This window comes from Pseudomonas sp. H3_E07 (assembly GCF_054668895.1).
This window is the reverse complement of the sequence record NZ_CP162795.1, coordinates 1,855,640-2,081,396: the sequence shown is the minus strand read 5'-3', so window position 1 is coordinate 2,081,396 and position 225,757 is coordinate 1,855,640. Positions and strand designations below refer to the sequence as shown.

206 protein-coding genes, 9 tRNA genes, 3 rRNA genes and 1 pseudogene (2 of these 219 cut by a window edge) are annotated in these 225,757 nt (G+C 59.9%); 110 read left to right on the top strand and 109 right to left on the bottom strand.

What is annotated here, in order from left to right; genetic code table 11:
* Positions 1 to 1,219, bottom strand: the 5' portion of a protein-coding gene (locus AB4O08_RS09550; RefSeq protein ID WP_010213479.1) for an MATE family efflux transporter. The gene continues 125 nt to the left of window position 1, outside the view; the window shows 1,219 of its 1,344 coding nt (coding positions 1-1,219); its start codon is at positions 1,217 to 1,219; its stop codon lies off the left edge, out of view.
* Positions 1,220 to 1,397: 178 nt separating this feature from the next.
* On the opposite strand from AB4O08_RS09550, the gene AB4O08_RS09545 reads away from it, so the two are divergent.
* On the top strand, positions 1,398 to 6,296 hold the full coding sequence (locus AB4O08_RS09545; protein WP_460114831.1) for an alpha-2-macroglobulin family protein: 4,899 nt from the start codon (positions 1,398 to 1,400) through the stop codon (positions 6,294 to 6,296).
* A 99-nt stretch (positions 6,297 to 6,395) separates the two neighbouring features.
* On the opposite strand, the gene AB4O08_RS09540 is transcribed toward AB4O08_RS09545, so the two are convergent.
* Positions 6,396 to 6,689 carry a hypothetical protein gene (locus tag AB4O08_RS09540; RefSeq protein ID WP_010213476.1) on the bottom strand — a complete coding sequence of 98 codons (294 nt, stop codon included), beginning with the start codon at positions 6,687 to 6,689 and terminating at the stop codon, positions 6,396 to 6,398.
* A 251-nt stretch (positions 6,690 to 6,940) separates the two neighbouring features.
* Between AB4O08_RS09540 and pbpC the strand changes: the two genes are divergently transcribed.
* The 6 genes from pbpC (at position 6,941) to AB4O08_RS09510 (ending at position 13,766) form a co-directional block, all read left to right on the top strand.
* Entirely contained in the window at positions 6,941 to 9,232 is a 2,292-nt protein-coding gene (gene pbpC / locus AB4O08_RS09535) for a peptidoglycan glycosyltransferase PbpC (protein WP_042570910.1), read from the top strand.
* A 151-nt stretch (positions 9,233 to 9,383) separates the two neighbouring features.
* Positions 9,384 to 9,692 (top strand): MazG-like family protein, encoded by a 309-nt coding sequence (locus tag AB4O08_RS09530; RefSeq protein WP_010213473.1) that lies wholly within the window; start codon positions 9,384 to 9,386, stop codon positions 9,690 to 9,692.
* Positions 9,685 to 10,434, top strand: coding sequence for a methyltransferase (locus AB4O08_RS09525; RefSeq protein WP_010213471.1), 750 nt, complete (start codon positions 9,685 to 9,687; stop codon positions 10,432 to 10,434). The genes AB4O08_RS09530 and AB4O08_RS09525 overlap by 8 nt, the downstream gene beginning before the upstream one ends.
* A gap of 24 nt (positions 10,435 to 10,458) precedes the next feature.
* The gene (locus AB4O08_RS09520; protein ID WP_010213468.1) at positions 10,459 to 11,061 is read left to right on the top strand and encodes a DUF4136 domain-containing protein; all 603 of its coding nucleotides are present in this window, start codon (positions 10,459 to 10,461) and stop codon (positions 11,059 to 11,061) included.
* Between the two features lie 45 nt (positions 11,062 to 11,106).
* Positions 11,107 to 11,664, top strand: coding sequence for a DUF4136 domain-containing protein (locus AB4O08_RS09515; RefSeq protein WP_010213466.1), 558 nt, complete (start codon positions 11,107 to 11,109; stop codon positions 11,662 to 11,664).
* Positions 11,665 to 11,819: 155 nt separating this feature from the next.
* Positions 11,820 to 13,766 carry a pilus assembly protein TadG-related protein gene (locus AB4O08_RS09510; RefSeq protein ID WP_045791339.1) on the top strand — a complete coding sequence of 649 codons (1,947 nt, stop codon included), beginning with the start codon at positions 11,820 to 11,822 and terminating at the stop codon, positions 13,764 to 13,766.
* Here AB4O08_RS09510 and AB4O08_RS09505 read toward each other — a convergent pair.
* Positions 13,763 to 16,489 carry a PAS domain-containing sensor histidine kinase gene (locus AB4O08_RS09505; protein ID WP_021493206.1) on the bottom strand — a complete coding sequence of 909 codons (2,727 nt, stop codon included), beginning with the start codon at positions 16,487 to 16,489 and terminating at the stop codon, positions 13,763 to 13,765. The two genes, AB4O08_RS09510 and AB4O08_RS09505, sit on opposite strands and share 4 nt — an antisense overlap.
* Positions 16,486 to 16,929, bottom strand: a complete 444-nt coding sequence (locus AB4O08_RS09500; protein ID WP_042570895.1) for a TadE/TadG family type IV pilus assembly protein — start codon at positions 16,927 to 16,929, stop codon at positions 16,486 to 16,488. The genes AB4O08_RS09505 and AB4O08_RS09500 overlap by 4 nt, the downstream gene beginning before the upstream one ends.
* Positions 16,930 to 17,001: 72 nt before the next feature.
* Between AB4O08_RS09500 and AB4O08_RS09495 the strand changes: the two genes are divergently transcribed.
* Positions 17,002 to 17,451, top strand: coding sequence for a prepilin peptidase (locus tag AB4O08_RS09495; RefSeq protein ID WP_460114830.1), 450 nt, complete (start codon positions 17,002 to 17,004; stop codon positions 17,449 to 17,451).
* Positions 17,452 to 17,576: 125 nt separating this feature from the next.
* Positions 17,577 to 18,365 (top strand): response regulator transcription factor, encoded by a 789-nt coding sequence (locus AB4O08_RS09490; protein WP_460114829.1) that lies wholly within the window; start codon positions 17,577 to 17,579, stop codon positions 18,363 to 18,365.
* Here the strand turns inward: AB4O08_RS09490 and AB4O08_RS09485 are convergent.
* The 8 genes from AB4O08_RS09485 to cpaB are packed head-to-tail and all read right to left on the bottom strand — an operon-like array spanning position 18,362 to position 25,783.
* Positions 18,362 to 18,634 (bottom strand): DUF3613 domain-containing protein, encoded by a 273-nt coding sequence (locus tag AB4O08_RS09485; RefSeq protein ID WP_010213452.1) that lies wholly within the window; start codon positions 18,632 to 18,634, stop codon positions 18,362 to 18,364. The genes AB4O08_RS09490 and AB4O08_RS09485 overlap by 4 nt on opposite strands.
* A 10-nt stretch (positions 18,635 to 18,644) precedes the next feature.
* On the bottom strand, positions 18,645 to 19,355 hold the full coding sequence (locus tag AB4O08_RS09480) for a tetratricopeptide repeat protein (RefSeq protein WP_183702807.1): 711 nt from the start codon (positions 19,353 to 19,355) through the stop codon (positions 18,645 to 18,647).
* 10 nt (positions 19,356 to 19,365) lie between these two features.
* Positions 19,366 to 20,253, bottom strand: coding sequence for a type II secretion system F family protein (locus AB4O08_RS09475; protein WP_010213450.1), 888 nt, complete (start codon positions 20,251 to 20,253; stop codon positions 19,366 to 19,368).
* A gap of 1 nt (position 20,254) precedes the next feature.
* Entirely contained in the window at positions 20,255 to 21,136 is an 882-nt protein-coding gene (locus tag AB4O08_RS09470; RefSeq protein WP_010213449.1) for a type II secretion system F family protein, read from the bottom strand.
* Between the two features lie 10 nt (positions 21,137 to 21,146).
* Complete coding sequence (locus AB4O08_RS09465; RefSeq protein ID WP_010213448.1) at positions 21,147 to 22,418, bottom strand: CpaF family protein; 1,272 nt, start codon at positions 22,416 to 22,418, stop codon at positions 21,147 to 21,149.
* Entirely contained in the window at positions 22,415 to 23,608 is a 1,194-nt protein-coding gene (locus AB4O08_RS09460; protein WP_010213447.1) for a hypothetical protein, read from the bottom strand. The genes AB4O08_RS09465 and AB4O08_RS09460 overlap by 4 nt, the downstream gene beginning before the upstream one ends.
* Positions 23,605 to 24,822, bottom strand: a complete 1,218-nt coding sequence (locus tag AB4O08_RS09455; protein ID WP_460114828.1) for a type II and III secretion system protein family protein — start codon at positions 24,820 to 24,822, stop codon at positions 23,605 to 23,607. Before AB4O08_RS09455 ends, AB4O08_RS09460 begins: the two co-directional genes overlap by 4 nt.
* Before the next feature lie 19 nt (positions 24,823 to 24,841).
* Positions 24,842 to 25,783: a Flp pilus assembly protein CpaB gene (gene cpaB / locus AB4O08_RS09450; protein ID WP_021493202.1), complete on the bottom strand. Its 942-nt coding sequence runs from the start codon at positions 25,781 to 25,783 to the stop codon at positions 24,842 to 24,844.
* 332 nt (positions 25,784 to 26,115) lie between these two features.
* On the opposite strand from cpaB, the gene AB4O08_RS09445 reads away from it, so the two are divergent.
* Positions 26,116 to 26,307: a Flp family type IVb pilin gene (locus AB4O08_RS09445; RefSeq protein WP_021493201.1), complete on the top strand. Its 192-nt coding sequence runs from the start codon at positions 26,116 to 26,118 to the stop codon at positions 26,305 to 26,307.
* 58 nt (positions 26,308 to 26,365) lie between these two features.
* Complete coding sequence (locus tag AB4O08_RS09440; protein WP_010213443.1) at positions 26,366 to 26,770, top strand: response regulator; 405 nt, start codon at positions 26,366 to 26,368, stop codon at positions 26,768 to 26,770.
* A gap of 28 nt (positions 26,771 to 26,798) precedes the next feature.
* On the opposite strand, the gene AB4O08_RS09435 is transcribed toward AB4O08_RS09440, so the two are convergent.
* From AB4O08_RS09435 to AB4O08_RS09420, 4 genes are all read right to left on the bottom strand, one after another.
* Entirely contained in the window at positions 26,799 to 28,481 is a 1,683-nt protein-coding gene (locus AB4O08_RS09435; protein WP_010213441.1) for a ShlB/FhaC/HecB family hemolysin secretion/activation protein, read from the bottom strand.
* 172 nt (positions 28,482 to 28,653) lie between these two features.
* Positions 28,654 to 30,297 (bottom strand): collagen-like triple helix repeat-containing protein, encoded by a 1,644-nt coding sequence (locus tag AB4O08_RS09430; protein ID WP_029529253.1) that lies wholly within the window; start codon positions 30,295 to 30,297, stop codon positions 28,654 to 28,656.
* A gap of 301 nt (positions 30,298 to 30,598) precedes the next feature.
* Entirely contained in the window at positions 30,599 to 31,447 is an 849-nt protein-coding gene (locus tag AB4O08_RS09425; protein ID WP_176332244.1) for a MaoC family dehydratase, read from the bottom strand.
* Between the two features lie 2 nt (positions 31,448 to 31,449).
* On the bottom strand, positions 31,450 to 32,793 hold the full coding sequence (locus AB4O08_RS09420) for a 3-oxoacyl-ACP reductase (protein ID WP_460114827.1): 1,344 nt from the start codon (positions 32,791 to 32,793) through the stop codon (positions 31,450 to 31,452).
* Between the two features lie 114 nt (positions 32,794 to 32,907).
* Here AB4O08_RS09420 and AB4O08_RS09415 point away from each other — a divergent pair, with 114 nt between their 5' ends.
* Together AB4O08_RS09415 and AB4O08_RS09410 are read left to right on the top strand one after the other, a co-directional pair.
* Positions 32,908 to 34,185: an acetyl-CoA C-acetyltransferase gene (locus AB4O08_RS09415; protein ID WP_460114826.1), complete on the top strand. Its 1,278-nt coding sequence runs from the start codon at positions 32,908 to 32,910 to the stop codon at positions 34,183 to 34,185.
* Between the two features lie 124 nt (positions 34,186 to 34,309).
* Positions 34,310 to 35,206: a PA4780 family RIO1-like protein kinase gene (locus tag AB4O08_RS09410; RefSeq protein ID WP_010213433.1), complete on the top strand. Its 897-nt coding sequence runs from the start codon at positions 34,310 to 34,312 to the stop codon at positions 35,204 to 35,206.
* A 145-nt stretch (positions 35,207 to 35,351) separates the two neighbouring features.
* Here the strand turns inward: AB4O08_RS09410 and cueR are convergent, their stop codons facing one another.
* The 3 genes from cueR to AB4O08_RS09395 form a co-directional block, all read right to left on the bottom strand.
* On the bottom strand, positions 35,352 to 35,753 hold the full coding sequence (cueR, locus tag AB4O08_RS09405) for a Cu(I)-responsive transcriptional regulator (protein WP_010213432.1): 402 nt from the start codon (positions 35,751 to 35,753) through the stop codon (positions 35,352 to 35,354).
* On the bottom strand, positions 35,750 to 37,951 hold the full coding sequence (locus AB4O08_RS09400; protein ID WP_069672784.1) for a heavy metal translocating P-type ATPase: 2,202 nt from the start codon (positions 37,949 to 37,951) through the stop codon (positions 35,750 to 35,752). The genes cueR and AB4O08_RS09400 overlap by 4 nt, the downstream gene beginning before the upstream one ends.
* 66 nt (positions 37,952 to 38,017) lie before the next feature.
* Positions 38,018 to 38,398: a hypothetical protein gene (locus AB4O08_RS09395; RefSeq protein WP_010213428.1), complete on the bottom strand. Its 381-nt coding sequence runs from the start codon at positions 38,396 to 38,398 to the stop codon at positions 38,018 to 38,020.
* Between the two features lie 147 nt (positions 38,399 to 38,545).
* Between AB4O08_RS09395 and AB4O08_RS09390 the strand changes: the two genes are divergently transcribed.
* Positions 38,546 to 38,743 carry a heavy-metal-associated domain-containing protein gene (locus tag AB4O08_RS09390; RefSeq protein WP_010213427.1) on the top strand — a complete coding sequence of 66 codons (198 nt, stop codon included), beginning with the start codon at positions 38,546 to 38,548 and terminating at the stop codon, positions 38,741 to 38,743.
* An 85-nt stretch (positions 38,744 to 38,828) separates the two neighbouring features.
* The gene (locus AB4O08_RS09385) at positions 38,829 to 40,022 is read left to right on the top strand and encodes a multidrug effflux MFS transporter (protein WP_010213426.1); all 1,194 of its coding nucleotides are present in this window, start codon (positions 38,829 to 38,831) and stop codon (positions 40,020 to 40,022) included.
* Positions 40,023 to 40,030: 8 nt separating this feature from the next.
* Here AB4O08_RS09385 and AB4O08_RS09380 read toward each other — a convergent pair whose 3' ends face one another.
* The 3 genes from AB4O08_RS09380 to AB4O08_RS09370 form a co-directional block, all read right to left on the bottom strand.
* Entirely contained in the window at positions 40,031 to 40,213 is a 183-nt protein-coding gene (locus AB4O08_RS09380) for a hypothetical protein (RefSeq protein WP_010213424.1), read from the bottom strand.
* Between the two features lie 146 nt (positions 40,214 to 40,359).
* On the bottom strand, positions 40,360 to 41,373 hold the full coding sequence (locus AB4O08_RS09375) for a zinc-binding alcohol dehydrogenase family protein (protein WP_044286585.1): 1,014 nt from the start codon (positions 41,371 to 41,373) through the stop codon (positions 40,360 to 40,362).
* A 144-nt stretch (positions 41,374 to 41,517) separates the two neighbouring features.
* Positions 41,518 to 41,811 carry a putative quinol monooxygenase gene (locus AB4O08_RS09370; protein WP_010213420.1) on the bottom strand — a complete coding sequence of 98 codons (294 nt, stop codon included), beginning with the start codon at positions 41,809 to 41,811 and terminating at the stop codon, positions 41,518 to 41,520.
* A 118-nt stretch (positions 41,812 to 41,929) separates the two neighbouring features.
* Between AB4O08_RS09370 and AB4O08_RS09365 the strand changes: the two genes are divergently transcribed.
* Complete coding sequence (locus AB4O08_RS09365; protein WP_106119104.1) at positions 41,930 to 42,856, top strand: LysR family transcriptional regulator; 927 nt, start codon at positions 41,930 to 41,932, stop codon at positions 42,854 to 42,856.
* 137 nt (positions 42,857 to 42,993) lie between these two features.
* Positions 42,994 to 43,683 (top strand): ArsR/SmtB family transcription factor, encoded by a 690-nt coding sequence (locus AB4O08_RS09360; RefSeq protein ID WP_044286588.1) that lies wholly within the window; start codon positions 42,994 to 42,996, stop codon positions 43,681 to 43,683.
* Positions 43,684 to 43,707: 24 nt separating this feature from the next.
* On the opposite strand, the gene AB4O08_RS09355 is transcribed toward AB4O08_RS09360, so the two are convergent.
* Positions 43,708 to 44,661: an adenosine deaminase gene (locus AB4O08_RS09355; RefSeq protein WP_021493192.1), complete on the bottom strand. Its 954-nt coding sequence runs from the start codon at positions 44,659 to 44,661 to the stop codon at positions 43,708 to 43,710.
* Positions 44,662 to 44,855: 194 nt separating this feature from the next.
* Here AB4O08_RS09355 and AB4O08_RS09350 point away from each other — a divergent pair, with 194 nt between their 5' ends.
* Complete coding sequence (locus tag AB4O08_RS09350; protein ID WP_010213414.1) at positions 44,856 to 45,947, top strand: calcium:cation antiporter; 1,092 nt, start codon at positions 44,856 to 44,858, stop codon at positions 45,945 to 45,947.
* Here AB4O08_RS09350 and AB4O08_RS09345 read toward each other — a convergent pair whose 3' ends face one another.
* The 6 genes from AB4O08_RS09345 to AB4O08_RS09320 all read right to left on the bottom strand — a co-directional run bounded on the left by AB4O08_RS09345 (position 45,948) and on the right by AB4O08_RS09320 (position 51,954).
* A complete protein-coding gene (locus AB4O08_RS09345) occupies positions 45,948 to 47,303 on the bottom strand; it encodes an 8-oxoguanine deaminase (RefSeq protein WP_042570906.1) in 1,356 nt (451 codons plus the stop codon).
* 184 nt (positions 47,304 to 47,487) lie between these two features.
* A complete protein-coding gene (locus AB4O08_RS09340; protein WP_010213411.1) occupies positions 47,488 to 48,174 on the bottom strand; it encodes an SDR family oxidoreductase in 687 nt (228 codons plus the stop codon).
* Positions 48,175 to 48,209: 35 nt separating this feature from the next.
* Positions 48,210 to 48,791, bottom strand: a complete 582-nt coding sequence (locus tag AB4O08_RS09335) for an IMPACT family protein (RefSeq protein WP_010213410.1) — start codon at positions 48,789 to 48,791, stop codon at positions 48,210 to 48,212.
* A gap of 12 nt (positions 48,792 to 48,803) precedes the next feature.
* Positions 48,804 to 49,463, bottom strand: coding sequence for a TetR/AcrR family transcriptional regulator (locus AB4O08_RS09330; RefSeq protein ID WP_010213409.1), 660 nt, complete (start codon positions 49,461 to 49,463; stop codon positions 48,804 to 48,806).
* Between the two features lie 87 nt (positions 49,464 to 49,550).
* A complete protein-coding gene (locus tag AB4O08_RS09325; RefSeq protein WP_010213408.1) occupies positions 49,551 to 50,945 on the bottom strand; it encodes a uracil-xanthine permease family protein in 1,395 nt (464 codons plus the stop codon).
* An 88-nt stretch (positions 50,946 to 51,033) separates the two neighbouring features.
* Positions 51,034 to 51,954 carry a LysR family transcriptional regulator gene (locus AB4O08_RS09320; protein WP_010213407.1) on the bottom strand — a complete coding sequence of 307 codons (921 nt, stop codon included), beginning with the start codon at positions 51,952 to 51,954 and terminating at the stop codon, positions 51,034 to 51,036.
* Between the two features lie 125 nt (positions 51,955 to 52,079).
* Here AB4O08_RS09320 and aptA point away from each other — a divergent pair, with 125 nt between their 5' ends.
* The 10 genes from aptA to AB4O08_RS09270 all read left to right on the top strand — a co-directional run bounded on the left by aptA (position 52,080) and on the right by AB4O08_RS09270 (position 64,468).
* Positions 52,080 to 53,429 carry an omega-aminotransferase AptA gene (gene aptA / locus AB4O08_RS09315; protein ID WP_010213406.1) on the top strand — a complete coding sequence of 450 codons (1,350 nt, stop codon included), beginning with the start codon at positions 52,080 to 52,082 and terminating at the stop codon, positions 53,427 to 53,429.
* A gap of 39 nt (positions 53,430 to 53,468) precedes the next feature.
* Positions 53,469 to 54,965 carry a CoA-acylating methylmalonate-semialdehyde dehydrogenase gene (locus AB4O08_RS09310; RefSeq protein WP_010213404.1) on the top strand — a complete coding sequence of 499 codons (1,497 nt, stop codon included), beginning with the start codon at positions 53,469 to 53,471 and terminating at the stop codon, positions 54,963 to 54,965.
* Positions 54,966 to 55,530: 565 nt separating this feature from the next.
* A 16S ribosomal RNA gene (locus AB4O08_RS09305) occupies positions 55,531 to 57,067 on the top strand.
* Positions 57,068 to 57,149: 82 nt separating this feature from the next.
* Positions 57,150 to 57,226: transfer RNA gene (locus AB4O08_RS09300), tRNA-Ile, on the top strand.
* Positions 57,227 to 57,256: 30 nt separating this feature from the next.
* Positions 57,257 to 57,332, top strand: a tRNA-Ala gene (locus AB4O08_RS09295).
* 249 nt (positions 57,333 to 57,581) lie between these two features.
* Positions 57,582 to 60,472: ribosomal RNA gene (locus AB4O08_RS09290) — 23S ribosomal RNA — on the top strand.
* A gap of 156 nt (positions 60,473 to 60,628) precedes the next feature.
* Positions 60,629 to 60,744: ribosomal RNA gene (gene rrf, locus AB4O08_RS09285) — 5S ribosomal RNA — on the top strand.
* Together the 16S, 23S and 5S rRNA genes with 2 tRNA genes alongside form the textbook arrangement of a ribosomal RNA operon.
* 158 nt (positions 60,745 to 60,902) lie before the next feature.
* Positions 60,903 to 61,562, top strand: a complete 660-nt coding sequence (locus AB4O08_RS09280) for a paraquat-inducible protein A (protein ID WP_010213403.1) — start codon at positions 60,903 to 60,905, stop codon at positions 61,560 to 61,562.
* Entirely contained in the window at positions 61,549 to 62,172 is a 624-nt protein-coding gene (locus tag AB4O08_RS09275) for a paraquat-inducible protein A (protein ID WP_010213402.1), read from the top strand. Before AB4O08_RS09280 ends, AB4O08_RS09275 begins: the two co-directional genes overlap by 14 nt.
* On the top strand, positions 62,165 to 64,468 hold the full coding sequence (locus AB4O08_RS09270) for a PqiB family protein (protein ID WP_010213401.1): 2,304 nt from the start codon (positions 62,165 to 62,167) through the stop codon (positions 64,466 to 64,468). Before AB4O08_RS09275 ends, AB4O08_RS09270 begins: the two co-directional genes overlap by 8 nt.
* Positions 64,469 to 64,529: 61 nt before the next feature.
* On the opposite strand, the gene mksF is transcribed toward AB4O08_RS09270, so the two are convergent.
* Genes mksF through mksB form a run of 3 tightly spaced genes read right to left on the bottom strand, consistent with a single transcriptional unit; the run spans position 64,530 to position 69,341 of the window.
* Positions 64,530 to 67,370, bottom strand: coding sequence for an Mks condensin complex protein MksF (gene mksF / locus AB4O08_RS09265; protein ID WP_010213400.1), 2,841 nt, complete (start codon positions 67,368 to 67,370; stop codon positions 64,530 to 64,532).
* On the bottom strand, positions 67,367 to 68,074 hold the full coding sequence (gene mksE, locus AB4O08_RS09260; protein WP_010213399.1) for an Mks condensin complex protein MksE: 708 nt from the start codon (positions 68,072 to 68,074) through the stop codon (positions 67,367 to 67,369). The genes mksF and mksE overlap by 4 nt, the downstream gene beginning before the upstream one ends.
* Positions 68,064 to 69,341 carry an Mks condensin complex protein MksB gene (mksB, locus tag AB4O08_RS09255; RefSeq protein ID WP_010213398.1) on the bottom strand — a complete coding sequence of 426 codons (1,278 nt, stop codon included), beginning with the start codon at positions 69,339 to 69,341 and terminating at the stop codon, positions 68,064 to 68,066. Before mksB ends, mksE begins: the two co-directional genes overlap by 11 nt.
* Positions 69,342 to 69,528: 187 nt before the next feature.
* On the opposite strand from mksB, the gene AB4O08_RS09250 reads away from it, so the two are divergent.
* Both AB4O08_RS09250 and rimI read left to right on the top strand, forming a co-directional pair.
* Positions 69,529 to 70,275, top strand: coding sequence for a hypothetical protein (locus tag AB4O08_RS09250; RefSeq protein WP_031291041.1), 747 nt, complete (start codon positions 69,529 to 69,531; stop codon positions 70,273 to 70,275).
* Complete coding sequence (rimI, locus tag AB4O08_RS09245; RefSeq protein WP_047543682.1) at positions 70,268 to 70,720, top strand: ribosomal protein S18-alanine N-acetyltransferase; 453 nt, start codon at positions 70,268 to 70,270, stop codon at positions 70,718 to 70,720. The genes AB4O08_RS09250 and rimI overlap by 8 nt, the downstream gene beginning before the upstream one ends.
* A gap of 120 nt (positions 70,721 to 70,840) precedes the next feature.
* Here rimI and AB4O08_RS09240 read toward each other — a convergent pair whose 3' ends face one another.
* Positions 70,841 to 71,245: a hypothetical protein gene (locus AB4O08_RS09240; RefSeq protein ID WP_010213395.1), complete on the bottom strand. Its 405-nt coding sequence runs from the start codon at positions 71,243 to 71,245 to the stop codon at positions 70,841 to 70,843.
* A gap of 139 nt (positions 71,246 to 71,384) precedes the next feature.
* Here AB4O08_RS09240 and can point away from each other — a divergent pair, with 139 nt between their 5' ends.
* Positions 71,385 to 72,029 (top strand): carbonate dehydratase, encoded by a 645-nt coding sequence (can, locus tag AB4O08_RS09235; RefSeq protein ID WP_010213394.1) that lies wholly within the window; start codon positions 71,385 to 71,387, stop codon positions 72,027 to 72,029.
* On the opposite strand, the gene AB4O08_RS09230 is transcribed toward can, so the two are convergent.
* The 4 genes from AB4O08_RS09230 to AB4O08_RS09215 all read right to left on the bottom strand — a co-directional run bounded on the left by AB4O08_RS09230 (position 72,026) and on the right by AB4O08_RS09215 (position 77,369).
* Entirely contained in the window at positions 72,026 to 72,553 is a 528-nt protein-coding gene (locus AB4O08_RS09230) for an SET domain-containing protein (protein WP_044286593.1), read from the bottom strand. The two genes, can and AB4O08_RS09230, sit on opposite strands and share 4 nt — an antisense overlap.
* A gap of 143 nt (positions 72,554 to 72,696) precedes the next feature.
* Entirely contained in the window at positions 72,697 to 73,866 is a 1,170-nt protein-coding gene (locus tag AB4O08_RS09225) for a hypothetical protein (protein ID WP_460114825.1), read from the bottom strand.
* A gap of 122 nt (positions 73,867 to 73,988) precedes the next feature.
* A complete protein-coding gene (gene acpA, locus AB4O08_RS09220; protein WP_460114824.1) occupies positions 73,989 to 75,689 on the bottom strand; it encodes an acid phosphatase in 1,701 nt (566 codons plus the stop codon).
* Between the two features lie 261 nt (positions 75,690 to 75,950).
* Complete coding sequence (locus AB4O08_RS09215; protein WP_010213387.1) at positions 75,951 to 77,369, bottom strand: short-chain fatty acid transporter; 1,419 nt, start codon at positions 77,367 to 77,369, stop codon at positions 75,951 to 75,953.
* A gap of 185 nt (positions 77,370 to 77,554) precedes the next feature.
* On the opposite strand from AB4O08_RS09215, the gene AB4O08_RS09210 reads away from it, so the two are divergent.
* Complete coding sequence (locus tag AB4O08_RS09210; protein WP_010213385.1) at positions 77,555 to 78,844, top strand: MFS transporter; 1,290 nt, start codon at positions 77,555 to 77,557, stop codon at positions 78,842 to 78,844.
* Between the two features lie 3 nt (positions 78,845 to 78,847).
* Here the strand turns inward: AB4O08_RS09210 and AB4O08_RS09205 are convergent, their stop codons facing one another.
* Complete coding sequence (locus tag AB4O08_RS09205) at positions 78,848 to 80,218, bottom strand: GntT/GntP/DsdX family permease (RefSeq protein ID WP_460114823.1); 1,371 nt, start codon at positions 80,216 to 80,218, stop codon at positions 78,848 to 78,850.
* Between the two features lie 242 nt (positions 80,219 to 80,460).
* Between AB4O08_RS09205 and AB4O08_RS09200 the strand changes: the two genes are divergently transcribed.
* Genes AB4O08_RS09200 through AB4O08_RS09190 form a run of 3 tightly spaced genes read left to right on the top strand, consistent with a single transcriptional unit; the run spans position 80,461 to position 85,962 of the window.
* On the top strand, positions 80,461 to 81,681 hold the full coding sequence (locus AB4O08_RS09200) for a TolC family protein (RefSeq protein WP_031290791.1): 1,221 nt from the start codon (positions 80,461 to 80,463) through the stop codon (positions 81,679 to 81,681).
* A gap of 18 nt (positions 81,682 to 81,699) precedes the next feature.
* Complete coding sequence (locus AB4O08_RS09195) at positions 81,700 to 82,806, top strand: efflux RND transporter periplasmic adaptor subunit (protein WP_010213379.1); 1,107 nt, start codon at positions 81,700 to 81,702, stop codon at positions 82,804 to 82,806.
* Positions 82,807 to 82,824: 18 nt separating this feature from the next.
* Positions 82,825 to 85,962: a CusA/CzcA family heavy metal efflux RND transporter gene (locus AB4O08_RS09190; RefSeq protein WP_460114822.1), complete on the top strand. Its 3,138-nt coding sequence runs from the start codon at positions 82,825 to 82,827 to the stop codon at positions 85,960 to 85,962.
* Here AB4O08_RS09190 and AB4O08_RS09185 read toward each other — a convergent pair.
* From AB4O08_RS09185 to AB4O08_RS09175, 3 genes are all read right to left on the bottom strand, one after another.
* A complete protein-coding gene (locus AB4O08_RS09185; protein WP_431480188.1) occupies positions 85,886 to 87,322 on the bottom strand; it encodes a heavy metal sensor histidine kinase in 1,437 nt (478 codons plus the stop codon). The genes AB4O08_RS09190 and AB4O08_RS09185 overlap by 77 nt on opposite strands.
* Complete coding sequence (locus AB4O08_RS09180) at positions 87,319 to 87,993, bottom strand: heavy metal response regulator transcription factor (protein ID WP_010213373.1); 675 nt, start codon at positions 87,991 to 87,993, stop codon at positions 87,319 to 87,321. Before AB4O08_RS09180 ends, AB4O08_RS09185 begins: the two co-directional genes overlap by 4 nt.
* 345 nt (positions 87,994 to 88,338) lie before the next feature.
* Positions 88,339 to 89,658, bottom strand: a complete 1,320-nt coding sequence (locus tag AB4O08_RS09175; protein WP_042571028.1) for an OprD family porin — start codon at positions 89,656 to 89,658, stop codon at positions 88,339 to 88,341.
* A gap of 225 nt (positions 89,659 to 89,883) precedes the next feature.
* On the opposite strand from AB4O08_RS09175, the gene AB4O08_RS09170 reads away from it, so the two are divergent.
* From AB4O08_RS09170 to AB4O08_RS09160, 3 genes are all read left to right on the top strand, one after another.
* A complete protein-coding gene (locus tag AB4O08_RS09170; RefSeq protein ID WP_042571029.1) occupies positions 89,884 to 90,216 on the top strand; it encodes a DUF2790 domain-containing protein in 333 nt (110 codons plus the stop codon).
* Between the two features lie 106 nt (positions 90,217 to 90,322).
* The gene (locus AB4O08_RS09165) at positions 90,323 to 91,639 is read left to right on the top strand and encodes a methyl-accepting chemotaxis protein (protein ID WP_042571030.1); all 1,317 of its coding nucleotides are present in this window, start codon (positions 90,323 to 90,325) and stop codon (positions 91,637 to 91,639) included.
* A 54-nt stretch (positions 91,640 to 91,693) separates the two neighbouring features.
* Positions 91,694 to 92,281 (top strand): flavin reductase family protein, encoded by a 588-nt coding sequence (locus AB4O08_RS09160; RefSeq protein ID WP_021491955.1) that lies wholly within the window; start codon positions 91,694 to 91,696, stop codon positions 92,279 to 92,281.
* Positions 92,282 to 92,455: 174 nt separating this feature from the next.
* Here AB4O08_RS09160 and AB4O08_RS09155 read toward each other — a convergent pair whose 3' ends face one another.
* Positions 92,456 to 93,277 carry an AraC family transcriptional regulator gene (locus AB4O08_RS09155; RefSeq protein WP_010213364.1) on the bottom strand — a complete coding sequence of 274 codons (822 nt, stop codon included), beginning with the start codon at positions 93,275 to 93,277 and terminating at the stop codon, positions 92,456 to 92,458.
* A 141-nt stretch (positions 93,278 to 93,418) separates the two neighbouring features.
* Here AB4O08_RS09155 and AB4O08_RS09150 point away from each other — a divergent pair, with 141 nt between their 5' ends.
* A complete protein-coding gene (locus AB4O08_RS09150; RefSeq protein ID WP_460114821.1) occupies positions 93,419 to 94,057 on the top strand; it encodes a LysE family transporter in 639 nt (212 codons plus the stop codon).
* A gap of 44 nt (positions 94,058 to 94,101) precedes the next feature.
* Complete coding sequence (gene ddlA, locus AB4O08_RS09145; protein ID WP_042571032.1) at positions 94,102 to 95,196, top strand: D-alanine--D-alanine ligase; 1,095 nt, start codon at positions 94,102 to 94,104, stop codon at positions 95,194 to 95,196.
* Here the strand turns inward: ddlA and pgeF (AB4O08_RS09140) are convergent.
* The 3 genes from pgeF (AB4O08_RS09140) to AB4O08_RS09130 are packed head-to-tail and all read right to left on the bottom strand — an operon-like array spanning position 95,186 to position 98,582.
* Complete coding sequence (gene pgeF / locus AB4O08_RS09140; RefSeq protein ID WP_042571033.1) at positions 95,186 to 95,911, bottom strand: peptidoglycan editing factor PgeF; 726 nt, start codon at positions 95,909 to 95,911, stop codon at positions 95,186 to 95,188. The two genes, ddlA and pgeF (AB4O08_RS09140), sit on opposite strands and share 11 nt — an antisense overlap.
* 25 nt (positions 95,912 to 95,936) lie before the next feature.
* The gene (ggt, locus tag AB4O08_RS09135) at positions 95,937 to 97,766 is read right to left on the bottom strand and encodes a gamma-glutamyltransferase (protein WP_021491950.1); all 1,830 of its coding nucleotides are present in this window, start codon (positions 97,764 to 97,766) and stop codon (positions 95,937 to 95,939) included.
* 36 nt (positions 97,767 to 97,802) lie between these two features.
* Complete coding sequence (locus AB4O08_RS09130) at positions 97,803 to 98,582, bottom strand: PhzF family phenazine biosynthesis protein (RefSeq protein WP_010213357.1); 780 nt, start codon at positions 98,580 to 98,582, stop codon at positions 97,803 to 97,805.
* 180 nt (positions 98,583 to 98,762) lie between these two features.
* Here AB4O08_RS09130 and AB4O08_RS09125 point away from each other — a divergent pair, with 180 nt between their 5' ends.
* Complete coding sequence (locus AB4O08_RS09125; protein WP_460114820.1) at positions 98,763 to 103,061, top strand: AvrE-family type 3 secretion system effector; 4,299 nt, start codon at positions 98,763 to 98,765, stop codon at positions 103,059 to 103,061.
* Between the two features lie 2 nt (positions 103,062 to 103,063).
* Here AB4O08_RS09125 and idi read toward each other — a convergent pair whose 3' ends face one another.
* Genes idi through AB4O08_RS09110 form a run of 3 tightly spaced genes read right to left on the bottom strand, consistent with a single transcriptional unit; the run spans position 103,064 to position 106,660 of the window.
* A complete protein-coding gene (idi, locus tag AB4O08_RS09120; RefSeq protein WP_021491948.1) occupies positions 103,064 to 103,606 on the bottom strand; it encodes an isopentenyl-diphosphate Delta-isomerase in 543 nt (180 codons plus the stop codon).
* Between the two features lie 31 nt (positions 103,607 to 103,637).
* Complete coding sequence (locus AB4O08_RS09115; protein WP_010213353.1) at positions 103,638 to 104,444, bottom strand: class I SAM-dependent methyltransferase; 807 nt, start codon at positions 104,442 to 104,444, stop codon at positions 103,638 to 103,640.
* Positions 104,441 to 106,660 (bottom strand): cytochrome P450, encoded by a 2,220-nt coding sequence (locus tag AB4O08_RS09110; protein WP_460114862.1) that lies wholly within the window; start codon positions 106,658 to 106,660, stop codon positions 104,441 to 104,443. The genes AB4O08_RS09115 and AB4O08_RS09110 overlap by 4 nt, the downstream gene beginning before the upstream one ends.
* Positions 106,661 to 107,231: 571 nt before the next feature.
* Between AB4O08_RS09110 and AB4O08_RS09105 the strand changes: the two genes are divergently transcribed.
* The 3 genes from AB4O08_RS09105 to AB4O08_RS09095 all read left to right on the top strand — a co-directional run bounded on the left by AB4O08_RS09105 (position 107,232) and on the right by AB4O08_RS09095 (position 109,027).
* On the top strand, positions 107,232 to 107,501 hold the full coding sequence (locus tag AB4O08_RS09105; RefSeq protein WP_460114819.1) for a helix-turn-helix transcriptional regulator: 270 nt from the start codon (positions 107,232 to 107,234) through the stop codon (positions 107,499 to 107,501).
* On the top strand, positions 107,502 to 107,804 hold the full coding sequence (locus AB4O08_RS09100) for a helix-turn-helix domain-containing protein (RefSeq protein WP_460114818.1): 303 nt from the start codon (positions 107,502 to 107,504) through the stop codon (positions 107,802 to 107,804).
* 242 nt (positions 107,805 to 108,046) lie between these two features.
* Complete coding sequence (locus AB4O08_RS09095) at positions 108,047 to 109,027, top strand: hypothetical protein (RefSeq protein ID WP_460114817.1); 981 nt, start codon at positions 108,047 to 108,049, stop codon at positions 109,025 to 109,027.
* 419 nt (positions 109,028 to 109,446) lie between these two features.
* Here the strand turns inward: AB4O08_RS09095 and AB4O08_RS09090 are convergent, their stop codons facing one another.
* From AB4O08_RS09090 to AB4O08_RS09080, 3 genes are all read right to left on the bottom strand, one after another.
* Positions 109,447 to 109,812 carry a hypothetical protein gene (locus AB4O08_RS09090; RefSeq protein ID WP_460114816.1) on the bottom strand — a complete coding sequence of 122 codons (366 nt, stop codon included), beginning with the start codon at positions 109,810 to 109,812 and terminating at the stop codon, positions 109,447 to 109,449.
* 78 nt (positions 109,813 to 109,890) lie between these two features.
* Entirely contained in the window at positions 109,891 to 110,061 is a 171-nt protein-coding gene (locus AB4O08_RS09085; RefSeq protein WP_187432803.1) for a hypothetical protein, read from the bottom strand.
* Positions 110,062 to 110,226: 165 nt separating this feature from the next.
* A complete protein-coding gene (locus AB4O08_RS09080; RefSeq protein ID WP_460114815.1) occupies positions 110,227 to 111,930 on the bottom strand; it encodes an ATP-dependent nuclease in 1,704 nt (567 codons plus the stop codon).
* Positions 111,931 to 112,585: 655 nt separating this feature from the next.
* Here AB4O08_RS09080 and AB4O08_RS09075 point away from each other — a divergent pair.
* The 7 genes from AB4O08_RS09075 (at position 112,586) to AB4O08_RS09045 (ending at position 117,120) form a co-directional block, all read left to right on the top strand.
* On the top strand, positions 112,586 to 113,506 hold the full coding sequence (locus tag AB4O08_RS09075; RefSeq protein ID WP_187602418.1) for a hypothetical protein: 921 nt from the start codon (positions 112,586 to 112,588) through the stop codon (positions 113,504 to 113,506).
* 716 nt (positions 113,507 to 114,222) lie between these two features.
* On the top strand, positions 114,223 to 114,639 hold the full coding sequence (locus AB4O08_RS09070) for a DUF5681 domain-containing protein (protein WP_017138405.1): 417 nt from the start codon (positions 114,223 to 114,225) through the stop codon (positions 114,637 to 114,639).
* Positions 114,636 to 115,067 carry a hypothetical protein gene (locus AB4O08_RS09065; RefSeq protein WP_460114814.1) on the top strand — a complete coding sequence of 144 codons (432 nt, stop codon included), beginning with the start codon at positions 114,636 to 114,638 and terminating at the stop codon, positions 115,065 to 115,067. Before AB4O08_RS09070 ends, AB4O08_RS09065 begins: the two co-directional genes overlap by 4 nt.
* Positions 115,054 to 115,263 carry a hypothetical protein gene (locus tag AB4O08_RS09060; protein ID WP_460114813.1) on the top strand — a complete coding sequence of 70 codons (210 nt, stop codon included), beginning with the start codon at positions 115,054 to 115,056 and terminating at the stop codon, positions 115,261 to 115,263. The genes AB4O08_RS09065 and AB4O08_RS09060 overlap by 14 nt, the downstream gene beginning before the upstream one ends.
* Positions 115,264 to 115,267: 4 nt before the next feature.
* Entirely contained in the window at positions 115,268 to 116,101 is an 834-nt protein-coding gene (locus tag AB4O08_RS09055; RefSeq protein ID WP_460114812.1) for a hypothetical protein, read from the top strand.
* 69 nt (positions 116,102 to 116,170) lie between these two features.
* Positions 116,171 to 116,515, top strand: a complete 345-nt coding sequence (locus AB4O08_RS09050; protein WP_460114811.1) for a hypothetical protein — start codon at positions 116,171 to 116,173, stop codon at positions 116,513 to 116,515.
* Positions 116,516 to 116,523: 8 nt separating this feature from the next.
* Entirely contained in the window at positions 116,524 to 117,120 is a 597-nt protein-coding gene (locus AB4O08_RS09045; RefSeq protein WP_169390465.1) for a tail assembly protein, read from the top strand.
* A gap of 13 nt (positions 117,121 to 117,133) precedes the next feature.
* Here AB4O08_RS09045 and AB4O08_RS09040 read toward each other — a convergent pair whose 3' ends face one another.
* Positions 117,134 to 118,039: a DUF4435 domain-containing protein gene (locus AB4O08_RS09040; RefSeq protein ID WP_169390464.1), complete on the bottom strand. Its 906-nt coding sequence runs from the start codon at positions 118,037 to 118,039 to the stop codon at positions 117,134 to 117,136.
* A gap of 8 nt (positions 118,040 to 118,047) precedes the next feature.
* Complete coding sequence (locus tag AB4O08_RS09035; protein ID WP_460114810.1) at positions 118,048 to 119,370, bottom strand: AAA family ATPase; 1,323 nt, start codon at positions 119,368 to 119,370, stop codon at positions 118,048 to 118,050.
* A gap of 219 nt (positions 119,371 to 119,589) precedes the next feature.
* On the opposite strand from AB4O08_RS09035, the gene AB4O08_RS09030 reads away from it, so the two are divergent.
* Positions 119,590 to 120,207: a recombinase family protein gene (locus AB4O08_RS09030; protein WP_460114809.1), complete on the top strand. Its 618-nt coding sequence runs from the start codon at positions 119,590 to 119,592 to the stop codon at positions 120,205 to 120,207.
* Here AB4O08_RS09030 and AB4O08_RS09025 read toward each other — a convergent pair.
* From AB4O08_RS09025 to AB4O08_RS09010, 4 genes are all read right to left on the bottom strand, one after another.
* Positions 120,193 to 121,104: a hypothetical protein gene (locus AB4O08_RS09025; protein WP_460114808.1), complete on the bottom strand. Its 912-nt coding sequence runs from the start codon at positions 121,102 to 121,104 to the stop codon at positions 120,193 to 120,195. The two genes, AB4O08_RS09030 and AB4O08_RS09025, sit on opposite strands and share 15 nt — an antisense overlap.
* Positions 121,101 to 122,333 (bottom strand): tyrosine-type recombinase/integrase, encoded by a 1,233-nt coding sequence (locus AB4O08_RS09020; protein WP_130138567.1) that lies wholly within the window; start codon positions 122,331 to 122,333, stop codon positions 121,101 to 121,103. The genes AB4O08_RS09025 and AB4O08_RS09020 overlap by 4 nt, the downstream gene beginning before the upstream one ends.
* A 167-nt stretch (positions 122,334 to 122,500) precedes the next feature.
* Positions 122,501 to 122,577: transfer RNA gene (locus tag AB4O08_RS09015), tRNA-Met, on the bottom strand.
* 191 nt (positions 122,578 to 122,768) lie between these two features.
* Positions 122,769 to 123,320: an RNA polymerase sigma factor gene (locus AB4O08_RS09010; RefSeq protein ID WP_010213349.1), complete on the bottom strand. Its 552-nt coding sequence runs from the start codon at positions 123,318 to 123,320 to the stop codon at positions 122,769 to 122,771.
* A 263-nt stretch (positions 123,321 to 123,583) separates the two neighbouring features.
* Between AB4O08_RS09010 and sctW the strand changes: the two genes are divergently transcribed.
* The 11 genes from sctW (at position 123,584) to sctU (ending at position 133,721) form a co-directional block, all read left to right on the top strand.
* The gene (sctW, locus tag AB4O08_RS09005; RefSeq protein WP_044286607.1) at positions 123,584 to 124,648 is read left to right on the top strand and encodes a type III secretion system gatekeeper subunit SctW; all 1,065 of its coding nucleotides are present in this window, start codon (positions 123,584 to 123,586) and stop codon (positions 124,646 to 124,648) included.
* Complete coding sequence (gene sctV / locus AB4O08_RS09000) at positions 124,645 to 126,738, top strand: type III secretion system export apparatus subunit SctV (protein ID WP_021491945.1); 2,094 nt, start codon at positions 124,645 to 124,647, stop codon at positions 126,736 to 126,738. Before sctW ends, sctV begins: the two co-directional genes overlap by 4 nt.
* 34 nt (positions 126,739 to 126,772) lie before the next feature.
* Positions 126,773 to 127,672 carry an FHA domain-containing protein gene (locus AB4O08_RS08995; RefSeq protein ID WP_236267230.1) on the top strand — a complete coding sequence of 300 codons (900 nt, stop codon included), beginning with the start codon at positions 126,773 to 126,775 and terminating at the stop codon, positions 127,670 to 127,672.
* 8 nt (positions 127,673 to 127,680) lie between these two features.
* Entirely contained in the window at positions 127,681 to 129,027 is a 1,347-nt protein-coding gene (locus tag AB4O08_RS08990) for a FliI/YscN family ATPase (protein WP_460114807.1), read from the top strand.
* On the top strand, positions 129,014 to 129,442 hold the full coding sequence (sctO, locus tag AB4O08_RS08985) for a type III secretion system stalk subunit SctO (RefSeq protein ID WP_010213344.1): 429 nt from the start codon (positions 129,014 to 129,016) through the stop codon (positions 129,440 to 129,442). Before AB4O08_RS08990 ends, sctO begins: the two co-directional genes overlap by 14 nt.
* Positions 129,443 to 129,630: 188 nt before the next feature.
* Positions 129,631 to 129,897, top strand: a complete 267-nt coding sequence (locus tag AB4O08_RS08980; protein WP_042571038.1) for a type III secretion system HrpP C-terminal domain-containing protein — start codon at positions 129,631 to 129,633, stop codon at positions 129,895 to 129,897.
* Positions 129,894 to 130,907 (top strand): FliM/FliN family flagellar motor switch protein, encoded by a 1,014-nt coding sequence (locus tag AB4O08_RS08975; protein WP_010213342.1) that lies wholly within the window; start codon positions 129,894 to 129,896, stop codon positions 130,905 to 130,907. Before AB4O08_RS08980 ends, AB4O08_RS08975 begins: the two co-directional genes overlap by 4 nt.
* Positions 130,904 to 131,557 (top strand): type III secretion system export apparatus subunit SctR, encoded by a 654-nt coding sequence (sctR, locus tag AB4O08_RS08970; RefSeq protein WP_010213341.1) that lies wholly within the window; start codon positions 130,904 to 130,906, stop codon positions 131,555 to 131,557. Before AB4O08_RS08975 ends, sctR begins: the two co-directional genes overlap by 4 nt.
* A gap of 7 nt (positions 131,558 to 131,564) precedes the next feature.
* Positions 131,565 to 131,828, top strand: coding sequence for a type III secretion system export apparatus subunit SctS (sctS, locus tag AB4O08_RS08965; protein WP_010213339.1), 264 nt, complete (start codon positions 131,565 to 131,567; stop codon positions 131,826 to 131,828).
* Positions 131,829 to 131,838: 10 nt separating this feature from the next.
* The gene (gene sctT, locus AB4O08_RS08960; protein WP_010213336.1) at positions 131,839 to 132,627 is read left to right on the top strand and encodes a type III secretion system export apparatus subunit SctT; all 789 of its coding nucleotides are present in this window, start codon (positions 131,839 to 131,841) and stop codon (positions 132,625 to 132,627) included.
* Positions 132,624 to 133,721 carry a type III secretion system export apparatus subunit SctU gene (sctU, locus tag AB4O08_RS08955; protein ID WP_042571039.1) on the top strand — a complete coding sequence of 366 codons (1,098 nt, stop codon included), beginning with the start codon at positions 132,624 to 132,626 and terminating at the stop codon, positions 133,719 to 133,721. Before sctT ends, sctU begins: the two co-directional genes overlap by 4 nt.
* Here sctU and AB4O08_RS08950 read toward each other — a convergent pair whose 3' ends face one another.
* The 19 genes from AB4O08_RS08950 to AB4O08_RS08860 form a co-directional block, all read right to left on the bottom strand.
* A complete protein-coding gene (locus tag AB4O08_RS08950; protein WP_413469068.1) occupies positions 133,722 to 134,060 on the bottom strand; it encodes a transcriptional regulator in 339 nt (112 codons plus the stop codon). It abuts the gene before it with no gap.
* An 11-nt stretch (positions 134,061 to 134,071) separates the two neighbouring features.
* Positions 134,072 to 134,275, bottom strand: coding sequence for an HrpT family type III secretion system protein (gene hrpT / locus AB4O08_RS08945; protein ID WP_010213331.1), 204 nt, complete (start codon positions 134,273 to 134,275; stop codon positions 134,072 to 134,074).
* A complete protein-coding gene (gene sctC / locus AB4O08_RS08940; protein WP_460114806.1) occupies positions 134,272 to 136,413 on the bottom strand; it encodes a type III secretion system outer membrane ring subunit SctC in 2,142 nt (713 codons plus the stop codon). The genes hrpT and sctC overlap by 4 nt, the downstream gene beginning before the upstream one ends.
* Positions 136,414 to 136,427: 14 nt before the next feature.
* Positions 136,428 to 136,820: a type III secretion system chaperone family protein gene (locus tag AB4O08_RS08935; protein WP_031290788.1), complete on the bottom strand. Its 393-nt coding sequence runs from the start codon at positions 136,818 to 136,820 to the stop codon at positions 136,428 to 136,430.
* Position 136,821: 1 nt separating this feature from the next.
* Complete coding sequence (locus AB4O08_RS08930) at positions 136,822 to 137,040, bottom strand: hypothetical protein (RefSeq protein WP_010213328.1); 219 nt, start codon at positions 137,038 to 137,040, stop codon at positions 136,822 to 136,824.
* Between the two features lie 74 nt (positions 137,041 to 137,114).
* A complete protein-coding gene (sctL, locus tag AB4O08_RS08925; protein WP_460114805.1) occupies positions 137,115 to 137,726 on the bottom strand; it encodes a type III secretion system stator protein SctL in 612 nt (203 codons plus the stop codon).
* A gap of 2 nt (positions 137,727 to 137,728) precedes the next feature.
* A complete protein-coding gene (locus AB4O08_RS08920; RefSeq protein ID WP_460114804.1) occupies positions 137,729 to 138,286 on the bottom strand; it encodes a type III secretion protein in 558 nt (185 codons plus the stop codon).
* Positions 138,279 to 139,100, bottom strand: a complete 822-nt coding sequence (gene sctJ, locus AB4O08_RS08915) for a type III secretion system inner membrane ring lipoprotein SctJ (protein WP_137205937.1) — start codon at positions 139,098 to 139,100, stop codon at positions 138,279 to 138,281. Before sctJ ends, AB4O08_RS08920 begins: the two co-directional genes overlap by 8 nt.
* 6 nt (positions 139,101 to 139,106) lie before the next feature.
* Positions 139,107 to 139,469 (bottom strand): hypothetical protein, encoded by a 363-nt coding sequence (locus AB4O08_RS08910; protein ID WP_021491935.1) that lies wholly within the window; start codon positions 139,467 to 139,469, stop codon positions 139,107 to 139,109.
* A 108-nt stretch (positions 139,470 to 139,577) separates the two neighbouring features.
* Positions 139,578 to 139,778 carry a hypothetical protein gene (locus AB4O08_RS08905; protein WP_137205936.1) on the bottom strand — a complete coding sequence of 67 codons (201 nt, stop codon included), beginning with the start codon at positions 139,776 to 139,778 and terminating at the stop codon, positions 139,578 to 139,580.
* 164 nt (positions 139,779 to 139,942) lie between these two features.
* Positions 139,943 to 140,869 carry a sigma 54-interacting transcriptional regulator gene (locus AB4O08_RS08900; protein WP_047543656.1) on the bottom strand — a complete coding sequence of 309 codons (927 nt, stop codon included), beginning with the start codon at positions 140,867 to 140,869 and terminating at the stop codon, positions 139,943 to 139,945.
* Positions 140,870 to 141,262: 393 nt separating this feature from the next.
* Positions 141,263 to 142,363 (bottom strand): redox-regulated ATPase YchF, encoded by a 1,101-nt coding sequence (gene ychF / locus AB4O08_RS08895; protein WP_010213320.1) that lies wholly within the window; start codon positions 142,361 to 142,363, stop codon positions 141,263 to 141,265.
* Between the two features lie 21 nt (positions 142,364 to 142,384).
* Positions 142,385 to 142,969, bottom strand: a complete 585-nt coding sequence (gene pth / locus AB4O08_RS08890) for an aminoacyl-tRNA hydrolase (protein ID WP_010213318.1) — start codon at positions 142,967 to 142,969, stop codon at positions 142,385 to 142,387.
* Between the two features lie 167 nt (positions 142,970 to 143,136).
* Positions 143,137 to 143,733, bottom strand: a complete 597-nt coding sequence (locus tag AB4O08_RS08885; protein ID WP_010213317.1) for a 50S ribosomal protein L25/general stress protein Ctc — start codon at positions 143,731 to 143,733, stop codon at positions 143,137 to 143,139.
* A 137-nt stretch (positions 143,734 to 143,870) separates the two neighbouring features.
* Positions 143,871 to 144,812: a ribose-phosphate pyrophosphokinase gene (locus AB4O08_RS08880; RefSeq protein ID WP_003171603.1), complete on the bottom strand. Its 942-nt coding sequence runs from the start codon at positions 144,810 to 144,812 to the stop codon at positions 143,871 to 143,873.
* Between the two features lie 44 nt (positions 144,813 to 144,856).
* Positions 144,857 to 144,931 (bottom strand) — tRNA-Gln (locus tag AB4O08_RS08875).
* A gap of 36 nt (positions 144,932 to 144,967) precedes the next feature.
* The gene (gene ispE / locus AB4O08_RS08870) at positions 144,968 to 145,771 is read right to left on the bottom strand and encodes a 4-(cytidine 5'-diphospho)-2-C-methyl-D-erythritol kinase (RefSeq protein WP_254668498.1); all 804 of its coding nucleotides are present in this window, start codon (positions 145,769 to 145,771) and stop codon (positions 144,968 to 144,970) included.
* A gap of 49 nt (positions 145,772 to 145,820) precedes the next feature.
* A complete protein-coding gene (gene lolB, locus AB4O08_RS08865) occupies positions 145,821 to 146,438 on the bottom strand; it encodes a lipoprotein insertase outer membrane protein LolB (protein ID WP_460114803.1) in 618 nt (205 codons plus the stop codon).
* A 4-nt stretch (positions 146,439 to 146,442) separates the two neighbouring features.
* Positions 146,443 to 148,167: a tetratricopeptide repeat protein gene (locus AB4O08_RS08860; protein ID WP_460114802.1), complete on the bottom strand. Its 1,725-nt coding sequence runs from the start codon at positions 148,165 to 148,167 to the stop codon at positions 146,443 to 146,445.
* Positions 148,168 to 148,350: 183 nt separating this feature from the next.
* On the opposite strand from AB4O08_RS08860, the gene hemA reads away from it, so the two are divergent.
* The 6 genes from hemA (at position 148,351) to AB4O08_RS08830 (ending at position 153,717) form a co-directional block, all read left to right on the top strand.
* Positions 148,351 to 149,640 (top strand): glutamyl-tRNA reductase, encoded by a 1,290-nt coding sequence (hemA, locus tag AB4O08_RS08855; RefSeq protein WP_010213311.1) that lies wholly within the window; start codon positions 148,351 to 148,353, stop codon positions 149,638 to 149,640.
* Positions 149,637 to 150,719 (top strand): peptide chain release factor 1, encoded by a 1,083-nt coding sequence (gene prfA, locus AB4O08_RS08850; protein WP_010213310.1) that lies wholly within the window; start codon positions 149,637 to 149,639, stop codon positions 150,717 to 150,719. Before hemA ends, prfA begins: the two co-directional genes overlap by 4 nt.
* Complete coding sequence (prmC, locus tag AB4O08_RS08845; protein WP_010213309.1) at positions 150,720 to 151,550, top strand: peptide chain release factor N(5)-glutamine methyltransferase; 831 nt, start codon at positions 150,720 to 150,722, stop codon at positions 151,548 to 151,550.
* Positions 151,544 to 152,299, top strand: a complete 756-nt coding sequence (locus AB4O08_RS08840; RefSeq protein ID WP_010213308.1) for a molybdopterin-synthase adenylyltransferase MoeB — start codon at positions 151,544 to 151,546, stop codon at positions 152,297 to 152,299. The genes prmC and AB4O08_RS08840 overlap by 7 nt, the downstream gene beginning before the upstream one ends.
* Positions 152,292 to 153,086 (top strand): glutamate racemase, encoded by a 795-nt coding sequence (gene murI / locus AB4O08_RS08835; RefSeq protein ID WP_010213307.1) that lies wholly within the window; start codon positions 152,292 to 152,294, stop codon positions 153,084 to 153,086. Before AB4O08_RS08840 ends, murI begins: the two co-directional genes overlap by 8 nt.
* Before the next feature lie 112 nt (positions 153,087 to 153,198).
* Positions 153,199 to 153,717 (top strand): acyloxyacyl hydrolase, encoded by a 519-nt coding sequence (locus AB4O08_RS08830; protein ID WP_010213306.1) that lies wholly within the window; start codon positions 153,199 to 153,201, stop codon positions 153,715 to 153,717.
* A gap of 136 nt (positions 153,718 to 153,853) precedes the next feature.
* On the opposite strand, the gene AB4O08_RS08825 is transcribed toward AB4O08_RS08830, so the two are convergent.
* The 12 genes from AB4O08_RS08825 to AB4O08_RS08770 form a co-directional block, all read right to left on the bottom strand.
* Entirely contained in the window at positions 153,854 to 154,159 is a 306-nt protein-coding gene (locus AB4O08_RS08825; RefSeq protein WP_016977069.1) for a YkgJ family cysteine cluster protein, read from the bottom strand.
* Between the two features lie 53 nt (positions 154,160 to 154,212).
* Positions 154,213 to 154,692: a DUF2878 domain-containing protein gene (locus tag AB4O08_RS08820; RefSeq protein WP_021491932.1), complete on the bottom strand. Its 480-nt coding sequence runs from the start codon at positions 154,690 to 154,692 to the stop codon at positions 154,213 to 154,215.
* Positions 154,685 to 155,956: an SAM-dependent methyltransferase gene (locus AB4O08_RS08815; protein WP_010213303.1), complete on the bottom strand. Its 1,272-nt coding sequence runs from the start codon at positions 155,954 to 155,956 to the stop codon at positions 154,685 to 154,687. The genes AB4O08_RS08820 and AB4O08_RS08815 overlap by 8 nt, the downstream gene beginning before the upstream one ends.
* Positions 155,943 to 156,752 carry a DUF1365 domain-containing protein gene (locus AB4O08_RS08810; RefSeq protein WP_010213302.1) on the bottom strand — a complete coding sequence of 270 codons (810 nt, stop codon included), beginning with the start codon at positions 156,750 to 156,752 and terminating at the stop codon, positions 155,943 to 155,945. Before AB4O08_RS08810 ends, AB4O08_RS08815 begins: the two co-directional genes overlap by 14 nt.
* On the bottom strand, positions 156,749 to 157,996 hold the full coding sequence (locus AB4O08_RS08805) for an NAD(P)/FAD-dependent oxidoreductase (RefSeq protein ID WP_021491931.1): 1,248 nt from the start codon (positions 157,994 to 157,996) through the stop codon (positions 156,749 to 156,751). Before AB4O08_RS08805 ends, AB4O08_RS08810 begins: the two co-directional genes overlap by 4 nt.
* Positions 157,993 to 158,775: an SDR family NAD(P)-dependent oxidoreductase gene (locus tag AB4O08_RS08800; protein WP_010213299.1), complete on the bottom strand. Its 783-nt coding sequence runs from the start codon at positions 158,773 to 158,775 to the stop codon at positions 157,993 to 157,995. Before AB4O08_RS08800 ends, AB4O08_RS08805 begins: the two co-directional genes overlap by 4 nt.
* Positions 158,772 to 159,194 (bottom strand): nuclear transport factor 2 family protein, encoded by a 423-nt coding sequence (locus tag AB4O08_RS08795; RefSeq protein ID WP_010213297.1) that lies wholly within the window; start codon positions 159,192 to 159,194, stop codon positions 158,772 to 158,774. Before AB4O08_RS08795 ends, AB4O08_RS08800 begins: the two co-directional genes overlap by 4 nt.
* A complete protein-coding gene (phrB, locus tag AB4O08_RS08790) occupies positions 159,187 to 160,632 on the bottom strand; it encodes a deoxyribodipyrimidine photo-lyase (protein ID WP_021491930.1) in 1,446 nt (481 codons plus the stop codon). Before phrB ends, AB4O08_RS08795 begins: the two co-directional genes overlap by 8 nt.
* Positions 160,633 to 161,562, bottom strand: a complete 930-nt coding sequence (locus tag AB4O08_RS08785) for a MerR family transcriptional regulator (protein WP_044286616.1) — start codon at positions 161,560 to 161,562, stop codon at positions 160,633 to 160,635.
* Between the two features lie 3 nt (positions 161,563 to 161,565).
* On the bottom strand, positions 161,566 to 162,525 hold the full coding sequence (locus tag AB4O08_RS08780; RefSeq protein ID WP_010213292.1) for a YbgA family protein: 960 nt from the start codon (positions 162,523 to 162,525) through the stop codon (positions 161,566 to 161,568).
* A 111-nt stretch (positions 162,526 to 162,636) separates the two neighbouring features.
* Complete coding sequence (locus tag AB4O08_RS08775) at positions 162,637 to 162,852, bottom strand: TIGR02450 family Trp-rich protein (protein ID WP_010213290.1); 216 nt, start codon at positions 162,850 to 162,852, stop codon at positions 162,637 to 162,639.
* Positions 162,849 to 163,835, bottom strand: coding sequence for an NAD(P)/FAD-dependent oxidoreductase (locus AB4O08_RS08770; RefSeq protein ID WP_010213289.1), 987 nt, complete (start codon positions 163,833 to 163,835; stop codon positions 162,849 to 162,851). The genes AB4O08_RS08775 and AB4O08_RS08770 overlap by 4 nt, the downstream gene beginning before the upstream one ends.
* 209 nt (positions 163,836 to 164,044) lie before the next feature.
* Between AB4O08_RS08770 and AB4O08_RS08765 the strand changes: the two genes are divergently transcribed.
* Positions 164,045 to 164,944, top strand: a complete 900-nt coding sequence (locus AB4O08_RS08765; protein WP_010213288.1) for a TIGR01777 family oxidoreductase — start codon at positions 164,045 to 164,047, stop codon at positions 164,942 to 164,944.
* A 14-nt stretch (positions 164,945 to 164,958) separates the two neighbouring features.
* Positions 164,959 to 165,984 (top strand): ferrochelatase, encoded by a 1,026-nt coding sequence (gene hemH / locus AB4O08_RS08760; protein ID WP_021491928.1) that lies wholly within the window; start codon positions 164,959 to 164,961, stop codon positions 165,982 to 165,984.
* Positions 165,985 to 166,109: 125 nt separating this feature from the next.
* Here the strand turns inward: hemH and AB4O08_RS08755 are convergent, their stop codons facing one another.
* Positions 166,110 to 168,206: a TonB-dependent siderophore receptor gene (locus tag AB4O08_RS08755; protein WP_042571050.1), complete on the bottom strand. Its 2,097-nt coding sequence runs from the start codon at positions 168,204 to 168,206 to the stop codon at positions 166,110 to 166,112.
* Positions 168,207 to 168,316: 110 nt separating this feature from the next.
* A complete protein-coding gene (gene algW / locus AB4O08_RS08750; RefSeq protein WP_010213284.1) occupies positions 168,317 to 169,471 on the bottom strand; it encodes a Do family serine endopeptidase AlgW in 1,155 nt (384 codons plus the stop codon).
* Positions 169,472 to 169,572: 101 nt separating this feature from the next.
* Here algW and AB4O08_RS08745 point away from each other — a divergent pair, with 101 nt between their 5' ends.
* The 3 genes from AB4O08_RS08745 to cysN all read left to right on the top strand — a co-directional run bounded on the left by AB4O08_RS08745 (position 169,573) and on the right by cysN (position 173,307).
* A complete protein-coding gene (locus AB4O08_RS08745; protein ID WP_042571051.1) occupies positions 169,573 to 170,331 on the top strand; it encodes a Nif3-like dinuclear metal center hexameric protein in 759 nt (252 codons plus the stop codon).
* A gap of 150 nt (positions 170,332 to 170,481) precedes the next feature.
* Positions 170,482 to 171,399, top strand: coding sequence for a sulfate adenylyltransferase subunit CysD (gene cysD / locus AB4O08_RS08740; protein ID WP_010213282.1), 918 nt, complete (start codon positions 170,482 to 170,484; stop codon positions 171,397 to 171,399).
* Positions 171,400 to 171,408: 9 nt separating this feature from the next.
* Entirely contained in the window at positions 171,409 to 173,307 is a 1,899-nt protein-coding gene (cysN, locus tag AB4O08_RS08735; RefSeq protein ID WP_010213281.1) for a sulfate adenylyltransferase subunit CysN, read from the top strand.
* A 177-nt stretch (positions 173,308 to 173,484) separates the two neighbouring features.
* Here the strand turns inward: cysN and AB4O08_RS08730 are convergent, their stop codons facing one another.
* From AB4O08_RS08730 to AB4O08_RS08720, 3 genes are all read right to left on the bottom strand, one after another.
* A complete protein-coding gene (locus AB4O08_RS08730; RefSeq protein ID WP_021491926.1) occupies positions 173,485 to 174,384 on the bottom strand; it encodes an acyltransferase in 900 nt (299 codons plus the stop codon).
* Positions 174,385 to 176,484, bottom strand: coding sequence for a phosphate acetyltransferase (pta, locus tag AB4O08_RS08725; RefSeq protein WP_025856577.1), 2,100 nt, complete (start codon positions 176,482 to 176,484; stop codon positions 174,385 to 174,387).
* Between the two features lie 79 nt (positions 176,485 to 176,563).
* Positions 176,564 to 176,854, bottom strand: coding sequence for a DUF3565 domain-containing protein (locus AB4O08_RS08720; protein ID WP_038452681.1), 291 nt, complete (start codon positions 176,852 to 176,854; stop codon positions 176,564 to 176,566).
* Here AB4O08_RS08720 and AB4O08_RS08715 point away from each other — a divergent pair.
* Complete coding sequence (locus AB4O08_RS08715; protein WP_010213275.1) at positions 176,853 to 177,338, top strand: FKBP-type peptidyl-prolyl cis-trans isomerase; 486 nt, start codon at positions 176,853 to 176,855, stop codon at positions 177,336 to 177,338. The genes AB4O08_RS08720 and AB4O08_RS08715 overlap by 2 nt on opposite strands.
* Positions 177,339 to 177,593: 255 nt before the next feature.
* Here the strand turns inward: AB4O08_RS08715 and rpsT are convergent, their stop codons facing one another.
* On the bottom strand, positions 177,594 to 177,872 hold the full coding sequence (gene rpsT / locus AB4O08_RS08710; RefSeq protein WP_003188401.1) for a 30S ribosomal protein S20: 279 nt from the start codon (positions 177,870 to 177,872) through the stop codon (positions 177,594 to 177,596).
* 253 nt (positions 177,873 to 178,125) lie between these two features.
* Between rpsT and murJ the strand changes: the two genes are divergently transcribed.
* The 6 genes from murJ (at position 178,126) to ispH (ending at position 185,634) form a co-directional block, all read left to right on the top strand.
* The gene (gene murJ, locus AB4O08_RS08705; RefSeq protein WP_010213271.1) at positions 178,126 to 179,664 is read left to right on the top strand and encodes a murein biosynthesis integral membrane protein MurJ; all 1,539 of its coding nucleotides are present in this window, start codon (positions 178,126 to 178,128) and stop codon (positions 179,662 to 179,664) included.
* Between the two features lie 119 nt (positions 179,665 to 179,783).
* On the top strand, positions 179,784 to 180,722 hold the full coding sequence (gene ribF / locus AB4O08_RS08700; protein ID WP_010213269.1) for a bifunctional riboflavin kinase/FAD synthetase: 939 nt from the start codon (positions 179,784 to 179,786) through the stop codon (positions 180,720 to 180,722).
* 14 nt (positions 180,723 to 180,736) lie between these two features.
* Entirely contained in the window at positions 180,737 to 183,568 is a 2,832-nt protein-coding gene (gene ileS / locus AB4O08_RS08695; RefSeq protein WP_010213267.1) for an isoleucine--tRNA ligase, read from the top strand.
* A complete protein-coding gene (gene lspA, locus AB4O08_RS08690; RefSeq protein ID WP_010213265.1) occupies positions 183,561 to 184,073 on the top strand; it encodes a signal peptidase II in 513 nt (170 codons plus the stop codon). Before ileS ends, lspA begins: the two co-directional genes overlap by 8 nt.
* A gap of 7 nt (positions 184,074 to 184,080) precedes the next feature.
* On the top strand, positions 184,081 to 184,518 hold the full coding sequence (fkpB, locus tag AB4O08_RS08685; RefSeq protein ID WP_010213263.1) for an FKBP-type peptidyl-prolyl cis-trans isomerase: 438 nt from the start codon (positions 184,081 to 184,083) through the stop codon (positions 184,516 to 184,518).
* Positions 184,519 to 184,686: 168 nt separating this feature from the next.
* Positions 184,687 to 185,634, top strand: a complete 948-nt coding sequence (gene ispH, locus AB4O08_RS08680; protein WP_010213261.1) for a 4-hydroxy-3-methylbut-2-enyl diphosphate reductase — start codon at positions 184,687 to 184,689, stop codon at positions 185,632 to 185,634.
* On the opposite strand, the gene AB4O08_RS08675 is transcribed toward ispH, so the two are convergent.
* A complete protein-coding gene (locus tag AB4O08_RS08675) occupies positions 185,588 to 186,169 on the bottom strand; it encodes a GspH/FimT family pseudopilin (RefSeq protein ID WP_021491923.1) in 582 nt (193 codons plus the stop codon). The genes ispH and AB4O08_RS08675 overlap by 47 nt on opposite strands.
* Positions 186,170 to 186,361: 192 nt before the next feature.
* Between AB4O08_RS08675 and pilV the strand changes: the two genes are divergently transcribed.
* From pilV to thiO, 5 genes are all read left to right on the top strand, one after another.
* Entirely contained in the window at positions 186,362 to 186,847 is a 486-nt protein-coding gene (gene pilV, locus AB4O08_RS08670; RefSeq protein ID WP_010213257.1) for a type IV pilus modification protein PilV, read from the top strand.
* A complete protein-coding gene (locus AB4O08_RS08665) occupies positions 186,844 to 187,551 on the top strand; it encodes a PilW family protein (RefSeq protein ID WP_460114801.1) in 708 nt (235 codons plus the stop codon). The genes pilV and AB4O08_RS08665 overlap by 4 nt, the downstream gene beginning before the upstream one ends.
* Positions 187,552 to 187,558: 7 nt before the next feature.
* Positions 187,559 to 188,089, top strand: coding sequence for a pilus assembly PilX family protein (locus AB4O08_RS08660; RefSeq protein ID WP_010213254.1), 531 nt, complete (start codon positions 187,559 to 187,561; stop codon positions 188,087 to 188,089).
* Positions 188,090 to 188,100: 11 nt separating this feature from the next.
* The gene (locus tag AB4O08_RS08655) at positions 188,101 to 188,502 is read left to right on the top strand and encodes a type IV pilin protein (protein ID WP_010213253.1); all 402 of its coding nucleotides are present in this window, start codon (positions 188,101 to 188,103) and stop codon (positions 188,500 to 188,502) included.
* A 62-nt stretch (positions 188,503 to 188,564) separates the two neighbouring features.
* Positions 188,565 to 189,674, top strand: a complete 1,110-nt coding sequence (gene thiO, locus AB4O08_RS08650) for a glycine oxidase ThiO (protein ID WP_010213251.1) — start codon at positions 188,565 to 188,567, stop codon at positions 189,672 to 189,674.
* On the opposite strand, the gene AB4O08_RS08645 is transcribed toward thiO, so the two are convergent.
* Together AB4O08_RS08645 and AB4O08_RS08640 are read right to left on the bottom strand one after the other, a co-directional pair.
* Positions 189,661 to 189,894, bottom strand: coding sequence for a PP0621 family protein (locus AB4O08_RS08645; RefSeq protein WP_010213250.1), 234 nt, complete (start codon positions 189,892 to 189,894; stop codon positions 189,661 to 189,663). The genes thiO and AB4O08_RS08645 overlap by 14 nt on opposite strands.
* A 124-nt stretch (positions 189,895 to 190,018) precedes the next feature.
* Positions 190,019 to 191,044 carry an outer membrane protein assembly factor BamD gene (locus AB4O08_RS08640; RefSeq protein WP_010213249.1) on the bottom strand — a complete coding sequence of 342 codons (1,026 nt, stop codon included), beginning with the start codon at positions 191,042 to 191,044 and terminating at the stop codon, positions 190,019 to 190,021.
* Between the two features lie 149 nt (positions 191,045 to 191,193).
* On the opposite strand from AB4O08_RS08640, the gene rluD reads away from it, so the two are divergent.
* The 7 genes from rluD to AB4O08_RS08605 all read left to right on the top strand — a co-directional run bounded on the left by rluD (position 191,194) and on the right by AB4O08_RS08605 (position 196,288).
* Positions 191,194 to 192,156 (top strand): 23S rRNA pseudouridine(1911/1915/1917) synthase RluD, encoded by a 963-nt coding sequence (gene rluD, locus AB4O08_RS08635; RefSeq protein WP_010213248.1) that lies wholly within the window; start codon positions 191,194 to 191,196, stop codon positions 192,154 to 192,156.
* Positions 192,153 to 192,878 carry a peptidoglycan editing factor PgeF gene (gene pgeF / locus AB4O08_RS08630; RefSeq protein ID WP_021491919.1) on the top strand — a complete coding sequence of 242 codons (726 nt, stop codon included), beginning with the start codon at positions 192,153 to 192,155 and terminating at the stop codon, positions 192,876 to 192,878. The genes rluD and pgeF (AB4O08_RS08630) overlap by 4 nt, the downstream gene beginning before the upstream one ends.
* Positions 192,879 to 193,008: 130 nt before the next feature.
* The gene (gene clpB, locus AB4O08_RS08625; RefSeq protein ID WP_010213245.1) at positions 193,009 to 195,573 is read left to right on the top strand and encodes an ATP-dependent chaperone ClpB; all 2,565 of its coding nucleotides are present in this window, start codon (positions 193,009 to 193,011) and stop codon (positions 195,571 to 195,573) included.
* A gap of 300 nt (positions 195,574 to 195,873) precedes the next feature.
* Positions 195,874 to 195,949 (top strand) — tRNA-Asn (locus AB4O08_RS08620).
* 10 nt (positions 195,950 to 195,959) lie between these two features.
* Positions 195,960 to 196,036: transfer RNA gene (locus AB4O08_RS08615), tRNA-Pro, on the top strand.
* Between the two features lie 5 nt (positions 196,037 to 196,041).
* A tRNA-Lys gene (locus tag AB4O08_RS08610) sits at positions 196,042 to 196,117 on the top strand.
* Between the two features lie 94 nt (positions 196,118 to 196,211).
* Positions 196,212 to 196,288 (top strand) — tRNA-Pro (locus tag AB4O08_RS08605).
* A 192-nt stretch (positions 196,289 to 196,480) separates the two neighbouring features.
* Here the strand turns inward: AB4O08_RS08605 and AB4O08_RS08600 are convergent.
* From AB4O08_RS08600 to AB4O08_RS08590, 3 genes are read right to left on the bottom strand one after another with little or no spacing between them, the layout of a single operon-like run.
* Positions 196,481 to 197,779, bottom strand: coding sequence for an NAD(P)/FAD-dependent oxidoreductase (locus AB4O08_RS08600; protein WP_042571057.1), 1,299 nt, complete (start codon positions 197,777 to 197,779; stop codon positions 196,481 to 196,483).
* A 60-nt stretch (positions 197,780 to 197,839) separates the two neighbouring features.
* Positions 197,840 to 198,013, bottom strand: coding sequence for a DUF3094 family protein (locus AB4O08_RS08595; protein WP_044286631.1), 174 nt, complete (start codon positions 198,011 to 198,013; stop codon positions 197,840 to 197,842).
* Positions 198,014 to 198,067: 54 nt separating this feature from the next.
* Positions 198,068 to 198,697 (bottom strand): DUF1780 domain-containing protein, encoded by a 630-nt coding sequence (locus tag AB4O08_RS08590; RefSeq protein ID WP_010213242.1) that lies wholly within the window; start codon positions 198,695 to 198,697, stop codon positions 198,068 to 198,070.
* Between the two features lie 103 nt (positions 198,698 to 198,800).
* Here AB4O08_RS08590 and AB4O08_RS08585 point away from each other — a divergent pair, with 103 nt between their 5' ends.
* The 3 genes from AB4O08_RS08585 (at position 198,801) to AB4O08_RS08575 (ending at position 200,245) form a co-directional block, all read left to right on the top strand.
* Positions 198,801 to 199,268 (top strand): hypothetical protein, encoded by a 468-nt coding sequence (locus tag AB4O08_RS08585; protein ID WP_010213240.1) that lies wholly within the window; start codon positions 198,801 to 198,803, stop codon positions 199,266 to 199,268.
* On the top strand, positions 199,265 to 199,954 hold the full coding sequence (locus tag AB4O08_RS08580) for an energy-coupling factor ABC transporter permease (RefSeq protein WP_042571059.1): 690 nt from the start codon (positions 199,265 to 199,267) through the stop codon (positions 199,952 to 199,954). Before AB4O08_RS08585 ends, AB4O08_RS08580 begins: the two co-directional genes overlap by 4 nt.
* Positions 199,955 to 200,029: 75 nt before the next feature.
* Complete coding sequence (locus AB4O08_RS08575; RefSeq protein WP_003171680.1) at positions 200,030 to 200,245, top strand: hypothetical protein; 216 nt, start codon at positions 200,030 to 200,032, stop codon at positions 200,243 to 200,245.
* Here the strand turns inward: AB4O08_RS08575 and yacG are convergent.
* From yacG to AB4O08_RS08555, 4 genes are read right to left on the bottom strand one after another with little or no spacing between them, the layout of a single operon-like run.
* A complete protein-coding gene (gene yacG / locus AB4O08_RS08570) occupies positions 200,242 to 200,442 on the bottom strand; it encodes a DNA gyrase inhibitor YacG (RefSeq protein ID WP_003188437.1) in 201 nt (66 codons plus the stop codon). The genes AB4O08_RS08575 and yacG overlap by 4 nt on opposite strands.
* On the bottom strand, positions 200,439 to 201,062 hold the full coding sequence (gene coaE / locus AB4O08_RS08565; protein ID WP_021491917.1) for a dephospho-CoA kinase: 624 nt from the start codon (positions 201,060 to 201,062) through the stop codon (positions 200,439 to 200,441). Before coaE ends, yacG begins: the two co-directional genes overlap by 4 nt.
* Entirely contained in the window at positions 201,059 to 201,925 is an 867-nt protein-coding gene (locus tag AB4O08_RS08560; protein ID WP_460114800.1) for a prepilin peptidase, read from the bottom strand. Before AB4O08_RS08560 ends, coaE begins: the two co-directional genes overlap by 4 nt.
* The gene (locus AB4O08_RS08555) at positions 201,922 to 203,130 is read right to left on the bottom strand and encodes a type II secretion system F family protein (protein WP_460114799.1); all 1,209 of its coding nucleotides are present in this window, start codon (positions 203,128 to 203,130) and stop codon (positions 201,922 to 201,924) included. The genes AB4O08_RS08560 and AB4O08_RS08555 overlap by 4 nt, the downstream gene beginning before the upstream one ends.
* A 193-nt stretch (positions 203,131 to 203,323) precedes the next feature.
* On the opposite strand from AB4O08_RS08555, the gene AB4O08_RS08550 reads away from it, so the two are divergent.
* The 4 genes from AB4O08_RS08550 to AB4O08_RS08535 all read left to right on the top strand — a co-directional run bounded on the left by AB4O08_RS08550 (position 203,324) and on the right by AB4O08_RS08535 (position 205,754).
* On the top strand, positions 203,324 to 203,746 hold the full coding sequence (locus AB4O08_RS08550) for a pilin (RefSeq protein ID WP_021491914.1): 423 nt from the start codon (positions 203,324 to 203,326) through the stop codon (positions 203,744 to 203,746).
* Positions 203,747 to 203,781: 35 nt separating this feature from the next.
* Positions 203,782 to 205,182 (top strand): O-antigen ligase family protein, encoded by a 1,401-nt coding sequence (locus AB4O08_RS08545; RefSeq protein WP_042571063.1) that lies wholly within the window; start codon positions 203,782 to 203,784, stop codon positions 205,180 to 205,182.
* Between the two features lie 48 nt (positions 205,183 to 205,230).
* Positions 205,231 to 205,303 (top strand) — tRNA-Thr (locus AB4O08_RS08540).
* Between the two features lie 145 nt (positions 205,304 to 205,448).
* Positions 205,449 to 205,754, top strand: coding sequence for a DUF6388 family protein (locus AB4O08_RS08535; protein WP_010213230.1), 306 nt, complete (start codon positions 205,449 to 205,451; stop codon positions 205,752 to 205,754).
* Positions 205,755 to 205,801: 47 nt separating this feature from the next.
* Here AB4O08_RS08535 and nadC read toward each other — a convergent pair whose 3' ends face one another.
* Entirely contained in the window at positions 205,802 to 206,650 is an 849-nt protein-coding gene (nadC, locus tag AB4O08_RS08530) for a carboxylating nicotinate-nucleotide diphosphorylase (RefSeq protein WP_010213228.1), read from the bottom strand.
* 191 nt (positions 206,651 to 206,841) lie between these two features.
* Here nadC and AB4O08_RS08525 point away from each other — a divergent pair, with 191 nt between their 5' ends.
* The 6 genes and pseudogenes from AB4O08_RS08525 (at position 206,842) to AB4O08_RS08500 (ending at position 213,125) form a co-directional block, all read left to right on the top strand.
* Entirely contained in the window at positions 206,842 to 208,965 is a 2,124-nt protein-coding gene (locus AB4O08_RS08525; RefSeq protein ID WP_010213227.1) for a DUF1631 domain-containing protein, read from the top strand.
* A gap of 61 nt (positions 208,966 to 209,026) precedes the next feature.
* The gene (gene ampD, locus AB4O08_RS08520) at positions 209,027 to 209,590 is read left to right on the top strand and encodes a 1,6-anhydro-N-acetylmuramyl-L-alanine amidase AmpD (protein ID WP_021491911.1); all 564 of its coding nucleotides are present in this window, start codon (positions 209,027 to 209,029) and stop codon (positions 209,588 to 209,590) included.
* Positions 209,587 to 210,423 carry a regulatory signaling modulator protein AmpE gene (gene ampE, locus AB4O08_RS08515; RefSeq protein WP_044286637.1) on the top strand — a complete coding sequence of 279 codons (837 nt, stop codon included), beginning with the start codon at positions 209,587 to 209,589 and terminating at the stop codon, positions 210,421 to 210,423. The genes ampD and ampE overlap by 4 nt, the downstream gene beginning before the upstream one ends.
* Positions 210,424 to 210,569: 146 nt before the next feature.
* Positions 210,570 to 211,661, top strand: a pseudogene (locus AB4O08_RS08510) (methyl-accepting chemotaxis protein); the annotation flags it as partial.
* Positions 211,638 to 212,567 carry a methyl-accepting chemotaxis protein gene (locus AB4O08_RS08505; protein WP_370737438.1) on the top strand — a complete coding sequence of 310 codons (930 nt, stop codon included), beginning with the start codon at positions 211,638 to 211,640 and terminating at the stop codon, positions 212,565 to 212,567. The pseudogene AB4O08_RS08510 and the gene AB4O08_RS08505, both read left to right, overlap by 24 nt.
* 126 nt (positions 212,568 to 212,693) lie before the next feature.
* Positions 212,694 to 213,125 carry a hypothetical protein gene (locus AB4O08_RS08500; protein WP_021491908.1) on the top strand — a complete coding sequence of 144 codons (432 nt, stop codon included), beginning with the start codon at positions 212,694 to 212,696 and terminating at the stop codon, positions 213,123 to 213,125.
* On the opposite strand, the gene AB4O08_RS08495 is transcribed toward AB4O08_RS08500, so the two are convergent.
* Together AB4O08_RS08495 and cra are read right to left on the bottom strand one after the other, a co-directional pair.
* Complete coding sequence (locus tag AB4O08_RS08495) at positions 213,072 to 213,848, bottom strand: TatD family hydrolase (RefSeq protein ID WP_021491907.1); 777 nt, start codon at positions 213,846 to 213,848, stop codon at positions 213,072 to 213,074. The genes AB4O08_RS08500 and AB4O08_RS08495 overlap by 54 nt on opposite strands.
* Before the next feature lie 2 nt (positions 213,849 to 213,850).
* Entirely contained in the window at positions 213,851 to 214,846 is a 996-nt protein-coding gene (cra, locus tag AB4O08_RS08490) for a catabolite repressor/activator (RefSeq protein ID WP_021491906.1), read from the bottom strand.
* Between the two features lie 293 nt (positions 214,847 to 215,139).
* On the opposite strand from cra, the gene ptsP reads away from it, so the two are divergent.
* The 4 genes from ptsP to AB4O08_RS08470 are packed head-to-tail and all read left to right on the top strand — an operon-like array spanning position 215,140 to position 222,226.
* The gene (gene ptsP, locus AB4O08_RS08485; protein WP_021491905.1) at positions 215,140 to 217,998 is read left to right on the top strand and encodes a phosphoenolpyruvate--protein phosphotransferase; all 2,859 of its coding nucleotides are present in this window, start codon (positions 215,140 to 215,142) and stop codon (positions 217,996 to 217,998) included.
* Positions 217,999 to 218,919, top strand: coding sequence for a 1-phosphofructokinase (gene pfkB, locus AB4O08_RS08480; RefSeq protein WP_047541177.1), 921 nt, complete (start codon positions 217,999 to 218,001; stop codon positions 218,917 to 218,919).
* Between the two features lie 11 nt (positions 218,920 to 218,930).
* A complete protein-coding gene (locus AB4O08_RS08475; RefSeq protein WP_010213212.1) occupies positions 218,931 to 220,640 on the top strand; it encodes a PTS fructose-like transporter subunit IIB in 1,710 nt (569 codons plus the stop codon).
* 44 nt (positions 220,641 to 220,684) lie between these two features.
* On the top strand, positions 220,685 to 222,226 hold the full coding sequence (locus AB4O08_RS08470; RefSeq protein WP_042571067.1) for an alkaline phosphatase D family protein: 1,542 nt from the start codon (positions 220,685 to 220,687) through the stop codon (positions 222,224 to 222,226).
* A 99-nt stretch (positions 222,227 to 222,325) separates the two neighbouring features.
* Here the strand turns inward: AB4O08_RS08470 and AB4O08_RS08465 are convergent, their stop codons facing one another.
* Both AB4O08_RS08465 and AB4O08_RS08460 read right to left on the bottom strand, forming a co-directional pair.
* On the bottom strand, positions 222,326 to 224,851 hold the full coding sequence (locus tag AB4O08_RS08465) for a sulfite reductase flavoprotein subunit alpha (RefSeq protein WP_305375500.1): 2,526 nt from the start codon (positions 224,849 to 224,851) through the stop codon (positions 222,326 to 222,328).
* 136 nt (positions 224,852 to 224,987) lie between these two features.
* Positions 224,988 to 225,757 carry the 3' portion of a TonB-dependent receptor gene (locus AB4O08_RS08460; protein ID WP_038452691.1) on the bottom strand. 1,516 nt of this gene lie beyond the right edge of the window, so the window shows 770 of its 2,286 coding nt (coding positions 1,517-2,286); its start codon lies off the right edge, out of view; its stop codon occupies positions 224,988 to 224,990.

The window sequence follows — 225,757 nt, the reverse complement described above, 5'->3', positions numbered from 1 at the left end:
ACGCCCAGGCAATGGGCAGCACCAAAACCACCGTCAACAGCATGCCATTGCGCATTTCCCGCGCGCGCGTCGCGCCGATAAACAAACCATCCAGCAAGTAACTCCACACCGCAATCAACGGCAATACCGCGAGGTAAGGCAGGTAGATATCGGCGGTTTCTCGCACGCTGGGAATGTCGGTCTGCATGGCAATAAACAGGTGGCCGGCGACGGTAAACAGCAGGGCAAAGCCGACGCTGGCGATCAGCGACCAACCGCCGGCCACCACCAGCGAGCGGCGCAGTGCTTGGCGGTCATGGGCGCCGATGGCGTGGCCGCACAGGGCTTCGACCGCGTGGGCCAGTCCATCCAGGGCATGGGCAGTCAGCAATAGGCCGTTGAGCAGTAGCGCGTTGGCGGCCACGGTGGCGTCGCCCAGGCGGGCGCCTTGCACCGTGATCATGAAAAACACCGATTGCAGTGCAAGGCTGCGGATGAAGATATCGCGGTTGACCGCCAGCAGTGGCCGCCAGCTTGCCCACCATTTCAGCGCAGCCCAGGCGATATGGCCGGGGTAGGCGCGCAGGGCTTTTTGCGTCATCGCCAGGCCGAGCAAAGCGCCGGTCCATTCCGCCACGACGGACGCACGCGCCGAACCGACCACCCCCCAATCCAGCCCGAGTACGAACCACAGGTTCAGGGCGATGTTGACCAGGTTGGTGGTGAGCAGGATCGCCAAAGGCGCGCGGGCGTTTTGCGTACCAAGGAACCAGCCGACCAGCGCATAGCTGGCCAGCGCGGCGGGCAGGCCGAACAGGCGGGTGTGGAAAAAATCTTGGGTCAGTTGATTGAGTTCGGGAGAGGGCTGCATCCATTCCAGGGCCAGATGGCTCAGCGGAATGCCGACAGTGCCCAATAGCATTGCCAGGCCCAGTGCGAGCAGCAGGCCTTGCAGCAGGATCTGCCGCAGCGCCGCCCCATCATTGCGTCCGGCAGCCTGGGCGGCGAAGCCGGTGGAGCCCATGCGCAGGAAACCCATGGCCCAGGCGAGAAAGGTATACAGGCTGGCGCCGACCGCGACGGCGCCCAACTGGTGCGCGTGGGGCAGATGGCCGATCACCATGCTGTCGACCAGGGCCACCAGCGGCACCGAGATGTTCGACAGGATCATCGGCGCGGCCAGGGCCCAGACGCGTCGGTGGGTGGGGCGGTGGCGCCAGTCGGTGAGTAGGGTGGGCATGCAGGCTCCTTGGGGGAGCGGCATTGTAACTGGCTGCCCTTGGCTGTGGGATTTGGCTTGATCCAGGATGACATCAGAACCAAACCACCCTCCGTCGGTCAATGTGACCAGCACCACATCGACCCCCCGCGGGCTGATATATAGTTCACCTCTCGGACCCCCTCACAACGAGTGCCCCATGCTTAACAAAGGACTGTTCCTTGCTTGCGCGCTGGCCCTGCTGAGCGCCTGCGATTCCTCCGATAAACCGGCGGCCCCGACCGCTCCCGCAGCGGCGACAGTGGCGCCCAAACCGGCCAAGGCCGCGGTGGATGTGGCGGCGCTGAAGCAACGTTACGCCGGACGTGAGTTGAGTGTGGTGGACGTGTCCGAAGTACAACTCGACGGTGCCAGCACGCTTTCCGTGAGTTTTTCCATTCCGTTGGACCCCGATCAGAAATTTGCTGACAAGCTTCACCTGGTGGACAGCAAGTCCGGCAAGGTCGATGGTGCCTGGGAGATCTCCGACAACCTGATGGAGTTGCGCCTGCGCCACCTCGAACCGCAGCGCAAACTGGTGCTGACCGTCGACGCTGGTGTGAAGGCCGTCAACGACAACAAGCTTGCCGCCGAGTACACCGCCCGCCTGGAAACCCGCGACCTGCAAGCCACTGTCGGCTTCGCCAGCCGTGGCACCTTGCTGCCAACCCGCCTGGCTGAAGGGCTGCCGGTGATCGCGCTGAACGTCGACAAGATCGACGTCGAATTCTTCCGCATCAAACCCGAATCCCTGCCCACATTTCTCGCACAGTGGGGCCGCAACACCAGCCTGCAAAGTTATGAATCCCGCGAACTGCTGCCCCTGGCCGACCTGGTCTACGGCGGACGTTTCGACTTGAACCCGGCGCGCAACACCCGCGAGACCCTGCTGCTGCCGATCGCCGGCCTCAAGCCATTGCAGCAACCGGGCGTTTACCTCGCGGTGATGCGTGCCTCGGGCACTTACAACTATTCGCAGCCGGCCACGCTGTTTACCCTGAGTGATATCGGCCTGTCGGTGCACCGCTACGCCAACCGCCTGGATGTGTTTACCCAGGCGCTGGAAGGTGGCAAGGCGCTGGATGGCGTCGACCTTGAAGTGCTCGACGCCGAAGGTCGCGTGCTGGGCCAGGGCAAGACCGAGAAGGGCGGCCACGCCGAATTGCCATTGCCGAAAAAGGCCCAGGTGCTGCTGGCCAAGCAGGGGGAACAGACCAGTATGTTGCGCCTCGACAGCGCGGCACTGGACTTGGCCGAGTTCGACATTGGCGGCCAACCCTCCCACCCTTTGCAATTCTTTGTGTTCGGTCCGCGTGACCTGTATCGCCCTGGCGAAACCGTGCTGCTCAACGCCTTGCTGCGCGACAAGGACGGCAACGCGGTCAAACCGCAGCCGGTGAGCGTCGAAGTGCGTCGCCCGGATGAGCAGGTCAGCCGTAAATTCGTCTGGGACGCCGACCCCTCCGGCCTCTATCAATATCAACTGCAACTGGCCGGCGAAGCGCCGACCGGGCGTTGGCAGTTGGTGTTCGACCTGGGCGATGGCAAGCCACAGCTCTATGAGTTCCTCGTCGAAGACTTCCTGCCCGAGCGCCTGGCGCTGGAACTCAAGGGTAGCGACACCGCGTTGAGCCCGGCGGATGACGCGGTGATCCAGGTCAACGGGCGTTACCTGTATGGCGCGCCCGCCTCGGGCAATCGCGTCAGCGGCCAAGTCTATGTGCGACCGTTGCGCGAAGCGGTCAAGTCGCTGCCGGGCTATCAGTTCGGCTCCGTGACCGAAGAAGAGCTGAGCCAGGATTTCGAACTGGAAGAAAGCGTGCTCGACGCGAAGGGCCAGGAAACGCTGACCCTGGAAAGCAAGTGGGCCGAGGCCAAGTCGCCGTTGCAACTGATCGTGCAAGCCAGTCTGCAGGAGTCCGGCGGGCGACCGATCACGCGGCGTCTGGTGCAGCCGATCTGGCCCGCCGAGCAGCTTCCGGGCCTGCGCGGGTTGTTTGACGGCCAGGAAACCAATGGCGATGGCCCGGCGGAATTCGAAGTACTGCTGGCCAACCAGGACGGGCAGAAACTCGCCGCGCAAAACCTCAAGGTGCGCCTGGTGCGCGAGCGCCGTGACTACTACTGGAACTACTCCGAGAACGATGGCTGGAGCTATCACTTCAACGAGAAATTCCTCAACCTCGACGAACAGACCCTGAACATCAAGGCCGGCGACACCGCCAAGGTCAGTTTCCAGGTGGAGTGGGGCCCGTACCGCGTCGAAGTGGAAGATCCGCAGACCGGGCTGGTCAGCAGCCTGCGCTTCTGGGCGGGTTACCAGGCTCAGGACAACACCGAAGGCGGCGCCGTGCGCCCTGATCAGGTCAAGCTCGCTCTGGAAAAACCAGCCTACGGCGATGGCGATACGGCCAACGTGACCGTCACACCGCCGGCGGCCGGTAAGGGCTACCTGCTGGTGGAGTCTGCGGAAGGCCCGCTGTGGTGGCAGGAAATCGATGTGCCGGCCGAGGGCAAGAGCTTCGCTGTGAAACTCGATCCGAAATGGTCGCGGCATGATTTGTATGTCAGCGCCCTGGTGATTCGTCCAGGCGAGCGCAAGGCCAACATCACCCCCAAACGCGCCGTGGGCCTGCTGCACCTGCCGCTGGATCGCACCCAGCGCAAACTGGGCGTGACCCTCACTGCGCCGGAAAAAATGCGCCCCAAACAACCGCTGACGGTGAAGATCGCGGCTAAAAATGCCGACGGCAGCGTGCCGAAACAGGTGCACGTGCTGGTGGCGGCAGTGGACGTGGGCATCCTCAACATTACCGAATACCCGACGCCGGATCCGTATTCCAGCCTGTTCGGCCGCAAGGCCTACGGCGTGGACCAGTTCGACATCTACGGCCAGTTGATCGAAGTTGGCCAGGGCCGTCTGGCCAGCCTGGCATTTGGTGGTGACGCGGCGCTGGCCAAGGGCGGCAAGCGCCCGGACACCAGTGTGACCATCGTCGCCCTGCAAAGCGCCCCGGTAACCTTGAATGAGCAAGGCGAGGGTGAAGTCAGCGTCAACATCCCCGACTTCAACGGCGAACTGCGCCTGATGGCCCAGGCCTGGAGCGACGATCGCTACGGCATGGCCGAAGCCAAGACGGTGATTGCCGCACCGCTGATTGCCGAGCTGTCGGCGCCGCGCTTCATGGCGGGGGGCGACCAGACCACGTTGGCATTGGACCTGTCCAACCTGTCAGGCAAACCGCAGAAACTCGATGTACAGCTGAGCGCCGATGGGCAGTTGGAGTTGGTCAACAGCGGCGTGCAAAGCGTCGAGCTCAAACAAGGCCAGCGCACCACCCTGCGGATCCCGGTGAAAGCCTGGGGCGGGTTGGGGCAGGGCAAGGTCAAGGTGACAGTGAATGGCCTGGATCTGCCGGGAGAGAACCTGCCGCCGTTCACGCGCGAATGGACCCTGGGTGTGCGTCCGGCCTATCCGGCGCTGCTCAAGCACTATCGTGCGGTGCTGAAGGATCAACCGTGGAGCTTGCCGGCGGGGACGCTGGATCAGTTCGACGCCTCGGGGCGACAGGCGCTGCTGAGCCTGTCGAGCCGGCCGCCGCTGAACCTCGGTGCGCAAATCAGTGCACTCAAGGCCTACCCTTACGGTTGCCTGGAGCAGACTGCCAGCGGTCTATATCCGTCGCTGTATGCCGACGATGCGTTGCTCAAGCGCCTGTCGATCAAGGGCGAGTCGGACAGTGAACGTAAACGCAAGATCGAGCTGGGTATCGAGCGCCTGCTGGGCATGCAGCGCTACAACGGCAGCTTCGGGTTGTGGGGCGCGGACGGTGAAGAAGAATACTGGCTGACGGCTTACGTCACCGACTTCCTGCTGCGCGCTCGCGACCAGGGTTTTGCGGTGCCGCCTGAAGCCTTGAAAAAGGCCAGTGAGCGCCTGCTGCGCTACGTACAGGAACGTAACCTGATTGACGTCGACTACAGCGACAACGCCGACCACACCCGCTTTGCCGTGCAGGCCTACGCCGGTATGGTCTTGGCGCGTAGTCAGCAGGCGCCGTTGGGCGCATTGCGCAGCATTTTCGAACGTCGCAGCGATGCGCGCTCTGGTCTGCCGCTGGTGCAGTTGGCCATCGCGTTGCAGAAGATGGGCGACCAGCCGCGTGCGGACCAAGCCTTGCTCGCCGGCCTGGCGGCACAGCGCAATGCCAATGAATGGCTGGCCGATTACGGTAGCCCGTTGCGCGACCAGGCGATGATCCTGGCGTTGCTGGAAGAGAACGACTTGGCCAAGGGCAAGCGTGAGGAGCGTTTGTTTACGCTGTCGGATCAATTGGCGGCCAGCCCGTACCTGTCGACCCAGGAGCGCAATTCGCTGTTCCTGGCCGGGCGTCTCGGGTTTGCCAAGCCGGACTCGAACTGGCAGGTGTCATTGACGGGCAGTGGTGGTGTGCAGGAACTGAACAATCAACAGTCGACGCTGGAGTTGGAAGGCAAGCTGCTGTCCAGTGATTTGACCTTGAGCAATCAGGGCGAGACGCCGGTGTATCAGCAACTGACCATTTCGGGTTACCCACAAGTACCGCCTGCACCGGGCGGCGACAACCTGAGCATTCGCCGCGAATACCTGGGCATGAACGGCCAGCCGTTGAACCTGCGCAGCCTCAACAGCGGCGATCTGGTGTTGGTGCATTTGGCGGTCAGTGCCAAGCAGCGGGTGCCGGACGCGTTGGTGGTGGACCTGTTGCCGGCCGGCCTGGAGCTGGAGAACCAGAACCTGGCCCAAAGCGCCGCCAGCCTGGAAAACGCCAGCAGTCAGGTGAAGGAGTGGCGTGAGTCGATGCAGAACGCATCGCTCAAGCATCAAGAGTTCCGCGATGACCGCTACGTAGCGGCGATCAACCTGGAAGGCTCCGGCACGACGCACTTGCTGTACCTGGCGCGTGCCGTGACGCCGGGCACCTACCGCGTGCCACCGCCGCAAGTGGAGTCGATGTACCGGCCGAACTGGCAGGCGGTGGGTGAGACGCCGGCGGACCTGGTGATCAAGGGGCGCTGATATTTCAATGTGAGATGGAGTCTAAATGTGGGAGCGGCGGTGCGACGATTCGACTTGCTCGCACCGCCGCTCCCACAGTAGTTTGGGGATACTCTGGGGTTAGTGGACGACCCAGCTCAGGAGCCACAGGCCGAGCAGTAGCCAGATGATGCCCATGATGATCGACGCCCGCATGAAGGCGCGCACTGCCGAGTACAGCAGCATCAGGCCGATGATCAGGGTGATGATGCTGATGATCGAGGTGTCCATGCCCAACGTGCGAGACAGGCCATCGATGAAGTTGCCACCCGCATTGGTCAGCGCACCGAACAGGCCGCTGAGCCCGTCGACAATAAAACGGATGATGGAACCGAGCGCCTGGCCCAACCATTCGAAAAAGCTTTCTACCTGCATATGTGTGTCCTGATGAGAAGGTGGGCGTGTCTGTGCCTTTGGTTGTTATTGCAACAGGCTAGTTCCCTATCAGCATAGAGGTTTGCCCGTTTGAGTTTGCGATTAAGTTGTGTCATTTGCGGGTGTACGCGTACCAATGTGGGAGCGGGCTTGCTCGCGAATGCGGTGTATCAGTGACGAATGCTCTCACTGACCCACCGCATTCGCGAGCAAGCCCGCTCCCACATTTACTGCGCTGGGCTTTGGGGGCAGTGGTGTTGGTGGTGGTGGTGTTGTGGGGGGCGGATCGGGTTTGGCCGTTGCCGTTGCCTCAGGATGACCTGGCGCGAGTGGTGCTGGCCGAGGATGGCACGCCGTTATGGCGTTTTGCCGATGCCAATGGCGTGTGGCGCTACCCGGTACAGACCCACGAAGTGTCACCGTATTACCTGGACGCATTGCTCACCTATGAAGACCGTTGGTTCTACCAGCACCCTGGCGTGAACCCGCTGGCGCTGGCGCGGGCGACCTGGCAGAACCTCACCGGCGCGCGCGTGGTGTCGGGGGGCAGCACCTTGTCGATGCAGGTGGCGCGGTTACTGGATCCGCATTCGCGCACCTTCCATGGCAAGTTGCGTCAGCTGTGGCGTACGGCGCAGTTGGAATGGCACCTGTCCAAGGCAGAAATCCTTAACCTCTACCTGAACCGCGCGCCGTTTGGCGGCACGTTGCAGGGCGTGGCGGCGGCCAGTTGGGCATACCTGGGCAAATCCCCTTCGCAACTGACTCACGCCGAAGCGGCCTTGCTGGCCGTACTGCCCCAGGCGCCCAGTCGCTTACGCCCGGATCGCCATCCCCAGCGCGCCCAGGAAGCCCGCGACAAGGTGCTGCGGCGCCTCGCGGAGTTTCAGGTGTGGCCACAATCGGCCGTCGATGAAGCCCTGGAAGAACCGTTGCTGCTCGCCCCGCGCCTGGAACCGAGCCTGGCGCCCTTGCTCGCGCGCCGCCTGAATCGCCCCGACAGCCCGCCGCTGATCCGCACCACCCTGGATGCCACGTTGCAACGCCGTCTTGAAGACTTGCTGCTGGGTTGGCGCGCGCGTCTGCCGGAACATACTTCCGCCGCCATCCTGGTGGTGGAAGAGGAAAGCATGGCCGTGCGCGCCTACCTGGGGTCGGTGGACATCAACGATGCCAAGCGCTTCGGCCATGTAGACATGATCAGCGCCTTGCGTTCGCCGGGATCCACCCTGAAGCCGTTCCTCTACGGCATGGCCCTGGATGATGGGTTGATCCACTCCGAATCCTTGTTGCAGGACGTGCCCCGGCGTTATGGCGATTACCGGCCGGGCAACTTCTCCATGGGCTTTACCGGCGCGGTACCGGCGAGTACGGCGCTGTCCAGTTCGCTCAACCTGCCGGCGGTGCAGTTGCTGGAAGCCTATGGGCCCAAGCGCTTTGCCGCCGAAATGCGCATCGGCGGCGTGCCTCTGGCGCTGCCGGCGTTGGCCGAACCGAACCTGGCGCTGATTCTGGGCGGTGCAGGCAGTCGTCTCGAAGACCTGGTGAGTGGCTACAGCGCCTTCGCCCGGGACGGCAAGAGCGCGACCCTCCGATTACAGCCGGACGATACGCTGAGGGAACGGCCCTTACTGTCGCCAGGGTCCGCCTGGATCGTGCGGCGCATCCTCAGCGGCCAGGCGCGGCCCGACCGCGACCCGCGTGCCGAGCTGGTGCAGCGCCCTGTACTGGCCTGGAAAACCGGCACCAGCTACGGTTTTCGCGATGCCTGGGCAATCGGCGTGGGCCCGCGCTATTTGATCGGTGTGTGGATCGGCCGCCCTGACGGCACGCCAGTGCCGGGCCAGTTCGGCCTGGCCTCGGCAGCGCCGTTGATGTTGCAAGTGCACGATGTGCTGACCAACCGCGACAGTCAGCGCGGCATCAGCGCCCCCGTCAAGCCGGTGCCGGCCAATGTCGGCGTGGCGGCGATCTGTTGGCCGCTGGGCCAGCCCATGAGCCGCAGCGATCCCAATTGCCGCCGCCAGCGTTTTGCCTGGACCCTGGATAACACCACGCCGCCGACGTTGCAGGCACTGGACCAGCCGTTGAGCGTGGGGTTGATGGAAAGCGTTTGGGTCAATGCCAAGGGCTTGCGGGTCGACGCCCAGTGCCCTGGCGCCGAGCTGAAAAACATCGCCCTGTGGCCCGCGCCCCTGGAACCCTGGCTGCCACGGGTCGAGCGCCGCGAAGCACGCATCCCGGCCGCCGACCCCGATTGCCCGCCACCGGCGTTGGCCGCGTCGTCACCGCTGTCGATTGTCGGCGTGCGCGAAGGCGACCAACTGCGCCTGCCCGCCGCCAGCCAACAGGCCCTGCGCCTGAAAATCTCCGCCTTGGGAGGGAGCGGGCGGCGCTGGTGGTTCCTCAACGGCGCGCCACTGGGCGACAGCGCCAACCAGGACTTTATCAACGCCAGCTTCGAACACCTGGGCCGCTACCAACTCAGCGTCCTCGACGAAGCCGGCCAGACCGCCCGCCTGGAATTCAGCGTCATCGACTAGAGCCTTAGCGCAGGCAAGCCTACCTTTTGATTTGCAAACCCATTCCAATGTGGGAGCGGGCTTGCCTGCGAAGGCGTCCTCAAGCACACCAGAGATTCACTTGCCTTAACCGCCAATCCCCCCGAAGCTACCCACCTTCAGGAGCCCCCGCATGAACCTCGAACACCTCACCGAACGCCTGCACCGCATTCGCGATACAAATAATTGGAAACAATTCCACAGCCCGAAAAACCTGGCCATGGCCGCCAGCGTGGAAATGGCCGAACTGGTGGAAATCTTCCAATGGCTGACCGAAGACCAGTCGCGTCAATTGCCGGCCGACAAACTCGCCCATGCCGGGCAGGAAGTCGGCGATATCGTGCTGTACCTGCTGTTGCTGTGCAGCGAGCTGGGCCTGGACATGAACGAAGTGGTGCGCGCCAAGTTGGCCGACAGCGAACGGCGGTTTGCCCATGAGTGATCGTCATTTCGACCAACTCGCCACGCGTTTCGCCGAGAAAATCTACGGCGGTGCCAAAGGCGCGATTCGCCTCGCGGTGCTCCAGGCCGACCTGACCGAAGCGCTGCCCAAACGCCCCTTGCGCGTGCTGGATATCGGCGCAGGCCTGGGCCATATGTCGTTGTGGCTAGCCGAACAAGGCCATGAGGTCACGCTGGCCGAGCCTGCCGAGCCGATGCTCGAAGGCGCCCGCCAACGCTTCGCCGACGCAGGGCAGACCGCCACCTTTATTCATGCGCCCTGGCAAGACCTGCTTGGCCAACTCACCGAACCCTATGACTTGGTGCTGTGCCACGCGGTGCTGGAATGGCTGGCCGAACCCCATGCGATCCTGCCGGTGCTGCACCAGCTCACGGTGCCGGGCGGCTGGCTGTCGCTGGCGTTCTACAACCGCGATGCGCTGATTTACCGCAACCTGCTCAAAGGCCATTTCCGCAAAATGCGTAAGAACGACATGGCCGGCGAAAAACAGAGCCTTACGCCGCAACAACCTCTCGATCCACGTGAGCTGGCGGCGCAACTCGAAGGCCTTTGGCAGGTCGAAAGCCAAAGTGGCGTGCGGGTGTTCCACGACTATATGCCAGTGGAGTTCCAGGCCCGCGCCGATTTGCAGGACCTTTTGGAGATGGAACTCGCTCACCGTCGTCACCCAAGCTTTGCCGGACTTGGGCGTTATTTACACTGGATCTGCCGTCCGGTTTAAGCGGCCCAGTCTGCGGAGGTCGAAATGCGTCGTCTCTGTTTGATCCTGTTGTGTCTTGGTCTGGGCGCGTGTTCCAGCCCAAACCCCTACGTTGCCGCTTCGGCGCCGATTCCTCCGGCGCCGCCCCAGGCTGCCACCACCTTTGATGCCAGCGCCTACCCGGCGCCCGTGCGCGACTATGGCGCCTACCGTAATTGGGCCTGGCGCAACGGCCAGCTGCCGGCGGGCACGGCCTGGGCCGACTCGGCGCAGATTGCCGAAGCGGTCAGCGGTGCCCTTGACCAACGGGGGCTGCGCCCGTTGCACGATAATCGTCCGGCAGACCTCTTTGTCAGTGCCGATGTGCGCCTGGAGAAGCGCCTCAAGCAGGTCCAGGATGACTACGGCTACGGTTACGGCGGCTACAACCGCTATGGAAATGGTTACGGCATGTACAACTCGGTGCCGATCGTGCGCACCTATGAAGTGCAGGTCGTGGTGGTTCGCGTCAATCTGTTCGATGCCCGCACCGGCCAGCCGGTGTGGAGTGCCAGCGCGGAAACCGGCAGCCAGGGAAGTCTCAGTGAGCGGGGAGATGCTTTGCGCCAGGCGGTGCAAAAGGCAATGACAGCGTATCCTCCCAGTTAACGGCTACTCCCATCTTCAGTGCGGCTCGCTCTTTGGAGAACAATCATGTTTCGTCGTATCGCTACGCTTGCAGTTGCAGTGCTGCTGGGCGGTTGCCAGACCAGCCAGGTCAACCACGATTTTGACCCCAGCCGGGATTTCGGCGCCTACCGCAGCTGGGCCTGGAAAGACCCGGCCCTGCAATACCGCCCGGATGACCCACGCATCAAGAGCGACCTCACCGAACAGCGCATCCGCCAGGCGGTGGGCGAACAACTCGACCAGCGCGGCCTGCGCCCAGCGGCGCCGGGTAGCAAGGCTGACGTGAACGTGCAGGCCTACCTGATCGTCGAAGACCGCCAGCAACAAGTCACCACCAATTACGGCGGCGCCTGGGGCGGCCCATGGAATGGCTATTGGGGCGCGCCGATGTACAACGAAACGCGCAACATCAGCTACAAAGTCGCCACCCTCCAGATCGACCTGCTCGACGGCAAGGATGGCAAGTTGGTGTGGCGCGGCAGCGACGAACAGATAATGGCCGCCTCGCCCAATCCCCAGGATCGTGACAAGGCCATTCGCAGCACCGTCACTCGCGTCCTCTCCAGCTACCCACCCCGCTAAAACCCGGCACAGATTCAATGTGGGAGCGAGCAAGCCCGCTCCCACATTGGAACGAGGTCAGCCAATAAATCTCTGTCAGTCATTCATCTGGCGACTGGCCAGCCCTTGTCTACACTCAACACCAACTAAGGAGAGTAAGCGCTAAGGAGTGCCTGATGTCTCCCCGACTTGGTTCCAGTCAGCGTGGTGCGATTGGCCTGATGGCAGCGGGCACCCTGGCGGTGGCCTTGGTGTTTATGTTGCTGGCGGTGGACAGCGGTCGCCTCTACCTGGAAAAGCGCAAGTTGCAATCTATCGCCGACACCTCGGCCCTCGAAGCCGCCAGCCGTGGCGGCCTGTGCACGCCCACCACCACCGCGAATGACTATGCCAAGGAAAACGCCGCCCGCAACGGCTTCACCGTGGTCGCCGGCGACAGCAGCCGTGGGCTGGCCGTGACCTGCGGCACATTGGCCAGCAATGCCAGCAATATCCGTGTGTTTACCGCAGACGCCACCAAAAACGACGCCGTGCGCGTGGTCGCGACCCGCACCGTGATGGCGAGTATCGCCAGTGGAATCTGGAGCCTGTTTGGCGGCGCGCCTGTGGCGGCGCAAACCGTCCTGACTGCAACGGCGGTGGCGGCTTCTGCACCGCCTGTGGCGCAGCTGACGATCCGCACCGCTCTGGCATCGGTGAACTCGGGTAACTCTCCACTCTTGAACATGGTCATCGGCAATCTGTTGGGCGGTAGCCTGTCGCTGACGGCCGCGGGCTGGAACGGGCTGTTGACGACGAACGTGAACCTGCTCAGCTATCTGGATCAGTTGGCGATTGAATTGAACGTAAAGGCGGGTGACTACGATGCGCTGCTGAGCACCGCCGTATCCGCCAGCCAGTTGCTCGACGCCGCCGTGAAGGTCCTGCAAAAAAACGGCGCGGTCGCCACGGCGGTCATCAACGATTTGATTACAGTGAAGGCCATCGCGCCGAATACCCAGCTTCTAAAGGTTGGAGACTTGCTGAAAGTCGCTACCGGAACGCCGGCGGCGGCCTTGAACACCAGTGTGCAGTTGTTTCAGTTGCTGGAGACCGTGGCGCAACTCTCCAGTAGCAAAAGTGCGGTCAGTGCCGCAGCCCAGGTGAATATTCCGCTGGTAGGCACCGTCTCGATCCAGACCAAAGTCATCGAGCCACCGCAACTGTCGGCGATTGGCAATCCGGCAAAGGCCAAGGCGGGGCTTTTGAATAATCCGCCGACGGATCAGATTGTTGTGCGAACTGCCCAGGTACGCACGTTGGTCAAGATTGACGCGCCGATCATCAAGGCAGTGTCTGGGGTTACATCGATTCTGACCGGGCTGGCGACGCCGGTATCCAAGGTGGTCGGTGGTTTGTTGAACTTGAATCTTCTCGATGTGGTGGCCGGTGTCGTGTGCTTAGTGGGCTGTAATGTCGCTGACGTGGATATCAACCAGACCTTATCCATCTATATCGAGGCGGCCAGTGCAGAGAGCCACGTGACAGACTTCAATTGCGCCACGCCGGCCACTAAGTCGTTGACGGTGCGAGCCACCACTTCACTCGCCACCTTGGGCGTTGGTTACGTTGAGCCGGTGTCGGCCTTTTCATCGTCTGCGGCGGTCAATGTGCAGCCGGTGCGGCTGATTGATTTTGGCCAGCGCTTTTGCCTGCTGACATTGGTGTGCGGTCCGCGTACTGCCGGCGTCGGCGGCGGCTTGAATCTGAGAGCGTTGTCCACCGTAGGCGCGCAAACCAATACGTTGGTGTTTTCTCCGGTAAATGACATCAACGCGGCAACGATCTACAAAAGCCCACCCGGCACTGCCGATATCCTGTTCAGCCTGGGAAATACCCTGAACGGTCTGCAGGTCACCTACGTACCGCCAAGCGGCAGCACACCCAACCCGGCGAACGGCACCGTTACCAATGCGCTGGCGACCATCATCAGCTCGGTGGTCGGCCTTGTCCAAAACGTCCTGGCGCCGATACTCGACCCCATCGTCAACACACTGCTCTCGGCGTTGGGCATCAGCCTCGGCAACGCCGAAGTCGGCGCCAACCTCAGTTGTCACATGGGCCGCGCCTACCTGGTGATCTAGCTGATCGGCAACTCCACACAAAACCTCGCGCCTTGCTCTGCATTGGCGACGCTCAAGCGTCCGCCCATGTTTTCCACAATCCCGTAGCTCACCGACAACCCCAGCCCCGTGCCCACGCCAATCGGCTTGGTGGTGAAGAACGGTTCGAAAATCCGCTCCAGTAACCGTGGGTCTATGCCGTCACCGTTGTCCTCCACCCAGATCCGCACATGCCGGCTGTCATGCTCGCAGTGCACCGCGATCCAGGGGCGGAACTCAGGGTCTTTTTGCCGCTTGCTCAACAGCGCATCACGGGCATTGACCATCAGGTTGATCAGCACTTGCTCCAACTGGTCGACGTGACCTTTGACCTGCACCGTAAAATCCGCCGGCGTGATGCGCACGTCCACACCTTTGCCGCGCAAGCCGTCACCGAGCAGCGACAGGGTGCCTTCCACCGCCTGCGACGGGTCGAAGGGCTGTTGTTCGATTTCCGAGCGGCGGCCGAACACGCGCATATGGTCGACCACGCGCGCTGCGCGCTGCACCTGGGTGTCGATGCGTTGGAGTTTTTCGGTGAGGTAGTCGATTTGCGCATCGCCGTTGCTCAGGCGTTTGAGCACATTGACGATAGCCATGCGCATCACATTCAAGGGCTGGTTGATCTCATGGGCGAGGCCCGTGGCCATTTCGCCGAGGGTGGCCATCTTGGCGCTTTGGGTCAGTTGCTGTTGGGAGCGGCGCACTTCGGTGTTGTCGCGGCCCACGGCTTGTACTTCCACCAGAGCGCCCTGCTCGTCGAACACGCCCCGGTCCGACCACACCCACCAGGCATGTTCGCGCCCGGGCAGTTCCAGGCTGATTTCGGCGGTGCTGACCGGGAATTCAGGACTCAACTGGCCGATGCGGTGCGCAAAGGCCTGGCGCTGTTCGTCCGACAGCCAATCCCCCAGGTTCAGTCCTGGCAGTTGCTCGGGTGGGCATTCCAGGTAGTTGGCCAGCGGTGTGTTGCCGAACGTCAGGGTCAGGTCCGGGCGGTAGCGGCAGATCATCGCCGGGGAGTCCTCGACCAGGATGCGGTAGCGCTCTTCGCTTTGTTTGATGTGCTCGGCGGCCAAGGTTGCGTCGGTGACATCCAGCCAGAGCCCGACGGCTTCCAGCGGCAGTCCAAGGTCATCACGCAGCAACTTGGCTTCATCCAGCAGCCAGTGGTAATGGCCCTGTTTGTCGCGCAGGCGGTAGCGACTGCGCACGCTACCCTCGCGCAATAGCTGGCGACTGCGCTCGAAGTACAGCTCACGGTCCTGCGGGTGGATCAGCGATGCCAGGCTGTCGTGGTTGCAGTCGGCCAAGGTCCAGCCCAGCAGTGGCAACAGACTGTCGCTGAAAAACGCCGGGTGCAGGGCGCCGCTGACGTAGCGCTGCACATAGATCACCGCGGGGGAACTGGCGATGAGGTTATCGAGGCGCGCATGGGCGGCGGCGGCTTGCAGTTGCTGGTTCTTGATGTCGCTGATGTCGAGCATGAAGCCGATCCAGCGGCGGTTATCACCGACCCCCAGCACTTGGCCTTGCACGCGATACCAGAGGGGCTTTTGTTCGGCGTCGCTGCGTTGCAGGCGTACGCTGGTCAGCAGCGGTTTACCCAGGGCTTGCAGGTCGTGCAGGCGGCTGGTGAGTGCCTGGCGATCGGCGGGGTGGATCAGCGCCAGCCACTGACTCAACGCCTGGCGGGTCGGGCTGTCTTCCAGGCTGAGGCTGTGCAGCAATTGCGGGGCGAGCTGGATCTCCTGAGTGGCTGGCAGCAGTTCCCACCAGCCGGTGCCGAGTAAACCTTGCAGGGCTTCCGTGCGTTCGAGCTGTTGGTGGTAGCGTTGTTCACGCAAGCGGCTCAGCAGTGGGGCGGCGAGGGCGGCCGTGAGGTTCAGCCAGTCCCGCTCGCTGGTGTGTTGTTGGCCACTGTAGAAGCCGCAGAGCAACCAGGCGGCGACACCCTGGCTGTCACGGTAGGGCACCAGGAACCCATCAGAGTTGCCGAAAATGCTGTGCAGTCGCGGGTTGTCGTCGCGCCCTTGGGCCAGGCTCAGTGGCGTGTTGCCGCTGGCACTGTCCAGGCTGGTGCCCAGGTGCTGGCCGGCCTGCCACAGGGCCGGGGCGTCGTGGGCCGCATACTGGTTGTAGACCCGCCAACCCTGGTCATCTGCATCGAGCAACGCCAGGGCCACACAGGGGATTCGCCAGCGCTGGGCGAGGCTGCGCAGGTGCTCGTTGAGCACCTCGGGCAGGCGGGTCAGGCTGCACACCCGCAATTGCTCGCTCATCTGGCAGGCCAGTTGATGGTTCTGCTCGCGGTGCTGGGCCAGTTGCCTGCCGGCCAGCAAGTCGCCAACGTCCTGCAGGCGCAGGTACCAGCCGTCCTCCTCGGGTTCGATCCAGCCACGCGTGTGCAGCACTTGGCCGGTAGCGCCCTGGAAGTCCAGGTCCAGGCTTTGGTGTTGCCAATCAGCCGGGCTGCCTTCAATGCTCAGGGCGCTGCTGGCGCACAGCAGTTCACGCAGCAGCGGGCGCGGGTCGCCCACCCTGTAGGGCGTCAGTTGCGGGCTCAGCGTGCCGCCAACGCTCAACACGTGTCCTTGAGGATCCAGGCGCAAGTGCAGCCCGGGGATGGGCACGCCGGGCGTATCGAGGTGCGGGGCGCTGGTGCGGCCGAGCAGGCGCCCGAAGAGCTTGTCTCCAGAGGTCAAAACTTGAGACTCGAACGGGCGGTCAAGTTGGCCGGCAGATTTGGGACGGGGCCTATGCCCGGTACCACCAGTGCCGGGAATACAGAGTAAAGGTTGGTGGTGGGGTAGGTGATCTCCACGGTCAGCGTGGTGCCGTCGTAGGTGGTGGTAATGAAGCTGGAGGAGAACTGAAAGCTGGACGGGATCCAGTTCAATTGGTTGATCACCGTGGTTTTGGCGCGGTCTTTGACCTGGGTGGAGTAAGCGGTGCCGGCGGCCACCGGGTCCACGGACAAGGCCTGGCGCACTCCCTCCGCCGCAGCCTGGTTGAACGACTGCATCAACAGCAGCGGCAGGCTGTAGCTGATCAACCCATAGAACACCGCAAAAAAGATCCCGAAGACCAGGGCGAACTCAATCGCCGCCGCACCTTTTTGCTTTCTAGGCAGGCCTGTTTTCATGACTGAGTCTACCCTGACGGCTACTACTTGATATCAGCATAGAATCAATCAGCGAAAAGGGATGTTTTTTACGTGATCCATGGCGTGGTGATACTGGTCTGGCTGGGGCTCTGTGCATTGCAGGATATGCGTCAACGGCAAATCGCCAATGGCTTGACCCTGGGGGTGGCGCTGCTGGCGTTGGCTTACTTGGTGTGGAACGGCGCTACCTGGCTGGGAGCGCCCGCCAGTGAGGGGGGCTGGGCCTTTGCCGTGGCGCTGCTGCTGACCTTGCCCGGCTATGCGCTGGGCCGTTTTGGCGCCGGGGACGTGAAGCTGCTGGCCGCCCTGGCCCTGGCCAGTACGTGGGATGCGTTGTTGTGGTCTTTGATCGGTGCTGCGGTGTTCCAAGGTGGCTGGGTGCTTATCCGTCAACGGCTTAGGGCGCGTCCGCACAATGGGTTTACTGCAGCGTCAACCAAGCAGCCTTTTGCCCCCTTTGTACTGACCGGGTTTGCGCTGTATTGGCTTTGGATTCATTAATCGCACAAGGTTTCTATCGCTATGTACATAGTCGGAAAGTAGGTCTACGTTTATTGCATAGATATGTAGGATTCTTCGCCAAAAGGATAGGCCAATCTTTTGGTTTGCCAGGCATGGAGTAGCGCGTGAACAAGCTTACCTCGGCGGTAAAAGTGCTCGTCGTCGACGATCAACCTTTGATTGTGGAAGAGCTCTGTGAATTTCTCGAAAGCAGTGGTTACCGGTGCGTCCCGTGTGGTTCCAGCCGGCAGGCGTTGCAGCGCTTCAGCGAAGACGCCGAAATCGGGCTGGTGTTGTGCGACCTGCATATGCCAGACATGGACGGCATCGAGTTGGTGCAAGCCATGCAAAAAGTGGCCGGTAAGGCTCGGGCGTTTGAGGCGATCATGCTCACCGGACGGGCCGACAAACAGGACGTGATCAAGGCCCTGCGCACGGGGATCTCGGATTACTACCAGAAGCCGATCAACCTCGACGAATTGCTTGAAGGTCTCCAGCGTCAGGAAGCGGCATTGGAAGAGCGGCAGAAAGAGCTGCAACTGGGGCACTTGAACCAGAAGCTGCAATACCTCTCGGAATCCATCAATGACCTGTACCAGGATCTCGACAAGGTGCGCCGCAGCCCTGGTGCGGGGGGGACGGATGATGGTGAGCTGCTCGCCGAAGACGCCGGGTCTGTGGAGATTCCGACTATCTTCAACCAACTCTCACCGCGCCAGTTGGACGTAGCGCGCCTGGTAGGCAAAGGCCAGACCAATTACCAGATCGCTTGCGAACTGGGGATCACCGAAAACACGGTCAAACTATACGTGTCCCAGGTGTTGCGCCTGACCCATATGCATAACCGCACCCAACTGGCGCTGGCCCTTTCACCGAGCAACTCGGCGATGCGTCAGCGGGTGACGGCGCACTAGTTATTACTCCCTCCGCCCGGCGATTTCCCGCCGACATCCTGTTCAAAGAACTCGGGAATCGGGTGCTTGTAACTGTCCAGCCACCGCTGCAAGGACTGCTCCCGTTCCGCGGGTGTGGCCCTTTGCGGCGTCGGCGAAGCCACCGGCCCGTTGATCTGCAGGGCCATCCAGTTTTCCGTTTCCGCCTGCTGCGGGGACGACGGGCCCGGTTCGATGGCCATTGCGGCCAGCGGTAACAGCGCCAGGCCGATCAGGTAATGTGCGTTCATCGATCACTCCTTACTTGAGACTCACAGGCAGGGCATCGCGGACCGCCGCTACTTTGCGCACCGTCGCGCCAGCGCCCTTGAGTTTTTCCGCGCGGGACTGGGCATCGGTGAACTGCTCGCGGCTCAGCCCCAACTGGCTGACGACCTTGGCCGCTTGCCCCCAGTCGTCTTGGTAGATCAACAGCGTTACCAGGTTGACGGCGGCCAACGGGTCGCCCTGCTTGAGTTCGATGGCCGTCATGAATTCAAAGCGCGCGTCTTCCAAGCGCAATTGGTTGAGGTACACCACGCCCAAGTCATTGCGGATCTTTTCGTCAGTGGGCGCCAGCTGCGCCGCCCGTTGCAGGTGGGTCATGGCCAGGGCGTTGTTGCCCTTGGCGGCCGCCAATTGCCCCAGGCCGTGCTCGCCCTCGGCAGTCATGCAGGTGCCGAGCAGGCTGCGGTACAACGGTTCGGCTTCGCTGCGCCCGAGCAGGCGGTAAGTGCGGGCCTTGCGTTGCCGCACCTGGGGCAAGCCGTCGGGCAGGCTTTGCAGGTTGGCCAGGCTGGCGTGCAACTTGCCTTCGTTGGCCAAATCATCGGACAGGTTGAGCGCCAGTTCCTGCTCCGAACTCGGCTTGGCGCAACTGCCCGGTGAGGTCAACGCTGCCCAGGGTGATTGGCCATTGGTGGCGCAGCCGCTGAGCATCAGCAGGGCCAGGCCGGCAATCAGTACTTTCATCAATGTCTCCTCAAAAGTGACTCAACGCGCGGGCGATGCCGATGAAGGCCGGGCCGCCAAGCACAATCAGCAAAGCGGGGAACAGAAACACCATCATCACCACCGACATTTTGGCCGACATCTTCGAGATGTATTCCTGCAGGCGGGTCAGGCGGCGGTCGTCAAGCAACTGCTTGAGGGCCAGCAAGGACTTCATCGCGCCGCCGCCCTGGTGGATCAACTGCTGGAGGATGATGCAGGTGTCGGTGAACTCATCCACTTCCAGCAAACGGGCGGTCTTGCCCAGCTCTTCGCCAAGCTCCAGCCCGGAATCGACCCGTGCCAGGATCAAGCGTAATTCGTGTGTCAGCGCGGGAAGCAGGCGCTGGGCTTCGTTGCTCAGTACGCGCAGCGACTGTTCAACCGCCATGCCGGACTCGAACAGAATGCGCAGCAGTGGAATGAAGGTTGAGACCTCTTTGGCGATGGTCTGCTGGCGATGCTTGGCGGCAGCGGCCAGCACACGTTTTGGCAGCAGGTAGCCAATGCCCAAAGCAAACATCGAGGCAATCCATACCGGGGTTGCGTGGGGGAAGAGCAGTTGCTGGCCGAGGAGGGTCAGGCCCAGTGACACGATAGGCGTACCGATCTGGAAGGCTGCGAACAACGAGCGCTGACTGGCTTTGCGCCAACCGACCCGGTTGAGCAGGGTCTGCGTCTCGTTGTCCAGACTGACCGAGCGCTGTGCCAGGGCGCTGCCGCCCAGCTGGCGCATAAGGCTGCCGAGCCGGTCTTCGCCGGCCATCCGCCCCTGCAAGCGTTCCGCCACTCGCCGTTCGCGCCGGCGGTTCTCGAGCAATTGGCCCCCCACCAATACCGCAGCGGCGAGGAGCAACAAGGCGCAGGCCAGAAGTGCCATCTCAGACACTCCTCAGCATGCGCCACATGACAAAGGTGCCGCCCAGGTCCATGGCCAGCGCGCTGAACAGCATGATGCGCCCCGTGTCGTCGTTCCACATGGTCATCAAGTAGCTGGGGTTGACCATCATGAAGTAACCCACGATCAGCACTGGCAAGCCGCCCAACACATACGCGGTCATGCGCGTTTCGCCAGTCATGGCCTTGAGTTGACGGGCGCCCTGTTCCCGCTCGCGAATCATTTTGATCAGGTTTTCCAGCAACTCGCTGGCGTTACCGCCATAGCGGTGATTGACCTTCAGGCCAAGTGCGAACAGGCGGAATTCGTCCTGTTCGTAGAACTCGGCGAAATCGCTGACTGAATCGGGCAGGCTCACCCCCATGCGCACGTTGCGCTGCACTCGTCCCATGGCGTCCTTGAGGGGCGCTTCGACGCCCTCGATCCCCCCCAGTACGGAGTCGGCCAGGGTTCTGCCGGATTTGAGGCTACGGACGCTGTGGTCCAACAACTGCGGCAATTGCTCGACCATACGCTGCACGCGGCGCTGATAACGCCAACTGATGTACACGCGAAGTAGCAGGGGTGGCCCAACGATCATCGCGATCAGGCCCAGCCCGTCCGCGAGCAGCCAGCCCAGCAGCACGCCGACCACCCAGGCGCTCAGCCACAAGCCCAGGCGGTCCGTGGGTTTGCCCAGCCCGGCGCGCTGGAACATGTGCTCAAGGCCGGTCCAGGTGGTACTCGGTTCCTGGGTCTCGGGCTGGCCGTCGCCGAGCCGTTCCAGCACGCGGTCCGTCCGGGCCTTGCGCAGGCCATGGTGAAACTGCCAGAACGACAGGGCGATCAGCAGCAGGCAGATAAGCAACAACACCGGTCCTGTCATCCAACGCTCCCTATGACTGCAAGGTCGATTCGCGGCGCAGTTTGTCGCCGGCCGGGTTGAGGGCTTCGCGCAGGAAACCGAAGCCGGTGCGCCGGTCGAGGCGGAACAGGGTATTGGTGACATACACGTCATCGCGCACGCCCACGACTTCGACCACCTCGCTCACACAGCGACGGCCATCGGGCATGCGTGTCAGTTGGATGATCACGTCCAGCGCGGCGCAGATCATCTGGCGCAGGGTTTTCTCCGCAATCACCCGGCCAGTCAGCCCCACCAGGGTTTCCAGGCGCAGCAACGCATCCTGGGCATTGTTGGCGTGCACGGTGCTCATGGAACCGTCGTGGCCGGTGTTCATTGCGGTCATTACATCGAGCACCTCCACACCGCGGATCTCGCCCAGGATGATGCGATCGGGGCGCATCCGCAGGGCGTTGCGGATCAGGTCGCTGGAACGTACCTCACCGTGGCCTTCGGCATTCGGCGGGCGGGTCTCCAGGCGAACTACATGGGGATGACCCAACTGCAGTTCGGCCACGTCTTCGATGGTCACCAGGCGTTCGTGGGGGTTGATCAACTGACTGAGAATGTTCAGCAACGTGGTCTTGCCGGTGCCGGTGCCGCCGCTGATCAGGATATTGCAGCGCTTGCCCACGGCCTCCTGGAAGAACTCGAAGATGCTCTGATCGATGGTTTGCATGGCGACCAGGTCGGTGCTTTTGAGCATGTCCTTGCGGAATTTTCGAATCGACAGGCAGGGCCCATCCAGGGCAATCGGCGGGATGATCGCATTGACCCGGCTGCCGTCGGGCAAGCGCGCATCCACCATCGGCGAGGACTCGTCCAGGCGTCGGCCCAGCGGTGCGAGGATGCGCTGCATCACGCGTTCGACGTGATGATCGTCAATGAAACGCAAGTCACTCTGGTGCAGCAGGCCGTCACGTTCGATAAACACCCGGTGTGGGCCGTTGACCAGGATCTCGGTCACCGACGGGTCACGCAGCAACACCTCAAGCGGGCCGAAACCGGTGAGTTCATCGACGATTTCTTCGGCCAGGCGTTCCATCTCATAGCGCGAAATCGCCAGGCGCATGCGTGTGATGTACTCGGAGACCTTGTCGATGACAAATTGCGCCAGGGATTGGCGAGTGCCTTCGAGCAGGTTCTTGCCCGACTCCTCGATGGCGTCAATGATGTAGCGATGCAACACCAGTTTGAGGCCGTCGTTATCGGTGCTGCCGCTTGCGCTGCGGGCGGGGCCGCCAAATAATTTTTCGCCGTTCATTGTCCTGACCCCAGGAGGCGTTCAAACCAACGCATTGACGGTTTTGCAAGCCCCTCGGAACGTTTAGCCAGGAGCTCACCCAACGTGCGCACGGCTTGGGTCAGGGGTTCGCGTGGGGCCAGGGCAAACAGGGGCTGGCCCTGGTTTTTCACATTAAGGCGCAATTCCGCGCTCAGGGGCAGTACGGCGATGCACGCAAGACCGAAGCTTTTTTCCAGGGCTTCGATGTCCGGTGCGCAGGCTTTGATGTAGCGGTCCACCACCAGTTTGGCATGATCAAGCTTCATGCCTTTTTCGCGCCAGCGATTGAGCACTGCGAGGTTGCGCCGGCAGTCCAGGACGCTCTGGTCGGTGCACCACAGCAGTTTGTCGCAGTGGCTGACGAAGGTGCGCAACGCTTCGCTGTCGGGCTGCCCGGTAATGTTCACGACGATGTGCTGGAAATGTTGGCGCAGTGCGCTGAGCAGCATGAACAATTCGGCGGCGCTGGTCAGTTTGAGCGGTTCATCACCGGTGGCGTACGCCAGGATGCGCAAGCCGTCCAGCGCTGTGGTGAAGGCGCTGTTGATCAAGGTGGAATCGAGGCGGCGCAAATGCCTCAGCGCGTCGCCGAAATTGAACGTGCTTTCCAGGCCGAGCAGCGCCAGGCTGTCACTGCGTGGCAGGCCCAGGTCGAGCAGCAACGTTTGCTGCCCGCTTTTCTGCACCACCAAGGCCAGGTGCGTCGCCAGCATCGCTCCGTCGGCATTGCTCTGGGTGCCAAACAGCACGGTCAGGCCGCCCAGTTGCGCGCTGTGGGCGACGGCTGGCAAGCGCTTGCTTAGGCGTCGCACCAGGCCGGCCACTTCGCTTGAACGTGAGCCGTAGGCCACGAAGTCGCGGGCGCCGGCGCGCATGGCGTTCAGGACCAGCTGGTTATCCATGCCATCGCCCAGGGCAACCACGGCGAGCATCGGCTTGGCCTCCAGGGCACCTTCTATCAGTGCGCTCTGGGCCACGAGGTTCTCACGGTCCAGGCCCACGAATACCAGGTTGGCGAAGGTGACGTCGACCAGCGCGAGCAATTCGTCCAGGCTGCCGGTACCGGCGCTCACGACCTGGCCAAGGGGCGCCAGGGCGCCCTGCAGCCACTCCAGGTCAGTGGTGTTGCGGGTGATGGCGAGAAAGGTCTGGCTCAGGCTATCGCTCATTGGGAAAGTCCACTACGGCGGTCGAAATTGCCGTTTTCCAGGAAAAACAACCGGTACCAGTTCGGGTCGTAGCTGCGCAGTTTTTCGCCGGGCAAGGACGGCAGTTGGGCGTTGGCGGCCAATGGCTGTACCAGGTGCGGTGTGACGATCATCAACAGCTCTTTTTCTTCGCGGCTGATATTGGAGTCGCGGAAAAACGCCCCGAGGATCGGGATATCGCCCAGCCCTGGAAACTTGTTGATGGTGGAGCGGTTGTTGCTGCTGATCAGGCCGCTGATCACAAAGCTTTCACCATCGGCCAGGGACACGCTGGTGTCGGTACGGCGCACCGTCAGGGCCGGCACCTGGATGCCTTGGATCTGCACGGCGTTGCTGTAGTCCAGCTCGCTGACTTCGGGTGCGACCTTGAGGGAGATGCGGTTGCGGTCAATCACTGTCGGCGTCAGCGTCAGGCGAATGCCGAACTCCTTGTATTCGATGGAGATCGTGTCGCTGCCCGCGCTGGGCACCGGGATCGGCACCTCGCCGCCAGCCAGGAAGGAAGCACTCTGGCCGCTCATGGCCACCAGGCTGGGACGTGCCAGGGTATAGGCGAAACCACTGCGCTCCAGCGCGTTGATCATGGCTTTGACCCGACCGCCACCGAAACCGACGTTGAAGCCATCAGTGCTTACCGGCAGCTTGAAAACGCCTTCCGAAGGGGACAGCAGGTTGGGGCTGCCGAAGAAAAAGTTTGTGCCTGAGCCCAAAAGTCGGGTGCTGGCTTCCTTGAGCTTGGTACGGCTGACCTCGACAAAGCGAATATCGGTCTGCACCTGGCTGGGCAGCAGAGGGTCTTCCGACGGCGACAGCGACAGGCTGGTCAGCGCCGACGTGGCCTTGCCCTTGACGAACACCATGCTCTGGCGCGGTGAACGGGCGCAGGCGGTCCACACCAACAGGCTGGTGGCGCCGGACGAGACACCGGTCAGCAGGAAATTACGGTCGCCATTCACGCGCACATCGGCGATTTTTGGGTCGCCGATGGCCAGCCGGGTGATGGCCACGGGCGATTGCAGCTCTTGTTGCAGACCTTCTCCTACCTCGACCACGGCAGGCAACTGACCCAGGGCGCTGCAATTGCCTGGCGCCGCCAAGGCCATGCCGAACGGCAGGCTCGACAGCAGGAAGGCCCAGGCCATTTGCGTGAACACGGGTGCGTAGCGCTGGCTCATTCAAGGCATCCTTGTTCGATTACGGGGTGAGGGGAGCCGCCTGGGCACCGCGAATGACTTCAATGCCACGCCGAACGCCAGGCTCACTTGCGGCGGACGTGACTCGCTTGGGCGGCCCGGTCAGGGCCAGTTGCGTGAATTGGTAGAGGTCGCGGTTGGCGCTTTCCAGCCTTTGTGATGCGTCGCTTTCGCCGGCCCAGTAGCGGCTGAGCAGTTGCTCCTCGGCGCTGCGTACGGCCAGGCGCAACGTGCCTGCTTGGGCGGCGAGCATCAGGCGGCTCAATAGCGGCTCCGGCACCGCCAGCACCACGGTGCGCGCGGCGGCCCGACGTTGTGCTGCCTGGGCGCGTTCTTCGACCGTGGCCGGCGGTGGCACCGCGGGGGTGCCATCGTTGGCCAGGCCCAACTGGTCGCCAACGCTGAGCAGGCGCATCGCTGGAAGGACGATCTGGGCTGATTGTTCGGCGTTGCTGGCATCCTGGCGCAGGAACAGCAATACATCCACGTAGTCGCCGGGGGTCAATTGGCCTCCAGCGCCGCTCACCTCATCCACCGCCACGGCCAGGGCCCGCTCGTTCGGGCGAATCATGCGAGCGAGCGGACCGCCGCTGCTGAAGCTTTCTTCGGTGAGCCAAGTGCCCGCCCCCAAGGTGCGAAGGGGGATACGACCGATGGCTTGGTCAAGCTGGGACAGGCTGCCGGCGGGTACGGTACGCAGTTTTTCTATGGCCAGGTCAGCGGCGGTCAGTGGCGTAAAGGCGGACACTTCGTGCACCAGCACCACCACCGGTTGGCGGGTCTGGTCTTCAACGGCAGCGACGGTGTTATCCACGGAAACGACAGGTGCAACGGGGGCGGCGACGGGCTCCGGTGCGCGGCTCAATACAAGCCCCCAGTACCCGGCGATCAATGCCCCAATCAGCAACAAGCCGGCCAGGACCATGCTGATGCGACTGTTCATGACGGCTCTCCCTTTCCCCGTTGCACTGCATGCCCGTTTAATCCAATCGGGTTAATCCGCAACCTGGCTGTAATGAACATCTAACGATTTGGCTATTTGAAGGTAGCTCAGCTAGGACAAAATGCCATTAACCCGGAAAAAAATTATCTGAACTGTAAGCGCAGCCGTTTAAAGGCCGGGGTGATTGCGTCAACTTTGCGACTAATACTTTGTGATTAATCCGTTCTTACAGTTGTGAGCCCGAGGTTTGTTGACAATGCTCTAATGGCACGCCGCGATCATCTGGTAGTAGAGCCGTTCCGGCTTTTAATGGCGTTTTAGGGAGAAGTCTCATGTTCCTTGAGCTGATGTTGAAGATGTATGTCCAGACCCAACTCTTTTTTCAACGTAAAGATGGCGCGTCGGGTATTGAGTACGCGATTATCGTGGCAATGGTTGCACTGGTGATCGTGGGGGCCGGTACAGGGCTTGGAACTAAGATCAAGTCTATCTTCGATAGCGTCGCGACTAAAATGACGACGTGAACGCCCCTTTGTACATGTGGAAACCGCCTATCAAAGTTCTTTCTGTTCAGGTACAGCCATGAGCGCCTCTTCGCCTAACCGCCAACAAATTCTTTTGGTGGACGACGAAGAGGACGCCCTGATCGAACTTGCCGAGTCCCTTGAAAATGAGGGGTTTGTCTGTTTCACCGCCACCTCCGTCACCTTCGCCCTGCAAGAATTGACACTCCACCCCGATATTGCCCTGGTCATCACCGACCTGCGTATGCCCGAAGAAAGCGGCATCTCCTTGATCAAACGCCTGCGTGAGCACACCTCACGTTCTCACCTGCCAGTGATTGTGATGTCCGGTCATGCCGAGATGGATGACGTGAGCGATATGCTGCGCTTGCAGGTGCTGGACTTGTTTCGCAAGCCGATCTACCTGGTGCGGTTGATTGATACGCTGAACAACCTGTTTCCCCTGCCGAAATCCAGGCTGTAGGCGCCAGGCCGGCGCCTACAGAGCGGGATCAGAGCTGATAACTGAAGCTCAACGTGTACCGTGGCCGCCGGTTGAAGCTGTCCAGCGCGATATCCGACATCGGCTTGGCCGCTTCCAGGGCGATGTTGTAGTACTTGTTGTCCCCGAAGCGCAGCCCTACGGCAGCCGATGACATATCGTTGCTCTTGACTGGCAGATCGTTGAACCAGCTCTTGGCGCGGTCGAACACGACATAGGGCTGCAGAATCCTCACCCAGTCGCCGGCGCGGTTGTAGCTGTAGTTGAACTCATAAGCCACCCCCCAACCCTTGTCACCGGAGCCTTGATCGTCAGGGTAGCCACGACCGAAGTTCTGCCCGCCGAACGTGGCGCGTTCGCTGTCGGGCAGGGTGTCATTGCTCCAGTAAAACGCGCCCGACAGTACGCCTTGCCAGTTATCGAAGAACTTGTCGCTTTGTACGCCGGACAGGCGCAGGCGGAAAAAGTCCAGGTCGGGCTTGAGCCCTTCAAAATCACTGTGGGTCCTGGCGCCCAGGCCATTTATTCCCTGATACAGGCCGGCGCTGAGGATACGCAGTTGGCGAGTGTCGGATTTGCGCCAGTCACCTTCGAACGCCAGGGCACGCAGGTTGGTTTCGATGTCGAAACGTTGGGGGTAACCCACGAGTTTGTAGCGTGTGGTCTGGTCCACTGCGTAGAGCCGCGTACCGAGGGTCAGCGACTCAGTCGGTGAGGCTACCAGCGGGTGGCTGAGGCCGATGGAGTAGCGATCGATGGACTGGTGCGGCTTGAGCTCGAAGCCGCCGTCCAGTTGCAGGTTGGCGTTGGGGTCGGCGCGGTAGCGTTCGGCGGCGAGCGCCAACTGGGTGCCTTCGGCATTGATGAACTGGCTGTAGCCCACGCGGTAGTAGTGCTCTTTATCTTCGCCAGGTGGGAACAGCCCGCTGATATTGAGCTGCTCGCCCATTGAGGTTTGGGAGTTGCTTGTGCCAGTGAGCAAGGCCTGCAGGCCACCGCGGTTGTCATCGGTCATGCTCATGCTGCTGGTGAAGGGCTTGCGGCTGGCGGTGATCTGCATGCGTGTGCCACCGTCGGTAGTGCCTGGCGGCGGTACTTGCGCTTGCAGGGTGACACCGGGGATACGGCCCATGAGCGTGGTGTAGCGCTCGAAGGTTTTGCGAGTCAGTGGGCGTTCGGCCAGGAGTTTATTGGCCAGTTTGTCGACGTAAGCCGAGACCGAGCCGATATCGCCACTTTGCTGGTAGTCCTTGATATAGCCTTCCACCAGCACCACGCGCACCAGGCCATTTTCGAAGTCTTGCTGGGGCAGGAATGCGTAGGACAACAGATAACCGTCTTGCTGGTAACGACGTGTAATGCCACGGGTGGCTTCGATCAGTTGCGCCAGGTTGGTCTCATGGCCAATCAACGGTTCGTAGGCCTTGGCGGTCTCGGCGAGCGGGTAGACGGTGCCACCCTCGATCTGCAGCTTGCGAATCGTGACCTTGGTGTCCATCAACAGCGGCTGGCCCTGAGTGGGCGGAGCTTCGGGCACCTGGGTTTGCGGCGTGACCGGTCGATAGGCGTCGGCGGGAAGGTTGGGCACTGGCAAGTTGCGAATGGTGTCGTTGCTGTTGAGGAAGTTGGGAAGGGTCTCGGCCTGTGCGTAGGCACTGAGGGTAAGCACTAACATCGGCGTCAACACGCGCATAGGACACTCCATGGTCAACTGCAGCAGCGTTTCGGGCCCGCCGGGTTCTGGGACTCGGTTCGGGAGGGCATGATTCCAGCCCCATAAAAAAGACGAGAGACTTATTGGGGTCTCTCGTCTCAACCAAGCGTAGGCGCTGTAGGGGAGGCCGTCTAATCGGCCAGGTGCAATTCTATTTTTTGCCGGTCAGGCCGTTCAGTAAGCCGCCCAGCCCACTGCCGGTGTTGGTGTTTGCACTGCCACCCGCCGAGGCGTTGGCGCCTACGTTCAGGCCGCCAAGCAGGCCTCCACTGGTGCCGGTGCCGCCTGTGACCAACCCACCGACCGAGCCTACGGTGCTGCCCACCGCACTGACGGTGCCTCCGAGGGCATTGGTGATCGGGTTGGCGTTGGCGGCTGTCAGGTTGGCACCGATACCGCTGACGGCGCCGCCCACTTGTGTCACCAGACCGTTGACCGGCGCGCCGATGCCCGTGGTGGTTCCGATATTTTGCGTCAGGCTGGCGACGCCGGAGGTCACTGGGTTGAGGGCCGCACCGACCTGAGTGGCCAAGCCGGCAACGGGCGATGTGGCTGCCGTGTTGCTGATGCCATTGCCACCGATGACCGTGCCCAGGGAGGCAACAGTGCCGCCGAGGGCGCCACCGGTTACACCGGCGGCACTGACAGTGCCATTAGTGTTGCCGACATTCAGACCGTTACCGACGTTGGCGATCAGGCCGCCCACCAACTCGGGCAGGCCGGATTTCGCGCCGCCGCCCGCTGGGGCAACATAGCCGCCGGATTTGTCGAGCACGCCACCGACGCCGGTCAATGCGCCACCTACGATGTTGGTAACCGGATTGCCGGTGCCGCCCGCGCTGGCGACCTGGCCACCCAGGCCGGTCACCGTCGAGCCGACCTTATCCAGCAGGCCATTGACCGGGTTGCCAAGGCCGGTGGCCTTGCCGAGGTTGCCGGTGGTGTTTTCCACCAGCGAGACCACGGGCACCAACACTTTGCCGCCGACCGTGTTAGTGAGAGAACCCAGCGGTCCGGTGGTGCTGGCGGTGCTCAATGTATCGCCCAGCATGGTGACGGTCTGACCTACCTTGTCGACCAGGCCGCCGGCAGCACCGCCGACACCGCCGGTCAAGCCGCCCACCACTGGAATACCGCCCAGTGTGGTCGACAGGGATTTGCCGGTGGTCGAAAGGCCGTCACCCAGGTCGGCAACGCCGTTACCGACGCCCGCCACGGTGATGCCGAGGGAGTTGCTGTTGGTGCCCAGGGAGCCCAGGCCGGCAGTCACGCCGGTACCAATGCTGGTGACGGCGTCGCCGGTAGCGGTGACGAGACCGCCAGCGGTGGTGCCGACGATGGGAACGTTGTTCAAGGTGTCGCCAAGGTCGCCAACCGCAGCACCCACATTACCGACAGTACCGCCCAGAGTGCCGACAATCTGGCCAGTCACCAGGGGAGTGGTTGTCGAGCCTGTGCCACCGCCTGTGCCGCCACCGGTGCCACCGCCTGTGCCGCCACCAGTACCTCCGCCAGTACCGCCACCGGTGCCGCCACCAGTGCCACCGCCGGTACCGCCACCAGTGCCTCCGCCAGTACCACCATCTGTGCCACCGCCAGTACCGCCACCAGTGCCACCACCGGTTCCACCATCACCGCCACCGGTGCCACCACCCGTTCCCGCACCCGCATCCGGTGAGGACGATGCCACGCTGGATTTATGCCCACCACCACCGCTGCTGCAGCCGCCGAGTGCCAGTGCTACTGCCAGGGCCAGCGCGGTACTTGCTTTCCAAAACACTACTTGAGTTTTCATGATTGAGTTCCTTGCACCTGTACAACCTTGGTTGTCTTCAAACACTCACTGCTTCTCGAGGTCGTGATGTGTTTGTCCGTGTGGCTATAACAGCCCCGGCGGTGCCTTCTCTCAATGCTCTACTTGGTATTAACGATTTATATACCGCAGCAGTGTATCGGCTAAGCGACTAATACCAAGGGCGTAAGGGGAGGATGTATCAAGATGTTTATTTATTAAAAAACAATAAGTTAAATAAAAAAGCGGACTTAAAAAAGTCCGCTAGTACTTAGGGTGTATATATACAATTAATCAGTTTATTTCAGGCGATCGGTTGCCAGTTGCCAACCATATGTTCAATACCGCCCGCGCCTTTTAACCACAACTCGCCGCTGGACCCGGCGGCGCTGGCCAATAACGTTACTTCTCCGGGCAGGCGCACGGGTTTTTTGAACTCAACGCTGATCTCGATATTGGCGGCGGGCAAGTGTTCGCCAAGGGCGGCGAGGGTGTGCGCCTTGTTCCACAGCCCGTGGGCGATGGCTTGGGGAAAACCGAACAGCTTGGCGGTCAAGGCGCTGAGGTGGATGGGGTTGTAGTCGCCGGAGACCCGGGCATAACGGCGGCCAATATCGGCGGGGGCCTTCCAGCGGGTCAGTTCGCTGACCTGAGTGGGGGCGGGCTGGGCGTCATCCTCGGGTTCACCTTGCAGTTTTACGCCTCGGCACAACATGCGGCTTTCGGCTTCCCATAGCAGGCCGAGTGAGTCCTCGACGGTGGTGATCAGATCAAAGGTCGCGCCCTTGGGGTGGGGCTTGAGGTTCTGCGTGTGGACACCGACGGACAATTCGCTCACCCCACCCAGCGGGCGATGAATGCGGATGCGGTTACTCAGGTGAATCAACCCCAGCAGTGGGAACGGAAAGTCTTTGTCCGTCAGCAACTGCATCTGCAATCCGAACGCCATGATATGGGGATACGTCGCCGGCAAGACCGGGCTGTCGGAAAAACCGCAGACCTTGCGATACACCGCCACGTGCTTGGGATTCATGCTCACCCGACAGCGCAATCCCTGTTCGGGCAACGTGCTGCCGGTGATCTTGCGTTTGAGCGCCGCGCGCCAATACAGCGGCGGCAGAAAGGGAGTAGTGCCTAGCGTCTTCCATTGCATGCTTATGCTCCAAAGAGGCTTTGCCCACACACCCGCAACGCTTGCCCGCTGACCGCTCCGGAACCTGGTTGGCCCAGCCAGGCCACGGCCTCTGCGACGTCTTGCGGCAGGCCGCCCTGGCCCAACGAACTCATGCGCCGCCCGGCCTCACGCAACGCGAAGGGGATATGCGCGGTCATCTGGGTTTCGATAAAACCGGGGGCCACGGCGTTGATACTGATACCGCGTTCCTTGAGCAACGGTGCCCACGCTTGTGCGAGGCCGATCAACCCGGCCTTGCTCGCGGCGTAATTGGTCTGCCCACGGTTGCCGGCGATGCCGCTGATCGACGCCAGCAACACCACGCGGGCGTTGTCATGCAGGGTGCCGCTGTCGAGCAGCGCCTTGGTCAGCACCTGTGGCGCATTGAGGTTGACCGCCAGCACCGCGTCCCAGTATTCCGGCGTCATGTTGGCCAAGGTTTTGTCACGGGTGATCCCGGCGTTGTGCACCAGAATGTCGAGGCCATCGGGCAACTGTTCGATCAATTGGCTGGGGGCGTCTTCAGCACAGATATCCAGCGCGACGGTGCGTGCACCCAGGCGCGCGGCCAGGGCTTCGAGGTCGGCCTTGGCCTGGGGCACGTCGAGCAGGATCACTTCGGCACCGTCGCGGGCCAGCGTTTCAGCGATGGACGCGCCAATGCCTCGGGCGGCGCCGGTGACCAGTGCCTTGCGCCCGGCCAGTGGCCGCGTCCAATCCTCAACCGGAGTGGCGCACGCTTGCAGGCGAATCACTTGGCCGGAGATATACGCACTTTTCGGCGAGAGAAAAAAGCGCAGCGCGCCTTCCAGTTGGTCTTCGGCACCGTCGCCGACGTAGAGCAATTGCAACACGCCGCCATTGCGCAGTTCCTTGGCCAGCGAGCGGCTGAAACCTTCAAGAGCGCGCTGGGCGCTAGCGGCAAACGGGTCGCTGAGGGTTTCCGGCGCGCGACCGAGGATCACCAGATGGGCGCTGTTATCGAGATTTTTCAGCAGCGGCTGGAAGAACTCGCGCAGTTGTTTAAGTTGGTCTGTGTGTTGCAAATGGCTGGCGTCGAACACCACGGCTTTCAGCTTGGGGCCGTGGCCGGGAATCCACGTCGACGTCTCGCTGCCGTACGTGTAAATGGCGTCGGTGAGTCTGTTGGCAAATGCCTGCACATTGCTCACCAGCGCACCGCCGCCCAGTAGCAGCGCTCCTTCCACCGGACGCAGGCGCCCGGCTTGCCAGCGTTCCAGGCGTACCGGTGACGGCAGGCCAATGGCGGCGACCAGGCGATGGCCGAGGCTTGAGTTGGCGAAGTCGATATAACGGTCAGACATGGAACGCTCTCCGAAGGCTGGGGTTCAAAGGGTTGACCACCCCAGGGTGGCAGTCGTTCGATTGAGCCTAGGCTAGGCTTGGTGATTCCACCCACAACCATCAGGGAGCTTTCCATGACTCAATTGCGCCGTGTAGCGATCATTGGCGGTAATCGCATTCCTTTCGCCCGCTCCAACGGCCCCTATGCCACGGCGAGCAACCAGGCGATGCTGACAGCTGCCCTGGAAGGCCTGATCGAACGCTACAACCTGCACGGCCTGCGCATGGGCGAGGTGGCTGCCGGCGCGGTGCTCAAGCATTCCCGTGACTTCAACCTGACCCGCGAATGCGTGCTCGGCTCGCGCCTGTCGCCGCAGACCCCGGCCTACGACATTCAACAGGCGTGTGGCACGGGGCTGGAAGCGGCGTTGCTGGTGGCCAATAAAATCGCCCTGGGCCAGATCGAGTGCGGGATTGCGGGTGGAGTGGACACCACCTCCGACGCACCCATCGGTGTGAATGAAGGCCTGCGCAAGATCCTGCTGCAAGCCAACCGCAGCAAATCCATGGCAGCCAAATTAAAAGTCCTGTTACAACTTCGTCCCCAGCATCTGAAGCCGGAGCTGCCGCGCAACGGCGAACCCCGCACCGGCTTGTCCATGGGCCAGCACTGTGAATTGATGGCACAGACCTGGCAGATTCCCCGTGCCGAGCAGGACCAACTGGCGCTGGAAAGCCACCAGAAAATGGCCGCCGCCTACGCCGAAGGCTGGCACAACGATTTGCTCACCCCGTTTCTGGGCCTGACCCGCGACAACAACCTGCGGCCCGACCTGACCCTGGAAAAACTCGCCGCCCTCAAGCCTGCCTTCGAACGCAGCGACAAGGGCACGCTCACTGCCGGCAACTCCACGCCGCTCACCGATGGCGCCTCGCTGGTACTGCTGGGCAGTGAGGCCTGGGCCCAGGAGCGTGGTTTGCCGATCCTGGCGTATCTGCGCGATGGCGAAGCGGCGGCAGTCGACTTCGTCAACGGCGCCGAAGGCTTGCTGATGGCGCCGGTGTACGCGGTACCGCGCTTACTGGCGAGGAATGGTCTGACGCTGCAGGACTTCGATTACTACGAAATCCACGAAGCGTTCGCTGCCCAAGTGTTGTGCACGCTCAAGGCCTGGGAAGATGCGGACTATTGCAAGACGCGTCTGGGACTTGACGCGCCCCTGGGCGCCATCGACCGTAGTCGACTCAATGTGAAAGGCAGCTCCCTGGCCGCCGGGCACCCATTTGCCGCCACAGGTGGACGTATCGTCGCCAATCTGGCCAAGTTGCTCGACGCGGCAGGCAAGGGCCGAGGGCTGATTTCCATCTGTGCAGCGGGCGGGCAAGGGGTGACGGCGATCATTGAGCGCTGAAACTGGCATATTGGATGCATTCTTAAGTGATCAACGGTCGGTAGCCCCTCCCACCGGCGAGCTGATTGCCGTATAACGAGTGCCATACGCGTATTTGGTAATAAAGGACCCACAATAAAAGCTGATGAAGACTCCTAAACGCATTGAACCCCTGATCGAAGACGGTCTGGTCGACGAAGTGCTGCGCCCACTCATGAGTGGTAAAGAAGCAGCTGTTTATGTGGTGCGCTGCGGCAACGAATTGCGTTGCGCCAAGGTTTACAAGGAGGCGAACAAACGAAGTTTTCGTCAAGCGTCCGAATACCAGGAGGGCCGTAAGGTCCGTAACAGCCGGCAGGCCCGGGCCATGGCCAAGGGGTCCAAGTTCGGCAAGAAAGAAACCGAAGATGCCTGGCAGAACGCCGAAGTCGCGGCGTTGTTCCGCCTGGCCGGTGCGGGCGTTCGCGTGCCCCAGCCGTTCGACTTCCTCGAAGGCGTATTGCTGATGGAATTGGTGGCCGACGAGTACGGCGATGCGGCACCGCGTCTGAACGACGTGGTACTGGAGCCGGACCAGGCGCGCGAATACCACGCCTTCCTGATTTCCCAGATCGTGCTGATGCTGTGTACCGGTCTGGTGCACGGTGACCTGTCCGAGTTCAACGTGCTGCTCACGCCAACCGGTCCGGTGATTATCGACCTGCCCCAGGCGGTAGATGCTGCGGGTAATAACCACGCTTTCAGCATGCTGGAACGGGATGTGGGCAACATGGCTTCCTACTTCGGGCGCTTTGCTCCGGAGTTGAAGAAGACCAAGTACGCCAAGGAAATGTGGGCGCTGTACGAAGCCGGGACCCTGCACCCGGCCAGTGTATTGACCGGCGAGTTCGATGAGCCTGAAGAGCTGGCGGATGTCGGCGGTGTGATTCGTGAAATCGAAGCGGCGCGGCTGGATGAAGAGCGTCGCCAGGCGATTCGGGCGGAGGATGATGCGCCGCAGAGCAAGAAGGCGGAAGAACCGCCACCGCCTTGGATGCAATGATCTTTGGGTAGTTGAAGCGCAAAAATGCGGGAGCGGGCGTGCTCGCGAAAGCGGAGTGTCAGTCGATACGTGTGCTGACTGATCCACCGCTTTCGCGAGCACGCCCGCTCCCACATTGGGTTCGCCGGTATTCAGATAGATTCCATCAGGCGCAGCAGCTACCGGACGCCAACTCCTTGAGAATCGGACAATCCGGCCGATGATCGCCCTGGCAGTGCTCCACCAGGTCCTGCAAAGTGTCGCGCAGTTGCCCCAGTTCCAGAATCTTCTGGTTCAGCTCCTCGATATGCTGGCGTGCCAAGGCCTTCACATCGGCGCTGGCCCGTTGCCGGTCCTGCCACAGGGTCAGCAGCTTGCCCACCTCTTCCAATGAAAACCCCAGATCCCGCGAGCGCTTGATAAACGCCAGGGTGTGCAAGTCATCCTGGCCGTACACGCGGTAGCCACTGTCGGTGCGATGGGCGGCTTTGAGCAGGCCGATGGATTCGTAGTAACGAATCATCTTGGCACTCAACCCACTCTGGCGTGCGGCTTGGCCGATGTTCATGGGCGTTGATCCTCCAGGTGCTCCGGTTTCCAAGTCTTCAACAGTAACGCATTGCTCACCACGCTGACGCTGGACAAGGCCATCGCCGCGCCGGCCAGCACCGGGTTGAGCAGGCCGAACGCCGCCAGGGGGATGCCGATCAGGTTATACACAAAGGCCCAGAACAGGTTTTGGCGGATCTTTGCGTAGGTCTTGCGGCTGATCTCCAGCGCGGCCGGCACCAGGCGCGGATCGCCGCGCATCAGGGTGATACCGGCGGCGTGCATGGCCACGTCGGTGCCGCCGCCCATGGCGATGCCGATGTCGGCAGCGGCCAGGGCCGGGGCATCGTTGATGCCGTCACCGACCATGGCCACCACGCCGGTCTTTTTCAGCTCCGTGACAGTGGCGGCTTTGTCGGCGGGCAATACTTCGGCGTGCACGTCTTCGATACCCAACGCCTCGCCCACCACGCGGGCACTGCCGCGATTGTCACCGGTAAGCAGGTGGCTGCTGATGCGCTGGGCCTTGAGTTGCTGCACCGCTTCCAGCGCACCGGGTTTGAGGGTATCGCCAAACGCGAACAGCCCAAGCACTCGGGGTTGTGCGCCTTGCTCGATCAGCCAGGACAAGGTGCGGCCTTCTGCCTCCCAAGCCTTGGCGGAGTCGGCCAGATTGCCTGCGCTCAAGCCGCTTTCTTCCAGCAGGCGACGATTGCCCAAGGCCAATTGCCGGCCATCCAGCGTGCCGGCAATGCCGCGCCCGGTCAGGGATTGGCTGGCCGTCACGTCGGCCACTGCCAGACCTTGTTCGTTGCAGGCATCCAACACGGCCTTTGCCAACGGGTGTTCGCTGCCGCGTTGCAACGCCCCGGCCTGTTGCAGCAACAAGGCCTCGTTGCCATCCACTGCCGTCAGGTGGGCGATCTTCGGCGCGCCGGAGGTGAGGGTGCCGGTCTTGTCGAAGACCACGGCGCTCACTTCATGGGCGCGTTCCAGGGCTTCGGCGTCTTTGATCAGGATGCCGTGGCGCGCGGCAACGCCTGTACCGGCCATGATCGCGGTGGGTGTAGCAAGGCCCAGGGCGCAAGGGCAGGCGATCACCAGCACGGCGACGGCATTGATGATCGCGGTCTCGAGGGGCGCGCCATACAGCCACCAGCCCGCCAATGTCACCAATGCCAGCACCAACACGGCTGGGACGAACACCTGGCTGACTTTATCCACCAGTTTCTGGATCGGGGCCTTGGCGGCCTGGGCGTCTTCAACCAGGCGGATGATCCGCGCCAACACGCTCTCAGCGCCGAGGGCCAGGGTGCGTACCAGCAGGCGGCCTTCGCCATTGATGGCGCCGCCGGTGACGTTATCGCCGGGTTGTTTGGGGACGGGCAGGCTTTCGCCGCTGATCAAGGCTTCGTCCGCATGGCTTTGTCCTTCGACCACTTCACCGTCTACCGGGAAGCGTTCGCCGGGCTTTACCAGCACGAGATCATTGAGTTTCAGGGCATTGATGGCGACATCTTCTTCACGGCCTTCAATCACCCGAACCGCCCGCTCCGGACGCAGGGCTTCCAGGGCGCGGATAGCGCTGGCGGTCTGGCGCTTGGCGCGGCTCTCCAGGTATTTACCCAGCAGCACCAGGGCGATCACGACCGCGGAGGCTTCGAAGTACAGGTGCGGTGCCATGCCGGGGTGCGCGGTGAGCCATTCATAAATACTCAGGCCGTAACCGGCACTGGTGCCGATGGCCACCAGCAGGTCCATGTTGCCGGCACCGGCACGCACGGCTTTCCAGGCGGCAATATAGAAGCGTGCGCCGAAGATGAATTGCACGGGGGTTGCCAGGGCAAACTGTGCCCAGGCGGGCAGCATCCAGTGCAGGCCGAACGGCTCCACCAGCATCGGCAGCACCAGCGGCAATGCCAGCAGGATCGCCAGCAGCAGCGACCAACGCTCGCGTTGCAGGCGCTGGGCTTGATTCGCGTCGGTGGCCTTTTCGCTCTGGGGGAGGGTGGCGGTGTAGCCGGCTTTGTCGACGGCGGCGATCAGCACGCCCGGGTCCATCTGGCCGAGCACTTCAACGTGGGCGCGTTCGTTGGCCAGGTTGACGCTGACGCTTTGCACCCCCGGCACCTTGCCCAGTGCACGCTCGACCCGGCCGGCACAGCTGGCGCAGGTCATGCCGCTGATGGGCAGGTCAAAGGTGGTGGATCCATTCATGGGGCAGTCCTCCAAGAGAAGTTGCCCCTAGGATCAACCTTGACCTGTGGGGAAGGTCAAGCGCCTTTAATATTCCAATGCGGCGGGCTTGAGATACATGCCATCCGAGCCTTGGGCAATACGCAGTTTGCGTACATCCCCGGCCTTGAGCGTAATGTTCTGCGCCGGCGGCGCCAGCATCCCCGGCAGGCAGCCAGGGGATTGGCCCGGCAGCAGCTTCAGGCGCAAGGACAGGTTTCCCGCCGGCAGGTTGAACGAAGTGGCCTGTTCCTGGAACAGCCGGCCTGCCAGCTGGTCATTCAGGTACAGGCCGATTTCGCAGTTGGTCGGCACTTCCAGGCGTTCCCTGGAAATGATCAGCACCGCATAGTCTTCTGCGGCGAGGGCTTGGGGCGCAGCGGCCGACAAGCTCATCAGGCCAGCAAGGGCAAAAAACGACCAGCGCATGGCGAATGCTCCGTGGTGTGAATCAAAGATGGGTGAAGCTTGGCCTTTGAAGCGGCCAAATACCAGCCCGGCAGATGTTTTCAGAACTTGACCTTGCCATCGTGACAAGGTCGAGACTGGGTCCAACCTCATCAAAGGAGTCATGTCATGCAAGTATTCAGCGTTGAAGGAATGACCTGCGGCCATTGCGTTCGAGCGGTGACCCAGGCAGTGCAGAGCCAGGATCCGGCGGCCAGTGTGAAAGTCGACCTGGCGGCAAAGGAAGTGGGCGTCGAAAGCCGTTTGTCTGCCGAACAAGTGATCCAGGCGATCACCGAAGAGGGCTACAGCGTCAAGCTTGCCTGACGCGGATAAATAGTTAGCGAGCTATCGTGTTCAATGCGCCCAAGCGCGGCTAGACTATCGGGCTGCCGTCTCACTTGGGTGCCCGATGAACCTCCGCATAATTCTGATTCTGGGTGCCTTGAGCGCCTTCGCGCCATTGGCGATCGATTTTTACCTGCCCGGCTTTCCAGCCATGGCCAAGGCCTTCGCGACCGATGAAAAACACATCCAGCTGACCCTGGCGGTGTATTTCGGTGGGCTGGCCCTCGGTCAGTTGATCTATGGCCCACTGGCTGACCGCTTTGGCCGCCGCGGCCCGCTGCTCAGTGGTGTCACCCTGTTTACCCTTGCGTCCTTTGCCTGCGCCTTTGCGCCGTCCCTGGAATGGCTGATCGGCGCGCGTTTTGTGCAGGCCCTCGGTGGCTGCGCCGGTATGGTGATTTCCCGCGCGGTGGTCAGTGACAAATGCGATGCGGTTGGCTCGGCCAAAGTGTTTTCCCAGTTGATGCTGGTCACCGGCCTGGCGCCGATCCTCGCACCGCTGGCCGGCGGGCTGATGGTTGGGCTGTGGGGCTGGCAGTCGATTTTCCTGGCGCTGTCGATCTTCAGCGTGATGGCGGCCATCGCCGTGGCGGTCGGGCTGCCGGAAACCTTTCCGGCCCATCAGCCGCGTCAGCCGTTGTCCGGGTCGCTGCGTCGCTATGCGGCGTTGTTGTCGGACCGGGTCTACCTGGGCTATGCCCTCACCGGCGGTATCTCGATTGCCGGGATGTTTGCCTACATCGCCGGTTCACCTTTCGTCTTCATCCAGCTCTACGGCGTGCCGGCTGAGCATTACGGCTGGCTGTTCGGTTCCAATGCCGCAGGCTTTATCCTGGTGGCGCAGGTCAACGCGCGGTTGCTGTCCAAACGCGGCCCGGCGTTCCTGTTGTCGCGCAGTGTGTGGGTCTACCTGTTGGCGGCGTTGAGCTTGCTCGGTATTGCATCGTTGCGCACCGATGCGCTGTGGCCATTGCTGGTACCGCTGTTTATCTGCATTGCCAGCCTGGGCTGCATTTTGCCGAATACCTCGGCCTGTGCCATGAGTGGGCAGGGCGCACGGGCCGGTAGCGCCTCGGCGTTGCTCGGTTGCATTCAGTTTGGCGTCGCGGCGGGGGCGGCGTCGTTGGTTGGGGTTTTGCACGACGGCACGGCGATGCCGATGGCGATGGTCATCAGCTTGTGCGGTGTGTTGGCGGTGACGATTGCGATGTCAACCCAGCGCCTGCAACGTAAACGGGCGTTGCAGGCTCAGGTCTGAACAGCGGGTCAGCCAGCGGCGGAGCGTTGCTGACTGTTCGGAAAACGGTGGGGCGCCTGGATACGGGCTTGCAGGGTGTCGGCAAAGGCACGGGCTTCGGCCTCGGTGCGGAAGGTGAAAGCGTCTTGGTCGAGACGGACCTGCCATTTATTGCCTGCGGATTTTGCTAACGCTTTTATCAGGATTTTCATTGCTGACTTCCTCACGTAAAAGAATCGTGGCAAAGGCGGCCAATATAAACCCGAATACGCTCACAAATATGACAAAGGTCAACTCTCTGACTAGCGGTGTCGTCCATTACTCACATGAATAATGGACGACCCTGACAGCTAGTTGTTCAGAAGCCTTCCAGCACGATCTTGCCCTTGGCTTTGCCGCTTTCCAGCAGCGCATGGGCACGCCGCAGGTTTGCGGCATTGATCACACCGAAGTGCTCACCCACCGTGGTTTTCAGGGTGCCGGCGTCGATCAGTTCGGCCACTCGGTTGAGCAGGTTGTGCTGTTCGATCATGTCCGGGGTCTCGAACATCGAGCGCGTGTACATGAATTCCCAATGCAGCGACAGGCTCTTGCGCTTGAGCTTGCTGACGTCCAGCGTCTTGGGATCGTCAATCAGCGCCAGCTTGCCCTGGGGCTGCAGGGCTTCGACCAACTGGTCCAGGTGATGATCTGTCTGGGTCAAGCTGGCGACGTGGGTCACCTGCGGATGGCCGGCGGCTTTCAGCGCATCGCTCAGCGGTTGGCTGTGGTCGATCACCAGGTCGGCGCCGAGGGCTTTGGTCCACTCTTGTGTTTCCGGACGCGAAGCGGTGCCGATCACTTTCAACCCGGTGAGTTGGCTGGCCAGTTGAGTCAGGATCGACCCCACGCCACCGGCGGCACCGACGATCAACAGGCTCTGGCCGTTGTCCTGTTGACCTTCCTGCACTTGCAGGCGTTCGAACAGCAATTCCCAGGCGGTGATGGCGGTCAGCGGCAACGCGGCAGCTTCGGCAAAACCCAGGCTTTTCGGCATATGCCCGACGATGCGCTCATCCACGGTATGCAGTTCGCTGTTGCCGCCCGGACGCACCAGGGAACCGGCGTAAAACACGTTGTCACCCGCCTTGAACAGCGTCACGTCGCTGCCGACGGCCTTGACCACACCGGCCACGTCCCAACCCAGTACCTTGGCCGCACCCTTTTCCGGGGCGACGTTCTGGCGAACCTTGGTGTCCACCGGGTTGACCGAGATGGCTTTGACTTCCACCAACAGGTCACGCGGGCCGGCGACAGGCGCTGGCAGTTCGATGTCTTGCAGGGCATTTGGATCGTTGATCGGCAGTGAGGCGTAGTAGGCAATGGCTTTCATGATGTCTCCAGAAAACAAGGTTAACCGACTGTAGGCGCGAGCTTGCTCGCGAAACACTCAAGGGCGCCGCGTTAAACCAGACACGCTGCGTTTTCGTTGACGATTTTCGCGAGCAAGCTCGCGCCTACAGAAAAATGGTGATGATCAGGCGAGAAATTTCAGACGCTTGAGTTCGAAGTGTTCGATCACATCAGCGGCTTTAGCGCGAAAGCTCTGGATATGCGCGCTCTGGTCGTGGTCGGCCAACGCCGCGTCGTCGCTCCAGCGCTCGAGCATGTAGAACGTTTCGGGGTGTTGCAGATCCTGGTGCAGGTCGTACTGCTCGCAACCGGCTTCCAGGCGAGTGGGTTCCAACAGGCCGCGCAGCAAGGTTTCCAGGGTGGCCTGTTGGCCGGGTTTGGCGATCAGCGTGGCGATGACGTTAAAGGCAGTGGGCATATTCAACTCCAGACACGTGATGAACGGGATGCGTAGATGATTGGCTATTTCCCGCGCAGATAAAAGCGGCTAAAACAGCAGTCTGTTTCAACAAAATTTTGATAATGGACAGTAATGCATGCTGCGTTTTGATGATTTGCAGTTGTTTGTACGTGCGGCAGACCTGGGTAGCCTGTCGGCTGCGGCACGGGTGATGGACCTGTCGCCAGCGGTGGCGAGTGCGGCGCTCAAGCGTATCGAACAGCAACTGAATACGCGTTTGCTGGCACGCTCCACTCGCAGCCTGCGCCTGACCGCTGAAGGTGAAGGCTTCCTGGAATATGCCCGTGCTGCCTTGAGCTCGCTGGATGAAGGGCGACGCTTATTGGCCAGCGGGCAGGACCATGTCAGTGGTGTGCTGCAATTGTCGGCCCCGTCGGATTTCGGACGCAATCAGCTGTTGCCCTGGCTGGATGAATTCCAGCGTGACTACCCGCAACTCACGGTACGGCTATTGTTGGGCGATCGGATTGCCGATCTGTTCCGTCAGCCGGTGGATATCGCCCTGCGCTATGGTGAACCTGAAGACTCCAGCCTTATCGCGCTGCCCGTCGCCCCGGACAATGTGCGTGTGTTGTGTGCCTCTCCCGGCTATCTCGCACGTTATGGTGAGCCCCGGCATCTGGGACAACTGGCCCAGCACAATTGCCTGCTGTATATGCTCGGCAGCCGGGTCCACGATCACTGGACCTTTCACGACGGCAAGCGTGAAGTCAGCCTGACGGTTACCGGCGACCGGTTCAGTGACGATGCCGATGTGGTCCGCCGCTGGGCGGTGGCGGGTGTCGGCATTGCCTACAAGTCGTGGCTGGATGTGAGTACCGACGTGTTGGCCGGGCGCTTGCGCCTTATCCTGCCGGAGCTGCGTGGCGAGCGCTCGCCGCTCAATCTGCTGTGTGCCCATCGGGCGCAATTGAGCAAACCCGTTAACTTGTTGCGGGAAATGCTCGTGTCCCGCTGTGCGACATTGACCGCCCAATTGCCAGAGCGATCCGGTGCAACGTAACGGACTCCATCAAAGCAGGAAATTTCACTCAGATCTTGTCCCTCTCTACGCTGTCAGACGTCGTGGAACCGGCGGTTTGCGCCCCTATACTTTGGGGCCTACTTCAGCAGAAAAATAAATCGACAGGGAGTGAAAAGATGGAAGCTGCACTTTGCATCAGTCAGATCGCCAGCTTGCTCGCCGAACCCAAACGTACCGCCATGTTGTGGGCCTTGATGGATGGCTCGGCCAAATCACCCGTCGAGTTGGCGACGCTTGCCGGGTTGTCACCGACATCCGCCAACGCGCATCTGGCGCGACTGACGGCAAGTGGTGTGTTGCGAGTGGAAGCCAGGCGTGGCAAGCGTTTGTTCCGTGTTGCGGCGCCTGATGTCAGCGCCGCTATTGATGCCTTGGCCAGGACCACCGTGGCGTGCGCCGCACGCAGAGCGCCGGAGGCACTACCGCCAGCGCTGGTTGCTCCGGCGTTGTTACGCCATGCGCGGTTGTGCCATGGCCACCTCGGCGGCGAATTGGGCGCGCAGTTGTATCAGCATCTGCTGGAAGAGGGTTGGATAGAACGTCATGAGCAGCGTGCCGATGTCACGGTCAAGGGCGCGCAGCGCCTGGCAAACCTGGGGATTTTTACCCAGGCCCTGGCGTCGCCGCTGGTGTGTAATTGTTTTGACTGGAGCCAGCACCAACCTCATCTGGGCGGCGCGTTGGGCGGGGGGTTGTTGCAACTGTTTCTGCAGTCGAACTGGATCAGTGTGATCAATGAGTCCCAGGCTTTACGGGTCAACGCCGTAGGACACAGGGAAATCACCCGATTGGCCATGTCTGCGTGACATAGCCAATCGTTATTGACTCAGTTAGGGCTTTACAAGCCGCGCATCCAGGCTGTTCTGCGCCAGGCGTTTGGCCTGGTCCTGGGTCATGCCCAACGCGGTGTGCAGCGCATGGAAGTTCTCGGTCACATAACCGCCGAAGTACGCCGGGTCATCGGAGTTCACCGTGACCTTCACGCCACGTTCGAGCATGTCGAGGATGTTGTGCTGGGCCATGTCATCGAACACGCACAGCTTGGTGTTGGACAGCGGGCACACGGTCAGCGGGATCTGCTCGTCGATGATGCGCTGCATCAGGCGTTCGTCTTCGATGGCGCGAACGCCATGGTCGATACGCTGGATTTTCAGCAGGTCGATGGCCTCCCAGATGTACTCGGGCGGGCCTTCTTCGCCGGCGTGGGCCACGGTGAGGAAGCCTTCGTGGCGAGCACGATCGAACACGCGCTGGAACTTGCTCGGCGGGTGACCCATTTCCGAGCTGTCCAGGCCCACGGCCACGAACGCGTCACGGAACGGCAAGGCCTGGTCCAGGGTTTTTTCCGCTTCGGCTTCGCTGAGGTGGCGCAGGAAGCTGAGGATCAAGCCGCTGGTGATACCCAGTTGCTGCTCGCCATCTTTCAGCGCAGCGGCGATGCCGTTGAGCACCACTTCGAACGGAATGCCACGGTCGGTGTGGGTCTGTGGATCGAAGAAGGGTTCGGTGTGGATCACGTTCTGCTCTTTGCAGCGCAGCAGGTAGGCCCAGGTCAGGTCGTAGAAGTCCTGGGAGGTGCGCAGCACATCGGCGCCCTTGTAATACAGGTCGAGAAACTCTTGCAGGTTATTGAAGGCGTACGCCTTGCGCAGGGTTTCGACGTCGTTCCACGGCAGCGCAATCTTGTTGCGCTCGGCCAGGGCGAACAACAGCTCAGGCTCCAGCGAGCCTTCCAGGTGCAGGTGCAGTTCAGCCTTGGGCAGGGCGTTGAGCCAATCGTACATTTTCTAAAATCTCATCAGGTGCAATGGCGGCATTCTACAGCCCATGGCCGAAATAATCGGCAAAACCTGACCAGCAGGATCGTTTTCGTTGCATTCGCGCAAGGGCCACTTGAACTAAGGTGTAACGAAACGTTAGCGGCGTGACGCAGTCTGTACCCCATCAATGACTGATTTGCCGCACTAAAAGGCCCGGAATGCTCACATCCCTCAAGCAAGAAAAATTTATGCTGCTGGCGCTGATTGCTGCCATCGCCGCCTACCCGTTGGAGCACTGGATGCTTCACAGCGGGCAAATCACGGCGTTGCTGGCCGGCGTGGTGTTGATCGGCTTTATCGTGGTGGCGTCGATGCGCGTGGCCCACCATGCCGAGCAACTGGCGGAAAAAGTTGGTGACCCCTACGGCACCATGATCCTCACCCTCGCCGCCGTCCTGGTGGAAGTGGTGATCCTGGCGATCATGATGAGTAACGAGCCGTCGCCCACCCTGGTGCGTGACACCATTTATTCGGCGGTCATGCTCGATATCAACGGCATCCTCGGCCTGGCCGCGTTGATGGGGGGCATCAAACATGGCGAGCAGTCCTACAACGATGATTCGGCACGCACCTACAGTGTGATGATCCTTACCGCCATGGGCGTGTCGATGGTCGTTCCGGAATTCATCCCCGAGGCCGACTGGAAAATTTACTCGGCCTTCACCATTGGCGCGATGGTGGTGTTGTACACCCTGTTTCTGCGGATGCAGGTGGGGCCGCACAGTTATTTCTTCAGCTACAGCTACCCGGAAAAACGCCGCAAGAAACTGCCGGAAGAAGAGCAGGCGCCGCCGGTCAACCTGGCGTTTTCCATTGGCACTCTGGTGTTTGGGGTGATTGTGATCGGCGCACTGGCCGAGGTGATGTCCAAGACGCTGGATCTGGGGTTGGAAGGCACGGGGGCGCCGCCGGTGATTACGGCGATTGTGGTCGCGGCGATTTCAGCGGCGCCGGAGATCCTGACGGCGTTACGTGCCGCGTTGGCTAATCGCATGCAGTCGGTGGTGAATATTGCGTTGGGTGCTTCGCTGTCGACGGTGATCCTGACGGTGCCGGTGATGGAGGCGATGGCGCTCTACACCGGTCAGCCGTTCCAGATGGCAATGACCCCGGTACAGACCGTGATGGTGCTTATCACGTTGATTGTCAGTGCGATCAACCTCAACGATGGCGAAACCAACGCCATCGAAGGGATGACCCATTTTGTGCTGTTTGCGACCTTTATCATGTTGTCGCTGCTGGGGTTGTAATCAGCCGGCGATCAACTGGCGCGCGGCCTGGGTGTGATCGGCGATCAAGCCTTGCAGGTCCAATCCTTCGACCTGACCGTCGATGACGCGCCATTTGCCTGCAATCATCACCCGGTCCGCACGGTCGGCGCCGCACAACAGCAGCGCCGAGATCGGATCGTGGCTGCCGGAGAAGCGCAGCTCATCGAGCTTGAACAGCGCCAGATCGGCCTGTTTTCCGACGGCCAATTCACCGATATCCGTACGGCCCAACAACTGCGCCGACCCTTTGGTTGCCCAGCCCAATACGCCTTCCGGGGTAATCTTTTCCGCGCCGTAGCGCAGGCGCTGGATGTACAAGGCCTGGCGGGCTTCAAGGATCATGTTCGACGCATCGTTGGAGGCTGAACCGTCCACGCCCAAGCCGATAGGCGCGCCCGCAGCGAGCAGATCCAGCGTAGGGCAGATGCCGGACGCCAGACGCATGTTCGAGCTTGGGCAATGGCAGATACCGGTGCCGGCGGCGCCCAGGCGCTCGATTTCATCCGGGTTGAAGTGAATGCCATGGGCCAGCCAGGTGCGCGGGCCGAGCCAGCCGACACTGTCGAGGTAGTCCACGGTGCGCAGGCCGAAGCGCTGCAGGCAGAAGTCTTCTTCGTCGAGGGTTTCCGCCAGGTGGGTGTGCAGGCGCACATCCAGGCGGTTGGCCAGCTCGGCGCTGGCTGCCATGATTTCCGGGGTGACGGAAAAAGGTGAGCAGGGTGCCAGGGCGATCTGGATCTGCGCGCCGTCACCACGCTCATGGTATTCGTGGATCAGGCGCTGGCTGTCTTCAAGGATGACTTGGCCTTGCTGCACGGTCTGTTGCGGTGGCAGGCCACCGTCGGCTTCACCCAAACTCATGGAACCGCGAGTGAGCATGGCGCGCATGCCCAGCTCGCGCACGCTTTCTACCTGTACGTCGATGGCATTTTCCAGGCCGTCGGGGAACAGGTAGTGGTGGTCTGCTGCCGTGGTGCAGCCCGAGAGCAGCAATTCGGCCAACGCAACTTTGCTGGCGAGGCCGAGTTTTTCCGGGGTGAGCCGCGCCCAAACCGGGTACAAGGTTTTCAACCAGGGAAACAATGGCTGATTGACCACCGGCGCCCAAGCGCGAGTCAGGGTTTGATAGAAGTGGTGGTGGGTGTTGATCAGCCCCGGCAGGACCACATGCTCACGCGCATCGAACACTTGGGCGCAGGGCTGTGCGGGCTCTTGGCCTTGGGCCAGCAGTTCGGTGATCACACCGTCTTGCAGCACCAGGCCGCCACGGGCGTCGAGGCCGTTGGCAGTGAAAATCGCGAGGGGGTTTTTTAACCAGATACGGGTCGCAGGCATTGGCCGGCTCCTCTGAATGATGGGTTCAGGTTTGCCAGCTCAGTGTTGCCCTGTCTGCTGATCCAGGGTCGCCGGTGAAGGCGAGGTGCAAAGTTTACTTGTAGTCCATGTTCGGGTCTATCTGTAGGAGCACGATGCCCTTGAGACCATCGCGGGCAAGACCGCTCCTACAGCGTACGGGCATTTACCAGGCGATGGTGTCGCCTTTGTAATCGATGAAGTGATGGCCGCCTTTGCCAGTGTAGGCGTTCACCTGTTCCACCAGGCCGCGTACGCTGGTGTCGACGTCGATGTGCGCGTTTTCGCCGCCCATGTCGGTCTTCACCCAGCCCGGGTGCAATGAGAGCACGGTCAACGTGTGATCGCCCAGTTGGGTGATGAAGCTGTTGGTCATGGAATTGAGTGCCGCTTTGCTGGCTTTGTACAAGGCGAGGTCAGAGCCGTCGGGGATGGTCACACTGCCCAGTACCGAACTCATGAAGGCCAGCACGCCCGTGTCCTTGCGGATTTGCCCGACAAAGCGCTGGGCCAGGTTGATCGGTGCTACGGCGTTGGTGAAGAACAGTTGGCCGACTTCTGCCAACGTGGCGTGGCCCGGCTCCTGATTGGCGGGGCCCTTGACGCCGGCGTTGACGAACAGCAGGTCGAAGGTGCGTTCTTTCAGGCGTTGGCTCAGGGCGATCACGGCTTGTTGATCGTCCATGTCGAGCTTCTCGATCTGTACCGGGCCCACGGCTTTCAGGGCGTCGGCCTTGCTTGGATCACGCACGGTGGCGGTCACGTCCCAGCCTTGCTGGAGCAGTTGCTTGACCAGGCCAAGGCCCAGCCCACGGGAGGCGCCGATGATCAATGCGGTTTTTGGCGTAGACATGAAAAGCTTCCTTTAAGAGTCGCGGTTCAGGGTGTTCAGCGTTGTAGCAGGATACGCCCACGGCTGAGGTCGGCGAGTTGAATCTGCAGAGTGTCAATATGTGCTTCGCCCAAGGCGAGCTGCAACTCGACGCCGTTGGCGGTGAAGGTTTCTTCAACCACCAGTCCACCGAGGTCAGCAACGCGCAGCTTCACCAGGTTCAGCTCGGCGAAACCGCAAGCGCAACTCAAAGGCACGCGGCTTATCAGTTCGATGCGTTCGGCCGTCTGCAGGCATTTATTGGCGCCACCGCCGTAGGCTCGGGCCAGACCGCCGGTGCCCAACTGGATGCCGCCGTACCAGCGAATCACCAGCACCGCGACCTGATCAAAGCCCTGTGCCTCGATGGCTGCCAGTATTGGCCGGCCAGCGGTGCCGCCGGGTTCGCCGTCGTCATGGCTGCGATATTGGTCGGCGAGCTTCCAGGCCCAGCAGTTGTGTGTGGCATTCAAGTCGCTGTGCTGCTCGAAAAACGCCTGTGCGTCCTGCGGGCTGGTGATGGGAGCCGCGAGGGTAATAAAGCGGCTTTTGCGTATTTCTTCGCGAAACTCGCAAAGGCCGGTGAGCGTGAAAGGCATAAGTCGCTTCGTCTACGGGGCCGGCTTGATGCCGCACCCCTTGAGAATGATGTGAATCAGGTTAGTGCCAGCGTCTTCCATATCCTGCTTGGTCAGCTTGGTGCGACCGGTGACGCGGCAGATCTGGGTGGCGAAATCGGCGTAGTGCTGGGTGCTGCCCCACAGCAGGAAGATCAGGTGCACCGGGTCGATCGGGTCCATCTTGCCTGCGTCGATCCAGGCCTGGAACACCGCCGCACGGCCACTGAACCAGGCACGGTAATCCTGGCTGAAATACTCGGTAAGGCATTCGCCACCGCTGATGATCTCCATCGCGAAAATCCGCGAGGCCTGGGGTTGGCGCCGCGAGAACTCCATCTTGGTGCGGATGTAGCGGGTGAGGGCTACGGCAGGGTCATCCTCGGCGGTCAGGGTGTTGAAGGTGCTGTCCCACAGTTCGAGGATGTTACTGAGCACCGCAATATACAGGCCCAGCTTGTTGGTGAAGTAGTAATGCAGGTTAGCCTTGGGCAGCCCGGCGCTGGCAGCAATGGTGTTCATGCTGGTGCCTTTGTAGCCATGGCGCGCGAACTCATCTTCAGCAGCCTGGAGTATCGCTTGTTCGTTCTTTTGCCGAATGCGGCTGGCGGGCTTACCGGCGTGATTGCTGTGGGCAGGAACTTCGAGGCTCATGGAGGTTTCCGTGCTGATCGATAGAGACGACGTGTGCACAGATAACCCACCCTCAAGCCTCAGACAAGTCCTGATGCAATAAAACCGTCAAAGCGGTTCCAGTGTGTCGCTTTCCGGTGTGTGGTTTGCGGCGGTCTCGGTTGTTCCGGCTTCGGGCAATAACAGGCACAACACAATGGCGGTCAGCCCGCCGCTGGTGATGGCGGAGTCGAACAGATTCTGTACCAGCGTCGGCATGAGGTGCAGCAGGTTCGGTTGGGCGGCGATACCCAGGCCAACGCCGAACGAAGTGGCGATGATCAGCATGCTGCGCCGGTCCAGGGGCGCCTGGGCGAGGATGCGCACGCCGGCGGCGGCCACGCTGCCGAACATCACCAGGGTGGCGCCGCCCAATACCGGCTTGGGGATTTGCTGCAGCACCGCGCCAATCATTGGAAACAAGCCGAGGCAAAACAACAGCGCGCCGATATATAAGCCGACGTAACGGCTGGCTACACCGGTCAGTTGGATCACGCCGTTGTTCTGCGCGAAGGTGGTATTGGGGAAGGCGCTGAAGGTGGCGGCGATCATGCAGCTCACGCCATCGCCGAGAACGCCACCTTTAAGCCGGCTTATATAAGAGGGGCCGCTGATGGGCTGGCGGGCGATCATGCAGTTGGCGGTGAGATCGCCGACGGTTTCGATGCTACTGATCAGATAAATCAGCGCAATCGGCAGGAAAGCGCTCCAGTCGAAGTTGAAACCGAAGCGGAATGGGACCGGCAGGCTGATCAGGGGCAGGTCGGGGAGGGCTTGAGGCACGAGCTTGCCGCTGAACCAGGCTGCAAGACTGCCGAGGGCCAAGCCGATGATGATTGCCGAGAGGCGTACCCAAGGTGTGTTGCAGCGGTTGAGCAGAATGATCGTCAGTACGACGAACAGGCCCAACGCCAGATTGGTGGGGGCGCCGAAGTCGGGGGCGTTGAAACCGCCGCCGAGGTCAGTGATACCCACCTTGATCAAGCTGATGCCGATCAGGGTGATGACAATCCCGGTAACCAAAGGCGTGATGACTCGGCGCAGTTGTCCGATAAAGCGGCTCAGCACGATCTGCACCACGGCGCCGAAAAAGCACACGCCGAAGATCATCGCCATGATGTCTTCCGGACTGCCACCGCGTTGCTTCACCAGGAATCCCGCCGACAGTACCGCGCCGAGAAACGCAAAGCTGGTGCCTTGCAAACAGATCATCCCGGCACCGATGCCAAATGGCCTACGCGCCTGGATGAAGGTACCTACACCGGAAACCATCAACGCCATGCTGACCAGATAGGGCAAATGATCGGCCAGGCCCAGGGTGGAACCGATGATCAGCGGCGGGGTGATGATGCCGACAAATGCGGCGAGTACATGTTGCAGTGCGGCGAGAAAGGCAGGGGCGGGTTTCGGGCGATCGTTGAGGCCGTAGATCAGGTCGCTGGGGCTGGTGGATTCTGGTGGCATGGTGGGCAAACTCGCGTCGGACGGTTCAAGGTCCTTGTGCTTCTGCAAAAAACTGTCCAACTGCTCAGCTTTTTGGCTTGGAGCCGAGTTAGCGGGTAGCCGCGAGACTTTCCAGAAAGCTTTCCAGCACCAAATGAGGGCGGCGTCCCTTGCGCGTGACCGATGCGAGGCTTAAATCGTAAAAACGTGTAGCGGGTTTCAGCGCTCGCAGGCGGCCTTGTTGCACCCACAGGCTGGCGTAGTGGTCGGGCAGGTAGCCGATGTAGCGGCCGGTGAGAATCAGGAACGCCATGCCTTCACGGTCGGAAGCGCTGGCGGTGCAGTTGAGCGCCTGGTAGTGGGCCTGGATCTCGGCAGGCAGGCGGAAGGTCGGGGCGATGGCGTCCTGGGCATCAACGCGGGCATCGTCCAGCTGTTTATTGTCGGCATAGAACAGCGGGTGGCCAACGGCGCAGTAGAGCAATGAGCGTTCGCTGTACAGCGGCTGGTATTCCAACCCCGATAGGGCGCTGGCCTGGGGCACGACCCCCACATGTAGGCGTCCATCGAGTACGCCTTGTTCGACTTCGTTGGGGGCGATCATGCGAATTTGGATCTGCACATCCGGGCCGCGCTCCTTCAGCTGCGCAAGTGCGTGGGTGATGCGCATGTGGGGCAGGGTGACGAGGTTGTCGGTGAGGCCGATGATCAACTCGCCGCGCAAATGCTGGTGCAGGCCGTTGACCTCGGTGCGAAAGCTTTCCAGGGCACTCAATAGTTGCAGCGCCGACTGATAGACCTCGCGGCCTTCTTCGGTCAGGGAGAATCCGGCGCGCCCGCGCTGACACAGGCGTAATCCCAGGCGTTGTTCCAGGTCGCTCATCTGCTGGCTGATGGCCGAGCGCCCAATGCCGAGCACAGTCTCCGCCGCCGAGAAGCCTCCGCACTCCACCACACTGCGAAAGATGCGCAGCAGGCGAATATCGAAGTCGCTGACTTGGGCCAGCGGATCGGGTCGACGGATGCTCATAGTTTAGTAGAGGCCTGACTGAAGGTTAGAAAAGTTGGATTTCACCGACTTTATCCCCGTGGCAACTTAGCTGCAAGAACGCTTTTCAATCCCGACGCTGCCTTTTGCCTTGCGAGGTTTTGCTGATGAACATGCCCGAAAACGCCCCTTCGTCCCTGGCCAGCCAATTGAAGCTGGACGCGCACTGGATGCCGTACACCGCCAACCGTAACTTCCAGCGTGACCCGCGCCTGATCGTGGCGGCCGAAGGTAGCTGGTTGACTGATGACAAGGGTCGCAAAGTGTACGACTCGTTGTCGGGCCTGTGGACCTGCGGCGCCGGGCATACCCGCAAGGAAATCCAGGAAGCGGTGGCCAAACAATTGGGCACGCTGGACTACTCGCCGGGCTTTCAATACGGTCATCCATTGTCCTTCCAATTGGCGGAAAAGATCACCGACCTGACCCCTGGCAATCTGAACCATGTGTTCTTCACTGACTCCGGCTCCGAGTGCGCCGATACGGCGGTGAAGATGGTGCGTGCTTACTGGCGTCTAAAAGGTCAGGCCACCAAGACCAAGATGATTGGCCGTGCCCGGGGTTATCACGGAGTGAACATCGCCGGTACCAGCCTGGGCGGCGTCAACGGCAACCGTAAGATGTTTGGTCAGGCGATGATGGATGTTGACCATCTGCCGCATACCTTGTTGGCGAGCAATGCATTCTCCCGTGGCATGCCGGAGCAGGGCGGTATTGCGCTGGCCGATGAACTGCTCAAGTTGATCGAGCTGCATGACGCGTCGAACATCGCCGCCGTGTTTGTTGAGCCGATGGCCGGTTCGGCCGGCGTGTTGGTGCCTCCACAGGGTTACCTCAAGCGTCTGCGTGAGATCTGCGATCAGCACAACATCCTGTTGGTGTTCGACGAAGTGATCACCGGTTTCGGTCGTACTGGCTCGATGTTCGGTGCCGACAGTTTCGGCGTGACCCCGGACCTGATGTGCATCGCCAAGCAAGTCACCAACGGCGCGATCCCGATGGGCGCGGTGATTGCCAGCAGCGAGATCTATCAGACGTTCATGAACCAGCCGACGCCTGAGTACGCGGTGGAATTCCCCCACGGCTACACCTACTCGGCGCATCCGGTCGCTTGCGCGGCCGGGCTGGCGGCATTGGACCTGCTGCAGAAGGAAAACCTGGTGCAGAGCGTAGCCGAAGTCGCACCGCACTTTGAAAATGCGCTGCACGGCCTGAAGGGCAGCAAGAACGTCATTGATATCCGTAACTACGGCCTGGCCGGCGCGATCCAGATTGCTCCGCGTGACGGCGATGCGATCGTGCGTCCATTCGAGGCCGGCATGGCCTTGTGGAAAGCCGGGTTCTACGTGCGTTTTGGTGGCGACACCCTGCAGTTCGGCCCAACCTTCAACAGCAAGCCGCAGGACCTGGATCGCCTGTTCGATGCGGTCGGCGAAGTGCTGAACAAGATCGACTGATTTCTCCTTCTATATAGAACAATTTTTCAGGAGCCCTGCATGAGCCTTATCCAGCATTTGATCAACGGTGAGTTGGTCAACGACAGCGGTCGCAGTGCCGACGTGTACAACCCGTCCACCGGCCAGGTGATCCACCAGGTGCCGTTGGCCAGCCGTGAAACCATCCAGCAGGCAATTGACTCGGCCAAGGCGGCGTTCCCTGCCTGGCGCAACACCCCTGCGGCCAAGCGTGCCCAGGTGATGTTTCGTTTCAAGCAATTGCTGGAGCAGAACGAAGCACGTATCTCGCAATTGATCAGCGAAGAGCATGGCAAGACCTTGGAAGATGCCGCCGGCGAATTGAAGCGCGGCATTGAAAACGTCGAGTACGCGTGCTCGGCGCCGGAGATTCTGAAGGGCGAGTACAGCCGTAACGTAGGACCGAACATCGATGCGTGGTCGGATTTCCAACCACTGGGTGTAGTTGCTGGTATTACGCCGTTCAACTTCCCTGCGATGGTGCCGCTGTGGATGTATCCGTTGGCGATCGTGTGCGGCAACTGTTTCATTCTGAAACCATCGGAACGTGATCCGAGTTCGACGTTGTTGATCGCACAACTGCTGCAGGAAGCCGGTCTGCCTAAAGGCGTATTGAGCGTGGTGCATGGCGACAAGGGCGCTGTGGATGCGCTGATTGAAGCACCGGAAGTGAAAGCGTTGAGTTTCGTGGGTTCGACGCCGATTGCCGAGTACATCTATTCCGAAGCGACCAAGCGCGGCAAACGCGTTCAGGCGCTGGGTGGTGCGAAGAACCATGCGGTGCTGATGCCGGATGCGGACCTGGATAACGCCGTCAGTGCCTTGATGGGGGCAGCATACGGTTCTTGCGGTGAGCGCTGCATGGCGATCTCGGTGGCCGTGTGCGTGGGCGACCAGGTGGCGGATGCGTTGATTGCCAAGCTGGTGCCGCAGGTCAAGGCGCTGAAGATCGGCGCGGGCACGTCCTGCGGCCTGGATATGGGGCCGCTGGTGACGGGGCAAGCACGTGACAAAGTCAGTGGCTATATAGATGACGGTGTGGCGGCGGGTGCTGAGTTGGTGGTTGATGGTCGTGGCTTGAGTGTCGCCGGACATGAGGAGGGTTTCTTCCTCGGCGGCAGCCTGTTTGACCGTGTGACGCCTGAGATGCGCATCTACAAGGAAGAGATCTTTGGCCCGGTGCTGTGCGTGGTCCGGGTGAATAGCCTGGAAGCGGCAATGCAACTGATCAACGATCACGAATATGGCAATGGCACCTGCATCTTTACTCGCGATGGTGAGGCCGCACGTTTGTTCTGTGACGAGATTGAAGTGGGCATGGTGGGCGTGAACGTTCCACTGCCGGTGCCGGTGGCGTATCACAGCTTTGGTGGCTGGAAGCGTTCGTTGTTTGGCGACCTGCATGCCTATGGGCCGGATGGGGTGCGTTTCTATACCCGTCGCAAAGCAATCACCCAGCGTTGGCCGCAACGTGCCAGTCATGAAGCGTCGCAGTTTGCTTTCCCTAGCTTGTCTTAATGCAAGTAGAAAGCCGGCCCCTCGGGGCCGGCTTTCGCATTTTTGGGGTTTTTTGACCGATATGACAGAAATATGAAAAAGGTGTTGACGGCAGATTCCAGACGTCTATAATTCGCCCCACTTCCGGCGCAGTCGAAACGGAAAACTCCTTGGTAAACAATGAGTTATGTAGGTTTCGGCAGCAGGTTGCTTCAGTTCATCGAAGCCAAAAGGGAGTTGAAAAAGAGGTGTTGACAGCAGCGTGTAACGCTGTAGAATTCGCCTCCCGCTAACGAGAGATCGAGGGCGCAAGTGGTTGAAGTTGTTGAAGAATTCTTCGAAAACTTCTGAAAATAATCACTTGACAGCAAATGAGGCTGCTGTAGAATGCGCGCCTCGGTTGAGACGAAAGATCTTGACCAACCGCTCTTTAACAACTGAATCAAGCAATTCGTGTGGGTGCTTGTGGAGTCAGACTGATAGTCAACAAGATTATCAGCATCACAAGTTACTCCGCGAGAAATCAAAGATGTAACCAACGATTGCTGAGCCAAGTTTAGGGTTTCTTAAAAACCCAAAGATGTTTGAACTGAAGAGTTTGATCATGGCTCAGATTGAACGCTGGCGGCAGGCCTAACACATGCAAGTCGAGCGGTAGAGAGAAGCTTGCTTCTCTTGAGAGCGGCGGACGGGTGAGTAATGCCTAGGAATCTGCCTGGTAGTGGGGGATAACGTTCGGAAACGAACGCTAATACCGCATACGTCCTACGGGAGAAAGCAGGGGACCTTCGGGCCTTGCGCTATCAGATGAGCCTAGGTCGGATTAGCTAGTTGGTGAGGTAATGGCTCACCAAGGCGACGATCCGTAACTGGTCTGAGAGGATGATCAGTCACACTGGAACTGAGACACGGTCCAGACTCCTACGGGAGGCAGCAGTGGGGAATATTGGACAATGGGCGAAAGCCTGATCCAGCCATGCCGCGTGTGTGAAGAAGGTCTTCGGATTGTAAAGCACTTTAAGTTGGGAGGAAGGGCAGTTACCTAATACGTGATTGTTTTGACGTTACCGACAGAATAAGCACCGGCTAACTCTGTGCCAGCAGCCGCGGTAATACAGAGGGTGCAAGCGTTAATCGGAATTACTGGGCGTAAAGCGCGCGTAGGTGGTTTGTTAAGTTGGATGTGAAATCCCCGGGCTCAACCTGGGAACTGCATTCAAAACTGACTGACTAGAGTATGGTAGAGGGTGGTGGAATTTCCTGTGTAGCGGTGAAATGCGTAGATATAGGAAGGAACACCAGTGGCGAAGGCGACCACCTGGACTAATACTGACACTGAGGTGCGAAAGCGTGGGGAGCAAACAGGATTAGATACCCTGGTAGTCCACGCCGTAAACGATGTCAACTAGCCGTTGGAAGCCTTGAGCTTTTAGTGGCGCAGCTAACGCATTAAGTTGACCGCCTGGGGAGTACGGCCGCAAGGTTAAAACTCAAATGAATTGACGGGGGCCCGCACAAGCGGTGGAGCATGTGGTTTAATTCGAAGCAACGCGAAGAACCTTACCAGGCCTTGACATCCAATGAACTTTCTAGAGATAGATTGGTGCCTTCGGGAACATTGAGACAGGTGCTGCATGGCTGTCGTCAGCTCGTGTCGTGAGATGTTGGGTTAAGTCCCGTAACGAGCGCAACCCTTGTCCTTAGTTACCAGCACGTAATGGTGGGCACTCTAAGGAGACTGCCGGTGACAAACCGGAGGAAGGTGGGGATGACGTCAAGTCATCATGGCCCTTACGGCCTGGGCTACACACGTGCTACAATGGTCGGTACAGAGGGTTGCCAAGCCGCGAGGTGGAGCTAATCCCATAAAACCGATCGTAGTCCGGATCGCAGTCTGCAACTCGACTGCGTGAAGTCGGAATCGCTAGTAATCGCGAATCAGAATGTCGCGGTGAATACGTTCCCGGGCCTTGTACACACCGCCCGTCACACCATGGGAGTGGGTTGCACCAGAAGTAGCTAGTCTAACCTTCGGGAGGACGGTTACCACGGTGTGATTCATGACTGGGGTGAAGTCGTAACAAGGTAGCCGTAGGGGAACCTGCGGCTGGATCACCTCCTTAATCGACGACATCAGCTGCTCCATAAGTTCCCACACGAATTGCTTGATTCATTGAAGAAGACGATAAGAAGCAGCCCGAAATTGGGTCTGTAGCTCAGTTGGTTAGAGCGCACCCCTGATAAGGGTGAGGTCGGCAGTTCGAATCTGCCCAGACCCACCAATTTTGTGTGGGAAACGCCTGTAGAAATACGGGGCCATAGCTCAGCTGGGAGAGCGCCTGCCTTGCACGCAGGAGGTCAACGGTTCGATCCCGTTTGGCTCCACCACTACTGCTTCTGAAAGTTTTGAAAGCTTAGAAATGAGCATTCCATCGGGTTGATGATGAATGTTGATTTCTAGTCTTTGATTAGATCGTTCTTTAAAAATTTGGGTATGTGATAGAAAGATAGACTGAACGTTACTTTCACTGGTAACGGATCAGGCTAAGGTAAAATTTGTGAGTTCTCTTAATTGAGAAATTCGAATTTTCGGCGAATGTTGTCTTCACAGTATAACCAGATTGCTTGGGGTTATATGGTCAAGTGAAGAAGCGCATACGGTGGATGCCTTGGCAGTCAGAGGCGATGAAAGACGTGGTAGCCTGCGAAAAGCTTCGGGGAGTCGGCAAACAGACTTTGATCCGGAGATGTCTGAATGGGGGAACCCAGCCATCATAAGATGGTTATCTTGTACTGAATACATAGGTGCAAGAGGCGAACCAGGGGAACTGAAACATCTAAGTACCCTGAGGAAAAGAAATCAACCGAGATTCCCTTAGTAGTGGCGAGCGAACGGGGACTAGCCCTTAAGTGGCTTTGAGATTAGCGGAACGCTCTGGAAAGTGCGGCCATAGTGGGTGATAGCCCTGTACGCGAAAATCTCTTAGTCATGAAATCGAGTAGGACGGAGCACGAGAAACTTTGTCTGAATATGGGGGGACCATCCTCCAAGGCTAAATACTACTGACTGACCGATAGTGAACTAGTACCGTGAGGGAAAGGCGAAAAGAACCCCGGAGAGGGGAGTGAAATAGATCCTGAAACCGTATGCGTACAAGCAGTGGGAGCCTACTTGTTAGGTGACTGCGTACCTTTTGTATAATGGGTCAGCGACTTATTTTCAGTGGCGAGCTTAACCGAATAGGGGAGGCGTAGCGAAAGCGAGTCTTAATAGGGCGTCTAGTCGCTGGGAATAGACCCGAAACCGGGCGATCTATCCATGGGCAGGTTGAAGGTTGGGTAACACTAACTGGAGGACCGAACCGACTACCGTTGAAAAGTTAGCGGATGACCTGTGGATCGGAGTGAAAGGCTAATCAAGCTCGGAGATAGCTGGTTCTCCTCGAAAGCTATTTAGGTAGCGCCTCATGTATCACTGTAGGGGGTAGAGCACTGTTTCGGCTAGGGGGTCATCCCGACTTACCAAACCGATGCAAACTCCGAATACCTACAAGTGCCGAGCATGGGAGACACACGGCGGGTGCTAACGTCCGTCGTGAAAAGGGAAACAACCCAGACCGTCAGCTAAGGTCCCAAAGTTATGGTTAAGTGGGAAACGATGTGGGAAGGCTTAGACAGCTAGGAGGTTGGCTTAGAAGCAGCCACCCTTTAAAGAAAGCGTAATAGCTCACTAGTCGAGTCGGCCTGCGCGGAAGATGTAACGGGGCTCAAACCATACACCGAAGCTACGGGTATCACGTAAGTGATGCGGTAGAGGAGCGTTCTGTAAGCCTGTGAAGGTGAGTTGAGAAGCTTGCTGGAGGTATCAGAAGTGCGAATGCTGACATGAGTAACGACAATGGGTGTGAAAAACACCCACGCCGAAAGACCAAGGTTTCCTGCGCAACGTTAATCGACGCAGGGTTAGTCGGTCCCTAAGGCGAGGCTGAAAAGCGTAGTCGATGGAAAACAGGTTAATATTCCTGTACTTCTGGTTATTGCGATGGAGGGACGGAGAAGGCTAGGCCAGCTTGGCGTTGGTTGTCCAAGTTTAAGGTGGTAGGCTGAGATCTTAGGTAAATCCGGGATCTTAAGGCCGAGAGCTGATGACGAGTTAACTTTTAGTTAACGAAGTGGTTGATGCCATGCTTCCAAGAAAAGCTTCTAAGCTTCAGGTAACCAGGAACCGTACCCCAAACCGACACAGGTGGTTGGGTAGAGAATACCAAGGCGCTTGAGAGAACTCGGGTGAAGGAACTAGGCAAAATGGCACCGTAACTTCGGGAGAAGGTGCGCCGGTGAGGGTGAAGGACTTGCTCCGTAAGCTCATGCCGGTCGAAGATACCAGGCCGCTGCGACTGTTTATTAAAAACACAGCACTCTGCAAACACGAAAGTGGACGTATAGGGTGTGACGCCTGCCCGGTGCCGGAAGGTTAATTGATGGGGTTAGCTAACGCGAAGCTCTTGATCGAAGCCCCGGTAAACGGCGGCCGTAACTATAACGGTCCTAAGGTAGCGAAATTCCTTGTCGGGTAAGTTCCGACCTGCACGAATGGCGTAACGATGGCGGCGCTGTCTCCACCCGAGACTCAGTGAAATTGAAATCGCTGTGAAGATGCAGTGTATCCGCGGCTAGACGGAAAGACCCCGTGAACCTTTACTATAGCTTTGCACTGGACTTTGAATTTGCTTGTGTAGGATAGGTGGGAGGCTTTGAAGCGTGGACGCCAGTTCGCGTGGAGCCATCCTTGAAATACCACCCTGGCAACTTTGAGGTTCTAACTCAGGTCCGTTATCCGGATCGAGGACAGTGTATGGTGGGTAGTTTGACTGGGGCGGTCTCCTCCTAAAGAGTAACGGAGGAGTACGAAGGTGCGCTCAGACCGGTCGGAAATCGGTCGTAGAGTATAAAGGCAAAAGCGCGCTTGACTGCGAGACAGACACGTCGAGCAGGTACGAAAGTAGGTCTTAGTGATCCGGTGGTTCTGTATGGAAGGGCCATCGCTCAACGGATAAAAGGTACTCCGGGGATAACAGGCTGATACCGCCCAAGAGTTCATATCGACGGCGGTGTTTGGCACCTCGATGTCGGCTCATCACATCCTGGGGCTGAAGCCGGTCCCAAGGGTATGGCTGTTCGCCATTTAAAGTGGTACGCGAGCTGGGTTTAGAACGTCGTGAGACAGTTCGGTCCCTATCTGCCGTGGACGTTTGAGATTTGAGAGGGGCTGCTCCTAGTACGAGAGGACCGGAGTGGACGAACCTCTGGTGTTCCGGTTGTCACGCCAGTGGCATTGCCGGGTAGCTATGTTCGGAATAGATAACCGCTGAAAGCATCTAAGCGGGAAACTAGCCTCAAGATGAGATCTCACTGGAACCTTGAGTTCCCTGAAGGGCCGTCGAAGACTACGACGTTGATAGGTTGGGTGTGTAAGCGCTGTGAGGCGTTGAGCTAACCAATACTAATTGCCCGTGAGGCTTGACCATATAACACCCAAGCAATTTGATTACTCTAACGAGCATCAGATTGCGGTGTGTGAAGATGATACGAACCGAAAGTTTGATATCTCACAAAACACCGATCTGTCACATACCCAATTTGCTGAAGCGAGGCCACCAGGTCACGACTCAGTACCCGAATTTCTTGACGACCATAGAGCATTGGAACCACCTGATCCCATCCCGAACTCAGCAGTGAAACGATGCATCGCCGATGGTAGTGTGGGGTTTCCCCATGTGAGAGTAGGTCATCGTCAAGATTAAATTCCGAAACCCCATCTGCGAAAGCAGATGGGGTTTTGTTTTGGGCGGTCGAAAACATTAGCGCCTCGAATCCCCCGACAAATTTGCACAGTTATTTCTGAACCAGACCACTAGAATAGGCACCTAACCTTTTTTTAGAGTCCGAGCCCTACTTATGCCCGATCCGGTTGATGCCCTTGAGGTGTCGGATTTACCGCTGGACGACCTGGTGGCATGCCATGAGTGCGACTTGCTGATGCGCAAACCAGTGCTCGCCCTTGGCGAAAAAGCCCAATGCCCGCGTTGCGGTTACGAGCTATACGCTCACCGCCACAACGTCGTTGAGCGAAGCCTCGCCTTGGTGCTGGCGGCGTTGCTGTTGTACATCCCCGCGAACTTTCTGCCGATCATGCAGCTCAATCTACTTGGGCAGTCCTCTGAAGACACGGTATGGAGCGGCGTCGTTGGCTTGTTCGATACCGGCATGCAAGGCGTTGCCGCCGTGGTATTCCTATGCAGCATGGGTATCCCATTGCTCAAGCTGCTTTGCCAGTTGGCAGTGTTGCTCAGCATTCGCTGGAACATCGGCCGCAGTTATGGACTGCTGTTTTACCGCATCTACCATCACATGAAAGACTGGGGGATGTTGGAGGTCTATCTGATGGGCGTACTGGTGGCGATCGTTAAACTCGCCGACATGGCCGCCATCACGGTGGGCCTGGGTCTTGTCTGTTTCGTCAGCTTATTAATGGTTCAGGTGCTGCTTGAGGTGGTGATGTCGCCCCACCAGATCTGGCAAGCGTTGTCAGGAGAGGATGATCATGCGGGCGATTGATGCAGGCATTCTGATTTGTACCGAATGCCATGAGTTGAACAAGCAAGACCCCGATAGCGACGAGCAGCTCTGCACGCGCTGCGGTGCGTTGATCCATGCGCGGCGCCCCAATAGCCTCACTCGCACCTGGGCGTTGCTGATCACTGCGGCAATTTTGTACATCCCCGCCAACCTGCTCCCCATCATGACGATCAATTCCTTGGGGCAGGGGGATCCCAGTACCATCATGGCCGGTGTGATCCAACTCGTTCAGCACGGCATGTTCCCTATCGCCGCCGTGGTGTTTATCGCCAGTATCCTGGTGCCGACATTTAAGCTGGTCGGCATAGGTCTGCTACTGTTCTCGGTGCAGCGTCACCAACCGCTGTCCGCGCAACAACGCATTGTGATGTACCGTTTTATCGAATTCATTGGCCGCTGGTCCATGCTGGATATCTTCGTGATCGCCATCCTGGTGGCGGTTGTAAACTTTGGGCGACTTGCCAGCGTCGAGGCTAATCTCGGCGCGGCAGCGTTCGCCAGTGTGGTGATCTTGACGATGCTTGCCGCAGTAACTTTCGATCCCCGACTGATTTGGGATAACACGGAGTCGGACGACGACCATGAGTGATTTGCCTAAAGCTAAAACCCGCCCAGCTTCCAACTGGTCGGCTATTTGGGTGCTGCCCCTGATTGCCCTGATCATCGGTGGCTGGCTGGGGTGGCGTGCCTATTCCCAACAAGGCATCGATATCCAGGTGCGCTTTGAAAGCGGCGAAGGCATCCAGGTCAACAAGACCGAAGTGGTCTACAAAGGTATGCCGGTGGGCAAGGTCAAGGCTCTGGCCTTGGACGACGAGGGTAACAATCGCGGGGTGATCGCCACCATCGAGATGAACAAGGACGTCGACCAATACCTCAAAACCAATACGCGCTTCTGGCTGGTCAAACCGAGCGTTAGCCTCGCCGGTATCACCGGCCTGGAAACCCTGGTGTCAGGCAACTACATCGCCGCCAGCCCAGGCGACGGTGAACCCACGCGCAAATTCAAGGCGCTCTCCGAAGAGCCGCCGTTGTCCGACGCCAAACCGGGCCTGCACTTGACCGTCAAGGCCGACCGCCTTGGTTCGCTCAACCGTGGCAGTCCGGTGTTCTACAAACAGATCCAGGTCGGTCAGGTCAAAAGCTACTTGCTCTCCGAAGACCAGAGCACGGTCGAGATCAAGGTCTACATCGAGCCAACCTACGCCAGCCTTGTGCGCAAACACACACGGTTCTGGAACGCCAGCGGCATCAGCATCGACGCCAATCTCTCCGGTGTAAAAGTCCGCAGCGAATCCCTTTCCAGCATCGTCGCCGGCGGCATCGCCTTCGCCACGCCGGAAAATCGCAAGGACAGCCCGCCCACCGATCCGAGCCTACCCTTCCGTTTGTACGAGGATTTTGACGCGGCCGCAGCCGGCATCCGGGTCAAGGTCAAGCTCACCGACTTCGAAGGTCTGCAAGCTGGCCGTACGCCAGTGATGTACAAAGGCATCCAGGTCGGTAGCCTGAAAACCCTGAAGGTCGACCCGGACCTGTCCAGCGCCAACGCAGAACTGACCCTCGACCCACTGGCCGAGGATTACCTGGTGCAAGACACCCAGTTCTGGGTGGTCAAACCCTCGATTTCCCTGGCCGGCATCACCGGGCTTGAAGCCTTGGTCAAAGGCAATTACATCGCCATCCGCCCCGGTGACAAAGGCACCGCCCCACAGCGCGAATTCGTTGCCCGCGCCAAGGCTCCACCGTTGGACCTGCGCTCACCAGGCCTGCACATGGTGTTGTTCACCGACAACCTCGGCTCCCTGGATGTCGGCAGTCCGATCCTCTACAAGCAGGTCAAGGTCGGCTCGGTGCAGAGCTACCAGTTCTCGCGCAAGAACAAGCAATTGGTGATCGGCGTCCATATCGAGAAGGAATACGAAAACCTGGTCAACGGCTCGACGCGTTTCTGGAATGCCAGCGGCGTCACCCTGACCGGTGGCCTCACCGGCGGCATCCAGGTCAAGAGTGAATCCCTGGCCAGCCTGATGGCCGGCGGCATCGCCTTCGAAACCCCGGAGCCGAACGTGCCTCTGAAAAAGCGCATCCCGCGTTTCCGCTTGTTTGCCGACCGCGAAGCCGCCAACCAACACGGCACCTTGGTGACCATCAAGGTCGACCGCGCCGATGGCATGCGTCCTGGCACGCCCGTACGTTTCAAAGGTTTGGACGTCGGTAAGATTGAGAGTGTCGACCTGAGTGCCGACATGCAATCGGTGCTGCTCAGCGCCCGTATCACCCAAGTGGCAGACCGCATTGCCCGCGCCGGCAGTCAGTTCTGGGTGGTCAAGCCTGAGCTGGGACTGATGAAAACCTCTAACCTGGAAACCCTGGTCACCGGGCAGTACATTGAAGTGCTGCCAGCGGCGAAAAATGCCGGCCCACAAAAGAGTTTCGTCGCGCTGGATCAACCCCCAGAAGCCGTGCACCAGGAAGCTGGCTTGAGCCTCACCCTCAGCGCCGCACGCCGCGGTTCACTGAAGGAAGGCGTACCGGTCACTTACCGTGAAGTCACCGTGGGCAAAGTGACCGGCTACGAATTGGGCCAGACCGCTGACCGCGTACTGATCCACATCCTGATCGAGCCCAAGTACGCTCCCCTGGTGCGCAGCGGCAGCCGCTTCTGGAACACCAGTGGCTTTGGTCTCGACTTTGGGCTGTTCAAAGGCGCGACGGTACGCACCGAGTCCCTGGAAACCCTGGTCGCCGGCGGTATCGCCTTCGCCACACCAGACGGTGAGCGCATGGGCAACCCCGCGCGCCCACAGCAAACCTTTGCGCTGTTCGACAAGTTCGAAGATGAATGGCTGACCTGGGCGCCTAAAATCCCACTCGGCAAATAAACGCCGACAAAAAAGGCCGCGATCCCGAAGATCGCGGCCTTTTGCATTTCAGCGAAACAAATCAGACTTCATCCAACTCCGGCTCATCCGCCTGCACATTCATCGTCGCCTTCACCACATCGTGGCGACGGATGTACTTCCAGTCCGCCTCGTCGATATAGATCCCGTTCGGCCCACTGCCGCCTTCCAGGTCGATCGCCACCTGGGCGGATACTTGTGGCTTCACGCTGGCCAGAATCGGCACGAAGCCCAGCTGCAAGCTGGTTTCCAGCAACGCCGCCTGGTTCTTCTCGTCGATGTCCGCCGCCTCGTCAAGGTAGTACGGCAAGCGCACGCGCCCAGCCTGGTCGCGGTCCATCAAGTGCAGCAACAGATACATGTTGGTCAGCGCCTTGATGGTCATGGTGGTGCCGTTGGACGCCGCGCCATCGATGTCGGTGTGAATCACTGGCTGGCCATGCACCTTGGTGATTTCGAACGCCAGCTCGAACAAGTCCTTGAGGCCCAACTGGTTATGGTTGGCCGCCACCAGGCGAGCCAGGTATTCCTTGGCTTCTTCGTTCTTGTTGTCTTGTTCGGCGCTCTGGCTCAGGTCGAACACCGACAGTGTCTCGCCTTCTTCATACTGGCCGGCACTGTGGATGATCTGGTCGATATGCTTTAGGGCTTCCTTGTTCGGCGCGAGCACGATGCGGAAGCTTTGCAGGTTGGAGACCTGGCGTTTGTTGATCTCACGGTTGAACAGCGCCAATTGGTGCTCAAGGCTGTCGTAGTCGCTGCGAATATTGCGCAGGGTCCGCGCAATGTCGGTGACCGCCGCACGGCGCGCCTTGCCCAACGTCAGGGCTTCATCGGTACGATGTGCATAGGCGTTGATCAGCAACTGCAGGCGACGCTCGACATCGTCCTCGCTGTCGAACTTGGCCACGCCCTTGAGACGTACCTGGGCATACAGTGCTTCGATCTGCCCATCGGCGCGCAGCAGACCTTGCCAGCTGTCCTGATAGTCATTGAGCAGGGGCAGCAGGTTGTCCATGGAATCGTCGACCGGGTCCATGAACGGCGTACCGAACGGCAAGTCCGCCGGCAGCAGTTGACGACGGCGCAATGCGTCATCCAGCGTGCGTTGCTTGGCTTCCATATCGCCGATCTGACGGCCCACCAGTTGCAGCTTGGCCGACAGCTGCTGGACGCGTTCAGTGAAGGCATCACTGGAGCGTTTCAGCTCATCCTGCGCTGCTTCCATCTGCGCCAGGTTTTCCAGCTTCTCGCCTTCCTCCGCGCTCAGGGTTTGTGCACGGCGGAAGTCTTCCAGCGCCTTTTGTGCATCCAGCACCTGTTGGTACAGCGCTTCGGTCTGAGTCTTGCTCGCAGCGCGGTCAGACGCGACGGCCTGCTGGGTTTTCAGTTGCTTGAGTTCTTTTTCCAGGCGCTCTTTCTGGTCGCGCAATGCCGCGCGATCCGCAAGCGCCTGCAACGCCGGCGGTTCGATGTGGGAGATGTCGATGGACAGCCCCGGTACTTCAAAGCGTTCGCCTTTGAAGCCATCGAGGATCTGCTCCAGGGATTTGACCCACTGGCCATCCTCGTCCAGCGTGATGCCATGCTCGCCCAACGGCAGGCTGAACAACGAACTGTTGAACAGACGCATCAGACGCTCGACATCCTGCTGTGAGAATTCTTCCCGCAGCTTGGCGTAGCTGTTGTTGTCCGCATGGTCGAGCTGCTGTTTGACCGACTTCAGGCGCTTTTCCAGGTCGCGCAGACGCTCGTCCAGATCCTCGGCGCTGAACTGCCGCGACTGCGCCAATGCGCCCGCCAGCTCATCGTGAGCATCCTTGGCTGCCAGCAGCTGTTGCTCTAGCACCTTCACGTCATCCACCAGCGCAAAGCGATGTTTGAGCACCGACAGCTCACCCAGCCAACGCTGGATCCCGCTGATCTCACGCTCCAGGCGCATCAATTCCTGGGTGCCGCCGCGCTGGTCATTCTGCAGCGCGTCCTGCTCGTTACGGTAATGCTCGGCCTGGATGGTCAGTTCTTCCTTGCGCGCACTGGCGTAGTCCGACCAGGTGCCCAGCAACGAATCCAGCAAGGGTGACAGGCGATGCAATTTGCCGCGCAGGATGTCGCGTTGTTTCACGCCGTTGGAAAGCGCTTCGACCAATGGACCGGCGGCGACCAAGGAGTTGTAGTCCTGCTCCATGCGCCTTACATCGCGGAAGGCTTCTTCGCACGCAGCGATGTAATCCACGCTGCCGGAACGCAGGCTGTGTTCAAACGCATCGAGGAACAGCTGCTTGAGCTTGGCCGCGGTGATTTCCCGCATGTGCAGCAGGTTGATAAACAGCGCGCGGAAGGTCTTCAGGCTTTGTTCGCTGGTGGAGCGCAGCGGAATCAGGGTCAAGTCCAGCGGGATCGACGTATGGCCGCCCACCAGCAAACGACGTAGCTCATCGGGCTTGAGTTCGTAGGCTTTCAAACCCTCGCGCTCAAGGTTGGTGAACAGCTCCTTCTGGCGCAGGCAGGTGTCGTTCTTCTGGTAGTGGGCCAAGTCCAGCTTGCCGGCATAGGCGAAGAACTGGTGACCGAAACCACCGCCCGGGCCGCGACCGACCACGCCGATCACGTGCGGGCCGTGGGGTAGAGAGACCTCCACCAGGATGTAGCTGGTATCGGTGGCGAAATAGAAACGCCGCGATTGCTCCAGGGTGTACTTGCCGAAACTCATGTCCGACATGCGCGCCAGGATCGGGAACTGCAAGGCGTTGATCGACGCGGATTTACCCAGGTTGTTCGCGCCATACACCGACAGCGGTTCTTCCAGTGGGAACAGGCCCAGGCTGTAACCGGCGGTGTTCAATAGGGCGAAGCGGCGGATGCCGTAGCGTTCCTTACTCATGCGTCGGTCTCCTGTTCTTCGGCAATGGCGCGGGCCAGGGCGTCTTCTTCGCTTTCGTCCGCAAAGTCACTCAAGTCCAGCGGGTCATCGGTTTTCAGCAATTTCTCATCGCTGTCTTCGTCGATGATCACCGGTGCCGGCAGCGGCAACACGCTATGGATGCTGGCCGCAAGATCGCGGTCCTGCTGCACCGACAGGCACACATCGAGGAAACGGTGCATTGGCGGCAGGAAGCGATAGATGCCGTTGTCTTCGCTGGCGAACCCGAGTTGAGTCATGCGGCGCATGATTTTCTCTTCGAGCTCTTCCTGGGTCTGCACTTCGGCCTGGATAAACAGGTCGCGGTACTTCTCCAGCAGCGACGGCAGTTCATCACGGCCCAGGCTGCCACCATCCAGCACGGCAATCGGGTCACGGCCCTGATCGGCCAGGTGCTCGACGATGATGAACGTGAACAACGCCAGGCGCTGGGCGGTCTTGTTAACCTGCGCGGCGGCCACGGCGGTGTCCGGCACGAAGTAGTAGAAGCCGCGGGTATCGCAGACCAGCTCAAAGCCCAAAGCCTTGAACAGCGTGCGGTACTGGTCTTGGAAGTTCGACAGTTGCGCGTACAGCTCCGGGTCGCGGCGGCTGACGTGGTAACCCTTGAACAGCTCGCGAAAGATCGGCGCCAGCTGGGACAGTTCGGATAGATCAAGATGCATGAGGTGTACTCGCAGAGTGCTCGGCGACGTCGGATCCAGCCGGGAGCAGGGCGAATGAGCGCAGGCTGACCTGGTGCTCGTGTGTGTGGTAATCGCGGCGTTCCAGGCGCTCGCGCTTGAAGCGTTTTTCGCGGGACAGGCGCGAGAACCAGTACAGCAATTCGTCGGTGGCGCCGTCCGGTTCCTGTTCCAGCAGCCAGGTCATCAGATCCGGCATCGGCAGTGCGTCTTCGCAGCGCTCGAGCATCTCCTTGACCGTGCGCGGTGCGCGCTGGGCGTCGCCCTTGTGGGACTTGTGCGCCTTGGGGAAACGCGCCGGTTTCGGCTCGAAATTCGCCAGGGCGTACACATAGGCTTCGACCTGGCTGGCACTGCCGAGAAACGTGCTTTGCGGCCGGGTGAACATCGGCATCGCCGCTTGCGGCACCGCGTCCAGGCCTTTGCGGCGAATCGCCGACAGCGCCAGCGCCGCGCCACGGGTCACGGCATTGTGTCGGCGGGCTTCTTCACGCAGTGGCAGCAACAGCTCGCGGGCGTGACGCAAGGTCAGCTGGGCGCTGGTCTGCATTTCGAGGATGCGCGCGTGAGTGCGCAGCAGCATGTCGTCATCCACCAGGTGGCCGAGGCGCTGTTGCTCGGTGAGCATGCGCAGCAGCACATTCTCCACCTTGCGCACGCCTTGCTCGAACGCGCCGTCGGCGTTCACCAATTGGATCATCGGTTCGACGTACTCGTCCCAGGTGGCCAACACCTCCGCGTAACGCTGGCGCAACGGGATCTGCCGGTCGCTGGTCTTGGCGCGGTCGGCCACGGCAGCGAGGGCCTGTTCGTCGTTGGCGAGTTTTTTCAGCACGTCCCGCACGCGCATGTCGAGCAGGCGCAGTTGGCGGGCCAGGTCGTGGCCATCACGGATGTCGAAGGCGTCCTGGATATAACCCGCCAGGCGCTCAAGGTGGCGCAGGTAGGCTTCGATTTCCAGGCACAGGCCAAGCCGGTGCTCCTTGCGAAGATAGGCGAGGAAGTCGTGGATCTGTGCGTTGAGCTCGAAACGGTTCGGGCTCTTGGCGACAGGCACCAGGATATCCAGGCGAATCCACACGTCCAGCAGGCTGGTGATGTCCTGGGGCGTGCTGTCCAGTTGTTGGGCGGCCAATTGTGCGCGCAGTTCACCCAGGCTCAGGGTGCCTTGGTCGAAGTGTTCGCACAGTGGCTCAAGTAAGGCCCAGTGTTCGGCGAGGGCGCGCAGGACGCGCTTGGGTTCGATCATGGGAATGGCCGGCTGGTTGGCGATTAAAAGTCGCGATTGTACTGCATCGGGCGCGGGATTTATCCACAGCCGGTCAGTGCGCAGTGGGCGATTGTTGCCGAACAGCGGTAGAATCCCCGCTCTTTAGTTATCCACAAGTGGCCGAGCTGTGCTTATCGAGTCCCGACGTCGCGCTTACTTGACCGCCATGCAGGTGGTTAACTGGCTGCCCCGCACCGAACTGCCGTTTGCCGCGCCGTCGCGGCCGGAGCTGTTGCAGGCGCTTGAGCCCTTTGAGGCGTTCGAGTCGTCGGGCGAGGAGGCGGCCGCGCCGGTGGCGGTGGTCAAGCCTGCGCCTGAGACGCGCCCGGTCGTCGAACGGGCGAAGGTCGAAGTGCCGCGTCCGTCGCCGGTGACCAAGGCCGCCAAGGTGGTGGAAGAGGCGGCGCCGGTGGTCAAGGCCCCGGTGGTGCCGCCACCGCGTTTTGCCCTGCAATTGCTGCGTGCCGGACGCTGTCTGCTGCTGGTGGAATTGCCCACCGGCGAACGTTTCCAGACCCGCGACCCTGCCTACATGCTGCTCAAGGACATGCTGCGCGCCGCCGGCCTGCCCGACAGCCCGCAGATCGTCGGCGACCCGGTGCGCTGGCCGCTTCTGGTCCGCGGCAACATGGACCAGGGCCCGGAAGCCGCTCGGGATTTTGTGCAAGGTTTTGTGTCGGCACGCCTGGAAGACGAACCCTGTGTGTGCCTGTGGCTGATCGGCCTGCCCGCCGTGCGCTTTGCCGGCGAAGCCAATGCCGAAGCCTGGTATCGCGAACTGCAGGTCGAAGGCCTGGGTTCGGTATGGGCCCTGCCGGGCCTGGAATTATTAATGGAAGAGCCACAGCGTAAGGCTGATGTCTGGCAAGCCATGCGCCGGCTGATGGCGCGCTGGAAAACAACCGATGAGTGAGGCTTTATCCTTCCGCCCGATGACCGAGGCTGACCTCGACGCCGTGCTGAAAATCGAATACGCGGCGTTCAGCCATCCCTGGACCCGTGGCATTTTTCTCGATGGGCTGGGCAAGTACCAGATCTGGTTGATGTTCGAAGGGGAGCAGCAGGTGGGGCATGGCGTGGTGCAGATCATCCTCGACGAAGCGCACCTGTTGAACATCACCGTAAAGCCGGAGAATCAGGGCCGCGGCCTTGGCCTGGCGCTGTTGGAACACTTGATGTCCCGTGCCCACGCCGCCAGTGCACGTGAGTGCTTCCTGGAGGTGCGTGACAGCAATACCGGCGCATTCCGCCTGTATGAGCGCTATGGCTTCAATGAAATTGGCCGGCGTCGAGATTACTACCCTGCCATCGGGGGCCGCGAAGACGCGGTCGTCATGGCCTGCACGTTGGTGGATTAACCACAAATCCAAATGTGGGAGCGGGCTTGCTCGCGAAAGCAGTGTGTCAGTCAAGATATCGGTCGACTGGCACTCCGCATTAGTGAGCAAGCTCGCTCTCACCTGTTGAACCGCGTTTTTTCAGCGGTTGCCGTCAATCGGATCAAGGTCGGCCAGCTCTGCCTCATCCAACCCATTCCCGCCGCCAATTTCATCTTCATCGACGATACTCAAGTCCCAATCCGCCTGCTCGCCTTCACCCGCTTCCTGGGCATCCCGCGCACCGTCTTCATGGATCAGCGTTTCCGGGCTCATGTCATCATCCGTAGACTCATGATCCGCCGTCGAAGCGCCCGTCATCCCGGCCTCACGCACCCGCTCTTCGGGCATCAGATGCTCGCGCTCGCGAGGTGGAATCTCATCGCCAATCTCTGCCGTAGGCGCTTCCTCGTCAAAATCCAGCTCGCGCATCGAGCCCATCCGGTCTTCGTTGTCGTCAATGGGTTCAGGCTGCGTAGCGCCGTAGGGACGTCGTGATTCAGTCATGGCCAATCCTCATACTGTGGGGCTTATAGTGTGTGGACAGGCTGCGCGTCCCAAAGATTCAAGCTAATTTGCGTGCGGCGTGACCTGGACGAAGGGTTGTCAGTCACAAAACTGCGCATCATTCCTGAGGCTTTCCCTGATGAACGAACTACAAGACCTGCTTGATAACAACGAACGCTGGGCGGACGCGATCAAACAGGAAGATCCCGAATTCTTCGCCAAGCTCGCCCGCCAACAAACCCCGGAATACCTGTGGATCGGCTGTTCCGACGCCCGCGTCCCGGCCAACGAAATCGTCGGCATGCTGCCGGGTGATCTGTTCGTGCACCGTAACGTGGCCAACGTGGTGCTGCACACCGACCTCAATTGCCTGTCGGTGATCCAGTACGCGGTGGACGTGCTCAAGGTCAAACACATTCTCGTCACCGGCCACTATGGCTGTGGCGGCGTGCGTGCTTCGATGCAAGACCGGCAGTTCGGCTTGATCGACGGCTGGCTGCGCACCATTCGTGATCTTTATTACGAAAACCGTGACCTGCTGGCCCAGCTGCCGACCGAAGAAGAGCGCGTCGACCGCCTGTGCGAGCTGAATGTGATCCAGCAAGTGGCCAACGTTGGCCATACCAGCATTGTGCAAAACGCCTGGCACCGTGGGCAGAGCCTGTCGATCCATGGCTGCATCTACGGCATCAAGGATGGCCGCTGGAAGAGCTTGAACACCACCATCAGTGGTTTCGAGCAGCTGCCGCCGCAGTATCGCCTGCGTCCGTTGGGTGAAGCCTAAGAGCGTTTGCGCTCGCGCCACCGGGCCATGAACGCCTGCCCCTCGGCGTTCAGCGGCTCGTCACGGCCGGTAATCCAGCCCCGGCAGTTGAGTTCGCCACACTGGCAGGCGAACTGTCGGAACAGCGCGTCTTCGGTCACCGCGTAATCCATGGTCAGCAGGGCGCCGGCAGGGATTTCATGCAGGGCCCAGACCTCCAGGTAGTGCACGTCGAGAAACACGTTCGGTTTGCACGAATGCGACAGCAGCCCACTGAACCAACAGTCGTAGAGGTGGATGCGCGGCGACAGCTGCAAGGTGTGCAGGCGTCGCTCGCTCAAGACGTAGCCGGAGATCCTGGCGATGCATACACGCCCGTCAAAGGCCGCGAGAGTCTTGACCCCGGCAACCCTGCCGCCGGGGGCCTGTATGACCTCGAATTGCGTGCTCGACGGGTAGCCTTGTCCTTTTGCCAGCTCTGATTTGAAAGGGTAAAGGCAGTCACTTACCGCGGTTCTAGCCTTATCCATGGCTTGAGTCTTCATAACTCTCCTGGCTTAGGCTGCATCGACCAGAGGGTGGGGCTGACTACCAGTCTTGCAGCTGTTGGACGCGGCTCAAGACTCGCTGAACAGGTAGCCGATTGCTACTGTCAATGTTGACAGTCAAATCGGCTTTTTTGTGCGAACTACAGCGCCGGCGCCGCAATGGCCGGTGCGGGGGCCGCGTTCTTCAGTTGTTTCAACTGGGTCTTGATGGCCGGCGTGGCGCATTTGGCGTTGGCCTCCTCCGTGGACAGGTTGCGCACCGAGGTATAGAACAACTCGCAGGTTTGCTCCTTGCGTGTGACCTGCCAGGTGTTCATGCACGCCTTGAGCAACACATTCGGATCGCTTGCCGGTTTCTGCCCCATCCCGGCTTGCCAGCAGGCGGCGCTCAGATCCTGGCCCATCACCTTCAACCCGGCCTCGTCGGCTTTCTGCTCGTTGCCATCGTAAGTGTCGGGGCTCGCGGCATACCAAATATAACTCGGGTGGTTGGCGCCCAGCACCGGGACGGTCTTGCCGGCGACCGGGCTGATCTGCGCCAGGCCCAGCACCGCCACGGTCTGCCCGTATTGTTGCTTGATCCAGCTGCGCACCGGTGCTCCGAACGCCACCATCGGCAACGCTCCTTTGGCCGGCAGGCTCAGTTCCTGGACCATGCGCGTCTGGTATTCAGTGAAGTAGCCGTAGACGGTTTCCAGGTCCTTGCCCGCGTTGGACGGCGCGGCGATGGGCGCGATATCAATGATGGTCTGGTAAGCCGGTGTTTCAGTAGCCGGGATGCCGTTTTTCGTGAGCAGGGTGGCCCAACGGTCGGTGGTGGCCGATTCCAGATAGTCCTGGGCCTGGGTCAGCGAGTAATCCGGCGGGAAGTGCAGCAACTCGATGCTTTTGCGGTTCTCCAGGGCCATGCCCAGCGGCAGGAACAGGTACCAGTTATAGGCCCATTTGCCGTCGCTGTTGAGCTTGCTCGCGCCTTGGTAGGCCAGGTCAGCGGTGTTGAGTAGCGTGATCAAGGGCTGGCCGTAGCCGTCCGGCACGCCGGTGAACGTCGCCGACACCTGCCCGTCACGGGTTTTGACGCTGACCTTGGCGCGGTTGTAACCGTCACGCTGCAGGCTCTGGTTCAAATAATGCTCGGCAGTCTGCTCGAGCGTCCACGGCCGGAAGCAGATCACGTTGCAGTTATTGGGGAACGCGAACAACTGGGTCACACGTTGCGTGCTGCCCAGTTGCACCTCGATGTCGGCCTGTACGGCCGCACTGGACAGCAGTGCGGCCAGGGTGAATGACAACCTGTTCGGTTTGAACATACTCGATTCCTTGTCAGCGAAAGCCCGTCTGCGCGGGGTGAAAGCCCACGTGCACACAGTAGCGGTTGACCAGGGAAACCGCGTGCTAAATCACCGTGCATGTCGCTATTGGATAAGAAAACCTACAGGTTGAACTGCAAGGCGTTGCTCAAATCACCCATGGGCTTCTGGCCACGGGCGGTCATCGCGTCGTCGCGCAGCTTGAGGCCGTCCAGTTTCTCCAATTGGAATACCCGGGTGATCAACCGCAGGATCGACGCCGTGTCGTAAACCGTATGGTCCACCGTGCCCTTGCGCGCGAATGGCGAGACCACAATCGCGGGAATCCGTGTGCCAGGGCCCCAACGGTCGCCTTTTGGCGGTGCGACGTGGTCCCACCAGCCGCCGTTTTCATCCACCGTGATAATCACCACCATGTTTTTCCACTGCGGGCTTTCCTGCAGCATTTTCAGGGCGCGGGTGATATGGCGATCGCCCGAAGCCACGTCGGCATAACCGGCGTGCATGTTGAGGTTGCCCTGGGGTTTGTAGAACGTCACCGCCGGCAGTGTTCCGGCCAGGGCATCCGCCATGAAGCGGTTGGTGCTCGGCTCATCGCCCAGGCCGCCATCGCGCAGGCGTTTGTTGCGCTCAGCGCGGTTTTCCGGGCCTTGCTGCTTGAAGTAATTGAACGGCTGGTGGTGGTACTGAAAGCTCGGGATCTTTGGAATGGCCAGCGAATCCTTGTGCTCGTCGATCGTGGCCTGCCAGGCACCGCCGTACCAGGCCCAATCGACGTTCTTCTTCGACAGCTTATCGCCAATGTGTTCGTGGGACTGCGGCACCAGCACGCTGGGCAGATCGGGCTTGGCGTAGTCCGGGCGCTCGGGATCGCGGATCCAGGTCGGCCAGTAGGGAGGTGCCATGGTGTTGACCGCATAGCCGTCCGGCGTCAGTGCGCTGGGGCCGAATTGCGGGGGGCCGGTCATGGCGCTGGCCGGGGATTGGTCCAGCGGCTTGAGGCGCGTGCCGGTCGGGTCGTCGCCCTGCAGCGTGGCGATCTGGGATTTGGCCACGGAATTGGCGGCGTCCGGGTAAAACGGCACCTGAGCGCTGATCAAGTACTGGTGATTGAGGTACGAGCCGCCAAAGGCACCTTGAAAGAAGTTGTCGCAAAGCACGAACTCTTTGGCGACGTCCCACAAGCGCAATGAGTAGCGCGTTTGCGGGTAGTGACCAAACGTCAGCGCACCCGAGTCGGCCCAGGCGACAAAACTGTCGTTCTTGCCACCATTGATCTGCATCTGGTTCTGGTAAAACACGTGCCACAGGTCGCGAGTGACCAGGCTCAATGGCAGGTCTTCGCCGTTCGGACCTTTCAGTGCGTAAGGTGCGTTGGGCAAGTGCTCCTGATATTGGGTGGCGCTGGGGTAAACCACCCCGTCAATCGTCTGTGGCCCAAGCTGAGTCACGCCGCCCCAGACTTGCGGCAGCGTGTCCAGCAGGCTGCCGTCGCGGTCGCGTTGCTGGTAGTCGGCGGGTTTGAGTGCGGACAGCGGGCTTTCCACACCAGGGAAATCGGCAAACAGGTTGTTGAAACTGCGGTTCTCGCCGTAGATCACCACCACATTCTTCACGTTGTCGTGCAGGGCCTTGTCCAGTTCGGCAGGCGTCAGATCACGTTGGGTGACTGGGCCTGGCTGATCTGCCGGGCTGCCGCAGGCGCTCAGGGTCGCCCCGGCGCCAAGCACGGCAACGCCGCCTAAAAAGCGTCGACGGCTGGAGTCGGGGAGGGTGTCGGAGGGCTTTTTTACGGAATTCTGGTCTTCTATTTCGTTGGTCATCCGAGGCTTCTCGCGGCTGTTTTTAGTTTATTTGTTGCTGGATGTTTCGGTGAAGAGGCGGCAAATATGGCAAAACTTGAACGGTTCAGTCTATAAGGCGAGGCCTTAGGGCATAAAAGTTCTGAGGGTGACTCATGGGTTTTGTAGCGTGGCCGCGCTGCACTGCAATCCTGTGCACCTTGATCGGTGGCGTGCCGATCAAGGTGACGGAAGCGTGCCGGGCCTGGGGTGAAGCTTAGGCAGGAGATGTGACAGAAGCGTTTACGGCATCACGGGCGGCAGGTACTTGAGTGTCGTCCCCAGCGCCCACAGCAGGAACAGCACCAACGGCGTGTGCACCAGCAACTGCACAAACGAGAAGCCAATCAAATCCCGCGCCTTCAACCCCAATACGCCCAGTAACGGCAGCATGTAGAACGGGTTGATCAGGTTCGGCAGCGCCTCGGCCGCGTTGTAAATCTGCACCGCCCAGCCCAGGTGATACTGCAGGTCATTGGCCACTTGCATCACGTAAGGCGCTTCGATGATCCACTTGCCTCCGCCCGACGGGATAAAGAAGCCGAGCACCGCCGAGTACACGCCCATCAACAATGCATAGGTGTCGTGGGAGGCGATGGAGGTGAAGAACAGCGAGATATGGTGCGCCAGGGTCTGGCCGTCACCACCCTTGACCACGGTCATCAGCGCGGCAATCGAACCGTAGAGTGGGAACTGGATCAGCACGCCGGTGGTGGTGGGCACCGCACGGGCCACTGCATCGAGGAAGCTGCGCGGGCGCCAGTGCAGCAGGGCGCCAACCATGATGAACAGGAAGTTGTAGGTGTTCAGCCCCGAGATCGCGCTGATCGCGGGCTTGGTTGAAAACTCATGGAACAACCAACCGGCCGCCAGCAATGCCAGCAGGACGGTCAGCAACGGGCTGTGTTCCAGCCATTCGCCGGGGCGGGTCGGCGCCTGCAGCTTGGGCATGTTGAACGCCGGGTCGACGCCGCAGGCTTTGGCATCACGTGCGCTGTTCGGGCCGGGGGCGGTGGCGTAGGCAATGATCAGCGAGACCACGATCAATGCCAGCAACAGCACGCCGGATTGCCATAGGAAAATGGTGTCGTTGAACGGGATCACGCCGGTGATCGACAGGATCGACGGCGGCAGGCTGGCCGGGTTGGCCTGCAACTGCGCGGCGGACGATGACAGCCCCAGCGCCCATACGGCACCAAGCCCCAGGTAAGCGGCTGCACCGGCTGCGCGGTAATCCATGCGCAAATCTGTACGACGTGCCAGCGCCCGCACCAGCAAACCACCGAATACCAGGGACAGGCCCCAGTTCAGCAAGGAGGCGACCATCGAGATCAACGCTACCCAAGCCACGGCCGAGCGACCGTTCTTGGGGATACGCGCCAGACGGTCGATCAGTTTCACCGCTGGCGGAGAACTCGCGACCACATAACCGCCGATCACCACAAAGGCCATCTGCATGGTGAATGGAATCAGGCTCCAGAACCCGTCGCCGAACGCTTTGGCGGCTTCGGTCGGCGCGGCGCCCATGCCCAGTGTCGCCACGGCGACGATGATCACGGCGAGTGCCGCAAACACCCAGGAGTCTGGAAACCAGCGTTCGGCGAAGTTGGAGCAGCGCAGGGCAAATCGGGCATAGCGGCTTTCTTCGATAGCGTCGGCCACGAGTCTTTCCTCTTATAGTTATTAGGGTGAAGGCTATTTCCCGGCATGTTCCGCTACGGCCATTGATATGGGAATGCAGTTATCTTCATCGATCCATGAGGAAAACAAATATATCTGTCGCGATTGCCATCACTGGGTTCAGCTCATAACCTGCACGCCATTTTGTTTGTCTGCCGAGTCTTCACATGACTGCCACCTTTCCTGCACAGGCGCAGCGTTTTTCCCGCTCCGACTACAAAACCCTGGGCCTGGCCGCCCTGGGCGGTGCCCTGGAAATCTACGACTTCATCATCTTCGTTTTTTTCGCGTTGACCTTGAGCCAGCTGTTCTTTCCGCCGGAAATGCCTGAGTGGCTGCGCCTGCTGCAAAGTTTCGGCATTTTCGTCACCGGTTACTTGGCGCGCCCGCTGGGCGGCATCCTGATGGCGCACTTTGCCGATCATCTGGGGCGCAAGCGCGTGTTCAGCCTGAGCATCCTGATGATGGCGCTGCCGTGCCTGCTGATCGGGATCATGCCGACCTACGCGCAAATCGGTTATTTCGCACCGCTGATCCTGCTGGCGTTGCGCGTGCTGCAAGGCGCCGCGGTGGGCGGTGAAGTGCCCAGTGCCTGGACCTTCGTCGCCGAACACGCGCCGACCCACCATCGCGGTTACGCATTGGGTTTTCTGCAAGCCGGCCTGACCTTCGGTTACCTGCTCGGCGCACTGACGGCGACCCTGCTGGCGCAAGTCTTCACCCCGGTCGAAATCCTTGACTACGCCTGGCGCTTTCCCTTCCTGCTCGGCGGCGTGTTCGGTGTGATCGGCGTGTGGCTGCGTCGCTGGCTCAGCGAAACCCCCGTGTTCCTCGAAATGCAGGCCCGCCGCCAGGCCGCCGCCGAACTCCCTCTGCGCACCGTGCTGCGTGACCATCGCGCCGTGTTGCTACCGGCGATGATCCTCACCTGCGTGCTCACCTCTGCCGTTGTGGTGCTGGTGGTCATCACCCCGACCATGATGCAGAAAACGTTCGGCATGAGCCCCAGCCACACATTCGCCTTGAGCGCCCTGGGTATCGTGTTCCTGAATATCGGCTGTGTGCTGGCCGGCTTGCTGGTCGACCGCATCGGCGCCTGGCGCGCGGTGCTCGTCTACAGCCTGTTGCTGCCAGTGGGTATTGCGGTGCTGTACGCCAGCCTGATCAGCGGCGGTATCTGGCTGGGTGCGGCGTACGCCGTAGCGGGCTTGAGTTGCGGAGTAGTAGGCGCGGTGCCATCGGTGATGGTCGGCCTGTTTCCAGCGCAGGTGCGGGTGTCGGGAATTTCCTTTACCTACAACATTGCCTACGCGCTGTGGGCGAGTACCACGCCGTTGTTGCTGATTGCGCTGATGCCGACCAGCCCGTGGATTTGCGTGGGGTACTGCGTGGTGATGGGGGCGGTGGGCGTGGTAAGTGTGGCGCTGTTCGGTAAGCGCCACACCCTGGCTGCCTAAGGCTCAGGTCAGGAAGTGCCAGAGCAGCAGCGTACCGACCAGGCCCACCACGGACACAATAGTCTGCAACACCGACCACACCCAGATCGTCTGCTTCAACTGCAGGCCAAAGTACTCACGCACCATCCAGAACCCGGCGTCGTTGACGTGGCAAAAGAACACTGAGCCGGCGCCAATCGCCAGCGCGACCAACGAACTCTGGGTCGCTGCGAGCTCGGCCATCATCGGCGCGAGGATGCCTGCGGTGGTCGTGGTCGCGACGGTGGCCGAGCCGGTTGCCTGGCGCAACGCCACGGCGATCAACCAGGCCAGCAGCAGGTAAGGCATGTGCGCGCCTTCGGCGACCTTGCTGATGGTCTGGCTCACGCCGGCATCCAGCAGCGTTTGCTTGAGACCACCGCCAGCGCCGATGGTCAGCAGCAATACGGCGATGGGCGCGAGGGCCTTGCGCAGTGTGTTGCCGACTTCCGCGCGTGGCATGCCGGCAGCCCAGCCGAGGCAGATCACGGCGGCGATCACGGCCAGGCCGAGGGCGATCAGCGGTTCGCCGAGGAATTTCAGGGTCAGGCCGATGGCGCTTTCAGCCGGCAGCGCGACTTTGGCCAAGGTGCTGCCCAGCATCAGGATCACCGGCAGCAGAATGATCAGCAATGACACGGTAAAGCTTGGCTGGCGCGGTGCCTTGGGTGGTGCGCTGAACAGCGCGCCGATGTCGGCCGGCTCGTCTACGTGGAGACGTTTGGACAGCCAGTTGCCATAGATCGGGCCAGCCAGGATCACCGCCGGCACTGCCAGGCAGAAGCCCAGCAACATGGTCAACCCCAGGTCGGCATGCAACGCGCTCACTGCGATCAGCGGCCCCGGATGCGGTGGCATCAGGGCATGCAGGGTGGTCATGCCCGCCAGCGCCGGGATCGCGATTTTCAGCAGCGGCTGGTTCGAGCGTTTAGCCATCACCAAGATGATCGGCACCATCATCACCAAGCCCACTTCGAAGAACAGCGGGAGGCCGATCACCATGGCCACCAGCGCCATCACCCAGGGCAATGCCTTGCCCTTGCCCAACCCGAGCAAGGTGGTGGCGATACGGTCGGCAGCACCCGACTCCGCCATCAGTGCGCCGAGCATCGAGCCCAGGGCGATGATGATCCCGGCTTCACCGAGGATCGCCCCGGCGCCTTTGCTGAACGCCTTGGCCACTTCTTCGGGCGGCAGCCCGGCGCCGACCCCGGCGATAAAAGTACCGATCAGGATCGACAGGAACGGCGGCAATTTGGTCGCACTGATCAGCACGATGATGCTGGCGATGGCCAGCAGTACACAGAACATAAGGCGGGTGTCGTGAACCATCCACACGGCAGTCGATAACTCCAAAACAGGGCTCCTCATCGAACAGGTCGGGAAAATTGTTTCTTTTTGTTTCCTGCTCGAAAAGCATACCTGATACGACGTTGGCCAAGTGCTTATGTGCCGTTTTGGTGCGATCAGCGGTAAGAGGCGGTGATGCCCGCCGCAGAGCCATTGCTGTCGGATTTGTAATCTTTGCTCCACCGCCTTGATAAGTCGCGACGGCTACATTGCCCCCGCTTGTACTTCATGGGCGTGGAACTCTTGTTATGGCAATTTCCGTTAAAAAACTTCTCGGAGCGGGTGTGTTGTGGGTGGTTGCCAGCGCCGCCCAGGCACAAACCCTGACCCTCGATTCAGCCCTGCAAACCGCTTTCGCCAACAACCCCGATTTGGCGGCCGCGCAATGGGAAATCGACATCGCCCAGGGCGGGCGTCAGCAGGCCGGTTTGATCCCCAACCCGGTGGCTTCCTGGGATGTGGAAGACACCCGCCGCGACTCCCGCACCACCAGCATCAAGATCAGCCAGGCCCTGGAACTGGGCGGCAAACGGGGGGCGCGTATCGACGTCGCGTCCCGTGTGCAGGACGCCGCCGCATTGACGTTGGAGCAGCGTCGCAACAGCCTGCGCGCCGAAGTCATCGACAACTACTATGGTGCGCTGCGCGCACAGGAGCGCCTCGACCTGGCGCAGCGTTCCATGACGCTGGCCGAACGCGGGCTGGTTGTCGCCAACGGTCGGGTGACAGCAGGCAAAGCCTCGCCGGTGGAGGCCACGCGGGCCCAAGTGCAGTTGTCGGAGATTCGCCTGGAACGTGACCGCGCGCAGATGGGCCTCACTGATGCCTATCGTCGCCTGGCCGCCAGCACTGGCAGCGCGGCGCCGAACTTCCAGGCCGTCGCCACACGAAACCCTTCCACACTGGCCGTGCCGTCAGCCACCCAGTTGCTGGCACGTCTTGAGCAAACCGCCGAGTTGCGCCTGGCCGAACTGAGCATCCTGCAATACGAAGCCAGCATCGGCTTGGAAAAAGCCCAGCGTATTCCCGACCTCGATGTGTCCATCGGCAGCCAATACGATGCCAGCGTGCGTGAACGGGTGAACCTGGTCGGTGTGTCGATGCCGATCCCGTTGTTCAACCGCAACCAGGGCAATGTACTCGCCGCGACGCGTCGCGCCGACCAGGCTCGCGACCTGCGCAACGCCACCGAACTGCGCCTGCGTACCGAAACCCGCCAGGCCGTCGACCTGTGGCAGTCCGCGAATACCGAGGTGCGCGTATTCAATCAGCAGATCCTGCCCGCCGCTCAAAGCGCGGTGGACAGCGCCACCCGTGGTTTCGAAATGGGCAAATTCAGCTTCCTCGACGTGCTGGACGCCCAGCGCACCCTGATCGCGGCGCGCACCCAATACCTCACTGCCACCGCCCAGGCCACCGACGCCTGGGTGCGTATCGAGCGGATTTACGGCGATCTCGCCCGTTTTTGATTCTCTTTGGAGTCCACTATGAACAACCGACACGGCGTCGCACTCGCCGTCGCCCTGGGCCTGATGCTGTCCGGCCTCACCAGGGCCGACGAAGAAGAGGGCGCACTCGAACTCACCGAACAGCAGATCCAGGCGGCCGGCATTCAACTGGCGATGGCTGAACCGCGTTCAATCGGCACGCTGCTGACGTTACCGGGGGAAGTGCGCCTGGATGAAGACCGTACCTCTCACATCGTCCCGCGTGCGGCGGGCGTGGTGGAGTCGGTGAAGGTCAACCTCGGTCAGTCGGTGAAGAAGGGTGAGTTGCTGGCGGTGATCGCCAGCCAGCAGGTGTCCGACCAGCGCAGCGAGTTGGCGGCCAGCGAACGACGCGTCGAACTGGCACGCACCACCTTCCAGCGCGAACGCCAATTGTGGCAAGACAAAATCTCCGCCGAGCAGGATTACCTGTTGGCGCGCCAGACACTGCAAGAAGCCGAAATCGCCCTGAACAATGCCCGCCAGAAGATGACCGCGCTCAGTGGCAGTGCTGGGCTGGTTGGCGGCAATCGTTACGAACTGCGCGCGCCCTTTGCTGGCGTGGTCGTGGAAAAACACCTGGGCGTTGGCGAAGTCGTGGGTGAAACCAGTAACGCCTTCACCCTCTCGGACCTGTCCCACGTGTGGGTCACGTTCGGTGTATTTCCCAAGGACTTGAACAAGGTCCGGGTCGGCAAACCGGTCAACGTCAGCTCTACCGAAATGGGCACCGAAGTGCAGGGCACTGTGGCGTTTGTCGGCAACCTGCTCGGTGAACAAACCCGCACTGCCACCGTGCGCGTCAGTGTCGCCAACCCTGACGATGCGTGGCGCCCGGGCTTGTTCGTCAACGTGCAACTCGTCACAGATTCTTACGAGGCCAAGGTCACCGTCCCACAAACCGCAATCCAGACCGTCGAGGAAAAGCCCTCGGTCTTTGTACGCACGCCCGAGGGTTTCATCACCCGCCACCTGGAACTGGGGACGAGTGAAAACGGCTACGTTGAAGTGCGCCAGGGCCTTGAGGCCGGGGCACAGGTGGCTACTGTCGGCAGCTTCATCCTCAAGTCCGAACTGGGCAAAGGCTCGGCCGAACACGCCCATTGATCCCGCGAGTGATTCCCCATGTTTGAGCGCCTTATCCAATTTGCCATCGAGCAGCGCATCATCGTGCTGCTGGCGGTGCTGTTGATGGCCGGTGTCGGCATCGCCAGCTATCAGAAATTGCCCATCGACGCCGTGCCCGACATCACCAACGTGCAGGTGCAGATCAACTCGGCGGCGGCCGGGTTTTCGCCGCTGGAAACCGAACAGCGCATCACCTTTCCCATCGAAACCGCCATGGCCGGTTTGCCGGGTTTGCAGCAGACCCGTTCGCTGTCACGTTCCGGGTTGTCCCAGGTCACGGTGATCTTCAAGGACGGCACCGACCTGTTCTTCGCTCGCCAGTTGGTCAATGAGCGCTTGCAAGTCGCTCGTGAGCAATTGCCCTTGGGGATCGAAACGGCGATGGGGCCAATTTCCACCGGGCTTGGGGAAATTTTCCTATGGACCGTTGAGGCCAAGGAGGGCGCGCGCAAGGACGACGGCACGCCTTACACGCCGACTGACCTGCGCGTCATCCAGGACTGGATCATCAAGCCGCAACTGCGCAACGTGCCGGGCGTGGCCGAGATCAACACCATTGGCGGCTTCGCCAAGGAGTACCAGATTGCGCCCGACCCCAAGCGTCTGGCCGCCTACAACCTGACCTTGAATGACCTGGTCACCGCGCTGGAGCGCAACAACGCCAACGTCGGCGCCGGGTACATCGAGCGTAGCGGCGAGCAACTGCTGATCCGCGCGCCGGGGCAATTGGCGTCTATCGAGGACATCGCCAATATCGTCATTACCAGTTCGGATGGCACGCCGATTCGCGTGCGCAATGTTGCCCAGGTCGAGATCGGCCGTGAGCTGCGTACCGGTGCCGCCACGGAAAATGGCCGCGAAGTGGTGCTGGGCACCGTGTTCATGTTGATCGGCGAAAACAGCCGCAGTGTGTCCCAGGCCGTGGCGAAAAAGCTTGAAGCGATCAACCGTTCGCTGCCCGAGGGGGTGGTCGCCGTCACCGTCTACGACCGCACCAACCTGGTCGAAAAAGCCATTAGCACCGTGAAGAAAAACCTCTTCGAAGGCGCTCTTTTAGTGGTGGCAGTGTTGTTCCTGTTTTTGGGCAATATCCGCGCCGCGCTGATCACCGCGATGGTGATTCCCCTCGCGATGCTGTTCACCTTTACCGGCATGTTTACCAACAAAGTCAGCGCCAATTTGATGAGCCTTGGCGCGCTGGATTTCGGCATCATCGTCGATGGCGCGGTGGTGATTGTCGAGAACGCCATCCGCCGGCTGGCCCACGCACAGCACCGCCATGGCCGACTGCTGACTCGCAGCGAGCGCCTGCACGAAGTGTTTGCCGCCGCCAAGGAAGCACGACGGGCGCTGATCTTCGGGCAACTGATCATCATGGTGGTCTACCTGCCGATCTTCGCCCTCACCGGGGTGGCCGGGAAGATGTTCCACCCTATGGCGTTTACCGTGGTGATTGCCCTGTTGGGCGCGATGATTCTGTCGGTGACCTTCGTGCCGGCGGCGATTGCGCTGTTCGTCACCGGCAAGGTCAAGGAAGAAGAAAACCTTGTCATGCGCAGCGCGCGTCGGGTCTATGCACCGGTGCTGGACTGGGTGATGGCGCGTCGTCCGTGGGTGTTCGGTTTGGCCGTGTTGACCATCGTCGCCTCGGGCGTTGTAGCCAGCCGCATGGGCAGCGAATTTATCCCCAGCCTCAGCGAAGGCGATTTCGCCCAGCAGGCCTTGCGCGTGCCCGGCACCAGCCTGACGCAATCGGTGCAGATGCAACAGCAGCTGGAAAAAACCTTGATGGCCCAGGTGCCGGAAATCGAGCGGGTATTTGCGCGCACCGGAACTGCGGAAATTGCCTCCGACCCGATGCCACCGAACATTTCCGACAGCTACGTGATGCTCAAGCCCAAGGACCAATGGCCGGACCCGCGAAAGTCCCGCGAAACCCTGATCGCCGACATCCAGCGCGCCAGTGCGATTGTGCCGGGCAGCGCGTACGAGTTATCGCAGCCGATCCAGCTGCGTTTCAACGAGTTGATCTCCGGTGTGCGCAGCGATGTGGCGGTGAAGGTGTTTGGCGATGACATGGACGTGCTGAACAAGACCGCCGGGGAAATTGCCGAGACCCTGCAAAAGCTCGGTGGCGCCTCGGAAGTCAAAGTTGAACAGACCTCCGGCCTGCCGGTGCTGACCATCAATATCGACCGCGACAAAGCCGCGCGTTTTGGCCTGAATGTGGGCGATGTGCAGGACACCCTTGCCGTCGCTGTCGGGGGGCGCCAGGCGGGCACGCTCTACGAAGGTGACCGGCGTTTCGACATGGTCGTGCGCTTGTCTGACGCGCTGCGCACCGATATCGACGGGTTGTCGCGGTTGTTGATTCCGGTACCGGGTAATGCGTCTGGACAGTTGGGTTTCATTGCGTTGTCCCAGGTAGCGAGCCTGGACCTGGTGCTTGGCCCGAACCAGATCAGTCGTGAGAACGGCAAGCGTTTGGTGATCGTCAGTGCCAACGTGCGCGGACGCGATATCGGCTCGTTCGTGGAAGAGGCTGAGGCGGCGATTCTCGCTCAGGTCAAGGTGCCGGCGGGCTACTGGACCACCTGGGGCGGCCAATTCGAACAGTTGAAGGAAGCATCCGAGCGGTTGCGCATCGTGGTGCCGGTGGCGTTGCTGCTGGTGTTTGGTTTGCTGTTCATGATGTTCAACAACCTCAAGGACGGCCTGCTGGTATTCACCGGGATTCCGTTCGCCTTGACCGGTGGGATCATGGCGCTGTGGCTGCGGGATATTCCGCTGTCGATTTCGGCAGGAGTGGGCTTTATTGCCTTGTCCGGCGTGGCGGTGTTGAACGGCCTGGTGATGATTGCGTTCATCCGTAACCTGCGCGAGGAAGGGCGCTCATTGTCGATGGCGATAACCGAAGGCGCGCTGACCCGGTTGCGCCCGGTGTTGATGACGGCATTGGTGGCTTCCCTCGGGTTTATCCCCATGGCGCTGGCCACCGGCACCGGCGCCGAAGTGCAGCGGCCGTTGGCGACGGTGGTGATCGGCGGGATTATTTCTTCTACGTTGCTAACCTTGCTGGTGCTGCCGGCGCTGTATCAGTGGGCGCATCGCAAGGAAGAGGAAACACCAGGCTGAACCGCGTGAAACGGCCCGGCTGGCTGCTGACGTCGGCGTGCCCCTGATGCAGGTGCATGATCGACTGCACAATCGCCAGCCCAAGGCCGGTGCCGCCTTCAGCACGGGCGCGGCTGTTGTCGGCGCGGTAGAAACGCTCGAAAAGATGCGGCAGGTGATGGGCTTCGATGCCGCGCCCCGGGTTGCCCACCGACAGCGACACGCTCTGCTCATAGCTTTCCACCAGCAGCAAGACGCTGGCGTCGCGAGGGGTGTGGCGAATGGCGTTGGACAGCAGATTGGAAATGGCGCGCTGAATCATCAGGCGATCTCCCGTTACCCAGGCGTCGCCGCGCAGGGTCAGGCTGACGTTTTTGTCCTCGGCGCTGAGGGCGAACAACTCCATCACCCGCAGCGCTTCCTGCTCCAGCGACACCGGTGCAAACCCGGCCCGCGCCGCCGGGTGGCTGACCTGGGCCAGGAACAGCATGTCGGACACCATGCGCGACAGGCGTTCCATTTCCTCGGTGCAGGACTCCAGGCTGGCCTTGTATTCGTCCGAGGGCCGCTCGCGGGATAAAGTCACCTGGGCCTTGCCCATCAGGTTGGTCAAGGGAGCGCGCAGTTCATGGGCGAGGTCGTCGGAGAACTGCGTCAGTTGCTGCACCCCGGCGTCCAGGCGGTGCAGCATGAAGTTGATGCCCTGGGCCAGTTCGCCCAGCTCTTTGGGCAGGTTGTCCAGGGACAGCCGGTGGGTCAAGTCCTGGGTGCTGACTTTGGCTGCCACGCGGCTGAACTGCTGCAGCGGTGCAAGCCCGCGTTGCACCAGCCACCAGGCGCCCATGCCGATCAGGATCAGCAGCATCGGCAGGGCGATCACCGTGGAACGCAGGTAGGCACTGAGCAGCGCTTCATCATCAGAGCGGTCCAGGGATAGCAGCACGCGTACGTACTCGCCGCCTTGCAACGGCATCAGGCGCGTCGCACTGAGGATACGATTGCCCTGGCCGTCGACCCAGTTCAAATAAGCCAGGTTTTTACCGGTGGGCACGTCGAGCAACAGCGGTTGCTGGGGCTTGGCGCCGACGCTCAGCAGTACCGGCGCATCGGAGCGTGCGCCGATGATGGTCAGGTAGATATTGTCGTGGCCCATCACCAGGTCCAGCAGTGAGTGCGGGCGGTTAGTGATGCGGTGTTCATCGAGGCCCTGGCCGAGGGTATGGGCCAGTTGCTCCATTTTGTTTTCCAGGCCCTTGCGTGCCAGCTTGTCCAGTTCGTGGGTCAGGGCCAGGTACGCCAGGCTCGCCAGCAGCACAACCAACCCGGCGCCCATCAGGCTGACCGTCAGCCCCAGGCGCATCGACAGGCTACTGGTCTTCATGGGCGCGCCTCCAGCACGTAACCCACGCCGCGAATCGTGTGGATCAGCTTCACCTCACTCTGATCATCGACCTTGGCGCGCAGGCGGCTGATGGAGACTTCCACCACATTGGTGTCGCAGTCGAAGTTCATGTCCCACACCAGCGAGATGATCTGCGTGCGGGTCATCACCTCGCCGGCCTGGCGCATCAGCACGTGCAGCAAGGCAAATTCTTTGGTCGTCAGGTCGATCCGACGGTTGCCGCGATAGGCGCGATGCCGGCGTGGGTCCAGTTCCAGGTCCGAGACGCGCAGCACATCCGGCAGCGGGATGTGCTCGCTGCGTCGCAACAACGTGCGCACACGGGCCAGCAGCTCGGGGAACTCGAAGGGCTTGACCAGATAATCATCGGCGCCCATGTCCAGGCCCTTGATCTTGTCGGCCAGCCGCCCACGCGCGGTGAGCATCATCACGCGCTGGTTACCGTCGCGGCGCAGTTGCTCCAGCACTTCCCAGCCGTCGGTGTTAGGCAAGTTGACATCCAGGATCACCAATTCGTAGCTGTGTTGCCTGGCAAGGTGCAGGCCATCAATGCCGCTGGCGGCGCAATCGACGACATAACCGCTTTCGGTCAGGCCTTGCTGCAGGTAGTCGGCGGTTTTCTGTTCGTCCTCAACCACAAGGATACGCATGGGGAATTACCTTCAAAGAAAACGACAGGGGCATGGCCCCATAGCGAGGCTGAATTGAGCGTAGGAAAATTCTGAACCGTGAAGTAGCTTTAGGGTCAAGCCGCCTCAGGCAAGTGCGACGATTCGTCACTCAAGTCTGCACTCAAAAAAAAACGCCCCAACCGGGGCGTAAAAGTTCATCTCTGTTCCAAAGGAGCTACACAAAAGCCGCAGAGATGAGGTGTGTTCGATGTGCAGTGTAAAAAGTGCAACTTAACGAGAAGGTGAGGCCGATATTACAGTTCTGTCAGATTTCAACTTGTGAACAGATGTAGCGCATTAGAAAGTGAATGTAATTGGCCTGCCTCACAGCACCGCAATTGGATATTCGACAATCACCCGAACTTCTTCCAAGTCCGACTCAAATGCACTTGAGCGCACCGTCGCCTGGCGCAGTCGCAACGACAAATCTTTCAAACGGCCCGCCTGCACCACATAGCGGGCTTCGATATCCCGTTCCCAGCGGCGCTGATCGGTAAGCGGATTGCCGGCCCCATCACGGCGCATGTACACCGCGTTGGCGTTGCTGTAGTCAGCGCCGGAGCCTCTGCCGTAGCGGGTCATGAATGACAGGCCGGGAATGCCGAAGGCCTGCATGTCGAGGTCGTAGCGCACCATCCATGAGCGCTCCTTGGGCGAGTTGAAGTCGCTGTACTGGATCGAGTTGTTGAGGAAGATCGAGTCCGACTGGCGCAGGTAATCGAAGTCGTCATCGCCGTTGTTGCGCTGGTGCGAGACAGCCAGACTGTGGGCGCCGACTTTCACGCCGAGCCTGGCGCTCCAGATGTTGTTGTCGAATGCCCCCAGCCGCTTCTTACCTTCATCCACCGCCTTGTAGTAGTTGAAGTCGCCGAACAGCGAGACCTCGTCATTGAGTGGATAACGGGCGGCGCTGCCGAAATAGTACTGGTCCCAGGCGTCTTTCAAGCGACTGCTGTAGAGGCTGAAGCTAAGGTTTTTGTTGACGGTGTAGTCACCGCCGAAATAGCCGATCCAGGGCGAGTCGACCGGGCCTGCGTAGAAGGTGGCAAACCCCTTGTCCATGCCGCTTTGCGCAGGCTGGCTCATGCCGGTCAAGCGTCCGCCCTGCAAGCTCAGGCCTTCCAGGCTGGTGTTTTGCGCGGTGACGCCACGAAAGCTTTCGGGCAAGACGCGCGAATCGCCGTAGGCCACGACCGGGGTCAGCGGGAATACATCGCCGGCTTTGATCACGGTGTCCAGCACACGCAATTTCGCGGCACCCCCGACTTTGCTGTAGTTGTCTTCCGGGTGGTTGCTGCTGTCCACCGGCAACACGCCGAACGAACCTTTGCCACCGCTGCGACCGGTGCCCGAGTCGAGTTTCACGCCGACCATGGCAAATGCGTCCAGACCGAACCCCACGGTGCCTTGGGTAAAGCCGGATTCGAATCGTCCAATCAGTCCCTGCGCCCAGGCTTCTGAATAGCCGTTGCCGGTGGGGCTGGACTGGCCCTTGCGATCATCGCGATTGAAGTAAAAATTACGTGCCAGCACGTTAACGGTGCTGCCTTCGATAAACCCCTCGGGTGGGTCTTGCGCGGCCACAGCCGTGAAGGGCAAGGCGGCGCACAGTGAGAGGTGAAGGCTGTAGTGACGGATACGCATGGTTCGCTCCTGGTGACTGGCAGTGTTCAGCTTCTTATGGGAGTGGGCGTTCTTATTGATTTGGCCCGGGCTGATAGTTGCAAACCCTGGATAACGAAGACGTGGCATGAACATTACAATTATGGAAACTCACCGTTATCTAACAAATAAGTAATGTTCTGGTGAAGATTGCGTCAGGGTCAGTTGGTTAGTCTCGACACTGAACTTTCAATCGAGGAACTAAGCATGAACGTTTATTCAATCGGCCTGGGTGTGTTAACGGCAGTCTTGTCTTTTGGTGCCTTGGCTGAAGGCGGGGGCGATCGTACGTTCGCGCTGATGATGGAGCGTAATGAAAAGGCCATGGCCGACTACGCCGCCAAAAAGGGCAAGCCGGCACCCGAAGTCCAGGCCTATCGCTATGGCATGAAGCTGGACATTGCCGAGGTGGTCAACGTCACGCCACCGATCCGCTCGTGCAACACGGTGCCGTCGCGCATGACCTACGAAGACTCCAGCGGCAAGCTCAATACCCTTGAGTATCAAGTGATGGGCGTGTGCCGAAACAATGGCAGCTGATGGAGCTAAAAATATACTCGGGAATGGGGCTAAAGCCCTCTTCAGAAAACACCGGGAGCGCCGATGCAGGTCAGATCCATCTCCCCCATTAGATCATCGGTGCCCCATGTTCAACACCCGTTTGAAGCAGGAGCTGGCGGCTCTTCGCGAAGAGTTGTCCAGCTTGAATCAGGTCAAGGAGAGCCTGGAAAGTGAAATGCTGTGCCTGACGCTGGACGCCGAAGGCCGGGTGGAGTGGGCCAATGCCAACTTCCTGCAGGAACTGGTCTACCAGAGTGGCCAACTGCTTGGGCGTCCGATCGAAGACTTGGTGCCGGCCCACGTGCGCAAAGACGAGTTCCAGCTGCGCTTCAAGAACGCACTGGTGCGCGGCGAACATTTCGCCGGCACCGTGCGCTTGGTGCGCGGCAATGGCCAGGAAGTGTGGCTGCGCTCGATTGTGCAGCCAGTGCGCAGTTCCGATGGGCGCATCAAGCATTTCTCGATTTATTCCAGCGACCTCACTCGCACCATCGAGGCTTCCCGTGAGCATGAAAACCTGATCACCGCGTTGGTGCGTTCCACCGCGGTGATCGAGTTCGACCTTGGTGGCCACGTGCTGACGGCGAACGATCGCTTCCTCAGTGGCATGGGCTACAGCCTGGCGCAAATCCAGGGCAAACATCACCGCATGTTCTGCGAGCCGGAGGAATACAACAGCACCGAGTACCAGGACTTCTGGAAACGTCTGAACGCCGGTGAGTTCGTCGCGGCGCGCTTCAAACGCGTGGACAGCCATGGCCGTGTGGTCTGGCTGGAAGCCACCTACAACCCGGTGATGGATGCCACCGACCGGCTGTACAAAGTGGTCAAGTTCGCCACGGTGATCACCGATCAGGTCAACCAGGAACAGGCGGTTGCCGAGGCGGCAAACATGGCTTACAGCACTTCGTTGCAAACCGATAACAGCGCCCAACGCGGTACGACCGTCGTGACTCAGGCAGTGGATGTGATGCGCGACCTGGCCAAGCACATGCAACAGGCTGGCGAAGGCATTGAAGCGCTGAACGCCCAGTCCCAGGTGATCGGCACCATCGTCAATACCATCAGCGGCATTGCCGAGCAGACCAACCTGCTGGCGCTCAACGCCGCGATCGAAGCGGCGCGTGCAGGCGAGCAGGGGCGTGGTTTTGCGGTGGTCGCCGATGAGGTGCGGCAACTGGCCTCGCGTACCAGCAAGGCGACCGAGGAGATTGTGGGCGTGGTCCGTCAGAACCAGGACATGGCCCGCGATGCGGTCAGCCTGATGACCGACGGACGCCTGCAAGCCGAGCAAGGCCTGGCTCTGGCGGCCGAAGCGGGCACGGTGATCGTGGAGATCCAGGACGGCGCGCAAAAGGTGGTCAGTGCGGTGGGGCAGTTCGCCAACCAACTGTCGAGTTGAGCCTGGGGCTTCGGGTATCGTAGGCGCTTTCTGGCATAAAAGAGTCGACCGTCCATGAGCCCTACCCACCGTCGCCCCGTTCCGCTGTCCAAAGCCTACCGTTTGCTCAACCATGGCCCGACCGTGCTGGTGAGCGCCGCGCACAACGGCCAGCGCAATATCATGGCGGCTGCTTGGGCCATGCCGCTGGATTTCGAACCGCCGAAAGTCGCCGTGGTGCTGGACAAGGCCACTTGGACACGTCAATTGCTGGAAGGCGCCGGCACCTTTGTGCTCCAGGTGCCTTGCGCGGCCCAGGCGGATCTTGTGCAGACGGTCGGCAACACCACCGGCTCCGAGACTGACAAGTTTGCCGCTTACGGCTTGCAAACGTTCAAGGGAGAACACACCGAAGCACCGCTGCTGGAAGGTTGCGTGGCGTGGTTGGAATGCCGCCTGCTGCCCGAGCCTCACAACCAGCAGACTTACGATCTTTTCCTGGGTGAAGTCGTCGCGGCCTATGCCGACGACCGCGTATTCAGCGACGGCCGGTGGCACTTCGAAGGGCATGATGAACTGCGCACGTTGCACCATGTGGCAGGCGGGCATTTCTTGACCATCGGAGGTCAACTCCAGGCTTCGAGCTTGACGCCGCAGGCGTGAAACTCACCACTTCGGTGAGTACTGCCGGGACGGCGGATAGACCAGCGAGATCGTCCGACTGCGCCCGGCGACGGAGGGTGAGCGCATGAACCGCTTCGGCGTCCAGTACTGTTTCCTCGCACTCTCGCTCTGGCAGGCGCGGTGTTGGCGCTGCGCCTCAAGCGCCCGGCCGGGTCACCTGTCCTGGAAACGGTCTGACATTTTTACCCAGCGCGATGGTGGCATGCCGTAGGTGCTGCGAAACTGCCGGGTCATATGGCTCTGGTCGGTAAAGCCGGCGGTCATCGCCGCGTCCACCAACGATTGGCCCTGGGCCAGCAGGCTGCGCACCAGATCCAACCGACGCATGGTCAGGTAGCGGTAGGGGCTGGTGCCGAACAGCAAGCGAAAATCCCGCGACAAAGCCCAGCGGTCGCGGCCGGCATGGTTGGCCATTTCATCCAGGGTGATGCTGCGGCCCAGGGCGCTGTGGATAAATTCCCGCGCGCGCTCGGCGGCCACATAGTCGAAGGTCTTGCGGCTGATGATGGCGCCCGACACGTTGCTGAGCGCGTGGGCCAGGTCGAACAGGGCGTCCTGTTCCTGCAACGGGTCGATGGGGTTTTCGAGGTTCTGCAGCAGCACTTCGCTGGCGCGGAACAGCCTCGGATCCGTGGATAAACCGTTAGGGATGAACGGCAACGGCTTGCCGCCGAGAATCTGCTGGATCAGCGACGGCTCGACATAAATCATCCGGTACTTGAACCCTTCGTCGCTGCCCGCATGACCGTCGTGGGTCTCATCGGGGTGCAGGACCATGGTGGTGCCGGGCAGGCTGTGGACCATGTCGCCGCGGTAGTGAAAACTCTGCACACCCATCAGCGTCCGCCCAATGGCATAGGTGTCATGGCGATGCGGGTCGAAGGCGAAGCCGGCAAAATAGGCCTCGATACGGTCCAGGCCGCTGGCATGTGGGGCGCGGTGCAGCCAGTCGAGGATGGCGGTGGGTTTGCCCATGGTGGCGTGTCACAAAAAAGAGAGGGAAGTACGTTAACCCAGTCTGGCTCGGATTGTCTGCCGAGGTCTTGTACGATTGTGCAGGGTGTGGGCGAGGCCTATGATTGCTGTTCGTGCCTTGCACTGATGGAGCGGCCTCTCATGGATTTTTCCAACCCCGCCTACCTGGCGCCCCTGGTTTCGCTGGCCCTGCTGTGGACGGTGGCAGTGGTGACGCCCGGCCCCAACTTTTTCAACACGGCGCAATTGGCCGCCAGTTGTTCGCGCCGCCATGGCGTGGTGGCATCGGCCGGCGTGGCGACGGGTACCATCCTGTGGGGACTGGCCGGAGGCCTGGGGATCAAGTCCTTGTTTACCGCTGCGCCGATGCTGTACCTGGCGTTCAAGATCATGGGTGGCTGCTACTTGATCTACCTCGGGTTGAAGCTATTCAGGCGCTCGGCACCGGCCATGGGCCAGGGCATGCTGTCGGCTGAGGCACGGCGTTCGTTGTTTTCCGCATGGCGGCTGGGCCTGCTGGGCAACTTGTCCAACCCCAAGGCGGCGCTGTTTGTGGCCACCATCTTCGCGTCCACCATGCCGCCGTCTCCCTCGCCGATGCTGCTGACCCTGGCGGTAATCACCATGGCCACCTTGTCGTTCAGCTGGTATTCGTGTGTGGCCCTGGTGTTTTCCAGTCAGCGCATGGCCGACCTTTACAGCCATTCACGCAAATGGCTCGACCGCTTTGCCGGGGGCTGCTACCTGTTGTTCGGTGCACATCTGGTAGCGAATCGCTGACCACACGTGGTAAGAAGCCTTACTTTCAACAGTGAGGCCGGTTCATGAGCAAGGTGCGGGTAGGTATTATTTTTGGTGGCCGGTCGGCCGAGCATGAAGTCTCGTTGCAGTCGGCGCGCAACATTGTTGATGCGCTGGATCGCTCCCGTTTCGAGCCGGTGCTGATCGGCATCGACAAGGCCGGCCACTGGCACCTCAACGACACATCGAATTTCCTGCTCAACCAGGAAAACCCGGCCCTGATCGCCCTCAACCAGTCCAACCGCGAACTGGCGGTCGTGCCCGGCAAGGCCAACCAGCAACTGGTGGAAACTTCGGGCACGGGCCTGCTTGAGCATGTGGATGTGATCTTCCCCATTGTCCACGGCACCCTCGGCGAAGACGGTTGCCTGCAAGGCCTGTTGCGCATGGCGGACTTGCCTTTCGTCGGCTCCGACGTGCTCGGCTCGGCCGTGTGCATGGACAAGGACATCAGCAAGCGCTTGCTGCGCGATGCTGGCATTGCGGTCACCCCGTTCATCACCCTGACCCGTAGCAACGCGGCACGTACGCCGTTTGAGGCTGCGGTGAACAAGCTCGGCCTGCCGATGTTCGTTAAACCCGCGAACCAGGGTTCCTCGGTAGGCGTGAGTAAAGTCGGCGATGAAGCCGAGTACCACGCGGCCGTCGAACTGGCCCTGGGTTTTGATGAAAAGGTGTTGGTTGAATCCGCCGTAAAAGGCCGTGAAATCGAATGCGCCGTGCTCGGCAATGAAAACCCCATCGCCAGTGGTTGTGGGGAGATCGTGGTGAGCAGCGGTTTCTATTCCTACGACAGCAAGTACATTGACGACCAGGCTGCCCAGGTGGTGGTGCCGGCCGATATCAGCCAGGAAGCCAGCGAGCGCATTCGCGGGTTGGCCATCGAGGCGTTCGAGGTGCTGGGCTGTTCCGGTCTGGCACGGGTCGACGTGTTCCTCACCGACGACGGTGAAGTGCTGATCAACGAAATCAACTCACTGCCCGGCTTCACCCGCATCAGCATGTACCCCAAGTTGTGGCAGGCGGCGGGCATGAGCTACAGCGAGCTGGTGAGCCGGTTGATCGAGCTGGCATTGGAGCGGCATGCGGGGCGTAAGGGGTTGAAGATCAGTCGGTGAGACGAGCAATCCACGAATAGATCAACGTCTTCTGTTCCTCCGGGTTATGCGTCCTTCGGCGATAGCTGGCAAAGGTGGGAGAGGTGCAGTAAGTGCACACCTTACTCACCTCGATCTGCTCCCGCCGGATGCCGGCTGCTTGCAGCAACATCACCCCATAGCCACTCAAATCAAACCACGCACTGCCCGCATGCCTGGCGTGGGGTGGTGCGATTTCAGGTGGCAGCAACGGCGCGGGTTGCGCGGCGCTCCACGGCGCTCGCCCGTTCAACCACAAGTGCCCCTGATCCGCCTGGAACTGTGTGATAAACCCCTCGCTCACCTCATAGCAGCATGGCTTGATCGACGGTCCGATCGCCACCCGCAACTGGTCGACGGCAATGCCTTCATCAGCAAAACGCTGCACGGCGTTAGCTACAATCCCGCCTTGCAAGCCTTTCCACCCGCCATGGACGGCCGCTACCTTCTCGCCGTTTGTGGCGGCGATGAGAATGGGCAGGCAATCGGCCGTGATCACCGCGATGGGGTGGGGCTCGCCGGTATATACCCCATCCGCCTCCACCGTATTGGGCACCGCGCCGGCTTGCCATTCAATCACTGAGGCGCTGTGCATTTGCTTGCAGATGAACACCGCTTCCGGGCGCAGCGGATCATCGATCGAACAAAAACCGTGGTCGATGCCGGGGATGGCGCCTAGGTTGTCTGCTTGCTGCACGGGCGTTTCTCCGTTGAATGATTAATCAGTCGCCGACCGCTTCGCCTTCACGCCGAGGGTCGGCGCCGCCGCTCAGCGACACCTTGCCCTGGGCATCCCGGGTGAGGACGATGGCCTGGATGCCGCTGGTCATATCGATCTCGCTCAGCGCATGGCCTTTGTCCTTGAGGGCCTGTTTCAGCGCGGGGCTGAACAGGCCGCTTTCCAGTTCGGTCGCGCCATTGCGGCTGCCGAAGTTGGGCAGGCTGATGGCGGCTTGCGGATCGAGTTTCCAGTCGAGCATCGCCACCAGCGACTTGCTCACGTACTCGATGATTTGTGAGCCACCGGGGGAGCCGACCGTGGCCAGTAACTCGCCGCTCTTGCGGTCGAACACCAGGGTCGGCGCCATGGCCGAACGCGGGCGTTTACCCGGCTCGACACGGTTGGCCACGGGCTGGCCGTTTTCCTCGGGGATAAACGAAAAGTCGGTCATCTGGTTGTTGAGCAGGAAGCCCTGGACCATGACATGGGCGCCAAACGCCGCTTCCACCGTGGTGGTCATCGACACGGCGCCGCCGAGGTCATCCACCGCCACCACTTGCGACGTGGAAATGCGCAGCGGCGAGCGATCCGGTGCGTAGGCCACCTGGATGCCCGCCGGCACGCCCGGCTTGGCGATGCCCATGCTGCGCGCGCCGATCAGGGCGGCACGTTTTGCCAGGTAATCCGGTGCGACAAGGCCCGCCACCGGCACCGGGACGAAGTCCGCGTCGGCGACGTAGAGGCCACGATCGGCAAAGGCCAGGCGTCCGGCTTCGGCCAACAGGTGCACGGCTTCGGGGGTTGGCTCAAGGCCGGCGGGCGACGGGCTTTTCAGCGGTTGCATCGCTGCGATGGCCAGGGCAGGATCGCGGGCTTCCAGCGCCTGCAAGGTGCCGAGGATTTGTGCGATGGCGACGCCGCCCGAGGATGGCGGCGGCATGCCGCAGACTTTCCATTGTTTGTAATCGGTGCACAGCGGCGTGCGTTCCTTGGCGGTATAGCCCTTGAGGTCCGCCTGGGACAGGCTGCCGGCGTTGCGATGGCCCTGCACCTTGCGTGCGATCTCATCGGCAATCGGCCCTTGGTACAGCGCATCCGGCCCTTCCTTGGCGATGCGTTTGAACACATCGGCCAGCGCCGGGTTTTTCAACAGGGTACCGGTGGCTTTGGGTGTGCCATCGGCGTTCAGGAAGTACGCCGCCATGTCCGGCGATTGCGCGATATAGCGGTCGGCCGCGATCAGGCTGTGCAGGCGTGGAGAAATGGCAAAACCCTGTTCCGCCAACCGGATCGCCGGCTCGAACAGCTCGGCCCATTGCAGATGACCGGTCTTCTTGTGCGCCATTTCGAGCGCACGCAATACCCCAGGGGTGCCGACCGAGCGTCCGCCGATCTGCGCTTCCGGAAATGCCATCGGCTTGCCGTCAGCCCTCAGGAACAACTGCTGCGTCGCCCCGGCCGGAGCGGTTTCTCGGCCGTCATAGGCGTGCACCTTTTTCCCGTCCCAGAGCATGATGAACGCGCCACCGCCGATGCCGGAAGACTGCGGCTCCACCAGGGTCAACACCGCCTGCATCGCAATCGCCGCATCGATCGCCGAACCGCCCTTGCGCAGCATTTCGCGCCCGGCCTCGGCCGCCAGCGGGTTGGCGGCCGCTGCCATATGACGCTTGGCCTGTTGGGTGGTGAGGTCGGTGCGATAGCCTGAACCCAGCTCCGGTGCCGGTGGCGGTTCGTTGACAGAGGTGTTGCATGCAGCCAGGGCAAGGGCTGCGGCAATCACCGACAGTTGACGGCGGGAAATCGAAAACACGCGCTGAACTCCGTTCATTTTGAGAATGATCTGTTGTCCTTGGGGCACTGCTTTTTACAGGTAAATCGTGCCTTGCAGGTAGAGCACGGCATGGCCGGAAATGATCACGCGGTCACCCTTGAGTTCGCAGCGCAGCTGGCCGCGGCGCGTTCCGCCTTGCTCCGCTGTCATGCTCGACTTGCCCAAGCGTTCGGCCCAGAACGGCGCCAGTGACGTATGGGCCGAGCCGGTGACCGGGTCTTCATTCACGCCCACGTTGGGCCCGAACCAGCGGGAGATAAAATCGAACCGTGCGCTTTTGGCGGTCACTGCAATCCCGCGTTTCGGCAAACCCTTGAGGTGGGCAAAATCCGGTTTCAGTGCGGCGACTTGCGCTTCGTCTTCCAGCAACACGATGTAGTCATCGGTGCTGAACACTTCGGCCTGTTCAATGCCCAGCGCGCTCAACATTCCATCGGGTGGCTCACAAGGCTGGGGTTGCTTGGCCGGGAAGTCCATTGCCAACTCGTCACCGTTACGCGTGACCCGCAGTTCGCCACTGCGTGTCGCAAAGCGCAACACTTCAGGCGCATCCCCCAGCAGGTGAATCAACACCCAGGCCGCCGCAAGTGTGGCGTGGCCGCACAGGTCCACTTCGACCTCCGGGGTAAACCAGCGCAACTCGTAGAACTCGCCACGGGGTACGAAATAGGCGGTTTCGGAGAGGTTGTTTTCCGCTGCGATGTTTTGCAGTTGCTCATCGCTGAGCCACTCGGTCAGCGGGCACACCGCAGCCGGGTTGCCGCCAAAGACCGATTGACTGAAAGCGTCGACTTGAAAGATATCCAGTTTCATCGAAAGCACTCCGTGTAGGGATGGAGCCGGACACTAACAGTGGGTCAAGCGAGCGTCAAAATACAGTTGAGTGGTTTTTTCGTGCGCATGCAGTCGCCGTTGTGGAAAGGCCCGTGGTGGAACCAAACAGGGCGGATGCCCACTAGACAGCTGTGATGAATTTTGTTTGGGAGTATTGCCATGCGCACGGAATTGAAAGCTCTTTTCAAGTTACAGAATGATCTGGTGGAACGCTTGAAGAGGCCGGGCCAGGAACTGTCTCCGCCAGTGTTGCTGCACTATCAACCCTTGCACCCGACCTCAATGCAGTTCGATGTTTCCCTCAACGATGGCAAGGTACAGGCTGATACGACACTGACTGGCCGTGATATCGCCCACCACCTCAACCAGCCCAATAAACACTATGTGGCTGATGGTCCTTCGACAGCAGGTACGCATACGTTGCGGATGAAGGACGAGCACCAGCATGTGTTTCACATCCATTCCACACCGGCGGTCGCGGCGGTGTTCAAAAGCAGCCTTCCGGATGCAACCGGCGGCGTTGTCGAGAGTCCGGGGCGCGCGCATCTGGGCAGCGTCAGCGCGGTTCAAACGACGGTGGATGGCCAGCAGTTTCGCCTGGACGGCGATCGACTGTTTCGCTTTGAACCCCTCACACTGTCGTGGATGCATGACGCAGACGCTCGTGCATTCAGCCGTATTGGCCTGACGAACGAGGGGCAGTTGCTAAAGACCCCCAAGGGCGTTGCCGACAGCAGTGCGCATGGCCGCACTACGGTGCAGCTGAACCAGGCCCGGGAGGCTTCTTTGGTGCATGTCCAGGGCGGGAGTGTGCAGGCCGTGCAGCCGGTGGATGAGCTGGGAGCGCCCGTGCAGCTCGCCCGTATCGGGTTGTCGGGAAACGCGCTGTATGGCGCGACCACGGACGGAGAATTGGTCCAAGCAGACCTGCGCATAGCGCGAGATCAACAGTTGCCGATGGTCCGTCAACCGCTTGAATCGCTGGAGCGGGCGTTGAAGGGAGCCGTCAGTGTCGAAGGCTTCTTTCATGATGATGCGGGGCAACTCAATGCTCAGGTTCGCGACGCACGTCAGCAATTGCACAGCGTGCCCCTGGGGGACGCGAATACCCTACGTCCGCAATGGAACCTTAGCGACGTGCTGGTCAAGGGCATCGAGAAAGGCCTGCCGCTGCCCAGCCAACACGCACTGGCGGCGGCGGTCGATCTGGGACAGCGGGGCAAGGTTGCCTTGGATGCGGGCAACCTGTTGACCTGGGACGCGGCGGCGCAACGTTGGCAAGACACCGTTCAGCCCGGTGTCGAGCATCTGGAGCGTGGGTTGGATGGTCGTGCCTATGTGCTGCAAGAAGGGCAACTGAAGGCCGTGGCCATCAGCCAAGTGCGCGATCCGCTGATGGAGGGTGCCAGCCATGACTTGGCCGCTCTTCCTGCGCCGCGCCCGCAAGTGTCCCTTGACGAAGTGCTCGCAGGGGATAGTCAGCGGCGCATTACCGGATTCGCTGTCGCTGACGGCCGCAATTTTGTCACCGTCGACCAGACCAACCAGCTTCAGGTCCATCACGATGGGGACGCCCAGCCGTTACACGCGTCACCCGCGATTGACATCAAAACACTGGCCCTGGATCACGTGGGCAATCTTTATGCACATACCCAGGGCGGAGAACTGTTCAGGTTGAATCGCGAAGCCTGGCAGGGCACTACCGCGGGCGTGCAGCACTGGAGCAGCGTTGAACTTCCGGGTCGCCAACCGTTGGAGTCCTTGCGGATGGACGCTGATAAGCACTTGATTGGGGGGTGGAACAAGCAGCTCTACCGACTGGATAATGCCAGCGCCTCAGCACTGGAGTGGGGCCCGATGCAATCGACGACCCCGGCGCCATCGTTAGCCGACACGTTGGCCAGTACGCAACTGCGCGCGCAGTTTCCCGGCGGGGCATTGTCAGTCGGCAGCAATGTCATGGGGCAAACCCGTGAGGGGGTGCCGCTCAAGCGTCAATATTCTCAAGGGATCAGCGCACACTTTCATCCCCTGGAGGCTCTCAGCCAAAAAGCCAAAGGTGTTCAGCAGCACTTCAATGGCCGCAAGGGGTTGGAGGGCATCTACGCTGACGATCGGCGACTGCACCAGCAACTCACTCCTCTCGCGCAGAGCAGGCCGGTTTCGGCTGAATTGGATCTGCGGCTCACCGCGTTGAGCGAACCAGGACCGCGACAGGCCCTGGCCGGGCAGATTCGCCAGGCGCTGACGCAGGTGGAGGAGAGTAGCCAGTCAAGCGCACGCCGCTTGGGCGACGCTCACGGTGTAACGTTCGACCCCAAGCCCACATTGAACAGGGCGGAAATCAACCCTGGCTCGACGCTGCATCAGCTCTATGAAGCGTTCAAGAGAGTCTCTCCCTCGTCGGAAAAAACGACCGCCGCGTTGTTGGCCAACTTTGAGGGGCAGGGCGTGACGCTTCCCACGGCCAAGCCCGGGGGCAAGCGGGACCTCGATCACCCCTCGGCATTGATCGAAGGCGACCTGATCCATCATGCGAGCACGCTCAAGCAATTGGCGGACCTGGTACAGGCGCTCGACGCTACATCAGGCCATAGCCCGAGCGCCTTGGCACGCTTGGAAAAGTCTCTTGAGGATGTCATGCAAGCGTTCCAGGACAGCCCTGTACACACATTGGCCAGCCAAGGTATCGCCAGTTATGCGCAGGCCGAATCCTTGTATGGCAACTTCAAGCTGTTGGCCAAGGACCTTGGCACACCCGGCTCTGCGCTTCACTGGCATCTTTCGGGGCTCCTGGGTTTGCCCAAGGATGCCTCCATCAAAGACGCGATGACGCAGCAAGTACAGCAACTGAGCAGTGGCCAGACCCTTTCCCCGAGCCGAACCCAAGGCAAAAGCCTGGGGTTGATGGTGACGGGGATAAAGCCAATTGCCCCCGTAGAGTTTTTCCTGGGCGTCTCCAAGTCTCATACCCATGGGGTAAGTATCAGCCGTACCGACAAAGGCGTTCGGGTTGAAATCAGTTCGGACGACATGCGGCGACTGGCGGGTTCGGTGGGCTCGGGCGTGACCTTAGGCAAAGGATCGGGCGCAGTAGGGCCGGGCTTGAGGGTTGCAGCGGAACTGACGGCCGCAGTTGCAAAAAACCAGGGGGCAAGCATCGCCTTCGACGTCAAAGAGGCGGACTTTGGCAAGATGATGTCGATCCTTACCGGTGAGACAGGTAGCGTCTATGATCTGCTGGCTTTGGGGGAGGAGCATGCGGCAGGTAAGAGTTCGAAGGTCAGTGGTGACGTCAATGTGGACGCACTTGCGCAATTGCGCTTGATGTACAGCCCGCAGGAAGACATCGCAGAGCTGGACTCGGTTATACGTGCTGGCGTTGGCGGGGTGGCAAACCTCAATCTTTTCCATACCGATAAGAGTCAGTCCGCCACACGCACTGCAACCGGCACCCGTCACAATGCGGCAACCAGCGCACAGTTCCTCCGGCAAGGAGGCGTGGGGGCCAATATCGCGCCCCTCAATGCGTTAGCGTTGGTCAGCGCCGAAAGCGGTGGGCCCAGCGCGGCGGTGTTTGCATTGCCGGAACTGTCGGTCATGGTCAAGTTTGATCGCGGCGAATCGCAGGCCTTCAGTTTTTCTTTCAAGCATCCGCAACCGGTGACTCAGTCTCAGGTTGATGACCTGAAGCGCAGTGTGTCGCTTTACTCACCGACGTTCAGGCAGGATCTGGCTGCGATCGAGCTGTCGGGGAATACGGTGGATCAGCAGCTAGCCTCGGTGCAACGGTTTCTCGCGACGCACCCGCCGATAGCGACGAAGCCGGATGCTTACCATGCCATCAGCCAGTCATTGAATGGGTTGATGGTCCAGCAGGACCTGGTGAAACAGGGTCTTCGCCAACTGGCGTCAGTGGAGTCTTCTGTCACCCGCGTGGGGTTAAGGGACGATGGCCGTCATACCTGGCTGGATGATGTGGCGCCGGCCAACAAAGCGGCGATCGAGCAGTGGTTGAGGGATGACCCACAATTTGCCCAGGTGCTCGATCAGTTGCAGCATGGCGAGGGCACTTCGGTGACGCTTGGCATGGAGCTCAAACCAGAGATCCTGCGAGCGATAGAGCGCAGTCACCTTGCCGGTGAAAGTTCTGAGCCGCTGATCAGGCGCGCACTGAGCGATCGCACCAATCTGCGGGTCAAACACATGAGTCTGAGCTATACCGCCACCCAGTCCCATGGCATGTCGATACCCGCGATGACGAATCTCAGTTTTTCCAGCAGTGCGGGCCTGAGTCATACCCAGAAGCGCGTCAATGCAGACCTTGAATATGGTCTGGACGCCGATAAGCCCTTGCGGATGAACCTGAACGACACGTTGGGCAGCCGGCCGGGCAATGATCTGACGATTGACCTGGGAGACCTGCGTGTGAGGACACCAAGCCTGGCAAGGCGCTGAACTTATTCCTGACATGCGGGGGTATCGAATGTGGGGTGCTGCGCTAGCAGGCGGCACCACTGCATTCGAAACCAGGGTGTGAAGGGGACTGCCGGATCTGAAAGTTGGGCTGATACTTGCGCGCGGGTCAGCCACGCGACCTCACTGACTTCCTCCGTGGTCGGGGAGACCACCGCGTCAGATTGAGCAATCAATACATGACAAAGTTCGTGTTCTGCCCCGATCGAACCAAAGTGCGCATGGTATTCAAAACTGTACAGCGAGCGGCAGGGGGCAGAGATCCCCAGTTCTTCGCGCAGACGGCGTGACGCCGCATCCGGAACAGTCTCGCCGGGTGCCGGATGGCTGCAGCAAGCATTCGACCAGAAACCGGGCCACAGCATTTTACCTGCTGCGCGACGTTGAATCAGATGGCGCCCGGCGCTGTCGATCAGGTGTACCGAAAAGGCGCGATGCAGCCGTCCCGTTCCCAGGTGTGCGTCGCGTTTGTCACACACACCGATCTGAATATCGTGTGCATCGACTAAAATCACTTTGTCGTTCATCGGGTGTCCTCTTTCGTGCAGATGCGGTCGCTTACCCACGTTCGGGCACTTGTCCCCAGGCGCTGATAAACGTCAAAGCGGCCTCGGTGAACGTCGGGGAGGCGCGCAGTTTAACCATGGCATCAAGGTCGTTCTGAGAGAGTAGGCCGCGCTTGAGCAGTGCCGGCCCGGCGTGTGCTGTAGTTGTCGCCCAGAAGGCATCAGCCGGGCTGTCGTCGCCGATTCGGCCTTCCAGGGTGCGATAGCCGATGTTGGAAAGCCCCCGTTCACGTAGCCGGTCTGGAAGGGTATCGGCCCAGAGCATGTCGGATCCAATGGACTGCTCCAGGAGCGTGACGCCGGCCTGGGCGACTTTGCGGAACAACGGGTTGGCTGTTCCAAGGCTGGGTTGCAGACTCACATCTTCGATTACCAGCCAGCCGCCTGGACGGACCCAGGTGGCCAATCGGGTCAGAATGTCTTCGCGTTCGGGAAGGTGGCACAACAAGGCCCGAACGTGCACCACGTCCAAAGACGCCGCAGGAAAATCATCGGTCGCGGCATTGTGAGTGATCACCCGAATGCCGGGTATGTCGGTGAGAAATCGGGGGTCAATGTCGGTGGCGATGACAGTCGCGTCGGAGTATCGCGTGCTCAGCCAGCTTGCGAATGATCCAGCGCCTGCGCCGAGGTCAAGAATGGTCGGCCTTTCCGGGAGAGGCAGCAGGCCAAAGACTGTTCGACTCAACGGGTCAAAGGCACGCTCCAGGGTGCGCAGCCGCATTAGTTGGCCGGCCTGCTGATCACCGAGATAGCTGTTGGTGTAGCCGGGTTCCTCGGCTGGGCCAGTGGTGTTCACAGTGCGACCTCCAGCCGGTCGGGGCAGCGGTTGAGGAAGCCGTGTTCGGCGGGCTGGAACCCTGGAGCCCAGCGCACGCCTGGAAAGGTCTGTAGCAGCAGGCGGGCGCCGATCGTGATCTCCATCCGTGCCAGTATCGATCCCAGGCAGAAATGCCGACCCGCTCCGAAGGCAAAATGATTTGTCTCCTGGTGAGGGCGCGACATATTGAAGGTGTCCGGATCGGTGAAGTGGTCTGGATCACGGTTGGCCGAGCCGATCAGGCAGGCGAAGGTCGCGCCGCAAGGAATGGTTCCAGACGGCAGCTCCAACGATTCACGGGCCTCCCTGAGAACGAGCTGCAAGGGAGGATTGCGTCGCAAGGTTTCTGCGAGCGCATTGTCCATCAAGTCTGGATTGGCCATCACCGCCTCCTTGACGCCGGGCTCGTCCAGCAGGTTCACAATGAGATTTGCCAAGGCACCGTGGCTGGTCTCGCTGCCGGCCGTCATCAGGATCGCGCAGTAGGCCCTGACGAACGCCTCGGGCAATGGCTGACCGTCAATCCGTGCCGCCAGAAGATGAGAGATCAAATCGTCGGTGGGTACCGTGCGGCGGGCGTCGATATGTGGCTGAATGAAATCGTAGAAACGGTCGCGGTTGGACAATCCACCGGTCAACAGGGTCGGATCCTGTCGATAGTTGCCCATGTAGGCGAAGCCAATGGCACACCACTTTTTCAGCTGCTCTACCTCTTCAGTGGTCTGCGCCGGAAGACCCAGTGCACGGGCCATCACCCGCACGGGCAACGCGCAGGTGAAGTCGGCAATGAGGTCCACCCGGTGACGGCCCTGCATCTGCGCCAGCAGGTCCATGCTCGCCGAAGTGATCGATGCTTCGAGTACTTCGAGGGCCTTGCTGCGGAACGACGGGCTCAGTAACGCTCGATGCTGGGCATGCTCACAGCCGTCCATGGCGACAAGGGTGTGCCCCAGCAACGGTCCGATCTGCCAGCTGTAGTTGTTGCTGCTCGCTCCGGGATGGGTCAGCGCTGCTTTGACATCCGCATACCGGCTGACCAGCCACACATCCGTGGGCTCGTCGTAGACGATCGGCAGCGTGGTACGCAAACGCTCATAAAGGGGGTAGGGGTCGATTTCGAATTGCCGGGATTTCAGGGTAGGCGGGGTGAGGTTCAGGTCCACCTGCTGGTTGATCCGACCCGTCGGGTCGTTGGCCTGCAGGTGATACCGGGACACGCTCCTGTGCCAGTCGCCCGCCGCACGGGCAACCTGACGTAGTCGGTCCGGGTCGGTGGCGGCGGATGGTCGTTGGCGGGTGTGCTTGGCGGCGAGCTCGGTGAATGCCGAGACAGCCGCGTTCACCATCTGATGGGCCGCTTCGATCGATGCAGGCCAGTCGGTGCCGGCGCTGTCCGCGAGAATCGACACCAGGTTGAAGCGCTCGCCACACACCACATCTTTGGCAATCGAGTGGATATCGTTTGTCCAGGTGATGATATCGGCAGCGTGCTCCCGCAGCCTGCTCCACCATTCGATATCGGCTGAGTGCTGGTAGGGGTCGAGCGTTTCGGCCGCATCGATGAGATCAAAGAAGAACAGTGCACCGAACGAGTCCCGTCGCAACGGCAGATATTCGGACAGTGCGAGTGCCGCTCCTGTTTCGCGCATGTTTACCAGTGTCGCCTGCGCACGCAGGTGTCTGAGCAAATTCTGTACAAGTCTATGCCGCCAACGCTCGTTACCCCAGTTCCGTGTCCGTGGCCACAGATCATCAATCAGGACACTGAGCATGGGGTCATCAAATCGGCCGATTTCATCCAGCGGATCGGCACCGTCGTTCTCGGTGATTGCCTGCACCGCTGTGACGAAACGCTCCAGTACGCCATTTTCTGCCCAGGGCCCATCATCGATTCGGTCATCGAGTATGAGTGCCCACAGATACCAGCACACCAGGGTTTCGGCTTGCTGCGTGGGCGCCTGCCCGCACAGCGCCATCCCCAGGTCGAGCAGCGCAGTGGTACTTAGCCGGTGTGCCCCTCGGCGACCGATCAGGCCGTATCTTTGCGCCCAGGCGAGCACACGCTCCCTCAACACATCGTGATCAGAGCGCGGTGTCGGGTTGGAGAATGGCAGTTGTATGTCGGGAATGATCAGCGGTGTTGGCGGTGCGACATTCACCTCTGAATTGTTTGTCACAAGACATCCTTGTTTCATATCCAAGCAGCCTCCGCTTGAGGGCAGTTCAGGGCAATGTGGCTGTATTCAGCCATGGGGATCATGCTTGGAAGCGAATGTCTTCGGATGTAGTCGTTATCTGATGTCGATACCGGAAATCACACAGAACGGATACAGAAATGGAGTTTCAGTGCTCGTGGTTAACCCAACTGTTGCCCTGTGGTGAGCATTTCCGGGCCGATGAGCGTGTCGCGCAGGGGAGGGACGTTCAGGACATGGCGCTGTCAGGCTGTTGCCTTGTGAAACGCCAGAAACAAGAAAGCCCGCACTAGGCGGGCTTCTTGAGGTGATTCATAGACTGCTGTAGACATCTATGGATCGGTACTTGGTGGTACACAGTCAATTGAACCCGTTTTTTATGTATTTGATTTTGTTGATTAAATTTATTTTATTTTTTCTAGGGATACATGTAGGGATACAAGCCGAGAGTTACTGCCTCTCGCTTGGTCGCGGGCATCCCCCTCCAAAAAAGGGTATAGGGGCCGTGTTGTGGGGGGCCATACCCAGCAGGCGAATCTTTTTCCGTCTCAACCAATAACGGGAAACAGATATGAACAGCACTGCCCACCACACATCTTCCACTCTCCATGCACGCAGCTTGTGCGATCCAGCAACAACCCTCATTCGCATGCAAGAACTCGAAGCGATCACGGGTTACAAGCGGCCAACGGTCTACAAGCGCTTAAAGGATGACCCCACTTTTCCAAAGCCGGTGCCATTGAGCGACAGTAAGAACCGCGGCGCACCGGTCGCCTGGGTTCTAGCCGAGGTTCAGCACTGGGTGCGCCAGCGCATTGCGCTGAGAGGGGAGGCCGCATAAATGAAAGCAAAAAAAATGGCCCACCAACAAGCCAACCACAACAACTCTCATATCACTGATAACAGTCGCAATGCACAGAACGCACGACTCGTTTCGCGTCTTCGCGGTGGATCTACGGACACCTTCACCATCATGCGGGAGTTGAATATCTGTCGCCCAGGTGCCCGGATCTGTGATCTACGCAATGCTGGCTATGTTATCTACACGCAACTCACAACCCTTGAGGATGAGTGGGGGCGCACACACCCTAGAATTGCGTTCTACACGCTGCTGGCCGAGCCTCTAGAGCCATTCGCTCAGTAGATATAGTGTGGTGGCACATTGTGTATTTTGTGGCACAAGCGTAGAGTTTGTGCCACAACGTAACACAAGGCTGCAGCTATGAAGCAACATGTAACGATGCGTCTTCCGACTGACCTTTTGGACCGCATTGAGGCGTTCTCAAAGGACTTGTCACAAAAAACTGGCCTCGACGTAAAAAGGTCGGATGTCGTTCGGCTGTTGCTTACGGCAGGACTTGATCAAAAAGAAAAGGATTTGGCCAAATGAGCCATGGCAACTTTTTTGCGATAGGGGCGGATGAGTTTGCGGCGGCCTGCGATCTGGGAATAAAGCCCGCAGTCTCACTGCTTGTTATGGCTCGCGGCACCGGGAAAGACAATGCCACTACCTCCTGGAGCGCACAGGCGATTTTTGAAAAAACTGGCATAGCATGGCGGCGCGCCAAGGAAGCGATCGAAGCTCTGTGTGCGGCTGACATTGTTAAAGTGCTCAAGGCGGGGAAAAAGCCGCGCTATAAAATTAGCAAACCCAAGGATGATGCAAAGCTCATCTGGCTACCGAATGAGCTAATCGACGGTGGGGGTGGCGAAGTCCCGCCGGTGACGAAGCTTCGTGAGACTGGGGAATTGGTATTGCTTCAGAAATTCATTGAGTTGTATGGCGCTCATGACATCGACAACGACGGCGGCCTGCCACGAAGCTTGGCGTGGCAAATATATTCGCGCGAAACGATTTGCCCAATTGGGCCGTTCATTCTTTACGGCTTTGAGTCAAAAGATACAAAAGCGAGGGCTGTCGGCTCATTGGCGGCACTCAACGGGGAAGAAGATGCTGTTGGCAACAAAGGGGCTTGGATCGTCCTTTCCCCCCTTGCGAATCTTGGGCTTATCCAGAAGGTCAGTTACATGGCTGAATCTGACGAGCATGACTCGGAACTCATTTATCCCGTCAATGATGAGACCAGTCAGGCTATTGGAGTAATTCACAACTGGTTGGAAGAAAGCGGAGGGGAGGGGTTCGCGCGTCAGATTGGATTTTACGACAGCATTGGGATCGCGCCTAAGCACATAGGTAAAGCGGCGATGGTTGGCTTGTTCCGAATGACGTATAGACCGAAAACCGGAAAGACGTCTCGCTGGTGGGCCCTGGAACGAGAGCAGACGGAGGCCATGGTGGCGAATGTCGAGTCGATATGTAAGGCAAGAAGTAATGTTGTTGATATCAAGGCTTATAAAGGCTTCTAAAGGGATCTCAAGGTTGATCAAGTAGCCTAAGTGTTGATATCAAGGGATATCAAGTGGCGTAAGAGCAGCTGCACCGCACGCAGCAAAATCCGAGGTGACTTAAAGATATGAGCTCTATGATTATCATGTGGAAAGCGCTTAAGAAGCTTGAGGAGCAACGGCCAGTAATCAGTGACCCGGGCCCGAAGTACCGCAGGCTATCTGGTGGTTGTGTGTTGATCTCCTTTCCGCAAAAGCGCAAAGACCGCTAAGCATGAGCCACGGCGAAGGCCAGGCAGAGCGAATCAGCTTTATCTAACGGAGGGGCAATATATGGCTCAGCCTTCAGCCATGAATGCAGCTCGATGCAAAGCAAGAAGGCACCACCCTGTTTCGGGGTAGTGCCCTTGATACTACGAAGGTTTCGTAGTTTGTCAGCCCTACTTCAACACCACCGCGCGGTATTGCTGATCGCCGCCCAGGTCATCCGAGCCTAACAAAGCATGATTGACGGCCTTCCTACTCTCAAGCAGAAGGTCATGCTCATCATGAGTGCCAATATCCGCCGCAATCCACTCAGGAAGCTCCCTGCGCCGCCGCAACTCGCTCAGGTGCGTCCACCACCTGGTAGCGTAACGCCGCTCTGCGAGAATGAGCTCAACCACTAGGGTTCGTTGCTTCTCGGTGAAGAGGGGCAGATGTAAGGCGCTAGAGTTGCCCGCCTCAGTGTCTACCAAGCCCTCCCCTTCGAATTCGGACTTATCTTGGCCTTTCAGGACGTTACTGATATTTTGGTAAAGTTGCATGACGTGTCCCTTTAAGTTACGTCGTGTGATAGCCAGCCCGGTGTTAGCGCACCGGGTTGGCACCTCATCTCTTAGCGATTACGCCTTCCGTTTTTCCTTCGCTTCAAGGCCTGCAATCACAAGCGCCTTGAGAGCTGCAGTTCTTGTGACTGCCACTCCCGTTTCCACCTCAACGCTCTTAGCGAAGGCATCGACGCGAGCGGTCAAATCTTCCGGTAATCTGAGCGTGACTGTGGGTGTATTTGCCATCACTTTCTCCATCCTAGCGCTTGAGAAATCGACTGTAAGACACTGTCTTACAGATAGCAAGAGGAGACCGGAAAAAAATGCAAAACTCTAACGTCAGGATAGATCTGGAAGCATCTGAGGCCCTATCCATTCGAGATCGCCGAAAAGCCTTTCTATTTAAACGCACTAACTCTTGCGAAACGCATCTAAATTCGTAATTAAATCTTGCAAATCCTTCGGAATTTCCTCTACTTTAAACTCATCTATTATCTGCACATCCGTCATATTGACATTATATTCAGTTTGAATAGCATCCCTCAATAATCTCAATGTGGTCTTTCCAGGCACAACTTGCATTCGGGAATTTAAGTCTGCCCACATCTCTTCAAACTTTTCAATTGCAGTTCGACTGATAGTGCTTGCATCCTCCTTTTTTCCTTGATAATAACCAAGTCGCCTAGCAATATACTGAGACTGCGCCTCAATTTTTAGCCCGGCTGTGATCTCATCAATATAATCAGAGATACCTTTAGTCAGAGCAATTTTCTCCCCTGCTCTTCGACCTCTCGATTCAACACGTTTTTCCAAGACTCGCTGAAGCACCGGTATTACGAGAAGATAGTTCTCCATCTCTTTTCGACTGTGAATATGGGCGGCCGTCAACTCCGATCTCAACCCACACAGAATCGACTCAATCTCTTCCTGACAATAGTAGTCACGATCATAAACAGCAAATAGCTTCATAGTTGCATCAATGGTGTTTTTGATACCCCACGCGAAGGATCTAATCTTTTCCCAAGAAGAAAATCCGCCTGACTCGAAAGCCGTCAAGTCGTTGCCAGACGCAAGATCGCTAAATCCAAGATTTTTAGCAAAGCGACGAATCGTCTTGTAATCACTCATGCCCTCTACGAATAGTATTTTCTTCGTTCTTGCCAGATGACTTAACGTGATATTTTGCGCCGACCCTAGTTCCTCAACAGCAAATTGTACCCCCTCAATATCTCTAAGGCGGCGAGCCAGCCTCGTACCCTTGCTTACAAGCAGAATCTCAGATGGGTCTGCCTCGCCCATAATTTCAACCGAATGCGTGGCCAATAAGACATCCGAATCCAAAGCTCTTAGAATGCTAAGGAGCTGGCGTTGGATATCCGGATGAAGGTAAATTTCAGGTTCATCAATTACGACGATACTAGCTTCGTCAGCTCTGGAGAGGTGCGTCAGTAATTGACACCAAATTTGAAAACCAAATCCAGCCCAGTAAACCTCGCGATCAATCCTTTCCTCTGCTACAAACATACGCAACTTCTTGCTGCCCACATCAAGCTCGGGCTTACTCATAGACATACTTGGCCAAGTTGCAGTTACCATGCTAGAAAACTTTTCCCAATCCTCCCTGAAGTAATACCAGTAATTACGGAAATGCCTGCAAGCCCTATGCGTATTCAAGGCGTTCTTGACGGTATCTTCAGATACATAGGTTTCCTCATGCTCGAGCGGCCCTAGCACTGGAACTACTTGAATAACTATAGGAAAAGCGCTTTTGAATTTCAGCGTAGTAGTGATCAAAGGGCCGTCGCTTTCCCAGTGCAGTATGCACCCACCATCATTTGGAAAGAACAGATAAAGCTTGTTTTTATTGGTCAGCCTAAACTCAATCCTACTATCCTCGCCGTTATAATTTGTCGCCACATTCTCTAAAGAAACACTTATCTGTTGCTCTGGTATACGATGTCCCAGACCGGAACCACCGTCAGGCAAAGGAATGCGCTCAGACTTTAGACGTCTGGCTCGACGAATAGCAACATCCAATATTCTAAAAGCACTAATAATAGTAGACTTTCCAGCATTATTGGCGCCAACTAAAATATTGGTCTCGCTGAGGCTCACGGAATAATTACTTAGAGCTTTAAAGTTCGTGAATTTTACGGAGCTAATCCTTACTTCCGACAAGTTCTTCTCCTATCAGCCCAATCCTGGCGGTAGCGCCTTGCGGGCTAATCGACGCTACCTATTCGCCATCATCCTGTCCAGTGACCGTCCGACCGCGGCAGCTAGAAACGGGAAAAAAGATCTCTGCCTTTCCTTTGGTGACATAGCTATGACAGAACGGCCTGCGGTTATTACGCCTAGCAGTCATAGGTGCAGTAACAAGCAACTGCACGTATCCCTCAATACCCTCAGTTTGAGTGCATCGCATTCTTACAGGTAGAGACCCTGCCTTGCTGCCTTCACCTAGGGGGAATACTACGAAGTGCGCCTTTTTGGTCTCACTGAGACGATTTGGTCTATCTGGCAGATCGGGAGTCGTTCCGACTTTCTCAGTACTCGCTCCCACAAGGGTGAGACAGGCCAAATGAGCCGAATCGGATCGTTTCGTCTGTTGACGACCGGCGCACGCAAGAGTCGCCGTTGAGCTCAAGACGAGGAGAGCGACTCCCCCATCGCTGCCTCCTTAAACCAAAGTAGCAATCATCACTTTCTAGCTTGATTTGCCACAACGGGTGTGGCTATTTGCAATCATACCCACATGGATGAATGACCAATGGCGAACAAACGGAAGATTGCTTATGCACACCATCTGCCAGGGTGGAAATTTGAGGGCGGCAACAGAGAAGTCTTGAAAGCAAGCAGACGTGTGGCACCGGATGAATATGAAGAGGAAATGAGAGGCGCCTTGTATTGCCCCGGATGCTTCACAAACGTCGAGCGCACCCCCAAAGAAAAGGACTTGTTTACAAACCAGCGTGACCCTTTCTATCGACATCTGAAGCGATGGAGTCATGTCGCATGCGTGCTGAGGGCCAAGAAGCCTGTCGGCAAGCGCTACGACTCATGGGAGGAGGCGAAAAGGGCGATCGAGCACGAACATCTGGCCATCGTAAAAGAGTTTCTTCAGGAGCGGCCTGAGATCGATCTCGGACCGAGCGAAGAGTACGATGAGACCCCGGTTGAAGATTTGGACGGTCCAGTATCGGACGTCCCTATTGGGAGGCACCACGGCGAGTCTTTTGAGCTTCCTAGCAAAATAACGACTGTCGCAGGGATGTGCCGCAACTTCGAAAAAAACAAAGACAAATATTTTGTTCTTCCGGGCGCAATCCATGCGGTGAAGCTCGCAGAGCTCCTCACAGATGTTTCAGACCTTGATCGGAGCGTGCTCGACAAGCCTCAAAAGCCCAAGCTTTATTATGGAAAAATCCTCCGCAGTAAGAATGCTGGAAGCTATAGCACATCTATTCGCATGACCCGTTTGCGTTGTGGCCAAGGTGCAGGTGACTTTACGGTGAAAATGCCCGATGGATTTTGCCAAGCCAAGAATATCAATGACACCTCCGTAGACAGGATCGTCATGTTTTACGGCGTGATAACCAAAAATGGTAGTGGGATCGGGGTTGAGCACCTCGCCTGGGGCGAAATTGCGTTGGTGCCCAAGAAGTACAACGAGCTGTTGATTCCCGAATAAGCGGCGCTAAAAGTGGCCTGACAGCAGGCTGGAGCAGGTGTTGCGATGACAGCAACACCCTCACTCAAATGTGATCCTTGCTTACCGTTAAACCATTCATACCGGAGTGGGATTCTCTCACTCTGCCTGCGTTGCGAACTGCCGAGGATTTCTCTGTGGTTCGCAAATCCCACCGATCAGGGGTATTTCCTCAATGAGGGAAGATGCGAGCAAACTTGCTCATATCCACTACGCGCCACGTTTTCTCATCTCGCAAAACGTGGCGCGGAACCTGACATACCGAAATGGAATGTCAGCCCCTTCCGTTCCATCCTCAATCTGAGATCGCACTGAGCCGAAAACTCAGTCCTGTATCACTTTGACTGCCAATGACTTACTGCAACGAATCTGCTTGCGGAAATCTCTGTGGGCGCAGTCTTTTTTGTCTATATCAATCTATACCTGTGTATTGCTTTGGGTGCACCTAAAAAGCACTGGATAAATGATCAGATCATGCCTAATGTGAGTTTTTGAGCCACTCAAAACCCATTCGAGGCAGCACCTATGAACACAGCTAAGCCCGCCCGAGGACGCCAGCACAAACCAACCCGCTCCGAAGTTGCTGCCGCCTGGGGCCGCCTTCGCGAAGCCGCAGCAGACGGAAGCGTTCAAGCATCTGCCCTGCTGATAGCGCTCGCTGAAAACAAACCAGTCATCGCCATGGAATCGCCCGCCGCATGACTGATCGCGATAAAGCCGGCAAATGGAAGCCCGGACAGTCGGGTAATCCCGGCGGCCGTTCCGGCCAGACGCAAGAGCTGCGCGCCCGACTCGCTGAAGGTGCAGACGCCGTGACAAAGAAGGTTCTTACAGCAGCCAAGAAGGGCGATATGCAGGCTTGCCGCCTAATCCTTGAACGCCTGGTACCGCCAATCAAGCCAACTGCCGAGACAGTGTGCTTCGAACTCGACGACACCGACCTACCCAGTGCAGCCAAATCAATCCTTCGCGCAGTGGCCGCCGGCGAGCTACCGCCAGACCAGGGCAAGGCATTGATCGAAGGGCTAGGCGCTGTTGCCCGGGTCATCGAAGTTGCCGAGCTACAGAAAGCGGTCGAGGAACTCCGCGAACAGATGGAGGGAATGCGGCAATGAGCATTAAGTGGATGCGTGCCGAGCTCAAGCGAATTGCAGAGAAGATCGGCACCGAAGACGAAGAGACAGTGCTCGTTATGTTGACGGTGGTGGACTGCAGGGTTGACGCGATTGAGGAGGAGATGGACTACCCCAAGACAGTGGGCCATTCGTTCAACTATCCCGTCCTGGGCGTGCAGACGGTGATGCACTTCCCTCTCTGCACCATGAACAGCAGCGACGCGGCCAATCTTGCAGAGGCGTTCATTCTCCACGTCCGCGCTATTGAAAGCCTGCGCCGTCCCGCTCCAGTAGGTGTGATGGATATGCGGCCATTCCCAAGCGCTTGCGCCTGGATCTTCCCGCCGTTGGCTGATGGGCAAAACATCAAAAAGCACGTCGCAGAACAGTACCAACTGATCATCGAGGCCCGCCATGAACATCCGTAACCAGGTGGCCAAGCTGCGTCAGCAATCCGGTCTCACCCAGTTCAATCGCGACGTGCGAGAGATCAGCGCCCTTATGGACGAGTTGCACGCCGCAACAGCCGGCGGCGTCCCCCAAGAGAGCGTGTCCCTATTCGAGATCCTGAGCGAAGCCTCAGACCAAAACCGGCCGCCCCACGGCCAGACAATCAAAAGGTAACTCAATGAAAATCGGCAAACGATCCGTCCTCAAAGTTGGCTTGGCCAACCTCCACTACTCCGAATACGAACACTCCCAGGTAGAGGCAAGAACATTCAATATTCAGCGACCCGATGGCACCAAAGGCACCTGGCAGGCCGGTGGCTTGCTGAAGTCTGTCCGCCATTTGCAGGGATTGTCCCTGGAGGCGTTCAAGGACCTCGGAGACGAAATCCTCTCGATTCGCGAGAACAAGGACCTCAACGCCGCGGCTATTGAGCGCAAGGGTAAGGAGCAGATTGATGGAATCATCCCCGCCCTGATGCCTGCGATGGAGAAGGCGGCAAAAGATATGCTCACGTTGGCCCAAACAGTGGCCAGCGGCTTTGCAGCGGTCACGCCCCGCGCTAGCTCGGACGTTGTTGGTTTCCTGGCTGATCAGGAGCTACGAGCCATTGTGCGAGGCCTCAAGCCGGAGGAGCGTCAGCGGCTAGTAGCTGAAGCGCGCGCAGGCAGTCACCCCGACGTTGTAGAGGCTGTGCTCAGGGCAAACCCAATGCTCTCCGGACTATCGCCAGAGGCGGCTGACAGCCTTTCGCGCGCAGGCATTGCCGCGTCGCGCGCCGAAGACATCGAAGGGCTCAAGCAGATGCTAGCGATCTACGATGACGTGCTGGCCACCGCCTCCAATGCTGGTGTCGCACTGAGCGGCATGGTTGCCAATTCGAATGGATACACCGGCCGGTTTGAGAAGTGGCGATCGGGCTGCGAAGGCTCCGAAGCGCTTCGCGAATGGCTGGCGAAAATGCCCACTCGCACCTCTGCAAAAGCGACCCCTGATCAATCCGAAGCGGCCTAACTGACCATCCGTGCGCTACGCAAGTATTGGTAGCGCCAATCAGCCGGCTGATTCTTTGAGTAAAAAGACATGACGTTTCAAGAGCGCTTTACCGAGGCGTGCAAAACGCAGAAATTCAAACCCTACGAACTGATCCAGGGGCCGGACGCCGGCTACACGGTTTGGGAGGTCCAGCACGTCAGTGGTGGCCAACAAGTGACAGTCGACGGCCCCTTTTTCACCGAAGAAGAAGCCAGGGTTTCGGCCGACCTGCTGAGGGGTACATTCCGAGGCGCTCGGGCCAGCGAAGCGATCTATAACCGAGTGTGGAACTACGACCCGCGCCAGGAACAACTGACAATCGACCAGGCGCATATGTCGCGCGCAGTGCTCGCCATTCGCCTTGGGCTTCCAACCCCTTCCATCAATCCATAGGAGATCCCATGGCCGCTACAGCAATCGAATACGCCCCGCTCACCACCATCAAACTGTACGGGCAGCTAAGGCAGTTCGGTAAGTCCTACCAGTTCTCCGTCCGAACGCCAGCCGAGGCCATCAAAGCACTGTCAGTGCAGATCCCTGGGTTTGAAAGGTTTCTGTCTAACGCGAAGTCTCGCGGGCTTGTATTCGCGGTCTTTCGAGGCAAGAAAAATATCGGTGAGGGCGAGCTTGGGTTTCAAGGCAAAGGCGACATCATCATTGCCCCTGTAATCGTAGGCAGCAAACGCTCGGGAGTTCTGCAAACCGTCATCGGCGCCGTGCTGATCGCAGCGTCATTCTTCACGTTCTGGGCGCCTCCAGTATCAGCCGGCCTGTTTGCATCTGGCGTGGGCATGGTCGCCGGCGGCGTCATTCAAATGCTCAGCCCCCAGGCCGGCGGCCTGAAGACCAGCGCCGCGCCGGAGAACACACCCGGCTACGCCTTCGGCAGCGCCAAGAACACCACGGCATCCGGTAACCCGGTCCCGCTGTGCATCGGTCGCCGTCGGTGGGGCGGCGCAATCATCAGCGCCGCGATTTATGCTGAGGATAAAGTGTAAAATCCAAACCTCGCTACACCGATCTCGATTCTAGTTCAAGACGAGACGGAATAATCTGAGGCAGATTAACCACACGACTAATTTGCCTCACGACTTCAGACAGTGGTTCTACATCACATTTTTTTGAAATACGCATTTTCAGACTGATGTGAGGCATCTTGGTTGGAACCACAGACTTCATCCTCAGCACAATAAGAGGAAGGGTAAAGTCTTTTGCAGAAACATAAGTCTTGACAAAGCACTTCTGCGGATCGATTCGACCATCAACGTAAGCCAGTGCTTTTTCAACCTCAAGTTCGCCGTAACTAATTTTTAGCCCCTCTAATACAGCAGCTTCTATAAGCTTAGACTTTTCAACGTCGACCTCACCTGTCTCACCATTACAAATTGAACCATATCCTCTTGATACCGTTGCAATACCTGATCGCAAAAAATGCGCAGCAGCAAACACGCGAAACAATGAATACAATGATGCAGTGGATCGGTCAAACCAGCCTGCAAAATCAAATCGCCCTCTCAACTCTTCAGAGGCTAAATCGCAATGCTCGTCATCCATCACATCTACAAAAGCTACTTCATCCAGAAGAAAATTTTCAATGCAGTATCTAGGCAAAACTATTACATTATCTGGTATTTCTTCACGTTCGCCCGCCAATATATATAAATCACCATCAACAATGTATACAGCAGGCCGTTCGGTCGCTGCCACTTTCCTTGCCCTAGCTGCAGCTATCACGTCTCCTCTTTGCCCTAAGGGAAAAACACGATCAAGAGTGACCTGGCTGGACATAGCACGGGAAAACATCGCAGCAAAAATCTTTCCATATCCTGGCGCTGTATCCTCAATATAAACATCAAAATCGTTAAAGTTTTCGTAAAATACTGAGGCCGCGAACTTAGCAGCTTTACTTCTTTCCATAGCAAACCTCAGCTCAAACGAATGCAGTTGTCGACGTGATATCCCACAATCTCGGGCGAATGTGTTGCAAAAATAAACTGATTGTTTTTGCCGCCTTTCAATAAGGCATCAACCAACATCTCTTGCCAACGCATATGCAACGAAACTTCCGGTTCATCAACCACAAAGGCACTTCTCTTGCTTGATCCAAAGCGAGCGTGAGCAATCAAAATCAAGAGTTGCTTCTCACCCGAAGAAAGGAATTCCAGCTCTACAGGTACAGAATTTTGTGTTACTTTGATTTTACCCAACGAATCGACACTCAACTCTTTTCGTGAGTGTTTAAAAAACTCATTAATTGTGTCGCAAAACTCTTTAATAGGAGCGTAAAATTTTTCGGCTGATTTTTTCTGCCTATCCATTTCAGCCAAAACTTTTTGTATTCTACGAATCTGGGCCATATTTAATAGCCACTCTAAACTCCAAGAATCCGCTACCCCATTATCCTTATTAACAACTCCAACCATCTTCTCGAAAAACTTCTCGATCAAGCCCGTTGTCTTCTCAGACCCACCAAGATCCTGAGCAAACTTCTCTAGCTCTTGTCGGCGCTGGCGAAGATCCGACATCTCCAGATAAGGTTTCAAGTTTGGATTTTCTAAAAAGCCAGGCTCAAGCTCAATGTATTCAAACGTAGACTCTACAATAATATTGAGTAAACGATCTAACCTACCATCACTTGCTCTTCGATATTGTTTATAGGCACCTTGAACTAGTCGCTGACAATTATCTAAGCCATCCAAGATTTCTTTTTGCTGGTTTCTAGGTCGGATAAGCCCATCATCTGAAAAAGCCTCATCAGGAAAAGAGTCTTCCTGATATCTTCCTAATCGTCGCTCCAACCCAAGAAACATTGGCCGCGTACCACGCAAAAATCTCTGCATGACGGGACCAGCAGACTTGATAACGTCCTGCCTATTATCTTCCACGCGATGACGAATACGCCCGTTAACGCTTATCGTTTCAACTATACGATTGCCACCAGCGTTAAAGGCCGGACTAATAGAATAGGGAATCTCCTCACCATTGAGTCTAAACGACATCTTGTCCGAAGAAGTATTTACTGAGAAAGAAAATTCCTCACCATCCTTTTCGACCTCGACCTTTAGACTACTAAACCTTATCTCCATCAAAGTAGTGACATCAACTGAAAGCGCAGCCTGCATTAACCTCAACGCAGTAGTTTTACCGGTCCCATTATCTCCTACTAGAAAATTTATATCCGAGTTGAATCTAAAGTTGTAGTCGTAAAAGTCGTGCACTTTTCGTGCAGAAAAACTCTTGATTATCATTTCACTCTTCCATGACTGCATAAAGTTATGAAGCTTACTAACGTTCTATATAGGTACACAGCATTTTGTGATCCGACTGTACAGATTCCCCTCGTTGTAGCCAAGGTATGCCTATCCAGATACAGGCTTATTTTGCCTTTTTCGGGCTTTCCGCTTGATAAGTAACACCTAAAGTGAAACATTATTAGTAGAACGCCCTAACTGATACAGGCACCCATCATGTTCATCCGCGCATACCTCCGAGCCTCCACCGACGAACAAGACGCCGGTCGTGCCCGGGCCTCGCTCGAGCAATTCGCCAGCGACCATAACAAGGTCATTGCAAGCGTGTACTTGGAGAACGCCAGCGGCGCCACCGCCGACCGGCCTGAGCTGCTGCGCCTGCTCAAGGATGCCCGTAAGGGTGACGTATTGCTGGTGGAGTCGATAGACCGCCTCTCCCGCCTCCCTGTGGAGGATTGGCAAAAGCTAAAGGCTGCGATCGATTCCAAGGGGCTGCGCATCGTTGCGCTCGACCTGCCGACCAGCCACCAGGGAATGCAGGACACCAAGGGCGATGAGTTCACCGGGCGGATACTAGGCGCGATCAACTCAATGTTGGTGGAAATGATGGCCGCCATCGCGCGCAAAGATTACGAGCAGCGGCGGGAGCGCCAGGCTCAAGGCATTGAGAAGGCTAAAGCCGAGGGCAAGTATCAGGGCCGCCCGATCGACGCTGATCTTCATAAGCGAGTGAAGGAACTGCTGAAGGCTGGACTTGGCATCCGCGCCACGGCCCGGCACGCGGACTGCTCGACTACCACGGTGCTGCGGATCAAGGAGCTATTGAGCGCCTGACTTGGCATCGGCTATCTCGCCCGAAGCCCTTAATTCCTCCCAAGCTTTCTTGAAGGAATTGGTAGAGAAAAGATCGCGGCGTTTGCTCATGGCTTTCGATACTTCGGCGCGTACCTCTGATTTGCCCGGGCTCCTCGCCGGCAAGGCTTTGGGGTCGTGACCAAGTCTGGCGATTTCAGCAAGGATTGCTGCCGTTTGGGCTTTCATGCGAGAAACCGGCTTTGTCGCATCCTTATCGTTGGTTAAGGCTTCTTCCTTGATGTTTTTCTGAGCTGCTTCCAACGCCTTTACCGATGCCCAGGGGATCAGCAAGTCTGATATCCGGAGTCTTCCTTTCCAGGCTCCGGTGATATCCGGCTCGAGCGTCATCATGCGACCCTCCCAAACTGTCCGGCCATCGATGCTCACCAAGTGAACATCCGAAAGAGGATGGAATGCCAGGTGAGGAAAAGGGGTTTCTTCGTTCTGCATTAGCTCCCAAAGCACACACGGGGGCGCTCGCATATATCCCATGAATCGGTAATCTAGGCGAGTTCGATCTCGCTGTTCAAGGAGATCGCTAAGTTCTCGTATCCGGTCCTGATTCGCATTTGTTGCCTGGCGTAAGGCGACTACCTCTTCTTGGCTCAATCTAGTGAACTCGTCGACGTTACCGGCGGCGTTCCTTCGCAGATGTGCCTCGCTACTTTCAACCGATTTGGTTTTGGCCTCGAGCTCCATAGCCTCATCGTGCGCCCCATGGCTCATCAGCCATCTATCTGCCTGATCGAAAGCCAGGCCCTCGAATGCGAAAAGAATCGGCAGTGCGCGGTTGATTCCATGCTCGAGGATCTGACGTGAAGATGCACCCCATCGTTCTGCCAGTTCAGGGACGCTTAGAAATGTAGGCTCGATCATGCTCGCTTCCTCTCGGCCAAGTTGCCCGCTGCAATTTCATCCAGATAGTTGGCGTACCATTGCATCATCGTCGTGCGCTGATGAAGGTACTGGGCTTTGTTGTAGACGCCGGCAACACCATGTTTTTTGTGCGATAGCTGGGCCTCGACGTGGTTTTCATCGAATCCGTTTTCATTGAGTACTGTCGACGCGATATGTCGGAAGCCGTGACCGGTCTGGCGCCCCTCGTATCCCATACGGCGCAGCGCCATCAGGAACACTGTGTCGCTACGTGGTTTGGTGTGATCGCTGCGACCTGGGAACAGAAGGGGATAGCTGCCGGTGTACTGGCGCAGCTCCTCTAGGGCCTCAATTGCTTGAGACGAGAGCGGCACTAAGTGCTCGAGGCCTTTTTTGCGGCCTTTACGCTCGACTGGGATCGTCCAGACCTTTTTGGCGAAGTCGAATTCTGACCACCGGGCCTCCCTTAGCTCGCTGGGGCGCACGGCGAACAGGCTCAGTAGGCGCAAGCCGAGGCGCACATCGTGGGCGTGTGGATAGGCAGCGATGGAGCGGATAAGGCCCGGAAGTTCATCGGGTGAGACGTGGGCATAGTTTTCGGCCTTGCCGGACTTGAGGTATTTTTGCAGTCCCTCAAGCGGGTTATGGGTAGCCCGCCCAGTTACCCTCGCCAGGTCGTAGGCGTCTCTGCAGTACGAGCGCACCCGGCTCATTTGCTCGAGGATTCCCTGCTGCTCCATGCTGCGCAGAAACTCCATCCACTCAAGCGGGGTGATGTCGGCATAGGGGCGCTTGCCGAACACAGGGAAGACGTGACGTTCGAGCGCGCCGATGATTCGCTTCGCGGTGCCTGCGTCCCAGTTGGTGAGGCGTGAGGCATACCATTCTCGAGCCAGCGGCTCGAATGTCTCGCCGGCGATATCCCGCTCCGCTTTCTTGCGGGCTTGTTTAGTGATAATCGGATTTTTGCCGTCGGCGGCCTCGGCGCGCAACTCTGCAGCTTTCTGCCGGGCCATCGATCCGCTTACATCGGGATAGCCGCCCAGTCCCAGCCACGACCATTTGCCATCAGGTTTTTTATAGCGAAGCTGCCAGGACTTTTGGCCATCGGTTTTCACGCGAAAATAAAGGCTGTTCCCGTCGAGCTCGCGGTATTCCTTGGCGTCGGGCTCTAGCCCGGCCAAAGCCGTGTCGGAAAGAGGTCGGCGCTTTATTTCGGAACGTTTCATGGCGCGTGTATCCCGGGTTCAATTATTTTTCGAGGATACACGGGGGGATACAGGAAGGGTAGAGATAGATAGAGACGGTTAGAGATAGGCAGAAACAAGAAAGCCCGCACTAGGCGGGCTTCTTGAGGTGATTTATAGACTTCTATAAACATCTATAAATCGGTACTTGGTGGCTACACAGGGACTTGAACCCCGGACCCCAGCATTATGAATGCTATGCTCTAACCAACTGAGCTATGTAGCCAAGTGGCGCGCATTATTCGCGTAGAACGGCAATGCGTCAAGCATTTATTTTGAATTTTTATCTACGCTTTCAACTGTTTAAGCGAAATCAGCGAATCTGGCGACGAGTGGATCACTCTTCGCCCTGCCGAGTACCCGCGAAACTTGATCGCGTTGAGCAGATATCCCTGCCGCTCAACGCGTGCACTGACGCTACGGGTGTTTCGGGTTGTGCGTGGCGCGTTTGAGCTGTTCGCGGGCCCGTGACAGGCGTGAACGCACGGTGCCGATAGGAATGTCCAACGCGTCGGCTGTGTCCTGATAGCTGCCGTCGGTTTCCAGTGAGGCGTACAGGGTCTTGCGCATTTCCACCGGCAGATGGTCGATAGCGCTCAGGGTTTTTTCCAGGCGACGGTTGACCTCAAATTCCCAATCCAGGTTGCGATTGTCCTCCTGACCATGCCAGAGCGACTCGTCAAACTCGCAATGCACCGGCTTGGCGTACATGCGCCTGAAGTGGTTACGGATAAGGTTTTGCGCGATACCACACATCCACGTGCTGAGCGTCGCATTGCCGCTGAAACGCTCTCGGTTGCGCCAGGCTTCCAGGTACGTCAATTGCAGAAGATCATCCGCATCTTCCGGGTTGAGTACGCGCTTATGAATGAAGCGCCGAAGTTTTTTTTGCTGTTCGTCTGTCAGGTGAAGCATGAATTGAGGCGAGCTGCCAACGAGGTGCGCTAAAGCTTCAATAGGGATATTCATGATTGTTTCCTTGGTGTAGACGCAGTCGAAAAGGTGTCGACGGGAACCCCTTTAGCACTGGCTATGCCAAGACTGTTTTTTATATAACTGACTGATTTTTATGAATAAATATTTTGTAGTGGAGTGATTTTGCGCAGGACCTTGCATAGATGCCACGGAGGTCTGTGCAAGTCTTTTCAAATTTTTCGTGGCATTCGACTTGATGGAACCGTTTGAGCTGGCCTTGCCACACAGGGAAACACTCTTCCTGTTCAGGTCTGTCCATGAAAGTCGAATCTTCCCCGGATGTGCCAGCCGTCCAGCAGTTGGATCAACCTGCTGTCAGCCAGACCTCCACGCCGGTGCCAGTTCCGGGCTTGGATGAGCTCGCTCACCTGTTCAGCCTGGAAGTGCAAAACAACAGCCAGCCCTTGAGTCAGCGGAAGATGAGCGTGCGCGTGCCTCCGGCCGAACAGCTTGCGCAAATTTATGATCAGTTGGGGCACCCTGCCCAGGCGACCCTTGCGAGCCTTTCGCGCCGCATCCGCTGGCAATTGCTGCAGCATCCCAGTGTCGACAAATTGCTGTCGCTGGCTGGCGGGGACCCCGCGCGTGCATTCGTGGTACTCAAATATGTGGCAACCCAGGCAGACGCTGAAGTGCGCCCATCGGAAGCGGCGTTGGCCCGAGATGCCATCGCCAAGCTGGAGGTCCGCTTCAAAGGGCAGATCCAGGCAGGCCTGAACATTGCTTTGGCGCTGCAGGCGGGCAGTGCCGATCCACAGGAGCGCCAGGCGCTGCGTGCGCTCTACTACGCCAGTGTGGTCACACGCCAATCGTTGTCGACGATGATGCAGGCGCTGCTGGGGGTGTATGGCGAGGAACGGCTTGCCGAAGGGCTCAAGATGATGCGCAAGGCTTTGGCGGACGACATCGCGGCCAAGGTGTCATCACTGCCTACGCCGATGCTGCGTACCCTGTTACTGGGGCTGCAAAGCTGTGGACAGTTGAGCGGCGTGTTGACCGGTTGCAACGCCCTGCTCCAACGCCTGGGTATCGATCATGATGCCGTGGCCCTGCTGCAACGCCTGCTGGGTTACGCCGGTGCAGGTATCGCTGCTGCTGAAATACTGCGACTCGGGAGCGACCTGTTGGGCAGTTCGAGCCCCCAGCAATTGTTGGCCCTCAATGCACTGTATCCGCTGGTCCAGCAACTGCCATTGGCGATATGGCTCGACAGTCGAGTACGCGAAGAAACCCTGCGTGGTTTCCTGGCCGTGATCGGCGAACTGGATCGGGTGACACGTGGCCCTGCGCGTCTTCCTGCTGAGCTGGGGGGCATGGCGTGACTGCGCTTTCGGCCATCAACAGCTTTCTGCTCAAGGTCGCGCAACGCGCAGAAGTGCTGGGCGCCGTGGTGGTGATGGCCATCGTCTTCATCTTTATCGTGCCGCTGCCCACCTGGCTGGTGGACATCCTGATCGCGCTCAATATCTGCATCTCATGCCTGTTGATCGTGTTGGCGTTGTATCTACCAGGCCCCCTGGCGTTCTCATCGTTTCCGTCAATACTGCTGCTGACCACCATGTTTCGCCTGGCGCTGTCGATTGCCACGACGCGCCTGATCCTGCTGGAGCAGGACGCCGGTCATATCGTCGAGGCCTTTGGTAATTTCGTGGTTGGCGGCAACCTCGCCGTGGGGATGGTGATCTTCCTGATCCTGACCCTGGTCAACTTCCTGGTGATCACCAAAGGCTCGGAGCGGGTGGCCGAAGTGGCCGCGCGTTTCAGCCTGGACGCGATGCCCGGCAAGCAGATGTCCATCGACAGCGACTTGCGTGCCGGCTTGATTGACGGCATGCAAGCGCGGGACAAACGGGAACAATTGTCCCGTGAGAGCCAACTGTTTGGGGCCATGGACGGCGCGATGAAGTTCGTCAAAGGGGATGCCATCGCGGGGTTGATCATCGTTGTGGTCAACCTGTTGGGCGGCTTCTCCACGGGCATGTTCCAGCATGGCCTGAGCGCTTCCGAGTCAATATCGCTGTACTCGGTATTGACCATCGGCGACGGCCTGATCGCACAGATCCCGGCGCTGCTGATCTCCCTCACCGCCGGCATGATCATCACCCGTGTGGCGCCGGACGGACGCAGGGGCGCCAGCAACATGGGCGCCGAAATCGCCCGGCAAATGACCAGCGAACCCAAGAGCTGGATGATCGCCTCGGTGGGCATGCTCGCCTTTGCCGTGGTACCCGGCATGCCGACGGGCGTGTTCATTCTGATTGCGCTGGTTACCGGCAGCCTGGGGTACTACCTGATGCGCCAGCGTCAACGGCAGGAACAGCCCGCTGCTGAAACCGCCGAAGCGGTGCGTCCCGAAGAGAACGGCAGTGAGGATTTGCGTGGGTTTGATCCGTCGAGACCCTATCTGTTGCAATTCTCCCCGGTGATACGAGGGACGCCTGAGGTGGCTGATCTTGTTCACTCGATTCGCCAGGCCCGAAATGCACTGGTCGCCAATATCGGCCTGACGCTGCCACCGTTTGAGGTGGAACTCGACGACTCACTGGCCGACGATGAAATGCGTTTCTGTGTCCACGAAGTACCGATGGTCAAGGCATCGGTTGTCAGCCATGTGGCGGTTGAGCGTAAGGCGTTGTCGGTTGAGCCGGCGCACGCCATTGCGGGGTTGGTAGAGCGTGATGAACAGGATTGGCTCTGGTTGGCACCGGATGATCCGCTGCTGGATGATCCGCAGTTGGAGCGCTTCACCGCGGCGAGCCTCATCGTCGAGCGCATGAAGCAGGCGATGATGCTCAGCGGGCCGCAGTTCCTGGGGATCCAGGAAAGCAAGTCGATCCTCAGTTGGCTGGAACACAACCAACCGGAACTGGTCCAGGAGCTGCAGCGGATTATGCCGCTGTCGCGGTTTTCGGCGGTCCTGCAACGCCTGGCCAGCGAGGGTGTGCCGTTGCGCGCCGTTCGGCTGATCGTCGAGTCGCTGATCGAGTACGGCCAGCATGAACGTGAGCCGGACGCGCTGGCCGACTACGCGCGCATCGCGCTCAAGGCACAGATCTACCACCAGTACAGCGAAGCCGACGGCCTGCATGCCTGGCTGTTGTCGCCGCAGACTGAAAACATCCTGCGTGAGGCGCTGCGCCAGACTCAGACGGGGGTGTTCTTCGCCCTTGATGACGAACACAGTGCGGTGTTGGTCAGCCTGCTCAATCAAGCTTTTCCCGTACGGCCAAAACTCAAGAGCGTGATGCTGGTCGCACAGGATTTGCGCAGCCCGCTGCGCACGCTGCTGCTGGAGGAGTTCAACCACGTGCCGGTGCTGTCTTTCGCCGAGTTGGGCAGCGCCTCCAAGGTCAAGGTGCTGGGGCGCTTTGACTTGGGCCAGGACGAATTGATGCGCGGTGCGGTGGCATGACGGTTCGGTTTTGTTCAGCACGGAGGGCTCGATGATGTTCGAGTTGCGCGTGCTTGATGGGCGGCATCAGGGAGCGGCGCTGCCCTTGTTCGGGGAGCAGTGGAGCATCGGTGCCCACGCCGATGCTGACCTGGTGCTGAATGACCCTGGCATCGCCGAGCAGCATGCCCGGTTGCGGCTTGTCGACTCGAACTGGTCGGTGCAGGCTGAGGCCGGGTTGTTGCAGGATGCCGATGGTCAGGTGCTGGCGCAAATTGCGCACCTGGGGCTGAACGTAACGTTTTCGGTGGGGAACGTGCGGTTGTGCGTCACCTTGGCCGATGAGCCCTGGCCCCAGGCACCAGCCCCCGCACCGGCTGTGTCGCCACGGGTCAGTGAAACGGTGCCGGTGCTTAAGTTGTCGGCCATCTCCCAGGCGCAGCAGAAGCGCCTGATCACGCTGGTGCTGGTGGTGACGGTGATCTTCATCGTGGTGGGCATGGCGTCCACCGGGAAGCCTGAGGCTCAGGCATCCCTGATGCCGCCTGTGGTGCAGAAGCACGAATTGGCCTCGCCGTTTGAGGTCCGCCAGCAGCTGTTGAAGATGCTCGGCGAACGTGAATTGAGCCAGCGTGTCAGCTTGCAAGTGGTCAATGGCCAGGTCGCGCTCAATGGGGATGTCTCACAGGATGATGTGGAACTGGTCGCGCGCATGCTCAGCCGTTTTGGCGAGCAGTTCGACAGCGCGGTCCCGGTGATCAGCCGTGTGCGCGTACGCGATGGGACGTTGCCGTTCAAGATTGTGCAGATCGTGGGCGGGCCGAATGGACACGTGGTCCTGGAGGAGGGCAGCCGACTGTTTGTCGGGGATGAAGTCGACGGCCTGCGCCTGGTGCTGATCGACAACAGCAAGGTGGTGTTCGATGGCGAACAGCGCTATGAGGTGCGCTGGTGAGTGCGGAAATGCAAGCACGCCTGGAGGCCTGGCAACAGCGTCAAGTCCAGTCGCTGGCCACCTTCGCGCCGGTGACGATGCGAGGGCGCATCCAGCGCGTCAATGGCATGTTGCTCCAGTGTCGGCTGCCCCAGGCGCGTATCGGTGACTTGTGCAGGGTCGAGAAAAAGCCGGGCGACTACATGCTGGCCGAGATCATCGGTTTTGATCAGCAGGATGCGGTACTCAGCGCCCTCGGCAATCTGGAGGGGGTGCAGGTGGGCGCTGGCGTGGAGCGTCTTGGCGTCGCGCATCGGGTTCAGGTCAGCGAGGCATTGCTGGGGCAAGTGCTGGATGGTTTCGGGCGGCCGATCACGGGAGAAGGCCCCGGTGCGTTTGTCGAGGCCGATTTGCCGGACACCAGTGCGGTGTTGTGTGAGGCACCGCTGCCCACTGAGCGCCCGCGCATCAACCGCGCGCTGGCCACCGGCGTGCGGTCGATCGATGGCCTGCTGACGTTGGGCGAAGGCCAGCGCGTGGGCCTGTTCGCAGGTGCCGGGTGCGGCAAGACCACCCTGCTGGCGGAGATCGCCCGTAACGTGGACTGCGATGTCATCGTGTTCGGCCTGATCGGCGAACGGGGCCGCGAGCTGCGTGAGTTTCTCGATCATGAACTCGATGAACAGCTGCGCTCCAAAGCCGTATTGGTGTGCGCTACGTCCGACCGATCCAGTATGGAGCGAGCCCGCGCGGCCTTCACCGCGACGGCACTGGCTGAAGGTTATCGGCGCAAGGGGCTGCGTGTGTTGTTGCTGATCGACTCCCTGACCCGGTTTGCCAGGGCCCAGCGCGAAATCGGTCTGGCCGCCGGCGAACCTCTCGGTCGCGGCGGTCTGCCGCCATCGGTATACAGCCTGCTGCCGCGTCTTGTGGAGCGCGCCGGGTTGACCCGTGCGGGGGTAATCACGGCGATCTATACGGTGCTGATCGAGCAGGACTCCATGAACGATCCGGTGGCCGATGAAGTCCGCTCGCTGCTCGACGGTCATATCGTGCTGTCTCGCAAGTTGGCCGAGCGTGGGCACCATCCCGCAGTGGATGTGCTGGCGAGTCTGTCGCGGATCCTGAGCAACGTGGCCGAGCCTGCGGATATTCAGGCGGGTACGGCGTTGCGACGCTTGTTGTCGGCCTATCAACAGATCGAACTGATGCTCAAGCTGGGGGAATACCAGCCCGGCAGCGATGCCTTGACCGACCTGGCGGTGGACAGTCGCCAGGCTGTGGATAATTTCTTGCGCCAGGACTTGCGTGAGCCTGCGCCGATGACGGCGACGCTGGAGCAACTCAAGGAGCTGACCGCCTATGTCCCATTCTGATGGTCTGCTTGGCGAAGTCGAGACGCTGCGGCGCCTGCGTCGGCACCGGGCAGATCGGGCCGAGCGAGCCTTGCGCGAGGCGAAGCGCGCCCAGCAGGCCCTGCTCGCCACTATCCGGCAGGCTGAGGAGGCACTTGAACAGACTCGGCGCGATGAAGCCGAGCGCAGTGCCCAACTGCTCAGCCAGCACCAGGGCCAGGTATTGAACCTGCAGGCGCTGAAGTCCTGGGGGGCGCAGGAGCGTTCCTTGTCTGCCGTTACGCGGCGAGGCATGGGGCAGTTGGAAGCCTTGCAGGGCCAGCAGGAAGAAAAGCAGACCTGCGTCGGCCGAGCCCAGAAGCAGGTCACCGCCTGCCTGCGGCAGGTGGAAAAACTTCAGGAGTTATCTCTTTTACTGGCGCAGGAGCCGACATGACCCAGGTTTCAGATAAGCCCGCCGAGCGGCCCCGTCCGCGTGACGCGCGAGAAGAGCGAGAGCCGGGAGTGGCGGGTGTCGTTCCTGCGGAGCTAACGCGATTGTTTTCCCAATTGTGGGCTGATGACGGTGAGGGCTCTGGGGCGGGTACCCCGCTAGCACGAACCAGGACGTCGGGTGGCCCGGCGATGATCGAGGCGCTGGCCGAGCAACTGGCGCCGCGCATGCAGGCTGCCTCGCAGTGGCCGCTTCAGGCAGTCCTGTACTTGCCCCGCCTGGGGCGGATCAACGCCAGTGTGCGACGTGAACAGGGCGCCTGGAATGTCGAGCTGGATGCGGAAGAGAAGGCGACGGTGCGCTGGCTCAGCGGTGTGCGGCAACAGTGTGAGGACCGGTTTGCGGCGACGCTGGGACAGCCGGTCAACCTGTTTCTGCCCAATGTCAGTTGCGCATGATCGTGCCACTGCTCGCATTGCCGTTGATCAAGGGCGACTCGGTCGCCGCTCGGCGTCGACTGGGGCGTGGCTTGTGCCTGCCGTTCCAAGTGGCAGGGCGCAACGGTCAGTTGCTGCTCGAACCTGGCCGCGCGCCCGCGGGTGGCGAAGCTCTTTGCTTCGAAACGGTGTGCGGCGTGCTGGCGCTCGCCGAAGCCGGGCCGTTGCTCAGCCTGCTGGGGGAATGTCCGGTGGTCTTGGCGCCGTCCGGCAACGACCCGGAGTCCTGGTTCTGGCCGCTGTTCCAGCTCCACTTGAGTCCGCAGGTGAAGGCCCTGCTGGGCTATGTGCGATTGCTGGAGAGTGCTCGACCCAAGGCGTTCGGCTGTCGAATCAGCGTGATCCTGGGGACAACCCGGGTCGAGGGGTATGTGTGGCTGGCCCCGGAGAGCTTTCTAGCGCTATGCGATGCCGGACCTTGGCGCGCCATCGCCAGGCCGATGCCAGCGTCGTTTCGGTTGGCGATTGCGGTGGTCCTTGGGCGTCTGCAGTTACCGATCGCGCAAGCACGCAACCTGCGTGTAGGCGATGTGCTGGTCTTTGAACAGGCCTGTTTTCTAGTCCAGGGCAGCGGCTACGTGCAGGCGGGTACACGGCGATTGCATGGGCGCATTGACGATGACAGCGGGCCGTTGTGCCTGACCCTTACTTCAATCGAGGACACGTCTATGGACGAAGATTTCATCGCCCCCCATTACGCCGGGCATGAAGAGGATGAACCCGTGATGGACGTATTCGGCCACGAACCGTTCGATGAGCTGAGCATGGCGCTGAACGTACGTTGTGGCACGTTGAACCTTACCCTGGGCGAATTGCGTAACCTTGCGCCTGGCGCGGTGCTCGGCATCGGCGGTTATGCGCCGGGCATGGCTGGCTTGTATTACGGCGACCGGCCGATTGGCCAGGGTCAATTGGTCGAAATAGACGGGCGCCTGGGGTTGCAGTTGTCCCGCGTGATGTTCGGTCGATGACATTCCAGGGGATCGATCCCCTCATCCTGGCGCTGTTTGTGGGAGCGTTGGCGTTGATGCCAATGCTGCTGATCATTTGCACATCGTTCTTGAAGATTGTCATCGTGCTGATGATCACCCGCAACGCTATCGGTGTGCAGCAGGTGCCGCCGAGCATGGCCGTCAATGGCATCGCGTTGGCCGCCACGCTGTTTATCATGGCACCGGTCGGTTACGAGATCGCCGAGGGCATCAAGGCCTCGCCCGTGGACACAAGCAGCGTGATCAATTTTTTGCAGACGGGACGTGAGGCTATCCAACCGTTGCGTGCATTCATGCTGCGCAACGTGGACCCGGATGTACTGACCCATCTGCTGGAAAATACCGCGCGCCTGTGGCCGGCGAAAATGGCACAGGAGGTCCAGCGCGAAGACTTGATCCTGCTGGTCCCGGCCTTTGTTCTGTCGCAACTGCAGGCGGGGTTCGAGATCGGCTTTCTGATCTACATCCCCTTCATTGTCATTGACCTGATTGTCTCCAACCTGCTGCTGGCACTGGGCATGCAAATGGTCTCGCCAATGACCATTTCCCTGCCGCTCAAACTGCTGTTGTTCGTGATGGTGTCCGGTTGGTCGCGCCTGCTCGACAGCTTGTTCCTCTCCTATCTCTGAGTGGCCTATGGAACCGATCGTGCTGTTCAAACAGGGCATGTTGCTGGTGGTGGTGCTGACGGCGCCGCCGCTGATGGTGGCGGTGGTGGTGGGGGTGCTGACGTCGTTGGTGCAGGCGCTGATGCAGATACAGGACCAGACTCTGCCCTTTGGTATCAAGTTGGTGGCGGTGGGTGTCACGCTGATCATGACCGGGCGCTGGATCGGCGTTGAGTTGATCCAGCTGATCAACCTGACCTTCGAAATGATCGGCCGCTCGGCCCTGAATTGAGGTATCGCCCGTGCTGCTGTATCTCGAGTTCTTGCCCAGCCTACTCATCGGCATGGCGCGTATTTATCCCTGTGGCATCTTAGTCGCGGCGTTCTGTTTTCAACATATACGTGGCAGGTTGCGGGTCACCATCGTGATGGTCATGGCACTGCTGCCCGCACCGGGTATTCATGCAGCGTTGGAGGGACATGACTACTCGGCGCTGATATTGGCTGCGCTGGTGCTCAAGGAAGTGGCCCTGGGATTATTGCTGGGGGTACTGCTGTCGATGCCGTTCTGGATGTTCGAGGGAGTGGGGGCGTTGCTGGATAACCAACGCGGCGCATTGGCCGGCGGTCAGCTCAATCCTTCACTGGGGCCGGATGCCACGCCGATGGGGCATCTGTTCAAGCAATTGGCGATTTTCCTGCTGATGACTACCTTGGGGTTGGGCGCGTTGACCCAGGTGATCTGGGACAGTTACCTGATCTGGCCTCCCACCGTCTGGTTCCCGCTGCCGGCAGAGAATGGGATGAGCCTGTTTATCGACTTGCTGGGCGATACCTTCACGCACATGCTGCTCTATGCCGCTCCTTTTATCGCGGTGTTGCTGTTGTTGGAGTTCGGCATCGCGTTGCTGGGGGTCTACAGTCAGCAATTGCAGGTCAGTACGCTGGCGCCACCGGTCAAAAGCCTCGCGGGTATCGGTATTCTGCTGCTCTACTTTGCGTTGCTGCAGGACTTGATCGTCGGACGCATGGGTTCGCTGGGTGACCTCAAACACGTGCTGGGACAGTTGATCAAGGTCGCGGTCCCATGAGTGATTCCGGCGAAAAAAAGCATCCGGCGTCAGCCAAGAAACTGCGTGACCAACGCAAGAAAGGCCAGGTCGCCCAAAGCCAGGATGTTGCAAAGCTGCTGGCATTGACAGCCATCAGTGAAATCGCCTTATTCACCGCTGAAACCAGCCTGCAACGCTTCCAGCAATTGATGTTGTTGCCGATATCACGTTTGAATCAGCCCTTCACGCGTGCACTGGAAGAGGTGCTGTTCGACGGGCTGGGAGTGTTCTTCTCCTTTGCTCTGTTGATGGTCGGGGTCGCGATTACCACCAAGCTGATCAGCAGTTGGATGCAGTTCGGGCTGCTGTTTGCGCCGGAGGCCCTGAAGATGGATTTCAATCGCCTCAATCCCGTCAGCCAGGTCAAGCAAATGTTCTCAGCCCAACAGTTGATGAACCTGTTGATGAGCGTGACGAAAGCCTTCCTTATCGGTTTGATTCTGTATGTGGTAATCCGGCCCTCGGTGGGCACGTTGATCAACCTGGCCACCAGTGACCTGCAGAGCTACATCGTGGCGTTGATCGCGCTGTTCCGTCATCTGCTGCATGTGTGCTTTGGCATGCTGCTGGTGCTGGCGCTGGTCGACCTGATCCTGTCCAAGCACTTTTTTGCCAAGCGCATGCGCATGACTCAAGTGGAGGTCGTCAAAGAGTACAAGGACATGGAGGGTGACCCTCATGTGAAGGGGCAGCGCCGTTCGTTGGCGTACCAGTTGGCCCAGGAAGAACCGAAGGTCAAGCTGCCCAAGCTGGAGGAGTCCGACATGCTGGTGGTCAACCCGACGCACTTTGCTGTCGCCTTGTATTACCGGCCGGGTAAGACACCGCTGCCGATGTTGGTGAGCAAAGGCACGGACGATGAAGCCCGCAAATTGATCCGCCGTGCCAAGGCGGCCGACGTGCCGGTAATCCAATGTGTATGGTTGGCTCGCACGCTTTACACGAAAAAATTGGGCGCGAGCATCCCTCGGGAAACCTTGCAGGCCGTGGCGCTGATTTACCGAACCTTGCGCGAGCTCGATGATGAGGCCAAGCGCGAAACCCTGGAGCTTCCCGAGCTTGAGCGGCGCTGATCACCTGTCCAAGGCTTGCAGAGTGGCCAGCGACAGCATCCGGCTGAGGATTCTGTCGAGAGCGTTGGCGGTTGCCGGCAGCGCGTGCCATATCACCAGGGCGTGCTGGGGATCGAGGTAGATAAAGCAGCCCTCGAACACCACCGCTTGTTCAAAGCGTCGCTCTAGCACTTGTTGCAATTGCCCAGCCTGCAGGGCCTCGCGCGCAATGCACAAGGCCACCCCAGGGCGCTGGCCAGCGTGCTGTGCGCAGACCTTGATACCGGGCGCCAGGGGCAGGTGAGCAGCAGCGCCACTCACCAGGTTGTCGAAAAATACCTGCCGTGGGGTGCCGGGCATATTCGGGGAACTCATCGTTCCAATGACACCGTCTGGTAGTCCGCCCGCTCACCGGAGGGGGCGGGCTCGACGCGCATCTGCGGCGGCCACCAGATCACCATCTTGTCCTTGCTCGATTGCGGGCGTGAGCACGAATCACCTTTGCACGTGGGCGTACAGCCGGTGAAGAGTATCGCTGCGCCAATCAGGATGACGCACAACAGTCGGTTTTTCATGGCGTGGCCTTCTGAGCTGGAGTGATCATGGAGGGGCGGGGCACGCTGAGGTGTTCATCTCTCACTACCGGGCGCATGGCGATGAATACTTCGGCTTCTTCACCCGGCTTGAGCCAGGCACGTGGCCACACGGTGACTGCCAGGGTCTGCGAGTTGCTGCATTCCTTTTCATCGATACGCACATTGCGTTTGAACTGGTTGCGCAACACCACCACCGCCACGTTGTATTCCGGGCCGGCGTACCACTGACTGCGGTCGGTGTTCAGCGCCAGCAAATCACGGGTGCTGCACAAGGTGTTCAGCGCCAGAGGCATCGGTGCCGCGCTGAAAGCCTTGGGGACTTCTCCACTGACCAAGCGCGCCAGCGTGGTGATGATGTCACTGCGTTTGATCACCGGCTGATGCGGTGAGTAGCGCCTGGCCAGTGGTGCGAGGGCGGCTTGCAACTCGGCCTGGTCGTCTTGTGGCAAGTAGCGCGATGGGTCGTCCTGGTCCCCGATGACGCGGGGTGTCAGGATAAACAAACGCTCACGGCGATTGTTGTGGCGTTCTGTCGAAGAGAACAGCGCCTTGCCCAGTAACGGAATATCCCCCAGCAGCGGGATTTTCTTTTGCTGGTCGGAACTGTCAGTGACATTAAAGCCGCCGACCACCAGCGAGCGCTTTTCCTGCATCACGGCCTGCGTGCTGACCTTGCCCCGGCGCACATCAGGGTGATTGGGGTCTCGGTCGGGATTGGTCTCGTCGAAATTACCGTCTTCTATATCGACCGCCAAATGGATCTGGTGAACACCACGTCCGGTCGTTACCCGAGGAACCACCTGAAGGCTGGTGCCTACGGTGACGGGCAGAATGGTTGCGTAATCTCTGCCGGGGGTGATGTATTGGGTACGGTTGAAGTCGATCACCGCTGGTTGGTTTTCCAGGGTGAGCACCGAGGGGTTCGAAACCATGGTAGCCAGCCCTTTGGCTTCCAGCGCGCGGATATCGGCGTAGAAACGGTCGCGGTTATCAATCGACAACTGTGAGGAGGTGCCGGGCGCCATGTTGACGCCACCGCGGAAGCGGCTGTTCTGGAAACCCCAGTTCACCCCGAATTCACGCAATTGCGTACGTTCGATATCGAGAATGATCGCATCGATTTCGATCAACTTGCGCGCGACGTCGAGCTGGGTGATCAATTCGCGGTACATGGTTTGGCGTTCCGGCAGATCATAGATCAGCACGGCGTTATTGCGTACGTCGGCTTCGACTCGGATTCGGCTCGTGGATACCGGGGCCCGTGAGGTCAATGCAGGCATGGGAGCCATTTGACCTGTGGTGCCATTGGCGTCGAGCATTTGGCTCAGCAACGGATTGCCCAGCCGCGGCACATTGGGCGTAAGCGGCGCTGGCTGGGAGGCCGGACGTTGGGTCAAGCCTGTGAGCGCAGACGGGGAACGCGGTTCCAAAAGGCCTCGCAAGATGTTGGCGACGCCGGGAACGACGAGCTTTTCGCCGCGGTAATCCACTTGGCGGTCCGCCGCATTGGCGAACTTCAACGGGTAACTCAGTACGCTCTGTTTTTCATCCGGTGACCGGCGTTGGCTGCTGAATTGCTTGATCTGTTCGATATAGCGCTTGGGGCCGGAGACGAGTACGACACCGTCTTCCGGTAACTCACCCCAACCGAAACGGCTATCGAGCAGTCCGATATCGGTCAGCGCCTGCTTGAGGTCGGAAATCGTCTCTGACGAGACCTCCAGGCGCGCGGACTCCTGCTGGTCCAGCGTGCTGATGAACAGCGTGTTGTTGTAGAGAAACCACTGAAAACGATGCTCAACCCCGAGTCTGTCCAACAGTGACTGTGGGGTATTCGCGCGAATCTTGCCGTTGACGTCGCCCTCCAGCAGGCCTTCGATTTGCAGTTGCGTGCCGAATGTCTGGGCGAAGTCTTCGAGTACTTCCCGCAGCGGTTTGTGGTCGGCCTCATAGGCGTAGGCGGTGTTTTTCCATTCGGGGGGTATCGCGGCAAGGGCGTTGTGCGCCGGGGACAGCAAACAGGCGAGCGCTACCAGACTTGACCAGTTGAAACGTCTGGATGAAGTTTCACGCGAGTTAATGCGCAAGTCGCTGCGCTTGCAGATCGTGTTATGCATAGGTGTTTCCCTGTTTAGTGCAACAACGAACGTAGCCAGGTAGGTTTGATTTGATGGATGGGTTTGTTCAGGCGCGCGACGGTGGCGCGCCAGGTATCGCGTTGGTTGAGCAGGCTCTCGATGCAGTGCAGCAGATGCTGTTCGTCGTGTGGGTTAGGCACGCAATGGATCAGCCAGAGGTCACCGCTGTCTGGTGACAGAGCGAGCGCACCTTGAAAGTGGGCCAGGCTGACGGCGCCCAGACGCATCCAGCTCACCAGCATTGATTCATTCCGGGAGTGTCGGGCCAGTTGAACGCTAAGCAGCAGGGTTCCCGAACAGTGACGCAGTACAACCGCTTCATCGTTCTCGAACAGCGTTAATTCCCCGGTGCCGTTCCTCAGGTATTCAGAAAACAGTTCTTTCAATTTACGGCACGCTATCCAGGCAGGACTTCAGTAGCATGTGCTTCACTCGGTTTTGCTCTTGGTAGACGTATTCGGAGGTGCGGTGTCGCTGTAAAAGATTGAAAAACAGCCCGATGTCTTCCTCCGAACCAGAGTTGTTTTCTGCTGCGTAGTTGTATTCCCTTTTAGTATGTCTGGCGTCGCTTAGAAGCCTGTCTTTGAAGCCGTCTAAATATTTCATAGAGGTATTCCATGAGGGGGTGTACCTCTTCTTGGTTTTTATTTCGAAATAGTTCCAGTTGTATTCAATTATTTTTAGGAAAGCGTCTGCCTGCTTCTATCGTGCGAAAGGGGGGGATCCTGTCTGACGAGAGCACTGATCAAGGCTGTCCAGTCAATACGAAAGTCGCCCTCTTCGGTATTCAATATGAGGTTTTGAGGTTCAATCGTATTTTCCGCGCGCAACGTCCAGCAATTACCGCTGTCACTGTCTAGGCATTGCCTGACTGTCTCAAGCTCATGTGGGTTGCATAAAAGCGTTGCCTTAATTGCAGGCACATGGCACGCCAGCAGTTGCCTGATCAGAGCCTTAATACGTTGGGGGGCGGGTGTTTCTTCAAGTAGAAGGGAGATAGCCTGGTTGGCAATTGAGGTTGCGTATTGCTCGAGGTTGTCACACAAGGTTTGGCGCTCGGCTTCCCAGCGTTTGAGCTGTGCATCGGCACGTTGCCATATTTCCAGACTCGCTTTTTCCAGAAGCTGCTCACGTTGTTCATTGGCCTCCTGTAGTAACTGTCTGGCTCCCGCTTTTGCCTGCTCAACCACATTGTCGGCTTGGGTGTAACTTGCCAGGGTTTCGCAGGAGAGAAGGCTCCCCGGGAGCGCACGTGTTCCGCCAGGCGAGTTGATGATGCGGCGACATAACATCGTTATTCTCCATGCTCCCATGAATCAACAGGATTGCGGGTGCCATCCATGGCGCCAATACGCCACACGACAGCATGCCAGAGCGTATCAAGGCGGCTGTGCGAACCCTTGAGCGCCAATGGCATTTGCTCTAGATCAAGTACACGTTGGCGAGGAAAGCGCAGGCGGATCCGCTGCCAGGTCGCCGGAGGAATCCAGGCGCGTAGCAATTGCAATGGGTCGTTATCAGGCTGCACGATATCAAGTGGCAGAGCCTTGGATAGGCTGTTACACCACAGGTGATGATGCTCATCCAATGCTGTCGCATAGGCCGGGCGGCAAATGCCCTCAATCAACCCAATCGCCAGATCAAGTTGCTCCGCAGAAGCAGTCGCCAGTTGAATTAATGCAGGGTCAGGCATCGGAGGTAGGCATGGAGCAATACCGAAATGTGTCCCCGTAGCCACCTGCCCGCTGCGATGGAGTTGTATAAGTGCCGCGTAGTTATCGATGCTTTTCCAGTCTTCATGCGCATATAACCAGGGGGCGGCCCACCATTGGGCCCAGGCGAGATTACTCATTGCTGGAATGAGCAGTCATGCTGGAAGACACTTCATGTGTTTGAGCGCGCACGTCAGGCGTCGGCATAACTCGTTGCTTTCGCTTTTGCCAGAACATACCTCCCGATACCATGAACACCACTGCGAGCAGCGAAACAGTCACACAGATTCTCCAGAAACCGAGGTCATCTTCGGGAACCAGGAACGGCCCGAAGTAAGCCAAACGCTGTTGCTCCAGATAAGCTGTCGCCGGCACGAACACGACGGTCAATTTCTGCGAGTTGTCGACCGCTGTGGCCATGCCCGGTAAGCTGCTAGCAACCATCCTGCGAACACGCGCCCTGATGTTGTCTGGGTCAAGCCTCGGATCATGTTTGATGAACACTGACGCAGAGGCAGGTTGCACAGGCTCTCCAGGCGCGACGCGCTCAGGCAATACCACATGGACCCGGGCGACGATAACGCCGTCAATATTCGATAGCGTTGTTTCAAGTTCTTGAGACAATGCATAGATATAGCGCGCTCTTTCTTCCAGTGGCGTTGAGATCACACCTTCTTTACGAAAGGTGTTACCCAGCGTAGTGCGTGCTGCCCGAGGGAGCCCTACGGCCTCCAGCGTTCGTACCGCACGCGCAATCTCGGTGGCGTTGACAACAACGATAACGCCATCTTTTGCCGGAACTTTAGTGGCGCGGATATGTTTGTCAGCCAGCTCCGCTACTACCTCGTTAGCCTCTTGCTCAGTTAGCTGACGATGAAGCTCGACCCGTTCACTACAGGCCTGCAGCAGGAGAGAGAGACATATAACCAATACAAACGGTAGCAGGTGATTCATTTTAACCTACTGAAGACTGCTGATTTTATCAATGCATTGTGCGGTTTTACCGACGGATTTTGACAGCATCTGCTGAAGTAGGAGCGCGTCGGAAAGTTGGCCCGGATATTTTCGAGCTTCATCCAGCTTATTCGGGCTGCTCAAGGCACGCAGGCTTCTAGTCATACGGTCCGTCACAGAACTTAGCTTGCCTGCTGCCTCGGAAAGTAAGTTTTGCGTAACGGTGCTACCCGTGGCGTGTTTCGAAAATGATGAAGCGGTTACGGCGGCGTTAAAAAAGTCAATATCCGTACTCAAGTCCGTTAATTTATGGTCTGTGAGGGACTCGGATAGAGAGTTGCGTTCAGTCTGCTTAATAATGCCTATCATAGTAGGATCCTGTAACGTCGAAACTAACGTTGAGGGGGCTTATCTCCGTGTTTGCTTAAAAAGCCTTCCCCGCCGGGGCCGCAGGAAGGCTTTTGTAAGTTGAAGCTATTAAACGTTGAGTTTGTCGGATGCTGCCTTGATACCCGAGGTATTTTGGTTTTCTGCACCCTTAAATGCGTTTTTTACACCATCTGCGCGTTTTTTTGCTTCTGCAGCTTCCAAGCCTTGGTCAGCATCTTGAGCAGACATTTGGCCACCGCCGTAGCCGCCCGAATAAGGTGAGTAGGATGATCCGCTAGGAATAGCCATAGTGTTCTCCGTAATTAATATGTGTAAGTGAAACAGCACGCCTTAAGAAAAAACTCTCCATCCGTAGTGCCGTTCCATCAATTATGTGGTTCAAGAAATGTATGCGTTCCACGCATCGCTGGAGGCTATGTTTCAATAAATGTATTGGCTTGTTTCCGGTGCGCTCAACCCAGTGACACTCCCAAGTGCTTTATGCGGTGATACAGGGTTCTTTTGGGAACGCCCAGTTCGGTTGCCGCACTGTCCACACAATGGCTATTTTGGCGCAGGCACTCTTCAATCAGCGATTTTTCCATCTGATGCATGCGCGCCTTCAGGCCCATCTCTATTTCCTGTCGGGTGATCACGGTTGCTGAAAGCGGAGGCAGGCCCAATACAAAGCGCTTCGCCGTAGATCGAAGCTCGCGGACATTGCCCTTCCAGGGGTGGCACAGCAACTGCTGCAACAATTGGCTATCGGGAGGGGGAGGGTAGGCGAGTTTGAAATGATCAGCTTCTTGCTGAATCATGTGGAGGAACATAGGGATGATTCGCGCTCGTCGATCCCGCAAGGCCGGAAGGTGGATGCTGACGACATTCAAGCGGAAGTAGAGATCACGTCTAAAAGTGCCTTGTTCGACCATCTCGTGCAAGACGCGTTGGGCAGATGCGATCACGCGCATATCCACCGGGATAAATCGGGTCGAGCCCAGACGCTCGACTCCACGGGATTCCAGCACGCGTAACAGCTTGGCTTGTAGCGTCAGTGGCATGCTATCGATTTCATCGAGGTATAAGGTGCCCAGATGGGCTGCTTCAACGAATCCAGCCCGGGACTGCATGGCCCCCGTATAGGCGCCGCTGTTTACGCCGAACAGCTGGCTCTCGGCAAGACTTTCCGGAATGGCGGCGCAGTTGACGGCAACGAAGTTTCCCTTACGCTGGGATAGGTAATGAATATGTTGTGCCAACGTATCTTTACCCGTCCCTGTTTCTCCCAATAGCAGAATATCTATATCCAAAGCGGCTGTGTTGTTTATAGTCGTTTCGATGCTCGGGCAATCAGAGAAAGTTATATCTTCTATAAGACTATTCTGATTAAGCGTCGACATATTATTTTGCTCCAGTGCGGTGGCCGCATGATGAGGGCTATCTCCATATGAACGCAGTTAAACAGGATTTTTTTATGTTGTCATGAACTGGCCAGAGCGATGGATGACGTGAAAGTTATACGTTTCAGCGAATAAAAAAGTTTCAAGTCTTGATGGGCGAGTTTCGCCATTTCAGGTGTAGGGAAAGTCTTAACGTTGCAAGAAAATATTCTAAAGAGGTGTTTTTGCAATGAGGCTTTTTATCGGGTGTCTTGCGTTTCGCTTTTAAAATTTATGAGCAAATGTATCACGTCATGACGTTTTTAATTTTTTCGTTAGCGAAATTCAAACGCCCACAAAAAAGCCGATGCAATGCATCGGCTTTTTATTCGCGGTATAAACCGCAGGTAACGCTTACACGTTGAAGCGGAAGTGCATCACATCGCCATCTTTTACGATGTATTCCTTGCCTTCCAAGCGCCACTTGCCCGCTTCCTTGGCACCGGCTTCACCCTTGAACTGAATGAAGTCGTTGTAGGCGATTACCTCGGCACGGATAAAACCTTTTTCGAAGTCGGTATGGATCACACCGGCAGCCTGCGGTGCGGTAGCACCGACCTTGACGGTCCAGGCGCGAACTTCTTCGACACCGGCGGTGAAGTAGGTCTGCAGGTTGAGCATCTCGTAGCCGGCGCGGATTACGCGGTTCAGGCCAGGCTCTTCCAGGCCCAGGGCCTCAAGGAACATGTCTTTTTCTTCGCCGTCGTCGAGTTCGGCTATTTCTGCTTCGATCTTGTTGCACACCGGAACAACGATGGCGCCTTCTTCGTCGGCAATGGCCTTGACCACATCAAGCAGTGGGTTGTTCTCGAAGCCATCTTCGGCGACGTTGGCAATGTACATCACTGGCTTGGTGGTCAGCAGGTGGAAGCCTTTGATTACGGCCTTCTCGTCAGCGCCCATGGTCTTCATCAGGCTGCGTGCCGGCTTGCCCAGGGTGAAGTGCGCGATCAACTGCTCCAGCAGGCCTTTCTGGACTACGGCGTCCTTGTCACCACCCTTGGCGTTGCGCGCGACTTTCTGCAGTTGCTTCTCGCAGCTGTCGAGGTCGGCAAAGATCAGTTCCAGGTCGATGATCTCGATGTCGCGTTTCGGGTCGACGCTGTTGGAGACGTGAATCACGTTCTCGTCTTCAAAGCAGCGGACCACGTGGGCGATGGCATCGGTTTCACGGATGTTGGCCAGGAACTTGTTGCCCAGGCCTTCACCTTTCGACGCGCCTGCGACCAGGCCGGCGATGTCGACGAATTCCATGGTGGTCGGCAGGATGCGCTTTGGATTGACGATGGCCGCCAGGGCGTCCAGGCGTGGATCCGGCATCGGCACGATACCGCTGTTGGGCTCGATGGTGCAGAAGGGGAAGTTCTCCGCTGCAATACCGGACTTGGTCAGGGCGTTGAACAGGGTGGATTTGCCGACGTTGGGCAGGCCGACGATGCCGCAATTGAATCCCATGGTGTTTCCCCTCGGTAAGAGTCAGGCCTTCTGGCTGTGCAGGTTTTTCATCGCGCGGTTCCATTCACCGGCGAAGATATCCGGCAGCACGCCGAGGGCAAAGTCGATGCTGGCATCGAGTTTTTCCTGTTCGGCGCGTGGCGCACGACCCAGGACGAAATTTGAAACCATACTGGCAACGCCTGGGTGGCCAATGCCGAGCCGCAGGCGGTAGAAATTATTCTGATTACCCAGCTGCGCGATGATGTCGCGCAGGCCGTTGTGCCCGCCGTGCCCACCGCCGAGCTTGAGCTTGGCGACACCGGGCGGCAGGTCCAATTCGTCATGGGCCACCAGGATTTCCTCGGGTTTGATCCGGAAGAACCCCGCAAGCGCCGCGACAGCCTGGCCGCTGCGGTTCATGTAGGTGGTGGGAATCAGCAGACGAACATCCTGACCCTGGTGCGAGAAGCGCCCGGTCAGGCCAAAATATTTGCGATCGGCCACCAGGTTCACACCTTGGGCGTGGGCGATGCGCTCAACAAAAAGGGCCCCCGCGTTATGCCGGGTCTGTTCGTATTCGGCGCCTGGATTTCCCAGGCCAACGATCAGTTTAATGGCAGTCACGACAGGGGCCCTTCCTTTGGAGTTGTGGATAACATCGCCGCAACCTGTGTGCGGCGAAAGTGGACGACAGAAGCTATTTACTCAAGAGTAAACGCCGCGTTATCGCCCGCTTTCTCGCTACGTTTCGGTCCGCGATGTTTCCTCAAGCTCCGGCAATACAGAGTGAATTACTCTGCAGCGCCTTCTTCAGCTTCTGGAGCAACGCGTGGAGCGTGAACGTTGGCAACAGCTTTGTCATCACCGTGAGCCAGTGCGACAAACTCAACGCCTTTAGGGGCTTTGAGGTCGGACAGGTGAACGATTGCGCCGACTTCCAGAGCCGACAGGTCGACTTCGATGAACTCAGGCAGGTCTTTCGGCAGGCAGGTCACTTCGATTTCGTTCAGGACGTGCGAGATCTCGCCGCCTTTCTTGACCGGAGCTTCTTCGCCAACAAAGTGCACAGGCACGATAGCGGTCAGTTTCTGGCCAGCTACAACGCGAACGAAGTCAGCGTGCATGATGAACTGCTTGGACGGGTGACGCTGCATCGCTTTAACGATGACGTTCTGCTTGGCGCCGTCGACGTTCAGTTCGATAACGTGGCTGTAGGCAGCTTCGTTTTCGAACAGCTTGGCGATTTCCTTGGCCAGGATGGTCACGGATTCAGCAGGCTTGTTGCCACCGTATACAACGGCTGGGATGTTGGCGGCGTGACGCAGGCGGCGGCTCGCACCTTTCCCCAGGTCAGTACGCGCTTGAGCGTTCAGAGTAAAGTCAGTCATTTTGTATCTCCAAAATAGCCATCATCGAGGGGCGTTTGCGACCAGCGCCGTACTCGACATGGGCAAAAAAGCCCCGCCCCAACAGAATGTCAGGGCGGGGCGCTTTTCGTCAGTGGGATGTGCCGAAGGTTTGACCCTTAGCGGAACATCGCGCTGATCGATTCTTCATTGCTGATGCGGCGGACCGCCTCGGCAACGACCGGTGCGATATCCAGTTGACGGATACGCGCACAGGCTTGAGCTGCGGCGGACAACGGGATGGTGTTAGTCACCACCAGTTCGTCCAACACGGAGTTCTCGATGTTCTCGATCGCTCGGCCCGACAGCACAGGGTGTGTGCAGTAGGCGAAGACTTTAGCCGCACCGTGCTCTTTCAAGGCTTTCGCCGCGTGGCACAGGGTGCCGGCGGTGTCGACCATGTCATCAACCAGAATACAGGTACGCCCTTCGACATCACCGATGATATGCATCACTTCAGAGTGATTGGCTTTCTCGCGGCGTTTGTCGATGATCCCGAGGTCCACGCCCAGGGATTTGGCAACAGCTCGTGCACGCACGACGCCACCAATGTCCGGGGACACGATCATCAGGTTTTCAAAGCGCTGGTCTTCGATGTCATCCACCAATACTGGGGAGCCGTAGATGTTATCTACCGGAATATCGAAGAACCCCTGGATTTGGTCAGCGTGCAGGTCAACCGTGAGCACACGGTCGATACCTACCACGGTGAGCATGTCAGCAACGACTTTCGCGCTGATAGCCACACGTGCGGAACGCGGACGGCGATCCTGACGGGCATAACCAAAGTAAGGGATTACAGCTGTGATTCGAGTCGCTGAGGAGCGGCGGAAGGCATCAGCCATCACGACGAGTTCCATCAGGTTATCGTTGGTCGGAGCGCAAGTCGGCTGAATAATGAAGACGTCTTTACCGCGGACGTTTTCATTGATCTCGGCTGTAATTTCGCCGTCGGAAAACTTACCGACAGAGATGTCACCGAGAGGGATATGCAGCTGACGTACGACACGTCGAGCCAGATCGGGGTTAGCATTCCCCGTAAAGACCATCATCTTGGACACGCGCAGTACCTAGAGGCTGAGGGTAACCTGGATGAGTATAGAAATGGCAGGGGCGGCTGGATTCGAACCAACGCATGGCAGGATCAAAACCTGCTGCCTTACCGCTTGGCGACGCCCCTGTATCTGTTGCAACGAGTGCCTAACACTCGGTTCCTTTAGAGCAGACTTTGCAGCTTGCGATGCAACATCGAAACGTTGCTTCCCTTTGCTACAAACCCTGTAAGGGTCTCTGTAAGAAGGGCCGAGACTTTATCAGCTTCAGCTTTGCTTGGGAAGCCCCCAAACACACAACTTCCAGTTCCGGTTAATTTTGCTTCGGTAAATTTACCTAACAAATTCAAAGCGTTACGTACTTCTGGATAACGCCTTGCTACAACCGGTAAGCAGTCATTTCGACTGTTTCCCTTGGGAACGGGGCGCACTTTAATGGGAGGAGAGTTACGTGTCAACAGTGGATCTGAAAAAATTTCTGCTGTACTTACAGATACTTGCGGAACAAGCACGACATACCACGGCTCTTCGGGGTATTCGGGGGTGAGTTTTTCCCCTACGCCCTCGGCGAAAGCCGCGTGCCCACGCACGAAAACCGGGACGTCGGCGCCCAGCGTCAGGCCCAGCGCTGCCAGGCGATCATCGTCCCAGCCCAGTTGCCATAAATGATTCAGACCCAGCAATGTGGTGGCGGCATTCGAGCTGCCGCCACCGATTCCACCGCCCATGGGCAAAATTTTATCGATCCAGATATCGATGCCGAGCCGGCAACCGGATTGCTCCTGAAGTTTTTTCGCCGCCTTCACGATCAAGTTGCTGTCGTGAGGGACGCCTTCGAATTCGGTATGCAGCTTGATCACGCCATCGTCGCGCACGGCGAAGGTCAGTTCATCGCCGTAGTCGAGAAATTGAAACAGTGTCTGCAACTCGTGATAGCCGTCTTTGCGGCGACCGAGAATGTGCAGCATCAGATTGAGCTTGGCCGGGGAGGGCAGGGTCAATGTTTGTCCGGTCACGTTATTGCCCCAGCTTGCGCGGTTGCCAGTCCTTGATCACCAGCGTGACGTCAAGGTCGGTGCCGTGCAGCTTGATGCGCTCGGGCAGCCAATAGCCGCTTTGTTCCACATAGCTCAAATACTCCACCTGCCAGCCATCTTGTTCCAGCGTTGCCAGGCGGCTGTCGCCATTGAGGCTCAGGCGACTCTTGCTGTCAGGCGCGGGCAGACCGCGTACCCACCAGACCAGGTGAGACACCGGCAGCTTCCAGCCAATCTGTTCTTCCAGCAGCGCTTCCGGCGAGGTCGCTTCATAACGCCCCTGGTTGGCCACCTCGAGGCTGACTTGCCCCGGTCGACCCGTCAGGCGCGCCGCGCCACGTCCCAGCGGGCCGGACAGGCGAATATCGTAGTAATCCTGGCGTTGCAGCCAGAACAAGGTGCCGCTGCCGGAGTCCTTCGGCGCGCGAACCCCCACTTTGCCTTCGATCTGCCAGCCATCGATGCTGCTGAGCTGGTCCTTGTGCTGTTTCCACTGCGCCGGGTTGCCCTGGCCTTCAACGGATTCACGGGCGCCGAAACCCGCGCAACCGGCGAGCAGGGCGATAAAGCTGAAAACAATAATGTGGCGCAAGAACATAAGCTTAAAGGGTCTCGGATCCGGTCAGGCGTTTGATGGTGCCGCGCAGGATGGGGCTTTCGGGTTGTTCCTTGAGGAATTTTTCCCAGATCTGGCGGGCTTCGCGTTGTTTGCCATTGGCCCACAGCACTTCGCCCAGGTGAGCGGCGACTTCCTGATCGGGGAAGCGCTCCAGCGCCTGGCGCAGCAGGCTTTCGGCTTCGTCCAGGTTGCCCAGGCGGTAATTCACCCAGCCCAGGCTGTCGAGCACGGCCGGGTCTTCCGGGTTGAGCTTGTGAGCCTGTTCGATCAACACCTTGGCTTCGGCGTAACGCGTGGTGCGATCGGACAGCGTGTAGCCCAGCGCGTTGAGGGCCATGGCATTGTCCGGGTCGCGTTTGATGATCAGGCGCAGGTCTTTTTCCATCTGTGCCAGGTCATTGCGTTTTTCCGCCTGCATGGCGCGGGTATACAGCAGGTTCAAATCGTCGGGGAATTGCAACAAGGCTTGTTGCAGCAGTTTCCAGGCGCGCTCGCTCTGATTGTTGGCCGACAAGGTCTCGGCCTGGATCAGGTACAGCTGGATCGCATAGTCCGGCTCGGCATCGCGCGCAGCCGCCAGGCGCTTTTCCGCCTCGTCGGTGCGGCCGTTGCTCATCAGGATGTCGGCCTGGCGCAACTGGGCCGGGAGGTAGTCATTGCCGGGGCCGACTTGGGCGTATTCGAGCAGGGCAGCCTGCGGGTCGTTGCGCTCCTCGGCGATACGGCCGAGGTTCAGGTGCGCCGAGTCCACATGGCTTTCGCGCTGGATCAGCTCTTCAAGGTAACCCTTGGCCTCGTCCCAGGCCTTGGCTTCCAGGCACACCAGTGCCAGGGAGTAGCGCAGTTCGTCATCGTCCGGGTATTGCTGGACCAGGCTGGCGAACTGCACTTTGGCGTCCTCCATGCGGTCCTGCTCTACCAGCATGCGCGCATAGGTCAGGCGCAGGCGCTTGTCTTCGGGATACTTCTTGATGCTTTTTTCCAGCAGCGGAATCGCTTCCTTGCCGCGATTGAGGTTCTGCAGCAGGCGCGCGCGCAACAGGATCGGGGCGATTTCGCCTTCTTCCGGCGGATTCTGCTCCAGAAGTTTCAGCGCCGCGTCGGCTTCGTCATCCTGTTGCAGCAGCAAGGCCTTGCCGAAAATCAGCTGGCTGTTCTTCGGGTGTTTTTGCAGCAGGCGGTCGAAGCTCTTCATCAGGCCATCGCGCGTGTCCTGGTCAGTGTCGGCCGCCGACAGCGCGAGGAAGTCGAAATGGGTATCGCCCTTGCCCTGCAGCACCTTCTCCATATAGATCATGGAGTCGTCATAGCGCCCGGCGCGTGCCAGTTGAACGGCTGCCGCCCGTTGGGCTTCCAGATCGTCCGGTGCGTTTTTCGCCCAGATCAACGACGTATCCAGCGCAGCCTGGTCGGCACCCAAGTACTCGGCGATGCGGAACGCGCGCTCGGAAATCCCCGGATCCTGGGTGTTGATGGCCTGGGTCACGTAGTTATCCAGCGCAATATCGAAACGATTGCGCTGGCCGGCCAGCTCCGCGCTCAGCAGGCTGAACACCGTTTCTTCACTGAACGAGGAATAAACCTTAGGCTTTTCAGGGGCGGGGGTGCTGTCTTCCACCGGCGGCGTACCGTCCGGCGACACGGGTGCCATGGCCTGGCAGCCGCTGAGGAAGACAAAAGCAAGGAGCAACGCGGAAGATCTATTCATATAGGAAGAGGACGACTAACCTGCGGTCGGATCATCATGACACAAGCCTTCGGCCAAACATAACCGAGACTCAGCGGACGCCTTTCATAGGCACAACATATAGGGACAATAGACGACGGTGGTTGTTCTGAATCTATCGAAGTAGGACAATTGTCGGCTTCCCGACATCATCAGCGATATTGAATGGCCTTCCTCGCACTCGGTATTAACCACAAGACTGCCTCCGTAGACGTGCGCGAGCGCGTGGCGTTTACGCCGGAGCAGTTGGTTGAGGCCCTGCAGCAGCTCTGCCGGCTCACCGACAGTCGCGAAGCTGCGATCCTTTCGACCTGCAATCGCAGCGAGCTCTATATAGAGCAGGAACATCTTTCAGCGGATGTCGTACTGCGCTGGCTGGCCGATTTTCACCATTTGAGCCTCGATGACCTGCGTGCGTGTGCTTATGTGCACGAAGAAGATGCGGCAGTTCGTCACATGATGCGTGTGGCAGCCGGTCTCGATTCGCTGGTGCTGGGCGAACCGCAGATTCTCGGCCAGATGAAGTCCGCCTACGCCGTGGCGCGTGAGGCAGGCACCGTCGGCCCGCTGCTGGGCCGGTTGTTCCAGGCCACGTTCAACTCCGCCAAGCAAGTACGCACCGATACAGCCATCGGTGAAAACCCGGTGTCCGTGGCGTTTGCTGCCGTCAGCCTGGCCAAACAGATTTTCAGTGACTTGCAACGCAGCCAGGCGCTGCTGATCGGCGCCGGCGAGACCATCACCCTGGTCGCCCGTCACCTGCATGACCTGGGCGTGAAGCGCATCGTGGTCGCCAACCGTACCCTGGAGCGCGCGAGCATCCTCGCCGAGCAGTTCGGCGCCCATGCGGTGTTGCTATCGGATATCCCGGCCGAACTGGTGCGCAGCGATATCGTCATCAGCTCCACGGCCAGCCAGTTGCCGATTCTTGGCAAGGGCGCGGTCGAGAGTGCGTTGAAGCTGCGCAAGCACAAGCCGATTTTTATGGTGGATATCGCCGTTCCCCGCGATATCGAACCCGAAGTCGGCGAGTTGGACGACGTTTACCTCTATAGCGTCGACGATTTGCACGAAGTGGTCGCCGAAAACCTCAAGAGCCGCCAGGGCGCCGCCCAGGCCGCTGAAGAGATGGTCAGCACGGGCGCCGAAGATTTCATGGTGCGCCTGCGTGAATTGGCGGCGGTGGATGTGCTCAAGGCGTATCGTCAGCAGGGCGAGCGCTTGCGCGACGAGGAGCTGATCAAGGCTCAGCGTTTGTTGGCCAACGGCAGCAGCGCCGAAGAAGTGCTGATGCAACTGGCTCGCGGTCTCACCAACAAGCTGCTCCACGCACCCAGCGTACAATTGAAAAAGCTTACTGCCGAAGGCCGCCTCGATGCGCTGGCCATGGCCCAGGAACTCTTTGCCCTCGGTGAGGGCGCGTCAGATAGCTCTTCGGATAAAAAATCGCAATGAAAGCGTCACTGCTCAATAAACTGGACGTGCTCCAGGACCGTTTCGAAGAACTGACCGCTTTGCTTGGCGATGGCGAAGTCATCTCCGATCAAACCAAGTTCCGTGCCTATTCCAAGGAGTACGCCGACGTTGAGCCGGTGGTGGCTACCTACAAGAACCTGCTCAAAGTGCAGGCCGACCTTGAAGGCGCCCAGGCACTGCTTAAGGACAGCGACCCGGACATGCGCGAGATGGCCGTGGAAGAAGTTCGCGAAGCCAAGGAAAAACTCGCCGCGCTGGAAGGCGATCTGCAACGCATGCTGCTGCCCAAGGACCCGAACGACGGGCGTAACGTCTTCCTCGAAATCCGTGCCGGCACTGGCGGCGACGAGGCGGCGATCTTCTCCGGCGACCTGTTCCGCATGTATTCGCGTTACGCCGAGCGTCGCGGCTGGCGGGTGGAAATCCTGTCCGAGAACGAGGGCGAACACGGCGGCTATAAAGAAGTCATCGCGCGGGTTGAAGGCGATAACGTTTACGGCAAGCTCAAGTTCGAGTCTGGCGCGCACCGCGTACAACGCGTGCCGGCGACCGAGTCCCAAGGTCGTATCCACACTTCCGCGTGCACTGTCGCCGTGCTGCCCGAGCCGGACGAACAGGAAGCCATCGAGATCAATCCGGCGGACTTGCGCATCGATACCTACCGCTCGTCGGGCGCGGGTGGTCAGCACGTCAACAAGACCGACTCCGCCATCCGCATCACCCACTTGCCCTCGGGCATCGTGGTGGAGTGCCAGGAAGAACGTTCCCAGCACAAGAACCGCGCGCGGGCGATGTCGTGGCTGTCGGCCAAGCTCAACGACCAGCAGACCAGCGCCGCCGCCAACGCGATTGCCAGCGAACGTAAGCTCTTGGTGGGTTCGGGCGATCGCTCCGAACGAATCCGTACCTACAACTTTGCCCAGGGCCGGGTCACCGACCATCGGGTCAACCTCACGCTTTACTCCCTGGACGAGATTCTTGCCGGGGGTGTCGACGCGGTGATCGAGCCGTTGCTCGCCGAATACCAGGCAGATCAACTCGCAGCGATAGGTGAATAAATGACCATCATCGCCAGCCTGCTGCGCGCCGCCGACCTGCCGGACTCGCCCACAGCGCGTCTGGATGCCGAATTGTTGCTGGCGGCGGCGTTGGGCAAGTCGCGCAGTTACCTGCACACCTGGCCGGAAAAAATCGTCACCAGCGAAGACGCGCTGACCTTTGCCGGTTTCCTGCAACGCCGTCGTGGCGGTGAGCCGGTGGCCTATATCCTTGGCCAGCAAGGCTTCTGGAAGTTGGACCTGGAGGTCGCGCCCCACACGCTGATCCCGCGCCCGGACACTGAATTGCTGGTGGAAGCCGCCCTGGAGTTGTTAGCGGCCACACCCGCCAAGGTCCTCGACCTGGGCACCGGCAGCGGCGCCATCGCTTTGGCCCTGGCCAGCGAACGCCCGGCCTGGCAGGTCACCGCCGTCGACCGCGTGCTGGAAGCCGTGGCCTTGGCCGAGCGCAATCGCCAGCGGCTGCACCTCACTAACGCCACGGTGCTGAACAGCCATTGGTTCAGCGCGTTGCAAGGTCATACCTATGACCTGATCATCAGCAACCCGCCTTACATCGCCGCCAATGATCCGCACCTTGTGGCGGGCGATGTGCGCTTTGAACCGGCCAGTGCACTGGTGGCCGGCCATGATGGTTTGGACGACCTGCGCCTGATCATCAAACACGCTCCCGCTCACCTGAATGCCGGTGGGCGATTGCTGCTGGAGCATGGTTACGACCAGGCCCCCGCCGTGCGCGACCTGCTATTGAGTGAAGGTTTCGAAGACGTGCACAGCCGTATCGATCTCGGCGGTCACGAGCGCATTACCCTGGGACGCCGTCCGTGCTGACCGATCAGGAGCTGTTGCGCTATAGCCGACAGATTCTGTTGCAGCATGTCGACATTGACGGCCAATTGCGCCTGAAAAACAGCCGGGCGCTGATCATCGGCCTCGGTGGCCTGGGCGCACCCGTTGCGCTTTACCTGGCGGCAGCCGGTGTGGGCGAGTTGCACCTGGCGGACTTCGACACCGTCGACCTGACCAACCTGCAACGCCAGATCATCCATGACACCGACAGCGTCGGGCAGACCAAGGTTGATTCGGCCTTGCGCCGCCTGACGGCTATCAACCCCGAGATCAAGCTGATCGCCCACCGCACCGCCCTGGATGTTGATTCACTGGCAGCCGCGGTCGAAGCGGTGGACGTGGTGCTCGATTGCAGCGATAACTTCTCCACCCGCGAAGCGGTCAACGCGGCTTGCGTCGCGGCGGCTAAACCCTTGATCAGCGGTGCAGCCATTCGCCTTGAAGGGCAGCTGTCGGTATTCGACCCGCGTCGCGCCGAAAGCCCGTGCTACCACTGTTTATACGGGCACGGCAGCGATACCGAACTCACTTGCAGCGAAGCCGGCGTGGTCGGCCCGCTGGTGGGGCTGGTCGGCAGCTTGCAAGCGCTGGAAGCCTTGAAACTGCTGGCCGGGTTCGGTGAGCCGTTGGTGGGCCGCCTGTTGCTCATCGATGCCTTGACCACGCGCTTTCGCGAATTGCGCGTCAAGCGTGACCCCGGTTGTAGCGTCTGCGGGACTCAGCATGGTTAAGGGCGCGCCTATTGGTGTGTTCGACTCCGGTGTCGGCGGTTTGTCGGTATTGGACGAAATCCAGCAATTGTTGCCCCATGAGTCGTTGCTGTACGTGGCCGACTGCGGGCATATCCCCTATGGAGAGAAAACGCCCGCGTTCATTCGCGAGCGATCGCGGTTGGTTGCCGAGTTTTTCCGCGAAAAGGGCGCCAAGGCCTTTGTGATCGCTTGCAATACCGCGACGGTCGCGGCGGTTGCTGACTTGCGCCAGGATTATCCCGACTGGCCACTGGTGGGCATGGAGCCGGCCGTCAAACCGGCCGCCGCAGCGACCCGTAGTGGCGTGGTCGGCGTGCTTGCCACCACCGGTACCCTGCAAAGCGCCAAATTCGCGGCATTACTCGACCGTTTCGCGACGGATGTGCGGGTCATTACCCAACCCTGCCCAGGGCTGGTGGAACTGATTGAAACCGGCGACCTGAACAGCCCCGCCCTGCGCAAGATGTTGCAGGGATACATAGAGCCGCTGCTCAGCGCCGGCTGTGACACCATCATCCTTGGCTGCACCCACTACCCCTTCCTCAAGCCACTCCTGGCGCAGATGTTGCCCCCCAGCATCATCCTCATCGACACCGGCGCCGCTGTGGCCCGCCAGCTCAAGCGTTTGCTGGGCGAGCGCGACCTGTTGGCCGACGGCAAGCCTGAACCTGCACAGTTCTGGACCAGCGGCGATGTGTATCAGCTAAGAAATATCCTACCGACACTATGGAAATATCCGGGCGTTGTGCGAAGCTTTGGTGCGTGAAAAATTCGTGAAATTCCGGTGTTATCCACTGGAACTTCTGACTACACGCCAGCTTCTATAGCGAGATAGCCTGTACAAAACCATATAACTTCGTTCGGAAAGGATGTTTCTTATGAAGCGCTTGTTCTGTTTGGCTGCGATTGCGGCCGCAGTAGTGGGGCACTCTGTTTCAGCGCAGGCCGCTGGCCTGGAGTTGGGTGTGGGGGGCACCAGCGATTCGACCATGACCTATCGGCTGGGGCTGACATCGGACTGGGATAAAAGCTGGTGGCAGAGCGATACCGGTCGATTGACCGGTTACTGGAGCGGCGCCTACACCTATTGGGACGGAGACAAGCGCGCCAGCGTTAGCAGCCTGTCGTTCTCGCCGGTGTTCGTGTACGAGTTTGCCGGGGAAAAGGTCAAGCCTTATATCGAAGCCGGGATTGGTGTTGCGGTGTTCTCGCGCACCAAAGTGGAAGACAACAACATCGGCCAGGCTTTCCAGTTCGAAGACCGTCTGGGTTTCGGCCTGCGCTTCGCGGGTGGGCATGAAGTGGGCATTCGTGCCACGCATTATTCCAACGCTGGCATCAGCAGCAATAACGATGGTGTAGAGAGTTACGCGCTGCATTACACCATGCCGCTGTAACCTTCAGGCCGTTGAAGATCCCCTGTGGGAGCGGGCTTGCTCGCGAAAGCGGTGTGTCAGTTGGTAAATGTCTGACTGATACACCGCTTTCGCGAGCAAGCCCGCTCCCACATTTAGATCCCCGCTCATTTCATGATCAGCGATACGCCGTCGCAATCCCTTCGCGTTCGGTCAGGCACTCCGGCGCTCCCATCTCGAATTCCCGGCAGATCAGCGGCCGTCGCTCGTAGATCGTACACATCATCGTGTCCCGATCCAGCGCCGCGCACCAGCCGTCGTCCAGGCGCAGCATCACTTCGCCGCCCCAGTCATCGGTGTCGATATAGCGCTCCGGCACGCCGGTGTCGGTGATCAGCATGACCTCCAACTGACAGCAGCAAGCCGCGCAGGTCGAGCAGGTGACCGCGGGTTCGGTGATTTGGGTGTGGGGGATGTTCGTCATAGGGGGCAGTGTAAGGCAAGCGGGTGATACAGGTGTGAAACGACTGACAGGCGTCAGCGTGCCAATCGGTGCAACCCTACAAACACCACCGCCCACAGCAGCGCCAGGACAACCATCGTCGGCGCGAGGGCGAAGCCAAATTTCACCCCTGCCAATTGGCTGCCTGCAAAGTAGGAAAGCGGGCCGCCCACTGCGCCCAATATTGCCGCACGCCACCAGGGACGGGCGCTCCAGGCCAGGCAATGGCGCAATGTCGTCGCGAGCAACGCCCACAACAGGATCAACCAGAAGGGAATCAGCGGCCCCGGTTCCGTGAACTGGAACACGCCCAGCGCACGCAACGTGGTATCCAATAACGTGCCTACGACCGTTACGCTCAGGATCAGCTTGCCGTCGGCGGCCCACGAACTTATCCACAGCAGATGAATGGCAAGTACGGCCAGCCCGACCAGTAGCCACACGCTGTCACCGCCAAGCACACAAGCAAACCAGCCGCATTGAAACAGCACGGCATTGGACAGTGTCTTAAGCACTGAAACGACCGAGCAGCGGCGGGTTGATCGCGGATGGTTTGGCCAACAGCAATTGCGCGGTGCCGATGGTGCGTTCCATAAAACCGCCTTCGCAGTAGCACAGGTAAAACTCCCACAACCGCAGGAAGTATTCGTCGTAGCCCAATTCTGCCAGGCGGCCGTGCGCGCGGCGAAAATTCTCATGCCACAGGCGCAAGGTGCGCGCGTAGTGCAGGCCGAAATCTTCCATGTGCAGCAGGTTCATATCGGTGTCGCGGCTGACGATCTGCAGCATTTTTTGCACGCAGGGCAGGGCGCCGCCCGGGAAGATATAGCGCTGGATAAAGTCGACGTTGGTTTTGGCCTGCTCGTAGCGTTGGTCGCGAATGGTGATGGCTTGCAGCAACATCAGGCCGTCGCTCTTGAGCAGGTGCGCGCACTGTTTGAAGTAGGTTGGCAGGAAGCGATGACCCACCGCCTCGATCATCTCGATCGACACGAGCTTGTCGTACTGGCCCGTAAGGTCGCGGTAATCCTGTAACAGCAGCGTGACTTGATCCTGCAGCCCCAGGGCGACGATGCGTTTTTCAGTGTAGGCAAACTGCTCTTTGGACAAGGTCGTGGTGGTGACCTTGCAGCCATACTGCTGCGCCGCATACAGCGCCATGCTGCCCCAGCCGGTGCCGATTTCCAGCAGGTGGTCGCTGGGCTTGAGGGCGAGCTTCTGGCAGATGCGCTCCAGTTTATTCAGTTGCGCCTGTTCCAGGGTGTCGTCGGCGGTCAGGAATTGCGCCGCCGAGTACATCATGGTCGGGTCGAGGAACTCTTCGAACAGGTCATTGCCCAGGTCATAGTGGGCGGCAATGTTTTTCTGCGAGCCCTTGCGCGTATTGCGGTTGAGCCAGTGCAGGCCCTGGGTGAACGGACGTGTCAGGCGTGCCAGGCCACCTTCCATTGCATCGAGTACGTCGAGGTTACTGACCATCACGCGCACCACCGCCGTGAGGTCCGGGCTGCTCCAGTAACCGTGGATAAAGGCTTCTCCGGCACCGATGGAACCGTTGGCCGCCACCAGGCCCCACACGGCCGAATCCAGGATCTGGATCTCCCCCAACAGATGCGCTTCCCGTGCACCGAATACCTGGCGCTCGCCGTCCTCGATCACCACCAACTGACCATGGCGCAACTGGCTGAGTTGCCGCAGCACGGCCTTGCGCAGCAGCGCGGCGGTCATGCCGTTGACGTTCAGGCGATGGGTTTTGACCGATAAGCTAGGGGATTTCATGGCGGCGATCCTTGGTGTACCCGACTGCGGTGCGAGAGGCGCCATCGGCGGCCCGGTGGGAAAAAATCGGTGTGCGTTTGAGCAACAGGCGCAGGGCCTGCCAATAGATCGCGAGGCAGGTCTTGGCGGTCATCCAGGGAAAGCGCCACAAGTAGCGGTGCAGGCTGGTGCGGTTCAGCGTCTCTTTCTGCAGGCTCAAGGTGGCGTCGAAGACTTTCAATTCGCCCTGCCAATCGGCCATGTGCACGCCGAGTTTGGCGGCGGGCGGGCTGAAGCTCATGCGGTATTCCAGGTCGCGCGGCAAGAATGGTGACACATGGAAGGCCTTGGCGACGGCGAAGTGCTGGTGCTCATTCGCGTTCAGTGCCTGGGCCGGCAGCACGTAGTGATAACGCTCGCGCCACGGGGTGTTGGTCACTTCACACAGGATCGCGGCCAGACGTCCGTCGGCCTCGAAGCAGTAGAAGAAACTCACGGGATTAAAAGCCAGGCCCCAACTGCGGGCCTGGGTCAGTAGGCAGATAACGCCCTGGGGTGTACGCCCCAGTGCCTTGCCGACTTCCTGGCGCACGGCATCGCTCAAGCTCATGCCGGTGCGCGTCAATTCACGCAGGTAGTCCTGCTGGCGAAAACCGAAAGGCGCCAGGCGGCTGCGCCCGGCCAGGGGCGTAAGCCCGAGCACTTCGTGTTCCTCGCTCAGGTCCAGGTACAGCAGGCCGATGCGGTACCGAAAGGCGTGGGCCTTGGGCGCAAACCGGCGATGGGCAATCCAGCCGCTGTACAGGGCGCTGTTCACAGGGCTTCTCCAAACGCCTGGGCCACGTGCAGGGCGCTGACCACGCCGTCTTCGTGGAAACCGTTGGCCCAGTAGGCACCGCAGTAGAAGGTGTTGCGCACGCCGGATATTTCTTCCCGGCGTCCCTGGGCCGCCACTGCCGCCAGACTGTATTGCGGGTGGGCGTAGGTGTAGCGGGCAAGAATCTTCAGCGGGTTGATCATCGGCGTCTGGTTGAGGCTGACGCAAAACGTGGTGTCGCTGTCGATGCCTTGCAGGATGTTCATGTCATAGGTGACCGCCGCCTGCGTCTGACGGTTGGGGGTGAGCCGGTAGTTCCAGCTGGCCCAGGCCAATTGGCGGTCGGGTAACAGGCGCGTGTCGGTGTGCAGCACGACATCATTGTCGGCATAGGGCAGTGCGCCCAATATTTGCAGCTCGGACTCGCTGGGGTCGCCGAGCAACGCCAGCGCTTGGTCGCTGTGGCAGGCAAACACCACCTTGTCGAAGGCTTCGGTGCCGGCGGCACTGTGGACCACCACGCCCTCTTCATTGCGCTCCACCAGATGCACCGGGCAATCGAGGCGGATATGTTCGCGAAAGTTGCGGGTCAGGGGTTCGATATAGCTGCTTGAGCCACCCTCGATCACACACCACTGTGGCCGGTTGTTCACCGAGAGCAGCCCGTGATTCTTGAAAAAGCGCACAAAGAACTGCAGCGGAAATTTCAGCATGTCCACCAGCGACATCGACCAGATCGCGGCACCCATCGGCACGATGTAATGCAGGATGAACCGCGGGCGATAGCCTTTCGCTTCGAGGTAATCCCCCAGCGTCATGTCGGCGCTGATGCGTTGCTCTTGCAGGTCCAGCGGTGCCTCGCGATTGAAACGCAGGATGTCGCGCAACATGCCCCAGAACCCGGGCGACAGGATGTTGCTGCGCTGGGCAAACAGGCTGTTGATGTTGTTGCCGTTGTACTCGAACCGGGTGTTTTCGTCGCACACCGAAAAGCTCATTTCAGTGGGTTTGAACTTCACCCCGATCTGCCCTAACAGGCGGATGAAGTTCGGGTAGGTCCAGTCGTTGAACACGATAAAACCGGTGTCTATCGCGTAGCTTTTATCGTCGACGGTGACGTTGACCGTGTGGGTATGCCCGCCGATGCGGTTGCCCGCTTCGAACAGCGTGATTTCATGACGACGGCTGAGCAGGTAGGCACTGGTCAGCCCCGCGATGCCGCTGCCGATGATGGCGATCTTCATAGGTCGTCCTTCTTCGGCGGCGGGCTGCGCAACATGCGTTTACCGATGATCAGTTGTGCGCGGTTTGGCAGTTTCGACAGCGGCCACAGGGTGGCGATAAACAGGGCGGGAAAGGCAATTTCCAGCGGGCGTTTTTCCAGCTTGGCGAAGATGTGCCGCGCGGCTTTGTCCGCCGACCAACTGAGCGGCATGGGGAAGTCATTGCGTTCGGTCAGTGGCGTATCGACAAAGCCCGGACTGATCACGGTCACGTCGATATTTTCCGGCGACAGGCTGATGCGCAGGGACTCGAACAGGTAGCGCAAGCCAGCCTTGGAGGCGCCATAGGCTTCGGCGCGCGGCATTGGCAAGTAGGTCACGGCGCTGGCGACACCCACCAAGTGTGGCGTCTGCCCGGCGCGCAACAGCGGCAGGGCGGCTTCGATGCAATAACTGCTCGCCAGCAGGTTGGTACGAACCACGTGCTCGATGATCGATGAGTCGAACTGACGTGCGTCCACGTACTCGCAGGTGCCGGCATTGAGGATCACCGTGTCCAGCGAACCCCAGACCACGCCGATATGCTCGCCGATCTCGCGCACGGTCTGGCTGTTGGTCAGGTCGCCCGCCACCACCAGCACTTGGCCGGGGTAGCGTTGCGCGAGCGCTTCCAAAGGCCCTTTGGTGCGGGAACTGAGCGCCACATGGGCGCCGCTGTTGAGCAACTCCACGGCCAGTGCGGCACCGATACCACTGCTGGCGCCAGTCAGCCAATAACGGCGGGGCGGTGTCAGGCTCATCCCATTCTCCTTTTAAGCCAGCTGATGACGCTGCCCAGCACGGGCAAGTGTTCGTACAGCATGGCGCCGGCATCGAAATAGTCCCGGTGGCGGTACACCTTGTCGCGCCACATCAAGTGCGAGCAACCTTCCACCCGGATCACTTTGCCGTTGGCCAGGCGAGGGTGGCAAAAACTCATTTTCCAGCGCAAGTAACCTTCGCCTTCGGCGACCTGGTCGAAACTGTGGAAGTCAAAGCGCAGCTGGCTGACGTTGCTGTACAGATCGGCGAAGTAGCGGTGCAGGGCTGGCAAGCCATGGACTTCGTGCAGCGGGTCGGCGAAAGCAATGTCCTGGCTGTACAGGCTGTCGAGCAGGTGCAAGTTGTGCTTGTCCAGCGCGGTGAAGGCCTGGGCGAAGCGGCGCAGGAAGTCACTCATAGTCGCCCCCTGCGGCTTGGCGCGAGGGCAGGTTGCGGAAAGCGGCCAGCGCACGTTCACGGGATTTTTTCAGGTCGACGATCGAGCGCGGGTAGTCAGCCACGCCGAACAGGCCGCCGGCGGCTTCGGGGTTGTGCACGTCCTTTTTATTCAGCGCGGCCAGTTCCGGCAGCCAGTGCTTGATGAACACGCCTTCAGCGTCGAATTTCTCCGATTGGCTCAACGGGCTGAAAATCCGAAAGTATGGCGCGGAGTCGGTGCCGGTGGATGAACTCCACTGCCAGCCGCCGTTGTTCGCCGCCAGGTCGCCGTCGATCAGGTGGCGCATGAAAAAACGCTCGCCTTCGCGCCAGTCAATCAGCAGGTTCTTGGTCAGGAACATCGCCACCACCATGCGCAGGCGGTTATGCATCCAGCCGGTTTCCAGCAGTTGGCGCATGGCCGCATCGATGATCGGCAAGCCGGTGCGCGCTTCCTGCCAGGCGGCGAGGTCCTTGGGCGCGTTGCGCCAGGCCACGGCTTCGGTTTCCGGGCGGAACGCGCGGTGGCGCGACACCCGTGGGTAACCGACCAGGATGTGTTTGTAGAACTCGCGCCACAGCAATTCATTGATCCAGGTGATGGCGCCCAGGTCGCCACTTTCGAACTCGCCGCCGTTGGTTTGCAGCGCGGCATGCAGGCACTGTCGCGGCGAAACGACGCCCGCTGCAAGGTAGGCAGACAACTGGCTGGTACCGGGTTTCGCGGGGAAGTCGCGTTCGTCTTTGTAGTAGCTGATTTGCTGATCGGCGAAGGCATCGAGGCGCCGCCGGGCTTCGTCTTCACCGGCTGGCCAGAGGGCGCGCAGGCTGTCGCTGGGTGGGGCGAAACCTTCGACTGTGTTCGGGACGGGATCGCTTTTCAGCTTGAGCGGCGCCTGGGGCTTTGGCGCTGCAACCATGCGCGGCAGGGCGCTGTGCAGGCGGGTGTAGCAGACTTTACGGAACTGGCTGAACACCTGGAAATATGTACCGGTCTTGGTCAGCACACTGCCGGGTTGGAAGAACAGTTGATCGAGGTAACGGTGGAAGGTCACGCCATCGGCTTCCAAAGCCTTGTACACGGCAGCATCACGACGACTTTCGTGAATGCCATATTCTTCGTTGACGTGCACCGACTCCGCCGACAGCTCGCGGCACAGCTTGCTCAGTACGTCGGGCGCTTGGTCCCAAGTGGCTGCGGTGCGGATCAGCAGGGGAATATTCAGCGCGCCCAGCGTTTTGCTCAGGTCTTGCAGGTTGCGCAGCCAGAAGTCCACTTTGCACGGCGCATCATCGTGGGACTGCCATTGCTGCGGCGTGATCAGGTACACGGCCGCAATCGGGCCCCGCTGGCTCGCGGCGGCCAGAGCAGTGTTGTCGTGCAGGCGCAGGTCGGTGCGCAGCCAGATCAAATGCATTTAAACAAGTCCACGCTGGATCAGCAGTTGGTGGGCCGACAACGGATCTTCGGCGACGAACAATTCGGGGAGGTCATGGGTTAATACGGACAACTCGGCCTGGTGGATGCATACCGTTGGTCCGACAATCAACTTTGGGCAACTGACGCCACTCAGAAGTTTTGCGAACGCCGACAGATGGAGCGACTTGCTCGAATAGAGCAGCACCGCACGCGGTTGCAGGTGTTCCACCGCCAGGGCCAGCTCACCGGCGGGCAGCGGCCAGTCGAACACTTCCACCGGGCAGTCGGCGCTGCTGGCGAGCCAGGCGCTGAGCCACAGGTGCGGCTCCAGGGGCAGGTCGGATTGGTTGACCAACAGCAGCGGCGCACCATGCAGCTGACGATTATTGTGGTAGATGCGCGCGCCAAACTTGCTGCGCAGCCAGGACAGGAAAAACACCCGTTCCATCTGCGCGCCGAACTGGCCTTGCCAGCGTTGTTCCAGCTCCTGCAGCAACGGCAGCAGCAGTTGCTCGCACAGGGTGCGGGGCGGGTAGAGCGCCATGGCCTGGTTGAAGGCGTCATCCACCCGGCGCTCGGTCAATTCGCTGATGGCTTGCACCAGGTTCTGGCGCAGGCTGTGCCATTCGTTTTCGACGGCATCGGGAATGGCCTGGGCGGAGTCGATCAGGCCTTTGACCTGGCTGACCGGTACGCCGCGATTGAGCCAGGTGAGGATGGTGTGGATACGTTGTACATGCTCGGCGCTGAACAGCCGATGCCCCTTGGGTGTGCGCTGGGGCACGATGAGGCCGTAACGGCGTTCCCAGGCGCGCAGGGTCACGGCGTTGACGCCGGTCTGGCGCGCCACTTCGCGGATCGGCAGCCAGCCATCTTCGAGGGCTTGGGCGAAGTCTTCGCCGGGTTCGTCTAGCAGGGCAGCTCTCATGGTCTAGATCGCATTTCGCAGGCTGAGGTTTTCCGGGTGCGGTTGCAGATAGGCCTGCTGCGCGATGTAGCGGTCCGGGTGTTGACGAAAGTGGTGCTTGAGCAGGGTCATCGGCACCACCAAAGGCACGATGCCGTGGCGGTATTGGCCGATGACGGTTTGCATTTCCTGCTTGTCGTCGGCGCTGATGGCCTGCTTGAGGTAACCGCTGATGTGTTGCAGCACATTGGTGTGGGTGCCACGGGTGGCGCACTTGGTCAGGCCGGTCATCAGCTCGCTGAAATAACCGCTGGCCAATTCATCCAGGTTGGCGTCCTTGGTCATGCTGCCCAGCAGGTGGCCGAGGCTTTTGTAATGCGCCGGACTGTGGGCCATCAACAAGTATTTGTAGCGCGAATGAAAGGCCAGCAGGCGGTGACGGGTCAGGCCTTCGGCCAGCAGTTGCTGCCAACTGGCGTACACGAATACGCGAGTCAGGAAGTTTTCACGCAGCACCGGGTCATTCAGCCGACCGTCTTCTTCCACCGGCAGATTGGGATGGCGGGCACAAAAGGCCTGGGCGTAGATACCGCGCCCGCCGCCGTCCACCGGAGTGCCATTTTCGCGGTACACCTTGACCCGCTCCAGGCCACAGGACGGCGACTTCTGCATGAAAATGTAGCCGCACAGGTCGGTGTGTTCCGCCGCCATCTGCTGGCCATAGTCGTCCAGCGGCTGGGTGACGTTCAGCTCGCGGTTCACCGTGCCGACGGCTTGCGGGTGAGCAGGGTCGCCCACCAGGCGGATGGGTTCGCGGGGAATGCCCAGGCCAATGGCGACTTCGGGGCACAGCGGCACAAAGTCGAAATAATCGGCGAGAGTCTGGCTGCACAGCAGGGATTGTTTATGGCCACCGTTGAAGCGCACGTTTTCGCCCAGCAGGCAGGCGCTGATGGCGATCTTCGGTTTGGTGATGCTGGACATAAACGAACCCTCGCAAGATTCCTGTACAAGGTTTTAATCTTGTACAACTAAATCCCATCATAGATTCGATGCTGTACAAGTCAAACTATTTGTACAAGTTTTGCGCGTTGGCTATTTCCAGCCGATTTTCCAGGCGTCGATATCCTGCAGGGTTTGCCAGGGCAGGCGTTCGCTGCGGTGGGTCATGACCGCCTGCAGTTCGATTTCCAGCACGGTGCCTTCATCATCACGAAACAATTCGGTGACCAGGAAGTGTTTTTCCTTGTTTCGGGGGCGCGCTGCTGTCCATTTTGACAGCAGCAGTTTTGCGGGATTGATGCGGTTCATTGCAGGTGTTCCATCAAGCGTCGCGCGGCTTCCTGGCCACTGAGCCATGCACCTTCTACCCGGCCCGACAGGCACCAGTCGCCACACACGTACAGGCCCAGATCGGCGTCGGCCAGTACGCCGAATTCATGACTGCTGGACGGTCGCGCATAGAGCCAGCGGTGCGCCAGGCTGAACGACGGCGCGGGCATGGCGCTGTGCAGCAGTTCGGCGAAAGCGCCGTGCAGGTGCTCGATCACCGCCTCCTTCGACAGGTCCAGATGGGCCCTGCTCCATGCGCTGGTGGCATGCAACACCCACGTGTCGAGGTGGGTGTCGCGCCCAGGTTTGCTGCGGTTGCGCGCGAGCCAATCGAGGGGACTGTCCTGGACGAAGCAGCCCTCCATCGGCGTATCCAGGGGCTTGTCGAACGCCAGGGCGATGGCCCAGGTAGGGTCCATTTTCACGCCTGCGGCGGCACTCGCCAACTTGGGTGCGGCAGCCAGCAGGGCGGTGGCCTGGGGCGCTGGAGTGGCGATGATCACGTGACTGAACGGGCCGTGGTTTTCGCCGTCGGCATCCAGCAGGTTCCAGTGTTGTTTGCCCTGGAACACCTCGGTGATGCGGCAACCGAACTCCACCGGCAGGTCGTCGAGCAGCGCACGGGTGATCGCGCTCATGCGCGGCGTGCCGACCCAGCGGATCTGTTCATCGGGAGAGGGCGTGAGCTGGCCGGACTTGAAGTTGTACAGCTGGGGCTTCCATTGCTCGGCCCAGCCATTGCTTTGCCAGCGTTGCACTTCGTTGACGAAGCGCCGGTCACGGGCGGTGAAGTATTGCGCCCCCATGTCCAGAGAGCCGGCATCGCTGCGCTTGCTGGACATGCGGCCACCACTGCCGCGGCTTTTATCGAAGAGTTGTACGACGTGCCCCGCGTCTCGTAACGCTCGGGCGGCGGAGAGACCGGCGATGCCGGTGCCGATGATCGCGATGGGAACAGTCATGGGAGGCCTCGTTTTACCGTTGGTACAGACTACGCCGACACCAATAGCTGTACAATATTGTTTTTTGGTATAAGTTTTGGCTTACCTGTTCTTACGGCGTGACCTATGGTTAAAGCACAGGCTTAATCCAACGTTACGCCCGTTCAAATTGATCCCTGCTTATAAAATAGACCAGTGCGGGGCGGCGAACGTTACATGAGGAAGATCCCATGCACATTTTGCTGACCGGCGGTACTGGCCTGATCGGCCGCCAACTCTGCCAACACTGGCTTGCTCAAGGGCATCGACTGACGGTGTGGAGTCGTCATCCGGAACAGGTTGCCAAGCTGTGCGGCGCACAGGTAGCAGGCGTTGAACACCTGCAACAGGTTATCGGCCCGGTGGATGCCGTCATTAACCTGGCCGGCGCGCCCATTGCTGATCGTCCCTGGACCCACAAGCGCAAGGCGCTGCTTTGGAGCAGCCGCATCAGTCTGACTGAAACCTTGCTGGCGTGGCTTGAGGGGCTGGAGCAAAAACCTGCGGTGTTGATTTCCGGTTCAGCGGTGGGTTGGTACGGCGACGGCGGTGAGCGTGAGTTGACCGAAGCCAGCGGCCCGGTGCAGGACGATTTCCCCAGCCAGCTGTGCATTGCCTGGGAAGAAACTGCCCAGCGCGCCGAAGCCTTGGGGATTCGCGTCGTGTTGGTACGGACCGGTTTGGTGTTGTCGGCCGAGGGCGGCTTTTTGTCGCGGCTGTTGCTGCCGTTCAAACTGGCGCTGGGCGGGCCTATCGGCACTGGTCGGCAGTGGATGCCGTGGGTACATATCAAGGATCAAATCGCCCTGATTGATTTTCTTCTGCACAAGGCTGATGCCAGTGGTCCTTATAATGCCTGCGCGCCACACCCGGTACGCAATCGCGAGTTTGCGAAAACCCTGGGCCGGGTGCTGCACCGTCCGGCGTTCATGCCGATGCCGGCCTTTGCATTGAAGGTCGGCCTGGGTGAGTTGTCCGGCCTGTTGCTGGGTGGGCAGAAGGCAGTGCCCGAGCGCTTGTTGGCCGCCGGTTTCACCTTCCAGTTTACTGAGTTGCACGCGGCCCTGGATGACGTGTCCAGCCGCCTCTAAAGATAGGATGTTGCATGACGGATCACGCGTTGTTACTGGTCAATCTGGGTTCACCGGCGTCCACCTCGGTGGCCGATGTGCGCAGCTACCTCAATCAGTTCTTGATGGACCCTTATGTGATCGACCTGCCGTGGCCGGTGCGGCGCTTGCTGGTGTCACTGATCTTGATCAAGCGCCCCGAGCAGTCGGCCCACGCCTACGCGTCCATCTGGTGGGACGAGGGCTCGCCGCTGGTGGTGCTCAGTCGTCGCCTGCAACAGCAGATGACCGCACAGTGGACTCAAGGCCCGGTGGAATTGGCGATGCGCTACGGTGAGCCGTCCATTGAAACGGTGCTGACCCGCCTCGCCGCCCAGGGCATCCGTAAAGTCACCCTGGCGCCGCTGTACCCGCAGTTCGCGGACAGCACCGTGACCACGGTGATTGAGGAAGCCAAGCGCGTGGTGCGCGACAAAAAGCTCGATGTGCAATTCTCCATCCTGCAACCGTTCTACGATCAGCCCGAATACCTCGATGCCCTGGTAGCAAGCGCGCGGCCATACGTGGAACAGAATTACGACCACCTGCTGCTGAGTTTCCACGGCTTGCCTGAGCGCCACCTGACCAAGCTCGACCCTACCGGCCAGCATTGCTTCAAGGATGCCGACTGCTGCAAGAACGCGTCCGCCGAGGTGCTTAAAACCTGCTATCGCGCGCAGTGCTTCAGCGTCGCCCGTGATTTTGCCGCGCGCCTGGGCCTGCCGGAAGATAAATGGTCGGTGTCGTTCCAATCGCGCCTGGGCCGCGCGAAGTGGATCGAACCCTACACCGAAGCGCGCCTGGAGGCGTTGGCCCAGCAAGGCGTGAAAAAGCTGCTGGTGATGTGCCCGGCGTTCGTGGCCGATTGCATCGAGACGCTGGAGGAAATAGGCGATCGTGGGCTTGAGCAGTTCCGCGAAGCTGGGGGCGAGGAGTTGGTGCTGGTGCCGTGCCTCAATGATGATCCGCAATGGGCTAAGGCGCTGAATACTTTGTGCGAAAGAGCGCCAACGCCGTTATAACTCAAGCCGAGTGAAGATCGAAATGTGGGAGCGGGCTTGCTCGCGAATGCGGTGGATCAGTCAAATAATCAGTGACTGACAGACCGCATTCGCGAGCAAGCCCGCTCCCACATGGTTTACCGTGTTTACAGGTTAAGCGTCAGGCTGACCGTGAGATTGCGCGGCTCACCCGGATTGATCCAGTAATTGCTGTAGGACCGCTCGTAGTACTTCTCATCAAACAGGTTGTTCAAGTTCAAACCCACGGTGACATTCTCCGTGGCTTTGTAATGGGCCAGCAGATCAACCGTGTGGTACGCCGGCAGCTCGAAACCCGTGCCGGCCTCACCGGAGCGATCACCGACGTAGGTGATCGCTGCACCCAGGTCGGAGCCGCGCAACGCGCCGTCCTGGAATTCATACACCCCCAACAGACTGCCGCTGCGCTTGGCGACCCCGAGAATCCGGCTGCCGGCGGGAATGGTTTTATCGCCCTTGGTCACTTCGGCGTCGATGTAGGCAAACGCGCCGATCACCCTTATGGCATCGCTTACTTGCCCGCTCACTTGCAGGTCCAGACCCTGGCTGCGCGCTTTGCCTACGGCGCGGTTGAGATTGGTGGCCGGGTCCAGCGTCAATACGTTTTCCTTTTCGATATGGAACGCGGCGAGGGTTGCGCTGAGGCGGTCGTCGAACAGCTCGCTCTTGATCCCCACTTCATAGCCCACGCCTTCTTCCGGCTTGAAGGATTTGTTGTTGGCGTCCAGGCCACTGTTGGGCTTGAACGATGTGGAGGCGTTGGCGAACACCCCAACCTGCGGCGTGAGCTGATAGAGCAGGCCGGCGCGTTGAGTAAAGGCGTCGTGAGTCTGCTTGCTCTTGGCGTGGTTGCGGTTGAAGTCGTCGATGCTCTGCTCGAAATGCTCGAAGCGCGCACCGACCATGCCGCGCAAGCGATCTGTGAAGATGATCTGGTCTTGCAGGTTCAGCGCGTGGCTTTTGGTCTGTTCGAAGAAGTCGGTGCCGGAGCGCGTGCCGTTGGGTTTGGGCTGGCCGTAAACCGGGTTGTAGATGTCAATGGCGTAGTCACGGCCGCCGATAGCTGTCACGCGTTCTTTCTTGCGGTAGTCCTCGTACTCGGTGCCGACCAGCAGTTCATGCTGCCAACTGCCAATGTCGAACAGCCCACGCAGCTCCAGCTGGGTAATGCTGTCGTGCCAACCCATGGAGCGTTCGCGATAACGGCGGTTGATAGTGTGGCCGTCGGGGTTCAGTGCACGGTTTTCCGAAGCGTCGCCCCACAGGCTGCCTTGCTTGTAATGGCTGGCCAGGCGCAGTTTCCAGGCGTCGTTGAGGTGGTGTTCGAGGGTGGCCTGGAGGCGGTTGTTGTGGTTGTCGATATCGCCGTCGTTGGGTTCACCGAGGAAGGTGGAACGGGATAGGCCGGGGGCGTCGACGATGCCTCGGTCGAAGGTGGAGCTGTGGCGGACGAATTCGCTTTCCACCAGCAGGCTGGTGTCCGGGTCCAACTGCCAGCTGAACGAAGGCGCGACGAATACCCGCTTGCTCTGCACGTGGTCACGGAAGCTGTGGTTGTCTTCCACCGCCAGGTTGACCCGAGTCAGCACCTTGCCTTCGCTGTCCAGTGGGGTGTTCACGTCCACGGCGGTGCGATAGCGGTCCCAACTGCCCGCGCTGGTTTGCAAGGTAGTGAAGGCTTCAGGCTGAGGCTTCTTGGTGACGATGTTCACGGTGCCGCCGGGATCGCCACGCCCGTACAGGCTGGCGGCAGGGCCCTTGAGCACTTCGATGCGTTCAATGTTGGCCGCGTCCGGTGTGCTCGGGTAGCCACGGTTGGCGCTGAAGCCGTCCTGATAGAACTCCGACGTGGTGAAGCCGCGCACGCTGTATTCGTAGAGGGTCAGGCCGCCGAAGTTGTTCTGCTTGGACACGCCGCCGGCAAATTCCAGGGCGCGTTCCACGTTGGTGCTGCCCAGGTCTTTGAGCACCGTGGCGGGAATCACGCTGATGGATTGTGGGATGTCACGAATCGCCGTGTCGGTTTTTGTCGCACTGGCGGAACGGGTGGCGCGGTAACCTTTGACTGGGCTGGAGGCGGACTCGTAGGCGTCAGTGGTGACGCTGATGGTGTCGAGTTCCAGGGTATTTTCTTCGGCGTAGGCGGGGTCGAGCAGCAAACCCAAGGCCAGGCCAGCCAAGGGGGCGATTTTTCGAGACGGCATGATAGAGCATTCCAATAGCGATATTGAAACAATATAACATGACCGATGAGAATGGATCGCTCTGAAATATCAGCTTACAGGTGCCCTCGAATGGGCACCTGGGCAGCGAATTATTCCTCTTCCTTGACCGGCGCCGGCGGTGGGCGCAAACCGATTTCCGCCAGCAACTTGATCTCTTTGCCGTTGCGCATCACCTGTATTGCGACCTTGTCCGTGGGCTTGATCCGCGCCACCTGGTTCATCGACTTGCGGCCATCACCTGCCGGTTCGCCATTTATGCTGAGAATCACATCGCCCAATTGCAGGCCGGCTTTTTGCGCCGGGCCATCGCGGAAGATTCCGGCGACCACGATGCCTGGGCGTCCGGTCAAGCCAAACGACTCGGCCAATTCCTTGGTCAACGGTTGCACTTCAATCCCCAGCCAGCCACGAATCACCTGACCGTGCTCGATGATCGACTTCATCACCTCCATCGCCAGCTTCACCGGAATCGCAAAACCGATGCCCTGTGAGCCGCCGGACTTGGAGAAAATCGCCGTGTTGATACCGGTCAGATTGCCATTGGCGTCCACCAGCGCACCGCCGGAGTTGCCGGGGTTGATTGCCGCGTCGGTCTGGATGAAATCTTCGTAGCTGTTCAGGCCCAACTGATTACGCCCAGTGGCGCTGATGATGCCCATGGTCACGGTCTGCCCGACGCCAAACGGGTTGCCGATGGCCAGCGCCACATCACCGACGCGCAAGCCATCGGAACGGCCGAGGGTAATGGCTGGCAGGCTTTTCAGGTCGATCTTCAGTACCGCGAGGTCGGTTTCCGGGTCGCTGCCCACCACGCGGGCCAGGGTTTCGCGGCCGTCACGCAGGGCCACCACGATCTGGTCGGCGCCGGTGGTCACGTGGTTGTTGGTGAGAATGTAGCCTTCGGGGCTCATGATCACGCCCGAACCCAGGCTGGATTCCATGCGCCGCTGCTTGGGTCCGTTGTCGCCGAAATAGCGGCGGAACTGCGGGTCTTCAAACAGCGGGTGCGCCGGCTTGTTGATGACCTTGGTCGTGTACAGGTTGACCACCGCAGGGGCGGCGATGGTGACCGCATCGGCGTAAGTCACCGGGCCTTGTACCACCGCGCTGGTCTGCGGTGCCTGTTGCAGGTTCACATCCAGGCTGGGTAGGCCCACCAGCTCGGGGTAACGCTGAATAATCAGCATCGCGATCAGCACGCCAGCCAACAATGGCCATCCAAAAAAACGCAGCGCCTTGAGCATCAAGTTAGTCCTGACAGGTTGCAGGGGGCGAGAGAGCGCCCATAATGTCGCGCATTATACGAGGCTGTGACGCCTGCGAACGGGATATTTAGGAGTCTTTTATGGCCGTCCCCCTTACCACCCTCGTCGAGGAAGCGGACCGCTACCTCGGCAGTGCAAAAATTGCCGATTATTGCCCCAACGGCCTGCAGGTCGAGGGCCGCCCGCAGGTGATGCGCATCGTCAGTGGCGTGACCGCCAGCCAGGCCCTGCTGGACGCGGCCGTCGAGGCCCAGGCCGATCTGATCCTGGTGCACCACGGTTACTTCTGGAAAGGCGAAAACCCCTGCGTCACCGGCATGAAACAGCGCCGCCTCAAGACCCTGCTCAAGCACGACATCAGCCTGCTCGCCTACCACTTGCCGCTGGACCTGCACCCCGAGGTCGGCAATAACGTGCAACTCGCCCGTCAGCTGGATATCACGGTGGAAGGCCCGCTTGACCCGAGCAACCCCAAGATCGTCGGCCTGGTCGGCTCCCTTGCCGAGCCCTTGTCGCCCCGTGATTTTGCCCGCCGCGTGCAGGAAGTCATGGGCCGCGAACCGCTATTGATCGAAGGCGGCGAGATGATCCGTCGCGTCGGCTGGTGCACGGGCGGTGGCCAGGGCTACATCGACCAGGCGATTGCCGCCGGCGTCGACCTGTACCTGAGCGGCGAAGCCTCCGAGCAGACCTTTCACAGCGCCCGCGAAAACGACGTCAGCTTCATCGCCGCAGGCCACCATGCCACTGAGCGCTATGGTGTACAGGCGCTGGGTGATTACCTGGCGCGGCGCTTCGCGTTGGAACATCTCTTTATCGATTGCCCCAATCCGATCTGAGCCTCACCACAGAAAGCCCAAACTTGGGGGCATATTCATATACCGTTTCGATCTAGTCCGCTCCCTGAATAGAAGCAGGTGCTGTGCTAGCATGCCTCGCTCGAACACGGCCCGCTGGCCGTCCATAAGATCGTTTTTCCGTGAGTAACCATGGTCGACAAACTGACGCATCTGAAACAGCTGGAGGCGGAAAGCATCCACATCATCCGCGAGGTCGCCGCCGAGTTCGACAACCCGGTGATGCTCTACTCAATCGGTAAAGACTCCGCCGTGATGCTGCACCTGGCACGCAAGGCCTTCTTCCCGGGCAAACTGCCGTTCCCTGTGATGCACGTCGACACCCGCTGGAAATTCCAGGAGATGTACCGGTTCCGCGACAAGATGGTCGAAGAACTGGGCCTGGACTTGATCACCCACGTGAACCCGGACGGCGTGGCGCAGGGCATCAACCCCTTCACCCACGGCAGCGCCAAGCACACCGACATCATGAAGACCGAAGGCCTCAAGCAGGCCCTGGACAAGCATGGTTTCGACGCAGCCTTCGGCGGTGCCCGTCGCGATGAAGAGAAATCCCGCGCCAAAGAGCGCGTGTACTCGTTCCGCGACAGCAAGCACCGCTGGGACCCGAAAAACCAGCGTCCCGAGCTGTGGAACGTCTACAACGGCAACGTCAACAAGGGTGAGTCCATCCGTGTGTTCCCGCTGTCCAACTGGACCGAGCTGGACATCTGGCAGTACATCTACCTGGAAGGCATCCCGATCGTGCCGCTGTACTTCGCCGCCGAACGCGAAGTGATCGAGAAGAACGGCACGTTGATCATGATCGACGACGACCGCATCCTTGAGCACTTGTCTGACGAAGACAAAGCCCGAATCGTCAAAAAGAAAGTACGTTTCCGTACCCTTGGCTGCTACCCGTTGACGGGCGCGGTGGAGTCCGAAGCCGAGACGCTGACGGACATCATTCAGGAAATGCTCCTGACGCGAACTTCCGAGCGCCAGGGCCGTGTCATCGACCACGATGGTGCCGGCTCGATGGAAGATAAAAAACGTCAAGGCTATTTCTAAGGGGCTGTCATGTCGCATCAATCTGATTTGATCAGCGAGGACATCCTCGCCTACCTGGGCCAGCACGAGCGCAAGGAAATGTTGCGCTTCCTGACCTGTGGCAACGTCGACGACGGCAAGAGCACCCTGATCGGGCGCCTGCTGCACGACTCCAAGATGATCTACGAAGATCACCTGGAAGCCATCACCCGCGATTCGAAGAAGTCCGGTACCACTGGCGACGATATCGACCTGGCGTTGCTCGTCGACGGCCTGCAGGCCGAGCGTGAGCAAGGCATCACCATCGACGTTGCTTACCGCTACTTCTCCACCGCCAAGCGCAAATTCATCATCGCCGACACCCCCGGCCATGAGCAGTACACCCGCAACATGGCCACCGGTGCGTCCACCTGTGACCTGGCGATCATCCTGATCGACGCCCGCTACGGCGTGCAGACCCAGACCCGTCGTCACAGCTTTATCGCCTCGTTGCTGGGCATCAAGCACATCGTGGTGGCCGTCAACAAGATGGACATCAATGGCTTTGACCAAAGCGTATTCGAGCAGATCAAGGCTGATTACCTGAAGTTCGCCGACGGTATCGCCTTCAAGCCAAGCACCCTGGCCTTTGTGCCGATGTCGGCGCTCAAGGGCGACAACGTGGTGAACAAGAGTGAGCGTTCGCCTTGGTACACCGGCCAGTCGCTGATGGAAATCCTCGAAACCGTCGAGATTGCCAACGACCGCAACTACACCGACCTACGTTTCCCGGTGCAGTACGTCAATCGCCCGAACCTGAACTTCCGCGGTTTTGCCGGCACCCTGGCCAGCGGCATCGTGCACAAGGGCGACGAAGTCGTGGTATTGCCGTCGGGCAAGAGCAGCCGGGTCAAGTCCATTGTCACCTTTGAGGGTGAGCTGGAACACGCAGGCCCAGGCCAGGCCGTGACCCTGACCATGGAAGACGAGATCGACATCTCCCGTGGCGACTTGCTGGTACACGCCGATAACGTGCCGCAAGTGACCGACGCCTTCGACGCCATGCTGGTGTGGATGGCTGAAGAACCGATGCTGCCGGGCAAGAAATACGACATCAAGCGCGCCACCAGCTACGTGCCGGGCTCCATCACCAGCATCGTGCACCGCGTGGATGTGAACACCCTGGCCGAAGGTCCGGCGAGTTCGCTGCAACTGAACGAAATTGGCCGAGTCAAGGTCAGCCTTGATGCCGCCATCGCCCTGGACGGCTACGACAGCAACCGCACCACCGGTGCGTTTATCGTCATCGACCGTTTGACCAACGGCACCGTGGCAGCCGGCATGATCATCGCGCCGCCTATCACCCACGGCAGCTCGGCGCAGCACGGCAATTTGGCTCACGTAGCCACCGAAGAACGCGCGCTGCGCTTCGGCCAGCAACCGGCCACCGTGCTGTTCACCGGCCTGTCGGGCGCCGGCAAGAGCACCTTGGCCTACGCGGTTGAGCGCAAGCTCTTCGACATGGGCCGTGCGGTGTTCGTACTGGATGGCCAGAACCTGCGTCACGACCTGAACAAGGGCTTGCCGCATGACCGTGCCGGCCGTACCGAGAACTGGCGTCGTGCCGCGCATGTGGCGCGTCAGTTCAACGAAGCGGGCCTGCTGACCCTGGCCGCGTTTGTGGCCCCGGATGCCGAAGGCCGCGAACAGGCTAAGGCGCTGATCGGCAGCGATCGCCTGCTGACGGTCTACGTGCAAGCGTCGCCGCTGGTGTGCGCCGAGCGTGATCCGCAAGGCTTGTACGCCGCCGGTGGGGATAACATCCCGGGCGAGTCCTTCCCGTATGACGTGCCGTTGAACGCCGACCTGGTGATCGACACCCAGGCACTGTCGCTGGAAGAAAGCGTCAAGCAAGTGCTGGAGCTGTTGCGTCAGCGCGGCGCGATCTAACCCTCGCGGCCATAAAAAAGCCCGCCACCGAGTGATCGGTGGCGGGCTTTTTTCATTCTCAAGATCAGACTCGGTCAAAAATGTGGGAGCGGGCTTGCTCGCGAATGCGGTGGATCAGCCAATACATCTGGCGACTGACAAACCGCCTTCGCGAGCAAGCCCGCTCCCACATGTTGATTACTGTTCGCCTGGGAAATCTTTGTGCAGTTTTTCCAGCAGGAGGTCCTTGTCTTCCCAAAGCTGGTTGATCCAGCCCTGAAACGCCAACCGATACGCCCCATCCTGCTCATAATTCTTGCCAATGAACTCGGCCGGAATCTGCACCTCTTCAAACTGCACAACCACGTCTTTCACATTCCCGCACAGTAAATCCCAGTAACCTGGGCGGCCAGCAGGGTAGTGGATGGTCACGTTGACCAGTGACTTCAACTGCTCACCCATCGCATCCAGCACAAACGCGATACCACCCGCCTTGGGCTTTAGCAGGTAGCGAAACGGCGAGTTCTGCTGGGCATGCTTGCCCGGCGTAAACCGCGTACCTTCGGCAAAGTTGAATATGCCCACCGGGTTGTCGCGAAATTTCGCACAGGTCTTGCGGGTGGTTTCCAGGTCCTTGCCTTTCTTCTCCGGGTGCTTTTCCAGGTAGGCCTTGGTGTAGCGCTTCATGAACGGAAAGCCCAGCGCCCACCATGCCAGGCCAATCACCGGCACCCAGATCAGCTCCTGCTTGAGGAAGAACTTCAGCGGACGGATCCGCCGGTTCAGCACGTATTGCAACACCATGATGTCGACCCAGCTCTGGTGGTTGCTGGTCACCAGATACGAGTGCTGATAGTCCAGCCCTTCGAGCCCGGTCAGGTGCCAGCGCGTGCGGCGTACCAGGTTCATCCAGCCCTTGTTGTTGGTGACCCAGGCTTCATGGGTGTGGTTCATCAGCCATTCGCTGAAGCGCTTGGCAAACGGCAGCGCCTTGAACAACGCGACGATAAACAGGAACGAACACAACAGGATCGTGTTGAGCGCCAACAACAGCGACGCAATCACCCCGCGCACGGCGGCAGGTAGGAAAGCCAGCATTTAAATATCCATAGGTCGGTTGGCGGCTTGGATCGCAGTGAGCGCGATGGTGTACACAATGTCATCCACCTGGGCGCCGCGTGGAAGGTCGTTGACCGGCTTGCGCAGGCCCTGGAGCATGGGCCCCAGGCTCACGCAATCAGCGCTGCGCTGCACGGCCTTGTGCGTGGTGTTGCCGGTGTTGAGGTCGGGGAACACAAACACGGTGGCCTTGCCGGCGACCTGGCTGTTGGGGGCCAGTTGTCGGGCTACGTTTTCGTTGGCGGCAGCGTCGTATTGCAGCGGGCCGTCGATCAACAGCGAGCTTTGCTGTTCGTGGGCGAGCAGGGTGGCTTCGCGGACTTTTTCCACTTCTTCACCGCTGGCCGAGTCACCACTCGAGTAGCTGATCATCGCCACACGCGGGGTGATGCCGAATGCAGCCGCTGAATCGGCGCTTTGCAGGGCAATTTCCGCCAATTCGGCCGCGCTGGGGTGCGGATTCATCACACAGTCGCCGTACACCAGCACCTGCTCGGGGAACAGCATGAAGAACACCGACGACACCAGGGTGCAGCCCGGTGCCGTCTTGATCAACTGCAAGGCAGGGCGGATGGTGTTGGCGGTGGAGTGAATAACCCCGGAGACCAGGCCGTCCACTTCGTCCAGCGCAAGCATCATGGTGGCGATCACCACCGTGTCTTCCAGTTGCTGCTCGGCCATCGGCGCATTGAGGCTCTTGCTCTTGCGCAGGGCCACCATCGGTTCGACGTAGCGTTGGCGGATCAGGTCCGGATCGAGAATCTCCAGGCCTTCGGGCAGTTCGATACCCTGGGCGCGGGCGACCGCTTCCACGTCTGCCGGCTTGGCCAGCAGCACGCAACGGGCAATCCCCCGCGCTTGGCAGATGGCGGCCGCTTGCACGGTCAGCGGCTCGCTGCCTTCGGGCAGCACGATGCGCTTGTTGGCGGCCTGGGCGCGCTGGATCAACTGGTAGCGGAACACCGCCGGTGACAGGCGCATTTCCCGGGGTGTGCCGCAGCGTTGGTGCAACCAGCGCGCATCCAGGTGGCTGGCGACGAAATCGGTGATGATCTCCGCACGCTCGCGGTCATCGATGGGGATTTCTTTGTTCAGGCTATTGAGCTGGTTGGCGGTGTCGTAGGAGCCGGTGCTCACTGACAGCACCGGCAGCCCGGCCTGGAAGGCACCTCGGCACAACTCCATGATGCGCGGGTCGGGCAAGGTGTCACTGGTGAGCAACAGGCCGGCCAGCGGCACGCCGTTGATCGCCGCGAGGCTGACGGCGAGAATGATGTCGTCGCGGTCGCCGGGCGTCACCACCAGCACGCCGGGCTTGAGCAGCTCTACGGTGTTACGCATGGTGCGGGCGCAGATGATGATCTTGGTCATGCGCCGGGTTTCGTAGTCGCCAGCGTTGAGGATCTGCGCGCCCATCAGGTCGGCCACGTCGCGGGTGCGTGGCGCGTTGAGTTCCGGCTGATAGGGAATGCAGCCGAGCAGGCGGAAATCGCCGCTGCGTAACAGGGGTGAGTGTTCCTTGAGGCGCGCCGAGAAGGCTTCCATGCTTTCGTCGGTGCGCACCTTGTTGAGGATCACGCCGAGTACTTTCGGGTCTTTCGGGCCGCCGAACAGTTGGGCCTGCAATTCCACGCGGCCGGAGAGCTCGGTGAGCACTTCATTTTCCGGCGCTGAGACCAGGATCACTTCCGCATCCAGGCTCTTGGCCAGGTGCAGGTTGACCCGCGCCGCATAGCTGGCGCTGCGGGTCGGCACCATGCCTTCGACGATCAGCACGTCCTTGCCCACGGCGGCTTGCTGGTACAGCGTGATGATTTCTTCGAGCAGTTCATCGAGCTGGCCGTCGCCGAGCATGCGCTCCACATGAGCCAGGCCCAGGGGCTGTGGCGGCTTGAGGCCGTGGGTGCGCGCCACCAGTTCGGTGGAACGCTCGGGGCCCGTATCGCCTGGGTGCGGTTGGGCAATCGGCTTGAAAAAGCCGACTTTCAGTCCGGCCCGCTCAAGGGTACGCACCAGCCCGAGGCTGATGGAGGTCAGACCCACACCAAAATCGGTGGGCGCGATAAAAAAAGTCTGCATGCGAATTCTCTGAAGGTGCATGGCTTCGGTGAGGTTCTATGATTGAACGTCTACCGGGAATCAGGCGCCAAGGTTATCGTTATTCGTGCGCTTGCGCACACCAGCCGCAGGCAAAGGGCTGGCCTATTTTTTCAAGGCGTTGCGCGGGGTCGAGCACCCAGGCGCGGGACTGCCAGGGTGGCTGGTGGCGCAGGTGCTGGGTGTGGCCGCAGGACAGCTCGGCGACCCAGTGCTGGTCGTCGTCCTGATGGAACCCGATGATGAAGGAAGCCGTTGATCGGCCCCGTCTGTCCGGGTTCTGTTCGCTTTCGGGCAAATCCTTGTTTAGACTTGTCCGTTCTTCATTCTTATGCAAAAGGTCTCGCCCCATGACGATCGCCGCTAACAAGGCTGTCTCCATCGACTATACCCTGACCAACGACGCTGGTGAGGTCATCGACAGCTCCGCCGGCGGCGCGCCGCTGGTCTACCTGCAAGGCGCAGGTAACATCATCCCAGGCCTGGAAAAGGCACTGGAAGGCAAGAGCGTCGGTGATGAGCTGAGCGTTGCCGTAGAACCTGAAGATGCCTACGGCGAGTACTCGGCCGAACTGGTCAGCACCCTGAGCCGCAGCATGTTCGAAGGCGTTGACGAGCTGGAAGTGGGCATGCAGTTCCACGCTTCCGCGCCGGACGGCCAAATGCAGATCGTGACCATCCGTGATCTGGACGGCGACGATGTGACCGTCGACGGCAACCACCCGCTGGCTGGCCAGCGCCTGAACTTCCAAGTGAAGATCGTTGCCATCCGCGACGCTTCCCAGGAAGAAGTGGCGCACGGTCACGTTCACGGTGAAGGTGGTCATCACCATTGATCGTGGTTTGATCAATAGGTAGCAAAAACGCCCCGACTGGTTCGGGGCGTTTTTTTTGTCTTGAAAATACACTGCGGTCGAAATGTGGGAGCGGGCTTGCTCGCGAATGCAGTGGATCAGTCAATACATCTGGTAACTGACACTCCGCATTCGCGAGCAAGCCCGCTCCCACACAAACAAAAACGCCCCGGACCTTTCGGTACGGGGCATTTCTTAACTGTTTCGCAACCTGGGTTGCGTTGCAGTTGTTACCACTTAGGCTGCAGCAGGAACGCTCAGAGCCTTGATGTGGCCATTCAGGCGGCTCTTATGACGAGCGGCCTTGTTCTTGTGGATGATGCCTTTATCGGCCATGCGGTCGATAACTGGCACAGCCAGAACGTAAGCTGCTTGAGCTTTTTCAGCGTCTTTGGTGTCGATGGCTTTAACTACATTCTTGATGTAGGTACGAACCATGGAACGCAGGCTGGCGTTGTGGCTGCGACGCTTCTCAGCCTGTTTTGCACGTTTTTTGGCGGAAGGTGTGTTGGCCACCGTCGAGCTCCTCGAAAGACTTTTTAGGAAATAGCAAACAAAATAGGCCGCGAATCATGCCGATGACTTGATGGGTTGTCAAGAGCGGCTGATGCGAACTGCTGAGTGGTCGATCTGAAGAGGCGGGTGATTTATTTCCGGCGCTTGACCTGTAAACTCGCGAGCTTTGGCTCTGTGCTGTTGCAGGCGCGCAGTATCGCATAAGTGGGCGCTTTGTTCGCCTGCTCTTTATCTAAAGGCGCAAACTCTTTCAATGAATCTGCTCAAATCGCTGGCCGCTGTCAGCTCTATCACGATGATCTCCCGTGTTCTGGGGTTTGTGCGTGACACGTTGCTGGCGCGCATTTTTGGCGCGAGCATGGCCACGGATGCCTTCTTTATTGCGTTCAAATTGCCTAATCTGCTCCGACGGATCTTCGCCGAAGGCGCGTTTTCCCAGGCATTCGTGCCGATCCTGGCCGAATACAAGACCCAGCAGGGCGAGGAAGCCACCCGCACGTTCATTGCCTATGTCTCGGGCCTGTTGACCCTGGTACTGATGCTGGTGACCCTCCTCGGCATGCTCGCCGCGCCCTGGGTGATCTGGGCCACGGCCCCCGGCTTTGCCAATACCCCGGAAAAGTTCGCGCTGACCACGGATCTGCTGCGGGTGACCTTTCCTTATATATTGCTGATCTCCCTGTCATCCCTGGCCGGAGCGATCCTCAATACCTGGAACCGTTTCTCGGTGCCGGCCTTCGTGCCGACCCTGCTGAACGTCAGCATGATCATCTTCGCGCTGTTTCTTACCCCGTATTTCGATCCGCCGGTAATGGCCCTCGGTTGGGCCGTACTGGCGGGCGGCCTGGCGCAACTGCTCTATCAGCTGCCGCACCTGAAAAAGATCGGCATGCTCGTGTTGCCGCGCCTGAACCTCAAGGACACCGGCGTGTGGCGCGTGATGCGCAATATGTTGCCGGCGATCCTGGGCGTGTCGGTCAGTCAGATTTCGCTGATCATCAACACGGCGTTCGCCTCGTTGCTGGTGTCCGGCTCGGTGTCGTGGATGTACTACGCCGACCGCCTGATGGAGTTGCCGTCCGGCGTGCTGGGCGTGGCGCTGGGCACGATCCTGCTGCCGACCCTGGCGCGCACCTATGCCAGCAAGGATCGCCAGGAATACTCGCGTATCCTCGATTGGGGCCTGCGCCTGTGCTTTGTGCTGGTGCTGCCGTGTGCCCTGGCGCTGGGGATCCTGGCCGAGCCGTTGACCGTGGCGCTGTTCCAATACGGCCAGTTCGATGCCCATGACGCCTTGATGACGCAGCATGCGCTGATCGCCTACTCCGTCGGCCTGCTCGGCATTATCGTGATCAAAGTGCTGGCCCCAGGCTTCTATGCCCAGCAAAACATCCGTACGCCGGTCAAGATCGCGATTTTCACGCTGATCGTCACGCAATTGCTCAACCTGGTGTTCATCGGGCCGCTGGCGCACGCTGGCCTGGCCCTGGCCATCAGTGCCGGCGCATGCATCAATGCCGGATTGTTGTTTTACCAACTGCGTAAACAGCAAATGTTCCAGCCACAGCCAGGCTGGGGCCTGTTTGCCCTCAAGTTGCTGGTGGCGGTGGGGGTGATGTCGGCCGTGCTGCTGGGTTTGATGCACTTCATGCCGGCCTGGGACGAAGGCCATATGCTGGAGCGCTTCCTGCGCCTTGGCGTGCTGGTCGTTGCGGGCGTGGTGGTGTACTTCGGGATGTTGCTGGCGCAGGGCTTCCGCCTGCGGGATTTCAATCGCAAGTCCCTGGGTTAGAGAGTTTGCCGCGATAAAACCGTTGTTTTATCGATTCGATCCATTTGGCCTGTGCTGTTGCCTGTCGTCCGGGGCCGGGTGTGGTTATAATCGACCACTTTATGAGCAAGAAGCGCGTTATGCAGCTGGTTCGAGGTCTCCACAACCTGCGCCCCGAGCATCGGGGCTGCGTCGCCACTATTGGCAACTTTGACGGTGTTCACCGTGGCCACCAGGCTATCCTGGCTCGGCTGCGCGAGCGTGCGGTCGAGTTGGGCGTGCCCAGCTGCGTGGTGATTTTCGAGCCACAGCCGCGGGAATACTTCACCCCCGAGACTGCGCCAGCCCGGCTGGCCCGCCTGCGGGACAAGCTGCAATTGCTGGCGGAAGAGGGCGTGGACCGTGTCCTCTGCCTGGCTTTCAACCAGCGTTTGCAAAGCCTGAGCGCCGCCGAGTTTGTCGACCGTATCCTGGTCGATGGCCTGGGCGTGCAGCATTTGGAGGTGGGTGACGACTTCCGCTTTGGTTGCGACCGCGTCGGGGATTTCGATTTTCTGCAGCATGCGGGCGTCAACCAGGGTTTTACCGTCGAAGCCGCGCAAACCGTCGAACTGGACGGCCTGCGCGTGAGCAGTACCCAGGTGCGTAACGCCCTGGCCGCTGCCGACTTCGCCTTGGCCGAGCGTTTGCTCGGTCGCCCGTTCCGCATTGCCGGACGGGTCCTGCACGGCCAGAAGCTGGCGCGCCAATTGGGCACGCCAACCGCCAACGTGCAACTCAAGCGCCGTCGTGTGCCGCTGACCGGGGTTTACCTGGTGAGCGTCGACATCGACGGCCAATCGTGGCCGGGAGTCGCCAATATAGGTGTCAGGCCCACGGTTGCAGGTGATGGCAAGGCCCACCTGGAAGTACACCTGCTGGATTTTGCCGGTGATCTGTATGACCGGCGTTTGACGGTGGTTTTCCACCAAAAGCTGCGTGAAGAGCAGCGTTTCGCCTCCCTTGAGGCGTTGAAAACGGCGATCAATGCGGATGTCGCCGCCGCCCGTGCACTAGCCGCACCTAGCGCCCATCGCTAACCGAAGAGCCTTAAATGACCGACTATAAAGCCACGCTAAACCTTCCGGACACCGCCTTCCCAATGAAGGCCGGCCTGCCACAGCGCGAACCGCAGATCCTGCAGCGCTGGGACAGTATTGGCCTGTACGGAAAGTTGCGCGAAATTGGCAAGGATCGTCCGAAATTCGTCCTGCACGACGGCCCTCCTTATGCCAACGGCACGATTCACATCGGTCATGCGCTGAACAAGATTCTCAAGGACATGATCCTGCGCTCGAAGACCTTGTCGGGTTTCGACGCGCCGTATGTCCCGGGCTGGGACTGCCACGGCCTGCCAATCGAACACAAAGTCGAAGTGACCTACGGCAAGAACCTGGGCGCGGATAAAACCCGCGAACTGTGCCGCGCCTATGCCACCGAGCAGATCGAAGGGCAGAAGTCCGAATTCATCCGCCTGGGCGTGCTCGGCGAATGGGACAACCCGTACAAGACCATGAACTTCAAGAACGAGGCCGGTGAAATCCGTGCCTTGGCCGAGATCGTCAAGGGCGGTTTCGTGTTCAAGGGCCTCAAGCCCGTGAATTGGTGCTTCGACTGCGGTTCGGCCCTGGCCGAAGCGGAAGTCGAGTACGAAGACAAGAAGTCCTCGACCATCGACGTGGCTTTCCCGATCGCCGACGACACCAAGCTGGCCGAGGCCTTTGGCCTGGCAAGCCTGGGCAAGCCCGCGGCCATCGTGATCTGGACCACCACCCCGTGGACCATCCCGGCCAACCAGGCGTTGAACGTGCACCCGGAATTCACCTACGCCCTGGTGGACGTCGGTGATCGCCTGCTGGTGCTGGCCGAGGAAATGGTCGAGGCATGCCTTGCCCGCTACGAACTGCAAGGTTCGGTGATCGCGACCACCACCGGCTCTGCGCTGGAACTGATCAATTTCCGCCACCCGTTCTATGACCGTCTGTCGCCGGTGTACCTGGCTGACTACGTCGAACTGGGTTCGGGTACTGGCATTGTTCACTGCTCGCCGGCCTATGGCGTGGACGACTTTGTCATCTGCAAAAAATACGGCCTGGTCAACGACGACATCATCAACCCGGTGCAAAGCAACGGCGTCTACGTGCCTTCGCTGGAGTTCTTCGGCGGCCAGTTCATCTTCAAGGCCGACCAGCCGATCATCGACAAGCTGCGTGAAGTCGGTGCGCTGATGCAAACCGCCACCATCCAGCATAGTTACATGCACTGCTGGCGCCACAAGACCCCGCTGATCTACCGCGCCACCGCGCAGTGGTTCATCGGCATGGACAAAGAGCCGACCACCGGCGACACCTTGCGTGTACGCTCGCTCAAAGCCATCGAAGACACCCAGTTCGTCCCGGCCTGGGGCCAGGCACGCCTGCACTCGATGATCGCCAACCGCCCGGACTGGTGCATCTCCCGCCAGCGTAACTGGGGCGTGCCGATCCCGTTCTTCCTGAACAAGGAAAGCGGCGAGCTGCACCCACGCACCGTCGAACTGATGGAAGTCGTGGCCCAGCGTGTCGAACAGGAAGGCATCGAAGCCTGGTTCAAGCTGGACGCCGCCGAGCTGCTGGGCGATGAAGCGCCGCAGTACGACAAGATCAGCGACACCCTCGACGTCTGGTTCGACTCGGGTACCACCCACTGGCACGTGCTGCGCGGCTCGCACCCCATGGGTCACGAAACCGGCCCGCGTGCCGACCTGTACCTGGAAGGCTCGGACCAACACCGTGGCTGGTTCCACTCGTCGCTGCTGACCGGTTGCGCCATCGACAACCACGCGCCGTACCGCGAACTGCTGACCCACGGCTTCACCGTCGACGAGACGGGCCGCAAGATGTCCAAGTCGCTGAAGAACGTGATCGAGCCGAAAAAGATCAACGACACTCTGGGCGCCGACATCATGCGTCTTTGGGTCGCGTCGACCGACTATTCGGGCGAAATCGCCGTGTCGGACCAGATTCTGCAGCGCAGCGCCGATGCCTACCGCCGCATCCGTAACACCGCACGCTTCCTGCTGTCGAACCTGACCGGTTTCAACCCGGCCACCGACCTCCTGCCAGCCGAGGACATGCTCGCTCTGGACCGTTGGGCGGTGGACCGTACCCTGTTGCTGCAACGCGAGTTGCAGGAGCACTACGGCGAATACCGTTTCTGGAACGTTTACTCGAAGATCCACAACTTCTGCGTGCAGGAGCTGGGTGGCTTCTACCTCGACATCATCAAGGACCGCCAGTACACCACCGGCGCCAACAGCAAGGCCCGCCGTTCGGCGCAGACCGCGCTGTACCACATCTCCGAAGCGCTGGTGCGCTGGATCGCGCCGATCCTGGCCTTCACCGCCGACGAACTGTGGGAATACCTGCCGGGCGAGCGTAACGAGTCCGTGATGCTCAACACCTGGTACGAAGGCCTGACCGAACTGCCGGCCGACTTCGAACTGGGCCGCGAGTATTGGGAAGGTGTGATGGCCGTGAAGGTCGCGGTGAACAAGGAACTGGAAGTGCAGCGTGCGGCCAAGGCCGTCGGTGGCAACCTGCAAGCCGAAGTCACCTTGTTTGCCGAGGACGGCCTGACCGCGGACCTGGCCAAGCTGAGCAACGAACTGCGCTTCGTGCTGATTACTTCCACCGCAAGCCTGGCGCCATTCGCCCAGGCCCCGGCGGATGCGGTCGCCACCGAAGTACCTGGCCTCAAGCTCAAAGTGGTCAAGTCGGCCTTCCCTAAATGCGCCCGTTGCTGGCACTGCCGTGAAGACGTCGGCGTGAACCCTGAGCATCCGGAAATCTGTGGTCGCTGCGTCGACAACATCTCGGGTGCTGGTGAGGTTCGCCACTATGCCTAATGCAGCCAGTCGTTTTGGACGTCTGGGCTGGCTCGTATTGAGTGTGCTGGTCCTGGTCATCGACCAGGCCAGCAAGGCTCATTTCGAGGGCTCCCTGGAGATGTTCCAGCAGATCGTGGTGATCCCGGATTACTTCAGCTGGACCCTGGCCTACAACACCGGCGCCGCTTTCAGCTTCCTGGCGGATGGCGGCGGCTGGCAGCGCTGGCTGTTCGCCCTGATCGCCGTGGTGGTCAGTGCGGTGCTGGTGGTGTGGCTCAAGCGTCTCGGCCGCGATGACACCTGGCTGGCTATTGCGTTGGCCCTTGTGTTGGGCGGCGCGCTGGGCAACCTGTACGACCGCATTGCCCTGGGCCATGTGATCGACTTCATTCTGGTGCATTGGCAGAACCGCTGGTACTTCCCGGCGTTCAACTTTGCCGACAGCGCCATCACCGTCGGTGCGATCATGCTGGCGCTGGATATGTTCAAAAGCAAGAAAACCGGAGAGACCGTCAATGACTGATCAGGTATTGGCTGAGCAACGCATCGGCCAGAACACGGAAGTCACTTTGCATTTCGCATTGCGCCTGGAGAATGGCGACACGGTCGACAGCACATTCGACAAAGCACCGGCCACCTTCAAGGTCGGTGATGGCAACCTGCTGCCGGGCTTCGAAGCGGCCCTGTTCGGCTTCAAGGCTGGCGACAAGCGTACCCTGCAGATCCTGCCGGAAAACGCCTTTGGCCAGCCCAACCCGCAAAACGTGCAGATCATCCCGCGTTCGCAGTTCCAGGACATGGACCTGTCGGAAGGCTTGTTGGTGATCTTCAACGATGCGGCGAATACCGAACTGCCCGGTGTGGTGAAGACTTTCGATGACGCGCAAGTGACCATCGACTTCAACCACCCGTTGGCCGGTAAAACCTTGACCTTTGACGTTGAAATCATCGACGTTAAAGCGCTCTGACTGACTAAACCGGTTCCTGTGGGAGCTGGCATGCCTGCGATAGCGTCACCTCGGCGTACTTGATATACCGAGTCGTTTGCATCGCGGGCAAGCCCGGCTCCTACAGAGGCTTACTCTTACAGAGTTGAGTTGATCCAATTTCTTGCGCTGCAAGACACGAGGCACAGCATGCAAATCAAACTCGCCAACCCCCGTGGCTTCTGCGCCGGCGTGGACCGGGCGATCGAAATCGTCAACCGCGCCCTGGAAGTTTTCGGGCCGCCGATTTACGTGCGCCATGAAGTCGTCCACAACAAATTCGTGGTCGAAGACCTGCGCGCGCGTGGCGCCATCTTTGTCGAGGAACTGGACCAGGTGCCGGATGACGTGATCGTCATCTTCAGTGCCCACGGCGTTTCCCAGGCAGTACGTACCGAAGCGGCAGGCCGCGGCCTGAAAGTCTTCGATGCCACCTGCCCGCTGGTGACCAAGGTGCACATCGAAGTGGCGCGCTACAGCCGTGACGGACGAGAGTGCATCCTGATCGGCCATGCCGGTCACCCGGAAGTCGAAGGCACCATGGGGCAGTACGACGCCAGCAATGGCGGGGCAATTTACCTGGTGGAAGACGAAAAAGACGTCGCCAACCTGCAGGTACAGAACCCTGAGCGCCTGGCATTCGTGACCCAGACCACCTTGTCCATGGACGACACCAGCCGCGTGATCGACGCGCTGCGCGCGCGCTTCCCGGCCATCGGTGGGCCACGCAAGGACGACATCTGCTACGCCACCCAAAACCGACAGGACGCGGTCAAGCAACTGGCCGATGAATGCGATGTGGTCCTGGTTGTTGGCAGTCCTAACAGCTCCAACTCCAACCGCCTGCGTGAGTTGGCCGAGCGCATGGCAACCCCGGCGTACCTGATCGATGGCGCCGAAGACATGCAGCGCAGCTGGTTCGATGGCGTCGAGCGTATCGGTATCACGGCAGGCGCTTCCGCCCCGGAAGTGCTGGTGCGCGGCGTTATCCAGCAGTTGCATGCCTGGGGTGCCACCGGTGCGGATGAACTGGCTGGGCGTGAAGAGAACATCACCTTCTCCATGCCCAAGGAGCTACGGGTTCGCTCGCTGCTCTGAGTACCTGTGTGCCGGAGTCGCTCCGGCACAACGCCTGCTCGGCACGCTCGCTGCGCAGGCTGATGCGCCCGCTGGGTGCCAGTACCACCTGATACAGGCTCTGCGCCAGATCTGTGGCGCATACGTGCACGGTGCCAGCGCGAAAACCTCCGCCTGAAAAAACCGGTTCGCCCAATCCGCTGAAGCGCACCTGGTTTTTGACCGGCCCATTGCCAACGATCGTCACTCCACCATTGTCCTGATGCTCCCGCAGGACTGGGTTGTCGTCATCCAAATGGCCGCGCCCGCTCGCATCCACAATGACCCGCCAGCCCTGGCTCCAGCTGTTCTCACGCGCATGAATGACCACCGCCTGGTTACGGGCGATGGCTTCGGTGCGTGCGTAGCGCAGGCCTGCGGTCAAGGATTGCGCCGCGCCGTGTCGCTGCTGTGAGTCCAGCAACCCCTTGAAACCGGGGGTTGCCAGGCCAGCCAGGATGCCGCTCACGATCAACCCGAGCAGCAGTTCGATCAGGGTGAAACCTTGTTGGTGCATGTGTCGTCCCTCCTTGGGTTCAGGTGCAGTCCTAGGTATAGCGCCCAGTGCATTGCGCCGAATGATGGCCTTCATGTCCAAAGTATTTCCCTTTGTTCCAGGAGCAGCGCGAGCGAAAAACCGACGCTAGTCTTGGGCCGCACAGCAGGTTTCTCCTGCTTTTTCCGGACCTCGACATGGATGACGACGGTTATGCCTGCCTGCCCCAACACCGGTTTCCCCCAGGATCTGTCTCGGCACCAAATTGGCATGACGCTGATCGAGGTGCTGGTTGCCGTGTTGATCCTCGCCATTGGCCTGTTAGGCACGGCGGTGATCCAGCTGAATGCGCTCAAGTACACCGACAGTTCCCGAATGACCAGCCAGGCCAGTTTCATTGCCTATGACATGCTTGACCGGATCCGCGCCAATTCTGCGGTCGACTACGCCTGGGGCCGGGCCGAGCGAGCCCCGGCCAGCAGCGCATCCGCCAGCGTGCGCGATCTGGACCTGCATGATTTCGAGGCCAATATCCTCGGCTTTGCCGGGGCCAGCGCCAAAGGCTCGGTGTCGGTCAGTGCGGGTGAGGTGACTGTCAGCATCAGTTGGGACGACAGCCGGGGCGCGAACAGGCCGGGCGCTCGGGAAACGTTCACCCTGACCAGCCGCATCAGCGATGAATCGAGGGGGGCGCAATGAGGCACCGTGTTCGGGGCTTCAGCCTGGTGGAAGTGCTGCTGGCGTTGGCTGTGGGCTTGGTTGTGGTGCTTGGGGTCAGCCAGGTGGTGATTAGTTCCAGAGCCACCCATGCCAGCCAGCAGGCGGCGATGTTGCTGCAGGACGATGCGCGGTTCGTGCTGGGCAAGATCGTCCAGGACATTCGCCAGGCGGGCATGTTTGGCTGCCTGGCCACGGCGTTTATCGACGACGCTCCAGCAGCCTTTGATCAGCCTGTCAGTTGGAAGGCTGAGGCGGGTGTGAAGTCGCTGTCGCTGGTGACGGCGGATGTTGGTCAGCAGAGTGGCAAGCCTGACTGGACGGTGTTGTCCGATTGCACTGGAACCGCGCAGTCTTACGCCGGCAATGCGCCTGCGCCTGCCCCTGGACACATCAGGTTTGCGCTGCGCCAGATCACCTACACCTTCGAAGCGGGCCAATTGAGAGTGAGCACGCCTGCGGCGCCTGCCAAGGCGGTGTTGGTGGATAACGTGCAAGGGTTTGATATCAGCTTTGGCATGGCCGCCAAACTGTCTTCCACGCAGGTGGCGCGCTACGACGCAAGCCCGGCGGACCTGTCCTTGATACGCAGCGTGCGCATCCTGATGACGCTGCGAGACCCGACCGAGCGCGTGAAGGATCAAACCTACAGCGTCGTGGCGGCACTGCGTAACCGTCTGGGGTAGGGCTGACATGATGCTTCAAAAGCCTATTCGTCTGCGGCAGGCCGGCATGGTGCTGCTGATCAGCCTGGTGGTGTTGTTGCTGTTGTCGCTGATCGGTCTGTCATCCATGCAAGGGGCGGTCAGCCAGCAAAAGGTCACCGCCAGTCTCTGGCACCGTAATCAATCGCTGCAAAGCGCCGAGAGTGGCTTGCGGCGTGGGGAGTCGGTGGTGCAGCGGTTATTTGCGACGCTGCCGCCGTGCCGGTCGATTGTCACCTGTGCACCGCCGGCCGCCGCCTATTCGGTGGTTGGGGCTGGGGTGGACCCTGTGTCGGGCATTACTTGGACTGCACTGGACGGCGGTCTATTCGGCGTTCAAGCCCTGGGGGGCGCGGTGGGGCTGGCGCATTTACCACCACAAACCGTGGCCGACGTGTATCGAGTGACGGCTGTCGGGTTGAGCGGCCAATTGCGCACGGTGCTGGAGAGCGTCTATGCGCATGTAGAAGAAGAGGGCGGCTCGCGTTTCCGGCGGGTGGCCTGGCGGCAACTTCAATAAGGAGCGTTGAAATGGGCATGGACAGCCGGGGTTTTACACTGATCGAGTTACTGATCGCCGTGGCCATCATCGCGGTGCTGGCCGGGATTGCTTACCCCGGCTACACCGGCCATATGAAAAAGGTCTATCGCGCTGAAATCGTCGCGTTATTGACCGACCAGGCTCAGCATCTGGAACGTTTTTATACGAGGAGCGGCACTTTTATTGATGCAAGCGGCGTCAGTGCGGGCAACGATCGCTATAGAATCACCGCAGCATTGAACCCTCAGGATTTCCAGCTGGTGGCTACGCCTGGCGTCGACTCGGTCATGACCGGCGACCTTTGCGGCGCGTTTAGCCTGACCAGCACCGGCGCGAGGACCAATCCGGGCGCTGCACCTGACATCTCGCGCAGGCAGTGCTGGGGGCAATGATGAGGGTGCGGGATGACTGGGCGCCAGGTGCGCTTGTTCCTTTTTATCGGCTGGATCAAATGATGGCAGAGCAACAGCAGGTAGTGATTGTCGGTGGCGGGGTCATCGGCTTGTTGACGGCGTTCAACCTGGCGACCCAAGGGCAAGCAGTGGTGTTGCTGGAGCGCGCGGGGTTGGGGCAGGAGTCCTCCTGGGCGGGCGGCGGTATTGTCTCGCCGCTGTATCCGTGGCGCTACAGCCCCGCTGTCACTGCGCTGGCCCATTGGTCCCAGGACTTTTATCCACAGTTGGCGCAGCGCCTGTTTGCGCAGACCGGTGTTGACCCAGAGGTTCATACCACGGGCCTGTACTGGCTGGACCTGGACGATGAAGCCGAGGCCCTGGCCTGGGCTGCGCGCGAAGGCCGTCCATTGAGCAAAGTGGACGTGTCGGCCGCCCATGACGCCGTTCCGGTGTTGGGTGGCGGGTACGCCAATGCGATCTACATGGCTAACGTCGCCAATGTGCGCAACCCGCGTCTGGTCAAATCCCTCAAGGCGGCACTGCTGACATTGCCCGGCGTGACCATTCACGAACAATGTGAAGTGACGGGTTTTTTGCTGGATGCGGGCAATGTAGTGGGGGTGAGCACTGCTGATGGGGCGATCTTCGGCGATCAGGTCGTACTGGCGGCCGGCGCCTGGAGCGGTGAGCTGCTTGGTACGTTGGGCCTGTCGCTGCCGGTCGAACCGGTCAAGGGCCAGATGATCCTGTACAAATGCGCTTCGGATTTCCTGTCGAGCATGGTCCTGGCCAAGGGGCGTTACGCGATCCCCCGACGTGATGGGCACATCCTGATCGGCAGCACGCTGGAGCATGAAGGCTTCGATAAGACCCCCACTGAAACGGCGCTGGAAAGCCTCAAGGCCTCGGCGGTGGAGTTGATTCCCGCGCTGGCGGACGCCGAGGTGGTTGGGCATTGGGCCGGATTGCGCCCAGGTTCGCCGGAAGGTATTCCTTACATCGGCCAAGTGCCGGGCTTCAAGGGCTTGTGGCTCAACTGCGGCCATTACCGCAATGGCCTGGTGCTTGCGCCGGCGTCGTGCCAGTTGTTTACCGATCTGCTGCTGGAGCGTGCGCCGATCATCGACCCCGCGCCTTATGCGCCCGAAGGTCGGATCAACGCTGGATAGACTTCGGCCCTTGCTCCAAATGCGCCTGGGTGCAATACCACTCCTGGCGCGAGCTCAAGGCGCGATCCTGCGGCAGGTGCACGCCGCAGTGGGCGCAGCGCACCATCAGGGCAGCGTCAGGCTCGCTGGCGCGTTGCTGCTTGGCGGCCGGGCTTTTGAATTTGCGCCAGAACCATACTGCGGCGGCAATGACGGCAATCCAGAACAGTAGACGAAGCATGATGGGCAGTTTCTCGACAAGGAATGCGCCAGTTTAGCCAAGGACGTGCCAGGCGCACAGCGCAATAATACCGCCCACAAAAAAGGAGCCTCGAAAGGCTCCTTTTTGATGACGGCAGGTGCAATCAGTCGAACACACCGAAGGTCATGTAGCTGAACCACGAACGGTCCTGGTTGTTGCCCAGGGCCTGCGGTTCTTCCTCTTCGATCACGTCGCCGTTCTCGTCGTGGGGCTTGAGGTCCGAAGGAATGGCGTCCTTGGCGTCCTGGTACTGCTTGATCACGTCCTGATTGGCGCGGGTTTCGCCCGGCGGCAGCGGTGGACGGGATTCGATCAGGCCCAGGGTGTACTTGCTCAGCCACGAACGGTTGTCGGCTTCGGCAACCTGAGGCACGAACTGGCCGTCCTTCAGGCTTGGGTGATCCGGGTAGTTGAGCTTCAAGGTTTCCAGGCTGGTGCTGGCCAGTTCGTCCAGGTGCAGACGCTGGTAAGCCTCGGTCATCACGGCCAGGCCGTCACCCACGGAGGGGGTTTCCTGGAAGTTCTCTACCACATAGCGACCACGGTTGGCGGCAGCTACGTAGGCCTGACGGGTCAGGTAGTAGTGAGCCACGTGGATCTCATAGGAAGCCAGCAGGTTGCGCAGGTAGATCATGCGCTGCTTGGCGTCGGGCGCGTAGCGGCTGTTCGGGTAGCGGCTGGTCAGCTGGGCGAACTCGTTGTAGGAGTCGCGGGCAGCGCCCGGGTCACGCTTGGTCATGTCCAGCGGCAGGAAGCGCGCCAGCAGGCCGACGTCCTGGTCGAACGAAGTCAGGCCCTTCATATAGTAGGCGTAGTCGACGTTCGGGTGCTGCGGATGCAGGCGAATGAAACGCTCGGCGGCGGACTTGGCAGCTTCCGGCTCGGCGTTCTTGTAGTTGGCGTAGATCAGCTCGAGCTGGGCCTGGTCGGCGTAGCGCCCGAACGGATAGCGCGACTCCAGTGCCTTCAGCTTGGCTGTGGCGCTGGTGAAGCTATTATTGTCCAGGTCTTTCTGAGCCAGTTGGTACAACTCGACTTCGCTCAGGTTTTCGTCGACGACTTCCTTTGTTGACGAGCAAGCAGCAGTCATGGCGAGGATGGCGATCAGCAGCAGGTGTTTCACTTGCATGGCGGCTTGCGTCCCTATGACGGCCGCTGTCTTGGGCGGGGCCGTCCTGTTATGATGAGCGCCCCGTTGAAAGCCTCGGGGCAAAAGACGCCGTATTTAACCACAAGCGCGCAGCCGAAACCAAAGGCTGTGCCACGCCTAGTCTGAGCATGTCCGATAAAATTGAACTTCGCGCAGAGGTGCCGTCCGAATTGGGCGGCCAACGCCTCGATCAAGTCGCCGCACAATTATTCGCTGAGCACTCGCGCTCGCGCCTTTCCGCCTGGATCAAAGACGGCCGCCTGACTGTGGATGGAGCGGTTATCCGCCCGCGAGACATAGTCCATGGCGGTGCGATTCTTGAGCTGACTGCCGAGCAGGAAGCCCAGGGAGAATGGGTCGCCCAGGACATCGAGCTAGATATCGTCTATGAAGACGACGACATCCTGGTCATCAACAAACCCGCAGGCCTGGTGGTTCACCCGGCCGCTGGGCACGCTGATGGCACTTTGCTCAATGCCTTGTTGCACCACGTGCCGGACATCATCAACGTCCCGCGCTGCGGCATCGTGCACCGTCTGGACAAGGACACCACCGGCTTGATGGTGGTGGCCAAGACCATTCAGGCGCAGACGCAGTTGGTCACACAATTGCAGAGCCGCAGCGTCAGCCGGATCTACGAGTGCATCGTGATCGGCGTGGTGGTGGCGGGCGGCAAGATCAACGCCCCGATCGGTCGCCATGGCCAGCAGCGCCAGCGTATGGCGGTAATGGAGGGCGGCAAGCAGGCCGTCAGCCACTACCGAGTGTTGGAGCGTTTCCGTTCCCACACCCATGTGCGGGTCAAGCTGGAAACCGGCCGTACTCACCAGATTCGCGTGCACATGGCGCACATCAACTTCCCGTTGGTCGGTGATCCTGCCTACGGTGGTCGCTTCCGTATTCCGCCGGCGGCCAGTGCAACCATGGTTGATTCGCTGAAAAACTTCCCACGCCAGGCACTGCATGCGCGCTTCCTGGAACTGGATCATCCGACGAGCGGTAAGCGGATGAGCTGGGAATCGCCTCTCCCGGACGACCTCGTCTGGTTGTTGTCGCTGCTCAAGCAGGATCGCGAGGCGTTTATCGGATGAGTGACTGGCTGATTCCTGACTGGCCTGCGCCGGCTCAGGTGAAAGCCTGCGTCACCACCCGTGCGGGCGGCGTCAGTCTGGCGCCGTTTGACAGCCTCAACCTGGGCGATCATGTCGAGGACAGCCTGGAGGCCGTCCTTGAGAATCGCCGTCGTCTGACTGAGGCCTTTTCTATTCAGCCGGCCTGGTTGCGCCAGGTTCATGGCGTGAACGTGGTCGAGGCTGATCCTGCGCGCATCGCCGAAGCCGATGGCAGTTGGACCAGCACCCCAGGCATCGCCTGCACCGCCATGACCGCCGATTGCCTGCCTGTGTTGTTTTGCAACCGCGCCGGCACTCGCGTGGCGGCGGCCCATGCCGGTTGGCGTGGCCTGGCGGCGGGTGTGCTGGAAGCCGCGTTCGAGAGCCTCGACACCGAACCAGACCAAGTATTGGTATGGCTGGGCCCGGCAATCGGTCCCCAAGCCTTTGAGGTCGGTCCGGAAGTGCGTGAAGCCTTCATGCTGCAGCTGCCGATCACCGCCGAAGCCTTTGTGCCCAGTCGTAACCCCGGCAAGTTCATGGCCGACATCTATAAGCTGGCCCGTCTGCGCCTGGCTGCACGCGGCGTCACGGCTGTTTATGGTGGTGGGTTGTGCACCGTGACCGACCCACGCTTCTTTTCCTACCGGCGCAGCCCTCGCACCGGTCGGTTTGCCTCCCTTATCTGGCTGGAACGCTAGACTCATCTGATCTGCGTCAACTCCCTGTCGCTTGAAACTCCCAGAATCCACCCCATCTATAAGGGTATCTGGCAGGTTTCTTCATTCAGGATGTTTTATAGCTCCGGCCTGCTCAAAAGGAAGGTGACTAATGCGTATTGATCGTTTAACCAGCAAATTACAGTTGGCACTGTCTGACTCTCAATCCCTGGCCGTGGGCCTCGACCACCCGGCCATCGAGCCTGCGCACTTGATGCAGGCGCTCCTGGAGCAGCAAGGTGGTTCTATCAAACCCTTGCTGATGCAGGTGGGCTTCGACGTCAACAGCCTGCGCAAGGAGTTGAGCAAAGAACTCGACCAACTGCCGAAAATCCAAAACCCGACCGGCGACGTGAATATGTCCCAGGACCTGGCGCGCCTGCTCAACCAGGCAGACCGTCTGGCCCAGCAGAAGGGCGACCAGTTCATCTCCAGCGAACTGGTGCTGCTCGCTGCCATGGACGAGAACAGCAAACTCGGCAAGTTGTTGCTGGGCCAGGGCGTGAGCAAGAAAGCCCTGGAAAATGCCATCAACAACCTGCGGGGCGGCGACGCGGTGAACGACCCCAACCATGAGGAGTCGCGCCAAGCCCTGGATAAATACACCGTCGACCTGACCAAGCGCGCCGAAGAGGGCAAGCTTGACCCGGTGATCGGCCGTGACGATGAAATCCGTCGCACCATCCAGGTGTTGCAGCGTCGTACCAAGAACAACCCGGTGCTGATCGGTGAGCCGGGCGTGGGTAAAACTGCGATTGCCGAAGGCCTGGCCCAGCGCATCATCAATGGTGAAGTGCCGGATGGCCTCAAAGGCAAGCGCCTGCTGTCCCTGGACATGGGGTCGCTGATTGCCGGTGCCAAGTTCCGAGGCGAGTTCGAAGAGCGCCTGAAATCCCTGCTCAATGAATTGTCGAAGCAGGAAGGGCAGATCATTCTGTTTATCGACGAGCTGCACACCATGGTCGGCGCCGGTAAAGGCGAGGGCTCCATGGACGCCGGCAACATGCTCAAGCCAGCCTTGGCGCGGGGTGAGCTGCACTGCGTCGGTGCTACCACGCTCAACGAATATCGCCAGTACATTGAAAAGGACGCGGCCCTTGAGCGTCGCTTCCAGAAAGTGCTGGTGGAAGAGCCGAGCGAAGAAGACACCATCGCGATCCTGCGTGGCCTGAAAGAGCGTTATGAGGTCCACCACAAGGTGGCCATCACCGACGGCGCGATCATTGCGGCGGCCAAATTGAGCCATCGCTACATCACTGACCGTCAGTTGCCTGACAAGGCCATCGACCTGATCGACGAGGCAGCCAGCCGCATCCGCATGGAGATCGACTCCAAGCCGGAAGTGCTCGACCGTCTGGATCGGCGCTTGATTCAACTGAAAGTCGAGTCCCAGGCCCTGAAGAAAGAAGAAGACGACGCGGCGAAGAAACGCCTGGAAAAACTCCAGGAAGAAATCGTCCGTCTGGAACGCGAGTATTCGGACCTGGAAGAAATCTGGACCTCGGAAAAAGCCGAAGTGCAGGGTTCGGCCCAGATCCAGCAAAAGATCGAGCAGTCCCGCCAGGAGCTGGAAGCCGCACGCCGTAAAGGCGACCTGAACCGTATGGCTGAGTTGCAGTACGGGGTGATCCCCGACCTGGAACGCAGCCTGCAAATGGTCGACCAGCACGGCAAGCCTGAGAACCAGTTGCTGCGCAGCAAGGTAACCGAGGAAGAAATTGCCGAAGTCGTTTCCAAATGGACCGGCATTCCCGTGTCGAAAATGCTCGAAGGCGAGCGCGACAAGTTGCTGAAGATGGAAAGCCTGTTGCACCAACGCGTGATCGGCCAGGAAGAGGCCGTGGTGGCGGTGTCCAACGCGGTACGGCGTTCGCGGGCCGGGTTGTCCGACCCGAACCGTCCGAGCGGTTCGTTCATGTTCCTCGGCCCGACCGGCGTGGGTAAGACCGAGCTGTGCAAGGCCTTGGCCGAATTCCTCTTTGATACTGAAGAGGCCATGGTGCGGATCGATATGTCCGAATTCATGGAGAAACATTCGGTGGCTCGCTTGATCGGCGCTCCACCAGGCTATGTGGGCTACGAGGAGGGCGGTTACCTGACCGAGGCTGTGCGGCGTAAGCCTTACTCGGTGATCCTGCTGGATGAGGTCGAGAAAGCGCACCCGGATGTGTTCAACATCCTGTTGCAAGTGCTGGAAGACGGCCGCCTGACGGACAGCCACGGGCGTACCGTGGACTTCCGCAACACGGTGATCGTGATGACGTCCAACCTGGGGTCGGCGCAGATCCAGGAGTTGGTGGGTGATCGTGAGGGCCAGCGCGCTGCCGTGATGGATGCGCTGACCAGCCACTTCCGTCCGGAATTCATCAACCGGGTCGACGAAGTGGTGATCTTCGAGCCGCTGGCACGTGATCAGATCGCGGGCATCACCGAGATCCAGTTGGGCCGCCTGCGTGGCCGCCTGGCCGAGCGCGAGCTGGACCTGGTATTGAGCAGCGAGGCGTTGGACAAGCTGATCGCGGTAGGTTACGACCCCGTGTATGGCGCACGGCCGCTGAAACGTGCGATCCAGCGCTGGATCGAAAACCCGCTGGCGCAGTTGATCCTGTCGGGCAGCTTCATGCCGGGCACCAGTGTCGAGGCGACCGTGGAAAACGACGAAATCGTCTTCCACTAAGCCCCGTCTGTTGGGTAATAAGAGAAGGCCCCGCATTGCGGGGCCTTTTTTTTCGATAGGGCGTTGAACTGTAAGGCAAAGGCTTGTAAAGTGCGCCCCGCAGCAACGTCAGCCCACGGGTTTCTTCTCCCCAAGAAGAAATCAGAAACAAGCGCAAATCATTGTCTTAAAAGCAATTTAAAGGGTTGACAGGGGTTTTTAAGATTGTAGAATAGCGCGCCTCAGACACATGAACGTAGCGATACGGACAAGTCGAAGAGAAGGTAGTAAGCAGTAACGTAGTACTTTGAAATATGTAGTTCCGTGATAGCTCAGTCGGTAGAGCAAATGACTGTTAATCATTGGGTCCCAGGTTCGAGTCCTGGTCACGGAGCCAATTTCAATATCGGGGTATAGCGCAGTCCGGTAGCGCGCCTGCTTTGGGAGCAGGATGTCGGGAGTTCGAATCCCCCTACCCCGACCATATTTGGGTCGTTAGCTCAGTTGGTAGAGCAGTTGGCTTTTAACCAATTGGTCGTAGGTTCGAATCCCACACGACCCACCATTTTTGAGACCAGTTAACGCTGGAATCGAATCTTAAGATCAGAGGCCAAAAGCGCTGATCGAAGAAGGCGACTGAAAGGTCGCCTTTTTATTACCGGGGTATAGCGCAGTCCGGTAGCGCGCCTGCTTTGGGAGCAGGATGTCAGGAGTTCGAATCCCCTTACCCCGACCATATTAAAAATCCTCGTATCGAAAGATACGGGGATTTTTTTTGTGCGCGAAAATCTTGACTCTCCGCAAAACAAATGTGGGAGCGGGCTTGCTCGCGAATGCGGTGTATCAGTCAGCACGTCTGGCGCTGAGCCACCGCATTCGCGAGCAAGCCCGCTCCCACATTTACCAGGTCCCACTCGGGACCGTGTTGTCAGTGGAGCTTGAGGCGTGGCTCGGTGCCTCGCCCGATCTTGCTCCCCAGCATCAGCATCGCCGTGCGAAAGAAGCCATACAGCGCCATCTGGTGCATGCGGTACAGCGACACATAGAACATCCGCGCCAGCCAACCTTCCAGCATCACGCTGCCGGTGAGGTTGCCCATCAAGTTACCCACCGCCGAGAAGCGCGACAGCGAGATCAGCGAGCCATAGTCGGTGTACTTGTAGCTCGGCAGGTCCTTGCCCTCGATGCGCAGCTTCAGCGACTTGGCCAGTAACGAGGCCTGCTGGTGAGCTGCCTGGGCCCGTGGTGGTACGTTGCGGTCGGTGCCCGGTTGCGGGCAGGCGGCGCAGTCGCCAAACGCGAAGATGTTCTCGTCGCGAGTGGTTTGCAGTGTCGGCAACACCTGCAGTTGATTGATGCGGTTGGTTTCCAGGCCATCGATATCCTTGAGGAAACCGGGTGCGCGAATACCGGCCGCCCATACCTTTAGGCTGGCCGGGATCACCTGGCCACTGGTGGTGATCAGTGCATCGGCCGTCACTTCACTGACCGCCGAATTGGTCAGCACGGTCACCCCGAGCTTCTCCAGGGTTTTGTGCACCGGCGCGCCGATACGCTCCGGCAGGGCAGGCAGCACTCGTGGGCCGGCTTCGATCAGGGTGATGTGCATGTTTTCCGGCTTGATGCGGTCCAGGCCATAGGCGGCCAGCTCATGGGCGGCGTTATGCAGTTCGGCGGCCAGTTCGACCCCGGTGGCACCAGCGCCGACGATGGCGACGCTGATTTTTTCCACCACGTCGGTCTGCCCGGCATGGGCGCGCAGGTAGTGGTTGAGCAACTGCTGGTGGAAGCGCTCGGCCTGCTTGCGGGTGTCGAGGAACAGGCAGTGCTGCGCGGCGCCCTCGGTACCGAAGTCATTGGTGGTGCTGCCGACCGCGATCACCAGGCTGTCATAGCCCAGCACGCGCGCAGGCACCAGCTCACGGCCTTCTTCGTCGAGGGTGGCGGCCAGCTGGATCTTCTTCTGTTCACGGTCGAGCCCGCTCATGCGCCCCAGTTGGAACTCGAAGTGGTTCCATTTGGCCTGGGCGACATAATTGAGTTCGTCTTCCGAAGAGTTCAGCGAACCGGCTGCCACTTCGTGCAGCAAGGGCTTCCAGATATGGGTCAGGTTGGTGTCCACCAGCGTGATGCTGGCGGTGCCGCGCTTACCCAGAGTCTTACCCAGGCGGGTAGCCAACTCCAGGCCGCCGGCGCCGCCGCCGACGATAATAATACGATGGGTCATGGGGATATCTCGCAAGGCTAAAAGAAATCGGAGCAGTTACCCCCGCGAGCGCCAGGCAGCTCATAGCGTCAGGTAACTCAAAAGTCGGCTCAGCAAGCCAAGGCCGATCACCACTACCAGCACCACACCCAGGAGCAGCCACGGCCGGAAAGGCTTGCGCTCGACTCGGTGTTGGGAGAGTTGGAGGTACTCTTCGACATGCTGTTGGTCATCGGGGTTCAGGCGGCTGGTCATAAAGGCCTCGTCAGGTAGACGTTGCAAAAGGGCGCCACGTTACAGTCCGGGGGCTCAGAGGCTGATGCCCACATCGAACACTATGCTGCGGCCCAGGTTGTTGCGCAAGAAATCCGGTGCATCCGGGTGGGCGAACAACACCCGTGCAAAGGTCGGCCCCACCAGCGACAGCGAGCGCCAGCCCTGGCGCAGGTATTCCGTCGGCGGCGGAAAATGACTGTTGAGGTCGAGCACTTCACGCTTGAGGCTGGTGAAGGCGACGATATCCAGCTCCCCCAGGTCCATCCCGCGCTCTTTGTAGTTATGGGCCTTCTTGCGCAGCGTGGGCGCCAGGCGCAGCAAGAACTCATGGGCCGGGATGCGTCGCGGCTTGGCCTCGCGCCGCACCAGTTGGCTCAGGGAGAACGCGCTGCGTCGGCGCAGCAATTCGTCGCGCCATTCGTCGTTCAGGCGGCGGCCCTCATCCAGTACAAAAAACACCTCGAAGCTGGCGTCGCGAAACAGCACGTCCGGCGGCTCTTGCCCGGCGGCGTGAAATTCTTCGGCACGGTAGGGCACGTTCAGGCCTTGCAGCAGGCGCTGGCAGACCCAACGCTCACGCTCCCATTTGCGGGCATTGGACAAGAATGCGTTGGCTTGTTCGGCCGCTACGGTCAGCAGGCGCAAGTAATCTGAGTCATCCATAGCTAGCAGCTTAGCGCCCAAATGATGACCGCAGGAAGTCCCGCTGCAAAAGCTCGGTGTAGACTGGGCATTCGAGCGTTCCACCGGGTAAGAGGAGTGTGCAGTGAAGATTCTAGCGGTGTTTTTGTTGGCTCTGTTGCCTGTGGGGGCCCAGGCGGTTGAAGTGGGCGAGCGCCTGGCCCCTTGGACCCTGCTGGATCAATTCGATCAGGCCTACACCCTGGATAACCAGGCGCAGGTCCTGCTCGTTGCGCGTGGCATGGACGCCGCCAAGCAGGTGGATGCAGCGCTGCAGGGCCAACCCAAAGGCTACCTTGAGGCACGACATGCTGTGTTTGTTGCCGATATCCAGCGCATGCCGCGCCTGATCGCCAAGCTGTTCGCGGTACCGGCCATGCAGTCCTACAACTACCGGGTCATGCTGGACCGTGACGCACGCATTGCGCCGCGTTATCCGGGGCCTGTGGATAAAGTGCTGTGGCTGCAACTGGATAACGGCAAGCTGGTCGCCGAGCACGCCTACAGTTCTGCCGCCGAACTGCGTCAGGCCCTGGAGCAGGTGAAGCCGTGATCAGCGCCGCGGTGTTGGCGCCGGCAACACTCGGGGCCGGCTGGCTGTTGTATGTGCCCCTGGTAGTCTGGGCCATCTTGCGTTCACCTTGGGTCGAACTGTTTGCCGACCGGCGGCGCCAGCATTTGCTGTTTGGCACCGTGTTCGCCTTGTTCATGCTGTGGCTGGTACGGCGGGATTTCGACACCGGCGTGTCCTACCACTTTATCGGCATGACCGCCGTGACCCTGTTGCTCGATTGGCCCCTGGCGATCGTGGGCGGTTTTGCCGCCCAGTTGGGCTTGATGGCGCTGGGACGCCAGGACCTCGCAGCCCTGGGCGTCAACGGCCTGCTGCTTATTGGGCTGCCGGTGCTGGTCACGGAAGCCTGCGCGTTGCTGGTCGAGCGGGCGCAACCGCGCAATCCCTTCGTGTATATCTTCTGCTCCGGTTTTTTCGCCGCCGCGCTATCGGCTTTGCTCTGCCTGGTGCTCGGACTGGGGCTGTTGTGGTTCGACGGCCGTTTTGCCCTGCCGGAATGGCTGGAGGATTTTGTCGGCTACCTGTGGCTGATCATCTTTCCCGAAGCCTTCATCAACGGCATGGTTATCAGCGCGCTGGTGGTGTTTTGCCCGGAATGGCTGGAGACCTTCAACCGCACGCGCTACCTGTCCGCCCCCTGGAAGGACGACGATTCACAGCGTTGACCCAGATCAAATCCCACCCACCCAAGCAGGGCCATGCTCAGCGAAATTTTTCCAGGCAAGGCGGGAGCACGAATCATGAGTGTGTACGAGTGGGCACGGCAGGAATTGCGCAGAAGCCAGGACGCGGCACAGGAAATCGGTTTTGACCCGGGCCTGACCTTGCGTGCCATGCTCAGCGCGGTGGTGCAGCAGAGCAAGGGCGTGCGCAGTTTCGAAGACCTGGCCGACGAGCTGCAATACCTTGCAGAGAACCTCGACGACCAGCAGGAATACGCCTTTATGCGCCCTTAGTGGCGCGGTGGCAGGTCTTCGGAAAACAGCTCGTCTTCAGCGTCCGGGGCCACGGGAATCTTGTGTTCTTCAGCAGCCCAGGCGCCCAGGTCGATGAGCTTGCAGCGGTCCGAGCAGAACGGCCGGTTGAGGTTGGTCGCTTTCCATTCCACGGGTGCGCCGCAGGTTGGGCAGTCGACGGTCAAGGGTTGGCTCATGATCGGCCTCCACGCAAAGTAAGGTAAAAGTGGTGCAGTCGCTCGACCTCGCTGTGCAGCCAGGCAAGGTCCCGGTCATTGACCAGTACATCATCGGCATGGTTCAGGCGGTCTTCGCGGCTGGATTGAGCCTTGAGGATTGCCTGCACCTGTTGCTCGTTGATGCCGTCGCGCTGCAGGGTACGCTGAATCTGCAGCGACTGCGGCACATCGATCACCAGGATGCGCTGGGTCATGCTGTACTGGCCGGACTCGATCAGCAGCGGCGACACCAATATCGCGTAAGGCGACTTCGCGCGCGCCAGGTGGCTGCGAATCTCCTCGCCAATCAACGGGTGCAGCAAGGCTTCGAGCCAGCGGCGCTCTTCGGGTTCTTCAAAGATCAGCTTGCGCAGGGCGGCGCGGTTCAACTGGCCGTCGGGTTGCAGCACGCCAGCACCGAAGTGCTCGGCGATGCGCGCCAGTGCCGGCCGTCCAGGCTCGACCACCCAGCGGGCGGCGTGGTCGGCGTCCACCAGGTCGATGCCAAGGTCGATAAAGTGCTGGGCTGCGGCGCTTTTACCGCTGCCGATGCCACCAGTGAGGCCGAGAATCCAGGGTGTTGTAACAGGAGTGGTCATCTGAAACCGACAGACTGCAAATAGAAGTCGGTTATTTGACCACCCCAGAGCAATGCAATCCAGCCGGCAATCGCCAGATACGGACCAAATGGCATCGGTGCCGACGCGTGGGACTTGCGCAGGCGCATCAGGATCAAGCCCACGACCACACCCACCAGCGACGACATCAACAGGGTCATGGGCAGGATCTGCCAGCCCCCCCAGGCGCCGAGCAAGGCCAGCAGCTTGAAGTCGCCATGGCCCATGCCGTCCTTGCCGGTGACCAGCTTGAACAGCCAGAACACGCTCCACAGGCTCATGTACCCGATGACCGCCCCCCACAAGGCCTCGGGCAGTGTCGTCAGCAGGCCGAACCCGTTGACGATCAGCCCCAGCCACAGCAGCGGCATCACTAGCACATCCGGCAACAGCTGATGGTCTGCATCGATCAGGCTCATCGCCAACAATCCCCAGCTCAGCACCAGCACTGCGCCCGCCTGCCAGCCAAAGCCGAAACGCCAGGCCACCCAGGCTGAGATCAACGCACACGCCAGTTCAGTGAGCGGATAACGGGCGCTGATCGCACCTTGGCAATGGGCGCAGCGGCCTCGCAGAAACAGGTAGCTGAGCAGTGGGATATTTTCCCACGGACGTATCGGATGATTGCAGTGTGGGCAGCAGGAACTGGGGTGCATCAGGTTGTAGGTCGGGCCGGCAGGCTCAGCGGGCATGCCGAGCACTTCGAGCGCCTGGGCCCGCCATTCCCGTTCGAGCATCGTTGGAAGGCGCCACACCAGCACGTTGAGAAAGCTGCCGACGATCAGGCCCAGCAGCGCCGCCAGCGCAACAAAAGCCCAGGGGTGTCCGGCCAACAGCAGGCTCAAAATGCGCTCCCCAACTGGAAGACTGGCAGGTACATGGCGATCACCAATGCGCCGACAATGCCTCCCAGGACCACCATGATCAGGGGCTCCATGAGGTGGGTGAGGTGATCGACCAGGTTGTCCACATCGGCCTCGTAATGGTTGGCGACCTTTTCCAGCATGCGGTCCAGTGTGCCCGACTCTTCGCCGATGGCTGTCATCTGGATCGCCATGCCGGGGAACAGGCCGCTGGTGAGCATGGATTGGTTCAATGGCATGCCAGTCGCTACATCGCGTCGCATCTGTTCAATTGCCCGTCTGAATGGCCCGGAACCGGCGGCACCGGCCACCGAATCCAGTGCCTGCAGTAACGGAACGCCGGCGGCAAACGTGGTGGACAGTGTGCGGGCGAAGCGGGCCACGGCGGATTTGCTCAGCAGTTTGCCTGCCACGGGCGCTTTCAACAAACAGCTGTCCAGCCATAGACGGAAATCCGCCAAGCGCCGATACGCTTCGCGCAGCCCCAGGCCTCCCGCAAGAACGCCCAGCGCCACGGCCCACCAGGCTTTCTGCATGAACTCGGAAAGGCCGATGACCTGCAGAGTGAAACCCGGCAGCTTGCCGTCGACCCCGGCAAACAGGTTCTGGAACTGTGGCACGACGTGGACCAGCAGCACGCCGGTGACGAGGCTGGCGACCACCAGCACGGTGATCGGATAGGTCATGGCTTTTTTGATCCTCGTCTTTAGCTGCTCGCTCTTTTCCCGGTGGATCGCCACGCGCTCCAGCAAGGTTTCAAGTGCTCCGGCCTGTTCGCCGGCGGCCACCAGGTTGCAGTACAGCTCGTCGAAACAACGCGGCTGCTTGCGCAGCGCCTCGGCAAGGCTGGTGCCGGCTTCGATGGCCTGTTTCAACCCTTGCATAAGCTCACGCAAGGCGCGGTTGTCGAAGCCCTCAGCGATGATGTCGAAGGCCTGCAGCAGCGGAATACCGGCCTTCAGCAGGGTGGCCAGTTGGCGAGTGAACAGGGTGATGTCGGTTGATGTGATCGAGGGTGCCAGGCTCGACAGCACTGGGGATTTTTTGCGCACATGCCCTGGGCAGATGCCCTGTTTTCGCAACTGTGCCTTCACCAGGGCAGGGTTGTGTCCGGTGGTTTGCCCGGACACCCTGCGTCCTTTGCGGTTGATGCCTTCCCAGGCGTAGAGCGTTGAAGCGTTGTCCATGTCACGGTTCCGCACAGAGGTCGTCGAAGCTTTATAGCGTAGTCAGGTGACGGATTCTGACAGGCTGGCAGTGGCGGATAAAATGTCAGAATGTGCGTCTTGTGCGCGATTGAGCGCCTGCGGATGAGTACACTGGCGCCGCTGTACAACACGGGGCGCAGGACGCGCCTTGTCATGAGTTCTATCCTGGAGAGTGAATGTGAGACGTCAAAAAGGTTTTACCCTGATCGAGCTGTTGATCGTCGTGGCAATCATCGGCATTTTGGCAACCATCGGCCTGCCCATGTACACCACCCACCAGGCCAAGGCCAAGTTCACCGCCGGCCTGGCTGAAATTACCGCGTTGAAGCCTGGTTATGAAGACACCCTCAACCAGGGCACGGTCCCCACGCTGGCATTGATCGGCGGCACCAGCCCGACAGCCAACTGCAAGATTGACGTGACAGGGGACGTTGCCACGGGCGCGGGTTCTATCAGTTGCGAAATACTGGATGCCCCGGCACCGGTGCTCGGCAAGACCATCAGCCTGACACGCAATGCCGCCACGGGTTGGACATGCACCACCACCGCTGACGCAAAATATGTCGCCAAGGGCTGCGGCGCCGACGGCGCTTAACTGTTAAACCCTCCACAGGGAAGTTGAGGTGACCGATGGGGTTATTCGTAGAGCAGCGTGGCAGTGTTTTTCTGGTCGCAGTGATGTGCCTGCTGCTTTTCGGAATTTGTGCTCCCTTCAGTGGGCATGATCTGCAACGGGTGATGCAGATCGGCATCGGGGCTTGCGCTGTGCTGTATGGGCTGTCGGTCGCCCGCGTTGAACGGCTGGTTGACCGGCCCACAGCCTTGGGTCTGGCGCTGATCATCGGGCTGGGCCTGATGTCGTCGATGCGGGCTCACCAGCCGCTGTGGGCATTTGCTGAAGTGGCGGTGTTTGTTGGCTGCGGCGCGATTGCCGTGGCATTTGCCCTGCTGCGACGCCAGGGCGGCGAGCCTTTGGACCGTGCCTTGATCCTGTTTGTGGTGCTGTTGTGCCTGATCAAGTCGATTCAATACACCTATGCCGGTGCCCTGGCGTTCATCAGCGCCGAGCGGGTGCTGGACCCTGACGCGTTGCTGTCCGGCTTTTCCAACAAGCGTTTCTACGGCCAGTTCCAGACATTCACCTTGCCGCTGCTGGCGCTTCCTTTGTTGATCCCCACGCTGTCTCGCCCACTCAAGGCCGCGACTTTTACGCTGCTGTGCGTGTGGTGGCTGATCGCAGTGGGGGGCGGCACGCGCGGCACCTGGCTGGGCATGGGCGTCGCGGCTGTGGTGTTGGCGGTGCTGGGACCATGGGGGCGGCGCTGGTTGGGTTGGCAGTTGGCCGCACTGCTGGGTGGATTGTTGCTGTACTGGCTGGTGTTTAAGGTGTTGGCGGATCATTTGGGAATCGAGATCGCGAATGCCGCCAGCGATCGCCTCACCACCTCCTTGTCGGGGCGTGGTCCGATCTGGTGGCAGGCCTGGCATATGCTCGTCGAGCGGCCTTGGCTGGGATTCGGGCCGATGCATTTCGCTGATATCCCCAACAGTATTGCCGCTCATCCCCACCAGGCCATCCTGCAATGGACCAGTGAGTGGGGGGTGCCATCGGCTTTGTGCGTTGCGGTGTTGGCTTGGCGAGGGGGCTGGGCAACGTTCGGTGTACTGCGTAAGCGCGCGCTGAGCGCCGAGCGTGCAGACCTGCTGCGGCTCTGCCTGTTTGCGGCGCTGGTGGGTGCGTTAGTGCAGTCCATGGTCGATGGTGTGATTGTGATGCCTAACTCCCAGGTCTGGCTGGCGCTGGTGGTGGGCTGGCTGATGGCGTTGCACGTATGGCGAGCTCCGGCAGCGGTCGAACGATCATGGGCCTGGGGGGCGTGGAAAGCACTGAGCGTGTTGGCCGTTGGTCTGCTGATTTTTATTGCGTTGCGCGATGTGCCGCACTTCAAACAGGCCCAGCAGCAGTACCTGGACGCCCATGGCGATTACCTGCAACCACGCTTCTGGGCCCAAGGTGTGATTGCCCGCTGACGGCGGCAAGTTGCCGGACTCTCGATGCGGTGCTAGCTTTAGCCCACCGCCCGTGTAGCTCAGCCGGTAGAGCAGCGCACTCGTAACGCGAAGGTCGCAGGTTCGATTCCTGTCTCGGGCAAAAAGGCAACAAAGGCAGTACTGTTTTCAGTTGATCCCAGAATGGTTCTGAAGGCCAGACGAGCTGGTATTTGCGCCCGCTCTTTTGTATCTGCGCAACCTTGATGACCCAGATGCATCCCCATTCCTCGATCTAAGAGAACAACATGACCACGACTGAAATGACCCAGGAAGTTCGGCACGAAGAAGCACTCAAGAAGTACCTTGAGGACACGCCGCAGCTGAAAGAAGAGATCAAGGACCTGAGCGCCGATGATCAGCGTGACCAGATCCAGTGGGCATTCGAGGATGAGGCCGAGAGCCAGGGCTACCAGCCCTGGGAGCTGACCCTCAAGTACACCTCGACACCGGAAGCGTTCGAAGCGGCGCGACTGGCCTTGCATAAAGAGGCGGCCGAAGTGCTGGGTGTCGAATGGGAAGAATATTGCGAAATGAATGACCTGGTGGTTTAAAAGCAGTCCGCAGGAGCGGGCAAGCTCGCTCCTGCAGTCAAGGCGCCTCAGATGCTAAGGCGCATCGACAAATCCACCGCCTTCACATCCTTGGTCATCGCGCCAATCGAGATGTAATCCACCCCGGTCTCGGCGATGGGTAGCAGGGTGCTTTCATTGATCCCGCCGCTGGCCTCCAGCTTCGCCTTACCGCCGTTCAGGCGCACGGCTTCACGCATATCGTCCAGGCTCAACTCATCGAGCATGATGATATCCGCGCCCGCCGCCAGGGCTTCGCGCAGCTCATCCAGGCTTTCAACTTCGATTTCCACCGGCTTGCCGGGGGCGATCTTGTGGGCGGCCGTGATTGCCTGGGCAATGCCGCCACAGGCCGCGATATGGTTTTCCTTGATCAGGAACGCGTCATACAAGCCGATACGGTGGTTGTGGCAGCCACCGCAAGTCACTGCGTATTTCTGCGCCAGGCGCAGCCCCGGCAGGGTTTTGCGGGTGTCCAGCAGCTTGACCTGGGTGCTGGCGACAAAGTCCGCGAGAAATTGCGCGCGGGTGGCGACCCCGGACAGCAACTGCAGGAAATTCAGCGCACAGCGTTCGCCGCTGAGCAGCGAGCGTGCCGGGCCTTCAAGGCGGAACAGCACCTGATTGGGGCTGACGCGCTCACCGTCAGCCACTTGCCAATGCACGGCAACCCGAGGGTCCAGTTGGCGGAACACCGCATCCACCCAGGCCGTTCCGGCGATGACAGCGGTGTCGCGGGTAATGATGGTGGCCGTGGCCAGCCGTTCGGCCGGGATCAACTGCGCAGTGATGTCGCCGCTGCCGATGTCTTCCAGCAGTGCGCGGCGCACGTTGGCTTCGATTTCGGCGGTGAGGTCGGCAAGACGGAGATTCGGCATAACAGGCTCCACAGACAAAGTGCCCCGATTATAGGGGCAGTGCGCGTTCGAACCCAGGCTCACCACTCATTTACCGTGCAAAGGCAGAGTTTGCTGGCGCACCTGCCCTCATTTGCCAGATAATCTAGCGCCTTGCAATTGGCGTCATAGCTTTGACGTTCAGAAAGATACCGCCGTTTCAGGAGGCCAGGATGCACAATGACGCAAAGGTGGTGCCTTTCAATAAGGCGTCCGCCACGCCATCGCCGCTCGCCAGACTGCCGGTAGTGTTGCTGCAGGTCCGCGACAAGGCGGCGCAACAGCTGCAGCAAGGGCTGCAGGACCTGTTCGATAACGCCGACGACACCTTGTTCGAAATGGCCGACAAGGCGCGCAACAACCTCGACCATCATATTTTCTTCGAGGCCATGCGCGACCTGCGCCTCAAGCGCAAGAACTTCGAGCGCGTGTTCATGGAGCGCCTGTTTGAAGCCTTCGCCAGCCTGGGTCAGGCAGGGCGTGGGGAATTGCAGTTGGTGCCAGTGGTTTCCTACGACGCGGCACCGGGCTCATCCAGGGATGACCTGGAAAAAGCCGTTACGCTTGAAGCAATGCTGGATCGGGTGCGGCATCGTGATGGCCTAGCCCTGGGGCAACTCACGGCGCGCTTGAGCGCGTTGCTCGGCAACCACCTGGATGATCGCGAGAACCCATTGGGGCCAGCACTGCTGTGTGAGTGCTTCCTGCGGGCGGGACGCAGCCTGGGCGTGGAGATCCGCGTCAAACTGATCATGCTCAAGCTGTTTGAAAAATACGTACTCAGTGACGCCGACCAACTGTACGGCGAAGCCAATCAGTTGCTGGTCGCGACCGGTGTGTTGCCTGAACTCAAGGCCGTACCGTCCCGCCGGCGTGAGGCGCGTGAGGCCCGTGAGCTTGCGCGCGAAGAAACCTTGCCGCCTGTCGACGAAAATGGCCAGGAAGCCTTCGCTGCGCTGCAGCCGTTGCTCACCGCGGTACGCGGTAGCGTGGCGCCGACCCTTGAAGCCAGCGCCGAACCCTTGCCCATCTCCCCCCGTGACCTGCTGCGCCTGCTGTCCCACTTGCAGCAATATGTACCCGAGCCTGAGGTCGAGGATGATTTCGACCTGCGCAACCAGCTTGAACAGTTGCTCACCCGCGTCAGCGTCAAGAGCGGTAAGTCGCGGGTGGTGGAGGAGGCGGACGAAGATGTGATCAACCTGGTCGCGTTGCTGTTCGAATTCATCCTCAACGACCGGGCCGTGCCCGATGCCTACAAGGCCTTGATCGGTCGCCTGCAGATCCCGATGCTGAAAGTGGCGGTGCTGGACAAGAGCCTTTTCAGTCGAGCCAGCCACCCGGCGCGACGCCTGCTCAATGAAATCGCCACCGCTGCCATGGGCGCCAGCCAGCGCGACCCTCTGTACCTGCGCATCGAGCAGGTGGTGCAGCGCTTGCTCAATGAATTTGTCGAAGACCCGGTGATCTTTTCCCAATTGCTCGCCGAGTTCAGCGCCTTCACCGCTGATGAGCGACGGCGCAGCGACTTGCTTGAACAGCACACCCGTGATGCCGAAGCCGGGCGTGTGCGCACCGAAGCTGCGCGTCAGCGCGTGGCCGATGTGCTGAACAAACGCCTGCTTGGCAAGACGCTGCCGCGTCCGGTCGTGCAATTCCTGCAGCAGGCCTGGAGCCAGGTGCTGTTGCTGGCCAGCCTCAAGCATGGCGAGCAGTCGGTGCAATGGCAGGCGGGGCTGCGCACCATGGACGAACTGATCTGGAGCGTCGGCCTGCAGCAAGACACTGAAGCCGGGCGTCATTTGCTGGGGCAACTGCCGGGCTTGCTCAAGGCCCTGCGCGACGGATTGACCAGCGCCGCGTTCGACCCCTTCAGCACCCGCGAGTTTTTCGTGCGTTTGCAGGCCTTGCATGTCCAGGCCCCTGGCGGGGGCGACGAATGGATCGAAGTGCGTGAGCCGTTTGTACTGACCTCTGCGTTACCCGATCCGGTCCGCGATCTGCCGGACAACGACCCCGACCTGCTGAAAGCCCGACAGCTCAAGGTGGGTGATTGGGTGGTGTTCGAGGGAGACGAAGCGACTACGCTGCGCTGCCGGCTGACGGCGATCATGGCGCCGGCCGACACCTATGTCTTCACCAGCCGCACGGGGCTCAAGGTGTTAGAGAAAAGCGCGGGCCAACTGGCAGTGGCGTTCAAGCGGGGCGCGCTGCACACCCTGGACGCTGGCCCCTTGTTCGAGCGTGCCTTGACTGCCGTCGTGGGCAAACTGCGTCAACTCAATCGCGGCAAGTGATCGCAACCGAAGGGGCGAACGCGGCATACTGGTCACATGTTGTCTCGTTCAAGGAACCTGTATGCAGTTGGACCCCACCAGCGGTTGGTGCAAAGGCATCCGTCATTGCCCTTCGCCCAACTACAACGAGCGCCCCGCCGGCGAAATCTCACTGCTGGTGGTGCATAACATCAGCCTGCCGCCGGCGCAGTTCGCCACCGGCAAAGTGCAGGAATTCTTCCAGAACCGTCTGGATGTCACGGAACATCCCTACTTTGAAGGGATCGCCGACCTACGGGTGTCTGCGCATTTTCTGATTGAGCGTGATGGTGCGGTGACGCAGTTTGTGTCCTGTCTCGACCGGGCCTGGCATGCCGGGATCTCACAGTTCGAGGGTCGGGATACCTGCAATGACTTTTCCCTGGGGGTTGAGCTCGAAGGCACGGATGACCAGCCGTTCACTGACGCCCAATATGCGTCGTTGAACGACCTGACCCGCCAGTTGCTGGCGGCTTACCCCGACATCACGCCTCAGCGCATTTGTGGTCACAGCGATATCGCTCCGGGTCGCAAGACCGATCCCGGCCCGGCTTTTGATTGGACGCGCTTTCGCAGCGCCCTGCAGGATGGAGGACACGCACGATGAGTTTCCTGGTGTTGGTGCTGGCCGTATGGATCGAGAAGTTCTCGGCCCTGCGCCAGCGGTTACAGCGTGATGGTGGTTTGCTGCGTGAACTGGCCAAGCTGGAATCGAGCCCACGCATGGGCAAGCAGCCCTGGTTGATCCTGGCATTGCTGGTGTTATTACCGGTGGCCTTGCTGGCGTTGTTGCTGCTGGTGCTGGAACCGGTGGCCTACGGACTGTTAGCGCTGCCGGTGCACCTGCTGGTGGTGATCTACAGCCTGGGCCGTGGTGATCTGCTCGCCGGGCTGGGTCCCTTTCGCGACGCCTGGCGACGGGGCGACCTGCAAGCCGCCGAGCATGTCGCCGAGCGTGACCTGAATCTGAGCGCCGACAGTGGTGAACAGTTGCTCGAACGCGTCCAGGGCCATCTGTTGTGGCAGGCCTACCAGAGCTTTTTCGCGGTGATTTTCTGGTACTTCCTGTTGGGCCCGGTTGCCGCGCTGGCTTATCGCTTGCTCGCACTGGCCAGTGAATACAGCAAGAACCCTCTGGTGGCCGAGCGGGCCGGGCAACTGCGCCACGCATTTGACTGGCTGCCGGTGCGCCTGCTGGCAGCCAGTTTTGCCCTGGTGGGCAACTTCGTCGCCGTGGGCCGCGTGATGCTGCACGAACTGTTGAGCTGGGACATCAGCGCCGCCGAACTGGTGGAAAAAGTCGGCCTGGTCGCCGCTGAAATCCCGCCACCGGCGGTCGGCCCCGATGGCATCAACAGCCTGGACCGCCTCTGGGAACTGCTTTTGCGTGCGGCGGTGCTGTGGTACGCCGGGTTTGCGATCTGGACGGTGTTGCCTTAACGCCCTATCTCATTAACCTTAAGTTACAAAACTCCCTTTCAAATTGAGCTATACAGATGCTGGCTAACTGCCGCCCTGCGCCTCGATAAAAATAAAAGAAAGGGAGTTAACCTGTGAAGAGCTTGCTCTATCCCGCCGTCGCGCTGATGAACCGCCTGAGCTTCGGCATGAAGTTCAGCTTGGTCAGCGTGTTGTTCCTGCTGCCGATGCTGGCGACCAACTATTACCTGGTGCGTGATTCGTGGCGCGAATACCAGGGCACGCGGGTGGAGCTGCAGAGCCTTGATTTGCTCGGTAGCAGCCTGGCCCTGCGCCGCGACCTGGAAACCCTCAACAACCAGGTGCAGATCAACGCCACGCTGGGCCAGTCCGGCAAGGCGGGCGATCTTGAGGGCAAGATCAGCGCCCTGGAACAAAGCGTGCTGAGCCGCCTGCAAAGCCTCAACGCCATGGCGACTGAGCCCGAGCAAATTGCCGCTTTTGACGCCAAGCGCGACGAGTTGATCGCAGCCTTCAAGGCCCAGCAACAGGAAACGTCGTTGCTGAGCAAAAGTGCTTTGATCGACAAGTTGCTCAACAAGGCGCAGATGCTCAGCCAGATCATTGCCAGCCAAGCCGGTTTGAGCCGCGACCCCCAGAGCGACCTGCGCCAACTCAGTGAGCTGATCACCAGCGTGACCCCACTCGTCACCCAGACCCTGGGTGAAGGTCGAGCAATGGGCGCGTATTCCCTGGGGCAGGGTTTTCTCAACTCGTCGTCCAGCACACGGTTTGACGAGCTGTTGCAGCAATTGGAAAAAATCCAGGCCGAATATGGCCTGAAGTTGCAAGATGCCTTGGGCTCCAGCAAAGCCGCCCATGCGGCTCTCGACGGCCTGGCCAAGTCCAGCAACGCCAGCCTCAAGCAAGGCAGCGAGTTGTTTGAAGAACAGGTGGTGATGGCCGAAACCCTCGACGCGCCCTGGCAGGATTTCTACGACGGCGTCAGCCGATTGATGGCCCAGACGTACCAGTTGGATGACGCCACCCTGACGTTCCTCGGGCAGCAATTGGAGCAACGTCTGGCACAGAACCGTACGCATATGGTGGTGCTGGTCTCGGCCCTCAGCGCGGTGTTCCTGCTGATTTTCTACTTGTATGCAGGCTTCTACGCCTCCACGCGCACCACCTTGCGGCGCTTGGGCGCGATGATGGATAAGGTCGCGGCCGGCGACATGACCGTCACCTTTGTCGCGCAGAGCCGCGATGAGCTGGGTGACCTCGGCCAGGTGTTCAATGGCACCGTGGCGAAGATCCATGACTTGATCGAGCGCGTCGGGCACACCGTCAGTCAGGTCGAGCTGCAGGCCGGGCAGGTGGAGACGGTCTCGGCCCAGAGCAACCAGGCCGTTTCCGGGCAGCGTATGCAGATCGAACAGGTGGCGACGGCCATGAACCAGATGTCGTCCACTGCCCAGGAAGTCGCGCGCAGTGCGGCGGCGGCGGTCAGCAGTGCCCACAGCGTCAACGACGAAACCGTCAGCGGCCGCAGCCTGGTGCAATCCCAGCAGGGCAGCATTGCGCGACTGGCGACGGAGATCGATCAGTCGGTGCAGGTAATCAACCAACTGGCCACCGACAGCCAGTCCATCAGCAGCGTGTTGGAAGTGATCAAAAGCATCGCCGAACAAACCAACTTGCTGGCGCTCAACGCGGCCATCGAGGCCGCGCGCGCCGGCGAGCAAGGGCGTGGGTTTGCGGTGGTGGCCGATGAGGTGCGGACCCTGGCGCGCCGTACCCAGCACTCCACCGAGGAGATCGAGCAGATGATCAGCCGCTTGCAAAGCGGCGTGGCGGCGGCCGTGAAAGCCATGGGCAGCAGTCATGATATGGCCAGTGGCACCGTGGGGCAGTCGGAAAGGGTTCAGCAAGCCCTGGAAAATATCCTCGGCGCCGTCGGGATGATCGTCGATCAAAACCAGCAGATCGCCGCCGCTGTGGAGCAACAAACCGCCGTCGCCCACGATATTGACCAGAACATCGTTGAAATCAATCGGGCTGGTGAGCATGCCGCCGAGGGCGCGTATCAGACCGAAGCGGCGAGTCGACAGCTGTCGCTGCAGGTGATTGAGTTGAAACAATTGATCGGCGCGTTTCGGGTATGAGAATTGAATGTAGGATTTATCGTTTCATGGTGTGGCGCTTGTCCTGATTTTGCTGCGTCTCTTTTCTGGAGCCGTGAATGGGTGAAACTTGTTTCACTCGATTTCAAGTCCGGGGGAGGCACAGCGATGACCGCTGCGATCGGCATCAAAGGGCACTGCGCCCATTGTGATATCACCTTTAATCTCAAGCCTTGGCAACTCAACGCCATCGCCATCGAAGAACCGTTCGATTGCCCTTACTGCCAATGGATCTTGCAACTGAACTGCCCTCGACAGTTGCGCCAGTTCAGGTCCCTGGACCAGTGGGCGCTGGTGCGCCCGAGCATGGTGGTGTTGACCTGCATGGTGCTGATCGTGGCGTTGGTGGCGGAGTGGGTGGGGCTGATCAGTGTGATCGGCCAATTCAACATCTCGTTGGTGGTCTTACTGGTGCATTTGCTGGTGTTGCGATACGCCCGTCACCGCCAGCGCCTGATCTTGAATCTGCAACGGGTAACGCCCGCGCTACCAGTTGAACAGCTCGCACGCATTGCGTGTGCTCGCCTCAGCCAGCAATAGAGGGCTGATGCCCATGCGCTCGGCAAGCTCAGTGCAGATAGCCGGCAGGTGTTCGGGGCTGTTGCGCTGGCCGGGATACATGGCGGGCGCCATATCCGGTGAGTCGGTTTCCAGTACCACGGCGTCCAACGGCAGGTGGGCCAGCACCTTGTGCATGCGCAGGGCCTGAGGCCAAGTGGCGGCGCCCCCCAGCCCGAGTTTGAAGCCGAGCTTGATGTATTCGCGGGCTTCTTCGCGGCTACCGGCAAACGCATGGATGATGCCGCCACGGGGCAGGCGAATGCGCTTGAGGGTAGCGATGACGTCCGCGTGGCTACGACGGACATGCAGCAGCGCCGGCAGCTGGAAGTCCACGGCCAGTTTCAGTTGGGCTTCAAACAGGCTTTGCTGGCGTTCGCGGTCCAACTGTTCGAGGAAGTAATCCAGCCCGATTTCGCCTACCGCACACAGTTGCCGGTGACCGTGCAGGCGAGTCAGCCAGTCGCCGAGCTCCGTCAGGTCGGCGGGGCGATGGTCATCGAGGTAGACCGGGTGCAGGCCAAACGCAGCGAACAAGCCTTCGTCCGTTTGCACCAGATCCCACAGCCGCTGCCAATTCTGCTGATACACCCCAAGGACCACCATGCGTCGCACGCCCAGCGCTCGGCTGTGAGCGAGGACTTCCCGGCGATCGCTGTCGAAATCCGGGAAGTCCAAATGGGTGTGGGTGTCGATCAGTTCCACGCTCAAGCCTCGCGAATACGCTGCTTGAACGTCCGGCCGATGGCATGCACGCCGGGTTGGTACTGCTCGTCTTCGACCGCGACCAGGGCCAGGCGCAGCGCGGTCTCGGCGATCAGTTGATGTTGCTGGGCCATGGCGTTGACCGGCAGCGGCAGGAAATCCAGCAACTGTGTATCACCAAAGGTGCCCAGGCGCAGCGGCCGCGATTTGAGTGGGAAGTCATGCAGCGCGTCGAACACGCCCTGCAGCAGCACGTAGGACGTGGTCACCAGTGCGTCAGGCAAGTGCCCCAGTTGCTGCAGAAGTTGCTCCATCAACTGTCGGCCACAGTCGCGGCTGAAGGCTTCGCCGTGTTCGACGATCACCTCGCCGGTGAACCCTTCCAGCGCTTCACGGAAACCGGCGGCACGCTCCTGGCTGATGCTCAGCTCGGGCCGCGCGCCGATCAGCACAATCTGCTTGGGCAGGGGTTGCAACAGGCTGCTGGTCAATTGCTGGCACGCTTGGCGGTCGTCGCTGACCACCGAGCAGAATTGATCTGCGCCCATCACCCGGTCGATGGCAATCACCGGCAAACCCTTGGCCTGCAGCTCGCGGTAACTGTCATCGCTGGCCGGCAGGCAACTGGCGACAAACAGCGCGTCACACCGCCGGGCGCGGAACAGTTGCAGCAATTGACGCTCGCTGTCGGCATCGTCGTCGGAACTGGCGATCAGCAGTTGATAGCCGCGCGCCCGGGCACCTTGCTCCAAAAGCTTGGCGATGCGTGCGTAACTGGGGTTTTCCAGGTCGGGCAGGATAAAGCCCAAGGTGCGCGTGTGCCGACTGCGCAGCCCGGCGGCCTGAGGGTTGGGGGTAAAACCATGGGCTTCGACCACAGCACGCACCCGTTCGACGGTGGCGTTGCTGATGCGTTGCTGTTCGGCCTTGCCGTTGATGACGTAGCTGGCGGTGGTTACGGACACACCGGCAAGACGGGCGATATCACTGAGTTTCAAACCGGGATTTCCTTGTTTTCTGGAGCGGGCCCCGACATTTTCTCCAATCGTAACCGATTCCTGTACACGACCAATGTCCTGGCTCAAGCGCCGAGTGGTTCTTCAAGGATGCGCAATTAACGCGTAGTCTTCCATAAGATCTAGATTAAACGTTTCAGCCAGCGTATTTTTACGACGTTCGCGACTGAGTGGCTACTGCCAATTGACTACTCAGTCAGTTAATCATGAACACCCTTTACACTGTTTGTTTAAAACAATACCTAGTGCGCCACCGCACTAACTAGGAGAACGGCATGCTTGAGCTCACTGTAGAGCAGATTTCCATGGGCCAGGTGGCCGTGGACAAATCTGCTGCCTTGCACCTGCTCGCTGAAAAACTGGTGGCCGACGGCCTGGTCGCCGAGGGATACCTCAGCGGTTTGCAAGCCCGTGAAGCCCAAGGCTCGACCTTCCTCGGTCAAGGTATTGCCATTCCCCACGGCACTCCCGAAACGCGCGATCAGGTGTTCTCCACCGGTGTGCGCCTGCTGCAGTTTCCCGAAGGGGTGGACTGGGGGGACGGCCAGATCGTGTACCTGGCCATCGGCATTGCCGCCAAATCCGACGAACACCTGCGCCTGCTGCAACTGCTCACCCGCGCCCTCGGTGAAACCGACCTGGGCCAGGCTCTGCGCCGTGCCGGTAGCGCCGAAGCGCTGTTGAAACTGCTGCAGGGTGCGCCGCAGGAACTGGCGCTGGATGCGCAGATGATCGGCCTGGGCGTGTCCGCTGACGACTTCGAAGAGCTGGTATGGCGCGGTGCACGGCTGTTGCGTCAGGCCGATTGTGTGAGTAATGGTTTCGCTGCTGTGTTGCAGCAGGTCGATGCGCTGCCCCTGGGCGATGGCCTGTGGTGGTTGCACAGCGAGCAGACCGTCAAGCGCCCGGGCCTGGCGTTTGTCACCCCGGACAAACCCATGCGCTACCTCGGCCAGCCGCTCAATGGCCTGTTCTGCCTGGCCAGCCTGGGGGAAGCCCACCAGACGCTGCTCGAACGCTTATGCGCCTTGCTGATAGAAGGTCGCGGCCAGGAACTCGGCCGCGCCACCAGCAGCCGCGCCGTGCTTGAAGTGCTCGGTGGTGAATTGCCACCAGACTGGCCTGCTGCGCGCATTACCCTGGCCAACGCCCACGGCCTGCACGCGCGCCCGGCGAAGATCCTTGCGCAGTTGGCGAAAAGTTTTGACGGCGATCTCCGTGTGCGCATCGTCGATGGCCCGGTGGGCGCCGTGTCGGTGAAAAGCCTGAGTAAATTGCTGAGCCTCGGCGCGCGTCGCGGCCAGGTGCTGGAATTTATCGCCGAACCGAGCATTGCTGGCGACGCGCTGCCCGCACTGCTGGCGGCGGTGGAAGAAGGCCTGGGTGAAGACGTCGAGCCGCTGCCGACCGTGAGCGTCCAGCCTGAAGTCCTCGATATCGAGCCGGAGCTCAGCGCACCCTTGGCCGGTAGCCAGGTTCAGGCCATCGCCGCTGCGCCGGGCATCGCTATCGGCCCTGCGCACATCCAGGTTCTGCAAGTCTTCGATTACCCACTGCGCGGCGAATCTTGCGCCATCGAGCGCGAGCGCCTGCACAGCGCCCTGGCCGATGTGCGCCGTGATATCCAGGGGCTGATCGAACGCAGCCAGTCCAAGGCGATCCGCGAGATTTTCGTCACCCACCAGGAAATGCTCGACGACCCGGAACTCACCGACGAAGTCGACACGCGCCTCAAGCAAGGCGAAAGCGCTGAGGCGGCATGGATGAGTGTGATCGAAGCAGCGGCCAAACAGCAGGAGTCGTTGCAGGATGCCTTGCTCGCCGAGCGTGCCGCCGACCTGCGTGACATTGGCCGTCGTGTGCTGGCGCAACTGTGTGGCGTCGAAACCGCCCAGGAACCGAGTGAGCCTTACATTTTGGTGATGGACGAAGTCGGTCCGTCTGATGTGGCCCGGCTTGATCCGGCGCGCGTCGCTGGCATCCTCACCGCCCGCGGCGGCGCGACGGCCCACAGTGCCATTGTCGCCCGCGCCCTCGGTATTCCCGCGCTGGTGGGCGCCGGTCCGGCGGTGTTGCTGTTGGCCGCCGGTACGCCGTTGTTGCTGGATGGCCAGCGCGGGCGCCTGCATGTGGATGCCGACGCCGCTACCCTGCAACGCGCCACGGTCGAGCGCGACACCCGCGAACAACGCCTGCAAGCGGCCTCGGCACAACGCCACGAACCCGCGTTGACCCGTGACGGTCATGCCGTGGAAGTGTTCGCCAACATCGGCGAAAGCGCTGGCGTCGCCAGCGCGGTGGAGCAGGGCGCCGAAGGCATCGGCTTGCTGCGCACCGAACTGATTTTCATGGCCCATCCGCAAGCGCCGGACGAGGCTACCCAGGAAGCCGAATACCGCCGCGTCCTCGATGGGCTCGCCGGTCGTCCGCTGGTCGTGCGCACCCTCGATGTGGGCGGCGACAAACCGCTGCCTTACTGGCCGATCGCCGAAGAGGAAAACCCCTTCCTCGGCGTGCGCGGCATTCGTCTCACCTTGCAACGCCCGCAGATCATGGAAGCCCAACTGAGGGCGCTGCTGCGCTCGGCGGACAACCGTCCGCTGCGCATCATGTTCCCCATGGTCGGCAGCGTCGATGAGTGGCGCGCCGCCCGTGACATGACCGAGCGCCTGCGTCTGGAAATCCCGGTGGCGGACCTGCAACTGGGCATCATGATCGAAGTGCCGTCGGCCGCGTTGCTCGCGCCGGTATTGGCCAAGGAAGTGGACTTCTTCAGTGTCGGCACCAACGACCTGACCCAGTACACCCTGGCCATCGACCGTGGCCACCCGACCCTGTCCGCTCAGGCCGATGGCCTGCACCCGGCAGTGTTGCAACTGATCGACATCACCGTGCGTGCAGCCCATGCCCATGGCAAATGGGTAGGCGTGTGCGGCGAGCTGGCGGCGGACCCGTTGGCAGTGCCGGTATTGGTCGGCCTGGGGGTAGATGAGTTGAGCGTGTCCGCCCGCAGCATTCCCGAAGTGAAGGCGCGCGTGCGCGAATTCAGTCTGAGCGAGGCCCAGGGCCTGGCGCAAAAAGCACTGGCGGTGGGCTCACCTGCCGAAGTGCGAGCCCTAGTGGAGGCCGTATAGATGGCGAGGATTCTGACCCTGACGCTGAACCCGGCGTTGGATCTGACGGTACGCCTGGCGCGCCTGGAACCGGGTGAAGTCAACCGCAGCGAAACCCTGCTGACCCATGCCGCCGGCAAGGGTGTGAACGTGGCGCAGGTGCTGGCCGACCTGGGCCATGAGTTGACCGTGGGCGGCTTTCTCGGTGAAGGCAACCCCCAGGCCTTTGAAGCGCTCATTGCACAGCGTGGGTTTACCGACGCGTTTATCCGCGTGCCCGGTGAAACCCGCAGCAATATCAAGATTGCCGAGCAGGATGGCCGGGTCACCGACATCAATGCACCGGGGCCGCAGGTGACAGAACAGGCGCAAAACGCCTTGCTGGACAAACTGGCGCAGATTGCTCCCGGCTTTGATGCGGTGGTGGTGGCCGGCAGCTTGCCACGCGGCGTCAGCCCGCAGTGGTTCAAGGGGCTGTTGGAGCAGTTGAAACGCTATGGTTTGAAAGTCGCTTTGGACACCAGCGGCGAAGCACTGCGCGCGGGTTTGCTGGCCGGCCCATGGCTGGTCAAACCCAATACTGAAGAGCTGGCCGAAGCCCTGGATAACGCCACCGATGCGGTCAGCCAACTGCACCGGCAAGGTGTCGAACATGTGGTGGTCTCCGACGGTGCCGCCGGCGTGAGCTGGTACAGCCCAAATGCGGCGCTGCAGGCCACACCGCCCAAGGTCACGGTCGCCAGCACCGTAGGCGCCGGCGATTCGCTGCTGGCCGGTATGCTCCATGGTCTGCTCACCGGGGATACGCCGGAACAGACCTTGCGCCGCGCCACGGCGATTGCCGCGATGGCGGTGACGCAGATCGGTTTTGGCATCAGCGATCACGCGCAGTTGGCGCGTCTCGAAAGCGGCGTTCAAGTGCGCTCGCTGACAGAACAATAAGAGGGTTTGTGATGAAGTTAGCCATTGTTACCGCCTGCCCGAACGGCATGGTCACCAGTGTGCTGTGCGCCCGCTTGTTGGACGCCGCCGCACAGCGCCAGGGCTGGAGCACCAGCGTTGAAGTGGTGGATGTGCAGCGCCCGGAACGCCAGCTCTCCCAGGCCACGATCGACGATGCCGAATGGGTGTTGTTGGTCAGCAGTACCCCGGTGGATATGCAGCGGTTTGTCGGTAAGCGCGTGTTCCAGAGCACGCCGGCCCAGGCGCTGGCGGATGTCGACGCGGTATTGCGTCGCGGCGCTGAAGAAGCCCAGGTGTATGTCGCCACGCAGCAGGCGGCTGAAAATGCACCACGTATTGTGGCAATCACGGCTTGTCCGACGGGCGTGGCGCACACCTTCATGGCCGCCGAAGCCTTGCAGCAGACCGCCAAGCGGCTGGGCTACGACTTGCAGGTCGAGACCCAGGGCTCGGTCGGCGCACGCACGCCCTTGAGCCCGCAGGCTATCGCTGAGGCCGATGTGGTGCTGTTGGCGGCGGATATCGAAGTCGCTACCGAGCGCTTCGCCGGCAAGAAGATTTACCGCTGCGGCACCGGCATTGCCCTCAAGCAATCCGAAGCCACCCTCAACAAGGCCCTTGCTGAAGGCGCAGTGGAAAGTGCGGCCAGCGGTGCCGTGGCCAAGAAAGAAAAAACCGGCGTTTACAAACACCTGCTGACCGGTGTGTCGTTCATGTTGCCGATGGTGGTGGCGGGCGGGTTGTTGATTGCGTTGTCCTTCATGTTCGGCATCACTGCTTTTGAAGAGAAAGGCACACTGGCTGCTGCCTTGAAAACCGTCGGCGATCAGGCCTTCATGTTGATGGTGCCGCTGCTGGCGGGCTACATCGCTTATTCCATTGCCGACCGTCCTGCGTTGGCCCCCGGCATGATCGGCGGGTTGCTGGCGACCACCTTGGGTGCTGGTTTTATCGGCGGGATATTTGCCGGTTTCCTCGCCGGTTATTGCGTCAAGCTGATCACCCGCGCGGTGCAGTTGCCGCAAAGCCTGGATGCGCTCAAGCCGATCCTGATCATCCCGTTGCTGGCGAGCCTGTTCACCGGCCTGGCGATGATCTACCTGGTCGGGCCACCGGTGGCGCGCATGCTTGTGGGCCTGACGGAATTCCTCAACACCATGGGCACCACTAACGCCGTGCTGCTGGGCATTCTGTTGGGCGGCATGATGTGCGTCGACCTCGGTGGGCCGATCAACAAGGCAGCCTATGCGTTTTCCGTCGGCATGCTGGCGGCGCACAGTGGCGCGCCGATTGCCGCCACCATGGCGGCCGGCATGGTGCCGCCGATCGGCATGGGCATCGCTACGTTCCTGGCACGCCGCAAGTTTGCCCAAACAGAGCGTGAGGCCGGCAAGGCGGCGATCATTCTGGGGATGGTGTTTATCTCCGAAGGCGCGATTCCCTTTGCGGCCAAAGACCCGCTGCGCGTGATCCCGGCCAGCATCGCCGGTGGCGCGTTGGCCGGCGCGCTGTCGATGTACTTTGGTTGCAAGCTCGCGGCGCCCCACGGCGGCCTGGCGGTGCTGGTCATCCCGAATGCGATGAACCATGCGCTGCTGTACCTGCTGGCGATTGTCGCGGGCAGCTTGCTGACCGGTCTGGTGTACGCCTTGATCAAACGTCCGGAAGCGCAAGAGCTGACTGTCGCACCCGTGTCATAACCCCATGCTGTAGTGGCCCTTTTGATACTCAAGAGGGCACCTGCATGAGCCACTTCGATCTCGGCCGCCGCCGCGTGATGCAAGCCGTCGGCGCCGGCCTGTTGCTGCCGGGCCTGGCCCCGGCGGTGATCGCCTCTGTGAAGGACCGGCCGCAACTCACCGACGGCGTGCAGTCCGGCGATCTGCTCGGTGATCGCGCCATGATCTGGAGCCGCAGCGATCGCCCGGCGCGCATGGTGGTGGAGTGGGACACCCGCAGCGTATTCAGCAACCCGCGCAAATTCATTTCGGCCCTGGCCGATAACCGGACCGACTTCACGGCCCGCGTCGAACTCACCGGTCTGCCCGCCGATCAGGCGATTTTCTACCGCGTGCATTTCGAAGATGCCCAAACCGGCGTCGCCAGCGAGCCGTGGTTCGGCCACCTGCGCAGTGTGCCGCAACAGCGCCGCGATATTCGTTTCGTGTGGAGCGGCGACACCGTCGGCCAAGGCTTCGGCATCAACCCGGACATTGGCGGCATGCGCATCTATGAAGCCATGCGCCTGCGTTTGCCGGACTTTTTTATCCACAGTGGCGACACCATCTACGCCGACGGCCCGGTGCCGGCGCAACTGACGACCGAAAACGGGCGTATCTGGCGCAATATCACCACCGAAGCCAAGAGCAAAGTCGCCGAAACCCTGGATGAATATCGCGGTAATTACCGCTACAACCTGATGGACGAAAATGTCCGTCGCTTCAACGCCGAAGTGCCGCAGATCTGGCAGTGGGACGACCATGAAGTGGTGAACAACTGGTCGCCGAGCAAGCAGTTGGATGAGCGTTACCAGGTCAAGGACATCAACACCTTGGTCGGCCGTGCACGCCAGGCGTGGCTGGAATATTCACCGATGCGCCGGCAGAGCGCCGATGGCGGCGGGCGGATTTATCGCAAGCTCAGCTATGGGCCGTTGCTGGAGGTGTTCGTGCTGGATATGCGCAGCTATCGCGGGCCGAACGATGACAACCTGGGCGCTGAAAAACCCTTCCTGGGCCGGGAGCAATTGGACTGGCTCAAGCGTGAACTCAAGGGGTCGCAGGCGCAGTGGAAAGTCATCGCGGCGGACATGCCCATTGGGCTGGGTGTACCCGACGGCGAAGTAAGCCCCGGCGTACCGCGCTGGGAAGCGATTGCCAACAACGACCCTGGCGCACCGCAAGGGCGTGAGTTGGAAATTGCCGAGCTGCTGGGGTTTTTAAGGGCGCAGAAGGTGCGCAACCACGTATGGCTGACGGCGGATGTGCATTACTGCGCGGCACATCACTATCACCCGGATCGTGCGGCGTTCCAGGATTTTGAGCCGTTCTGGGAGTTTGTGGCCGGGCCGTTGAACGCGGGGAGCTTCGGGCCTAATCCATTGGATAAGACCTTTGGGCCTGAGGTGGTGTTCGAGAAGGCACCACCGGCGCAAAACACGTCACCATTTGCCGGGTTTCAGTTTTTTGGCGAGGTGCAGATAGATGGGCAGACGGCGGAGTTGACCGTCATCCTGCGGGATTTGGATGGGGTCTCAGTGTTCGAGCAAACGCTGCAACCCGCCTGATTTGGAATGCAATCAAAACGGCGGGAGCTGGCTTGCCTGCGATAGCGCTAGTGAATTCACCCTCGCTGTCGCAGGCAAGCCAGCTCCCACCGTTGCCAATCAGTAGACGTCGCGACGATAACGGCCTTGTTCGATCAGCCGCTCCACGGCCTCACTGCCGAGTATGTCCACCAACGCCTGATCCACCCCGGACGCCATGCCTTGCAGACTCCCGCACACATAAATCGCCGCGCCGTCGCTCAGCCACTTACGCAACACGTCGGCTGACTCCCGCAGGCGATCCTGCACGTAGATTTTCTCTTCCTGATCGCGAGAAAACGCCAGATCGAGCAACGCCAGGTCACCGCTGGCCAACCAGCCCTGCAACTCGTCCTGGCACAGGAAATCATGGGCGATATTGCGCTCGCCAAACAGCAGCCAGTTGCGCTGCTGGCCATCGGCAACACGCGCCTTGAGCAAGCTGCGCAGGCCGGCCAGGCCGGTGCCGTTGCCCAGCAGGATCAGTGGCACGGGGATGTCTGGTAGATGAAAACCACTGTTGCGGCGCAGGCGCAGGCTGATGCTTGAGCCGAGGGCGGCATGTTCGGTAAGCCAGCCTGACCCCAGGCCCAGGCTGCCATCGGGGTGGCGTTCCTGGCGGACGATCAATTCGAGTACGCCATCGCTGGGAATCGAGGCGATGGAATATTCGCGCATTCCCAGGGGCACCAGCGCGTCCACCAGCGCCTGGGCGTGCAGGCCGACCAGGTGAGCGCGATGCGTCGGCAATTGGCGAGTGGCCAAAGCCTGGTCGAGGGTGTGCGCCATGCCGTCGATCAACACGCCGTTGCTGCCGGCCAGACCCAGGCCTTCGAGGAAGTGCTCGATGGTCCAGGGGCAGTTGCGCGGCAGCACTTCCACCAGGTCACCGGCTTGCCAGCTGTGTGGCGAAGGCGAGGTGAGGCCCAGTAAATAGACACCGGAACCTGCGCTGTCGCGGTTGAGCAGGGTGCGCTGACACAGCGTCCAGTTTTCGTATTGGGCGGTCGGCCAAGCGGCCGCCGGGGCGTGACCGGTGAGCTGGCCGAGTTGTTGTTGCCAGTGCAGCAGGGCAGTGGTGTCGCCGCTGTCGACTTCCACCGGGGCAAACAGCGCGTTGCCGCCCTGGTTGGTCAGCCAGAAATGCAGGCGCCGCGCGAAGCCGCAGAAGTGTTCGTATTGACGATCACCCAGGGCCAGTACCGAGTAGTTCAAGCCCTTTAGGGACAGGTCCTGACCGAGCACACTGCGCTCGAAACCGCGGGCGCTGTCGGGCGCTTCGCCGTCGCCGAAGGTACTGACCACGAACAGCGCATTTGCCGACTGGCGCAGGTCATCCTGGCTGACACTGCCCAGGGACTGCACCTTCACCGGCAAGCCGGCCGCCTGCAATTGGCCGGCTGTCTGCCAGGCCAGTTGCTCGGCAAAACCGCTCTGGCTGGCAAAGCCGATCAACCATGGCGGAGCATCGCTGGTGTTGGCCGTGAGGCCTTTACGCGCGTCACGCACCTGGCGTTTCTTGCGACGCCGATCCAGGTACAACAGCCAGCCGGTAATGAAGAACAACGGCATCAGCACTGAACTGAGCGTGAGAATGATCCGCCCCACCAGGCCGAAGTAGCTTCCGGTGTGCAGCGCGTAGACGCTGGTCAGCAGTTGGGAACCGAGGGTTTTGCAGGCGTAGCGGTCGTGGGATTTGACCTCGCCAGTTGCCGGGTCCAGGTTGATCTGGTTCAGCGCACGGTCATGGGGCGAGTTGTCCAGCAGGTAGTAAACGATGGCAGGTTGCCCGGCGACGGCCGGCATGCGGATATTGTAGGCACTCAAGCCTGGGCCGGCGTTGCTGTAGATACTGCTCCAGATCGCATCGTAATTGGCCACGGGCGCCGGGCCTTCGGGGGCCGGTCCGCGTTTGCGCACGCGTTCATTCTGTGGGGCATCGGACAGCAGTTTGGTCAGGCCCTGGCTGTACCAGTCGTAGGACCAATACAACCCGGTCAGCGCCGACAGCAGGTAGGCCAACAGGCACCAGGTGCCGAATACCGAGTGCAGGTCCCAATTAAAGGCACGGCCCTTTTTGCGCCAATCCAAGGTCAGCCAGGCACGCCAGCTCGCCACCTGGCGCGGCCAGCGCAGGTACACACCGGAGAGGCAGAAGAACACCAGGATCAGCGTGCACGCGCCGGTGATGTTGCGCCCGATATCGCCCATCACCAGGAAGCGGTGGAACTGCAGCAGGAACCCGAAGACCTCCTGGCCGACCACATCGCCCAGGTAGTTGCCGGTGTAGGGATCGAAATAGCGCAACTGGCCACGGCGTTCACCGGGCGGCGGGGTGAAGAACACGCGGGCGGCGTTGCCGCTTTCGCTCTCCACGAACAGCATGGCCACGGTCTTGCCTTCGGTCGCTTCCAGTTTGCGCACCAGCTCGGCGGGCGGCAGTACGCCGGCTTCGCGTGTTTGCACGGTCAGTACGCTGGGGTTGAGCGCCCGCAGTATTTCATCCTGAAACGAGACCGCAGCCCCGGTGATCCCCATCAAGGCCAGCACCAGCCCGGCGGTAATGCCGAAGAACCAGTGCAACTGGAACAGGGTTTTCTTCAACACGTCTGACCGCCTCGTCTATCCGGATATGTAGGGCACGGCGCGCATTATGCCGTGCCATGTCGAGAAACATTCTGTTTAACACGCAAAAGCCCCACGCATCCGATGCGTGGGGCTTTTTGCTGCGTGGTAGTGCTGTTTAGAAGTGGAAACTGGTGGTCAACAGCGCCGTACGACCGGCCGCCTGATTGGCGAAGTGCGTCGAGAAGGCTTTGTCGTAATACAGCTTGTCCGTCAGGTTTTGCACGTTCAATTGCAGGTCGACGTTCTTGGTCAGTTTGTAGCTGGCCATGGCGTCGTAGCGGGTGTAGGACGGTACGTAAACGGTGTTGCCTGCATCGCCATAAACCTGGTCGACGTAGAACGCGCCACCGCCGATGGTGAGCTTGGAGGTGACGTCGTAGGTGGTCCACAGGCTGAAGGTGTTCTTCGGCGTATTGGGCATTTGATTGCCTTTGTTCGACCCCGAGCTGACCACACCGTTGCGGCCGTTCAGGCCGGATTTGACCAGCTCGCTGTCGAGGTAGCTGTAGCCGGCGAACACCTGCCATTGGTCGGTGATCTTGCCGCTGGCGGACAATTCCACGCCGTCGACTTGGGACTCACCTGCGTTCTGATAGGTCAGGGCGTCGACCAGGATGCGCGTGTTTTTCTTCTCGGTACGGAACACTGCAGCGGTCAGAGACAGGCGATCGTGGAACAGGTCCCACTTGGTGCCCAACTCGTAGTTGACGGTCTCTTCCGGCTGCAGGTCGCTGCTGGCGGCACCGGCAGACAGCGGGTTGCCGTCCGAACCTTCACCGACCAGGCCACCGGCAGGCGTCGCCGACGTGGCGTAGGAGGCATAGATGCTGGCGTTTTCCACCGGTTTCCAGACCAGGCCGGCTTGCCAGTTGAAGAATTGGCTGT

What these genes read in the sequence shown, in the direction of transcription:
- AB4O08_RS09545 (WP_460114831.1), top strand. Translation starts at nt 1,398, where the DNA reads ATGCTTAACAAAGGACTGTTCCTTGCTTGCGCGCTGGCCCTGCTGAGC.
- AB4O08_RS09540 (WP_010213476.1), bottom strand. Translation starts at nt 6,689, where the DNA reads ATGCAGGTAGAAAGCTTTTTCGAATGGTTGGGCCAGGCGCTCGGTTCC.
- AB4O08_RS09530 (WP_010213473.1), top strand. Translation starts at nt 9,384, where the DNA reads ATGAACCTCGAACACCTCACCGAACGCCTGCACCGCATTCGCGATACA.
- AB4O08_RS09525 (WP_010213471.1), top strand. Translation starts at nt 9,685, where the DNA reads ATGAGTGATCGTCATTTCGACCAACTCGCCACGCGTTTCGCCGAGAAA.
- AB4O08_RS09520 (WP_010213468.1), top strand. Translation starts at nt 10,459, where the DNA reads ATGCGTCGTCTCTGTTTGATCCTGTTGTGTCTTGGTCTGGGCGCGTGT.
- AB4O08_RS09515 (WP_010213466.1), top strand. Translation starts at nt 11,107, where the DNA reads ATGTTTCGTCGTATCGCTACGCTTGCAGTTGCAGTGCTGCTGGGCGGT.
- AB4O08_RS09510 (WP_045791339.1), top strand. Translation starts at nt 11,820, where the DNA reads ATGTCTCCCCGACTTGGTTCCAGTCAGCGTGGTGCGATTGGCCTGATG.
- AB4O08_RS09500 (WP_042570895.1), bottom strand. Translation starts at nt 16,929, where the DNA reads ATGAAAACAGGCCTGCCTAGAAAGCAAAAAGGTGCGGCGGCGATTGAG.
- AB4O08_RS09485 (WP_010213452.1), bottom strand. Translation starts at nt 18,634, where the DNA reads ATGAACGCACATTACCTGATCGGCCTGGCGCTGTTACCGCTGGCCGCA.
- AB4O08_RS09480 (WP_183702807.1), bottom strand. Translation starts at nt 19,355, where the DNA reads ATGAAAGTACTGATTGCCGGCCTGGCCCTGCTGATGCTCAGCGGCTGC.
- AB4O08_RS09475 (WP_010213450.1), bottom strand. Translation starts at nt 20,253, where the DNA reads ATGGCACTTCTGGCCTGCGCCTTGTTGCTCCTCGCCGCTGCGGTATTG.
- AB4O08_RS09470 (WP_010213449.1), bottom strand. Translation starts at nt 21,136, where the DNA reads ATGACAGGACCGGTGTTGTTGCTTATCTGCCTGCTGCTGATCGCCCTG.
- AB4O08_RS09465 (WP_010213448.1), bottom strand. Translation starts at nt 22,418, where the DNA reads ATGAACGGCGAAAAATTATTTGGCGGCCCCGCCCGCAGCGCAAGCGGC.
- AB4O08_RS09460 (WP_010213447.1), bottom strand. Translation starts at nt 23,608, where the DNA reads ATGAGCGATAGCCTGAGCCAGACCTTTCTCGCCATCACCCGCAACACC.
- AB4O08_RS09455 (WP_460114828.1), bottom strand. Translation starts at nt 24,822, where the DNA reads ATGAGCCAGCGCTACGCACCCGTGTTCACGCAAATGGCCTGGGCCTTC.
- cpaB (WP_021493202.1), bottom strand. Translation starts at nt 25,783, where the DNA reads ATGAACAGTCGCATCAGCATGGTCCTGGCCGGCTTGTTGCTGATTGGG.
- AB4O08_RS09445 (WP_021493201.1), top strand. Translation starts at nt 26,116, where the DNA reads ATGTTCCTTGAGCTGATGTTGAAGATGTATGTCCAGACCCAACTCTTT.
- AB4O08_RS09440 (WP_010213443.1), top strand. Translation starts at nt 26,366, where the DNA reads ATGAGCGCCTCTTCGCCTAACCGCCAACAAATTCTTTTGGTGGACGAC.
- AB4O08_RS09435 (WP_010213441.1), bottom strand. Translation starts at nt 28,481, where the DNA reads ATGCGCGTGTTGACGCCGATGTTAGTGCTTACCCTCAGTGCCTACGCA.
- AB4O08_RS09430 (WP_029529253.1), bottom strand. Translation starts at nt 30,297, where the DNA reads ATGAAAACTCAAGTAGTGTTTTGGAAAGCAAGTACCGCGCTGGCCCTG.
- AB4O08_RS09425 (WP_176332244.1), bottom strand. Translation starts at nt 31,447, where the DNA reads ATGCAATGGAAGACGCTAGGCACTACTCCCTTTCTGCCGCCGCTGTAT.
- AB4O08_RS09420 (WP_460114827.1), bottom strand. Translation starts at nt 32,793, where the DNA reads ATGTCTGACCGTTATATCGACTTCGCCAACTCAAGCCTCGGCCATCGC.
- AB4O08_RS09415 (WP_460114826.1), top strand. Translation starts at nt 32,908, where the DNA reads ATGACTCAATTGCGCCGTGTAGCGATCATTGGCGGTAATCGCATTCCT.
- AB4O08_RS09410 (WP_010213433.1), top strand. Translation starts at nt 34,310, where the DNA reads ATGAAGACTCCTAAACGCATTGAACCCCTGATCGAAGACGGTCTGGTC.
- cueR (WP_010213432.1), bottom strand. Translation starts at nt 35,753, where the DNA reads ATGAACATCGGCCAAGCCGCACGCCAGAGTGGGTTGAGTGCCAAGATG.
- AB4O08_RS09400 (WP_069672784.1), bottom strand. Translation starts at nt 37,951, where the DNA reads ATGAATGGATCCACCACCTTTGACCTGCCCATCAGCGGCATGACCTGC.
- AB4O08_RS09395 (WP_010213428.1), bottom strand. Translation starts at nt 38,398, where the DNA reads ATGCGCTGGTCGTTTTTTGCCCTTGCTGGCCTGATGAGCTTGTCGGCC.
- AB4O08_RS09390 (WP_010213427.1), top strand. Translation starts at nt 38,546, where the DNA reads ATGCAAGTATTCAGCGTTGAAGGAATGACCTGCGGCCATTGCGTTCGA.
- AB4O08_RS09385 (WP_010213426.1), top strand. Translation starts at nt 38,829, where the DNA reads ATGAACCTCCGCATAATTCTGATTCTGGGTGCCTTGAGCGCCTTCGCG.
- AB4O08_RS09380 (WP_010213424.1), bottom strand. Translation starts at nt 40,213, where the DNA reads ATGAAAATCCTGATAAAAGCGTTAGCAAAATCCGCAGGCAATAAATGG.
- AB4O08_RS09375 (WP_044286585.1), bottom strand. Translation starts at nt 41,373, where the DNA reads ATGAAAGCCATTGCCTACTACGCCTCACTGCCGATCAACGATCCAAAT.
- AB4O08_RS09370 (WP_010213420.1), bottom strand. Translation starts at nt 41,811, where the DNA reads ATGCCCACTGCCTTTAACGTCATCGCCACGCTGATCGCCAAACCCGGC.
- AB4O08_RS09365 (WP_106119104.1), top strand. Translation starts at nt 41,930, where the DNA reads ATGCTGCGTTTTGATGATTTGCAGTTGTTTGTACGTGCGGCAGACCTG.
- AB4O08_RS09360 (WP_044286588.1), top strand. Translation starts at nt 42,994, where the DNA reads ATGGAAGCTGCACTTTGCATCAGTCAGATCGCCAGCTTGCTCGCCGAA.
- AB4O08_RS09355 (WP_021493192.1), bottom strand. Translation starts at nt 44,661, where the DNA reads ATGTACGATTGGCTCAACGCCCTGCCCAAGGCTGAACTGCACCTGCAC.
- AB4O08_RS09350 (WP_010213414.1), top strand. Translation starts at nt 44,856, where the DNA reads ATGCTCACATCCCTCAAGCAAGAAAAATTTATGCTGCTGGCGCTGATT.
- AB4O08_RS09345 (WP_042570906.1), bottom strand. Translation starts at nt 47,303, where the DNA reads ATGCCTGCGACCCGTATCTGGTTAAAAAACCCCCTCGCGATTTTCACT.
- AB4O08_RS09340 (WP_010213411.1), bottom strand. Translation starts at nt 48,174, where the DNA reads ATGTCTACGCCAAAAACCGCATTGATCATCGGCGCCTCCCGTGGGCTG.
- AB4O08_RS09335 (WP_010213410.1), bottom strand. Translation starts at nt 48,791, where the DNA reads ATGCCTTTCACGCTCACCGGCCTTTGCGAGTTTCGCGAAGAAATACGC.
- AB4O08_RS09330 (WP_010213409.1), bottom strand. Translation starts at nt 49,463, where the DNA reads ATGAGCCTCGAAGTTCCTGCCCACAGCAATCACGCCGGTAAGCCCGCC.
- AB4O08_RS09325 (WP_010213408.1), bottom strand. Translation starts at nt 50,945, where the DNA reads ATGCCACCAGAATCCACCAGCCCCAGCGACCTGATCTACGGCCTCAAC.
- AB4O08_RS09320 (WP_010213407.1), bottom strand. Translation starts at nt 51,954, where the DNA reads ATGAGCATCCGTCGACCCGATCCGCTGGCCCAAGTCAGCGACTTCGAT.
- aptA (WP_010213406.1), top strand. Translation starts at nt 52,080, where the DNA reads ATGAACATGCCCGAAAACGCCCCTTCGTCCCTGGCCAGCCAATTGAAG.
- AB4O08_RS09310 (WP_010213404.1), top strand. Translation starts at nt 53,469, where the DNA reads ATGAGCCTTATCCAGCATTTGATCAACGGTGAGTTGGTCAACGACAGC.
- AB4O08_RS09280 (WP_010213403.1), top strand. Translation starts at nt 60,903, where the DNA reads ATGCCCGATCCGGTTGATGCCCTTGAGGTGTCGGATTTACCGCTGGAC.
- AB4O08_RS09275 (WP_010213402.1), top strand. Translation starts at nt 61,549, where the DNA reads ATGCGGGCGATTGATGCAGGCATTCTGATTTGTACCGAATGCCATGAG.
- AB4O08_RS09270 (WP_010213401.1), top strand. Translation starts at nt 62,165, where the DNA reads ATGAGTGATTTGCCTAAAGCTAAAACCCGCCCAGCTTCCAACTGGTCG.
- mksF (WP_010213400.1), bottom strand. Translation starts at nt 67,370, where the DNA reads ATGAGTAAGGAACGCTACGGCATCCGCCGCTTCGCCCTATTGAACACC.
- mksE (WP_010213399.1), bottom strand. Translation starts at nt 68,074, where the DNA reads ATGCATCTTGATCTATCCGAACTGTCCCAGCTGGCGCCGATCTTTCGC.
- mksB (WP_010213398.1), bottom strand. Translation starts at nt 69,341, where the DNA reads ATGATCGAACCCAAGCGCGTCCTGCGCGCCCTCGCCGAACACTGGGCC.
- AB4O08_RS09250 (WP_031291041.1), top strand. Translation starts at nt 69,529, where the DNA reads ATGCAGGTGGTTAACTGGCTGCCCCGCACCGAACTGCCGTTTGCCGCG.
- rimI (WP_047543682.1), top strand. Translation starts at nt 70,268, where the DNA reads ATGAGTGAGGCTTTATCCTTCCGCCCGATGACCGAGGCTGACCTCGAC.
- AB4O08_RS09240 (WP_010213395.1), bottom strand. Translation starts at nt 71,245, where the DNA reads ATGACTGAATCACGACGTCCCTACGGCGCTACGCAGCCTGAACCCATT.
- can (WP_010213394.1), top strand. Translation starts at nt 71,385, where the DNA reads ATGAACGAACTACAAGACCTGCTTGATAACAACGAACGCTGGGCGGAC.
- AB4O08_RS09230 (WP_044286593.1), bottom strand. Translation starts at nt 72,553, where the DNA reads ATGAAGACTCAAGCCATGGATAAGGCTAGAACCGCGGTAAGTGACTGC.
- AB4O08_RS09225 (WP_460114825.1), bottom strand. Translation starts at nt 73,866, where the DNA reads ATGTTCAAACCGAACAGGTTGTCATTCACCCTGGCCGCACTGCTGTCC.
- acpA (WP_460114824.1), bottom strand. Translation starts at nt 75,689, where the DNA reads ATGACCAACGAAATAGAAGACCAGAATTCCGTAAAAAAGCCCTCCGAC.
- AB4O08_RS09210 (WP_010213385.1), top strand. Translation starts at nt 77,555, where the DNA reads ATGACTGCCACCTTTCCTGCACAGGCGCAGCGTTTTTCCCGCTCCGAC.
- AB4O08_RS09200 (WP_031290791.1), top strand. Translation starts at nt 80,461, where the DNA reads ATGGCAATTTCCGTTAAAAAACTTCTCGGAGCGGGTGTGTTGTGGGTG.
- AB4O08_RS09195 (WP_010213379.1), top strand. Translation starts at nt 81,700, where the DNA reads ATGAACAACCGACACGGCGTCGCACTCGCCGTCGCCCTGGGCCTGATG.
- AB4O08_RS09190 (WP_460114822.1), top strand. Translation starts at nt 82,825, where the DNA reads ATGTTTGAGCGCCTTATCCAATTTGCCATCGAGCAGCGCATCATCGTG.
- AB4O08_RS09185 (WP_431480188.1), bottom strand. Translation starts at nt 87,322, where the DNA reads ATGAAGACCAGTAGCCTGTCGATGCGCCTGGGGCTGACGGTCAGCCTG.
- AB4O08_RS09180 (WP_010213373.1), bottom strand. Translation starts at nt 87,993, where the DNA reads ATGCGTATCCTTGTGGTTGAGGACGAACAGAAAACCGCCGACTACCTG.
- AB4O08_RS09175 (WP_042571028.1), bottom strand. Translation starts at nt 89,658, where the DNA reads ATGCGTATCCGTCACTACAGCCTTCACCTCTCACTGTGCGCCGCCTTG.
- AB4O08_RS09170 (WP_042571029.1), top strand. Translation starts at nt 89,884, where the DNA reads ATGAACGTTTATTCAATCGGCCTGGGTGTGTTAACGGCAGTCTTGTCT.
- AB4O08_RS09165 (WP_042571030.1), top strand. Translation starts at nt 90,323, where the DNA reads ATGTTCAACACCCGTTTGAAGCAGGAGCTGGCGGCTCTTCGCGAAGAG.
- AB4O08_RS09160 (WP_021491955.1), top strand. Translation starts at nt 91,694, where the DNA reads ATGAGCCCTACCCACCGTCGCCCCGTTCCGCTGTCCAAAGCCTACCGT.
- AB4O08_RS09155 (WP_010213364.1), bottom strand. Translation starts at nt 93,277, where the DNA reads ATGGGCAAACCCACCGCCATCCTCGACTGGCTGCACCGCGCCCCACAT.
- AB4O08_RS09150 (WP_460114821.1), top strand. Translation starts at nt 93,419, where the DNA reads ATGGATTTTTCCAACCCCGCCTACCTGGCGCCCCTGGTTTCGCTGGCC.
- ddlA (WP_042571032.1), top strand. Translation starts at nt 94,102, where the DNA reads ATGAGCAAGGTGCGGGTAGGTATTATTTTTGGTGGCCGGTCGGCCGAG.
- ggt (WP_021491950.1), bottom strand. Translation starts at nt 97,766, where the DNA reads ATGAACGGAGTTCAGCGCGTGTTTTCGATTTCCCGCCGTCAACTGTCG.
- AB4O08_RS09130 (WP_010213357.1), bottom strand. Translation starts at nt 98,582, where the DNA reads ATGAAACTGGATATCTTTCAAGTCGACGCTTTCAGTCAATCGGTCTTT.
- AB4O08_RS09125 (WP_460114820.1), top strand. Translation starts at nt 98,763, where the DNA reads ATGCGCACGGAATTGAAAGCTCTTTTCAAGTTACAGAATGATCTGGTG.
- idi (WP_021491948.1), bottom strand. Translation starts at nt 103,606, where the DNA reads ATGAACGACAAAGTGATTTTAGTCGATGCACACGATATTCAGATCGGT.
- AB4O08_RS09110 (WP_460114862.1), bottom strand. Translation starts at nt 106,660, where the DNA reads ATGAAACAAGGATGTCTTGTGACAAACAATTCAGAGGTGAATGTCGCA.
- AB4O08_RS09105 (WP_460114819.1), top strand. Translation starts at nt 107,232, where the DNA reads ATGAACAGCACTGCCCACCACACATCTTCCACTCTCCATGCACGCAGC.
- AB4O08_RS09100 (WP_460114818.1), top strand. Translation starts at nt 107,502, where the DNA reads ATGAAAGCAAAAAAAATGGCCCACCAACAAGCCAACCACAACAACTCT.
- AB4O08_RS09095 (WP_460114817.1), top strand. Translation starts at nt 108,047, where the DNA reads ATGAGCCATGGCAACTTTTTTGCGATAGGGGCGGATGAGTTTGCGGCG.
- AB4O08_RS09090 (WP_460114816.1), bottom strand. Translation starts at nt 109,812, where the DNA reads ATGCAACTTTACCAAAATATCAGTAACGTCCTGAAAGGCCAAGATAAG.
- AB4O08_RS09085 (WP_187432803.1), bottom strand. Translation starts at nt 110,061, where the DNA reads ATGGCAAATACACCCACAGTCACGCTCAGATTACCGGAAGATTTGACC.
- AB4O08_RS09075 (WP_187602418.1), top strand. Translation starts at nt 112,586, where the DNA reads ATGGCGAACAAACGGAAGATTGCTTATGCACACCATCTGCCAGGGTGG.
- AB4O08_RS09070 (WP_017138405.1), top strand. Translation starts at nt 114,223, where the DNA reads ATGACTGATCGCGATAAAGCCGGCAAATGGAAGCCCGGACAGTCGGGT.
- AB4O08_RS09065 (WP_460114814.1), top strand. Translation starts at nt 114,636, where the DNA reads ATGAGCATTAAGTGGATGCGTGCCGAGCTCAAGCGAATTGCAGAGAAG.
- AB4O08_RS09060 (WP_460114813.1), top strand. Translation starts at nt 115,054, where the DNA reads ATGAACATCCGTAACCAGGTGGCCAAGCTGCGTCAGCAATCCGGTCTC.
- AB4O08_RS09055 (WP_460114812.1), top strand. Translation starts at nt 115,268, where the DNA reads ATGAAAATCGGCAAACGATCCGTCCTCAAAGTTGGCTTGGCCAACCTC.
- AB4O08_RS09050 (WP_460114811.1), top strand. Translation starts at nt 116,171, where the DNA reads ATGACGTTTCAAGAGCGCTTTACCGAGGCGTGCAAAACGCAGAAATTC.
- AB4O08_RS09045 (WP_169390465.1), top strand. Translation starts at nt 116,524, where the DNA reads ATGGCCGCTACAGCAATCGAATACGCCCCGCTCACCACCATCAAACTG.
- AB4O08_RS09040 (WP_169390464.1), bottom strand. Translation starts at nt 118,039, where the DNA reads ATGGAAAGAAGTAAAGCTGCTAAGTTCGCGGCCTCAGTATTTTACGAA.
- AB4O08_RS09035 (WP_460114810.1), bottom strand. Translation starts at nt 119,370, where the DNA reads ATGATAATCAAGAGTTTTTCTGCACGAAAAGTGCACGACTTTTACGAC.
- AB4O08_RS09030 (WP_460114809.1), top strand. Translation starts at nt 119,590, where the DNA reads ATGTTCATCCGCGCATACCTCCGAGCCTCCACCGACGAACAAGACGCC.
- AB4O08_RS09025 (WP_460114808.1), bottom strand. Translation starts at nt 121,104, where the DNA reads ATGATCGAGCCTACATTTCTAAGCGTCCCTGAACTGGCAGAACGATGG.
- AB4O08_RS09020 (WP_130138567.1), bottom strand. Translation starts at nt 122,333, where the DNA reads ATGAAACGTTCCGAAATAAAGCGCCGACCTCTTTCCGACACGGCTTTG.
- AB4O08_RS09010 (WP_010213349.1), bottom strand. Translation starts at nt 123,320, where the DNA reads ATGAATATCCCTATTGAAGCTTTAGCGCACCTCGTTGGCAGCTCGCCT.
- sctW (WP_044286607.1), top strand. Translation starts at nt 123,584, where the DNA reads ATGAAAGTCGAATCTTCCCCGGATGTGCCAGCCGTCCAGCAGTTGGAT.
- AB4O08_RS08995 (WP_236267230.1), top strand. Translation starts at nt 126,773, where the DNA reads ATGTTCGAGTTGCGCGTGCTTGATGGGCGGCATCAGGGAGCGGCGCTG.
- AB4O08_RS08990 (WP_460114807.1), top strand. Translation starts at nt 127,681, where the DNA reads ATGCAAGCACGCCTGGAGGCCTGGCAACAGCGTCAAGTCCAGTCGCTG.
- sctO (WP_010213344.1), top strand. Translation starts at nt 129,014, where the DNA reads ATGTCCCATTCTGATGGTCTGCTTGGCGAAGTCGAGACGCTGCGGCGC.
- AB4O08_RS08980 (WP_042571038.1), top strand. Translation starts at nt 129,631, where the DNA reads ATGATCGAGGCGCTGGCCGAGCAACTGGCGCCGCGCATGCAGGCTGCC.
- AB4O08_RS08975 (WP_010213342.1), top strand. Translation starts at nt 129,894, where the DNA reads ATGATCGTGCCACTGCTCGCATTGCCGTTGATCAAGGGCGACTCGGTC.
- sctR (WP_010213341.1), top strand. Translation starts at nt 130,904, where the DNA reads ATGACATTCCAGGGGATCGATCCCCTCATCCTGGCGCTGTTTGTGGGA.
- sctS (WP_010213339.1), top strand. Translation starts at nt 131,565, where the DNA reads ATGGAACCGATCGTGCTGTTCAAACAGGGCATGTTGCTGGTGGTGGTG.
- sctU (WP_042571039.1), top strand. Translation starts at nt 132,624, where the DNA reads ATGAGTGATTCCGGCGAAAAAAAGCATCCGGCGTCAGCCAAGAAACTG.
- AB4O08_RS08950 (WP_413469068.1), bottom strand. Translation starts at nt 134,060, where the DNA reads ATGCCCGGCACCCCACGGCAGGTATTTTTCGACAACCTGGTGAGTGGC.
- hrpT (WP_010213331.1), bottom strand. Translation starts at nt 134,275, where the DNA reads ATGAAAAACCGACTGTTGTGCGTCATCCTGATTGGCGCAGCGATACTC.
- sctC (WP_460114806.1), bottom strand. Translation starts at nt 136,413, where the DNA reads ATGCATAACACGATCTGCAAGCGCAGCGACTTGCGCATTAACTCGCGT.
- AB4O08_RS08930 (WP_010213328.1), bottom strand. Translation starts at nt 137,040, where the DNA reads ATGAAATATTTAGACGGCTTCAAAGACAGGCTTCTAAGCGACGCCAGA.
- sctL (WP_460114805.1), bottom strand. Translation starts at nt 137,726, where the DNA reads ATGTTATGTCGCCGCATCATCAACTCGCCTGGCGGAACACGTGCGCTC.
- AB4O08_RS08920 (WP_460114804.1), bottom strand. Translation starts at nt 138,286, where the DNA reads ATGAGTAATCTCGCCTGGGCCCAATGGTGGGCCGCCCCCTGGTTATAT.
- sctJ (WP_137205937.1), bottom strand. Translation starts at nt 139,100, where the DNA reads ATGAATCACCTGCTACCGTTTGTATTGGTTATATGTCTCTCTCTCCTG.
- AB4O08_RS08910 (WP_021491935.1), bottom strand. Translation starts at nt 139,469, where the DNA reads ATGATAGGCATTATTAAGCAGACTGAACGCAACTCTCTATCCGAGTCC.
- AB4O08_RS08905 (WP_137205936.1), bottom strand. Translation starts at nt 139,778, where the DNA reads ATGGCTATTCCTAGCGGATCATCCTACTCACCTTATTCGGGCGGCTAC.
- AB4O08_RS08900 (WP_047543656.1), bottom strand. Translation starts at nt 140,869, where the DNA reads ATGTCGACGCTTAATCAGAATAGTCTTATAGAAGATATAACTTTCTCT.
- ychF (WP_010213320.1), bottom strand. Translation starts at nt 142,363, where the DNA reads ATGGGATTCAATTGCGGCATCGTCGGCCTGCCCAACGTCGGCAAATCC.
- AB4O08_RS08885 (WP_010213317.1), bottom strand. Translation starts at nt 143,733, where the DNA reads ATGACTGACTTTACTCTGAACGCTCAAGCGCGTACTGACCTGGGGAAA.
- ispE (WP_254668498.1), bottom strand. Translation starts at nt 145,771, where the DNA reads ATGCTGCACATTCTCGGTCGCCGCAAAGACGGCTATCACGAGTTGCAG.
- lolB (WP_460114803.1), bottom strand. Translation starts at nt 146,438, where the DNA reads ATGTTCTTGCGCCACATTATTGTTTTCAGCTTTATCGCCCTGCTCGCC.
- AB4O08_RS08860 (WP_460114802.1), bottom strand. Translation starts at nt 148,167, where the DNA reads ATGAATAGATCTTCCGCGTTGCTCCTTGCTTTTGTCTTCCTCAGCGGC.
- hemA (WP_010213311.1), top strand. Translation starts at nt 148,351, where the DNA reads ATGGCCTTCCTCGCACTCGGTATTAACCACAAGACTGCCTCCGTAGAC.
- prfA (WP_010213310.1), top strand. Translation starts at nt 149,637, where the DNA reads ATGAAAGCGTCACTGCTCAATAAACTGGACGTGCTCCAGGACCGTTTC.
- prmC (WP_010213309.1), top strand. Translation starts at nt 150,720, where the DNA reads ATGACCATCATCGCCAGCCTGCTGCGCGCCGCCGACCTGCCGGACTCG.
- murI (WP_010213307.1), top strand. Translation starts at nt 152,292, where the DNA reads ATGGTTAAGGGCGCGCCTATTGGTGTGTTCGACTCCGGTGTCGGCGGT.
- AB4O08_RS08830 (WP_010213306.1), top strand. Translation starts at nt 153,199, where the DNA reads ATGAAGCGCTTGTTCTGTTTGGCTGCGATTGCGGCCGCAGTAGTGGGG.
- AB4O08_RS08825 (WP_016977069.1), bottom strand. Translation starts at nt 154,159, where the DNA reads ATGACGAACATCCCCCACACCCAAATCACCGAACCCGCGGTCACCTGC.
- AB4O08_RS08815 (WP_010213303.1), bottom strand. Translation starts at nt 155,956, where the DNA reads ATGAAATCCCCTAGCTTATCGGTCAAAACCCATCGCCTGAACGTCAAC.
- AB4O08_RS08805 (WP_021491931.1), bottom strand. Translation starts at nt 157,996, where the DNA reads ATGAAGATCGCCATCATCGGCAGCGGCATCGCGGGGCTGACCAGTGCC.
- AB4O08_RS08800 (WP_010213299.1), bottom strand. Translation starts at nt 158,775, where the DNA reads ATGAGCCTGACACCGCCCCGCCGTTATTGGCTGACTGGCGCCAGCAGT.
- AB4O08_RS08795 (WP_010213297.1), bottom strand. Translation starts at nt 159,194, where the DNA reads ATGAGTGACTTCCTGCGCCGCTTCGCCCAGGCCTTCACCGCGCTGGAC.
- phrB (WP_021491930.1), bottom strand. Translation starts at nt 160,632, where the DNA reads ATGCATTTGATCTGGCTGCGCACCGACCTGCGCCTGCACGACAACACT.
- AB4O08_RS08785 (WP_044286616.1), bottom strand. Translation starts at nt 161,562, where the DNA reads ATGAGAGCTGCCCTGCTAGACGAACCCGGCGAAGACTTCGCCCAAGCC.
- AB4O08_RS08780 (WP_010213292.1), bottom strand. Translation starts at nt 162,525, where the DNA reads ATGTCCAGCATCACCAAACCGAAGATCGCCATCAGCGCCTGCCTGCTG.
- AB4O08_RS08775 (WP_010213290.1), bottom strand. Translation starts at nt 162,852, where the DNA reads ATGAACCGCATCAATCCCGCAAAACTGCTGCTGTCAAAATGGACAGCA.
- AB4O08_RS08770 (WP_010213289.1), bottom strand. Translation starts at nt 163,835, where the DNA reads ATGACTGTTCCCATCGCGATCATCGGCACCGGCATCGCCGGTCTCTCC.
- AB4O08_RS08765 (WP_010213288.1), top strand. Translation starts at nt 164,045, where the DNA reads ATGCACATTTTGCTGACCGGCGGTACTGGCCTGATCGGCCGCCAACTC.
- hemH (WP_021491928.1), top strand. Translation starts at nt 164,959, where the DNA reads ATGACGGATCACGCGTTGTTACTGGTCAATCTGGGTTCACCGGCGTCC.
- AB4O08_RS08755 (WP_042571050.1), bottom strand. Translation starts at nt 168,206, where the DNA reads ATGCCGTCTCGAAAAATCGCCCCCTTGGCTGGCCTGGCCTTGGGTTTG.
- algW (WP_010213284.1), bottom strand. Translation starts at nt 169,471, where the DNA reads ATGCTCAAGGCGCTGCGTTTTTTTGGATGGCCATTGTTGGCTGGCGTG.
- AB4O08_RS08745 (WP_042571051.1), top strand. Translation starts at nt 169,573, where the DNA reads ATGGCCGTCCCCCTTACCACCCTCGTCGAGGAAGCGGACCGCTACCTC.
- cysD (WP_010213282.1), top strand. Translation starts at nt 170,482, where the DNA reads ATGGTCGACAAACTGACGCATCTGAAACAGCTGGAGGCGGAAAGCATC.
- cysN (WP_010213281.1), top strand. Translation starts at nt 171,409, where the DNA reads ATGTCGCATCAATCTGATTTGATCAGCGAGGACATCCTCGCCTACCTG.
- AB4O08_RS08730 (WP_021491926.1), bottom strand. Translation starts at nt 174,384, where the DNA reads ATGCTGGCTTTCCTACCTGCCGCCGTGCGCGGGGTGATTGCGTCGCTG.
- pta (WP_025856577.1), bottom strand. Translation starts at nt 176,484, where the DNA reads ATGCAGACTTTTTTTATCGCGCCCACCGATTTTGGTGTGGGTCTGACC.
- AB4O08_RS08715 (WP_010213275.1), top strand. Translation starts at nt 176,853, where the DNA reads ATGACGATCGCCGCTAACAAGGCTGTCTCCATCGACTATACCCTGACC.
- AB4O08_RS08720 (WP_038452681.1), bottom strand. Translation starts at nt 176,854, where the DNA reads ATGGGGCGAGACCTTTTGCATAAGAATGAAGAACGGACAAGTCTAAAC.
- murJ (WP_010213271.1), top strand. Translation starts at nt 178,126, where the DNA reads ATGAATCTGCTCAAATCGCTGGCCGCTGTCAGCTCTATCACGATGATC.
- ribF (WP_010213269.1), top strand. Translation starts at nt 179,784, where the DNA reads ATGCAGCTGGTTCGAGGTCTCCACAACCTGCGCCCCGAGCATCGGGGC.
- ileS (WP_010213267.1), top strand. Translation starts at nt 180,737, where the DNA reads ATGACCGACTATAAAGCCACGCTAAACCTTCCGGACACCGCCTTCCCA.
- lspA (WP_010213265.1), top strand. Translation starts at nt 183,561, where the DNA reads ATGCCTAATGCAGCCAGTCGTTTTGGACGTCTGGGCTGGCTCGTATTG.
- ispH (WP_010213261.1), top strand. Translation starts at nt 184,687, where the DNA reads ATGCAAATCAAACTCGCCAACCCCCGTGGCTTCTGCGCCGGCGTGGAC.
- AB4O08_RS08675 (WP_021491923.1), bottom strand. Translation starts at nt 186,169, where the DNA reads ATGCACCAACAAGGTTTCACCCTGATCGAACTGCTGCTCGGGTTGATC.
- pilV (WP_010213257.1), top strand. Translation starts at nt 186,362, where the DNA reads ATGCCTGCCTGCCCCAACACCGGTTTCCCCCAGGATCTGTCTCGGCAC.
- AB4O08_RS08665 (WP_460114801.1), top strand. Translation starts at nt 186,844, where the DNA reads ATGAGGCACCGTGTTCGGGGCTTCAGCCTGGTGGAAGTGCTGCTGGCG.
- AB4O08_RS08660 (WP_010213254.1), top strand. Translation starts at nt 187,559, where the DNA reads ATGATGCTTCAAAAGCCTATTCGTCTGCGGCAGGCCGGCATGGTGCTG.
- AB4O08_RS08655 (WP_010213253.1), top strand. Translation starts at nt 188,101, where the DNA reads ATGGGCATGGACAGCCGGGGTTTTACACTGATCGAGTTACTGATCGCC.
- thiO (WP_010213251.1), top strand. Translation starts at nt 188,565, where the DNA reads ATGGCAGAGCAACAGCAGGTAGTGATTGTCGGTGGCGGGGTCATCGGC.
- AB4O08_RS08645 (WP_010213250.1), bottom strand. Translation starts at nt 189,894, where the DNA reads ATGCTTCGTCTACTGTTCTGGATTGCCGTCATTGCCGCCGCAGTATGG.
- AB4O08_RS08640 (WP_010213249.1), bottom strand. Translation starts at nt 191,044, where the DNA reads ATGCAAGTGAAACACCTGCTGCTGATCGCCATCCTCGCCATGACTGCT.
- rluD (WP_010213248.1), top strand. Translation starts at nt 191,194, where the DNA reads ATGTCCGATAAAATTGAACTTCGCGCAGAGGTGCCGTCCGAATTGGGC.
- pgeF (WP_021491919.1), top strand. Translation starts at nt 192,153, where the DNA reads ATGAGTGACTGGCTGATTCCTGACTGGCCTGCGCCGGCTCAGGTGAAA.
- clpB (WP_010213245.1), top strand. Translation starts at nt 193,009, where the DNA reads ATGCGTATTGATCGTTTAACCAGCAAATTACAGTTGGCACTGTCTGAC.
- AB4O08_RS08600 (WP_042571057.1), bottom strand. Translation starts at nt 197,779, where the DNA reads ATGACCCATCGTATTATTATCGTCGGCGGCGGCGCCGGCGGCCTGGAG.
- AB4O08_RS08595 (WP_044286631.1), bottom strand. Translation starts at nt 198,013, where the DNA reads ATGACCAGCCGCCTGAACCCCGATGACCAACAGCATGTCGAAGAGTAC.
- AB4O08_RS08590 (WP_010213242.1), bottom strand. Translation starts at nt 198,697, where the DNA reads ATGGATGACTCAGATTACTTGCGCCTGCTGACCGTAGCGGCCGAACAA.
- AB4O08_RS08575 (WP_003171680.1), top strand. Translation starts at nt 200,030, where the DNA reads ATGAGTGTGTACGAGTGGGCACGGCAGGAATTGCGCAGAAGCCAGGAC.
- yacG (WP_003188437.1), bottom strand. Translation starts at nt 200,442, where the DNA reads ATGAGCCAACCCTTGACCGTCGACTGCCCAACCTGCGGCGCACCCGTG.
- coaE (WP_021491917.1), bottom strand. Translation starts at nt 201,062, where the DNA reads ATGACCACTCCTGTTACAACACCCTGGATTCTCGGCCTCACTGGTGGC.
- AB4O08_RS08555 (WP_460114799.1), bottom strand. Translation starts at nt 203,130, where the DNA reads ATGGACAACGCTTCAACGCTCTACGCCTGGGAAGGCATCAACCGCAAA.
- AB4O08_RS08545 (WP_042571063.1), top strand. Translation starts at nt 203,782, where the DNA reads ATGGGGTTATTCGTAGAGCAGCGTGGCAGTGTTTTTCTGGTCGCAGTG.
- AB4O08_RS08535 (WP_010213230.1), top strand. Translation starts at nt 205,449, where the DNA reads ATGACCACGACTGAAATGACCCAGGAAGTTCGGCACGAAGAAGCACTC.
- nadC (WP_010213228.1), bottom strand. Translation starts at nt 206,650, where the DNA reads ATGCCGAATCTCCGTCTTGCCGACCTCACCGCCGAAATCGAAGCCAAC.
- AB4O08_RS08525 (WP_010213227.1), top strand. Translation starts at nt 206,842, where the DNA reads ATGCACAATGACGCAAAGGTGGTGCCTTTCAATAAGGCGTCCGCCACG.
- ampD (WP_021491911.1), top strand. Translation starts at nt 209,027, where the DNA reads ATGCAGTTGGACCCCACCAGCGGTTGGTGCAAAGGCATCCGTCATTGC.
- ampE (WP_044286637.1), top strand. Translation starts at nt 209,587, where the DNA reads ATGAGTTTCCTGGTGTTGGTGCTGGCCGTATGGATCGAGAAGTTCTCG.
- AB4O08_RS08505 (WP_370737438.1), top strand. Translation starts at nt 211,638, where the DNA reads ATGACCGTCACCTTTGTCGCGCAGAGCCGCGATGAGCTGGGTGACCTC.
- AB4O08_RS08500 (WP_021491908.1), top strand. Translation starts at nt 212,694, where the DNA reads ATGACCGCTGCGATCGGCATCAAAGGGCACTGCGCCCATTGTGATATC.
- ptsP (WP_021491905.1), top strand. Translation starts at nt 215,140, where the DNA reads ATGCTTGAGCTCACTGTAGAGCAGATTTCCATGGGCCAGGTGGCCGTG.
- pfkB (WP_047541177.1), top strand. Translation starts at nt 217,999, where the DNA reads ATGGCGAGGATTCTGACCCTGACGCTGAACCCGGCGTTGGATCTGACG.
- AB4O08_RS08475 (WP_010213212.1), top strand. Translation starts at nt 218,931, where the DNA reads ATGAAGTTAGCCATTGTTACCGCCTGCCCGAACGGCATGGTCACCAGT.
- AB4O08_RS08470 (WP_042571067.1), top strand. Translation starts at nt 220,685, where the DNA reads ATGAGCCACTTCGATCTCGGCCGCCGCCGCGTGATGCAAGCCGTCGGC.